This is a genomic window from Klebsiella pasteurii, assembly GCF_018139045.1.
GTDB classification, from domain to species: Bacteria; Pseudomonadota; Gammaproteobacteria; order Enterobacterales; family Enterobacteriaceae; genus Klebsiella; species Klebsiella grimontii.
This window is the reverse complement of the sequence record NZ_CP073236.1, coordinates 1314216-1542489: the sequence shown is the minus strand read 5'-3', so window position 1 is coordinate 1542489 and position 228274 is coordinate 1314216. Positions and strand designations below refer to the sequence as shown.

The 228274-nt window shown below is 57.0% G+C and carries 213 protein-coding genes, 3 tRNA genes and 6 pseudogenes (2 of these 222 only partly in view); 96 read left to right on the top strand and 126 right to left on the bottom strand.

The genetic code is table 11. The features are described 5' to 3' along the window. On the top strand, positions 1–216 hold the end of the coding sequence (locus KCG39_RS07295; RefSeq protein WP_004119191.1) for a shikimate dehydrogenase family protein. The gene continues 621 nt to the left of window position 1, outside the view; the window shows 216 of its 837 coding nt (coding positions 622–837); the start codon falls outside the window, past its left edge; the stop codon is at positions 214–216. A 51-nt stretch (positions 217–267) separates the two neighbouring features. On the opposite strand, the pseudogene KCG39_RS27770 reads toward KCG39_RS07295, so the two are convergent. After that, positions 268–417, bottom strand: a pseudogene (locus tag KCG39_RS27770) (hypothetical protein); the annotation flags it as partial. A gap of 96 nt (positions 418–513) precedes the next feature. Continuing rightward, positions 514–1320 (bottom strand): DNA-binding transcriptional regulator, encoded by an 807-nt coding sequence (locus KCG39_RS07290; RefSeq protein WP_004119193.1) that lies wholly within the window; start codon positions 1318–1320, stop codon positions 514–516. Between the two features lie 191 nt (positions 1321–1511). On the opposite strand from KCG39_RS07290, the gene KCG39_RS07285 reads away from it, so the two are divergent. The 9 genes from KCG39_RS07285 (at position 1512) to KCG39_RS07245 (ending at position 11398) form a co-directional block, all read left to right on the top strand. Then, positions 1512–3176 (top strand): bifunctional 3-(3-hydroxy-phenyl)propionate/3-hydroxycinnamic acid hydroxylase, encoded by a 1665-nt coding sequence (locus KCG39_RS07285; protein ID WP_004119197.1) that lies wholly within the window; start codon positions 1512–1514, stop codon positions 3174–3176. Position 3177: 1 nt separating this feature from the next. Further along, complete coding sequence (mhpB, locus tag KCG39_RS07280) at positions 3178–4122, top strand: 2,3-dihydroxyphenylpropionate/2,3-dihydroxicinnamic acid 1,2-dioxygenase (RefSeq protein ID WP_004119199.1); 945 nt, start codon at positions 3178–3180, stop codon at positions 4120–4122. A 17-nt stretch (positions 4123–4139) separates the two neighbouring features. Beyond that, positions 4140–5006, top strand: coding sequence for a 2-hydroxy-6-oxonona-2,4-dienedioate hydrolase (mhpC, locus tag KCG39_RS07275; protein WP_004119201.1), 867 nt, complete (start codon positions 4140–4142; stop codon positions 5004–5006). A gap of 9 nt (positions 5007–5015) precedes the next feature. Next, the gene (gene mhpD / locus KCG39_RS07270) at positions 5016–5822 is read left to right on the top strand and encodes a 2-keto-4-pentenoate hydratase (RefSeq protein WP_004119203.1); all 807 of its coding nucleotides are present in this window, start codon (positions 5016–5018) and stop codon (positions 5820–5822) included. Next, complete coding sequence (gene mhpF / locus KCG39_RS07265) at positions 5815–6765, top strand: acetaldehyde dehydrogenase (RefSeq protein WP_004119206.1); 951 nt, start codon at positions 5815–5817, stop codon at positions 6763–6765. The genes mhpD and mhpF overlap by 8 nt, the downstream gene beginning before the upstream one ends. Beyond that, a complete protein-coding gene (gene mhpE / locus KCG39_RS07260) occupies positions 6762–7778 on the top strand; it encodes a 4-hydroxy-2-oxovalerate aldolase (RefSeq protein WP_004119209.1) in 1017 nt (338 codons plus the stop codon). Before mhpF ends, mhpE begins: the two co-directional genes overlap by 4 nt. A 74-nt stretch (positions 7779–7852) precedes the next feature. Beyond that, the gene (mhpT, locus tag KCG39_RS07255) at positions 7853–9049 is read left to right on the top strand and encodes a 3-(3-hydroxy-phenyl)propionate transporter MhpT (protein ID WP_004119210.1); all 1197 of its coding nucleotides are present in this window, start codon (positions 7853–7855) and stop codon (positions 9047–9049) included. A 140-nt stretch (positions 9050–9189) separates the two neighbouring features. Further along, positions 9190–9924, top strand: coding sequence for a purine nucleoside phosphorylase YfiH/LACC1 family protein (locus KCG39_RS07250; RefSeq protein ID WP_142446612.1), 735 nt, complete (start codon positions 9190–9192; stop codon positions 9922–9924). 70 nt (positions 9925–9994) lie between these two features. Beyond that, complete coding sequence (locus KCG39_RS07245; RefSeq protein ID WP_004119215.1) at positions 9995–11398, top strand: CBM96 family carbohydrate-binding protein; 1404 nt, start codon at positions 9995–9997, stop codon at positions 11396–11398. A 197-nt stretch (positions 11399–11595) separates the two neighbouring features. Here the strand turns inward: KCG39_RS07245 and KCG39_RS07240 are convergent, their stop codons facing one another. Both KCG39_RS07240 and KCG39_RS07235 read right to left on the bottom strand, forming a co-directional pair. Next, a complete protein-coding gene (locus KCG39_RS07240; protein WP_211811576.1) occupies positions 11596–13176 on the bottom strand; it encodes a rhodanese homology domain-containing protein in 1581 nt (526 codons plus the stop codon). Between the two features lies 1 nt (position 13177). After that, entirely contained in the window at positions 13178–13774 is a 597-nt protein-coding gene (locus KCG39_RS07235; RefSeq protein ID WP_004119221.1) for a cysteine dioxygenase family protein, read from the bottom strand. Between the two features lie 313 nt (positions 13775–14087). Between KCG39_RS07235 and KCG39_RS07230 the strand changes: the two genes are divergently transcribed. From KCG39_RS07230 to KCG39_RS07200, 7 genes and pseudogenes are all read left to right on the top strand, one after another. Further along, positions 14088–14981: a LysR family transcriptional regulator gene (locus tag KCG39_RS07230; protein WP_087828254.1), complete on the top strand. Its 894-nt coding sequence runs from the start codon at positions 14088–14090 to the stop codon at positions 14979–14981. A 145-nt stretch (positions 14982–15126) separates the two neighbouring features. Continuing rightward, positions 15127–16228 (top strand): annotated as a pseudogene (locus tag KCG39_RS07225) (LLM class flavin-dependent oxidoreductase). Positions 16229–16265: 37 nt separating this feature from the next. Next, positions 16266–17354: an acyl-CoA dehydrogenase family protein gene (locus KCG39_RS07220; protein WP_142468206.1), complete on the top strand. Its 1089-nt coding sequence runs from the start codon at positions 16266–16268 to the stop codon at positions 17352–17354. An 11-nt stretch (positions 17355–17365) separates the two neighbouring features. After that, positions 17366–18340, top strand: a complete 975-nt coding sequence (locus KCG39_RS07215) for an ABC transporter substrate-binding protein (RefSeq protein ID WP_004119234.1) — start codon at positions 17366–17368, stop codon at positions 18338–18340. Next, positions 18337–19374 carry an ABC transporter substrate-binding protein gene (locus KCG39_RS07210; protein WP_004119236.1) on the top strand — a complete coding sequence of 346 codons (1038 nt, stop codon included), beginning with the start codon at positions 18337–18339 and terminating at the stop codon, positions 19372–19374. Before KCG39_RS07215 ends, KCG39_RS07210 begins: the two co-directional genes overlap by 4 nt. Beyond that, a complete protein-coding gene (locus KCG39_RS07205) occupies positions 19355–20350 on the top strand; it encodes an ABC transporter permease (RefSeq protein WP_049115191.1) in 996 nt (331 codons plus the stop codon). Before KCG39_RS07210 ends, KCG39_RS07205 begins: the two co-directional genes overlap by 20 nt. Next, positions 20344–21132, top strand: a complete 789-nt coding sequence (locus tag KCG39_RS07200) for an ABC transporter ATP-binding protein (RefSeq protein ID WP_004119243.1) — start codon at positions 20344–20346, stop codon at positions 21130–21132. The genes KCG39_RS07205 and KCG39_RS07200 overlap by 7 nt, the downstream gene beginning before the upstream one ends. 184 nt (positions 21133–21316) lie before the next feature. Here the strand turns inward: KCG39_RS07200 and KCG39_RS07195 are convergent, their stop codons facing one another. Continuing rightward, positions 21317–23389 carry a TonB-dependent siderophore receptor gene (locus KCG39_RS07195; RefSeq protein ID WP_120787585.1) on the bottom strand — a complete coding sequence of 691 codons (2073 nt, stop codon included), beginning with the start codon at positions 23387–23389 and terminating at the stop codon, positions 21317–21319. 504 nt (positions 23390–23893) lie between these two features. On the opposite strand from KCG39_RS07195, the gene KCG39_RS07190 reads away from it, so the two are divergent. From KCG39_RS07190 to KCG39_RS07155, 8 genes and pseudogenes are all read left to right on the top strand, one after another. After that, positions 23894–24715, top strand: coding sequence for an ABC transporter ATP-binding protein (locus KCG39_RS07190; RefSeq protein ID WP_004119255.1), 822 nt, complete (start codon positions 23894–23896; stop codon positions 24713–24715). After that, positions 24712–25737 (top strand): FecCD family ABC transporter permease, encoded by a 1026-nt coding sequence (locus KCG39_RS07185; protein ID WP_123829227.1) that lies wholly within the window; start codon positions 24712–24714, stop codon positions 25735–25737. Before KCG39_RS07190 ends, KCG39_RS07185 begins: the two co-directional genes overlap by 4 nt. Next, positions 25734–26786, top strand: a complete 1053-nt coding sequence (locus tag KCG39_RS07180) for a FecCD family ABC transporter permease (RefSeq protein ID WP_142468158.1) — start codon at positions 25734–25736, stop codon at positions 26784–26786. The genes KCG39_RS07185 and KCG39_RS07180 overlap by 4 nt, the downstream gene beginning before the upstream one ends. After that, a pseudogene (locus tag KCG39_RS07175) lies at positions 26777–27750 on the top strand (ABC transporter substrate-binding protein); the annotation flags it as partial. The gene KCG39_RS07180 and the pseudogene KCG39_RS07175, both read left to right, overlap by 10 nt. Beyond that, complete coding sequence (locus KCG39_RS07170; RefSeq protein WP_004119261.1) at positions 27747–28646, top strand: MurR/RpiR family transcriptional regulator; 900 nt, start codon at positions 27747–27749, stop codon at positions 28644–28646. The pseudogene KCG39_RS07175 and the gene KCG39_RS07170, both read left to right, overlap by 4 nt. A 95-nt stretch (positions 28647–28741) precedes the next feature. Then, on the top strand, positions 28742–29509 hold the full coding sequence (locus KCG39_RS07165; RefSeq protein WP_087828219.1) for a basic amino acid ABC transporter substrate-binding protein: 768 nt from the start codon (positions 28742–28744) through the stop codon (positions 29507–29509). 65 nt (positions 29510–29574) lie between these two features. Continuing rightward, positions 29575–30342, top strand: a complete 768-nt coding sequence (locus KCG39_RS07160; protein ID WP_004102832.1) for an amino acid ABC transporter permease — start codon at positions 29575–29577, stop codon at positions 30340–30342. After that, complete coding sequence (locus KCG39_RS07155; RefSeq protein ID WP_087828250.1) at positions 30326–31048, top strand: amino acid ABC transporter ATP-binding protein; 723 nt, start codon at positions 30326–30328, stop codon at positions 31046–31048. The genes KCG39_RS07160 and KCG39_RS07155 overlap by 17 nt, the downstream gene beginning before the upstream one ends. A 105-nt stretch (positions 31049–31153) precedes the next feature. On the opposite strand, the gene KCG39_RS07150 is transcribed toward KCG39_RS07155, so the two are convergent. Further along, on the bottom strand, positions 31154–32359 hold the full coding sequence (locus tag KCG39_RS07150; RefSeq protein ID WP_004119271.1) for an MFS transporter: 1206 nt from the start codon (positions 32357–32359) through the stop codon (positions 31154–31156). A gap of 283 nt (positions 32360–32642) precedes the next feature. Between KCG39_RS07150 and KCG39_RS07145 the strand changes: the two genes are divergently transcribed. Beyond that, complete coding sequence (locus KCG39_RS07145; protein WP_004119279.1) at positions 32643–33794, top strand: M20 aminoacylase family protein; 1152 nt, start codon at positions 32643–32645, stop codon at positions 33792–33794. Positions 33795–33969: 175 nt separating this feature from the next. Here the strand turns inward: KCG39_RS07145 and fdhF are convergent, their stop codons facing one another. Beyond that, the gene (gene fdhF, locus KCG39_RS07135) at positions 33970–36120 is read right to left on the bottom strand and encodes a formate dehydrogenase subunit alpha (protein ID WP_142468157.1); all 2151 of its coding nucleotides are present in this window, start codon (positions 36118–36120) and stop codon (positions 33970–33972) included. A 237-nt stretch (positions 36121–36357) separates the two neighbouring features. Then, complete coding sequence (locus tag KCG39_RS07130) at positions 36358–37440, bottom strand: malate/lactate/ureidoglycolate dehydrogenase (RefSeq protein WP_142446607.1); 1083 nt, start codon at positions 37438–37440, stop codon at positions 36358–36360. Between the two features lie 496 nt (positions 37441–37936). Between KCG39_RS07130 and KCG39_RS07125 the strand changes: the two genes are divergently transcribed. The 3 genes from KCG39_RS07125 (at position 37937) to KCG39_RS07115 (ending at position 41929) form a co-directional block, all read left to right on the top strand. Beyond that, positions 37937–39025 carry an ABC transporter substrate-binding protein gene (locus tag KCG39_RS07125; protein WP_004119286.1) on the top strand — a complete coding sequence of 363 codons (1089 nt, stop codon included), beginning with the start codon at positions 37937–37939 and terminating at the stop codon, positions 39023–39025. Positions 39026–39096: 71 nt separating this feature from the next. Further along, the gene (locus KCG39_RS07120; RefSeq protein WP_049114481.1) at positions 39097–40866 is read left to right on the top strand and encodes an ABC transporter permease; all 1770 of its coding nucleotides are present in this window, start codon (positions 39097–39099) and stop codon (positions 40864–40866) included. Beyond that, positions 40859–41929 (top strand): ABC transporter ATP-binding protein, encoded by a 1071-nt coding sequence (locus tag KCG39_RS07115; protein WP_142445622.1) that lies wholly within the window; start codon positions 40859–40861, stop codon positions 41927–41929. The genes KCG39_RS07120 and KCG39_RS07115 overlap by 8 nt, the downstream gene beginning before the upstream one ends. A gap of 56 nt (positions 41930–41985) precedes the next feature. Here the strand turns inward: KCG39_RS07115 and KCG39_RS07110 are convergent, their stop codons facing one another. Genes KCG39_RS07110 through budA form a run of 3 tightly spaced genes read right to left on the bottom strand, consistent with a single transcriptional unit; the run spans position 41986 to position 45249 of the window. Continuing rightward, on the bottom strand, positions 41986–42756 hold the full coding sequence (locus KCG39_RS07110) for a (S)-acetoin forming diacetyl reductase (RefSeq protein ID WP_004119299.1): 771 nt from the start codon (positions 42754–42756) through the stop codon (positions 41986–41988). Positions 42757–42779: 23 nt separating this feature from the next. Beyond that, on the bottom strand, positions 42780–44498 hold the full coding sequence (gene alsS / locus KCG39_RS07105) for an acetolactate synthase AlsS (RefSeq protein WP_217276555.1): 1719 nt from the start codon (positions 44496–44498) through the stop codon (positions 42780–42782). After that, positions 44470–45249 (bottom strand): acetolactate decarboxylase, encoded by a 780-nt coding sequence (gene budA, locus KCG39_RS07100; protein WP_004119304.1) that lies wholly within the window; start codon positions 45247–45249, stop codon positions 44470–44472. The genes alsS and budA overlap by 29 nt, the downstream gene beginning before the upstream one ends. A 106-nt stretch (positions 45250–45355) precedes the next feature. Here budA and KCG39_RS07095 point away from each other — a divergent pair, with 106 nt between their 5' ends. Further along, entirely contained in the window at positions 45356–46228 is an 873-nt protein-coding gene (locus KCG39_RS07095) for a LysR family transcriptional regulator (RefSeq protein ID WP_004119307.1), read from the top strand. Positions 46229–46276: 48 nt separating this feature from the next. Here KCG39_RS07095 and cspF read toward each other — a convergent pair whose 3' ends face one another. Together cspF and KCG39_RS27765 are read right to left on the bottom strand one after the other, a co-directional pair. After that, positions 46277–46489, bottom strand: coding sequence for a cold shock-like protein CspF (cspF, locus tag KCG39_RS07090; RefSeq protein ID WP_071988214.1), 213 nt, complete (start codon positions 46487–46489; stop codon positions 46277–46279). 169 nt (positions 46490–46658) lie between these two features. Then, positions 46659–46829: a YnfU family zinc-binding protein gene (locus KCG39_RS27765; protein WP_216356110.1), complete on the bottom strand. Its 171-nt coding sequence runs from the start codon at positions 46827–46829 to the stop codon at positions 46659–46661. A gap of 447 nt (positions 46830–47276) precedes the next feature. Between KCG39_RS27765 and KCG39_RS07085 the strand changes: the two genes are divergently transcribed. Then, positions 47277–48464 (top strand): trans-sulfuration enzyme family protein, encoded by a 1188-nt coding sequence (locus KCG39_RS07085; RefSeq protein ID WP_142468155.1) that lies wholly within the window; start codon positions 47277–47279, stop codon positions 48462–48464. Then, positions 48457–49875, top strand: a complete 1419-nt coding sequence (locus tag KCG39_RS07080; RefSeq protein WP_087828217.1) for a Na+/H+ antiporter NhaC family protein — start codon at positions 48457–48459, stop codon at positions 49873–49875. The genes KCG39_RS07085 and KCG39_RS07080 overlap by 8 nt, the downstream gene beginning before the upstream one ends. Positions 49876–49967: 92 nt before the next feature. On the opposite strand, the gene KCG39_RS07075 is transcribed toward KCG39_RS07080, so the two are convergent. Next, positions 49968–51305 (bottom strand): L-cysteine desulfidase family protein, encoded by a 1338-nt coding sequence (locus tag KCG39_RS07075; RefSeq protein ID WP_211811575.1) that lies wholly within the window; start codon positions 51303–51305, stop codon positions 49968–49970. A gap of 277 nt (positions 51306–51582) precedes the next feature. Further along, complete coding sequence (locus KCG39_RS07070; protein WP_004102786.1) at positions 51583–51723, bottom strand: hypothetical protein; 141 nt, start codon at positions 51721–51723, stop codon at positions 51583–51585. 305 nt (positions 51724–52028) lie between these two features. Between KCG39_RS07070 and KCG39_RS07065 the strand changes: the two genes are divergently transcribed. Then, complete coding sequence (locus KCG39_RS07065; RefSeq protein WP_004119326.1) at positions 52029–52937, top strand: DUF535 family protein; 909 nt, start codon at positions 52029–52031, stop codon at positions 52935–52937. Positions 52938–53023: 86 nt separating this feature from the next. Here the strand turns inward: KCG39_RS07065 and KCG39_RS07060 are convergent, their stop codons facing one another. Beyond that, positions 53024–53695 (bottom strand): helix-turn-helix domain-containing protein, encoded by a 672-nt coding sequence (locus tag KCG39_RS07060; protein ID WP_049114254.1) that lies wholly within the window; start codon positions 53693–53695, stop codon positions 53024–53026. A 402-nt stretch (positions 53696–54097) separates the two neighbouring features. On the opposite strand from KCG39_RS07060, the gene KCG39_RS07055 reads away from it, so the two are divergent. Then, the gene (locus KCG39_RS07055) at positions 54098–54649 is read left to right on the top strand and encodes a tyrosine-type DNA invertase (protein ID WP_004119335.1); all 552 of its coding nucleotides are present in this window, start codon (positions 54098–54100) and stop codon (positions 54647–54649) included. Between the two features lie 37 nt (positions 54650–54686). On the opposite strand, the gene KCG39_RS07050 is transcribed toward KCG39_RS07055, so the two are convergent. The 6 genes from KCG39_RS07050 to KCG39_RS07025 all read right to left on the bottom strand — a co-directional run bounded on the left by KCG39_RS07050 (position 54687) and on the right by KCG39_RS07025 (position 61222). Further along, entirely contained in the window at positions 54687–55214 is a 528-nt protein-coding gene (locus tag KCG39_RS07050; RefSeq protein WP_004119337.1) for a fimbrial protein, read from the bottom strand. Between the two features lie 44 nt (positions 55215–55258). Further along, positions 55259–56263, bottom strand: coding sequence for a fimbrial protein (locus KCG39_RS07045; protein ID WP_123829230.1), 1005 nt, complete (start codon positions 56261–56263; stop codon positions 55259–55261). Between the two features lie 15 nt (positions 56264–56278). Next, positions 56279–58849: a fimbria/pilus outer membrane usher protein gene (locus KCG39_RS07040; RefSeq protein ID WP_142468153.1), complete on the bottom strand. Its 2571-nt coding sequence runs from the start codon at positions 58847–58849 to the stop codon at positions 56279–56281. Positions 58850–58909: 60 nt separating this feature from the next. Then, positions 58910–59599: a fimbrial biogenesis chaperone gene (locus KCG39_RS07035; protein WP_139528815.1), complete on the bottom strand. Its 690-nt coding sequence runs from the start codon at positions 59597–59599 to the stop codon at positions 58910–58912. 100 nt (positions 59600–59699) lie between these two features. After that, complete coding sequence (locus tag KCG39_RS07030) at positions 59700–60218, bottom strand: fimbrial protein (protein ID WP_049114357.1); 519 nt, start codon at positions 60216–60218, stop codon at positions 59700–59702. Between the two features lie 455 nt (positions 60219–60673). Beyond that, complete coding sequence (locus KCG39_RS07025) at positions 60674–61222, bottom strand: tyrosine-type DNA invertase (protein WP_004119352.1); 549 nt, start codon at positions 61220–61222, stop codon at positions 60674–60676. Between the two features lie 393 nt (positions 61223–61615). On the opposite strand from KCG39_RS07025, the gene KCG39_RS07020 reads away from it, so the two are divergent. Beyond that, positions 61616–64021, top strand: a complete 2406-nt coding sequence (locus KCG39_RS07020) for a membrane-bound PQQ-dependent dehydrogenase, glucose/quinate/shikimate family (protein ID WP_142468152.1) — start codon at positions 61616–61618, stop codon at positions 64019–64021. Between the two features lie 76 nt (positions 64022–64097). Here KCG39_RS07020 and KCG39_RS07015 read toward each other — a convergent pair whose 3' ends face one another. The 7 genes from KCG39_RS07015 to KCG39_RS06985 all read right to left on the bottom strand — a co-directional run bounded on the left by KCG39_RS07015 (position 64098) and on the right by KCG39_RS06985 (position 71021). Then, on the bottom strand, positions 64098–65063 hold the full coding sequence (locus KCG39_RS07015) for an ABC transporter ATP-binding protein (protein ID WP_112164823.1): 966 nt from the start codon (positions 65061–65063) through the stop codon (positions 64098–64100). Continuing rightward, positions 65060–66040 carry an ABC transporter ATP-binding protein gene (locus KCG39_RS07010; protein ID WP_004119358.1) on the bottom strand — a complete coding sequence of 327 codons (981 nt, stop codon included), beginning with the start codon at positions 66038–66040 and terminating at the stop codon, positions 65060–65062. The genes KCG39_RS07015 and KCG39_RS07010 overlap by 4 nt, the downstream gene beginning before the upstream one ends. Then, positions 66037–66984: an oligopeptide ABC transporter permease gene (gene opp4C / locus KCG39_RS07005; protein ID WP_004119359.1), complete on the bottom strand. Its 948-nt coding sequence runs from the start codon at positions 66982–66984 to the stop codon at positions 66037–66039. Before opp4C ends, KCG39_RS07010 begins: the two co-directional genes overlap by 4 nt. Further along, positions 66984–67943, bottom strand: coding sequence for an ABC transporter permease (locus tag KCG39_RS07000; RefSeq protein ID WP_049114367.1), 960 nt, complete (start codon positions 67941–67943; stop codon positions 66984–66986). Before KCG39_RS07000 ends, opp4C begins: the two co-directional genes overlap by 1 nt. Before the next feature lie 42 nt (positions 67944–67985). Next, positions 67986–69689: an ABC transporter substrate-binding protein gene (locus KCG39_RS06995; RefSeq protein ID WP_142445629.1), complete on the bottom strand. Its 1704-nt coding sequence runs from the start codon at positions 69687–69689 to the stop codon at positions 67986–67988. A gap of 279 nt (positions 69690–69968) precedes the next feature. Continuing rightward, positions 69969–70607 carry a CatA-like O-acetyltransferase, family 1 gene (locus tag KCG39_RS06990; RefSeq protein ID WP_049114371.1) on the bottom strand — a complete coding sequence of 213 codons (639 nt, stop codon included), beginning with the start codon at positions 70605–70607 and terminating at the stop codon, positions 69969–69971. Between the two features lie 30 nt (positions 70608–70637). Beyond that, complete coding sequence (locus KCG39_RS06985; protein WP_004119372.1) at positions 70638–71021, bottom strand: VOC family protein; 384 nt, start codon at positions 71019–71021, stop codon at positions 70638–70640. Between the two features lie 93 nt (positions 71022–71114). Between KCG39_RS06985 and KCG39_RS06980 the strand changes: the two genes are divergently transcribed. Next, entirely contained in the window at positions 71115–71885 is a 771-nt protein-coding gene (locus tag KCG39_RS06980; protein ID WP_004119375.1) for a DeoR/GlpR family DNA-binding transcription regulator, read from the top strand. A gap of 13 nt (positions 71886–71898) precedes the next feature. Here the strand turns inward: KCG39_RS06980 and KCG39_RS06975 are convergent, their stop codons facing one another. Then, positions 71899–72528 carry a LysE family translocator gene (locus KCG39_RS06975; RefSeq protein ID WP_004119378.1) on the bottom strand — a complete coding sequence of 210 codons (630 nt, stop codon included), beginning with the start codon at positions 72526–72528 and terminating at the stop codon, positions 71899–71901. Positions 72529–72754: 226 nt separating this feature from the next. Here KCG39_RS06975 and KCG39_RS06970 point away from each other — a divergent pair, with 226 nt between their 5' ends. Together KCG39_RS06970 and KCG39_RS06965 are read left to right on the top strand one after the other, a co-directional pair. Continuing rightward, positions 72755–73390, top strand: coding sequence for a carbonic anhydrase (locus tag KCG39_RS06970; protein ID WP_004119381.1), 636 nt, complete (start codon positions 72755–72757; stop codon positions 73388–73390). 87 nt (positions 73391–73477) lie between these two features. Beyond that, positions 73478–74284, top strand: coding sequence for an MBL fold metallo-hydrolase (locus KCG39_RS06965; protein WP_112164828.1), 807 nt, complete (start codon positions 73478–73480; stop codon positions 74282–74284). An 18-nt stretch (positions 74285–74302) separates the two neighbouring features. On the opposite strand, the gene KCG39_RS06960 is transcribed toward KCG39_RS06965, so the two are convergent. Next, the gene (locus KCG39_RS06960; protein ID WP_004119389.1) at positions 74303–75187 is read right to left on the bottom strand and encodes an SDR family oxidoreductase; all 885 of its coding nucleotides are present in this window, start codon (positions 75185–75187) and stop codon (positions 74303–74305) included. Positions 75188–75558: 371 nt separating this feature from the next. Between KCG39_RS06960 and KCG39_RS06955 the strand changes: the two genes are divergently transcribed. Together KCG39_RS06955 and KCG39_RS06950 are read left to right on the top strand one after the other, a co-directional pair. Continuing rightward, a complete protein-coding gene (locus KCG39_RS06955; protein WP_004119392.1) occupies positions 75559–75951 on the top strand; it encodes a YdeI family stress tolerance OB fold protein in 393 nt (130 codons plus the stop codon). 21 nt (positions 75952–75972) lie between these two features. Further along, positions 75973–76122: a hypothetical protein gene (locus tag KCG39_RS06950; protein ID WP_185910503.1), complete on the top strand. Its 150-nt coding sequence runs from the start codon at positions 75973–75975 to the stop codon at positions 76120–76122. A gap of 27 nt (positions 76123–76149) precedes the next feature. Here KCG39_RS06950 and KCG39_RS06945 read toward each other — a convergent pair whose 3' ends face one another. The 5 genes from KCG39_RS06945 to KCG39_RS06925 all read right to left on the bottom strand — a co-directional run bounded on the left by KCG39_RS06945 (position 76150) and on the right by KCG39_RS06925 (position 83748). Next, positions 76150–77760: an FAD-NAD(P)-binding protein gene (locus KCG39_RS06945; RefSeq protein WP_142468151.1), complete on the bottom strand. Its 1611-nt coding sequence runs from the start codon at positions 77758–77760 to the stop codon at positions 76150–76152. Positions 77761–77941: 181 nt separating this feature from the next. Beyond that, the gene (locus tag KCG39_RS06940; protein WP_049113546.1) at positions 77942–79516 is read right to left on the bottom strand and encodes a carbohydrate porin; all 1575 of its coding nucleotides are present in this window, start codon (positions 79514–79516) and stop codon (positions 77942–77944) included. A 118-nt stretch (positions 79517–79634) separates the two neighbouring features. After that, positions 79635–81032: a PTS transporter subunit EIIC gene (locus KCG39_RS06935; RefSeq protein WP_049113548.1), complete on the bottom strand. Its 1398-nt coding sequence runs from the start codon at positions 81030–81032 to the stop codon at positions 79635–79637. Between the two features lie 7 nt (positions 81033–81039). Then, on the bottom strand, positions 81040–82704 hold the full coding sequence (locus tag KCG39_RS06930) for a glycoside hydrolase family 13 protein (protein ID WP_142468150.1): 1665 nt from the start codon (positions 82702–82704) through the stop codon (positions 81040–81042). 45 nt (positions 82705–82749) lie between these two features. Continuing rightward, positions 82750–83748: a LacI family DNA-binding transcriptional regulator gene (locus KCG39_RS06925; protein WP_004119421.1), complete on the bottom strand. Its 999-nt coding sequence runs from the start codon at positions 83746–83748 to the stop codon at positions 82750–82752. 358 nt (positions 83749–84106) lie between these two features. Here KCG39_RS06925 and KCG39_RS06920 point away from each other — a divergent pair, with 358 nt between their 5' ends. Genes KCG39_RS06920 through KCG39_RS06905 form a run of 4 tightly spaced genes read left to right on the top strand, consistent with a single transcriptional unit; the run spans position 84107 to position 86611 of the window. Further along, positions 84107–84610 (top strand): hypothetical protein, encoded by a 504-nt coding sequence (locus tag KCG39_RS06920; protein ID WP_004119423.1) that lies wholly within the window; start codon positions 84107–84109, stop codon positions 84608–84610. Between the two features lie 9 nt (positions 84611–84619). After that, positions 84620–85066 (top strand): DUF421 domain-containing protein, encoded by a 447-nt coding sequence (locus KCG39_RS06915; RefSeq protein WP_049113549.1) that lies wholly within the window; start codon positions 84620–84622, stop codon positions 85064–85066. A 12-nt stretch (positions 85067–85078) separates the two neighbouring features. After that, positions 85079–85597 carry a 2-oxo-tetronate isomerase gene (locus tag KCG39_RS06910; RefSeq protein ID WP_004119430.1) on the top strand — a complete coding sequence of 173 codons (519 nt, stop codon included), beginning with the start codon at positions 85079–85081 and terminating at the stop codon, positions 85595–85597. Between the two features lie 24 nt (positions 85598–85621). Further along, positions 85622–86611: an SDR family oxidoreductase gene (locus KCG39_RS06905; protein WP_004119433.1), complete on the top strand. Its 990-nt coding sequence runs from the start codon at positions 85622–85624 to the stop codon at positions 86609–86611. Here KCG39_RS06905 and KCG39_RS06900 read toward each other — a convergent pair. The 12 genes and pseudogenes from KCG39_RS06900 to mdtK form a co-directional block, all read right to left on the bottom strand. After that, complete coding sequence (locus tag KCG39_RS06900; protein WP_142468148.1) at positions 86608–88233, bottom strand: alpha-amylase family protein; 1626 nt, start codon at positions 88231–88233, stop codon at positions 86608–86610. The genes KCG39_RS06905 and KCG39_RS06900 overlap by 4 nt on opposite strands. A gap of 8 nt (positions 88234–88241) precedes the next feature. After that, positions 88242–89252: a cytochrome d ubiquinol oxidase subunit II gene (gene cydB / locus KCG39_RS06895; protein ID WP_087828206.1), complete on the bottom strand. Its 1011-nt coding sequence runs from the start codon at positions 89250–89252 to the stop codon at positions 88242–88244. Then, positions 89252–90655 carry a cytochrome ubiquinol oxidase subunit I gene (locus KCG39_RS06890; protein ID WP_211811574.1) on the bottom strand — a complete coding sequence of 468 codons (1404 nt, stop codon included), beginning with the start codon at positions 90653–90655 and terminating at the stop codon, positions 89252–89254. The genes cydB and KCG39_RS06890 overlap by 1 nt, the downstream gene beginning before the upstream one ends. 72 nt (positions 90656–90727) lie before the next feature. After that, positions 90728–91009: pseudogene (locus KCG39_RS06885) on the bottom strand (manganese catalase family protein); the annotation flags it as partial. Continuing rightward, entirely contained in the window at positions 90999–91118 is a 120-nt protein-coding gene (locus tag KCG39_RS28060) for a manganese catalase family protein (protein WP_075208535.1), read from the bottom strand. The pseudogene KCG39_RS06885 and the gene KCG39_RS28060, both read right to left, overlap by 11 nt. A 19-nt stretch (positions 91119–91137) precedes the next feature. Continuing rightward, positions 91138–91644, bottom strand: a complete 507-nt coding sequence (locus tag KCG39_RS06880) for a ferritin-like domain-containing protein (RefSeq protein WP_004119445.1) — start codon at positions 91642–91644, stop codon at positions 91138–91140. 32 nt (positions 91645–91676) lie between these two features. Next, positions 91677–92174 carry a YciE/YciF ferroxidase family protein gene (locus KCG39_RS06875; RefSeq protein ID WP_004119447.1) on the bottom strand — a complete coding sequence of 166 codons (498 nt, stop codon included), beginning with the start codon at positions 92172–92174 and terminating at the stop codon, positions 91677–91679. A gap of 89 nt (positions 92175–92263) precedes the next feature. After that, complete coding sequence (locus KCG39_RS06870) at positions 92264–92449, bottom strand: con-10 family general stress protein (RefSeq protein WP_004136767.1); 186 nt, start codon at positions 92447–92449, stop codon at positions 92264–92266. A gap of 442 nt (positions 92450–92891) precedes the next feature. Beyond that, a tRNA-Val gene (locus KCG39_RS06865) sits at positions 92892–92968 on the bottom strand. 4 nt (positions 92969–92972) lie between these two features. After that, positions 92973–93049, bottom strand: a tRNA-Val gene (locus KCG39_RS06860). A gap of 4 nt (positions 93050–93053) precedes the next feature. Further along, a tRNA-Val gene (locus tag KCG39_RS06855) sits at positions 93054–93130 on the bottom strand. Positions 93131–93327: 197 nt separating this feature from the next. Next, positions 93328–94701: an MdtK family multidrug efflux MATE transporter gene (mdtK, locus tag KCG39_RS06850; protein WP_004119451.1), complete on the bottom strand. Its 1374-nt coding sequence runs from the start codon at positions 94699–94701 to the stop codon at positions 93328–93330. A 230-nt stretch (positions 94702–94931) separates the two neighbouring features. Here mdtK and KCG39_RS06845 point away from each other — a divergent pair, with 230 nt between their 5' ends. Beyond that, positions 94932–95573 (top strand): riboflavin synthase, encoded by a 642-nt coding sequence (locus KCG39_RS06845; protein WP_004119454.1) that lies wholly within the window; start codon positions 94932–94934, stop codon positions 95571–95573. A 30-nt stretch (positions 95574–95603) separates the two neighbouring features. Here the strand turns inward: KCG39_RS06845 and cfa are convergent, their stop codons facing one another. Both cfa and punC read right to left on the bottom strand, forming a co-directional pair. Next, positions 95604–96755 (bottom strand): cyclopropane fatty acyl phospholipid synthase, encoded by a 1152-nt coding sequence (cfa, locus tag KCG39_RS06840; RefSeq protein ID WP_004119456.1) that lies wholly within the window; start codon positions 96753–96755, stop codon positions 95604–95606. 298 nt (positions 96756–97053) lie between these two features. Next, on the bottom strand, positions 97054–98238 hold the full coding sequence (punC, locus tag KCG39_RS06835) for a purine nucleoside transporter PunC (protein WP_004119461.1): 1185 nt from the start codon (positions 98236–98238) through the stop codon (positions 97054–97056). A 111-nt stretch (positions 98239–98349) separates the two neighbouring features. On the opposite strand from punC, the gene punR reads away from it, so the two are divergent. After that, positions 98350–99261: a DNA-binding transcriptional activator PunR gene (punR, locus tag KCG39_RS06830; RefSeq protein WP_004119464.1), complete on the top strand. Its 912-nt coding sequence runs from the start codon at positions 98350–98352 to the stop codon at positions 99259–99261. Between the two features lie 18 nt (positions 99262–99279). On the opposite strand, the gene purR is transcribed toward punR, so the two are convergent. Next, complete coding sequence (purR, locus tag KCG39_RS06825; protein WP_004119465.1) at positions 99280–100305, bottom strand: HTH-type transcriptional repressor PurR; 1026 nt, start codon at positions 100303–100305, stop codon at positions 99280–99282. 296 nt (positions 100306–100601) lie between these two features. Between purR and cydH the strand changes: the two genes are divergently transcribed. Both cydH and KCG39_RS06815 read left to right on the top strand, forming a co-directional pair. Next, positions 100602–100691, top strand: a complete 90-nt coding sequence (gene cydH / locus KCG39_RS06820; RefSeq protein ID WP_049082851.1) for a cytochrome bd-I oxidase subunit CydH — start codon at positions 100602–100604, stop codon at positions 100689–100691. Positions 100692–100855: 164 nt separating this feature from the next. Further along, positions 100856–102022, top strand: coding sequence for an MFS transporter (locus KCG39_RS06815; protein ID WP_139528801.1), 1167 nt, complete (start codon positions 100856–100858; stop codon positions 102020–102022). Positions 102023–102078: 56 nt separating this feature from the next. Here the strand turns inward: KCG39_RS06815 and sodB are convergent, their stop codons facing one another. Both sodB and KCG39_RS06805 read right to left on the bottom strand, forming a co-directional pair. Then, on the bottom strand, positions 102079–102660 hold the full coding sequence (gene sodB / locus KCG39_RS06810) for a superoxide dismutase [Fe] (RefSeq protein WP_004119467.1): 582 nt from the start codon (positions 102658–102660) through the stop codon (positions 102079–102081). A 121-nt stretch (positions 102661–102781) separates the two neighbouring features. Then, positions 102782–103636, bottom strand: coding sequence for a C40 family peptidase (locus tag KCG39_RS06805; RefSeq protein ID WP_142468146.1), 855 nt, complete (start codon positions 103634–103636; stop codon positions 102782–102784). Between the two features lie 339 nt (positions 103637–103975). Between KCG39_RS06805 and grxD the strand changes: the two genes are divergently transcribed. Then, complete coding sequence (gene grxD / locus KCG39_RS06800; RefSeq protein ID WP_004119469.1) at positions 103976–104323, top strand: monothiol glutaredoxin 4; 348 nt, start codon at positions 103976–103978, stop codon at positions 104321–104323. Positions 104324–104374: 51 nt separating this feature from the next. On the opposite strand, the gene rnt is transcribed toward grxD, so the two are convergent. From rnt to KCG39_RS06780, 4 genes are all read right to left on the bottom strand, one after another. Beyond that, positions 104375–105019, bottom strand: coding sequence for a ribonuclease T (gene rnt / locus KCG39_RS06795; protein ID WP_004119470.1), 645 nt, complete (start codon positions 105017–105019; stop codon positions 104375–104377). A 106-nt stretch (positions 105020–105125) separates the two neighbouring features. Next, positions 105126–105533 (bottom strand): lactoylglutathione lyase, encoded by a 408-nt coding sequence (gene gloA / locus KCG39_RS06790; RefSeq protein WP_004119471.1) that lies wholly within the window; start codon positions 105531–105533, stop codon positions 105126–105128. Positions 105534–105613: 80 nt separating this feature from the next. Next, entirely contained in the window at positions 105614–106711 is a 1098-nt protein-coding gene (gene nemA / locus KCG39_RS06785) for an alkene reductase (RefSeq protein WP_087828204.1), read from the bottom strand. Positions 106712–106764: 53 nt separating this feature from the next. Next, a complete protein-coding gene (locus tag KCG39_RS06780; protein ID WP_004119473.1) occupies positions 106765–107364 on the bottom strand; it encodes a TetR/AcrR family transcriptional regulator in 600 nt (199 codons plus the stop codon). A 121-nt stretch (positions 107365–107485) separates the two neighbouring features. Here KCG39_RS06780 and KCG39_RS06775 point away from each other — a divergent pair, with 121 nt between their 5' ends. From KCG39_RS06775 to sodC, 3 genes are read left to right on the top strand one after another with little or no spacing between them, the layout of a single operon-like run. Beyond that, positions 107486–107746, top strand: a complete 261-nt coding sequence (locus KCG39_RS06775; protein ID WP_162140793.1) for a DUF1289 domain-containing protein — start codon at positions 107486–107488, stop codon at positions 107744–107746. A gap of 48 nt (positions 107747–107794) precedes the next feature. Further along, a complete protein-coding gene (locus KCG39_RS06770) occupies positions 107795–108691 on the top strand; it encodes an aldo/keto reductase (protein ID WP_123829242.1) in 897 nt (298 codons plus the stop codon). Positions 108692–108750: 59 nt separating this feature from the next. Then, complete coding sequence (sodC, locus tag KCG39_RS06765; protein ID WP_004119475.1) at positions 108751–109272, top strand: superoxide dismutase [Cu-Zn] SodC; 522 nt, start codon at positions 108751–108753, stop codon at positions 109270–109272. On the opposite strand, the gene KCG39_RS06760 is transcribed toward sodC, so the two are convergent. Genes KCG39_RS06760 through KCG39_RS06750 form a run of 3 tightly spaced genes read right to left on the bottom strand, consistent with a single transcriptional unit; the run spans position 109265 to position 112432 of the window. Beyond that, entirely contained in the window at positions 109265–111289 is a 2025-nt protein-coding gene (locus KCG39_RS06760) for an FUSC family protein (protein ID WP_142468145.1), read from the bottom strand. The genes sodC and KCG39_RS06760 overlap by 8 nt on opposite strands. Beyond that, entirely contained in the window at positions 111289–112185 is an 897-nt protein-coding gene (locus tag KCG39_RS06755) for an efflux RND transporter periplasmic adaptor subunit (RefSeq protein WP_004119479.1), read from the bottom strand. Before KCG39_RS06755 ends, KCG39_RS06760 begins: the two co-directional genes overlap by 1 nt. A gap of 10 nt (positions 112186–112195) precedes the next feature. Next, on the bottom strand, positions 112196–112432 hold the full coding sequence (locus KCG39_RS06750) for a DUF1656 domain-containing protein (protein WP_004119481.1): 237 nt from the start codon (positions 112430–112432) through the stop codon (positions 112196–112198). A 171-nt stretch (positions 112433–112603) separates the two neighbouring features. Here KCG39_RS06750 and slyA point away from each other — a divergent pair, with 171 nt between their 5' ends. Further along, on the top strand, positions 112604–113044 hold the full coding sequence (slyA, locus tag KCG39_RS06745) for a transcriptional regulator SlyA (protein ID WP_029669661.1): 441 nt from the start codon (positions 112604–112606) through the stop codon (positions 113042–113044). 41 nt (positions 113045–113085) lie between these two features. Here the strand turns inward: slyA and KCG39_RS06740 are convergent. Then, positions 113086–114437, bottom strand: a pseudogene (locus KCG39_RS06740) (MASE4 domain-containing protein). A gap of 225 nt (positions 114438–114662) precedes the next feature. After that, a complete protein-coding gene (gene slyB, locus KCG39_RS06735) occupies positions 114663–115130 on the bottom strand; it encodes an outer membrane lipoprotein SlyB (protein ID WP_002907749.1) in 468 nt (155 codons plus the stop codon). Between the two features lie 269 nt (positions 115131–115399). On the opposite strand from slyB, the gene anmK reads away from it, so the two are divergent. From anmK to pdxY, 5 genes are all read left to right on the top strand, one after another. After that, positions 115400–116524: an anhydro-N-acetylmuramic acid kinase gene (gene anmK / locus KCG39_RS06730; protein WP_004119512.1), complete on the top strand. Its 1125-nt coding sequence runs from the start codon at positions 115400–115402 to the stop codon at positions 116522–116524. Between the two features lie 92 nt (positions 116525–116616). Further along, the gene (gene mliC / locus KCG39_RS06725) at positions 116617–116940 is read left to right on the top strand and encodes a C-type lysozyme inhibitor (RefSeq protein WP_014229593.1); all 324 of its coding nucleotides are present in this window, start codon (positions 116617–116619) and stop codon (positions 116938–116940) included. A gap of 57 nt (positions 116941–116997) precedes the next feature. After that, entirely contained in the window at positions 116998–117654 is a 657-nt protein-coding gene (pdxH, locus tag KCG39_RS06720; protein ID WP_004119519.1) for a pyridoxamine 5'-phosphate oxidase, read from the top strand. Positions 117655–117906: 252 nt separating this feature from the next. After that, a complete protein-coding gene (gene tyrS, locus KCG39_RS06715; protein ID WP_004119522.1) occupies positions 117907–119181 on the top strand; it encodes a tyrosine--tRNA ligase in 1275 nt (424 codons plus the stop codon). A gap of 61 nt (positions 119182–119242) precedes the next feature. Continuing rightward, positions 119243–120103, top strand: a complete 861-nt coding sequence (pdxY, locus tag KCG39_RS06710) for a pyridoxal kinase PdxY (RefSeq protein WP_049114137.1) — start codon at positions 119243–119245, stop codon at positions 120101–120103. Between the two features lie 47 nt (positions 120104–120150). Here the strand turns inward: pdxY and gstA are convergent, their stop codons facing one another. From gstA to blr, 13 genes are all read right to left on the bottom strand, one after another. Next, on the bottom strand, positions 120151–120756 hold the full coding sequence (gene gstA / locus KCG39_RS06705) for a glutathione transferase GstA (RefSeq protein ID WP_049114135.1): 606 nt from the start codon (positions 120754–120756) through the stop codon (positions 120151–120153). A 108-nt stretch (positions 120757–120864) separates the two neighbouring features. Continuing rightward, entirely contained in the window at positions 120865–122370 is a 1506-nt protein-coding gene (gene dtpA, locus KCG39_RS06700; RefSeq protein WP_049114134.1) for a dipeptide/tripeptide permease DtpA, read from the bottom strand. Positions 122371–122967: 597 nt separating this feature from the next. Continuing rightward, positions 122968–123603: an endonuclease III gene (nth, locus tag KCG39_RS06695; protein ID WP_087828200.1), complete on the bottom strand. Its 636-nt coding sequence runs from the start codon at positions 123601–123603 to the stop codon at positions 122968–122970. 1 nt (position 123604) lies between these two features. Next, positions 123605–124303: an electron transport complex subunit E gene (locus tag KCG39_RS06690; RefSeq protein ID WP_004119536.1), complete on the bottom strand. Its 699-nt coding sequence runs from the start codon at positions 124301–124303 to the stop codon at positions 123605–123607. 3 nt (positions 124304–124306) lie between these two features. After that, complete coding sequence (gene rsxG / locus KCG39_RS06685; protein ID WP_004119539.1) at positions 124307–124927, bottom strand: electron transport complex subunit RsxG; 621 nt, start codon at positions 124925–124927, stop codon at positions 124307–124309. A gap of 10 nt (positions 124928–124937) precedes the next feature. Further along, a complete protein-coding gene (rsxD, locus tag KCG39_RS06680; protein ID WP_004119542.1) occupies positions 124938–125990 on the bottom strand; it encodes an electron transport complex subunit RsxD in 1053 nt (350 codons plus the stop codon). After that, positions 125991–128291 carry an electron transport complex subunit RsxC gene (rsxC, locus tag KCG39_RS06675; RefSeq protein ID WP_142468144.1) on the bottom strand — a complete coding sequence of 767 codons (2301 nt, stop codon included), beginning with the start codon at positions 128289–128291 and terminating at the stop codon, positions 125991–125993. It abuts the gene before it with no gap. Beyond that, on the bottom strand, positions 128284–128862 hold the full coding sequence (gene rsxB / locus KCG39_RS06670; RefSeq protein WP_004119550.1) for an electron transport complex subunit RsxB: 579 nt from the start codon (positions 128860–128862) through the stop codon (positions 128284–128286). The genes rsxC and rsxB overlap by 8 nt, the downstream gene beginning before the upstream one ends. Beyond that, on the bottom strand, positions 128862–129443 hold the full coding sequence (gene rsxA / locus KCG39_RS06665; RefSeq protein ID WP_004102633.1) for an electron transport complex subunit RsxA: 582 nt from the start codon (positions 129441–129443) through the stop codon (positions 128862–128864). Before rsxA ends, rsxB begins: the two co-directional genes overlap by 1 nt. 77 nt (positions 129444–129520) lie before the next feature. Continuing rightward, on the bottom strand, positions 129521–129961 hold the full coding sequence (locus KCG39_RS06660; RefSeq protein WP_004119552.1) for a DUF2569 domain-containing protein: 441 nt from the start codon (positions 129959–129961) through the stop codon (positions 129521–129523). A gap of 79 nt (positions 129962–130040) precedes the next feature. Then, positions 130041–130256 (bottom strand): transcription modulator YdgT, encoded by a 216-nt coding sequence (ydgT, locus tag KCG39_RS06655; protein WP_004134363.1) that lies wholly within the window; start codon positions 130254–130256, stop codon positions 130041–130043. A gap of 219 nt (positions 130257–130475) precedes the next feature. Further along, positions 130476–131846, bottom strand: coding sequence for a GH1 family beta-glucosidase (locus tag KCG39_RS06650; RefSeq protein WP_087828195.1), 1371 nt, complete (start codon positions 131844–131846; stop codon positions 130476–130478). Between the two features lie 103 nt (positions 131847–131949). After that, positions 131950–132099, bottom strand: a complete 150-nt coding sequence (blr, locus tag KCG39_RS06645) for a division septum protein Blr (RefSeq protein ID WP_004119556.1) — start codon at positions 132097–132099, stop codon at positions 131950–131952. Positions 132100–132276: 177 nt separating this feature from the next. On the opposite strand from blr, the gene KCG39_RS06640 reads away from it, so the two are divergent. Continuing rightward, positions 132277–133317: an oxidoreductase gene (locus KCG39_RS06640; RefSeq protein ID WP_004119558.1), complete on the top strand. Its 1041-nt coding sequence runs from the start codon at positions 132277–132279 to the stop codon at positions 133315–133317. A 69-nt stretch (positions 133318–133386) separates the two neighbouring features. On the opposite strand, the gene add is transcribed toward KCG39_RS06640, so the two are convergent. Beyond that, positions 133387–134388: an adenosine deaminase gene (gene add, locus KCG39_RS06635; protein ID WP_142468143.1), complete on the bottom strand. Its 1002-nt coding sequence runs from the start codon at positions 134386–134388 to the stop codon at positions 133387–133389. A 272-nt stretch (positions 134389–134660) separates the two neighbouring features. Between add and metQ the strand changes: the two genes are divergently transcribed. Continuing rightward, positions 134661–135473: a methionine ABC transporter substrate-binding lipoprotein MetQ gene (metQ, locus tag KCG39_RS06630; RefSeq protein ID WP_004119573.1), complete on the top strand. Its 813-nt coding sequence runs from the start codon at positions 134661–134663 to the stop codon at positions 135471–135473. Positions 135474–135549: 76 nt separating this feature from the next. Here metQ and yedF read toward each other — a convergent pair whose 3' ends face one another. The 5 genes from yedF to malX form a co-directional block, all read right to left on the bottom strand. Continuing rightward, the gene (gene yedF / locus KCG39_RS06625) at positions 135550–135783 is read right to left on the bottom strand and encodes a sulfurtransferase-like selenium metabolism protein YedF (RefSeq protein ID WP_004134369.1); all 234 of its coding nucleotides are present in this window, start codon (positions 135781–135783) and stop codon (positions 135550–135552) included. Further along, entirely contained in the window at positions 135780–136991 is a 1212-nt protein-coding gene (yedE, locus tag KCG39_RS06620; protein ID WP_004119578.1) for a selenium metabolism membrane protein YedE/FdhT, read from the bottom strand. Before yedE ends, yedF begins: the two co-directional genes overlap by 4 nt. Positions 136992–137179: 188 nt before the next feature. Next, positions 137180–137383 carry a putative selenium delivery protein YdfZ gene (ydfZ, locus tag KCG39_RS06615; protein ID WP_004119580.1) on the bottom strand — a complete coding sequence of 68 codons (204 nt, stop codon included), beginning with the start codon at positions 137381–137383 and terminating at the stop codon, positions 137180–137182. A gap of 313 nt (positions 137384–137696) precedes the next feature. Continuing rightward, positions 137697–138875, bottom strand: coding sequence for a MalY/PatB family protein (locus tag KCG39_RS06610; RefSeq protein WP_142468142.1), 1179 nt, complete (start codon positions 138873–138875; stop codon positions 137697–137699). Positions 138876–138923: 48 nt separating this feature from the next. Then, positions 138924–140516: a maltose/glucose-specific PTS transporter subunit IIBC gene (malX, locus tag KCG39_RS06605; RefSeq protein ID WP_004119586.1), complete on the bottom strand. Its 1593-nt coding sequence runs from the start codon at positions 140514–140516 to the stop codon at positions 138924–138926. 174 nt (positions 140517–140690) lie between these two features. On the opposite strand from malX, the gene KCG39_RS06600 reads away from it, so the two are divergent. Then, a complete protein-coding gene (locus tag KCG39_RS06600; protein ID WP_004119589.1) occupies positions 140691–141719 on the top strand; it encodes a Mal regulon transcriptional regulator MalI in 1029 nt (342 codons plus the stop codon). A 26-nt stretch (positions 141720–141745) separates the two neighbouring features. On the opposite strand, the gene KCG39_RS06595 is transcribed toward KCG39_RS06600, so the two are convergent. After that, positions 141746–143308: a YdgA family protein gene (locus KCG39_RS06595; RefSeq protein WP_049113699.1), complete on the bottom strand. Its 1563-nt coding sequence runs from the start codon at positions 143306–143308 to the stop codon at positions 141746–141748. 98 nt (positions 143309–143406) lie between these two features. Further along, the gene (gene manA, locus KCG39_RS06590) at positions 143407–144585 is read right to left on the bottom strand and encodes a mannose-6-phosphate isomerase (RefSeq protein WP_049113700.1); all 1179 of its coding nucleotides are present in this window, start codon (positions 144583–144585) and stop codon (positions 143407–143409) included. A gap of 197 nt (positions 144586–144782) precedes the next feature. On the opposite strand from manA, the gene fumA (KCG39_RS06585) reads away from it, so the two are divergent. After that, on the top strand, positions 144783–146429 hold the full coding sequence (gene fumA, locus KCG39_RS06585) for a class I fumarate hydratase FumA (protein WP_142468141.1): 1647 nt from the start codon (positions 144783–144785) through the stop codon (positions 146427–146429). Positions 146430–146571: 142 nt separating this feature from the next. Further along, positions 146572–147972, top strand: coding sequence for a class II fumarate hydratase (gene fumC, locus KCG39_RS06580; RefSeq protein ID WP_004119601.1), 1401 nt, complete (start codon positions 146572–146574; stop codon positions 147970–147972). Here the strand turns inward: fumC and tus are convergent. Further along, positions 147962–148894, bottom strand: coding sequence for a DNA replication terminus site-binding protein (gene tus / locus KCG39_RS06575; RefSeq protein ID WP_142481581.1), 933 nt, complete (start codon positions 148892–148894; stop codon positions 147962–147964). The genes fumC and tus overlap by 11 nt on opposite strands. A 73-nt stretch (positions 148895–148967) precedes the next feature. After that, positions 148968–150269 carry a two-component system sensor histidine kinase RstB gene (gene rstB, locus KCG39_RS06570; protein ID WP_049114030.1) on the bottom strand — a complete coding sequence of 434 codons (1302 nt, stop codon included), beginning with the start codon at positions 150267–150269 and terminating at the stop codon, positions 148968–148970. 349 nt (positions 150270–150618) lie between these two features. On the opposite strand from rstB, the gene KCG39_RS06565 reads away from it, so the two are divergent. Then, the gene (locus tag KCG39_RS06565; protein ID WP_004119609.1) at positions 150619–150975 is read left to right on the top strand and encodes a TOBE domain-containing protein; all 357 of its coding nucleotides are present in this window, start codon (positions 150619–150621) and stop codon (positions 150973–150975) included. On the opposite strand, the gene KCG39_RS06560 is transcribed toward KCG39_RS06565, so the two are convergent. The 3 genes from KCG39_RS06560 to iraM all read right to left on the bottom strand — a co-directional run bounded on the left by KCG39_RS06560 (position 150897) and on the right by iraM (position 154467). Continuing rightward, entirely contained in the window at positions 150897–152669 is a 1773-nt protein-coding gene (locus KCG39_RS06560) for a sensor domain-containing phosphodiesterase (RefSeq protein WP_004119614.1), read from the bottom strand. The genes KCG39_RS06565 and KCG39_RS06560 overlap by 79 nt on opposite strands. A gap of 384 nt (positions 152670–153053) precedes the next feature. Further along, complete coding sequence (gene rstA, locus KCG39_RS06555; RefSeq protein ID WP_004119615.1) at positions 153054–153770, bottom strand: two-component system response regulator RstA; 717 nt, start codon at positions 153768–153770, stop codon at positions 153054–153056. Positions 153771–154119: 349 nt separating this feature from the next. Further along, positions 154120–154467, bottom strand: coding sequence for an anti-adapter protein IraM (iraM, locus tag KCG39_RS06550; RefSeq protein WP_004119619.1), 348 nt, complete (start codon positions 154465–154467; stop codon positions 154120–154122). A 988-nt stretch (positions 154468–155455) separates the two neighbouring features. Here iraM and KCG39_RS06545 point away from each other — a divergent pair. Then, the gene (locus KCG39_RS06545) at positions 155456–155791 is read left to right on the top strand and encodes a GlpM family protein (RefSeq protein WP_004119621.1); all 336 of its coding nucleotides are present in this window, start codon (positions 155456–155458) and stop codon (positions 155789–155791) included. Here the strand turns inward: KCG39_RS06545 and folM are convergent. The 3 genes from folM to ydgH all read right to left on the bottom strand — a co-directional run bounded on the left by folM (position 155788) and on the right by ydgH (position 159062). Beyond that, complete coding sequence (gene folM, locus KCG39_RS06540) at positions 155788–156513, bottom strand: dihydromonapterin reductase (RefSeq protein WP_004119623.1); 726 nt, start codon at positions 156511–156513, stop codon at positions 155788–155790. The genes KCG39_RS06545 and folM overlap by 4 nt on opposite strands. A gap of 36 nt (positions 156514–156549) precedes the next feature. After that, positions 156550–157932 (bottom strand): amino acid permease, encoded by a 1383-nt coding sequence (locus tag KCG39_RS06535; RefSeq protein WP_004119624.1) that lies wholly within the window; start codon positions 157930–157932, stop codon positions 156550–156552. A gap of 179 nt (positions 157933–158111) precedes the next feature. Next, the gene (gene ydgH, locus KCG39_RS06530; RefSeq protein ID WP_004119625.1) at positions 158112–159062 is read right to left on the bottom strand and encodes a DUF1471 family protein YdgH; all 951 of its coding nucleotides are present in this window, start codon (positions 159060–159062) and stop codon (positions 158112–158114) included. A gap of 522 nt (positions 159063–159584) precedes the next feature. On the opposite strand from ydgH, the gene pntA reads away from it, so the two are divergent. The 3 genes from pntA (at position 159585) to KCG39_RS06510 (ending at position 162847) form a co-directional block, all read left to right on the top strand. Beyond that, a complete protein-coding gene (pntA, locus tag KCG39_RS06520; protein WP_004119626.1) occupies positions 159585–161114 on the top strand; it encodes a Re/Si-specific NAD(P)(+) transhydrogenase subunit alpha in 1530 nt (509 codons plus the stop codon). 10 nt (positions 161115–161124) lie between these two features. Further along, entirely contained in the window at positions 161125–162513 is a 1389-nt protein-coding gene (gene pntB, locus KCG39_RS06515; RefSeq protein ID WP_211811573.1) for a Re/Si-specific NAD(P)(+) transhydrogenase subunit beta, read from the top strand. A 145-nt stretch (positions 162514–162658) separates the two neighbouring features. Then, positions 162659–162847 carry a YdiH family protein gene (locus KCG39_RS06510; protein ID WP_004102581.1) on the top strand — a complete coding sequence of 63 codons (189 nt, stop codon included), beginning with the start codon at positions 162659–162661 and terminating at the stop codon, positions 162845–162847. 127 nt (positions 162848–162974) lie between these two features. On the opposite strand, the gene uspE is transcribed toward KCG39_RS06510, so the two are convergent. The 6 genes and pseudogenes from uspE to KCG39_RS06480 all read right to left on the bottom strand — a co-directional run bounded on the left by uspE (position 162975) and on the right by KCG39_RS06480 (position 170372). Beyond that, positions 162975–163925: a universal stress protein UspE gene (gene uspE / locus KCG39_RS06505; RefSeq protein WP_004119628.1), complete on the bottom strand. Its 951-nt coding sequence runs from the start codon at positions 163923–163925 to the stop codon at positions 162975–162977. 138 nt (positions 163926–164063) lie between these two features. Continuing rightward, positions 164064–164816, bottom strand: a complete 753-nt coding sequence (gene fnr, locus KCG39_RS06500; RefSeq protein ID WP_004102577.1) for a fumarate/nitrate reduction transcriptional regulator Fnr — start codon at positions 164814–164816, stop codon at positions 164064–164066. Between the two features lie 194 nt (positions 164817–165010). After that, on the bottom strand, positions 165011–165526 hold the full coding sequence (gene ogt / locus KCG39_RS06495; protein WP_004119629.1) for a methylated-DNA--[protein]-cysteine S-methyltransferase: 516 nt from the start codon (positions 165524–165526) through the stop codon (positions 165011–165013). A 454-nt stretch (positions 165527–165980) separates the two neighbouring features. Further along, a complete protein-coding gene (gene abgT, locus KCG39_RS06490; protein WP_004119634.1) occupies positions 165981–167507 on the bottom strand; it encodes a p-aminobenzoyl-glutamate transporter in 1527 nt (508 codons plus the stop codon). Positions 167508–167617: 110 nt separating this feature from the next. Beyond that, a pseudogene (locus tag KCG39_RS06485) lies at positions 167618–169062 on the bottom strand (M20 family metallopeptidase). Continuing rightward, positions 169062–170372: a M20 family metallo-hydrolase gene (locus KCG39_RS06480; protein WP_049122789.1), complete on the bottom strand. Its 1311-nt coding sequence runs from the start codon at positions 170370–170372 to the stop codon at positions 169062–169064. The pseudogene KCG39_RS06485 and the gene KCG39_RS06480 overlap by 1 nt, the downstream one beginning before the upstream one ends. A gap of 166 nt (positions 170373–170538) precedes the next feature. Here KCG39_RS06480 and KCG39_RS06475 point away from each other — a divergent pair, with 166 nt between their 5' ends. Together KCG39_RS06475 and smrA are read left to right on the top strand one after the other, a co-directional pair. Further along, positions 170539–171447, top strand: coding sequence for a LysR family transcriptional regulator (locus tag KCG39_RS06475; RefSeq protein ID WP_004119644.1), 909 nt, complete (start codon positions 170539–170541; stop codon positions 171445–171447). Positions 171448–171529: 82 nt separating this feature from the next. Further along, positions 171530–172093 (top strand): DNA endonuclease SmrA, encoded by a 564-nt coding sequence (smrA, locus tag KCG39_RS06470; protein WP_004119645.1) that lies wholly within the window; start codon positions 171530–171532, stop codon positions 172091–172093. Here smrA and KCG39_RS06465 read toward each other — a convergent pair. Next, on the bottom strand, positions 172090–172896 hold the full coding sequence (locus tag KCG39_RS06465) for an IclR family transcriptional regulator domain-containing protein (protein ID WP_004119646.1): 807 nt from the start codon (positions 172894–172896) through the stop codon (positions 172090–172092). The genes smrA and KCG39_RS06465 overlap by 4 nt on opposite strands. A gap of 167 nt (positions 172897–173063) precedes the next feature. Between KCG39_RS06465 and KCG39_RS06460 the strand changes: the two genes are divergently transcribed. Genes KCG39_RS06460 through pcaC form a run of 6 tightly spaced genes read left to right on the top strand, consistent with a single transcriptional unit; the run spans position 173064 to position 178122 of the window. After that, a complete protein-coding gene (locus KCG39_RS06460) occupies positions 173064–173750 on the top strand; it encodes a 3-oxoacid CoA-transferase subunit A (protein WP_087828187.1) in 687 nt (228 codons plus the stop codon). A 10-nt stretch (positions 173751–173760) separates the two neighbouring features. After that, a complete protein-coding gene (locus KCG39_RS06455) occupies positions 173761–174417 on the top strand; it encodes a 3-oxoacid CoA-transferase subunit B (RefSeq protein ID WP_004119648.1) in 657 nt (218 codons plus the stop codon). A 10-nt stretch (positions 174418–174427) separates the two neighbouring features. Next, positions 174428–175630, top strand: coding sequence for a 3-oxoadipyl-CoA thiolase (gene pcaF / locus KCG39_RS06450; protein WP_142468205.1), 1203 nt, complete (start codon positions 174428–174430; stop codon positions 175628–175630). A gap of 9 nt (positions 175631–175639) precedes the next feature. Next, the gene (locus KCG39_RS06445) at positions 175640–176992 is read left to right on the top strand and encodes a 3-carboxy-cis,cis-muconate cycloisomerase (RefSeq protein WP_142468139.1); all 1353 of its coding nucleotides are present in this window, start codon (positions 175640–175642) and stop codon (positions 176990–176992) included. Beyond that, positions 176982–177749 (top strand): 3-oxoadipate enol-lactonase, encoded by a 768-nt coding sequence (gene pcaD, locus KCG39_RS06440; protein ID WP_142468138.1) that lies wholly within the window; start codon positions 176982–176984, stop codon positions 177747–177749. The genes KCG39_RS06445 and pcaD overlap by 11 nt, the downstream gene beginning before the upstream one ends. Continuing rightward, positions 177739–178122 carry a 4-carboxymuconolactone decarboxylase gene (gene pcaC, locus KCG39_RS06435; RefSeq protein ID WP_004119652.1) on the top strand — a complete coding sequence of 128 codons (384 nt, stop codon included), beginning with the start codon at positions 177739–177741 and terminating at the stop codon, positions 178120–178122. Before pcaD ends, pcaC begins: the two co-directional genes overlap by 11 nt. A gap of 83 nt (positions 178123–178205) precedes the next feature. Here pcaC and fumA (KCG39_RS06430) read toward each other — a convergent pair whose 3' ends face one another. Further along, positions 178206–179861, bottom strand: a complete 1656-nt coding sequence (fumA, locus tag KCG39_RS06430) for a class I fumarate hydratase FumA (protein WP_004119653.1) — start codon at positions 179859–179861, stop codon at positions 178206–178208. Between the two features lie 54 nt (positions 179862–179915). Next, positions 179916–181421: an anion permease gene (locus tag KCG39_RS06425; RefSeq protein WP_004119654.1), complete on the bottom strand. Its 1506-nt coding sequence runs from the start codon at positions 181419–181421 to the stop codon at positions 179916–179918. Positions 181422–182047: 626 nt separating this feature from the next. Between KCG39_RS06425 and KCG39_RS06420 the strand changes: the two genes are divergently transcribed. Further along, positions 182048–184825 carry a flavocytochrome c gene (locus KCG39_RS06420; RefSeq protein ID WP_142446703.1) on the top strand — a complete coding sequence of 926 codons (2778 nt, stop codon included), beginning with the start codon at positions 182048–182050 and terminating at the stop codon, positions 184823–184825. 67 nt (positions 184826–184892) lie between these two features. Beyond that, the gene (locus KCG39_RS06415) at positions 184893–185843 is read left to right on the top strand and encodes an FAD:protein FMN transferase (protein ID WP_142445645.1); all 951 of its coding nucleotides are present in this window, start codon (positions 184893–184895) and stop codon (positions 185841–185843) included. Here KCG39_RS06415 and dcuR read toward each other — a convergent pair. The 3 genes from dcuR to KCG39_RS06400 all read right to left on the bottom strand — a co-directional run bounded on the left by dcuR (position 185824) and on the right by KCG39_RS06400 (position 189162). Next, a complete protein-coding gene (gene dcuR / locus KCG39_RS06410) occupies positions 185824–186543 on the bottom strand; it encodes a two-component system response regulator DcuR (RefSeq protein ID WP_004119659.1) in 720 nt (239 codons plus the stop codon). The genes KCG39_RS06415 and dcuR overlap by 20 nt on opposite strands. Continuing rightward, on the bottom strand, positions 186540–188159 hold the full coding sequence (locus KCG39_RS06405; RefSeq protein ID WP_142468137.1) for a sensor histidine kinase: 1620 nt from the start codon (positions 188157–188159) through the stop codon (positions 186540–186542). Before KCG39_RS06405 ends, dcuR begins: the two co-directional genes overlap by 4 nt. A gap of 106 nt (positions 188160–188265) precedes the next feature. Then, on the bottom strand, positions 188266–189162 hold the full coding sequence (locus KCG39_RS06400) for a LysR family transcriptional regulator (RefSeq protein WP_142468136.1): 897 nt from the start codon (positions 189160–189162) through the stop codon (positions 188266–188268). 107 nt (positions 189163–189269) lie between these two features. On the opposite strand from KCG39_RS06400, the gene KCG39_RS06395 reads away from it, so the two are divergent. The 4 genes from KCG39_RS06395 to KCG39_RS06380 all read left to right on the top strand — a co-directional run bounded on the left by KCG39_RS06395 (position 189270) and on the right by KCG39_RS06380 (position 194222). After that, positions 189270–190010, top strand: coding sequence for an SDR family oxidoreductase (locus KCG39_RS06395; RefSeq protein WP_004119667.1), 741 nt, complete (start codon positions 189270–189272; stop codon positions 190008–190010). A gap of 222 nt (positions 190011–190232) precedes the next feature. Further along, positions 190233–191138 (top strand): N-acetylmuramic acid 6-phosphate etherase, encoded by a 906-nt coding sequence (locus tag KCG39_RS06390; RefSeq protein WP_112164881.1) that lies wholly within the window; start codon positions 190233–190235, stop codon positions 191136–191138. A gap of 331 nt (positions 191139–191469) precedes the next feature. Further along, entirely contained in the window at positions 191470–193080 is a 1611-nt protein-coding gene (gene mqo / locus KCG39_RS06385) for a malate dehydrogenase (quinone) (RefSeq protein ID WP_232391418.1), read from the top strand. Positions 193081–193295: 215 nt separating this feature from the next. Next, positions 193296–194222 carry a LysR family transcriptional regulator gene (locus KCG39_RS06380; RefSeq protein ID WP_004119671.1) on the top strand — a complete coding sequence of 309 codons (927 nt, stop codon included), beginning with the start codon at positions 193296–193298 and terminating at the stop codon, positions 194220–194222. On the opposite strand, the gene mdcH is transcribed toward KCG39_RS06380, so the two are convergent. From mdcH to KCG39_RS06335, 9 genes are all read right to left on the bottom strand, one after another. Further along, positions 194212–195114, bottom strand: a complete 903-nt coding sequence (mdcH, locus tag KCG39_RS06375) for a malonate decarboxylase subunit epsilon (protein ID WP_211811572.1) — start codon at positions 195112–195114, stop codon at positions 194212–194214. The genes KCG39_RS06380 and mdcH overlap by 11 nt on opposite strands. Beyond that, entirely contained in the window at positions 195111–195731 is a 621-nt protein-coding gene (locus tag KCG39_RS06370; RefSeq protein ID WP_004119673.1) for a malonate decarboxylase holo-ACP synthase, read from the bottom strand. Before KCG39_RS06370 ends, mdcH begins: the two co-directional genes overlap by 4 nt. Before the next feature lie 2 nt (positions 195732–195733). Next, the gene (locus KCG39_RS06365; RefSeq protein ID WP_004119674.1) at positions 195734–196693 is read right to left on the bottom strand and encodes an AEC family transporter; all 960 of its coding nucleotides are present in this window, start codon (positions 196691–196693) and stop codon (positions 195734–195736) included. Positions 196694–196823: 130 nt separating this feature from the next. After that, on the bottom strand, positions 196824–197624 hold the full coding sequence (gene mdcE / locus KCG39_RS06360; protein WP_142446591.1) for a biotin-independent malonate decarboxylase subunit gamma: 801 nt from the start codon (positions 197622–197624) through the stop codon (positions 196824–196826). Next, complete coding sequence (locus KCG39_RS06355; RefSeq protein WP_004119677.1) at positions 197624–198457, bottom strand: biotin-independent malonate decarboxylase subunit beta; 834 nt, start codon at positions 198455–198457, stop codon at positions 197624–197626. Before KCG39_RS06355 ends, mdcE begins: the two co-directional genes overlap by 1 nt. Beyond that, positions 198450–198749: a malonate decarboxylase acyl carrier protein gene (mdcC, locus tag KCG39_RS06350; protein ID WP_004119678.1), complete on the bottom strand. Its 300-nt coding sequence runs from the start codon at positions 198747–198749 to the stop codon at positions 198450–198452. The genes KCG39_RS06355 and mdcC overlap by 8 nt, the downstream gene beginning before the upstream one ends. Positions 198750–198766: 17 nt before the next feature. After that, complete coding sequence (locus KCG39_RS06345) at positions 198767–199609, bottom strand: triphosphoribosyl-dephospho-CoA synthase (protein WP_004119681.1); 843 nt, start codon at positions 199607–199609, stop codon at positions 198767–198769. Further along, on the bottom strand, positions 199609–201264 hold the full coding sequence (gene mdcA / locus KCG39_RS06340) for a malonate decarboxylase subunit alpha (RefSeq protein ID WP_142446589.1): 1656 nt from the start codon (positions 201262–201264) through the stop codon (positions 199609–199611). The genes KCG39_RS06345 and mdcA overlap by 1 nt, the downstream gene beginning before the upstream one ends. Before the next feature lie 317 nt (positions 201265–201581). Further along, positions 201582–202616, bottom strand: coding sequence for an AI-2E family transporter (locus KCG39_RS06335; RefSeq protein ID WP_004119683.1), 1035 nt, complete (start codon positions 202614–202616; stop codon positions 201582–201584). A 221-nt stretch (positions 202617–202837) separates the two neighbouring features. Between KCG39_RS06335 and KCG39_RS28145 the strand changes: the two genes are divergently transcribed. The 4 genes from KCG39_RS28145 to KCG39_RS06320 all read left to right on the top strand — a co-directional run bounded on the left by KCG39_RS28145 (position 202838) and on the right by KCG39_RS06320 (position 206081). After that, positions 202838–203023, top strand: a complete 186-nt coding sequence (locus KCG39_RS28145; protein WP_071830662.1) for a protein YdgV — start codon at positions 202838–202840, stop codon at positions 203021–203023. A 117-nt stretch (positions 203024–203140) separates the two neighbouring features. Further along, positions 203141–203503 carry a multidrug/spermidine efflux SMR transporter subunit MdtJ gene (mdtJ, locus tag KCG39_RS06330; protein ID WP_004119684.1) on the top strand — a complete coding sequence of 121 codons (363 nt, stop codon included), beginning with the start codon at positions 203141–203143 and terminating at the stop codon, positions 203501–203503. Further along, the gene (gene mdtI, locus KCG39_RS06325) at positions 203490–203819 is read left to right on the top strand and encodes a multidrug/spermidine efflux SMR transporter subunit MdtI (protein ID WP_004119685.1); all 330 of its coding nucleotides are present in this window, start codon (positions 203490–203492) and stop codon (positions 203817–203819) included. The genes mdtJ and mdtI overlap by 14 nt, the downstream gene beginning before the upstream one ends. Positions 203820–203924: 105 nt before the next feature. After that, the gene (locus tag KCG39_RS06320) at positions 203925–206081 is read left to right on the top strand and encodes a putative bifunctional diguanylate cyclase/phosphodiesterase (RefSeq protein ID WP_142468134.1); all 2157 of its coding nucleotides are present in this window, start codon (positions 203925–203927) and stop codon (positions 206079–206081) included. A 4-nt stretch (positions 206082–206085) separates the two neighbouring features. Here KCG39_RS06320 and KCG39_RS06315 read toward each other — a convergent pair whose 3' ends face one another. Together KCG39_RS06315 and KCG39_RS06310 are read right to left on the bottom strand one after the other, a co-directional pair. Continuing rightward, positions 206086–206898 (bottom strand): trypsin-like serine peptidase, encoded by an 813-nt coding sequence (locus KCG39_RS06315; protein WP_004119687.1) that lies wholly within the window; start codon positions 206896–206898, stop codon positions 206086–206088. Positions 206899–207475: 577 nt separating this feature from the next. Further along, positions 207476–208399, bottom strand: a complete 924-nt coding sequence (locus KCG39_RS06310; RefSeq protein WP_049112225.1) for a LysR substrate-binding domain-containing protein — start codon at positions 208397–208399, stop codon at positions 207476–207478. 116 nt (positions 208400–208515) lie between these two features. Here KCG39_RS06310 and KCG39_RS06305 point away from each other — a divergent pair, with 116 nt between their 5' ends. Continuing rightward, positions 208516–209121, top strand: a complete 606-nt coding sequence (locus KCG39_RS06305; RefSeq protein ID WP_004119690.1) for a LysE family translocator — start codon at positions 208516–208518, stop codon at positions 209119–209121. On the opposite strand, the gene ydgU is transcribed toward KCG39_RS06305, so the two are convergent. From ydgU to KCG39_RS06295, 3 genes are all read right to left on the bottom strand, one after another. Next, positions 209118–209252 (bottom strand): small membrane protein YdgU, encoded by a 135-nt coding sequence (ydgU, locus tag KCG39_RS27915; protein WP_255256974.1) that lies wholly within the window; start codon positions 209250–209252, stop codon positions 209118–209120. The two genes, KCG39_RS06305 and ydgU, sit on opposite strands and share 4 nt — an antisense overlap. An 18-nt stretch (positions 209253–209270) precedes the next feature. Continuing rightward, a complete protein-coding gene (asr, locus tag KCG39_RS06300; protein ID WP_004135622.1) occupies positions 209271–209696 on the bottom strand; it encodes an acid resistance repetitive basic protein Asr in 426 nt (141 codons plus the stop codon). A 174-nt stretch (positions 209697–209870) separates the two neighbouring features. Beyond that, positions 209871–211358 (bottom strand): carboxypeptidase M32, encoded by a 1488-nt coding sequence (locus KCG39_RS06295; protein ID WP_049123023.1) that lies wholly within the window; start codon positions 211356–211358, stop codon positions 209871–209873. Positions 211359–211650: 292 nt separating this feature from the next. On the opposite strand from KCG39_RS06295, the gene KCG39_RS06290 reads away from it, so the two are divergent. Continuing rightward, positions 211651–211743, top strand: a complete 93-nt coding sequence (locus tag KCG39_RS06290; RefSeq protein WP_004119695.1) for a KPN_01571 family protein — start codon at positions 211651–211653, stop codon at positions 211741–211743. A 33-nt stretch (positions 211744–211776) separates the two neighbouring features. On the opposite strand, the gene KCG39_RS06285 is transcribed toward KCG39_RS06290, so the two are convergent. Then, a complete protein-coding gene (locus KCG39_RS06285; protein ID WP_049112564.1) occupies positions 211777–213027 on the bottom strand; it encodes an MFS transporter in 1251 nt (416 codons plus the stop codon). A gap of 118 nt (positions 213028–213145) precedes the next feature. Between KCG39_RS06285 and KCG39_RS06280 the strand changes: the two genes are divergently transcribed. From KCG39_RS06280 to bioD, 3 genes are all read left to right on the top strand, one after another. After that, positions 213146–214039 carry a LysR family transcriptional regulator gene (locus tag KCG39_RS06280; protein WP_004119698.1) on the top strand — a complete coding sequence of 298 codons (894 nt, stop codon included), beginning with the start codon at positions 213146–213148 and terminating at the stop codon, positions 214037–214039. Between the two features lie 133 nt (positions 214040–214172). Next, the gene (mlc, locus tag KCG39_RS06275) at positions 214173–215393 is read left to right on the top strand and encodes a sugar metabolism global transcriptional regulator Mlc (RefSeq protein WP_004119699.1); all 1221 of its coding nucleotides are present in this window, start codon (positions 214173–214175) and stop codon (positions 215391–215393) included. A gap of 127 nt (positions 215394–215520) precedes the next feature. Next, positions 215521–216216, top strand: a complete 696-nt coding sequence (bioD, locus tag KCG39_RS06270; protein WP_004119700.1) for a dethiobiotin synthase — start codon at positions 215521–215523, stop codon at positions 216214–216216. On the opposite strand, the gene clcB is transcribed toward bioD, so the two are convergent. The 6 genes from clcB to KCG39_RS06240 all read right to left on the bottom strand — a co-directional run bounded on the left by clcB (position 216169) and on the right by KCG39_RS06240 (position 222572). Continuing rightward, the gene (clcB, locus tag KCG39_RS06265; protein WP_050545206.1) at positions 216169–217464 is read right to left on the bottom strand and encodes a voltage-gated ClC-type chloride channel ClcB; all 1296 of its coding nucleotides are present in this window, start codon (positions 217462–217464) and stop codon (positions 216169–216171) included. The genes bioD and clcB overlap by 48 nt on opposite strands. A 136-nt stretch (positions 217465–217600) precedes the next feature. After that, on the bottom strand, positions 217601–218209 hold the full coding sequence (gene dmsD / locus KCG39_RS06260; protein WP_049112014.1) for a Tat proofreading chaperone DmsD: 609 nt from the start codon (positions 218207–218209) through the stop codon (positions 217601–217603). Between the two features lie 40 nt (positions 218210–218249). Then, entirely contained in the window at positions 218250–219107 is an 858-nt protein-coding gene (locus KCG39_RS06255) for a DmsC/YnfH family molybdoenzyme membrane anchor subunit (RefSeq protein ID WP_211811571.1), read from the bottom strand. A gap of 1 nt (position 219108) precedes the next feature. Next, positions 219109–219726: a DMSO/selenate family reductase complex B subunit gene (locus KCG39_RS06250; RefSeq protein WP_004119705.1), complete on the bottom strand. Its 618-nt coding sequence runs from the start codon at positions 219724–219726 to the stop codon at positions 219109–219111. Positions 219727–219736: 10 nt separating this feature from the next. Further along, positions 219737–222172, bottom strand: a complete 2436-nt coding sequence (gene ynfE / locus KCG39_RS06245; protein ID WP_004119707.1) for a selenate/tellurate reductase subunit YnfE — start codon at positions 222170–222172, stop codon at positions 219737–219739. A gap of 148 nt (positions 222173–222320) precedes the next feature. Continuing rightward, on the bottom strand, positions 222321–222572 hold the full coding sequence (locus KCG39_RS06240; RefSeq protein WP_004119709.1) for a DUF1161 domain-containing protein: 252 nt from the start codon (positions 222570–222572) through the stop codon (positions 222321–222323). 102 nt (positions 222573–222674) lie between these two features. On the opposite strand from KCG39_RS06240, the gene KCG39_RS06235 reads away from it, so the two are divergent. Next, the gene (locus tag KCG39_RS06235; protein WP_142468132.1) at positions 222675–223385 is read left to right on the top strand and encodes a YnfC family lipoprotein; all 711 of its coding nucleotides are present in this window, start codon (positions 222675–222677) and stop codon (positions 223383–223385) included. Here the strand turns inward: KCG39_RS06235 and speG are convergent. Together speG and KCG39_RS06225 are read right to left on the bottom strand one after the other, a co-directional pair. After that, on the bottom strand, positions 223379–223939 hold the full coding sequence (gene speG, locus KCG39_RS06230; protein ID WP_004119712.1) for a spermidine N1-acetyltransferase: 561 nt from the start codon (positions 223937–223939) through the stop codon (positions 223379–223381). The genes KCG39_RS06235 and speG overlap by 7 nt on opposite strands. Positions 223940–223999: 60 nt before the next feature. Further along, positions 224000–224341: a DUF1283 family protein gene (locus tag KCG39_RS06225; protein ID WP_004135642.1), complete on the bottom strand. Its 342-nt coding sequence runs from the start codon at positions 224339–224341 to the stop codon at positions 224000–224002. A 136-nt stretch (positions 224342–224477) separates the two neighbouring features. On the opposite strand from KCG39_RS06225, the gene KCG39_RS06220 reads away from it, so the two are divergent. From KCG39_RS06220 to KCG39_RS06205, 4 genes are all read left to right on the top strand, one after another. Next, positions 224478–224804 carry a YnfA family protein gene (locus tag KCG39_RS06220; RefSeq protein WP_004119715.1) on the top strand — a complete coding sequence of 109 codons (327 nt, stop codon included), beginning with the start codon at positions 224478–224480 and terminating at the stop codon, positions 224802–224804. Between the two features lie 207 nt (positions 224805–225011). Continuing rightward, the gene (gene rspA / locus KCG39_RS06215) at positions 225012–226226 is read left to right on the top strand and encodes a starvation-sensing protein RspA (protein ID WP_004119717.1); all 1215 of its coding nucleotides are present in this window, start codon (positions 225012–225014) and stop codon (positions 226224–226226) included. Between the two features lie 13 nt (positions 226227–226239). Beyond that, a complete protein-coding gene (locus tag KCG39_RS06210) occupies positions 226240–227256 on the top strand; it encodes a Zn-dependent oxidoreductase (protein WP_004119718.1) in 1017 nt (338 codons plus the stop codon). A 46-nt stretch (positions 227257–227302) separates the two neighbouring features. Then, positions 227303–228274: the 5' portion of an MFS transporter gene (locus KCG39_RS06205; protein ID WP_004119720.1), read on the top strand. It continues 405 nt past the right edge of the window; 972 of the gene's 1377 nt are visible here — the first part of the coding sequence; the start codon lies at positions 227303–227305; its stop codon lies off the right edge, out of view.

Genomic DNA, 228274 nt, shown 5'->3' with positions numbered 1-228274 from the left:
TTAGATCCGCAGCGCCTGACGCCGGGAACCTTTGTCGGCGAAGTGGTCATGGCCCAGGAGTTCACCCCGTTACTGCAGGCGGCGCGGGCGGCGGGTTGTCCCATTCAGCGCGGCACCGACATGCTGTTTGAAATGATCCCTGCCTATCTGCGTTTTTTTAACCTGCCGGTAGCGACGCCGGAACAGTTGCGCGAGCTGGCGGAGATTTCCTACTAAACCGATCTGAACCTGCGTTAATCTATCGTTATATTTATAGTTATATAACGATTGGAACACCACGCCGCGGGTGACGTGGTCGGGGAGGGGCACTTTCCGGCCCAGTTGGTCGGTGAGGGTGCGGTCGGCAAAGGCCTGGCCGGCGAACAGGCTGGCGCTTTATAGCGTCAGGACGAAGAAAACGCGCGGATGTCTGGACATGATGGGCTCATTAGCAATGAATAATCGTTATATATTAAAGTACACAACAATGCCGAGCGCGATGGCTGACGGGCTATTTACCGCTAAAGAACAAGGTTATTGGTAAAAAACCTCTTCATCGGACATCCGTTCCTCAATTCGGCTGGCGACCTTTTGCAATGAGGCGAGGTACTTTTGCGCCGCCTGGTCGATAGTCATGGCCTGGGCCATATACACCAGGTTCAGGCAGCCGATGACCCGCTGCTGGCGGCGAATGGGGACGGCAATGGACGCGATTTTCTCCTCCTGCTGCCAGCCGCGAAAGTTTTCACCGTAGCCGTTTTGCCGGGTGCGTTCGAGGATGGCGACCAGCTTCTCCGGCTCGCGCGCCAGCTGATACTCCGCTTCCGGCCTGGCGGCCAGCATCTCAACGATCGGGCTTCGTTCATGTTCCGGGGCGAAGGCCAGCCAGGTCAATCCGGAGGCGGTCAGCAGCAGCGGCAGGCGGCGGCCGACCATCGCGCGGTGGAAGGAGAGGCGGCTGAAGCGGTGAGTAGTTTCGCGCACGACCATCGCATCGACGTCCAGAGTCGTGATATCGGTGGGCCATAAAACCTCCCGCAGCAGCTCGCCAAGCAGCGGCGTGGCGAGGGCAGAAATCCAATGTTCGTCACGAAATCCCTCACTTAACTGACGCACTTTAATCGTCAACCGGAAGCTGTCATCGGAGCGGCTGCGGCGCACGTAACCCTCGTCCTGTAGCGTTTCCAGTAGCCGCCTGACGGTGGTGCGGTGCAGGCCGCTAAACTCGGCCAGGGTGCCGACCGTCGCGCCTCCGTCGAATTTATTTAACAAATTTAATAACAATAACCCGCGGCTTAAACCGCGTACCGTTTTGTAATCCGCCGACGAATTTTGGTCCATGCTTCCTCTGTAAAAATCATATTAAACAATAATGTGCACCTGGTGCACGTTATGTGATGTTTTGATTGTAGCGTAAATCATCGCCCCTATACTGACCTCACTATAAAAATATATTCACATTTAGTTAACAAGTTGCCCGCATTGATTCTTCTGCAATGTTGGCAATGCGTTCGAAGCGTGAGGTTTTGAAAATGACAACATCTAATCCTGATATTCAACCGGCCGTACAGCACACCGCCCAGGTCGCGATTGTCGGCGCCGGTCCGGTTGGCCTGACCATCGCCAACTACCTCGGGCAGATGGGCGTGAGCGTCCTGCTGATTGAGAAGCTTGAGTCGCTGATCGACTATCCCCGCGCCATCGGTATTGACGATGAGTCGCTGCGGGCAATGCAGGCGGTGGGCCTGGTGGACAAGGTATTGCCGCATACCACGCCGTGGCACGCGATGCGCTTCATGACGCCGAAAGGGCGCTGCTTTGCCGATATTCAACCGATGACCGACGAGTTTGGCTGGTCGCGGCGCAACGCGTTTATTCAGCCGCAGGTTGATGGGGTGCTGTACGAAGGCCTTAGCCGCTTCCCCCACGTGCGTTGCCTGTTTTCCCGTGAAGTGGAGGCTTTTAGCCAAAATAGTGACAACGTCACGTTGAATCTCAAAGGCAGCGCCGGCGAACATGAAACCGTGCGCGCCGACTGGCTGGTGGCCTGCGACGGCGGAGCGAGCCTGATTCGCCGCACGCTCAATATCCCCTTCGAAGGTAAAACCGCGCCGAATCAGTGGATTGTTATCGATATTGCCAACGACCCGCTGGCGACGCCGCACGTCTATCTGTGCTGCGATCCGGTGCGTCCGTACGTGTCAGCCGCGCTGCCGCACGGGGTACGGCGCTTTGAATTTATGGTGATGCCCGGCGAAACCGAAGCCCAGCTCAGCGAGCCGCACAAGATGCGCCAGCTACTGAGCAAGGTGCTGCCGGACCCGGACAACGTCGAGCCGATCCGCCAGCGCGTCTACACCCATAACGCGCGCATCGCCGAACGCTTTCGCGTCGATCGCGTGCTGCTGGCGGGCGACGCCGCGCACATCATGCCGGTCTGGCAGGGGCAAGGCTATAACAGCGGCATGCGCGACGCCTTTAACCTGGGGTGGAAGCTGGCGCTGGTGGTGAGGGGCAAAGCTGGCGAGGCGCTGCTCGACAGCTACCAGCAGGAACGGCGCGATCATGCCAAAGCGATGATCGACCTGTCGGTGACCGCCGGCAACGTGCTGGCGCCGCCGAAACGCTGGCACGGCGCGGTGCGCGACGGTATTTCGTGGCTGCTCAACTATCTGCCGCCGGTTAAACGCTACTTCCTGGAAATGCGCTTCAAGCCGATGCCGCAGTATCGCGAAGGCGCGCTGCTGGCGGAAGGCGAAGGCAAAACGTCCCCGGTAGGCAAAATGTTTATCCAGCCGAAGGTCACGCTGGAGGGCGGTCAGGTGACGCTGCTGGATGAGGTGATGGGCGCGAACTTTGCCATCATCGCCTGGGGCAGCAACCCGCTGTGGGGGCTTAACGATGAGCAGATAGCCCGCTGGCGCGCCGTCGGCGTGCGGTTTATCCAGGTGGTGCCAGAAGTACAGATTCATTGCGATCAGGACAACGTGCCCGGCGTCATCCGCCTCGGCGATACGCAAAACCGCCTGAAAAGCTGGTTCGCGCAGCACGATACCGCCATCGCCGTGGTGCGTCCGGACCGCTTCGTCGCCACCGTGGCCATCCCGCAAACCCTGAGCAAAAAGCTCGACGCGCTGGCACGCAAGATGCAGCTGGCCGCCACGCAGGCAGCAACGACGATTGAACAGGTGGCCTGATATGAACGCGTATCTTCATTGCCTCTCGCATACCCCGCTGGTGGGCTACGTTGACCCGGAACAGGCGGTGCTGGACGAAGTGAACGGCACCATCGCCGACGCGCGGGCGCGCATTGCCGCCTTCGACCCGGAGCTGGTGGTGCTGTTTGCCCCCGATCACTACAACGGTTTTTTCTACGATGTGATGCCGCCGTTTTGTTTAGGCATCGGAGCGACCTCTATCGGCGACTTCAGCAGCGCCAGCGGCGTTTTGCCGGTGCCGACGGCGCTGGCGGAGGCCTGCGCCCACGCGGTGATCAAGGACGGTATCGATCTGGCGGTCTCCTACTGCATGCAGGTGGACCACGGCTTTGCGCAGCCACTGGAGTTCCTGCTCGGCGGGCTCGACAGGCTGCCGGTTCTGCCGGTGTTTATTAACGGCGTCGCCTCGCCGCTGCCGGGCTTTCAGCGTACCCGCATGCTGGGCGAAGCCATTGGCCGCTTTCTAACCACCCTCAATAAGCGGGTATTAATTCTCGGCTCCGGCGGCCTGTCGCATCAGCCGCCGGTACCGGAGCTGGCGAAGGCCGATGCCCATATGCGCGACCGGCTGCTGGGCAGCGGCAGGCAGCTGCCACCGGACGAGCGTGAATTGCGCCAGCAGCGGGTCATTAGCGCGGCGAAGCAGTTTATCGATGACCAGAACTCGCTCTATCCGCTCAATCCGGTCTGGGATACCCGCTTTATGAGCCTGCTGGAGCAGGGGCGGCTGACGGAGCTGGACGCCGTCAGTAACGAAGAGCTGTCGGCGATGGCCGGGAAATCAACGCACGAAATTAAAACCTGGGTGGCCGCTTTTGCCGCGCTATCCGCATTTGGCCGCTGGCGCTGCGAAGGCCGCTATTACCGACCAATCCCCGAGTGGATTGCCGGGTTTGGCTCGCTGAGCGCCGCCGCGCAGAACTGAATTAACGGGAGAAGATGATGAGCTACCAAACGCAAACCGAAGCCGCCACCAGCCGTTTCCTCAACGTTGAGGAGAACGGAGAGACATTACGCATCCATTTTAACGACTGCGGCCAGGGGGATGAAACCGTGGTCCTGCTGCACGGCTCCGGCCCCGGCGCCACTGGCTGGGCCAACTTTAGCCGCAATATCGACCCGCTGGTGGAGGCGGGCTACCGGGTCATTCTGCTGGACTGCCCCGGCTGGGGAAAAAGCGATTCTATCGTCAACCGCGGCTCGCGTTCCGACCTGAACGCCAGGGTGCTGAAAAGCGTGATTGACCAGCTGGATATCAGCAAGGTGCATCTGCTGGGCAACTCGATGGGCGGCCACAGCGCGGTGGCATTCACCCTGACCTGGCCGGAGCGCGTCGGCAAACTGGTGCTGATGGGCGGCGGAACCGGCGGCATGAGCCTGTTTACGCCGATGCCGACGGAAGGCATCAAGCTGCTGAACGGCCTCTACCGTGAGCCGACCATCGAAAACCTGAAAAAGATGATGAACATCTTTGTCTTCGATACTCGCGATCTGACCGAAGCCCTGTTCGACGCGCGCCTCAACAATATGCTGTCGCGCAGGGAACATCTGGATAACTTCGTCAAAAGCCTGGAAGCCAACCCGAAACAGTTCCCGGATTTTAGCCCGCGTCTCGGCGAAATCCGCGCGCAAACCCTGATCGTCTGGGGGCGTAACGATCGCTTCGTGCCGATGGACGCCGGGCTGCGCCTGCTGGCGGGCATTAACGGTTCCGAGCTGCATATCTATCGCGACTGCGGCCACTGGGCTCAGTGGGAGCACGCGGAGAGCTTTAACCAACTGGTGCTCGACTTTCTGGCGCGTCCCTGAGGAATCCTGATGACAACTTTATCTCTTGAACAACTGGCGCAGCGGCTGCGCGATGCCGAAACGCGCGGTCAGGCCATTGAGCCGCTGCGCGATACGCTTGGCGTTGACAACGCGGAAGCGGCCTACGCCATCCAGCGGATGAACGTACAGCACCACGTGGCGAACGGCCGCCGGGTGGTGGGGCGCAAGGTGGGACTGACCCACCCGAAAGTGCAGCAGCAGTTGGGCGTTGACCAGCCGGACTTCGGCACTCTATTTGCCGATATGTGCTATGGCGATAACGCCGAGGTCCCGTTCTCCCGGGTGCTGCAGCCGAAGGTGGAGGCCGAAATCGCCCTGCTGCTGAAACGCGATCTGCCGCATACCGATACTACCTTTGATGAGCTTTACGCCGCCATCGACTGGGTACTGCCGGCGCTGGAAGTGGTCGGCAGCCGTATACGCGACTGGTCGATTGGCTTCGTCGACACGGTCGCCGATAACGCCTCCTGCGGCGTTTACGTGCTGGGCAGCCCGGCGCGGCGTCCGGACGGGCTGGACCTGAAAAATTGCGCGATGCGCATGACCCGTAATGAGGAGGAGGTCTCCAGCGGGCGGGGCAGCGAATGTCTTGGCCACCCGCTGAACGCGGCGGTGTGGCTGGCGCGCAAAATGGCCAGCCTCGGCGAGCCGCTGCGGGCGGGCGATATCGTGCTGACCGGAGCGTTAGGCCCGATGGTGGCGATTAACGCCGGCGATCGTTTTGCCGCCCATATCGACGGTATAGGTTCAGTGGCGGCGACCTTTGTCGCCAAAGAGGAAGAGAGTGATGAGTAAACGTAAAGTCGCCATTATCGGTTCCGGTAATATCGGCACCGATTTAATGATCAAAATACTGCGCCACGGGCAGCATCTGGAGATGGCGGTAATGGTCGGCATTGACCCGGAATCAGACGGCCTTGCCCGCGCCCGGCGCATGGGCGTCGCCACCACGCACGAGGGCGTTGGCGGCCTGATGCGGATGGCCGAATTCGCCGATATCGATTTTGTTTTTGACGCCACCAGCGCCGGGGCGCACGTAAAAAACGATGCCGCGTTGCGCGAAGCTAAACCGGGGATCCGCGTTATTGACCTGACCCCGGCGGCCATCGGCCCGTATTGCGTGCCGGTGGTTAACCTCGAGGCCAACCTTGCCGAGGGCAACGTCAATATGGTCACCTGCGGCGGCCAGGCGACGATCCCGATGGTGGCGGCGGTCTCCCGGGTGGCGAAGGTCCACTATGCGGAGATCATCGCCTCGATTGCCAGCAAATCCGCCGGGCCGGGGACGCGCGCTAACATTGATGAGTTCACCGAGACCACCTCGCAGGCCATCGAGAAAGTCGGCGGGGCGGCGAAAGGTAAAGCGATTATCGTGCTGAACCCGGCGGAGCCGCCGCTGATGATGCGCGATACCGTGTATGTCCTGAGCGAAGCGGCGTCGCAGCAGGAAATTGCCGCGTCGATCGCCGAGATGGCGGCGGCGGTGCAGGCTTATGTGCCAGGGTATCGCCTGAAGCAGCAGGTGCAGTTTGAGGTCATCCCGGATGATAAACCGGTAAACCTGCCGGGGGTCGGCCGCTTCTCCGGCCTGAAAACGGCGGTTTACCTTGAGGTTGAAGGGGCGGCGCACTATTTGCCCGCCTACGCGGGCAACCTCGACATTATGACATCGGCGGCGCTGGCGACGGCGGAGAAAATGGCCCAGGCGATGAACGACACGGCGGGAGAAGCAGCATGAATGGTAAAAAACTCTATATCTCAGACGTGACCCTGCGCGACGGGATGCACGCGATTCGCCATCAGTACTCGCTCGACAATGTGCGCCAGATTGCCCGGGCGCTGGACAGCGCGGGCGTCGATTCGATAGAAGTGGCCCACGGCGACGGGCTGCAGGGTTCCAGTTTTAACTACGGCTTCGGCGCGCACAGCGACCTGGAGTGGATTGAAGCGGCGGCGGAGTCGGTCAGCCAGGCGAAAATCGCCACTTTATTGTTGCCCGGCATCGGCACGCTGCACGATCTGAAAAACGCCTATCAGGCCGGAGCGCGGGTAGTGCGGGTGGCGACCCACTGCACCGAGGCGGATGTTTCCGCGCAGCATATCGCCTTTGCCCGCGAACTGGGCATGGACACCGTAGGCTTTCTGATGATGAGCCATATGACCACTCCGGAGCAGCTGGCGCAGCAGGCCTTGAAGATGGAGTCCTACGGCGCGACCTGTATTTACGTGGTCGATTCCGGCGGAGCGATGAATATGAACGATATCCGCGATCGTTTCCGCGCCCTCAAGGCGGTGCTGAAGCCGGAAACCGCCACCGGGATGCACGCGCACCATAACCTGAGCCTCGGCGTGGCCAACTCCATCGTCGCGGTGGAAGAGGGCTGCGACCGTATCGACGCCAGCCTGGCGGGGATGGGGGCCGGGGCGGGCAACGCGCCGCTGGAGGTGTTTATCGCCGCCGCCGACAAGCTCGGCTGGAATCACGGTACCGATCTGTACGCTCTGATGAATGCCGCCGATGAGCTGGTGCGCCCGCTGCAGGACCGCCCGGTGCGGGTTGACCGCGAAACGCTGGCGCTGGGCTATGCCGGGGTTTACTCCAGCTTTCTGCGCCACAGCGAAGTAGCCGCCGGGCGCTACGGCCTGAGCGCGGTGGATATTCTCGTCGAACTCGGCAAGCGACGGATGGTGGGCGGTCAGGAGGATATGATCGTCGACGTCGCGCTGGATCTGCTCAATCGTCATCAATAAAAGCAACGCGCGGCTGGCAACGTATCAGCCGTCATTCATCTGCTCCGCTTGTCCGGATATCGCAAAGGTACCCTATGACCCAAACAACGACTGCAAGCAATTCGCGCCTGATGTTAACCGTCGGGCTCTGTTTTATGGTGGCTCTGATGGAAGGGCTGGATCTGCAGGCGGCGGGGATCGCCGCCGTTGGCATGGCGCAGGCGTTCGCGCTGGATAAAATGCAGATGGGCTGGATCTTCAGCGCCGGGATCCTCGGCCTGCTGCCCGGCGCGCTGGTGGGCGGCATGCTGGCGGATCGCTATGGCCGCAAGCGAATTCTGCTGGGTTCGGTGCTGCTCTTCGGCCTGTTCTCAATCGCTACCGCGCTGGCGTGGAATTATCCGACGCTGCTGCTGGCGCGACTGCTGACCGGCGTCGGCCTGGGCGCGGCGCTGCCGAATCTGATTGCGCTCACCTCGGAAGCCGCCGGTCCGCGCTTTCGCGGCAGGGCGGTCAGCCTGATGTATTGCGGCGTGCCCATTGGCGCGGCGCTGGCGGCGGCGCTGGGCTTTTTCGGCCTCGCCGCCGCCTGGCAAACGGTGTTCTGGGTCGGCGGTATCGTTCCGCTGCTGCTGGTGCCGCTGCTGCTGCGCTGGCTGCCGGAATCGCCGGTGTTTCAGCGCAGCGCGCAGGGCGTGCCGCTGCGCACGCTCCTCGCGCCGGGCAATGCTACCGCCACGCTGCTGCTGTGGCTGTGCTATTTTTTCACGCTGCTGGTGGTCTATATGCTGATCAACTGGCTGCCGATGCTGCTAGTCGGCCAGGGGTTCAGCGCCAGCGAGGCGGCGGGAGTGCTGTTTGTCCTGCAGTTTGGCGCCGCCTGCGGCACGCTGCTGCTAGGGGCGCTGATGGATAAGCTCAGCCCGCTGTGGATGTCGCTGCTGATCTATACCGGCATGCTGGCGTCGCTGCTGGCGCTGGGGACCGCGTCCTCGCTGACCGCAATGCTCTTCTCCGGCTTTGTCGCCGGACTGTTTGCCACCGGCGGACAGAGCGTGCTTTACGCGCTGGCTCCGCTGTTCTATCGCACCGAAATCCGCGCCACCGGCGTAGGCACGGCGGTGGCGATCGGCCGTCTCGGCGCGATGAGCGGCCCACTGCTGGCGGGCAAAATGCTGGCGCTGGGCACCGGAACCGTGGGCGTGATGGCCGCGTCTGCTCCCGGTATTCTGCTGGCGGGGGCGGCGGTATTCTGGCTGATGAGCCGACAAAAGCGCGCGGCGCTGGCCTGAGCATTTTCGCTGATTCCCGGGGCGGCGCGATAAAGCCGCGCCTTGCCCGGGCTACCGGGCTGGTAGCCCGGGAATCCACCTTGCGCATCCATCCACTTTGGCATAGGTTAAATCATCATCCATTGATTCTTCCGAGCATCATGTCTTTTACATCCCGCTTACTAAGCGATATCCCCGGTATCCGCTACGCCTTTCTCGACGTTCATGAAACCGCCGCCTTTCCCTATAGCGAAATGGCGCCGGTTAAACTGGTTCACAGCAATATCGTGCATGAGTATCGCGCGCCGCAGGCGGAGCGACCCAACGCCGATGCGATGTTTACCGCCGTCAGCGGGCAGAAGATGGGCGTGGTGACCGCCGACTGTCTGCCGCTGCTGATGGCGTCGCGAGACGGGCGCTATGTCTGCAGCGTACACGCAGGCTGGCGCGGCGCGGCCAGCGGAATTATCGACAATAGCCTCGCGCTGTTTCAGCGTTATCACGTCGACCCGCAAGATCTGGTGGTGGTGAGCGGGCCGCATATTCATGCCTGCTGCTATGAAGTCACCGGCGACTTCTACCAGGCGCTGCTGGCGATGCCCGCCGGCGAACTGGCAAAACGCCATCGGCAGCAGCTTTTCCTGCCCCATCAGGCGGCGTCGGAGGGTGAACAGGCGAAAGCGACCGGTGACGACAATTTTTGGTTCGATCTGCGAGCCTTTGCGCGTCTCCTGCTGCGCGAGGCGGGCGTGCCGGATGAAAACATGGAGTGGCTGGGGAGCTGTACCTACTGTACGCCGCAACTGCTGGGGTCGTATCGCCGGCGTACGCATTTTCCGGCGCCGAAATCATTTCAGTATTCATGGATCATGCGCGAGCCTGGTGAGACGAAATGATGTTTGATGATGTGTAACATCGGCGGTCGTTTGCTATCTCTGCACTCCTTCAAACAAGTAGGATTGCAAAATGAAATTGAACCCGTTCGCTGTATGTTTCGCACCGCTGCTGGCCGCCAGCGCGTTTTCCGCTCATGCTGGCCCGCAGGCCCATGTGGTCTGCGCATATCACCACACGTTGGGCGATGACGCCATCATGATGTTCGGCAAACCGAATCAGGCCATGTGGCATGATTTTTTTGGTAATACCCATACCGATGCGGTTTCCACCTATCAAACCCTGCGCGACCAGCCGGAAACCACCTGCGATAACAAGGCCGACAGTTCCGCCTACTGGGTGCCGTCAATGAAGCTGCCGGACGGTCAGGTGGTGACGCCGGCGTATCAAAAAACCTACTATCAGACCAGCAAAGTGGAACAGTATCCGCTGCAACCGTTCCCGGCGGGTCTCGAACTGCTGGCGGGAGACCATCATGGCTCGGCCCCCAGCTCGCGGATTACGTTTTTGTGCGCCAACGGGAAAGGCTACAGCAACCAGGCAGGGGAGGTCTGTGGACTGCGTAAAGGCGGCGATGCGGTACAGTTTAATATCGGTATTCAGTTCCCCAACTGCTGGGATGGCGTCAACCTGAAGCCGGCTCACGGGCACAGTAACGCGGCATATGATGTCAACGGCGCCTGTCCGAGCGATTATCCGGTGAAAATCCCGACGGTAAATATGAACGTTGCCTACGTTCTGCCGCAGATAACCTCGCTGGATACCGCAAAAATTCAGCTTTCACTGGATCCGGTTATGGACGGCGATAAGCGCGAAGAGCGCTGGGGCAGTATCTATACGGCGCACGCGGATTTTATGAACGGCTGGACGGTGGAAGGGGCGCACTATATGACCGAGCGCTGCATGAACAAGGGGATCGACTGCGGCAGCGCGGTGCCGTATCGCTTCACGACGGCGAAGGAGAATGCGCTGGTGGACAGCACCGAGCCGACGGTTGCCCACGCCGCACCGGAAAACCTGGTGGTGAGCGATAACTGGCAAAACGGCGGGCGGACGCATAACCCGGAAACCATGACGCTGGTGAAATTTCCTATCCCGCCGCTGCCGCAGGACCAGGACGCCTCGCTGTTTAAATATCAGCTGCGGATCTACGGCGGTAAAGTGGAGACCAACGGCGCGGATCAGATCTTCTTCTATCCGGCGAACAATGACTGGAGCGCCAGCAGCGTGACCTGGAATCATCGTCCACCCTGCAACTACAGCTCACAGGCGTCGTTGTATCTCAATTCCAAACGCGAATACCGGATGGTGGATGTCGATAAAGCGGTGCGCAAGGCGCTGGCGGAAGGCAAAACCGAGATTTCGTGGTATATCGGCGGCGACCGCCAGGGCAATCGCTATCATTTCGACCCGGCGGGCGCGCAGCAGGAGCCGATGCTGATGCTGATGGGCTTTAAAAATACGCCGGAGATCTGATTGCGTCCCTTCCCCGAGCTACTGGACCGCAGATGGCTGTGGACCCGTAGCCCGGGCAGGCGCTTTGCGCCGCCCCCGGGATTAGAGCGCAGAGTGGCATAATTTCCCGGAGGCGATGCTGCGCATCTGTCCGGGCTACGGTATGGCCGACGGTGGTGAGCCCTTAGCCCCGCTAAGCGCAGCGCGAGCGGGGAAATTCACAACACCGTAAACCCGTGCGTGCCATCGCGCTTGAGCTGTTCAACCAGGCCGAACTCCCAGTCGAGGTAGGCCTGCATTGCCGCGGGGGAGTTATCGGTACCTTCATACGGGCGCTGATAGCGATCGCTGCGCGGCGTCGCCAGATGCGTCTCGCCGTGCTCGAGCGCAAGCCCGGCGTCAATCCACGCCAGAGTGCCGCCGCTCAGCAGTCGCACCGGTTTACCGGTTAACGCCGCCACCTCAGGCACTGCATAGCGGGCCAGCAGGCTGCTGCCGCAGGTGACAACGTAACGTTCGGCGGAAGGGATAACCTCCAGCGCCTGGCGCAGCTGCGAACGTATCAGCCAGTAAGCGCCGGGAATGTGCCGGGCGACATAGTTGGCGCTGGTGGTGAAATCCAGTACCACGGTGCCCGGTTCCCGCAGCTGTTCCGCCAGCTTCTGCGCAGAGATCTCCTCCGCCTGCGGACCAGGCGGTACGCGGCCTGCGGGGGTACCGCGCTCGCTAAAATCTTCCGCGCGCGCATCGCGTAAGACCGCCACCTCCCAGCCCATCTGCGCCAGCCAGGACGCCGTTATCGGCGCGCGTATCTCGTCATCGGCAACCAGCACAATGCGCGCCCCGCGCACGCTGGCGAAATGGTCGGTCTCCTGCACCAGCTGCCCGCCGGGCGCGCTGACGCTCTGCGGCAGATGGCCCGCGGCATACTCTTCCGGACTCCGGACGTCGAACAGATAGGTGGTGCGTGCGGGCTGCCGCAGCCAGCGCTGAAGGGTGGGGCTATCGATAAAGGTGACTCCGGCGCGCTCCGCCAGCTGTCTCACCGTCGCCGCGCGTTCGGCTGGGGCGCGAAAATCGGCGTCGTAGCGCCGCTGCTGGGCGCGCTCAAGGTCAAACCCGGCTAAGGTCCAGCCGATGGTGCCGTTGCGCAGCGCGTAGACCGGGTTGGGCAAACCGGCATTGCGCAGCGACTGCGTGCCGATAATGCTGCGCGTGCGCCCGGCGCAGTTGACGATCACCGTCGCCTGCGATGACGGAACCAACCCCTCAATGCGCAGCGCCAGCTCCCCGCCGGGCACGCTGATGCTGCCGGGAATATTCATGGTGTGATACTCATCGAAACGGCGCGCGTCGACCACCACTACCTCCTGTGGGCTATCGAGCAGCGCTTTCACTTCCCCGGCGCTCAGCGAGGGGGTATGCCGCTCGCTCTCCACCAGCTCGCCGAACGCTTTGCTCGGCGAATTGACGTCCTGAAACAGTTCCCCGCCGCTGCGCTGCCAGCCCGGCAGGCCGCCTTCCAGCAGGGCGACATTTTCGTAGCCCCAGCTCTGTAGACGCTCGACGGCTCGCTCTGCCAGGCCCTCGCCGCCGTCATAGACGGTAATCGGCGTCGTCAGGCGCGGTACGCGCCGAAAAATGTCCAGCTCCAGCTTGCTGAGCGGCAGATTGGCGGCAAACAGCGGATGGCTGCGGGCAAAGTCGGCCTCTTCGCGAACGTCGATCAGCGCCAGCTCGGCGCCGTCAAGCAGCGCCTGGCGCAGCTGTGCGGCCGGACGATAAGAGCAGGTGGGCATATTAATTATCCTTTGAGAGATCCCAGATATTGGGTAAGTGGCGGTTGGAGTAACCGGAGACAAATGGTTTGACGAGGCCTTCCGGGGTATAAACCGCGCGCCTGACGCCGCCGATATTGCCGCCGTAAACGTGAATACTGATCGAGACGCTATCCGCCAGGGCGTTGCTCACCCGGTGAATATCACCGTCGCGGGAAGAGACTTTTTCCACCTCGCCTGGGGAAAGGCGTTCAGCAACGCCGCTGACCACCGGCTGGCCGCGCTCGTCCAGGCGGTAGCGCTGATTCTCCTCCGCGCCGCGCAGCATGCCGATGGCGCCCCACACCCGATGGTCGTGAATCGGCGTCGATTGCCCCGGGCCCCAGACGAAGCTGACAATGGAGAAACGCTGTCCGGAGTCAACATGCAGCAGGTACTGCTGATAGTGGTGGGGATGCGGCAGGGTGTACTCTTCCGGCAGCCAGTCATCTTTTTTCACCAGCGCGGCCAGGCGCACGGCCACGGCGTCGAGCAGGGCCTTCTCGTCGGCGAACTCGCGATGCAGTGCATCAAGGTCTTGAATAAACTGGCGTAATTTTTCCACTCGCGGTGCGGTCATGGTCGCTTCCTGTTGTCGGGACTGGTCTTTACGCTAGCAAAGGCGTTAATATAATTAAAATGCAATTTCCGCATATATTAATATGCAAAAATCACATTGATAGCCTACCCATCAAGTGTCATTGGCGCAGACAGTTTGAACACGGCCAGCGCGGAAGAACCGCAGCGTACACGTAGTACGTGAGGATTATTCGCTACGCTCCCCCTTCGGGCCGCCCTGAAGGCGTTCAAAACTCTATGAGTTTTGTCTGAGCACTGCCCAGGTTCAAAATGGCAAGCAAAATAGCTCTGATGGGCCAGGCTTTAAGGACGCTATGCGCATCGACGACATTGACGCACTGCTGGCCACCGTGCAGTTTTCCTCGCTTAACCAGGCCGCAGAATATCTTGGTATTACCCAATCAGCGATTACCCGGCGTCTGCAGCGTCTGGAACAAACCCTCGACGTGACGCTGCTGGAGCGTCAGACCCGGCCGCTCACCCTGACCGCCGCCGGGCACCGGGTTTACGAGCAGTGTTTGAGCATCAAGCGGGAGACCAAAAAGCTGTACGGCCTGCTCGACCCCGAAGCGGAACCACACGGTATTCTGCGTCTCGGCGTGCCGCAGAGCGTGGCGGAAATTGCCCTGCAGCCGGCGCTGGCCGCGCTGCGCCAGCAGTTTCCCGCTCTCCAGCCGCAGGTGACCTGCGGCTGGAGCGGTCTGCTGCAAAAGCGCCTCGAGAGCGTCGAGCTGGACGGGGTGCTGGCGATGGGGCCTGAGCAGCAACGCTTTGCCGAAGGCTACAGCGGAAGGCTGCTGTGCCCGCTGGATATCGTGGTGATAGCGGCGAAAAGCTGGCGCCTGCACGCCGGAGCGCTGCGCGACTGCGCGGAAAAAGGCTGGGTGCTCAATCCCGACGGCTGTGGCCTGCGGGCGGGGCTGATCCGCGAGTTGCAGTCCCAGGGGCTGCGCTTAGCGCTGAATGTCGAGACCGCGGGCGCCCAGCTGCAAATCAGCCTCGTGGCGCAGGGGCTGGGGCTTGGCCTGGTGCCGCGCGCCGCGCTGGCCGCCAGCCCGTGGCGCGATGACGTCGCCGTGCTGACCCTCGCTGACTTCCAGCCCGCGGTGCATCTGTGGTTGGTTCACGCGCAGAATCTGGCTAATCTGAGCCAGCCGATGACTTTTTTCGCCGGCAAAGTCGTTCAGCAACTGAACGTATCTGACTGAAACCTAAATACAATTTTTATCAATGCTTATCTCGCATATTAAGATATGATAAAAATGCATTTTGTTCATTAAGAGCCCGTGTATAGGGTAATGAAAACGCGCCGCCGCAGCGGTCCACTCATTATCCTGCTACAAGGAGTTCTGCATGAGCATTCAGTTTCTCGGCATGATCGGCCACCGCCTGTCGTCGGAAACCATCGCCCCGGTCGGTCCGGTTTTTGACCGCGATTACATCGTGCGTTTCGCGCAAACCCACGAGGCTGCCGGGTTTGACCGCCTTCTGGTGGGGCACTGGTCCGATCAACCCGATGGCTTTCTGGTGACCGCGCTGGCGGGCCTGTCGACGCAAAAGATCGGCTTCCTGTTGGCCCATCGTCCCGGTTTTGTCTCGCCAACCCTCGCCGCGCGTAAGTTCGCTACCCTTGAACACCTGCTGGGCGGCCGTCTGGCGGTGCATATCATCAGCGGCGGCAATGACGCCGAGCAGCGCCGTGACGGCGATTACCTCGATCACGACCAGCGCTATGCGCGTACCGATGCCTTCCTTGAGACCGTCCGCAAGGTGTGGACCGCCGAACAGCCGGTGGATATCGCCAATGATTTTTATCAGGCTGAACAGGCGTGGTCGGCGATTCGCCCGCTGCAAAAGCCGCATATTCCCCTCTACTTCGGCGGCTCCTCGGAAGCGGCCATCGCCGTGGCCGGTAAACATGCCAACGTTTTCGCCCTGTGGGGAGAGTCGCTGGCGCAAACCGCGGAAACCATCCAGCGCGTGCGGGCCGAGGCGGCGAAACATCAGCGCGAAATCGACTTCAGCGTCTCGTTCCGGCCGATTATCGCCGCGACCGAAGCCGAGGCCTGGGAGAAAGCCGAGCATATCCTGCACGTCGCCACCGAGCGGGCGGCGCAGAGCGGAGGCGGTTTCAAAGCCAAGCCCGACAGCGTTGGGGCGCAGCGTCTGCGGGCGACGGCGGCGCAGGGCAAGGTGGTGGATAAACGCCTGTGGACCGGGATCGCGCAGCTGGTAGGCGGCGGCCACAACTCCACCGCGCTGGTGGGCACCCCGGAGCAGGTCGCCGACGCGCTGCTCGATTACTACGACCTCGGCGTGCGCAACTTCCTGATCCGCGGGTTTGATCCGCTCAACGATGCTCAGGAGTACGGTAAGGCCCTGCTGCCGATAACCCGCGAAAAAGCCGCCCTGCGCGCGGTGGCGGAGCGCGCATCGTGATCGATCAGGCCAATGATGGCTGGGCGCGGCGGTTAACGGAGGTGCGCCAGCTGATGGCGGAGCAGGCGGCTAGCCTTGACGCCAACGGCGAATTTCCCCGCGACAATATCGACCGTCTGCGCCAGCGCGGTTTTTTAAGCCTCGCCGTGCCGCAGCAGTACGGCGGGGCAGGTGCCGATCTTCCCAGGCTTCAGCAGGCGGTCGCCGCCATCGCCTGGGGCGAACCGGCGACCGCGCTCATTGTTTGCATGCAGTATCTGCATCATCTGCGGCTGGCGGAAAACGCTGGCTGGGCCGAGCCGCTGCGTAAGCGGGTTTTTCACGATGCCGTCGAGCGGGGCGGTCTGATCAACAGCCTGCGGGTGGAGCCGGAACTCGGCTCTCCAGCGCGCGGCGGCCTGCCGCAAACCGTGGCGACCCGCCGCGCAGGGGGCTGGCAAATTAACGGTCACAAAATTTATACCACCGGTGTTGAGGGACTAAGCTGGCTGGCCGTCTGGGGACGGAGCGACGACGCTCGGCCACTGGTCGGCACCTGGCTGGTTCCAGCCGACAGCGAGGGCGTCAGCGTGGTGAAAAGCTGGGATCACGCCGGAATGCGGGCAACCGGCAGCCACGAAGTGGTGCTCAACAATGTGCGGGTGGCCGATGAGTATGCGGTGGACGTGTGGGCGGCCGATGCGCCTCCCGCGCCGGACGCCGAGCAGTTTCGTCTGTTTGCCAATCGCCATACGGCGCTACTGGCGGCGATCTACGACAGCGTGGCGCGCGCGGCCCGCGACTGGCTGGTGACGTGGCTGGGTACGCGTATTCCGGGCAGCCTTGGGCAACCGCTTTCCAGCCTGTCGCGCGTGCAGGAAAAAGTCGGCCAGATTGACGGATGGCTGCTGGTCAACCGCAGCCTGCTGGAAAAGGCCGCGCAGCTGGGCTTTTCCGCCATTGAGGCGAATCTGGCGAAAGTGACGATTACCGACAACGCCATTCAGGCGGTAAACCTGGCGCTGGAGCTGACTGGCAACCATGGCCTGAGTCGGCAAAATCCTCTGGAACGCCACTATCGCAACGTCCTGTGCGGTCGGGTACATACCCCGCAGAACGACAGCGCGTGGCTGGCGGCAGGCAAATACGCTTTTCAAAAATAAGGATAATTCATATGCGCAAACTTCATTTTACCCGTTTAGCCGGGGCGCTGATGCTGCTGGCGCTGAGCGGCTATGCGGCGGCTCAGGAGCGAATCACCCTGCGAATCGCCGATCAAAAGGGCGGCATGCGCTCGCAGCTGGAGGCCGCCAACGCCCTGCAGGATCTCCCCTACGAGATTAAATGGGCCGAGTTTCCGGCCGCCGCGCCGCTGGCGGAAGCGCTTAACGCCGGGGCGGTGGATGCGGGGATTATCGGCGATGCGCCGCTGCTGTTCGCGCTGGCTAACGGCGCGCCGGTCAAAGCTATCGCCGTCGATAAAAGCAACCCTGCCGGCACCGCGGTGCTGGTCTCGCCCGGCAGCGCGTTGAAGAGCGCCGCGGATTTAAAAGGCAAACGCATCGCCACCGGTAAAGGGTCGATTGGCCACTTTGTGGCGCTGAAAGCGCTGGAGCAGGCGGGGATTTCGCCGAAAGAGGTGCAGTGGGTGTTTCTCGGCCCGGTGGACGCCAAAGTGGCGCTGCTCAACGGATCGGTTGACGCCTGGGCGACCTGGGAACCCTATACCACGCAGTTGGTGAAGACCGCGGAAGGAAAGATTCTGGTCAGTGGTAAAGGGCTGCTGCCGGGCAACACCTTCCTGGCGGCAACCGATGATGCCCTGAAAGACCCGCAAAAACGCGCGGCCCTGCAGGATTACCTTACCCGCCTGGCCGGCGCCGAGCGCTGGGCCTACGCCAACCTTGATAGCTACGGTAAAACGCTGGGGGAGATTATTCGTTTCCCGGCGGATATCGCCCGCGCGCAGTTTGCCAATCGCCAGTCACAGTGGCAGCCTCTGGACGCACAGACGGTCGCTCAGCAGCAGTCGACGGCGAATTTTTACCTCGCCAACGGACTGATCCGCGCAAAGCTGGACGTGACGCCGACGTTTGATAACGGCTTTAGCGTGCCCGCCGCCCAGGCCCATGCGGAGGTGACGCCATGATGAAAGCCGCTTTTTCCCGCCGTCGTTTCTTACGCTTGACCGGCGGGCTCGCGCTCGCCGGGGCATCCCTGCCGCTTTGGGCTCACGATATGGCGGCCATGGCGAGCGGGGAAGAACATCCGGCGCTGCGCCTGGCGCAGCCGTATAAAATCAAGCTGGCGATTAACAAAAGCGCGGTGTGCCTGGCGCCGGTTGCCGTCGCCGAGCAGCAGAAGATCTTCAGTAAATACAATCTCGACGTGGAGTTCGTTAACTTCGGCAACTCGACGGACGTGTTGCTGGAGGCGATTGCCACCGGCAAGGCCGACGCCGGCGTCGGGATGGCGCTGCGCTGGCTGAAGGCGCTGGAGCAGGGCTTCGACGTGAAGCTCACCGCCGGAACCCACGGCGGCTGCCTGAACCTGCTGACGGCGAAAAACTCGCCGTTCGGCGGCCTGGAGAGCCTGAAAGGGCAAACCATCGGCGTCACCGATATGGCCGGGCCGGATAAAAACTTCTTCGCCATCTTGCTCAAGCGCCACGGCATCGACCCGATAAGCGATGTACAGTGGAAAGTCTATCCGGCGGATCTGCTCAGCGTGGCGCTGGATAAACGCGAAATAGCAGCCATCAGCGGCAGCGAGCCCTTTAGCTATCGCCTGCTGGCAACCGGCAAGTATCAGCTTATCGCCAGCAATATGACCGGCGATTACGCCAACCTGAGCTGCTGCGTACTGGGCGTCAGCGGTAGCCTGGCCCGCGATCATAAACCCGCCGCCGCCGCGCTCACTCAGGCGATTCTTGAGGCGCACAGCTATGCCGCCGCGCACCCGGAAAGCGTGGCGCAATCCTTCCTCGCCCATGCGCTGAATACCAATGAGGCGGAGGTCAGCGGCATTCTCCACGGCCAGGGGCACGGCCATCACGCGGTGGGCGAGGCGTTTGTCAAAGAGCTGACCCAGTACGCCGTAGATCTTCAGCGGGTGCAGGTCATTAAGCCGGGCACCGATCCCCATCAGTTTGCGGAGAGCATTTATGTCAACGTTTTCGCCTGAACGGGCGCTGGCGCGTGCGACAAGCGGCAGACCGCTGTGGACGGAAGGCCTGCTTGCCGCCGCGCTCTGGCTGCTGGGCGGCCTGTTTACCCTGGCCTGGCCCGATGCCGGGCGGCGCTGGCCGTTTAGCGAAGGGTGGGCGCTGGCGCAGTTCACTCTCGGCGGCGGGCTCTTGCTGCTGGCGCTGAGCTACCGCTACTGGCGGCAGCGCGGGGCTCGCCTGCAGCATGCTGGAAAGTGGCTGGCGCTGCTGCCGGTACTCTTTGCGCTGTGGGAGGGGCTGACGGCAAAGACGGCCTTTCTGCCGGTGCCGTTTTTCGCGCCGCCGCAAGCGCTGATTGAGGTACTGTACGATGACTGGCCGCGCCTGCTCGATAGCCTGCTGCATTCGCTGGGACTGCTTGGGCTCGGGGTGCTACTGGGTACCAGCTGCGGCTTTATCAGCGGGCTGGCGATCGGCTGGTCCCAGCGGATCGGCTATTGGGTGCATCCGGTGTTGCGTCTGCTGGGGCCGGTGCCGTCCACCGCGCTGCTGCCCCTGTGCCTGTTTATTTTCCCTTCCAGCTTCGGCGCCAGCGTATTCCTGATTGCGCTCAGCACCTGGTTCCCGGTGACCGTGCTGACCTGGTCCGGAGTGATCGGCATCGATAAGGCATGGTATGACGTCGCGCGGACCCTGGGCGCCAGCCAGCGCTTCCTGATCCTGCGCGTGGCGATCCCCGCCGCGCTGCCGAACGTCTTTGTCGGCCTGTTTATGGGGCTTGGCGCATCGTTTTCGGTGCTGATCGTCGCCGAAATGGTCGGGGTGAAATCGGGTATTGGCTTTTATCTGCAGTGGGCGCAGGGTTGGGCTGCCTATCCCAATATGTACGCGGCGCTGCTGGTGATGGCGCTGCTCTGCTCCGGCCTGATTAGCGGACTGTTTATGGTGCGCGACCGGCTGCTAAGCTGGCAGCGGGGAGGCATGCAATGGTAACCGTGAACGCAATACCTCAGGCGGCATCGGCCGGCGCGGCGGTGTCGATAAGCCATCTGCATCACGCTTTTAGCCTTGGTAAACAGACGGTGCCGGTGCTGGAGAACATCAGTCTGCAGCTGCGGCCCGGAGAGAGCGTCGCGCTGCTCGGCCCCTCGGGATGCGGTAAATCCACTCTGCTGCGGCTGCTGGCGGGACTGGAGCCGCAGCAGGCCGGGCAAATTCAGATTGATGAGGCGGCGATGGGCGGACCGGGGCCCGAACGGATACTGGTGTTTCAGGATCCGACCCTTTATCCGTGGCTGACGGTGCGGCAAAACGTGCTGCTGGGGCCGCAGGCGCAGGGGAAAAAGGGGCTTGAGCCAAAGGCCGATGCGCTGATTGCGCGAATGGGGCTGCAGGCGTTTAGCGAAGCGTGGCCGCGCCAGCTCTCCGGCGGCATGGCGCAGCGTGCGGCGCTGGCGCGCGCGCTGCTGAACGAACCGCGCCTGCTGCTGCTTGATGAGCCGCTGGGCAAGCTGGATTCGCTTACCCGCATCAGTATGCAGCGGGAGCTGATCGCTCTATGGCAGCAGCAGGGCTATACCAGCCTGCTGGTCACCCACGATATTGAAGAGGCGCTGCTGCTCTGCGATCGGGTGTTAATCATGTCACCGCGACCGGGACGGATTATCGCCGAGTTTGCGCTTCCGCTGGCGTATCCCCGCCATCGCGACAATCCGCTGCTGCTACAGCATCGGCAGGATATTTTGCGCATTCTTGGCCAGGGTGAGGACTGGTAAGGCAAGGCGTTATCCGGGGCGTGCTGATTCTGACCGTTTGGCGGGGATTCCCGGGGGCGGCGCGGTAGGGCCGCGCCTTGCCCGGGCTACAGGGAGTGCGCTGATGTTGCCCGGGCTAAAGGGAGCGCGCTGATTCTTGCCCGGATAAGGCGCAGCGCGCCGCGATCCGGGACAGGGATAAGGCTTAAAAATCCATCTTCACCGTAAACTGCACTTCCCGTGGGTCGCCGATCTGGTTACCGAGGTTGTTGGTGCCGATGGAGGAGGTGTAGTAGGTCTTATCAAACAGATTTTTCACGTTAACCTGTAGCGTCACCGGATATTGCAGCTTCATCTTATAGGCCGCAAACACATCCGCCACCGCATAGCCCTGCAGATAATAATCTGCGCCGTTGGTACCGGAACGTTTGCTTACCGCGCGACCGCCGCCGCCCACCGTCAGGGTATTGCTGTCGTAGACGTTGTGAATGTCGTAGCTCAGGAACAGCGAACCGGTGTGTTTCGGCACGTTCGGCAGCGGTTTGCCTTTGTAATCCGGATCGTCGGTGACTTTCGCATCGGTATAGCCGTAGCTGGCGATAACGCTCAGGTTATCGGTTAGCGACCCGGCCACGTCCACTTCGACGCCGCGGGAGCGTACCTTACCGGCGGTTTTTGCCACCGTCTCATCGCCCACGGATTCCGTGTAGAGGACGTTGCGCTTATCAATATCAAACAGCGCGATATTGGCGGTGATGCCATTGAACAGATCGAACTTCGCGCCCAGCTCGTACGCCGTGGACTCTTCCGGCGGCAGATTGCCAATATAGCTGGCGATGGAGGACTGCGGCATAAACGACTGCGCCACGTTACCAAACAGGGAGATGGACGGTGTCAGCTTATACACCAGGCCCGCTTTCGGCGTCCATTTCTGGTCGCTGCTGTCGGTATTGACGTTAAACGGGCGACCTTTCCCGGCGTACTGGGTGTAATACTGATAGCGCACTCCGGCAACGGCGATCCACTTATCGCTAAGATAGAGCGCGTCCTGGACGTAACCTGCATAACTCTCCTGCTGAATACGCTGATCGCTATCGGATGCCGAAACGCTGGAGCATTTGTCGAGCGTACCGTAGACCGGGTTGTAGATATTAAATCCCTTGACGTTCTTACAGCGGATCATATCGGTGCGCAGCAGATCGTAATTCTCATAGGCCAGGCCGGTGAGGATCTCGTTATAGAAGCCGCCAATGACCACGTTACCCTGTAAATCCGCCCGCGTAGCGTGCATCTTCTGGGTTGAACCGTGGGTGGCGTCGACGCGGCGGGTCAGGTTGCCGGTCGCCGAGTCGTAGGCCATGACCCGGGCCTGATCGTCGTTGTAATGATCCTGGCTGTAGCTGTAGTCGAAGCGGGCGGTCCAGGCGTCGCTGAGACGGTATTCGGCATTCAGCTGCGCGAGATCGGAATAACCGTCGGTAATATTAAACGGTTCATCAAAACGCGTTTTGCGATCGACGTTCACCGCATGGCCGGTGTTCAGATCGAAGATGGTGCCACGATCGAATGGGGTACTGTAGTTACGGTGAGAATATGAGACGTTCACCGTTGCGCGCTCGCCGAACCAGGTCAGGGAGGGGCTGATAAAGCTGCTCTTCTGTTTGCCGTAATTACGCCAGTAATCTTCATGCTGATATTCGCCAATCACCCGATACGCCAGCGGCGTCCCGTCGATGGGGCCGGTGACGTCGAACTGGCCGGTACCGCCGCCAAAGCTGGTGGAGGTGGCGGAGACGGAGCCGCCGAAGCTACGCTCCGGGCGTTTGGTGACGACGTTGATCAATCCGCCAGGGTCGAGAATACCGTACAGCGTCGAGGCCGGGCCTTTGAGCACTTCGACGCGTTCGGTGGCGGCGGTGAAGCTGCGCGGCAGCACGGTGCGCAGGCCGTTGGTCATGATCGAGCCGTCGCGGTTGGCGCCGAAGCCGCGGCGGGTGAAGGCGTCCTGAGTCCCGCCGAGGGTATTGGTTTGTACCACGTTGGCGACGTTATACAGCGCTTCGTCGAGGTTGGTCGCATGCTGATCCTCGAGCACCTGCTCGCTGACGGTATTGACCACCTGCGGAATATCCAGCATCGGCATGGTAGTCAGCGTGGCGGTCGAGGTATTAACCGGCTGGTATCCCTGGGTAGCGCGTTGCTGGGTGCCGTCAGCCACGACCGTTATGGTCTCGTCAGTGGTTTTTTTTGTTTTATCGGCGCTATTTTCCGCGGCCACTAATCCCGGTGAGGTGAAAAAAATCAGTGAAAAAAGCGCACGCCCTTTTAATGCCGAAAAAGGGCCATTTAATGGAATCATTTTTGTGTCTCGTGAACGAACCTCGCCTTTGCGGAGAGGTAAAGCCAATAAAATCATTGCCCTGAAAGAGAAAGCTATCTGTTATTAACGCCAGAAGGCGCGCAGATATGTAATTGAGAATCATTCAATCACGAAGGAATGTAGTAGTAAACGTTATGTAAGATAAAAAAGCGCCGACGCAAATAATCACTCACTCAGCGCTGAATAAGCAGAGCGGATAAAAATAATTCGTTGTTTTTATTGTTGATTAATCCATGTGCTGCAGGTGCGGTTGTTGGTAGTAGACCGCCATTGCCGATGCGGTCGCGGGGTATTGACTACTACATTCATCCGCCGCATGATCAAAAGAGAATGAGATGTATTTTTGTTTGAGTGCGGAACGAGCGGGCCTGGCGCCACGCCGTTGCGGCGCGGGAGCGAGTTATGCCACAGCGGGTGTTGCCTGCAGAGCAGGGAATCGTCCTCGATTCCCTGTCGGCCGGATATGGCCAGACGCTAATTGTCGATAATATTCATCTGACCATCCCCCACGGGAAAATGACGGTACTGGCCGGCGCTAACGGCTCGGGGAAATCGACGCTGCTGTCGACCATCGCCCGGATGCTCAAGCCGCTGGGCGGCTGCGTACGTCTGGACGGCGAGGTGATTCATCAGCTGCCGACCCGTGAGGTGTCCCGTAGGCTGGGCATTCTGCCGCAATCGCCGCTCACGCCGGAAGGGCTGACGGTGTTTGAACTGGTTTCCCGCGGGCGCTATCCCTGGCAGGGTCTGATGCGTCAATGGTCCGAGGCCGATGAACGGGCGGTAGAAGAGGCGCTGCGGCTCACCGGTACCGCCGAGTTTGCCCATTTAGCTGTTGATAGCCTCTCCGGCGGCCAGCGTCAGCGCTGCTGGATCGCGATGGCGCTCGCCCAGCAAACGGCGACGATTCTGCTGGATGAGCCCACCACCTGGCTTGACCTGCGCTATCAGGTCGACATTCTCGAACTACTGCAAACCTTAACCCGCGATCATGGCCGCACGGTGGTCACCGTCCTGCATGACCTGAACTTCGCGGTGAACTACGCCGACCTGCTGGTGTTTCTTAAAAAAGGGCAGATCGCCGGGGTGATTAATGAACAGGAAATCTGTACGCCGGAGCTGATCAAAATGGTCTTTGACGTGGACGTGCAGATGTCGCTCAATCCGCAGACCGGTAAGCCCTTTTTTATGCCGTTCCGCGCCCGTGAAGAGAAGGCGTTATGAGCGCCTCCGCGTTGTTCCTGCAGCGCCGGCAATCCCGGCCCCGGCTGGCGCTGGCGCTGCTGAGCCTGCTGCTGCTGGGCGGCTCGCTGGTGCATCTCGGGCTCGGCGCGCGCTGGATTGCGCCGCAAACGGTGCTGCAGGCGCTGCTCCATTACGATCCGCGCAACTTTGACCACCGCATCATCGTTGATTTACGTCTGGTACGTCTGGCGGCGGCGCTGCTTACCGGCGCGGCGCTCGGCGTGGCGGGGCTGCTGCTGCAAACCGTGATCCGCAACCCGCTAGGCGAGCCGCATATTCTCGGCCTTAACGCCGGCGCTTCGCTGGCGGTAGTGGCGACGTCGGCGCTGGGAGTCAGCCTCGGCGGCGTGGCGTTAACCAGGCCGCTCACCGCCGCCTGCGGCGCGGCGCTGCTGTTTGGCGGCGTGATGCTGCTGTCGTCGTCCGGGCGCGGCGGCGTTACGCCGCTGCGCATTACCCTGTGCGGGGTGGCGCTGTCGGCCTTTGCCTCGGCGGTCACCGCGGCGATTCTGATCCTCGATGAACAAACGCTGCTGGCGATGCGTACCTGGCTGGCGGGCGATCTTGCCGGGCTGAACTGGCAAACGCTGCGCGCTGCGCTGCTCCCGGCGCTGGCGGGAGTGACGATCGCGCTGGCCATCGCGCCGCGTCTGAACGTGCTGGCGCTGGGCGATAAGGTCGCGCTGGGGCTGGGGGTAAAGATTGTTCAGACCCGCCTGCTGGGGCTGGCCGCCATTGCGCTATTGTGCGGCTCGGCGGTGGCGGTGGCCGGACCGATCGGCTTTGTCGGTCTGGTGGTTCCGCACGTGGTACGTCGGTTGATTAGCGAAGATATTCGCCTGGCGCTGCCGCTGGCCGCCCCGGTTGGCGCCCTGGTGCTGCTGCTGGCGGATATCGCCGCTCGTACGTTGGTCGCACCCCAGGAGCTGGCAACCGGCGCGATGACCGCGCTGGTGGGGGCGCCGGTATTTATTTTTATCGCCGCGAGGTTTTTTAAATGAAAAGCGCCGCCCGTCGCGCCGGTTTTCGGCCGCTTGTCTGCGGCGGCTGGTATCTTTTGCTGCGGCCAGCGGCGTTAAAAATCGCTGCCGGCATGCTGCTCGTTATCCTGCTGCTGGCGCTGTTTGGCCTGACCCGCGGCAGCTTCCCGATGCCTTCCGGTACCCTGTTTCGCGCGCTGTTGGGTGCGGAAAGCGTGGGCGAACAGCAGCGTTTTATCCTGTTTGATATCCGCCTGCCGAGGCTGTTTATGGCGCTGCTGTGCGGGGCGATGCTCGGCCTGGCCGGCGCGGCGATGCAGAGCATTACCCGCAACGGTCTGGCGGATCCCGGGCTTATCGGGGTGAAGGAGGGGGCCAGCATTGTGGTTCTGGCGCTGGTGCTGTTCTTTCCGGCGGTGGGCCTGGTCTGGCGGCCGCTGGCGGGTATGCTCGGCGGCGTGCTGGTGGCGCTGCTGGTTCTGGCACTGGCCCGCGACTGTTCGCGCCCGCGCTTTATTCTCATCGGCATCGGCGTCTCCTGGACGCTGGCGGCGGCGGTCGGCATTTTTATGACTACCGCCGACGTGCGCGATGTACAGACGGCGATGATCTGGCTGGCGGGCAGCCTGCATGCGGCGACCTGGCCGCTGTTGGCCGTCGCTTTTTGCTGGGCGCTGCCCGGGGCGCTGATCCTTTTTTTGACCGCCAGGGCCGCCGATGCGGCGCTGCTCGGCGACCGCGCGGCCATCGGACTCGGGGTACGCCTGCAGCAGCTCACCCTGCTGCGTTTCTTCGCGCCGGTGCTGCTGACCTCCGCCAGCGTCTCCTGCGTCGGGAGTCTCGGCTTCGTTGGCCTGATGGCGCCGCATATGGCGCGCTTTCTACTGCGCGGCGGCCAGGTGGCGCTGCTCTGCGGCAGCGCGCTGATCGGCGCGCTGCTGGTGCTAGCCACCGATACCATTGGCCGACTGGCGTTCGCGCCGCTGCAGATACCGGCAGGGATCGTGATTGCTCTGGTCGGCTGTCCGTTTTTTATCGTTCTGCTCTGGCGTCGCCGTGATGCCCTGTAAATCAAAAAGGATCGCTATGCGTTGGTTCGTTTCTCTGCTGGTGCTGTTGGCGGGCGTCGCCTCGGCCGCCGATACGCAAACCTTCACCGACGACTTAAGTCGCACGGTGACCGTTCCGCTGCACCCGCAGCGCATTGTGTCGATGCACGATCTGGATATCACCATTCCCCTGATTGAGCTTGGCGTCCCGCCGGTGGCCAGCCACGGGCGGACTCGTCCGGACGGCAGCCACTTTTTACGCGCCAGCGCGCAGCTGACCGGGATTGATTTCGATAACAGCGCGATTCAGTTTATCGGCACGGCGGATATCGACCTCGAAGCGGTGGCCGCCGCGAAACCGGACCTGATTATCACCGAACCGAGCCGCCACGTCTCGGTGGAGCAGCTGGAGAAGATTGCGCCAACGGTCAGCATCGATCATCTGCAGGGCAGCGCGCCGCGCATCTACCGTAAGCTGGCGCAGCTCACCGGTACCCAGCCGCGGCTCTTAATCCTCGAACGCCGCTATCAGGCGCAGATAGCCCAGCTAAAGGCGATGGTGGATACGCAAAACATTGTTGTCTCGGTGATTCAGGCCAACAACGGCAAGGTGACCGTGCATCACTCCTATCATGCGCTGGGCCGCGTGCTGCGCGATGCCGGATTCCGCTTCCCGCCGCTGATTGACAACATCCCTGAGGGCCAGCGCATTGACGTCAGCGCCGAGCAGCTACCGGAGCTGGATGCCGATTTTGTGTTTGCCACCTGGCGCTCCGATACCGGCGGTAAGCCGCAGGATGAGCTGCGGGCGATGGAGGGCGTGATGCCGGGCTGGTGCGACTTTATGCGCGCCTGCCGTACCGGGCGCTATATACTGCTGCCGCGTGAGGAGGTTATCTCTAACTCCTACGCCGCGCTGTCGCTGATGGTCGCCCAGGTGCAATCGCACATTGCCGGTCGTCCCTTACCCGAGGGGCTGAAATGAAAACGGCGGTCAAAAGAGAGAAGGGGCGGGTTGACCTGTTCGGCGAACGTTTTCGCGCCCGCGCGCATCAGCTGTCGCCGCGTCTGCTGGCGGTAGCGAGCTATATCAACGATAACCGGGAAGCGGTACTGGAGCGCACGGCCATGGAAATCGCGAGCGCGACCAACACCTCGGACGCCACGGTGGTGCGCGCCATCCAGGCGCTCGGCTTCGCCGGCCTGCGGGAACTGAAGCAGACCATGGAACGCTGGTTTGGCCCGTCGGCGACCTCGTCGGAAAAGATGATTTCAACGGTGAGCGCGCTCTCCAGCGATGTCCATTCGAGCATTGATTTTGTCCTTGAGGGGCATCAGCGGGCCTGCGAAGTGCTGTCGCGACCTGACAACCGCGCGGCGGTAGCTCAGGCGGTGGCGCTGCTGACCGGCGCGCGCCAGGTGGGCATTTTCGGGATCGGCGCCTCGGGCATACTGGCGGAATATACCGCCCGGCTGTTGAGCCGCATCGGCCTGCCTTCGTACGTGATGAACCGCACCGGCTTCAGCCTCGCCGAGCAACTGATCGGCCTGCAGCGCGGCGACGTGCTGATTATGATGGGGCAGAAGTCGCCGCACCGGGAGGGGATGACGACCCTGCGCGAAGCTCGCCGTCTGGGGATCCCGACGATTTTACTCACCCAGGCGCTGGACTCCCGCTTTAGCCAGCAGGCGCAGGTGGTGATTGAGGTGCCGCGCGGCGGCGATAACGGACGGGTGCCGCTGCACGGGACGGTGCTGGTATGTCTGGAGATGATCGTGCTGTCGGTGGCCTCCACCGCGCCGCAGAAGACGGTGAAATCGATGAAGCGGATCAATGAATTGCATCGGGCCATCGGGAAATCCGGCGGTAAACGAAGCTAAACGGCAGATAATTTACCGTCGGGAAGGTTTCCGGTTGCATGCCATGCTGACAGTGTGTATTTTTATGCAAAATTAATGCATAAAACGGAGTTGTCATGGTTAAGAAGTGGATGAAAGCATGCTGCCTGGCGGCGGCGATGATCGGCACCGCCCACGCGGCTCAGCAAACTTACGTGGTGGGTTCCGGCGGAACCTATCGCCCGTTTGAGTTTGAGAACAGCCAGAAACAGCTGGAAGGGTTTGATATCGATATCATTAAAGCGATCGCCAAAGCGGAAGGCTTTGATATCAAACTGGTCAATACACCGTGGGAAGGGATCTTCGCCACCCTGAGCACCGGCGATCGCGACATTATTATCTCCGGGATCACTATCACCGATAAGCGTAAGCAGATGGTGGATTTCTCCGCTCCTTATTTCCCGGCCGAGCAGTCCATCGTTGTGCCGGCGGATTCAAAAGTGACCTCCCTTGAGGCGCTGAAAAGCGAGAAAGTCGGGGTGGTGAACTCCAGCACTGGCGATATCGTGGTTTCCGACGTGCTGGGCAAGAACAGCACCGCGATCAAGCGTTTTGATAATACTCCGCTGATGCTGCAGGAGCTGTTTGAAGACGGCGTCAGCGCGGCGGTCGGCGACGTCGGCGTGGTGAAATACTACATCAAGCAGCATCCGGAGAAGCAGTTTAAGCTGGTGCCGGATGCCAAATTTGAGCGCCAGTACTTCGGCATCGCGGTAGCGAAAGGCAACAGCGAGCTGCAGGCGAAGATCAACGCCGGTTTACAGAAAATCATCGCTGACGGCACCTACGCCAAAATCTATAAAACCTGGTTCGACGAGAACGTCCCGACGCTGCCAGCGCAATAATTCGCATTTTTATTTTCATCACGGCTATCGACTCTGGCGATAGCCGTATTTTTTAGGGAAGGGCTATGACGGGATTCCGTTGGGAGATCATTGAGGAGTACGGTCCGCTGTTTATGGACGGTGCCCTGATGACCATTAAATGTACCATTATCTGCGTGATCCTCGGCACCCTGTGGGGGCTGACCCTCGGGCTGGGGCGGATGGCGAAAGCCGAGCACGGGGTATGGAAATACGTTCTGCGTTACCTGGTGCAGTTTCCGGTGCGCTTTTACGTCAGCGCGTTTCGCGGTACGCCGCTGTTCGTGCAAATTATGGTGGTGCACTTCGCGCTGGTGCCGCTGTTTATCAACCCGCGCGACGGACTGCTGGTGACCAGCGGCATGATGAGCGCTGATTTCGCTCGCGAGCTGCGCTCAAACTACGGCGCGTTTCTCTCCTGTATCGTGGCGATTACGCTAAACGCCGGGGCCTACGTCTCCGAAATATTCCGCGCCGGGATCCAGTCGATCGATAAGGGGCAGATGGAGGCCTCCCGCGCGCTGGGAATGCCGTGGTGGAAAACCATGCGTCAGGTGATTCTGCCGCAGGCGTTTCGCCGCATTCTGCCGCCGCTGGGCAACAACGCCATCGCCATCGTCAAGGACTCCTCGCTGGCGTCGGCCATCGGTCTGGCGGATCTGGCTTACGCCGCGCGCACCGTTTCCGGCGCCTACGCCACCTACTGGGAACCCTACCTGACCATCTCCCTGGTTTACTGGGTCATTACTTTCCTGCTGGCGCAGCTGGTTAACCGTCTGGAAAAGAGGTTTGGCAAAAGTGATTCACATTCGTAATTTACACAAGCGTTTCGGCGACAGCCACGTTCTGCGCGGTATCAGCTGCGATATCAAACCGCAGGAAGTGGTCTGTATTATCGGCCCGTCCGGTTCCGGAAAAAGCACCTTCCTGCGCTGCATGAACGCGCTGGAAACCGTCAGCGAAGGCGAGGTTGAGGTGAACGGCTTTGCCGCCCACGATCGCGCGACCGATCTGAATAAGATGCGGGAAAGCGTCGGCATGGTCTTTCAGCGCTTCAATCTGTTCCCGCACAAAACGGTGCTGGAAAACCTGATTATGGCCCCGATGAGCCTGCGCGGCATGGCGCGCGCGGAGGCGGTGCGTCTGGCGGAAGAGCTGCTGGCGAAGGTCGGGCTGAGCGACAAGCGCGACGCCTGGCCCTCCAGCCTCTCCGGCGGGCAGCAGCAGCGGGTGGCCATCGCCCGCGCGCTGGCGATGAAACCGTCGATTATGCTGTTCGATGAGCCTACCTCGGCGCTCGATCCTGAGCTGGTGGGCGATGTGCTGGAGGTGATGAAAAACCTCGCTAGCGAAGGGATGACAATGGTCATCGTGACCCACGAAATGGGCTTTGCCCGCGAAGTGGCCGACCGGGTTATCTTTATCGACCAGGGCATCATTCAGGAAGAGGGAAAACCGGCGCAGATCTTTAGCGCGCCGACTAACCCGCGCACCGCCGCGTTTTTAAGTAAAGTGCTGTAATCAATAACGCCCCCGGCGCGCGCCTGCGCCGCCGGGGAGAAGATCTTACGCGGAAGGTGAAAGCTCTTTCGTCCTCTCAACGCGTAACTGCCGAACGCTTAAGCGCTACTGCGCCGCCTCGCTAATATCATCCATCTCTTCTTCACGCTCGCGTTCGTCCGCCAGCAGCGCTTTTTCGCTTTTACCCAGGCACTGGATCAGCAGGAAAAGCGCGCCGCTGACAAACAGCGTTATCAGCAGACCATCATAGCCCGCGACGCTGATCAGCAATCCGCTGACCACCGGCCCGGCCACGCTGCCCGCGGACCAAAAGAATCCCAGCAGGGCGTTGATCATAATCAGCTTCTGCCCGGAGAAGGTTTTCCCGGCGCGGACCAGCGACAGGGTATAGAGCGCCCCCGCCGCGGCGCCGAGAAGCAGGCAGCCGGCAATTAGCTGGATATGCGACACCAGCAGAAACGGCAGGGCAAGCAGGGCGAGGCAGAAGACCACCGCGCAGGTCAGATGTACGCGGCGGATACCGAAGCGGTCGGCAATCCAGCCCAGCGGCGCCTGGAATACGGCGTCGCCGGTCAATACCACCGTCACCAGCAGCACCGCCGTGACTTCACTTAGACCTTTATCCATACCGTACAACGGCAGCAGCGCCAGAATGCTGGCATCAAAAAAGGCAAAACAGAATACGCCGGAAGCCAGTACCGGTAAAAAAGCGCCGAGGCTGCGCCAGCTGGCGCGTTCCGCCAGCCGTTCGCGGCTGCCGGAGGGTAGATGGCGCAGCATCAGCAGGCAGGCGAGGGTCACCAGCCCGACCAGCAGCAGCGTCCATGATTGATACGCTTCTCCGGCGGAGATCAGCAGCGGCCCCGCCAGCTGACAGCCGGTAAAGGCGGAGGCATAAATGCCGGTCAGGGTTGCCCGGTTTTTCCCCGCCGCGCCGCCGGTGATCCAGCTTTCGCCAATGACGATAATCACCCCCGACGCCAGGCCGGTCACCAGCCGCGGCAGCAGGAGATGAACCATATCAAACGACAGGCAGGAGGCGATGGTTGACGCCGCCAGCGCCACCAGACTGACGGAGAGCAGAAGCCCCATCTCAAAGCGCCGGCACAGCGCGGGTGAGAGGAAGGAGGAGATCATCATCCCCGCTGGCGGTAGCGCGGCCAGCAGGCCGACGTAAACGGTATCAATCTGCTGCTGCGCCAGCTCCAGACTGATTAAGGGCACCGTGTATCCGGTGATAAATCCCACTAATGAAGCCGCCATGATCATCGCCAGCGTGGGGGCAAGGCGATTCTGCTCTGGGTTGAACATTTTATTTCCGGTTAAGGAGGTATGAAGAGTGAATTATTCGGCAAAACGCCAGTATAGCTGCATAATAATTAATCGCACGCCTTATGTCACCGTTGATATCACTACAAAAAAGAACGGCACTGGCGGGGGGGCCGCGTAAAGGCGCGCCGGTGCAGGGTTTGGCGGAAGTTGTCAGCGAGCAGGCGAAAGGATATAACCAATAGGCTGGCGGACTACCTGTAGCCCCAATTTATTGAATAACACACTCGTTCAGCGCTGATGCTGTGCAGGAAAGGAGTATGACATGGCAGTATCCTCTTCACTGATCGCCGAGGCCATTCGCTGGCGACGTGATTTTCATGCTTGCCCTGAGCTGGGGTATCAGGAACAGGAAACCTCGCGCCGGGTGGCTGAACTGCTCGCCTCGTTTGGCCTCCAGGTGCATCGCGGGCTGGCGGGTACCGGCGTGGTCGCGACCCTGGAGAACGGCCCCGGTCCGGTGATTGGCCTGCGGGCCGATATGGACGCGCTGCCGATCGCCGAGCAGAGCGATATCGATTACAAATCACGCAATCCTGGCGTGATGCACGCCTGCGGCCACGATGGCCATAGCGCGATGCTGCTGGCGACAGCGGCGCATCTGGCGCAGACCCGCCGCTTTCGCGGTACCGTGCACTTTGTCTTCCAGCCCGCCGAGGAGAACCTGGGCGGCGCGCGGAAAATGGTGGAGGAGGGGCTGTTTGAGCGCTTCCCGATGGACGCCATTTACGCGTTGCACAACTGGCCGGGTATGCCGCTGGGCCAGGTGGCGATCGGTAGCGGGGCGATGATGGCCTCTCTCGACGCGTTTGAAATTACTCTGACCGGAAAAAGCTGCCATGCGGCGATGCCGGAGCGCGGAGCGGACCCGATTGTCGCCGCGGCGCAGTTGATTATGGCCCTGCAAACCATTCCTTCGCGCCGCCTGTCGCCGCAGGAGTCGACGGTGGTGAGCATTACCCAGATTGCCGGCGGGGAGGCGATCAACGTGCTGCCGGATAAAGTGGTGCTACGCGGAACCTTCCGCTGTCTGAATAACCAGGTGCGCGCGCGGGTCAGGGGGCTGATTGAAAGCTATGTCGCCGCCCAGCCGCAGGTATCAGATGTGGAAGGCAAAATCGCCTGGTATCCCGGTTATCCGGTGACCACTAACCATCCGGCCGAAGCGCAAAAGGTGCGCGAGGTAGCGACCGCGCTGCTGGGGGAGTCGGCGGTGAGCTGGAACGGTAATCCGTCCATGGCCTCGGAAGATTTTGCCTGCATGCTGGAGGCGTGCCCGGGCGCCTATTTTTGGATCGGCGCCGATGGCGAGACGGCGTCAAAGCCGCTGCATAACGCCGGATATGATTTTAACGATGAGCTGCTCCCTCACGGCGTGGCGCTGTGGACGGCGCTGGTGGAGAAACTGCTGGCGTAAGCGGGCGATCCCGGAGGCGGTGCTCCGCACCTGTCCGGGCTACACGACTTCAGCGGACTGCGGACCGGTAGCCCGGGTAAGCGCAGAATTTGTAGCCCGGGCAAGGCGCATTGAGCGCCGCCCCCGGGAGCAAAAGTGGATACGAAGGGAGACGCGCGCATCTCCCTGCGGGGTTTTACACGTTCACCGCCGCTTTCAGGCGGGCTTTCATCTCGCTATAGCTGGTCCAGGCATACTGTTCGGCCCAGCGCTGATCCGCAATAGCCTCCACCTTCACCGCGCAGTATTTGGTTTCCGGCGTTTTCGAGATCGGGTCGAGATTATCCTGCGTCAGCTCGTTACAGGCGCCGACCCACCACTGATAGGTCATATACACCGCGCCTTCATTAATGCGATCGCTGATGTCGGCGCGGGTAATCACCTTACCGCGCCGCGAGCTGACCCACACCAGCTGCTGGTCGGCGATTCCGAGGCGCTGCGCGTCGGCGCGGTTGATTTGCACCCGGCCCGGCTCATCGGCAAGCGATTGCAGGGCCGCGCAGTTGCCGGTCATCGAACGACACGAGTAGTGGCCGACTTCGCGCACGGTACAGAGCACCAGCGGATACGCTTCATCCGGCGTCTCGGCAGGCGCGCGCCACGGGGCGGCGAACAGCTGGCCTTTGCCGGTTGGCGTATCGAAGAGGTTATCTTTATACAGCCACGGCGTACCGGGGTGATCCAGCGTCGGGCACGGCCACTGGACGTGGTTCATATCACCCATTTTCTCGTAGGTGACGCCGTAGAACAGCGGGCAGAGTTCGCGCATTTCGTCCCAGATCTGCTGGTTATTATCGTAATGCATCGGATAGCCCATTTCGCTGGCCAGCAGGCTGATGATTTCCCAGTCGCGCTTAACGTTACCGGTAGCGATAATCGCCTGCTCAAAGCGCTGGAAGCCGCGGTCGGCGCAGGTAAAGACGCCGCCGTGTTCCCCCCAGGAGGTGGCGGGCAGCAGTACATCGGCGATTTCGGCGGTTTTGGTCATAAAGATATCCTGCACCACCACGAAATCGAGCGCCTCAATCCCTTTACGCACCAGGCCCAAATCGGCTTCGGTTTGCAGCGGATCTTCACCCATGATGTAGTAGGCTTTGATCTCGCCGGTCAGCGCTTTGTGCGGCACTTCGGTGATCCGGGTGCCGACCTGGTCGTCCATACTCGCCGGATCAATCCCCCACGCGTTGGCGAATTTGGCGCGAACGCCGGGGTCGGTGACGTCCTGGTAGCCGGGGAACATATTCGGCAGGACGCCCATATCGCAGGCGCCCTGGACGTTGTTTTGCCCGCGTACCGGCCCCACGCCGACGTTGGCGCGTCCGAGGTTGCCGGTTAACAGCGCGAGGCTCGCCAGCCCTCTGACAACGTCCACCGCCTGGCCGAACTGGGTGACGCCCATGCCCCACATAATCGTGGCGGAAGGCGCGGCGGCAAACATGCGCATCGCCTGGCGAATTTCAGCGGCCGGGACGCCGACGATGCCTTCGACGGCTTCAGGGGAATAGTCTTTCACCATCTCACGATAGGCATCCAGCCCCTCGGTAAAGCGGTCGACGTAGTCGTGGTTATAGAGATCTTCTTCCAGCAGAACGTGAGCGAAGGCGTTGGCCAGCGCCATGTTGCTGCCGTTATTGAGCTGCAGATGGCGATCGGCGATGCGGGCGGTTTCGATACGGCGCGGGTCGCAGACGATGATTTTCGCCCCGTTTTCGCGGGCCTTAATCACCCGGCGGGCGACGATTGGGTGGGAGTCGGCGCAGTTATAGCCAAAGACCAGCAGGCATTTTGAGTTCTCAATATCGCTAATCGAGTTGCTCATCGCGCCGTTGCCGAGCGCCAGCTGCAGGCCGGCTACCGACGGGCCGTGGCAGACGCGGGCGCAGCAGTCGACGTTATTGGTGTTGAGTACCCCGCGGGCGAACTTCTGCATCACGTAGTTGGTTTCATTACCGGTACCTCGCGATGAACCGGTAGTCATAATGGCGCGCGGGCCATGCTTCTCCTTTATTTCACGCAGTTTTTTCGCCGTATAGCGGATGGCTTCATCCCAGCTTACCGGGGTGAACTTGCCGCCTTTCTGGTAGCGAATCATCGGCTGCTGCAGACGCGGCGTCAGCAGCTGGGTGTCGTTGAGAAAATCCCAGCCGTAATAGCCTTTCAGGCACAGCTGATTTTGGTTAGTAACGCCATCAGCGGCTTCGGCTCGGATAATTTTATTGTTTTCGACGACCAGCTTAAGTTTGCAACCGGCCCCGCAATAAGGGCAAACGCTCGTGATTTTTTTCATCAGTAACAGACCTGTTAACAGAGAATAAACAACAATGGACAGGCCGGGCCCGGCCCGCCCTTGTCAGGGCGTCATGCGCCAGCGTACCGGCAGATGACGGGAGCGTTATGCATAGGCTGTGCCAAATTTTAACTTATTGAATTTAAATAGAATAGTCGGAAGGTGCAGGCGGGGCGGCGGTGATGTCGACACTAATGACGATGACATGACGCCCGTTCGGGCGTCATCGGGGAAAAATCAGGCCAGCTTCTGGCGCAGCTGCGCGAGGGTGTCGGCGGGTAAACCGACTTCTTCGGCGGCGGCGCAAATCGCCTGCCAGCTGCCGGCGTCCAGCGGTATCCCCTGCGCCAGACGCTGCTGGCGGTTTGCCTCTTCCCACTCGCCTGGGGCCAGAATCGGCGCGTCCGGGTCGTGCGGCGACCGTTTACACCAGTCGATAAACGCTTCGGTCTCGCGCTGCATATCCGGCGCATCGAACGCTTCCGGGCTGAGAATAATGGTGGTCATGCAGTTGAAGATAGCGTCCACGCTGCCCTGCAGCGTCTCCTGATGCGAGGTTTTACCGCCGGATACCGCGCCGCCGATAATTTCGCACAGCGTTGCCAGCGCGTAGCCTTTATGTTCGGCAAAGGTCAGCAGTGCCCCCAGCGGCGACGTCTGCATCACCGCCGGGTCGGTGGTAGGGACGCCGCGAGCGTCGATCAGCGACCCCGCCGGTACCGGAACCCCTTTATGCCAGGCGACGCGGGTTTTACCGAAGGCGATGGCGCTGGTGGCGTAATCCAGCAGCAGCGGCGGATGGCCGGCGCGCGGGAACACCACGCACAGCGGGTTGGTGCCGAAGCGGCTGTCTTTCCCACGGAACGGGGCGACCATCACGTTGCCAACGACGTTAACGAAATGGATAGAGATCATTCCGGCGGCCGCGCACTGTTCCGCCCAGTAGCCGATGCGGCCAATATGGTGCGCATTACGCAGCGCCACGGCGGCCATACCGTGCTGTTTCGCCTTCTCAATACCGATCTGCATGGCTTCATGGGCCACCACCTGGCCGAAGCCGCCGTTGCCGTCCAGCGTGACCACCGCGCCCGCGTCTTTCATGACGCTGGCGTGGCGATTGAGCTGGAGATAACCCTGCGCGTGGGAGCGTACGTAGCTTGGGATCATGCCGACGCCGTGGGAATCGTGCCCGGCCAGGTTGGCGGCAATCAGGTGGTCGGCGATAAGCGACGCTTCGGTGGGGGAGCTTCCCATGTGGGTGAAAAGGGTTTTAACAAAGTGATGCAGATCCGTGGCCTGGAAGCGATGTCCTGTTTGCACTGATTCTCTCCTGTGATTGGGTTGCGAATTCTTGTTTTAGTGTGTTTGCATTTCCATGCTGCGCTGAGCCACGGAGAAGATCAAGGTTTTGAATTTTGTATTAAAGGCTTTTCGCTGGTGGTTATTGCTGCGGGGAGGAAGGAGACAAATCCTTGAACCTGGTGATATATAAACCACGCCAGGGCGATCAAGCCCCTATGTTAGCGGCTGAGTGAGACGCGTTATACCGCCCTTGGTCGGTAAAATGGAGCGTCACTTTTATTATTGTAGTTAATCAAAGCCAATATCCGGCGAGCCATATATGTAAAAAACTTAATCTTTTCTTAATATTTCTATCGCAGACCGTAAATCGCTTTCGCTTTATCCGACGGATCTTCCTTTAAATTACGTCAGCGTCACAAAAGCCGTAAAAAAACAAAATCCGGCGTTGCAAGGCTCTGACGTCCCGCTATATGTTAAATTTACGTTTAATAATTGATGCCTAAAGGTTGATTTTATGTATATGAAAATTAGTGGGTTAATGATTTCACTGTCGGCAATATTCTCCGGTCAGGTTCTTGCCGCAGTCCCTGAGGGCTACCCAGCGGATTATCAAAAAGTGGTGGATGCCGGGATTAAAGAAGGCAAAGTGGTTATCTATTCAACGACCGATACCAAGGCCGCAGGCCCGTTAATTAAAGGCTTTGAGGCGCAATATCCCGGCATTAAAGTTGAATATAACGATATGAACAGTACCGAATTGTACAACCGTTATATCAGCGAACAGGCGGCGGGCGGCGGCAGCGGCGATGTGGTCTGGAGCTCTTCCATGGATACGGCGCTGAAGCTTGCCACTGAATATGCCGAAGAGTACGCCTCGCCGGAGCGGGATAAGCTGCCAAAATGGGCGGTCTGGCAACAGAAAGCCTACGGCACGACCTACGAGCCGGTGGTCTTTATCTATAATAAACGGCTGATCCCGCAGGGGGATGTCCCGGACTCGCATACCGCGCTGGCGAAGCTTATCTCCGCTCAGGCCGATAAATTCAAAGGCAAGGTCACAACGTACGATATTGAAAAATCAGGGCTGGGTTTTATGCTGGCGGTGCAGGACAGCAAAGCCGATGCCAACTACTTTAACGATCTGGCGGGCATTGCGAAAGGCGGCCTGACCGTGCAATCGTCCACCGGTACGATGATGGAACGCGTCTCCTCCGGTGAAAACCTGATTGGCTACAATATTCTCGGTTCCTACGCGGAGGCGAGGGCGAAAACCGATCCTTCGCTTGGCATCTCATATCCGAAAGATTACGTGCTGGTGCTCTCCCGAGTCTCCTTTATTACCGCAGAAGCCGAGCATCTTAATGCGGCGAAGCTGTGGTTTGACTACGTGCTGTCGGAAAAGGGGCAAAGCATCCTCGCGAACCAGGCCGATATTCCCTCCCTGCGCAATGATATCGAAGGTAAAAATGATATTGACGGCATGACCAAAATGCTCGGCAGCGCGCTGAAGCCGATTCCGGTCGATGAAACGCTGCTGGCGTATCTTGAGCCGAAGCAACGTCTGGAATTTATCAAACAGTGGCGTACCGCCGCGGCGAAATAACCCTCCGGCGCTGCGTCTCTTTTCTGGATGCGCAGCCCGCTTAATGCCCGCCAGGTTTAAAGGGATCGCTTATGAATGTCTTACGTCGAAAATGGCAGGGTTTGCCGCGCGGTATCGTCGTCGTGATGACGGCGCTGGCGATTTATGTCCCGCTGTTGTTTATCGTGGTGCAGAGCTTTCTCTCGGCGCCTTTTTTTGCCCGCTCGAAGTCGTTCAGCCTCGAAGCTTTCGCGTTTATCTTTAGCGACCCGGATTTTTATCTGGCGCTAAAATCCGGTTTTATTCTCGCCTTCGGTCTGGTGGCGATCGCCATCCCCCTCGGCGGGATCCTCGCTTTTTTAATGGTACGCACCGATTTACCCGGGCGGCGGTTTATTGAGCCGCTGATCCTGGTGCCGATTTTCGTTTCGCCGATGGTGCTGGGCTTTGGTTACGTGGTGGCGGCCGGGCCGGTAGGTTTCTTTTCGCAATGGGCGGAACAGCTGATCGGTTTCGTACCGTGGAATATCTATTCGATGTTCAGCATCGTGGTGATTGCCGGACTGACGCACGTTCCGCATGCCTATCTCTATATCTCTTCCGCCCTGCGCAGCGTCGGGTCGGACGTGGAGGAGGCCGCGCGCACGGTTGGCGCATCGCCGCTGCAGGTGATGACGTCGGTGAGCCTGCCCATGGTGCGACCGTCGATCCTCTACGCCTGCGTGCTGCTGTTTTTCCTCGGTCTGGAAGTGTTTGGCCTGATGTTGGTGCTGGGGGACCCGGAAGGCAACATGGTGCTGGCGACCTATCTTTATAAGCTCACCAACAAGCTCGGCACGCCCTCGTATCATCTGATGGCGGCGGTAGCGGTGGTGCTGATCTGCATTACCATTCCGCTGGTAATGCTCCAGCGCCGCCTGATGCGCACCGCCAACCGCTTTGTCACCATGAAGGGGAAAGCGTCCCAGGCCCGCGCGCTGCCGCTGGGGAAATGGCGCTGGGTCGCTGGGATTGTGGTAGTTGCCTGGCTGACGGTCACCATCGGCGTGCCGCTGATCGGCGTGGCGCTGCGGGCCTTTATTTCAAACTGGGGCGTAGGCGTTTCGCTATGGGATGAGCTCTCGCTGGCGACGTTCCGTAGCATCTGGCAGCAGCCGAACCTGCTGCGCGCCATCGTTAACTCCATGGCGATTGGCGTGTTCGGCGGCGCGCTGGCGGTGGTCTGCTATCTGTTCGTGGGCATCGCTATGCACCGTAAACCGGATAACGTCACGCGCTTTCTTGACTACAGCGTACTGGTGCCGCGCGCCGTGCCAGGGCTGCTGGCCGGGCTGGCGTTTCTGTGGGTGTTTCTGTTTTTGCCGATGTGGCTCGATCAGTCGCTGAAAAACGGCTGGCTCTCAGCGCTGCCGGTGGCCGACTGGCTGCGCGAGCATCTGATCGTCCAACTGCGCGCGCTGCGTAATACTATTTTTAGCGTCTGGCTGGCCTATACCGTGGTGTGGATGGCTTACGGCCTGCGGCTGATCTCCTCGACGCTGCTGCAGGTAGCGCCGGAGTTGGAAGAGGCCGCGCGCAGTACCGGCGCATCGCGCGGGCAGATTACCCGTCACGTTACGGTGCCGCTGTCGCGCTACGGCTTAATCGGCTCCTGGCTGCTGATGTTTCTTATCTTCGAGCGCGAATACTCCACCGGGGTCTATCTGCTTTCGCCCGGAACCGAAACGATTGGTTCGATGCTGGTCTCGCTGTGGGCGGCGGGGGCTATCGATATCGTCGCCGCGCTCTCCTTTATTAATATCCTGCTGGTGGTCGTCGGTCTGGGTATCGCCCTGCGCTTTGGAGTGAAATTACATGATTGAATTATCGGTAGAAAACCTGCATCTGACCTATGGCGATAATCCGGTACTGAAGGGCGTGTCCATGGAACTGAAGCGGGGAGAGGTGGTGTCGCTGCTCGGGCCATCGGGCAGCGGAAAAACCACGCTGCTGCGGGCGGTCGCCGGGCTGGAGAAGCCGACCGGCGGCATTATTACCATTGGAAAATCCCGCGTCTATGACGGCAACCCGCGTAGCGAAATTCCGGCCGAGGAGCGTAACCTGGGTTTGGTGTTTCAGTCCTATGCGCTGTGGCCGCATAAAACGGTGTTTGAAAACGTCGCTTACCCGCTGAAGCTGCGTAAGGTTGCCGCCGCGGAGATCAAGCAACGGGTCCAGACTGTACTTGAACAACTGGGGCTGGGGCATCTTGGCAGTCGCCATCCGCATCAGCTCTCCGGAGGACAGCAGCAGCGCGTGGCCATCGGCAGGGCGCTGGTTTACAACCCGCCGGTGATCCTGCTGGATGAACCGCTGTCGAATCTGGACGCCAAGCTGCGGGAAGAAGCGCGGGTCTTTTTGCGCGAGCTGATCGTCAAGCTGGGGCTTTCGGCGCTGATGGTCACCCACGATCAGAATGAGGCGATGGCGATTTCCGATCGCATTCTGCTGCTTAACAACGGCGTGATCGAGCAGCAGGGAACCCCGCAGGAGATGTACGGCAGCCCGAAAACGCTGTTTGCCGCCGAGTTTATGGGCAGTAATAATCGCCTGCATGGCACCGTTAGCGCGCTGGAGAACGGTCGGGCGCGCATTGAGGGGGCCAGCTGGGCGCTATGGGGAATGGCGGGGGAAGGGGTTAGCGTGGGGGAAGAGGCGACGGCGGTGATCCGCGTTGAGCGTTTGCGCATCGCTTCCGCGCCTGAAGAGAACATGCTGGCGCTGACGCTGTTGACCAGCATGTACCTCGGCGACCGCTGGGAGTATCTGTTTCGCACTGAAGGCGATGATTTCGCCATACGCGCCTACGGCAGCGCGCTGCGCGATGCCGAGCGTTGCCATCTGACATTGCCCGTCAGCGACCTGTGGATCTTCCCTAAAGGTTGAAATAAAAAAGCCCCGGCGGTGACGCCGGGGCAAACCATGTCAGAGCTTATTTATTATTAGTTAAATACCATGCCGCCATCGATCAGCAGCGATTGGCCGGTCATATAATTGGAGTCCGGACCGGCGAGATAAGAGACGCAGGCCGCGACGTCTTCCGGCTCGGATAGCCGCCCAAGGGTAATGCGTTTGGCGAACTCCTGGGTTCCGTAGCCCAGCGGTTTACCCGCCGCTTCGGAAACCTGGCGGTCAATTTCCGCCCACATTGGGGTTTTGACGATCCCCGGGCAGTAGCCGTTTACGGTAATCCCCAGATGCGCCAGATCGCGGGCGGCGGTTTGCGTCAGGCCGCGCACGGCAAATTTACTGGAGCTGTAGACCGCCAGCTCCGGGTTACCTACATGGCCCGCCTGGGAGCAGGCGTTGATAATTTTGCCGCCGTGGCCCTCTTTTTTAAACGCCTCTACCGCGGCCTGGATGCCCCAGATAACGCCTTTAACGTTGATATTGTAGACTTTATCGATCACCTCCTCGCGAATCTCTTCGATTGGTGTGGAGGGCGCAACCCCGGCGTTGTTGACGATCACGTCAAAACCGCCGAGACCCTTGCGCGCCTGTTCGACGGCGGCAAAAACCTGATCGCGTTGAGACACATCCACCTTCACCGCTAGCGCCCGGCCGCCGCTGCGGTTAATTTCATCAGCGACCGCCTGCGCGGTGGCGTCGTTATAATCGGCGATAGCCACGGCAAAACCATCTTTCACCAGACGAAGGGCGATAGCTTTACCGATACCCTGGCCCGCGCCGGTGACGAGTGCGACTTTTTTCATTGATAGATTCCTTCTGTAGTGACTCAAAGTAGTTGACTGAGATGGAGCTGGCCCATCAGCAGCGGGTTATCGCGGTAATCCACGGGGATGGCCACGACGGCGGGGCCGTCGACGTCCATCGCCGCCCGCAGCGTCGGCTCAAGGGCTTCGGCGCTCTCTACCGCAAACCCTTTGGCGCCGAAGGCTTCGGCGTAGACTTTAAAATCCACCGGGCCGAACTCAACGCCGGAGAGCCGCTGGTATTTTTTCTCCTCCTGAATCGCCACCATGTTGTAGCCGTTATCGACCCAGATGATATGCAGGACGTTCGCTTTCAGCCGTACGGCGGTCTCCAGCTCCATGCTGGACTGCAGGAAACCGCCGTCGCCGGAAACGGAAACCACTTTGCGCTGCGGATTGACCAGCCAGGCGCCAATCGCCCACGGCAGCGCCACGCCCATGGTCTGTTGACCGTTGGAAATCATGACCTGACGGGCGCGAAAGCTGTAGAGATAGCGGGCGATCCAGATATGAAAGCTCCCCATATCGACGGTCAGGGTGACATCGCTATTGACGATGTCCTGCATGGCGCGAACGATGCGCAGCGGATGAAGGGCGAACTGGTTCAGGTGCGCGCCGCGGCGGTCGAGGAGCTCCCGCTGATGCTGGCGGTCGACAAGGATCTCGGCGGCCTGCGGCGAGAGCACCAGCTGGTGGTCGATGCGCTGAGACAGTTTGTTCAGGGTGGCGGCGATATTGCCGACCAGCTCGACGTCCGGGGTATAATTACGCTCTTCGTAAGCGGGCAGCACGTCGATATGTACCAGCGTGGCGTTACCGTTATTCCACATGGCCGGCTCGTACTCCACCGGACTATAGCCGATGCAGATGACCAGGTCGGCGAGATGCAGGAGTCGATCCCCTGCCTGGTTGTTGAACAGACCAACCCGTCCGGCGAAGCGGGTAAAGTGATCCTGATTGACTGCGCCGGCGGCCTGATAGGTGCTGGTCACCGGGATATGACTTTTTTTCAGCAATTCGCGCAGCGCCGCGCTGTTTTCCGTCTGGCTGGCCATCAGGCCGAGCAGAAATATCGGATTTTTCGCGCCGGCAATCATCTTCGCGACTCGCGCAATGGCGTCGTCCGGCGCCGCGCCGGTCTGCGGCGCATCGCCGGCGGGCAGAACCCTGGCGTGGACCGGCCCGTCGACCACGTCCTGCGGCAGGCTGACGAAGGCGCTGCCGGGGCGTCCCTGCTCGGCTGCACGAAACGCGTTGGAGACAACTTCCGCCAGCGCTTCCGGCGCGGTGACTTCCACCGAGTATTTGGTCACCGGGCTAAACATCGTCACCGTATCCATACTCTGGTGCACCTGTTTGGCCTTGTCGGCGCGTTTTACCGCGCCGCCCAGCGCCACCACCGGGTCGCCTTCGCTATTGGCCGTTGCCATCCCGGTAATCAGGTTAGAGCAGCCCGGTCCGGACGTGACCAGCGCGACGCCCGCTTTGCCGGTGATGCGGCCAACCGCGGCGGCCATAAAGGCGGCGTTGGCTTCGTGGCGCACCGGGATAATGCGAATGGAGGAGTCGAGCAGCGAATCGAAGACTTTATCGATTTTGGCCCCCGGAATGCCGAACACCTGGCGTACCCCCTGGGTCTCAAGCTGGCTGACGATGAGGTCGGCGCCGTGCGCCCACTGGCGCGGTTGATGTTGATTATCCACGAGAATCTCCTTAGTTTTCGACTGAGCGAATGGCGGCATCAAGATTGTCTGGATGCAGATCCGCCTGCAGGAAGGCGCTATCGGCAGGAAGGTCAATCATCAATTTGTGGATCTCGCCAAAGGTCAGAACGCCGTGGTCGAGCTGATAATCGAGCAGATGGCCGCCACCCTGGCGGTCATCGGTGATGAAGTGTTCGTGGTAGCCGGCCACGTTAATGCCCTGCATATGCTGCGGCGTTCTGAACCCAACCAGGACACCCTCGCGCTGGTTGAAGCGAAAAACCGGCTGGTCGTCGAGTACGTCGGTCATCGCCCGGTATGGCGGCGTCTGGCGCGGTACCGTGCGGGTATGGGCGTGGCGAAAATGGCCGTTAATACGCAGGGCGCAGAACAGATTGTCCGACGGAATTTGCTGGTCGATGATGTCGTGCAGTTGTTCACGGCTGACCGGTTTATCGAACGTTTTGCGATACTGCGGCTGAAACCAGGTCATCACCGCGAACGGCGTACGCTGTTCCATACGGGCTTTGCGGGCGCTGCCGTCGGCGCGCAGCTGGTAAACTTCGCTGCTAAACGCGATCAGCTCGCCGTCCAGTTCATTAAAGGTCCCGAGGCCGAAATCGCCGTGGGTGAGCAAATCGGCGATGGTCGTATTACCTTCATAAACGCCGCTTAACAGCGCGCTCATCAGAGAGGTCTGGTAGATGACGCTATCGGGATGTTGCGCGGAAAATCCTCGTAGAGTTTCACACAGGCTCTCTTCACAAGAGCATTCAGCAGAATGGTTCATTACCCACTTCCTCGTTCAACGAATATCAGAAAGGTTAAATAAATGTTGACCCGATTCAGCTCACAGTTCCAATATAGAATCTATGATTGTTTGAGACGTTTTCGATATGGAACTTCGTTATCTGCGCTACTTCGTCGCCGTCGCCGAGGCGCGGCACTTCACTAAAGCGGCAAAAGAACTTGGTATCTCCCAGCCACCGCTAAGTCAGCAAATTCAACGGCTTGAAAGAGAAATTGGCACACCGCTTTTCCGCCGATTAACGCGGGGCGTCGAGCTGACGGAAGCGGGGGAGTCGTTTTATGAGGATGCTTGCCAGATTCTGGCGTTAAGCGACGCGGCGCTGGAAAAAACCAAGGGAATTGCCCGCGGGCTGAACGGTCGGCTCTCGCTGGGCATTACCAGCTCTGATGCTTTTCATCCGCAAATCTTTAGCCTGTTACAGCAGTTTCAGCAGAGTTATCCGGGGGTGACGTTGCATCAGGTCGAAGGCAATATGGCGACGCTGATGGGGGCGCTTGGCGAAGCGGAGCTGGATATTGCTTTTGTACGCCTGCCCTGCGAGAGCAGTAAAGCGTTCAATCTGCGGATTATCGATCAAGAACCGATGGTGATTGCCCTGGCGCGTTCGCACCCGCTATCGTCCCACCGCGAGCTGACGCTGGAGCAACTGACGGACGTGGCGCCGATTCTTTTCCCGCGTGAAGTGGCCCCTGGCCTGTATGAGCTGGTGTTCAACAGCTATCTGCGCGCCGGTGTTGACGTGCAGCGAGCCTATCAGTCATCGCAAATATCATCGTCGCTCAGCATGGTGGAGGCTGGCTTCGGCTTTGCGCTGGTGCCGCAGTCGATGACCTGCATCACGCTCCCCAACGTGAGCTATCACCCGCTGATGGGTACGCCGCTGAAAACCGATATCGCTATCGCCTGGCGGCGCTACGAGCGCTCGCGCACGGTGAAGCGTTTTCTGGCCATGTTTTAACCGGTGGGGTGACGACGACAGGAAATAGTTAACGCTTTTTAAAACTGTTTAAGAAAGGTAGACGTTGGCGGCGGTTGGGCCTCGCAGTCCGTTGACTCGACGAAATTCGACGCGGGTTCCGGGGCTGATTATGGTTGGTTCGCCGGGCGATAATGCGGAAATATGGACCTGAACGTCTTTACGACCATCGGAGGGGATTATCAGGCCCTTGCCCGTTTTATTATCAAACGCTTTGACAATACCTGTCATTTTTTGGAACAAATAAATACCTTTTAAATATGAAAACCGGCACGACTATACAGTAAGCGCGCGGGAAGTCTATGCAAATAAAAATAAAACCCGCGCAGGCGGGTTTTTTTGCCAAATGAGTTCGGCGCTGGCTGATTATTGCGCAATCACGCGCGGCAATCGGCATCTGGCAAGGGAATAATTATGCAGCGGATCGTGATGAGGACTGAAAGAGTTTATGGCAGTAGGGGCAAATGAGTTGCGCACCTTTTTGGACTCGGCTGAAGCTGTGTTCTGAGTCCTGAGAGCAGTTAGGGCAGGAGCATTTAACGAGATAGTTACGGCGAGTTTTAGCGTCTTTGCGTTCTGACATATGATATTTCCTGATTTAAGAGCGTACGACCATACAGCATTTAGCGGCAAATAGCTCTAACTCATTCTGCGCAGCCGGCGGCGCGCGAACGCAGCCCTGGTCAGGCGCGTAAGAGAGTATTTTTCCCCTATTTTTTGTGATTAGCATCACCCTTTAAAATTAAAGTGTTTTATATCAACAGATTAAAAGATGCTGGCTTTGGTTGTCAGAGAACATTTTTCTCCATTTTTAGCTGATTAGAGGGAAAATAGGCAAAATTTTCTTTTCCGCCTGATATATATTTTAACGGTGGTCAGAAAACGCCAATCACGCTGTTAATGATGCGCTAGCCATATTTTTCCAGGCTATTAAACGGATTTTTGGCGATTGTTTTATTTGCCAGCTTCGCTGATCGCAAAAATAAAGACTCATGACATTTTATATCTGATAATAATTTGAGTGTACCCTATGAAAACCAGAGCTAAAGATATTGCTACCCTGGCGGTTCATGCTGGAAAACAGTCCGATCCAGTAACCCATGCTATATTTACACCGATCGTCACGGCCAGCTCATTTATTCAACCTAATCTGTATGAAGGTGGCGAATTTTGTTATTCACGGGTCTCTAATCCAACGCGTAAAGCTTATGAATCGGCTCTCGCCGAACTGGAAGGCGGCATTTACGCCACCGCTACCGCCTCGGGAATGGCAGCCACCAATATCGTTATGGAACTCTTACCTAAAGACGCCCATATTATCGCGATGAAAGGCGTCTACGGCGGAACCTGGCGGCTGTTTGAAAAATTAAAAACGCATACCACCGGCGTCACGATTTCCTATATCGATCTGAATGATGAGCAAAGCCTGATAAGCACTATTCAGGAAAACACGGCGTTAATCTGGATTGAAACGCCGACGAATCCCTTACTGGAACTGGTCGACATTGCCCGGGTTTGCCGTATCGCCCAGCAACGGGCCATTACCACCTGCGTCGATAATACCTTTGCCAGTGCCTGGAACCATAAGCCGCTTGAAATGGGGGCGGATATGGTCATGCTCTCTACCAGTAAATATGTCGGCGGGCATTCAGATTTAATTGGCGGCGCGGTGATAACCAATAACGAAGCGCTGGCGTCCCGGCTTGATTTCATTAAAACCACTCTCGGCTCTATTGCTTCGCCATTCGATGCCTATCTTGCCTTGCGCGGAATGAAAACGCTGGATCTGCGCATGGCGCGTCAGTGCGGCAATGCGCAGCGGGTGGCGGAATATCTGGAAAATCATCCGGCGATAGCCAGCGTCTACTACCCGGGCCTGCCATCTCACCCGCAGCATCAACTTTGCAGGCAGCAAATGCGTTCGGGCGGCGCGGTGGTGACCGCGACGCTGAAGGGGGATATCCAGAGCCTGAAACGCTTTATCGGCGGTCTGCACTATTTTGTGCTGGCGGAATCGTTGGGTGGGGTGGAGAGCATGATCAACCATTCGGCTTCCATGTCCCACGGGGCGATGTCAAAAGAGGAGCGGGAAGCCATCGGGGTTTACGACACGACGCTGCGTTTCTCCGTCGGCATCGAACATATCGATGATTTGCTGCAAGACCTGGAGTTTGCTTTCGCCGCTATGGACATCACACAGGATAATCATCATGCATGACTACGGTATCTGGACGATCATTACCCCGCTGGTCACGATTATTCTGGCGATCCTGACCCGCCAGGTGATCCTCTCGCTGCTGACCGGTATTTTTGTCGGCTACGCGGTGATTAACCACAGTATTATCCAGGGGGTTGGCGGCACCCTGAATGGGATTATCGAAACCTTCGCCTCCGCCGGTAACGCGCGAACGATTGTGTTTATGGTGATGATCGGCGGCATTATGCGGCTGATCGTGGTGACCGGCGGGGTGCGTAAGCTGGTGCAGTTTCTCTCGGAAAAAAACGATTTTGTCACCAATAAAAAATCGGTACAGCTGCTGGCGATGCTGGTGACCTCGTTGATTTTTATCGAGAGCTCGATAAACCAGCTGATCGCCGGCGCTTCGACAAAAAACCTGGCCCGGCGCTATAAAGTCTCGCCGGAAAAGATGTCCTATATTATCCAGACCTCCTGCGTGTCGGTCTGCTCGTCGGTGATGATCAACGGCTGGGGGGCGGCGATGATGGGCGTTATCGGAGTGCAGATTGCGCAGGGTTACCTGACCGGCGAGCCTTTTGAAGTCCTGGCAAGCTCAATGATCTGGAACACGATGGCCTGGTTTTCATTGGCATCGGTGCTGTTTTATATTCTCTCCGGCTACGGTTGGGGGCCGATGAAAAAGGCGGAGCTAAAGTTTGAAACCGCGCTGATGGAAATCGAGCAAGAGCAGGGGGCTGACGAAGCGGACCCGGTTATCGATCACCCGGCCTGTCATTCGCTGCTCAACTTCTTTATTCCGATTCTTTCCACCGTCTTAATGGTCCCGGTGGTGCTGTATATTACCGGCGACGGACAGTTCTCCAAAGGCAGCGGTTCGATGTCGGTCTACTCTGGCGTCATGTTTGGTACTGTTGTTTCTTTTATCTGGTTCCGCGCGCGCGGTATTCTGAACGTTGAGAACTTTTTCAAAGAGCTGTACATCGGCTACGCCAGCATGGTGAAAATTAGCTCAATCATGATCCTGGCTTTCCTGATGGGGCATATTTCAGCGGAACTGAATACCGGGCAGTATATCGCCTCTATTACCTCCGGCGTGATCCCATCCGGATTCTCGATCGGCTTTATCTTCCTGATTGCCGCAGTCATGTCGCTGGCGACGGGCACCTCGTGGGGAACCTTCGCCATTATGATCCCGATCGGCGTTCAACTGGGGGTCTCGTTAGGCATCGACCCGCACTTTATGATCGGCGCGGCGATATCCGGCTCAATTTTTGGCGATATGACGTCGCCGATCTCCAGCGACGCCATCGTCGCCTCGATGGCGACCAACTGTGACCATATTGAGCATATTCGTACCCAAATGCCCTACGCCCTGGTGACGGGAAGTCTGGCGCTCATGGTCTATTTAATCGTCGGTTTTACTCTTTAGTTCATAAAGTTAACCACGGGTTGCGCCTAAAGTTATTGCTCCAGAAAATGCGCCGCGGTAAATAACGCCAGTGTAGAATTCTTCACCCCGCGTTATGCTTCGTTCCCGGCGTTTACCGCCTGATAACGCTTGTGCGCCATAATTTCGATGATTTGCCGGTCGGTGTGCTGCATGGCCCGCCCGGCAATGGCGCAAAGATTAGCAATCGAGTTTTCCACATCGCGATCGACGATGCCGTCGTTGCCGGAAACGACTGAATTATCCAGCGCCAGCAGAATCGCCTTCCAGGCGGAAGAGATGCTGGTGGAGACCTTCATGGCGCAGCTGCCGGAAGCGCCATCACAAATGATGCCGCTGACGTCGCCGATCATGTTGTTGATCGCCATGGCGATGGTGTCGAAGCTGCCGTTCATTAACCAGATAATCCCCGCCGCCGCGCCCATCCCGGCGGTGGTGGTGGCGCACAGGGCCGACAGGCGCGGGAGTTTACAATGGATATAGATGGCGACCAGGTGCGAGAGCGCCAGCGCACGGGCCAGCTGCTGCTGGCTGGCGTTAAGGCGTTCGGCGGCCACCACCACCGGCATGGTCGCCGTAATACCCTGGTTGCCGGAACCAGAGTTAGTCATCGCCGGCAGCGATGCGCCGCCCATTCGGGCATCCGACGCAGCGCTGGTCCGGTAGAGGATCTCGGTAAACATATCGTCGGAAACCAGCCCGTTGTCGACCTGGCGCTTCAGCGTCGGGCCGATATGCAAACCCCACTCCTTAACCAGGCCCTTCTTTGACAGAGCGTCGTTCATCGCACCCGCTTCGAGAATAAACGCGATCTCGTGCGGAGGAACCTCGCAAACGAAATCGTAGATATCGCGCAGCGAGCTGCGGGCAACCTGCATCAGCGGGTCAATGCCACGATCGCTGGCCGCGCTTTCGTGCTTGATAAACAGGGAGTGGCCCATTTTTTCAATGGCCACGACGTTGGTGTGGTCGCCGATGATGGTCACCGTCGCGTGCTCATCCCCCGCGTAGACCTTAGCGCGAACGTACAGAATTTCATCGCAGGGTTCCTGCAGTACCACGCGCACGGCGCCGGCCTCAAGCAACGCCCTGGCGGCGTCCATTTCCCGCCGGGTGGCTCTCTTCAGCACCTCGAGATTCGCCTGCGGATCGCCGGCGATGGCGCCGAGGGCCGCGGCGATAGGCAGGCCGGTCATTCCCGTCCCCGGGATAGTCACGCCCATGCCATTTTTCATTAAATTCGGCGAAACCGCCGCCTCAATGCGCACCACCGCGCCGGAGAGCTGCCGCGCGGCCACGGCGCAGGCGAGGGCGACGGAGACCGGTTCGGTACACCCCAGCGCGGGTTTGACTTCCTGTTTCAGGGCGTGAATAAAGGCGTTCCATTGAGCATGATCTTCCCGGTATGACATGACTGAGCCTCTGGGTCGGTACAGAAAAATGTCCGTCGAGCGAAAGCGTTCTTTCCCGACGTGGATTTACGCCTGTGGGCCGAGGGAGGGCAGTATGACCGACAGGGACGATAGCCAGAATATTACCCCACCCGGCAGAGAAAAAAGTTGCACGTTAAATTTGTAAAATGGCGTATCCGGAGAAAAATTTTCTTTGAAAGGCGCGCTGAAGGCGTTTTTATAGCCGCAGCGGGGGGCGAGGTGGGCAAAAAAACCGGCAGGATTGCCGGTTTAGCGGTTAGATCTTACAGGCGTCGCCGCAGTCATCGTCGGCAACAATGGCCTGCGCTTTTTTATCGGCATCTTCAAGACGTTCAGCGTTGCGCTCTTGCGCTTCTTCCAGTCCGCTAAAGACCAGGTTATCGAGATCAATTTCCATGCGTTACCCACTTAAGTTCAGTTTTGACCGTGAGCAAGTATAGGCAAAACGGCAGAGGGATGCACCTGGCCTGCGCGCCGGCAGCACATAGCGGTAAGTGCAGGTAGGTTCTGTTAAAGCAGGAATAGCCGATACCCTACCAATAATAATAGTTGAAAGACTATTTCAGAAACTGGCGGCGATTATTTTAGTGCTAAGCAAATTATTTATTAAACGAATCGACAACGAACGGTGGGTTAAGCATTGACTTGTGTAAACTATGCTAATATTGGCGGGCTTATGGATGTATCTATGGATTATGGTCAATGGCTTCGACAACCGCAGTAGCCGCTATCAAAGAATGGCGGAAAAATAATAAATTTATTTGTCACGTTAAACTCAACTATAAAAAGGCATTGCGTAAATGCCGCGAGATATCGCTAGTCGGAGGGAAATATAAGGAATATCAGACATTATGTGAAAACTACACTTGCGCGAAATTAACCGGCGCAACCGAGGGGCTGGTTAACTTTGAAGATAAACCCTTCAAGGCCTATTTAAATAAAAAGATGTCAAAAAGAGCGAAGCTCAATATTGCTCATGGCGCTTTGAATTTTATAGAGAAAACCTTCCGTCCCGAGGCGTTGCCGCAGTTGTACGATATGGCGGCGTTCGGTCGTTCTTTAATCGCTATTCCGCTGAAAAACGGTGCCTGTATTGATGTGAAGCTACTGGCATCCCCTTTTCAGGAGGAGGGGGAGCTGATGCTGTTAATGTTCCTCGGCGATAGGCGCGTCTACAGTATCTGTTTTTCCTGCACCGCAGATGGCCAGGCGTGGATTGGCGGTATCCAGGGGGGGAAAGACATTGATAATGAAGAAGTTAAGGCGCTGACCAAAGAGCTTTACGGCATTCGCCCGAAAAACTTAATTATCACGCTATTGTACGGCTTCTTGTCGCATTTCAATATCAAGGAAATCTATGCGATTGACAGCCATTACCATGTTAAAAGCGAGAGAGTAAAAACCAGTTATTCTGAGCTTTGGCTGGAAATTGGCGGCGAGAAGCATCGGCGCGGCTGGTACAAATTACCGCCGAGCGAGATAAAGAAAAGCCTGGAAGAGGTAAAAAGCAAGCACCGCAGCCAGTTTATCAAGCGAGAAGGCTTGAAAGAGCTGGCGCAGCTGGATCTTGCCGCCGCGCTACGCGACATTTGCGTGAACCGTAGCGGCTGATTACTCTTGCTGCGCATTTGCCGGTGGGCAGGGGGCTGCCCGCCGGCAATATCGGGGTAAACATGCGCTGAAGGCCACCGGCGAAATTATTCGCTAAGCTTGAGGCTGGGCGGCAGTTGCTTAATCGTGACCAGCACGCCGCGATAAAGCTCAATGGCCCCTAGCTGTTTTAATTTAGCGAGGGTTCGCATGACACCGCTGCGCGACAAAAAGGTTCGCGACAAAATATAATTGGCGGCGGTAGTTTTATTTTTGATGGCCACCGGTTCATTGTTTAATTCTATGAGCTGATGGACAATAATTTCATAACAGGAAAGCTTAGAAACCTTAAAGCAATGGGCGTAGACTTTAGCTGAAGAATATTCCAGAAGGCGGGTGACGTTTTCCCATAGCTGCTGTTCAGCGATGATATTATGGGCGTGATTAATAGAGATGAGGCCAATTGTCGAGGCCTCCTGGGTGCGCAGATAAATATGGCGAGAAAAACGCAGCTGACTATTTATGCCAAAGATGAAGGGGCCCGTTTCAGAGTTGATGACGAGTCCGTCGTTGTTGCGATATAAAGACATGGTGCCTCTGAATAAAACCAAACATTGATGCTGGTTTTCTTTCACAATGCCGATGTTTCTTCTTTTTTCCATTAACATTTTGTTACATTTTGGCGCCAGGAAGTGAATGATTTTTTCAATGTCATGCAGAGGTTTGGTGATGGTGCGCAGCAGGTCAGTATCGTGTTGTATACGGGGGATTGTTTCCATGCTAATGATTTCCTTATGAAAAAGATAACTCCCAAAAACAGCAAAGTGTTGCAACAGCATTATCAATGACGGCGAGGGGCGGATAAACCCTCAATGAGTCTACGCATAGACTTAAAAAAACTTGCCGCCTCATCAGACTTAAGATAAATATTAACAGCATAAGTTTATAAATCTCCTTATTTACGTAACCACTAAATCTATTGGGTTTTATTTTTATATAGATGATGTTTGGGCTATTCCTGATGTTTTATATTATTGGGCGATAGCGTTCATAACCATTAACCGCATGCAGGATATTCAGCAATAAAGGGTTGCTCAATAATGGACTGCCAGTCGCCATGAGCAGAGTCAATATAAGAGCCGGACCTTAAGGGCTCCATTGAATAAACCGTCAGGTTGGCTATGAAAAAACGAAAATACTTAAGCAAAAAAGAAGTAGAAGCTTTAATTCATGCTTCGCAGCAGCAGGATGGCTCGCTGCGTGATTATTGCATGCTACTCATGTGTTTTATTCATGGACTGCGCGTAAGTGAATTACGTTTTTTAAAAGTGAGTGATATTGATTTATCCAGTCAGCGAATCGCCATTCGGCGTTTAAAAAATGGCTTTTCCACCATTCATCCTCTTCAGCCCCGTGAACAGCTGGCGTTAAGCCAGTGGCTGATTAAGCGTACGGGCTGTTTAAACGCCGATCTTCCGTGGCTGTTCCTGTCGCGAAAAGGCACGCCGTTTTCGCGACAGCAAATTCACGTCATGATGCGAAACTATGGCGTACAGGCCGGAATTGCCGTGCCGGTGCATCCGCATATGCTGCGTCACGCCTGCGGCTATGCGCTTGCGGAAGAGGGCGTGGATACCCGACTGATTCAGGATTATCTCGGTCATCGCAATATTCAACATACCGTACTGTATACGGCGAGCAATCCAGCGCGCTTTAACTCCATTACCCTCTGACGCCAGGGTATCTGGCCCGACAAGAGCCAGATACCCTTTAGTTGTAGGTAAAATTCATGACGACCATGGTGCTGATATTCCCCGCGGTGGCGCCGCCTGCGACGCTAAAGATGCGCGCCCGCATGTCGAATATAGCCTGACGGCGAGTATCAACATCGACGGCAATCGATTTTCCGCTGCCGGCATTAACCGAGCCGGTTATACGCTGGAGTTCTATCGCAACATTGCGTGAACTGTCAGGGCGGTTCACGTTGGCATAGAGACCAGGGTCGGTACCGTCGACAGGGCCGGTAAAGTGCGCGGTCACCCTTGATGTCCCGACAGGACAGTCGCTCAACGTCACGTAAAACGCTTTCCACGCTGAATAAGAGTTGGCCTCGCTGAGCCGACGGCTGGGAATATTATGTCCGAGGTCGATATTATAGATACCGTTGTTCTCGACGGTGCAGGAGGAAGCAACAATATCCCCGTTGATATACAGGGTAACATCCGCTGCATTAACGGGCGATGATGACGCAATCGCCGTAAATAACGTGATAGCGGCCGGGCTGGCGATAATTCTCATTATCGACTCCTTAGTAACCAATTAGAACCGGGAACGGGATAAATTCAGTTGTACATCATCGTTAAGGTTGCCACCGCGTTGGCGCGGCCGGGATGGATCGCCGGCGCGTTCTGGTAATAGCGAAAGGTGAGCGGCAGGGTTATCGATGCTCCAGCCTCAGGGATGGTGCCGACCGGGAAAAACCGATCAAACTGGACGGGTGAACCGTTATGGAGCACCTGGACGCCGATCCCTTCGGCCACGCCGGTTTCATTGCTTAAGGCCACTACGCCGAGCGTCGGCGAAAGGTAGCTCTGGCTGCTGATAGACGTATTCACGGCGACCTTATCATCGCACCGCACCGGGATCTGGAGGTTTTGTTCGCCGCTGGTGCTGCCGGGGCCGGAGAATTGGCTGACCGGGATCGCGCCCATGGTGACGGTGAGCGTCGAGGGCACGATGCAGCTTACCGCTTTATAAACAATATCTCCGGCATAACCTATAAAGTTTTGCTGGCCCTGACTACCGATGCCGAGGCCGGTATCGTAGGCACCCATACCGAATTTGGTTTGCGCGACGTCGAGCGTGCCGCTAATGGCGGTCTCTCCGGTTTTTACCAGCGCCAGTTTAACCGTATAGCCAAAGGTCAGATTGCCGTCGCTGGAGACATACCCCAGCGCATCCCCACGCGTATCGCAGTCGCTGCCGGCGCCTTTGATTCTCCGACCGGCGCTATTTTGTAGCGCAATCCCGATCCCCTCGACCCCGGTTTTATAGACCCCGGGGAAACCCGCCACTTCTTCGCCGCTGCCGTAATAGCAGGCGATAATGGGGTGGCCGGGGGTGACGGGAGCCCAACCGTGGCGATCTTTGCAGTTTCCGCTAAAGGTGAACACCCGCTGAGTGCCGGGAATATCGCTGCCAACCGGCAGCGCCCGCGATACCGCGATCTGCGCAAGCTGCTGGATATACGGCGTGGACGGGGAACTGGGGCAATAATAGCCGTTATCTGCATGGGCAGCGCTCGCGATAAGGATGGCCAGCATAAGGGGGACGTGGACTCGTTTCATATCGTCATGCTCCTGCTATAGACACTGTTCATTGAGGTTGATAATCCCGCCCGCGCTTGGCGTCAGGCGGTAATTCACCGTGCATCGGCCATCCGGCTCGCTGCTCCAGCTAACGTTCAACTGGCCGGCGTCTCTTAACCCTGTGAGATAGACCTGCCCGCCATCGCCTACGATGAAGCTTGCTGCCGTCGGGGAGGCGGGATCGATAACCGCTGCGCCGAACGGCACCGGCGCGCCGTTGCGTTTGCGCAGATTCATCAATACCCGTTTCCCGAGGCTGGTTTGATAACTGGCTTTCACCAGCGCGCCGCGCGTGGGGATAACCGTCTGGGTCGCTAGCGCCAGCTCCGCGTCATCGGCCAGGGTTTCGGTATTCAGCGTGAGATCGTTTTTGCGATAGGGGCTGAGGTAGGGGATGACGGTGTAGCCGAAGAGATCGGTTTTCACCCCTGATTGTCCGAGCACCGACACGTTTTGCGCTCCGGGAGCGGCGATCAGCGCCATCGTTTCGCCGAGGGGCTGGCTGAAGGTGATACCGTTGCGATGCGCGACGATCCCACCCTGCAAACCGTAGTTAAAGCGCTCGCTGTAGCGGTCGCGGGCGTAGCCGACGAGGGGCTCAGCGTAAGAGGCGCGCCAGTCGGCATTGAGCCCGCTATTACTCCCCTGGCCCTGAGAGCCATAGCCCTGCATGACGCTCCAGTTCAGGTTATTATCGGCCAGCAGGGTGCCGCCCAGGCTCACATTATTGGTGGTATTCCCCCGCTTACTGGTATTCAGCATGTAGCTGACGTAGGTCGAATGACCGCCGAATAATTTATCCAGAGGAATACTTATGGTGAGCGCAAACAGCCCATCGCGGTCGTAGGCGCGCCCGGAACGCTGGCCGTAGCGTTCCGCTGAATGAATGTTATAGCTGTAGCTCAGACTGAAACTGATGCCTTGATACGAACTGTTGTAGCTCGCGCTGTAGGACTCCATACGCTTGTTGGTGTCCCAGTAGTCTTCGAGGATCGCGCTAAGGGCGAGGTTGCCTGGAATCTGAAAGAGATCCTGGGTGACGGTGAGCTCCGCGCGGTTGCGTCTGCGTTCCGGCGCAGCGTAGCGTCGTCCATCGCGCCAGGTGTTGAGCACGTCCTGCATATCCCAAAAGCCGCTGGTGGCGTAACGATATCCCGCAAAGGTGAAATTGGTCCCGGTCTGCACCACGTTTTTACTGTAGCGAATACGCCATGACTGACCCTCTTCACGCGCGCGGTATTTTTGCCGTGACCATGCCTGGGTGACATCGGCGGATACGGCGCCAACGGGGCCGAGGTTTTTACCCACCCCTAGCGCCAACGCCTGGTACCTGTTGCTAAACTGTCCGCCGCCGTAAACGGTGTAGCCGGCAGGAAGACCGTAAATCGCGGTACCGGCAGCCAGCGGGGTTTTATCGATGCCGTTGTCATAGGCGCGGTAAACGCCCGCGGTCATGGCGTACTTTAAGCGACCTTCACGCTGCAGGACCGGGACCGAGGCGTAGGGCACCACGAGGATTTGCTCGCTGCCGTCAGACTCTTTGATGGTGACGTAGAGGTCGCCAGAACCGCCAGTGGGGTACATATCGCTGATTTCGAAGCTACCGGGCGAAACATAGGTCTGATAAATGATGTAGCCGTTTTGCCGGATCGTGACCTGGGCATGGGTGCGGGCGATCCCCCGCACCACCGGGGCATAGCCGCGTAGGCTCTCCGGCAGCATATCGTCGTCAGACGCCAGCTGGCCGCCGCGAAACGGAATACTGTCGAAAATATCGGAGGGCGTGGTGCTGTCGCCCAGCGTCAGGCGGCTCCTCAGGGCACGTATATCGCGCTGTGCGTAGGTATAGACGGTATCCCATTTTGTGGAGGTACCGCTTTTGCCGTCCTGGCTGCTGCGATTCCAGGTGGTGTAATTACGCAACCGCCAGGGACCGAGATTGAGTCCGGGGCGCAAATTAACGTACTGCGCGTTTCCGTTGTCGCCGCCGCCCTTTTTCTCCCGATTGTTAGCGCCGCTTACGCTGTAATTTATCAGCGCCGCCGGAATACCGTCATCCCAGCGCGCCGGATCGACCCAGCCGCGCGCGGCGTTGTTAAGCGAAGATTGCGGAAAACTCAACAACAGCTGCTGGCGTGAAAAACGAAAGTCGGCGCTGGCCTGGGGAAGCGCCGACAGCCTGGCGCAGCCATCGGCGGTCGGGCCTAATGCCGGGTAGCGCTGGGTCATGACGCCCCATGACGCCAGGTCGCTCAGGGACAGACAGGGCTGTAATGTACTCAGCCCCTGCGCGTTTTGCTGCATGCGGAACTCAACGTCGCGGGTATCCACTTTGCTGTTATTAACATAAATATCGACCCTGTAGCGGCCGGGCAGCTGCCCGCCATGCTCCTCAAAGGCGGAGAGATCGGTAGCGGCCTGGCCGCCGTCGCCGGTTTCCAGATGGGCGGCGTTGAACCGGTCGCGGGCGTTAGCAGAGGGGCATATCGCCGCAATCAGGGCAACCTGGGTGGCGATAAGGCAAGCTAAATTCAAGGGCGAGTCGCTTAACGTTCTTTTGTTCATCCTGAAGTGCTCCTTAGTTGACGGCTGATAGCCGCAGCGCAAACCGTCGTCGGCGGCGGATTAGCGATCCTGACTGTGGCTTTCTCCAACGCCGCCAAAGTCGCTGATGATTTTCCATGACACCTGACCGACCACTTTGTCGGGGGTATCAAACGTGGCTGAGCTCATTGGCGCGACAAAAGTGGCTTTGGTAATAGGATGATTACCTATCGTTACCTCGTTGAAATTCATGTAAAAAGGCGTGGGATTCGTTACCGTGAGCCGACGGCCTGCCTGGCGCCATTTCAGCTTATGCGTCACCTGTTCCGGGGTGCCCTTGAGGGTTTTGGGGCGAAAAATGAGCTTAAGACGCGTTCTTACGGCGATTTGCAGCGTATTGGCGTTATCGGGGGCGGTGTTAGTCGGGATTGCCTTGACGTTTAGCCAGTAAAGCGATTCGCGATCGGCCGGCAGCAGGCCGCCAATATTGACGATCCGCAGCAGGTTTTGCTGGTTGCCGTCGAGGCGGAACAGCGGGGGCGTAATAATGAACGGCGGCTTACGCGGATTGTTATCGGCAGACTCAATCCACGACTGAATTAAATACGGAGCGCTATCGGAATTGCTGACGCTCAGCGAGGCCTCCTTTTTACCGCCGTCAAAGATCAGCCGCGTACCGCCAATAGTGACGCCGCCGCTTTCCGCCGCGGCCGCTAATCCGCTAGCCAGTAATATAAGCAAGAGGGGAAAGACTCTATATCCGTTATGCATGATAGCCATTTACTCCACAGATACGAAAAAGGGTTGGACCGGTTTTCGTCGGTCCGAGGAATAACGCCGACGAAATAGCAATGCGCCGGCGAAATATCCATTAGTTGTAATTAAGAGTAAAACTGCTGGTCGCGTTGGCGAATCCTGCACTCACGGTATTAGCCGTCGCATAATAGCGGGCGACGAATGCGAGGTTATTATCGCCAGCCTGTAGTGGATACGCGGACGAGGCGGTATATAACGGCACCACGACATTCTTGTTATCCATTAATTGAATACCCACGCCCTTGGCGACGCCGGCTTCTTGCGTTAGCGCCAGAAGGGTGGCGACGTTGCTATCCGCCGTACCGTCGAATTTAACCGTGGCGGACTTCGCCGACTCAGGGCAATCTTTGAGGGCAATATTAAATTTAGTTGGCGAGGCCGTTGAGCCCGCGCCGGTGAAGGCACTGCTGGAGACGTTCCCCATCATGACCGACAGCGGGTTACTCATATTATTCACCACCGTGCAGGCGCTATCGGTGATGGAACCGTAAAAATTAATCCGGCCATCGTCGGCTAATACCGATGCGGAGAAGGCAGCCGCCGCCAGGCTAACGGCAATAAGACACTTTTTCATAAGGTTGTCCTTATAAGTAATGGGATAGGTAATACATTCGCGGAAAGAAGATATCCGTGAATATTTATTAATCCGATAGTCAGATGTCCGGAGAAAATAAGTTCAGTGATGCTGAAGCGTATTTCGGCAGAAGACATTTTGTATCAAAGTGTCTTGTTTAGTTTTATATATTTTGTTTGTTAACTTTGTCGTTATAAATGCCATGGATGGCGTTTTATGCGATACTTAAAACTGCTTCTTGCGTTTGATGTGGTAAAAAATCTGGTGGGCTGCGGCGCGCTGGCGGAGGTCAGGATTCGCTGCGAAAGTAAAGAATGTAGATAATCTATTGATTATTAATGTTTTTAATTATTACCGAACTGGAAAACCTTACGACTTGACAGGTTATTGGCGATTCTTTATGTTGGTGACAATCTGATACATTATGTCAAGTAAGAAATATATTCCTTGTTGCTTCACCATATATTTTTAAATCTTGCAGCATTGCTCGCAGTATAAAGCACCGTATGCTGAATATTTCGGTGACCGAGATAATCCTGAATCAATCGGGTATCCATGCCCTTATCGGCCAGCGAAAAACCGCAGGCGTGACGCAGCATATGGGGATGCGCCGCAATCCTCAAACCGGCGCTTCGGCTGTAATGGCTAATTAACACGTGGATCCGCTGACGCGATAGCGGTGTTCCTTTTTGCGACAGAAAGAGCCAGTCGCTGTCGCTATTGCGATAGTTTTTACGCACCATCAGCCATTCACGGATAAACCCCATCTCGCTGGAAAAGAGGGGATGGGTGGTGGAAAACCCATTTTTAAGCCGTTTGACGTAGATTGAGTGGTTATGCAGGTCAAGGTCCGATAGCCGCCAGTGGCGAATTTCGCTGACGCGGCAGCCATGAATGAAGCACATCCAGATTAAACAACGGTCCCTCTCCGGGTTCGCCCCCTTGCTCGCTTCGTAAATGATTTTTTTAATCTCCGCTTCGGTGAGATATTTTCGTTTATTCATGATTAACCTCCTGAATAGCCATCAAATATTTATCCCTTCAGGCGTATTTCGCCCTGGGTAACGCAGTCAGCTGAGTGCGCCGGGTATGATTAAACAGCGGGGAGAGGATAGCAAGGTGGCTGGGCCTTACTCGCCCGCCGCCGCGCGGGTTCTGCGGCTGTCGTTATAACCTGACATTCCTTCAACTTACTTTTATAAATTAAAAAATTTTAAACATTTAATGCGTGATAGTTTTACATTAATTTTACAAATGAATATGATTCCTTACGTTCTTCGCTCTGTCCGGGAGCGTCCAACTAACATGATATGCGGTCTGTGCTCTTATCTATTCGATAAGGCGCTATTTATATTAGATGTTTTGGTTTTTTCGACTGAAGTCGTATGGAATGAACTATGGACGAACGACAAGGTAGCGGGAGAGGGATTTTCTTCACCGTTTACCGATTACTCTTTGTATTACTCAGCTTTGGCATTGGACTCTTTTTCACTTTATGGGGAGGCAAACTCCTCTCTCTCGGCGGCAGCGCCTGGTATCTGTTAGCCGGTCTCGCTTATCTACTTATCGCCGTCGGCTATCTCATCCGCAGCCGCTATGTCCTGCCTTTTGCCATTCTGACTTTCCTGTTGACCCTTTGCTGGGCGCTGTATGAAGTGCAGTTCAGCTACTGGGGCCTGATCCCGCGGCTGGTGGTTCCCGCGCTGATGCTGATGCTGGCCCTGTGGCTGGCGGCGACGCTGCCGATGCGGCCTGCGCGGCGGCGCTACGCCAACTGGAGCGCCTCGGCGATTTTCCTGCTGCTGCTGGCGACCCTGGTATCAGCGTTTTACCCGCACGGCGCTATTCATAACGGCGTAGTCAAAGCGAGCGGCGACGCAACGCCGACCCTCGCGTCGAAAAATGATAATTGGGCGTTTTTTGGTCGCGATGCCTCCGGTACCCGTTTTGCGCCGTACGAAGAGATTACGCCGCAAAACGTCAAAAATCTGAAAGTGGCCTGGACGTACCACACCGGCCGCCGTCTTACCGGCGCCGGCATTGGCGTCGATGAAAATACCCCGTTGCAAATTGGCGACACGCTCTACTCCTGTACGCCGCTGAACGTTGTCACCGCGCTGGATGCGGATACCGGGAAAGCGCGCTGGCGTTTTGACCCGCACGCAGGTACCGCCGAACACGTCACCTGCCGCGGCGTTGGCTATTACGATGTACAAAGTGATGATTCGCTGAGCGCGGAAGAGAAGGCCAGCCCGGCGCTGCAGCAGTGCCCGCAGCGTATCCTGGTGTCGACCGTCGACGCCCGGTTGATCGCCCTGAACGCCAAAACCGGCGAACCGTGCGACGACTTTGGCGAGCACGGTAGCGTCGACCTGAAGCAGGGGATGGACAATACCGAAAACAGCAAACGCTACCACCCGACCTCTACGCCGGTGATTATGGGGCATATTGCGGTACTCGGCGGCTGGGTGCGCGATATCGTGCATGGCGAACCCTCCGGCGTGGTACGGGCGTTTGACGTACGAAACGGAAAGGTGGTGTGGGCGTGGGACGTTGGTCAGCCGGAAAACGTTACCGACCCGGTAAAAGGTCGCGTCTATACCCTCGAAACGCCGAACGTCTGGACAGTGCCGGGCTTTGATAAAGAGCTGAACCTGATTTATTTGCCAACCGGTAACGGTCCGCCGGACTACTGGGGCGGCGATCGCAACGCGGCCAAAGAGAAATACGGTTCTTCCGTGGTGGCGGTGGACGCCAGCACCGGCGAGACGAAGTGGGTCTTCCAGACCGTACATCATGATATCTGGGACTATGACCTGCCGTCGCAGCCGGTGCTGTTCCATATGAAAAATGAGCGGGGCGAAGAGGTTCCGGTCCTGATCCAGACTACCAAAACCGGGCAGATCTACGTGCTTGACCGTCGCAGCGGTAAGCCAGTGACCCGGGTAGAAGAGCGGCCCGTCGCCCGCGACGGCGCGGAAGGCGAACATCTCTCCGCCACTCAGCCGTTTTCCACCGGCATGCCGCAGCTGGGCGTCGAGCCGCTCACCGAGAAATCCATGTGGGGCGTGACGCCGTTCGATCAGCTGATGTGCCGTATCGATTTCAAAGAATCGACGTATCTGGGGATGTATACGCCGCCGTCAGAGAAACCGTATATCGAATGGCCAAGCCTGCTGGGCGGCATGAACTGGGGCGGCATGACTATCGATGAGCGCACCGGAACGCTGTTCGTCAACGATATGCGTATGCCGCTGAGAATGTCGCTGGTGCGGAAAGAGGATATGGCGAAATATAAAGTCTCCACCGACGAGGTGCCGGGCTTTATGGGGACCGTGCGTCCGCAAATCGCCGGGCCATACGGCGGCGTGCGGATCGATATTTTGCAGTCGGCGCTGGGCGTCCCCTGTAATACCCCGCCGTTTGGCACCATGAGCGCCATCGATCTCAATACTCGTCAGCTGATGTGGCAGGTCCCGATGGGGTCGGTGGAGGATACCGGGCCGCTGGGGCTGAAAACGCATATGCATATCCCGCTGGGGATGCCGACGCTGGGCGGCCCGACGTCAACCGCATCCGGTCTGGTGTTCTTCGCCGGAACCCAGGATAACTACCTGCGCGCGCTGGATTCCGCCACCGGTAAAGAGCTGTGGCGCGCCCGTCTGCCAGTAGGCGCCGTGGCGGCGCCGCTGATCTATAAATCACCGAAAAGCGGTAAAGAGTACGTGGTGATCTCCGCCGGGGGCGCCAGCCACTCGCCGGACGTGGGCGATGATATTATCGCCTTCGCGCTGGAGGAGTAATTAACCCCGATTGGCGCTTATGCAGCAGCCGCCCCTTTGTGGGCGGCTTTTTTTATGGTCTGAAGCCTGGCCGGCGCTAAACCACATGGCAGGCGACGCGGTGGCCGTCGGCGACCTCCCTTAATCCCGGGATTTCGCGCCGGCAGCGGTCGCTGGCCTGCGGACAGCGGGAGGAAAAGCGGCAGCCGGCGGGCGGCCTCGACGGATCGGGTATTTCACCTTGCACTACCGCCAGCGGCTCGCTATTCGGATCGAGGGTCGGGACCGCCGCCAGCAGCGCCTGCGTATACGGATGCAAAGGCCGGCTGAATAGCGCATCGCGACTGGCGGTCTCCACCAACTGGCCGAGGTACATCACCGCCACGTCATCGCACAGATGCTCTACCACGCCGAGGTCATGGGAGATAAACAAAAACGTCACCCCATGGTCGTCGCGCAGATCGGAAAACAGATTAATAATCTGTGCCTGAATCGACACATCGAGGGCCGAAATGGGTTCATCGGCAATAATAAAATCCGGGTTTAGGATCAGCGCCCGGGCAATGCCGATGCGCTGGCGCTGGCCGCCGGAAAACTCGTGCGGAAAACGATGGTAGTGCTGCGGCGCAAGACCGCAGATGCGCATGACATCAATGGTTTTGTCATACAGCTCCTCCCGGCGACACAGCTTGTGCTCCAGCATCGCTTCACCGATGGCGTCACCGATGCGGATCCGCGGGTTTAACGAACTGTAGGGATCCTGAAACACCAGCTGGATTTTCGGGCGCAGCGCGCGCATTGCCCGCGGCGACAGTTCGGAAAGCTCCTGACCGCGAAACTTGACGCTACCGGCGGTCTTCTCATACAGCCCCAGCAGCGTACGGCCAACGGTGGTTTTCCCGCTGCCGGATTCGCCCACCAGGCCAAAAATCGTTCCCCGGCGAATCTTAAAGCTCACGCCATCCACCGCCCGCAGTTCGCCGGTCTGCTGACCGAACAGCCCGTCGCGCAGCGGGAAGTACTTTTTCAGCCCATCCACTTCAATCACGTATTCATGACTCATATCACGGACTCCGCGAGTTCACTATAAAAGCAGGCCGCCTGTTGGGTTTGCCCCACCAGCGGCGGAACGCCCTGGCGACAGCGCGCGGTCGCGTTGGCGCAGCGTTCGGCGAAGGCGCACCCGGCGGGCAGGGCGGCGAGGTCCGGCACCTGGCCGGGGATCGAGTAGAGGCGGCGGCGCCGTTCCCCCGGTACCGGACGGGAGGCAATCAGCCCCTGGGTATAGGGATGCTGCGGGTTGCGCAGAATATCGGCGGTCGCGCCCTGCTCGACGATCCGCCCGGCGTACATCACCACGACGTGCTCGGCCATCTGCGCGATGACCCCGAGATCGTGAGTAATCAGCATCATCGCCATCCGGTTGGCCCGCGCCTGGTCGCGCAGCAGGCGCAGAATTTGCGCCTGCACGGTCACATCCAGCGCGGTCGTCGGCTCATCGGCAATCAGCAGCTTCGGCTGACAGCTCAGCGCCATGGCGATCATCACCCGCTGCAGCATGCCGCCGGAGAGCTGATGTGGATAGCTGGCCATCAGGCTCTCCGCCCGCGCCAGCCCGACATGGGCGAGCAGCGCGGTAGCGTGCCGCCATGCGGCTTTCGGCGACTCGCCTCGGTGACGAATCAGCGGTTCGCACAGCTGCTCGCCAACGGTGAGTACCGGGTTCAGGGCGGTCATCGGCTCCTGAAAAATCATCGCCAGCTGATTGCCGCGCAGGTCGGACATGCGGGCCTTATTCAGCCGTAGCAGGTCCTGGCCCGCGAAAAGAATCTCTCCGCCGTCAATGCGAGCCGCCTGCGGCGGCAGCAGGCCCATTAACGACAGGGCGGTGACGCTTTTGCCGCAGCCGGATTCGCCGACCACGCCCACGGTCTGCCCAGCGTGGATAGAGAACGACACCTCCTGCACCGCGCGTACCCGGCTTTTGTCGGCGGCAAACGAGACCGAAAGCTGATTAAACGTCATTAACGGGCGACTCATTTCAGCCTCTGTTTCATTTTGGGATCCATCGCGTCGCGCAGGCCGTCGCCCAGCACGTTGATGGCAATAACGGTGATAAAAATGGCGATCCCCGGCGGCATCCACAGCCAGGGACGGCGCTGAAAGTCGATCAGGCTGTTGGCGGCGTCCATCATATTGCCCCACGACGGCGTTGGCGGCACCACCCCAAGCCCGAGGTAGCTGAGCGCCGACTCGCTGAGAATGGCGTTAGCCACCGCCATGGTCGCCATCACCACCAGAATCGGTACCGTATTCGGCAGCAGATGACCAAACAGGCGGCGTCGTGCCGACAGCCCCAGCACCTGGGTCGCCAGCATAAAGTCGCGCTCGCGCAGGGAGAGGCACTGTCCGCGCACCAGCCGCGCCAGCTTCGGCCACTCCAGCAGGCTCAGCATAATCACCACCATATAGATACGTGAGTCCGGCGAGAAATCGAGTTCGGACAGCATCGCGCCCGCGACAATCAGCAGCGGCAGGCCGGGGATGGTCATCACCAGGTCGGCAAAACGCATAATGAGTTTATCGGTCAGGCCGCCGGCGTAGCCAGACAGCGCGCCGAGCAGATAGCCAAGGGCGACCGACAGCAGCATGGTCAGCAGGCCAATAATCAGCGAAATGCGCCCGGCCAGCAGCAGGCGGGTATAGATATCGCGACCGAGAAAGTCGGTGCCCAGCCAGTGCGCCGCGCCGGGCGGCTTGTTGATCATCAGGGCGTCGGTGGCGTCGTCTTGCCACGGCGACCACAGCGGCCCCAGGACGCACCACAGGGCCATGACCGCCAGCAGCAGCAGGCACAGCATCGCCAGCCGGTTGCGGCGCAGCGCCCGCCAGGCCTGACGCCAGGGGGACGGGGTCACCTGGGCCAGCGCCGGGATTTCCGCCTTACGCAGGCGTCGGCGGGAAGAGAACAGAGAGCTAAGCATCAGGACCTCACGCGAATGCGCGGGTCGGCCCACGCGTAGAGCACATCGGCAATCAGGTTGCCAAGAATAGTGAGCACCGCCAGAAACAGGGTGAAGCCCATTAACACCGGGTAGTCGCGGGCGGCCAGCGAATCGATATGAATATGCCCGGCCCCCGGCCAGTTAAACACTTTTTCGGTGATGATCGCCCCGGAGAAGAGTCCCGGAAGCTCGAAGCCGAGCAGGGTGATGATCGGCAGCAGGGCGTTACGCAGGGCGTGCTTGAGGATAACCGTGCGTTCGCGCAGCCCTTTGGCGCGGGCGGTGCGGATAAAATCCATTTTCACCACATCGAGCATGCTGGCGCGAAAATAGCGGGTCAGGCTGCCCGCCTGGAGCATCACCAGCGCCAGTACCGGCAGCGCCAGATGGGCGGCGACCTGCAGCACATACTCCCAGCCGCTGTCGTCGCTGCCGGTATTGGTCATGCCCCCCACCGGTAGCCAGTGCAGATCGACGGCGAACCATTTGATCAGCAGCAGGCAGAGGAAAAAGGTCGGGAACGACATGGCGGCGAACACCGCGACGCTCACCAGATGATCGAATGCAGAATTGGGCTTCAGCGCCGAGATCACGCCCACCGTCAGGCCAATTCCCCAGTAGAACACTAGCGCCACGCTGGCCAGCAGAAAGGAGTTCCAGATGTACTGGTTGAGCAGCTGACTGACCGGGATCTGGTACTGCAGCGAGAACCCCAGATCGCCGCGCAGCAGCTGGCCGAGCCAATGGAGATAGCGGGTGAGCAGCGGCTGATCCAGGCCGTAAATGGCTTTCAGTTCGGCGGCGCGAGCGGCGGTGAGGGTGATATTGCCATCGATAAAATCGCCCGGCGTTTTGGCAAACAGCATAAAAATGATAAAGGAGGCCAGCAGCAGCATCGGCAGCGTTTGCAGCAGCCGTCTCAGGATGAAATTTCTCATGACATTCTCACGTCAGCCGCCGGGAGGCCCGGCGGCTCAGGATTACTTAACGATTTTGACATCCGGCAGACTGCCGGTCAGGCCGTTGTAGATATCCGGTTTGAAGCCGCTAACCCGGGCGCTGCTCGCCGAGAGAATTTCGCGGTAGCCGAGCAGGATCACCGGCGGGTCCTGCGCCAGCACCTGATACAGCCGGTGGTAGATTGGCTTACGTTTTTCCACGTCGAGCACCGAGTTGCCTTCGGTTATCAGCTTGTCAACCTGCGGATTGTTATAGCCGGACTCTTTCGCTTCCGCGCTGTAAAAATCCCACACGCCATCGTGCGGGTCATTAAGGGTGCTGGTGCTGAACGATGCCAGGTCGTAATTACCCGATTTACGCTGCGCCATCAGGGCGTTGAAGTCGACCACCTGCGGTTTTAACAGCACGCCAATCTGCTGCCAGTTCTCTTTGGCGATGGGGATCAGCGCATCGTTGAGCACTTTCTTGCTGACCAGCAGGGTTAACTCGAGGCGTTTGCCATCTTTAACGCGGATACCGTCTGCGCCCGGTTTCCAGCCGGCTTCGTCAAGCAGCTTTTTCGCCTGCGCCGGGTCATAGTGATACGGGTTCACCCCATCGGCGTTCCAGGCCCAGGAGATCGGCGCGATAGGCTCAATCGCCACTTTACCGTAGCCCTGGTAGACCACATCAATCAGCTTCTGGCGGTCGAGGCCGTAAATCAGCGCCTGGCGTACCTTCACGTCCTTCAGCGCCGGGCGGCGGAGGTTAAATTCCACCTGGCTGTAGTCGCTGGAACCGTAGAGGTTGATATTGGCAAAACCGAGCATTTTCAGCTGTTCGATATCATCAGGACGCGAGGTAAAGGCGTCGTAGTCGGTTTCGCCCGTCTGGAAGAGCTGGAAGTTGGTCGACGGGTTGGTCACGCGATAAATAAAGCGCGGAGTCGGCGGGGTTCCGCGATAAAAGTGGCTGTTGGCGTGGAAACGAATCTCCTGGCCGGGGATGTATTTGTCGTAAACGTAGGGACCGTTGCCCAGCGGTTTGCCGTGCAGGGTGCGCAGATAATCGAGATTCCCGCGCTGGTAGCCTTTGCCGTAATAGGCTTTGGAGAGGACCGGGCCGCCAATTTTTGCCAGCGTCGTCGCGCCCGGTTGGGTGGTGGTTACCTGGAGCGTTAAGGGATCAATCACTTTCAGGCCGCTGACGCTATCGGCTTTCCCCGCCTTGTAGTCCGCGCCGCCGGCGATATTGGCGAGCGTAATATCGGTATCGCCATCGTATTTCGGGTCCAGCAGCACGGTGAGGGTAAAGGCGACATCCTCGGCGGTCAGCGGCGAACCGTCGCTAAAGGTCAGGTTGGGACGCAGCTTGATGGTGTAGACCTTGTTATCCGAACTGACCGTCCAGCTTTCGGCGAGGCCCGGCACCAGCTTGCCGTGGCTGTCCCAGTCGATCAGGCGCGAGAAGATGACGTTGGTGACGTTCTCATCCCAGCCGTTGACGAAGAAGTAGGGGTTAAATATACCCTGCGGCTCGGAGATGCCGGCCACGACGGTATCTTTGCGCAGCTTCGCCGCCGCGGGGATCTGGCTGGCATCGCTGGCCGGGGTGATCCCTTCTTTTAAAATGTCGTCGGCGATGGCGACAGAAGAAAATGCCACCGCGCCGCCGAGCAACGCTATTTTCAGAGCAAGCGCGAACCGCGTTTGTTTGGTTTTTAACCCGTGCAGTAGTCTGGACAAAAGTGCTCCCTCATCAATTGATTGCGTTGAGTATTTACAAATCATGACGAAAGATAAGAGGCGCATCGCAGCCTGTCTAACAACGAAAGGCTATGGCTTATAGCAATTTAGCATTAGCTATAATTCTGCATTAATCTGCCATTTTTGTGCTAAGCGCCAGCGTTCTCTGCTGTCTGCGGGGGAGAGAAAGGGGAAGGGCCGCCATCCGGCCGCAATGCTGCGGTAAGCAGTACGTAGCGTGCGGCGACCGCGGGCAGGCCCGGAACGTAAGCCGAAAGTTTATGGCGTCTGCCAGAGCGTATCCGGTTCGGAAAACCCCTCTTCGACCCGGGCGAAAAAGCGGCTGGCGTGCAGGCCGTCGACGAAGGCGTGATTGAATCTGCCCGCGACCGGGATAATGCCGTTTTTGAGCTTGCCCCAGGTGAGGGCGGGTACCGCTGCGCCGACGTAATACTCGGCGTGGGTCATGGCGCTGAAATGCAGCCATGGCAGGCAGCTGGCGCAGAAGAAGTTCTCGCCGTTGACGATAAGCGGCGCCGGCGCGGTCCGTTTCGCCGCGTCAATCTTCGGCGTAGCCGCAGCGCTAAAGGCGGCAAAGTCAGCGGCGTTATCGCACCAGACCTGGCGAAAACCTTCCTGCGCGGTCATCACCGGCGTCATCACAGCCAATTGATCATATTCGACAATCTCGTCGTCCAGCAGCCGCTGCTTAAGCTGTGGCACGTCGTTTGCCGCGCGCACCAGCCCGTAGAGCGCCAGCTGGAAAAAAGAGACGCCGCGATCTTTCGCGCATTCGTATAGCCGCTGCGCCTCGACGGGAACGCAGAGATTAAAGCTGGGGTTGGCAAAACCGCGATAAAAATCAAAATGATCTTTTCGCGGCCAGTGTTGTTTGTCGATTACGCGATAGTTGGCCACGGGCCTCTCCTGTTGGCTGACTTTCCTTCACTATGCGACGATTTCAATCAGGTTGCCATCGGGGTCTTTGATCACCGCTTCATAGTAGCCGTCACCGGTGGTTCGCGGTGGGGAAACCAGTATTCCCTGCGCGTCGGCGCGTTTCGCCAGCCTGTCGACATTTTCCGCGCCGCCAACGCTTATCGCCAGGTGCACCCAGCCAGTACGGTTATTATCCGCCGTCAGTGCGACCAGCCCCGGCTTGGTCATCAGCTCAATGGCAACGTTGTCGCCAATCTTGACAAAAAAGGACTCAAAACCGGGGTTGGTTTGGCTGCAGTACTTCTCATTGATCTCGCCGTCGAAAAACGACACCCAAAAATGGGCCTGTTGCTCAAGCTGGCGGGTCCATAGAGCGATGTGGGCAATTTTCATAGCAAACCTCTTGATAGGGTGAGTTGACAGTCAGGGCCGTAATGCACGATCATGCACTTTGTTGCTCGATGAAGATTTAATCAGGAGTTACTTGTGCTCGATTATGCTGCTTTCCCCAAACAACGACAAGCGCTTATTTGCCAGATTCTGCAGGAGAACGGCAGAGTGGTTTGCGCCGAGCTTGCCGACCGCCTTAACGTCTCCGAGCATACTATTCGCCGTGATTTACATGAACTTAGCCGGGAAGGGTACTGTAAAAAGGTCTACGGCGGCGCGGTGATGACCCTGCCGGAGGCGGGGGACTATAGCGAGCGCAAAGAGAAAAATACGGCGACAAAAAGCAGGATCGCGCAGAAGTGCGCAAAGCTGGTGAAGCCCGGCGGCTGCATTTTTATCGATACCGGCACCACCAATCTGGCGATGGCGGAAGCGTTACCAGCGGAGCTGGCGTTAACCGTGGTCACCAATTCTCCCGAGATCGCCGCCGTCCTGCTCAAGAAACCGCTGTACGATGTGGTCATGCTTGGCGGTCAGATCCAGCGGGCCAGCGGCGGCTGCGTGGGCGCCTCCGCGGTGGCGCAGATTCAGGGTATGCTTTTCGATCAGGGTTTTATCGGCGGCTGCGCTATGGCGCCCGAGTCTGGCCTGACGGGTTTTGACTACGCCGACTGCGAATTTAAAAAAGCGGTGATCAAGCAGTGCAGCGAAATCATAGTCGGCCTCACCTCCGATAAGATCCCGGCGGTGGCGCGCTTTATGGTGGTCGAAAGCAGCGCCATTGATGTGCTGGTGGTCGAGGAGAACATCAGTCGGGAATATCGCGACGCGTTCAGCGAACACGATATTCGTATTTACACCGTTTAAGCGCCGTATGGACTTACTTTGACAACGACGTGGCAATCAGGCGCAGGCCGAGGGCGCCCAGCACCGTGGCGGTGAGGATATCGATCTTACGCTTCATGCGCAGATAGACGCCGCGCGGTCGGGCGGAAGAGAGCACCAGGGCCACCAGCGAATACCAGCTGACGTCGATCAGAAAGCTCATCAGCGGCACGATATAGTAAAAGGCCAGCGGGATGCGCTCCGGCAGCAGGGCGGTAAAAATAGAGGCGAATACCAGCGCCGTTTTTGGGTTGCTCAGCTGGGTATACAGACCATCGCGGAAGGTTTTCAGCAGCGAATGTTCCGCCGCCATGCCACCTGCCGCAAAATCCATCGGCTGCGCCGCGCCGCGGTAAATTTTATACCCCAGCCAGAGCAGATAGAGGCCGCCTGCGACCTTCAGGCCAATAAACATTTCCGGCACTGCGGTCAGAACTTTTTGTAACCCCAGCATGGCCATAATCGAAAAGATGGCCGCTCCCGCGCCGGTGCCCAGCGCGGTGACCAGACCGTGCGTTCTTGAGCGCGCAACGGCGTTGCGGGCAACGTAAATGAAGCTCGGGCCGGGACTAATCACGCCCATAATAAGGACGGCGGCAAGGGCCATCAGGCTGGATAAGAACATAAACGCTCCTGGTTGACGTTGAGCGCTAAAGTCGTATCTGGCTCCGGCTCATGATTGATTTCGCTCTCAAAAAAATAAACAATCTTTACCCCTCTGTCACCCAACTTTGCGAGGTGATGTTTAGTTGCCCGTTCGAATAACGATTCCCATTTCGCGCGTCGGTGATAAACTGACTAAATGTGATCTTTGTCATATCGTCATTAAAACAGAGAAAAGAGACACTGCTATGCAACATATCATTGAGGGCTTCCTCAACTTCCAGAAAGAGATCTTCCCGCAACGTAAAGAGCTCTTCCGCAGCCTGGCATCCAGCCAGAATCCTAAAGCGCTGTTTATCTCTTGTTCAGATAGCCGCCTGGTGCCGGAGCTGGTGACCCAGCAGGAGCCGGGGCAGCTGTTTGTGATCCGTAACGCCGGGAATATCGTGCCCTCTTTCGGTCCTGAGCCGGGCGGGGTTTCCGCCACCATCGAGTATGCCGTCGTCGCCCTGGGCGTGACCGATATCGTCATTTGTGGCCACTCCAACTGCGGCGCGATGAAAGCCATCGCCACCTGCCAGTGCCTGGACCCGATGCCTGCCGTCTCCCACTGGCTGCGCTACTCCGATGCGGCGAAAGCGGTCGTGGAGAAGAAAACCTGGGCCAACGAGACCGATAAAGTCAACGGAATGGTGCAGGAAAACGTCATCGCCCAGTTGAACAACATCAAAACCCACCCGTCGGTTGCCGTGGGCCTGCGCGATAGCACGCTGCGTCTGCACGGCTGGTTCTACGATATTGAAAGCGGCGATATTCGCGCGCTGGATAAAAACAGCAAGACCTTCGTGTCGCTGTCGGAAAACCCTGACGTCTATTTCGAATAAACCTCCCGCAGGGCACGGAAGCCCTCGTTCCCGCCTTATCTGCCATACTTATTACTCCTGCGTAGTCTGTTTTTTTAAGGGGAAGTAATGATCAAGCTGTGCGCAACCTGCGGCACTTCTTACGACGACGGCGACAACATCCTGAGCCGGTGCCGTATCTGTGAGGATGAACGTCAGTACGTCCCGGCCAGCGGCCAGGCATGGATTGAATTAGAGACTCTGGTTCGCACTCATGGGAATAAGTGGCGGCAGCATAGCGGCGAGCTGTTGAGCATCAAGACGGTACCGAAATTTGCCATCGACCAGCGCGCGTTTCTGCTGCTCACCCCGCAGGGGAATATTCTGTGGGACTGCATCGCCAATCTGGACGCGGCGACAAAAACCCTGATCGCCGCGCTGGGCGGGATAAAAGCGATCGCCATTTCTCATCCTCATTACTACACCACGATGCAGACGTGGGCGGAAGCCTTCGACGCGCGAATCTACCTTCATGCCAGCGATCGCGAATGGATTATGCGCGATAGCCCGGCAATCACGCTGTGGGAAGGGGATGCGCTGGAGATCCTCCCTGCGGTGCGGTTGCTGCGGCTGGGCGGGCATTTCGCCGGAGGCACCGTTCTGCACTGGGCAAAAGATGATGGCATCATGCTGGCGGGCGATATCATCCAGGTGACGCCGGGGGCGCACGCCGTTTCGTTTATGTGGAGCTATCCCAATTTGCTGCCGCTCGCGGCAGCCAGCGTCGAGAAGATCGTTGAGCGTCTGGGCGATACGCCCTTTGAAGCGCTGTACGGCGCCTTCGAGGGACAGAACGTCACGAAAAATGCCCGGCAGATCGTTTTAGATTCAGCGCAGAAGTATCTCGCCTGCCTGAATACGACGGCGCACCGCTGAGGGCGCGCCGCCTGCGGCTTATACCACGCCGTCGCCGCCATCGGAGCACCACACCTGGCCGGAGGTGAAGGAGCAGGCGTCGGAAGCCAGGGTTACGTACAGCGGCGCAATCTCCACCGGTTGGCCGGGGCGGCCTAGCGGCGTATCGGCGCCGAACTGACGAACTTTCTCATCCGGCTGGCCGCCGCTTGACTGCAGTACCGTCCAGTAGGGGCCGGGGGCGACGGCGTTAACCCGAATGCCCTTCGGCCCCAGCTGTTTGGCCAGCGACTTGGTGAACGCCACCAGGCACGCTTTGGTTTGCGCATAGTCCAGTAGGATGGGGCTTGGCTTAAAGGCCTGGACTGATGAAGTATTAATAATCGCGCTGTGTTCTTTAAGATGACGCAGGGCGGCTTTAGTGATCCAGAAGGCCGCATAAACGTTGGTTTTGAAGGTGGCGTCAAAGTCGGCGGTGGTCAATTCTTCCAGCGATTCGCAGTATTGCTGGCGTCCGGCATTATTGACCAGAATATCCAGCCCGCCGAGTTCGCTGACGGCCTGTTCGACCAGGGTTTCGCAGAAGGATTCGTCGCGCACATCTCCCGGAATCGCGACGGCCTGACGTCCTTCGGCCTCAATGAGAGCAATCACGGTTTCCGCATCGGACTCCTCTTCCGGCAGATAGTTGATCGCCACATCGGCGCCCTCTCGGGCGAAGGCGATCGCGACCGCGCGACCAATCCCGGAATCGCCGCCGGTAATCAGGGCGCGTTTGCCGGCGAGTCGACCGGCGCCGACATAGCTCAGTTCGCCGTGATCCGGCTGCGGCTTCATCTCTTCGGCAAGACCTGGCGGCGATTGCGGTTGGTCAACAAACGGGGGACGGGGATACTTCGCGGTATTATTAGCGTAATCGCTCATACTGACCTCCTCGTGTTAAAAGATTAAGCGTAGTTGCTGGTCAGCCAGTGGTGGAATATCGAGGAATATTTGAACAGCTTCGCTTTTAGAATTTTTGCGTTTTTATTCATCTCCGAACGGTAATTCACTGATTGCCGGGAAACTTTTAAAAATGAGAAGCGACGGCAGCGTTGGCCATTTTAGGATTATTCTATCGCAAGCCTGACGGTATATTTAGGCGGGGATTAATACTGCCTGGCGCTCATATTTACGCGGGCGCTGAAAACATTAAAAATATTTCCCGATGATTCATCAGGCACGGAACTTGTGAAAATGAATAGTAGCAACCAGACTTATTAAGACAAAAGAAAAATACGCTGGAGGTATTGCTGATGAAAAAATTACTGGCTGTTATTTTCTGTTCGCTGATGGCGCAAGGCGTCTACGCCGCGGATGAAGGTGGGTTTAAAAAAGAGGCTGCTCCACCTCCGCCGCATAAAATTGATGATGGCTATCGCGGGACTGAAGATGGTCGGATCATGACCGTGCGCCAGGCGCTGGATATGCACGATGGGGCAACCATTTCATTACGCGGCAATCTTATTGAGCAGCACGGCGACGATCGCTACAGCTTTCGCGATAAAACCGACACCATTGCGCTAATTATTCCCGCCGCGGTTTTTGATGGCCGCGAAGTGAAGCCCGATCAGATGATCAGCATCAACGGCAGCCTTGATAAAAAAATGACGCCGCCGGTGGTGCGGGTGGATCGGATCCAGAAATAATCGCTTAGTCAGGAGAAATGCATGTCCGTAAAAAATCCAGCCGACCCGGATAAGTGGGGCCGTCATCCGTCGAAAGAGGACCCGCGCGAACAGGGGGAAGTGCCGAGAAAAAGAGATGACAGCGAAGATCATAAAAAAGATCCCTGGCATCCGCAGTCCGGAAAGCGCTAGAACGGCCGCCCGTGAGGGCGGCTCGGGTTAAAAATCGATTGGCGACAAACGGCGGCGGGAGCGGCTAGCCGGCGTAGATATGGCCTTCGCTATCGCCGCGCCGATTTCCGCGCAGGCGGTGATCCCCTGAACAAAAGGCTGGTCGTGCATCAGCCAAGGGATGGCGGCAAAGGCGATGCGTCCGCGTACCTCAGAGGGCTCCAGTAACGTATAATCGTCTCCGACTTCCGGGATATCTTCGCCGGTCGCCAGCAGTTGCTCCCTTAGGTGCGGGAAGGGCAGATCTTTATTTTTCAGCGGTTTTTGCCCTCTGGCATCAATAAACACATCAAACGTATAGCGATTTTGTTCGCTGGTAAGCACCGTCTTTTCATGCTCTACCGCCATCTCATAGTTGTGCCCTAAGGCGAGAATACTGATGACGCCCGCTTCGCGCAGCGCCAGCAGTCGGCGGATAGACTCCGAAGGAATGGCTGCATAGCAGTCGATAAAGACCCGCGCAAGGCCATTTTTGAAACGCTCCCGGTCATGGTCATTAAGGTGAGGCACCATCGCCTGAACGGCTTCATGCAGCCGCAGGATCGCGTAGCGCCAGGGAACCGTATATCGCGCGCGCTTGTTGCGCTCAACTTCTTCGAGGTTATCCAGCGCCCAGTGGAACGGATTATGCTGCTGGCGCTTAGCGAACCACGCCTCGCTGAAGCTGTCTGCATTCAGGCTGTGAAGGGCGATATTTTCGCTCCATAGGGGGTCGGCAAGCGCGATCTCCTTCGCTACCAGCTCAAAGACGCGATCGAGCAGACCGTCGCTCCCCGCGGCGATGGAGTGTTCCATCGCGCTTTCGCTCACGATGCTGAGCGGCTCCCAGGGAATAGGACAGTAAAAATCCGCTTCGGGAAGAATGCCGGAGCGCGACATCAACACGATTTTTAGCGCTTCGCTTGCCTCGTCCAGCCTGAAAGAGAGGGCGTCATCGTTGGACCCAATAAAGCGGCCGTGCTGGACGGCGACGGCCATCGCGGCATCAATCCCGCTGAGCGAGGTGCCCATAATCCCCACCCGGCAGGGGGGAATGCTGGCCTCCATGAGGCCGGACCACGGGCTGGGAAACCAGGTGCGCGTCGACTCTTCTTCGTCGGGCCAGACGTGGCCGGTGGCGATAACCGCGAGATCAAAGGCTTCGTCGACCGGCTCATCTTCGACCCACATCCTCACCCCTTCTGCGGTCGCCTGCAGGTCGCTGACCCGGCAGGACTCATTGACCCGGATGTGAAAGCCCTGTTCTCTGGCCTCGGCGACCAGGCCAAGGAACTGGTCGCGAAAGTATTCGCCCAGCAGGATGCGCGGCAAAAATTGACGATCGTGCAACCCCTCATAATCGACGCCATAGCGCGCAAGGTGCGTCCGGCTCTGGGCCTTCAGCCAGTCGAGATAGGTGTTCTGGAGAGGCGGGATTTCAATACTGGCGATATTGGCCAGCATCATGCGCGAGTTTTCTTCATCGCTATAGGGCATGCCCACGCCCGCTTCCTCAGCCTGTTCGTAAATGGACACGTCCAGCGGCTCACCGCATTTAAGGAGTGAAAACAGGGTATAAATCCCGGTTGGACCGGCGCCGATAATGGCAATTTTCTTCATATAACTGACCCGCCGTTGTTGTTATCACATTTGTTGTCGGTGGCCTTCCGCCAGTTGAAAAGCTCCACGATTAATCATTTCCGGATAAGGGAAATCTGGCAGGATAATTGTGGTTCAAAATAAGGAAGAGAGCCAATCGCTGGCGGGCCTCTTCCTGATGGTTAGTTACAGCGTTGCGGCTTCAGAACCAGGTTTCGAGCTGCGCGCCGAAGAATAGCGTACCCGCGCTGTGGTATCCGGCGCTGCCGAAGGTGTCCGTGGAGGAGTAGCCATCCAGCGCGTTGTCCCAGCGCATCCAGGTGGCAAAAAAGCGGATTTCCGGGCGCTCAAAGAAGTCCGTCACGTTCTGCAGCTTGAAGGTGGGGGCAAACGTCAGCTTGTAGTAGCTGCCGCTGGCGGGTCGGTTACCGTTAAAACCTTTCGGGTCGATATCCATATACTGATAACTGCTTTCGTACTGCAGGGCGAAGTTCTGATTGATCTGCTGGATGACCCGGGCGTTCAGCGTCACCCAGTTATAATGGTCAGCGTCGATATAGCGGCTATTACTACTCTGCGCGACGATCAGCGGTGCAATGCTCAGGCTGTCGGTAAGCGCGGTCATCCCATAGGTGGCAAACTTGATGGTCCAGGCCGGACTAATCAGATAGCCGTCGGAACCCGGGCCGCGTACTTCCGCCCCCAGCGCGCGGCCATACAGCAGCGCCGTTTTCGTGCTCCCCGGGCGCAGTCCGTAGAAGCTGTCGCCGTGCCAGGCCAGCATAGTGTTAAACCCTTGCGAGGCTGCTTTATCCGAAGCCAGCCCATCGTTTATCCGTTTATTATTGTCCTGCGAGTAGAGCCCGTTGAGCATCCACTGTAATTTGCCCAGCCTGTTGTTAAGCGAGAAGGTGTAGTTTTGAATATAGGTGTTATCCGCTCCGGTCATATTGTTATATTCAACGTTGTCCATTGTCTCGATGTCATTGAAATTACGCCCGTATACCGCGAGATTGGTTTTTATATCCCCCGCGAAATTGACATCATAAATACCGGCGCCGGTACCGATTAAATTCATCATATCGGAATCAAGCCAGTGAATATCGAAATTATCCCGGTCTTCGCGCTTTCCGGCCCACAGCGTCGCCTGTTTAAATGCGCCGCTAAATGCGGGCATATCGCTCATCTCAACAAACGCCTGCCGGACGTTCATCTGGCCGTTGAAGGAACTATCCGTATTATAGGTTTTATCCCATTCGGCTATTTTCATGTAATAACGCAGCTGGCTATTATTATCATATTTTCGTCGGTAGTTGATATCGGCAGTAACATAGGTATCTGATTCATTACCCAGGCGCCCGACGCTGCCGCCGGTGCTGCCCGCAGGCGTCAGGGAAGGTCCCACGGTGGTGGTGGTACCTTTGCTGGTTAATATTCCGCTGCGCGCGTAGCCGCCGAATTTAATCTCTTGATTGTTATCTTGCGCGACCAGAGACTGCGGCGGCGTACTTTTTATTCGCGCTAAATCTTGCTCGGTTTTATGTTCTACGGCCTGTAATCTTTCTTGCGCGTGCGCCGCATTTTTTTCGGCGCTCGCCGCTCTCTTTTCCGCGCTATCTATTTTTCGCGTCGCATCCTGTAACTGGATGCGCGATTGTTTTAATTCGGCCTCGAGTCTTTCGAGCCGGGCGTTAATTTCACTCAGGGTCGTATCCGCAGCAGCGGCGGATGCTGGCAAAGCCAGCGCGCAAAGCGTAAGCATATAGGCTTTCATCATTAAGACCTGTATCGGGGTCGCTGTGCTCTGGACGTGCGGGTGCAGAGCACAGGTTACTGTGCCATTGAAATGGGTGGTTTAATCGGGTATTAAATTATTTTTCGGGCTGTATTAGTTTTTACGCCTCTTTGGTGGGTTTATTGGTTTTGACAAAAATGAAAGTCATTATAAAGGCAAAGATAAAGACGGCGATCCCGACGGTGATATAGGTAATAAACTGATAGCGATCGTAGAGATACATCAGCGGCGACAGCAGCACTGCCAGGCCGTAAGAGTTGGCTTTAATCGATAGCAGCGACAGGACCATGCCGCCCAGTGCTGAACTGGCGAGCATCACCATAATTGCGCGGAGTCCGGACTGCATCACAATACCGAATAAAGCCGGTTCTGAAACGCCTAATAGCTGGGTCAGAGTGGCGGAAATACCGGCGGTTTTAAACGCGACATTTTTCGCTTTCACCGAAATAGCCAGACACACGGCGGCGTTGGCAAACCCATACATCGCGCACACCGTAATCAACGGGTTAAACCCGGTGCCGGCAATGAGCGAGGTTTCGATCATAATAAACATATGGTGCATCCCGGTCATCACGGCAATCGGATAGATAAAGCCGATTAACAAACCGCCGATACCCGCAGGTAGGGTCAGAAACTGCTGGATAGCCATCACCGCATAGTGTTCAAAACCATGTACCAGCGGCCCTAAAACCAGCAGCGCGATGGCCACCGCGATCAGGATGACGATAAACGGCGTGAAAATCAGATCCATTGAGTTCGGCATTACCCTGCGGAAGAAAATTTCCAGCTTTGCGCCAATAATGCCGGTGAGCAGGGCGGTTAAAATAGACCCCTGATAGCCCACCAGCGGAATAAAGCCAAACACATAAATCGGGCTGCTGTGGCCGTAGGCGACGTCGTAGGCGTTGGGCAGCGCAGGGGAGACCAGCATCAGGCCGATTAAAAAACCGATAATCGGCGTCCCGCCAAATTTCTTAAACGCCGACCAGCAAATAAACGCTGCCAGAAAAGCGAAAGCGGTGTCGCAGAGCACCGTGGTCAGCGTTTGCAGAGCTGCCGGGATCTCATGGACGCTGCCGCCAAACCACGCCTGGACGGTATCGTTAAAAATGACCCCCTTCAGGCCAAGAAACAGACCGGTGGCCCCGAGGACCGGGACAATCGGCACGAAGACATCCGATAAATTGCGAATTCCCCGCTGTAACCGGCCCGTACTCTGCTTCGTCATTTCGTCCTTGCTGATTTCGGCCACCTGGTATTCGTTGACAAATTCCTGATAAACTTTATTAACGATCCCGGTTCCAAGGATTATCTGATACTGGCCTGAATTAAAAAATACGCCTTTGACTTCGCTAATATTGCGGATTCTATCGTCATCAATTTTCTGCCGATCTTTAACCTGCAAACGTAATCGCGTGGCGCAGTGGGTTGCGGAGGCAATGTTTTCCTTGCCGATGGTATTTACGATCTCAATGGCGATATTTTTATATTTGTTCATATTTAACTCATTCCTTAACGAGAATGGTTTGATAGGGTTTCAGGGTTGCGCCAGCGTCGGCATAATTATTGAGGACAATCTCACCTGCCGGGAGCGTAAAAGGCAGAGGTTGCGCGCTCAAATTGGTTATCGAGATGAAACGCTCTGTCTCCGTTGTCCGTTCGTAAGCAACGATACGATCGTCAACCTCCTCAATGGCGGCGAATGAACCATAGATCAGCGCCTGCGGATAGTGCCTATTTCGCAAGGCAATGATGGTCCGGTAAAACGAGAATACCGATTGTGCATCGTTTATCTGGCTTTGCGCGTTGACGCTGAAGTCGGTTGAGGAAAACGCCAGCCAGGGTTGTGCACCCTGGTTAAATCCGCCGTTGGGGCTCTTCGACCACGGAAAAGGGGTTCGCGAATTGTCGCGGGAGCGCTGGTTGATAAAACCCAGCGCCTGCTCTTCTGAGAAACCTTCCGCCAGGGAGCGATAGTAATTATCAATACTGGAAATATCGTCAAACTCGTCGATCGATTGCCGGCGGAAATTTTTCATCCCCAGCTCCTGGCCCTGATAAATAAATGGCGTCCCCTGCATAAAAAAATACATCGCGGCCAGCGCCGTGGCGCCGACATCATTCTGATAATCAGCGTCGCGGATAAGCTTGGACAGCGCGCGTGGCTGGTCGTGGTTTTCAATAAACGTTGTTCCCCAGCCTGCCTGACAAAAGGCGCGCTGGCTGGCAAAGAGCGCTTCTCTGAATTCTCGAACGCTCCAGCTGCGCTGTTTAAACCATTCCGAACCGTTTTCGACGTCGATATCGGCAGCGTGAAAATCGAAAATCATATTGAAGTAGCCGTCGGGCCCAATATAGCTGGCGTACTCTTCCAGGGGGACGCCCGGCGCCTCGCCCACGGTTACGCAGCGGCGGCGATTGAAGGTGCGTGCTTTTAGCTCATTAAGGAACCGTTCAATACCCGGACGATTGCGCGATTTACTTTTAATAGATACCAGACCATCAATACCGTCTGCGGGCAGAGAGGCATAGTCCTGATCCTTTTTAATAAAGGTAATGGCGTCGATGCGAAAACCAGCGATGCCTTTATCCAGCCACCAGTTAATCATGGCGTAGATTTCCTCGCGCAGCTGCGGGTTTTCCCAGTTGAGGTCTGGCTGCTTTTTATGAAAAACGTGCAGATAGTAGTTCTCTTCGCCAGCCACTTTTTCCCATGCGCTGCCGCCAAAAATCGATCGCCAGTTATTTGGCGCGCCTCCCGCCACGGCGGGTTTAAAGATGTAGTAATCACGATATTTCGATTGAGGGTCGGCCAGCGCGGCCTGAAACCAGCGGTGCTCATCGCTGGTATGGTTGACCACCAGATCGACCATCACCGCAATTCCCAGCTCGCCAGCCTCTGCAATCAGGTCGTCCACATCCTGCATCTGGCCTAAATCGGGATTCACCGCGTAGTAGTCCGCGATATCGTAGCCGTTATCCGCATCCGGCGAGCGGTAGAACGGCGAAACCCATATCATGGTGATACCAAGCGTTTTAAGATACGGCAGTTTGGCGATAATGCCCCGAATGTCGCCCACGCCGTCGTTATTGCTGTCATAGAAGCTTTTTGGGTACACCTGATAAATCACGGCTTCTTTCCACCATGCGCCTTTTTGTGATTGATTCATTATTTCTCCTGAGTATGAAATCGATACCATATTGAGTGAAAAAAATTATGCGGAGGCCCTGATAACCAGCTCTGATTTCAGGTCTTCCTCGTCATAGCGATATTGCGTGTGGTTAATCAGGGCCAGCAGGCGTTCCACGGATATGCGACCTAGTTGCTCGATAGGTTGGCTAACGGTGGTGAGCGGAGTAGGGACCATTTCGGCCACGGGGAGGTTATCAAAGCCCATTACCGCCAGTTCTCCGGGAATGCTCACCCCTTTCGCTGTCAGCGCGGAGATCACGCCGCAGGCAACCTCATCGCTACCGGCGAAAATCGCGTCAGGGCGCTCGCCTTTAGCCATTTGTAGAATTTGCTCGGCCAGACGCTGCCCGTCGCGCCAGGTATGGACGTGGCGGAAAATCAGCCGCTCGTCAATGGACTGCTGCCCTTGCTGCATGGCGGCAATAAAGCCGCGGTTTCTTCTGCTGCCGTGGCCCTTTTGCTGGAATGCGCCGCCGGTAGAGTAGGCGATTCTTTTATAACCTTTGTGCAGCAGCCAGCTGACCGCGTTATAGGTCGCCAGTTCATCGTTCATTCTGACCACAGGTAGAGTGGTGTCATCGATGCTGGTGTTGCACAGCAGGATCGGGCCATATTTCTGATATTGCTCAATAACGTCTTTATCACTTTCGACGGCGCACAAGATAAGGCCGTCGATAATTTTTTTCTTCAGCAGGTCGAGACAGTTTTCTTCTTCGCCCGCGCTATTGTGGTTCTGGACGATCAGCACTGAATAGCCGTTTTTTCGCGCCGTGACTTCAAGGGCGTCGACCAGGCTGGCAAAAAACGGGTTGGTTATCCTGGAGATAAGCACGCCAATGCGGTGGGTTTTCACGCCGCGCATCTGCTGTGCGACGGTGCTCGGCTCGTAATCCAGCTCTTTCATGGCTGCGAGGATTTTTTCCTTTTTATCTTCAGAGATATAAGGATGATTGTTCAGGAAGCGGGATACCGTCGTGACCGACAGACCGGCTTTTACAGCGACGTCTTTTATGGTTGCCATGGTAGTTATGAAATCGATATCACATGAGCATAAAATATTTTTGCTCAGGGTTCGGGTCAACCGCCTTTTTGTAAAACATGATCTGACTCACAAGAAAGTTAACGATACGCTCTCCGCGTCGCGCGCAAAGCGCTGTGGATGAGAGGGGTTAAGCTTGCGATTCGGATCCTTATTCCCGCTTCGCTAACGCGATATACCCCTCCGGTTGCAATCATGGCTGCCTGGTGACGTTCTATGAATAACAAGCGGGATGTCCCATGCTATTAATCCGGGTAACCGTGACGAACTTGACATATTAAGTGGGCTTGCTATTCCTTAAACTGGCGCCCCGATAATAAGCGCAACGGCGAGGTGAAGAATGGCAAGTGAAAAAGAGAGGTTGCCTGGGATAAAAGAGAGCGAATTTTTTCTTAAATTTGAATGTGCTGCCCGAAAATATGGTCTGGGGATATTATTAGGGATAATTCTGGCGGCGTTGTTGGGAATTTTTTCGGGCGGCTATTTCAGCACGGCTGAAAAAACAAACGCGCAGGGTAATTTAACGGTGACCTATGAGCGATTTGGCCGTTTACAAACCGAATTCAGACTAAAAATTACTGCTCGGCCCCGCGTCGCCGATAAATATATTTTTAGCCTCGGCGGTGATTTTAATGCTTCCTTTGAACCCGGCAGCATCTGGCCCCGGCCGGATCGGATGTACAGCCAGAACGATCGGCTGTTTCTTGTATATAATCATCTGAAAAGTATGAGTAATTTTTCTGTATGGCTTTACGTTACGCCGACCAGCCCGGGAAAGTCGAACCACTCTTTACAGCTAAACGGCGAACCCGAAATCCGCTTCTGGCAATTTATTTACCCTTAGGAGGACGCGATGGAGATGGTCTTGCGAGCGTTAGCGATGTATTTAATTTTGCTGGTGGTGTTTAAAATTGCCGGCCGCCGGGCGCTGTTACAAATGACCAGTTTTGACCTGATTCTGTTGCTTATTATCAGCGAGGCCACACAGCAGGCGCTGTTGGGAAACGATTTTTCGGTGACCGGCGCGATGCTGACGATAATGACGCTGGTGGTGGTGGATATGCTTTTCGGATTAATGAAAAAATATACGGTGGGCGCGGAATCAGCGCTCGATGGTTGCCCGGTTATATTGGTCGAAAATGGCGTTCCGTTAATTGATAAGCTGAAAAAAGTGGACGTTTCCTGCGATGATATTCTGGTCGCTGCCCGGCAGAATCAGGGGATTACGGAATTAAGTAAAATCAAATATGCCATACTGGAAAGGAATGGCCACATTTCTATTATTCCTGCAGAGAGTTAAAAAGGTCTTTTTATGTCAAATAACCCTTACAACCAGGCGAAAACCACCGGCGAGCTGACCAAACAGGTCGCCAGCGCGCTGATTGACCGTCGTTTACGCTTAACCACCGCGGAGTCATGCACCGGCGGTAGCCTGGCGGCAGCGCTGTGCGCGGAAGCGGATACGGCCGCATTTTACGATATTGGCTTAATCACTTTTAGCGATCGGGCGAAACAACAGCTTCTCGACGTCAACGCGTCGACGCTGGAAAAGTATAGCGCCGTTAGCCGTCAAACCGTTGAAGAGATGTCGACGGGAGCGCTAGCGCGTTCCGGGGCGGATATCAGCATCGCCATTAGCGGATACGCGGGGCCTGACGGCGGCGATGACGGGACGCCTGCGGGCACCGTGTGGTTCGCATGGAACTTTCGCGGCGAAATCGACGCGCATAAGACGCTGTTTTCCGGCGAGTGCCAGGACGTGGTGGAAAAAGCCGTGCGCTATTCGCTGGCGATGCTGATGGAAAAGCTGCCCGGCTGGCAGAGCGCATAACACACCCTTATTGCGGAGGTTTGTATGGCAGTCATGGCGATCACTGGTGGTACTGCGGGAGTCGGCAAAGCTACGGCCCTGCGCTTTGCGCAGGCAGGCTATGACGTCGGCATTATTGCCCGCGATGATCGGAGCCTTGAAGCGACGAAACGCGAGCTCCTTCGCTATGGCGTTCGGGTTCATACCGTCGAGGCTGATGTGGCCCATGCCGATGCGCTGCTGGCGGCCGCCGGCGAAATTGAAAATCGACTCGGGGCGATCGACGTGTGGGTCAATAACGCGATGTGCGCGGTGCTGGCGCCTTTCCGGGCGATGACCCACGACGAATTTGTGCGGGTCACGGAGGTCACCTATCTGGGCTACGTCAACGGGACTCGCGCCGCGCTGGCGCTCATGACGCCCCGCGATCGCGGGGTGATTATCCAGGTCGGCTCCGCGCTGGCCTATCGCTCTATTCCGCTACAATCCGCCTACTGCGGAGCGAAGGCCGCGATTCGCGGCTTTACCGATGCGGTTCGTACCGAACTGATGCATGAAAATAGCGGCGTGAGCATTGCCATGGTGCAGATGCCGGGGCTGAATACGCCGCAGTTTGAGTGGGCGCGCAATAAGTTCGCCTGGGCGATGCGCCCGGTGCCGCCGGTATTTCAGCCGGAAGTGGCCGCCCAGGCTATTTTCAACGTCGCGCGCAGGCCCGTACGTGAACTTTGGGTGGGGAGCAGCACTATCCAGTCGATTGTGGGGCAATTTCTTTTCCCCGGCTTGCTTGACAGGCTGATGGTCAAAAAAGCATGGGAAGGGCAAATGACACGCCATTTGAACGCTGACGACCGTCAGGACTACCTTGAACAACCGGTCAGGGGACTACATAAAACGCACGGCCGTTTTTCCTCCGAGGCGAAATATCGCGCCACTGCCATTACCTCCGGCGTGCCGGGAAAAGCGCTGCTGGGCGGCGCGGCGGCGGTCGGTTTGCTCCTGGCAAGATGGTTGACCTCGCGCAAACACCGCTAACGCAGCGCGCTGCTGTTGGTCCAGAACCAGCGGTAGCCATACGCGCTAATCTCCAGCTCAACGCGCTTGCCGGGGATAAGCGCGTCAGCGTAGGTTTTGTCGGCCAGGCAGGGCGTCCAGACCGCTTCGTCGATCCCTTTCGCGGTAAAGCGCTGCGCTTTTTCACTGAAATTAAGCAAAGTGATGACGCTACGCTCGCGATCATCGTAGCAAATCGCCAGGATCGCCTGATTATCGGTGCTAATGATGCGGAAAGGGGCAACGGCGATTTCCGGGAACTCGGAACGCGTATTGGCGATATCAATTATGCGATGCAGGAGGGAATGGCGGTGCAGCAGGGAAGCAGCCACGTTGACTTTCTGATAGCGAAACGGGCCCCGGTCAATCATGGGGGCAACAAAGGTATCGGGGTCGGCTGCGGAGAAGCCGCCGCCGGCTGAACCGGCCCACTGCATCGGCGTACGTACCGCGTACCGCTCTTCCAGCGCCAGATCGTCACCCATGCCGATCTCATCCCCATAACGCATGATCGGTACGCCGGGCAGCGAAAACAGCACGGCGTGGCAGAACGCCAGCCGCTGCCGATTGCCGTTTAGCATTGGCGCGAGCCGACGGCGAATGCCGCGCTGATAAACGTTCATCTTTTCATCCGGCGCGAAGGCCTCCAGCACGGTCTGCTTGTTCTTGTTGCCGATACCCTCCAGATCCAGCTCATCATGATTACGCAACCAGTTGGCGAAGCAGCAGGCGTCGGGAGGGACGATGGTTTTCTTTATTGCGTTAATCAGCGGGCGCGCGTTCTGGCTGGCGAGACTGACGTAAAAGTATTTGTTCAACCAGAAGTTAAGCACCATGTTAAGCCGGTTATTGTCGCCGAAATAGTCGCGGTACTGTTCGACGTCAACGTCAACTTCGCCCAGCAGAATGGCCTGCGGGTTATGCCGTTCGATCAGTCGGCGCAGATGTTCCAGGATCCACAGCCCCCGTTTCTCCTCGCCGCGTCCGGCCTGCTTTGTGAGATGCGCAGCTGCATCCAGACGGAAGCCGGAAACCCCCAGCTTCAGCCAAAAGATAATGATATTTTCGACCTCTTTAATAACGGCAGGCGAGGCCAGATTGAGATCGGGTTCGTGACGATAAAACATATGGCGAAAATATTGCCCGGCTTCTTCATCCCACGTCCAGATGCTCTCTTCGACGCCGGGAAACATCGGTGGCGTATCGTCATCGTCGCTATCCGCCCACAGATAATAGTCGCGAAACGGCGAACTGCGGCTGCGGCGCGCCTGTTGAAACCACGGATGAACGTCCGAGGTGTGCTGAATCAGCAGTTCAATAATGACCTGCATCCCTAATTCGCGGGCCTGCTCGATAAAGGCGATGATATCCGCCAGTTGACCAAATCGCGGATCGACCTGCAGGTGGTCGCTGACATCGTAACCTTCATCCAGAAATGGCGTCAGGTAGAAGGGGGTTATCCAGATTACTGTCGCGCCCATCCGGCGAATATAGCGCAGCTTGGCCGTAATCCCGGCGATATCGCCGCAGCCATCGCCGTTGAAATCGTAAAAGAGGGCGGAATCAATCTGATAGATAATGGCCCGTGTATGCCAGTCAGCCATAGCGTACCTCAGTGATAGCCTTCATTTCCGGAAACTTTGCCGCGGAACACGTAGTAGCTCCATGCGGTGTAAACCAAAATCACCGGAATGATGAGCAGGGTGCCTACCAGCATAAAGAGCTGGCTGGCTGGCGGCGCGGAAGCCTCCCACAGCGTGATATGCGGTGGAATGATATTGGGCCACAAACTGATACCCAGACCGCTGAAGCCGAGAAAAATGAGCCCAAGCGTCAGGAGGAAAGGACGGGCATGACTGTCGGGGTTAGCGCTCAGGCGCCAGAGCCACAGGCTAAAGACGAGAACCAGAATGGGGACGGGCACAAACCAGTAGAAATTGGGCAGGGTAAACCAGCGTTCAGCAACGGAATGCCAGCCCAGCGGCGTCCAGACGCTGACCACGGCGATGACCGCCAGCAGAGCCAGTAGCGTATGGCGAGTCAGGTCGCGCATACGCTGCTGCAGCGCGCCTTCGCTTTTCATAATCAGCCAGGTCGTGCCAAGCAGCGTATAAGCCACTACCAGCCCTACACCGCAGAACAGGTTGAAGGGCGTCAACCAGTCCAGCGCGGAGCCGATGAACCTGCGGTCGGCAACGTCAAAGCCGCTAATGACCGCACCCACGACGATCCCCTGGCTAAAGGTGGCCAACAACGAGCCGCCGACAAAAGAGTAATCCCAGAACTTTTGATGAGAGGGGGTGGACTTAAAGCGAAACTCAAAGGCCACGCCGCGAAAGATCAGACCAATTAGCATAGCGGTAAGCGGAATCGTCAGCGCATCGGCGATCACGGCGTAGGCCAGCGGAAAGGCGCCGAATAGCCCCGCGCCGCCCAGCACCAGCCAGGTCTCATTACCGTCCCATACCGGGGCGACGCTGTTCATCATCACGTCGCGCTCGGAGGCGTTGGGGACAAAGCTGAATACCATGCCAATACCCAGATCGAAGCCGTCCATCACGATATACATCAGGGTGGCAAACACAATGATGACAAACCAGATCACGGGAATATCGATGCCCATTAGCTTTTCTCCTCTTCAGGCACGGCTTCTGCGGCGGAAAGGGGGCGCGCCGGCGTGCCGGAGGTTGACGACGTTAATTCGCTGACGGGCTGCGGCCCTTTTTTAATCAGCCGGATAATATAGTAATAACCGACGCCGAAGACCGAACAGTAAACAATGATAAAGACCAGCAGGCTGACGACCATTTGCGCTGTGCTATGCAGGGAGACTGCGTCCCGGGTGCGTAAAAAACCATAGATAACCCAGGGCTGGCGTCCCGCTTCGGTCGTGATCCAGCCGGCCAACAGCGCTAGCAGCCCCGCTGGACCCATCGCCAGCGCGGACCACTGAAAGGGGCGGGAGTGATAAAGACGCTGCCGATAGCGCAGCCAGAGGCTCCATACGCCAAGGGCTATCATCAACACGCCCATACCCACCATGATGCGAAACGACCAGAAGACGATAAGGGAATTTGGCCGATCCCCTTTCGGGAAATCTTTTAGGGCAGGGACCTGCTTATTCAGGCTATGGGTCAGGATCAGGCTGCCAAGCGCCGGGATCTCCAGGCCGTATTTGGTGCGCTCTTCCGCCATGTCCGGTACGCCAAACAGCAGCAGTGGGGTGGCTTCTCCGGGTTTGTTCTCCCAGTGGCCTTCTATGGCAGCGATTTTTGCCGGCTGATGTTCAAGCGTGTTGAGGCCGTGCATATCGCCGACGATGGCCTGGACCGGCGCGACCAGCAGGGCCATCCACATCGCCATTGAGAACATTTTGCGTATCGCCGGCGTATCGTTGCCGCGAAGAAGATGCCAGGCGGCGGAGGCGCCGACAAACATCGCGCTGCTGAGAAAAGCGGCGATCGCCATGTGCGACAGGCGATACGGGAAAGAGGGGTTGAAGATAATCGCCAGCCAGTCCTGCGGAATAATGTGACCGTTTTCAATGGTAAAACCCTGCGGCGTCTGCATCCAGCTATTGGACGCGAGGATCCAGAAGGTTGACATCAGCGTGCCCAGCGCCACCATGCAGGTGGTGAAGAAGTGCAGGCCTGGGGGAACTTTATTCCAGCCAAAGAGCATGACGCCTAAGAAACCCGCTTCAAGAAAAAAAGCGGTGAGGACTTCGTAAAGCAGCAGGGGACCGGTAATGCTACCGGCAAACTGCGAGAAGCCGCTCCAGTTGGTGCCGAATTGATAGGCCATGACCAGGCCTGAAACCACGCCCATTCCGAAATTAACGGCAAAAATTTTCAGCCAGAAATTATACAATGAGCGCCAGACGTCGTCTTTTGTCCTCAGCCACATCCCCTCCAGCACCACCAGATAGCTGGCAAGCCCGATGGTAATTGCCGGGAAAAGAATATGAAAAGAGACGGTAAATGCGAACTGCAGCCGTGCCAGATTAAACGCGTCGAGTTCAAACATGATCCGGACCCCATCACATAACAACCCCCAGAACCGAGCAGGGGGCAGTGATTAACAGCAGGTTATCGAGGATTAAGGCTTTTCCTTACCCTCGCCGAGCTCGGCGCCGGTAAGAGGATCGCCATCGGGGGCGGATTCGATCCGTTCCGCCATGGCTTTCACCAGAGCCTTCTGCTCGGCTGTTAGCCTGACGCTGACGCTCCCGTTTCCGCCGTCTACTGCAGGTGCAGGCTGCGGATCCGCGACATAATCGAAGTGCCGATCGCTATTCCAGCTCCCGCGTATGTCGTCTCCCTACGACATATTGTAGTAGGTGCTGGCGTATTCAGGGAGTGGCGGTAATTTACCCGGCGGCTAGCTCGCCCTGAGGGCCGCCGAATTGTTCCAGAAGGAGGTTCGCCAGTCCCGGATTTGGCTCCGCGACCCTTACGGTATACTGAAGTTGCTTAACGTGTCGGAACATAGGCTCTTATCCTTGTTGCTTATTTCTTAGCTTCAACGCCTTCGGCTTCAGATCGCAGAAGGAACTCCTCCGTTGTTTGCGGGATATGCTTCAGCAGCCAGTCGGCCATTGCCCGCTCCTCTGCAAGAATTGATTCGATGGCCGGGATCGATGCGACGTCGCCGGCTTTATTAGCAGCGGCAAGCAGGGAGGTATAACAGGCAATTTCAAACTGCTCAAAGACATAACCGCTAATTGACCCTTTAACAATTTCATCGGAAGGGAACATGCCGCCAATGGATTGCCCGAAGGCGGCCATTTTGCTCATTGAATCCTTCAGTACCGAACGCGATATATTATTACGGTCGAGAATTTCCTCCAGTACGGTAATTTGGCGTTTGGTTTCAGTTACGTGCTGTTGAATTCGACTGCGTAGGTCCGGGTAGTTATCGATGCGGCCCGCCATGGATTCCAGCATGGATTCTGCTTGCTTTTCCATTGCATGTGCATCGCGTAGCCAGTCGTGATAATGTTCAAGGTGATTCATAATCAACTCCTTAATATCGGGTTATTATCTGGCTATTTATTTTGTGCATCTTTATTAATATTGCCGACCGCCAGGTCAGTTAATTTAAGGTCGGTTGATTTCTCTTCTTCTAACGTTTCCGCTAAAAGCTTAACCGCTTTTTTATAACCCAGTTGTTCTGCTAAGGTGGCGAGAGTACCGTAGCTGGCAATTTCATAATGCTCAACCTTTTGCGCAGCGGCAATTAATGCAGCATCCCGCACTTCATTTTTCTCTGTGCTCTCGATGACTTCGTTAGCTTCTTCAATAAGCCCCTCCATCGCCACACATTTCATACGCTTAATTTTGATGGCAGGTTCTTGCTCGACAATTTGATCGATACGCTCAATCTGCCCCTGGGTCTCTTCAAGGTGGGCCTTGAAGGCGGCGCTGAGCTGTTCGCTTGACGCTGCCCTGGCCAATTTAGCCAGCCCGCGAGTTAATTGTTTTTCAGCGCTGTAAGTATCCGATAAAAGATGAATAAATACGTCTTCTATGCTTTTCATATTCATATGAAATACCTTTTACACAGGAGAATAACTGCGAGTCCGCAGACCCGCAGGATACTCTTTTATTTACAAGAGAACGAGGCGATTAATAATCAGGAATTATCAGATTTACGTCCGCCACCATGACTATTTTGTCCGCCTTTTTTACCGGCTTCAGATGCACGTTGCGGATCGTTTTTAAAGTTCCCACCGCTGTGCTGACCGCCTTTACGTCCAGCTTCAGATGCTTTATCACGGTCTTCAGCGAAATTACCGGAACCACCACGATGTTCTGCCATATTTTCATACCTCTGTTGATTTTATGTCAGGAAGATACGATTTGGATACGTATCCGTTGTCGTTCAGGAATTAAATTTAGCTGTTATTTACGAACAGTCAAACCGCTTGCTGGGGATATTTTTTTGAAATATTCTGAATTACATAACGGTAACCGTTTCGCTTGTTTTGAATGAATGTCAGCATAACGGGTTATGATCTAACGAAAGATTTTTATTAGCGAGAAGATATATCCAGAGCCGTTGCGTTAATAAACTCCTGACAGACCTGGCGCAGGACTTTACGTCACTTTACATAACCGTGGAGAATAACTTAACGGTTACTGAACGTTATTAGCAGATGAGTTGAGAAAAGTCAGAAAATAATGAGGTTACAGAAAGAGGGTGATTTTCGGATGTTTCAATGCGGGAGATAAAACAGGCACCATATCACGAGATTGTGAAATGGTGCGTCCGAGTGGACTCGAACCACCGACCCCCACCATGTCAAGGTGGTGCTCTAACCAACTGAGCTACGGACGCATTATGGTGCGTTTAATTGGACTCGAACCAACGACCCCCACCATGTCAAGGTGGTGCTCTAACCAACTGAGCTATAAACGCATTATGGTGCGTTCAATTGGACTCGAACCAACGACCCCCACCATGTCAAGGTGGTGCTCTAACCAACTGAGCTATGAACGCATGTTGCAGCAGCAACGGGGACGCATATTAGCGGGAGGGAGGGGTTGTGGCAAGAGGCAAACGTCACTTTTCTTCCAGTTTTCTCACGATCGCAGAAGTTTTATCCATATTGGTTATATTTTACTGATGCAAAAGAATATTTCTTCACCAGCACGAGAAAACGGCGCTGAATCAGCGCCGTGGGGTTTCGCCGCGGGCTAGCGCGCAGCGCGTTGTAAAATGATGCTGGAAGGCTGACGTTGCAGGAAACGCATACGCAGCATCATCATCACGGCGGCGGAGGTGAGACCAATAATAAATCCGCACCAGAAACCGGCGGGGCCCATGCGCGGCACGATCAGATCGGTCAGGGCCAGCAGGTAGCCGCTCGGCAGACCCAATACCCAGTAGGCGGTAAAGGTAATAAAGAAGATGGAACGCGTGTCTTTATAGCCGCGCAGGATCCCGCTGCCGATCACCTGAACGGAGTCGGAAATCTGGTAGATGGCCGCGAGCAGCATTAGCTGGGACGCCAGGGCCACGACCTCGGGATTGTCGTTATACAGCAGCGCAATTTGCTTACGCATCAGAATGGTGAACACCGCCGTGAAAACGGCCATGCACACCCCAACGCCGACGCCGGTTCTGGCTGAGGTCTGAGCCTCCAGCGTTGAACCCTGCCCGAGACGGAAGCCTACGCGAATCGTCACCGCTGCCGCTAGCGAGAGCGGTAAAACGAACATCAGCGAGCTGAAGTTAAGGGCAATCTGATGCCCGGCCACGTCAACGATCCCCAACGGCGAGACCAGCAGCGCCACGACGGCAAACAGCGTGACTTCGAAAAACAGCGCCAGCGCAATCGGCAGGCCTAGCTGCACCAGACGCTGAATGACGGCGAAATCCGGTTTGCTGAATCGCTCCTGGAGATGAATATCACGCATCGAACGCGCGCGGCGTACCCAGAACAGCATGCTGAAAAACATCACCCAGTAAACCGATGCCGTCGCTACGCCACAGCCAATCCCGCCAAGTTCCGGCATACCGAAGTGACCGTAGATAAAAATGTAGTTCACCGGAATGTTGACCAGCAGGCCGATAAATCCCATGACCATACCCGGCTTGGTTTTCGCCAGCCCTTCACATTGGTTACGGGCAACCTGAAAGAACAGATAGCCGGGCGCGCCCCACAGCAGCGCGCGCAGGTAGCCGACCGCTTTGTCCGCCATCGCCGGGTCGATGTTATGCATTGAGCTGATAATGTAACCGGCGTTCCACAGCACGACCATCACCAGGACGGAGACGAAGCCGGCCAGCCAGAATCCCTGGCGCACCTGGTGGGCGATACGATCACGACGGCCGGAACCATTCAACTGAGCAATAACGGGCGTCAGGGCCAGCAGCAGGCCGTGGCCAAAGAGGATCGCCGGTAGCCAGATGGAAGTGCCGATGGCAACGGCCGCCATATCGGTGGCGCTATAGCCGCCCGCCATCACGGTATCGACAAAGCCCATGGCGGTTTGGGCGACCTGAGCAAGAATAACGGGTATAGCCAGTGCTAATAACTGACGCGCTTCAATAAAATACTTCTGCACGTGAACACCTATATATTGTTGTTATTGGAGGACTAAAAAAGCCGCCATCAAGGGCAGCAAGAAGAAAAAGCAGAGGGATTTGCCAGACTATTGTAGCGAGGATTAGCCATTTAGCCAGTGAAAAAATTCCTCTGCACGTTGTGCGCTGGCAACCTGTTTTGCCAGCTGTTATTGTTCGTCATAGCCGAAAACGGTACTGATACCGTCACGAATTTATACAGGAGCAAAATATGTTTACCGGTATTGTGCAGGGGACCGCCAAAGTGGTGGCTATTGATGAAAAACCCAACTTTCGCACCCACGTTGTGGAGCTGCCTGAGCATATGCTCGCGGGGCTTGAAACAGGCGCTTCGGTAGCGCACAACGGCTGCTGCTTGACGGTCACCGATATCAATGGTCCGCGAGTAAGTTTTGATCTGATGAAAGAGACCTTGCGGATAACCAATCTGGGCGCGATCCGCGAGGGCGACAGCGTCAACGTTGAGCGCGCGGCCAAATTCAGCGATGAAATTGGCGGTCACCTGATGTCAGGTCATATTATGACCACCGCGGAGGTGGTGAAAATTCTGACCTCAGAAAATAATCGCCAGATTTGGTTTAAGGTTCAGGACCCGACGTTGATGAAATATATCCTCTACAAAGGATATATCGGCGTCGATGGGATTAGCCTCACCGTCGGTGAAGTGACGCCAACCCGGTTCTGCGTGCATTTAATTCCGGAAACGCTGCAGCGCACCACGCTTGGGGTGAAAAAGCTGGGCGATCGGGTGAATATTGAAATCGATCCGCAGACGCAGGCGGTCATTGATACTGTTGAGCGCGTGCTGGCGGCGAAAGAAGCAGAAGCGGCGCTGAAAACGGCGGCCGAATAATAAATTCCCCCGCCGAAGCGGGGGAAATTTTTAGCGGGCCACGCGCAGACCGTGTTCGGCTCCGCGAGAAAAAACCACCTGCCACAGCTGAATATCGCGCGCGCGGAAAGCGCCGGCGCAGGCATTCAGGTAATAGCTGAACATGCGTTTAAAGCGTTCTGAGTAGTTGTCGGCAATTTCCGGCCAGCTATTAAGGAAGCGCTCATACCAGGCCATAAGCGTGGTGTCGTAGTCGGCGCCGAAATTATGCCAGTCTTCCATAACAAAATGCGATTCGCTGGCTTCGGCAATATGGCGCACCGACGGCAAACAGCCGTTAGGGAAGATATATTTGTTGATCCAGGGGTCAACACTATGGTCGGTTTTTTTCGAGCCGATGGTATGGAGCAGGAAACGACCTTCGGGCTTCAGATTACGATCGACCACATCAAAATAGGTGGCGTAATTTTTAGGTCCGACGTGTTCGAACATGCCGACTGAAACAATACGGTCAAAGCTCTCGTGCAGGTCGCGATAGTCCTGGAGGAGGATGGTGACGTCGAGGTCAGCGCAGCGCTGCTGCGCCATTTTCTGCTGCTCCGCCGAAATGGTAACGCCCACCACGCTAACCTGGTAATTTTTGGCCATGTAGTAGGCCAACCCGCCCCAGCCGCAGCCGATATCCAGCACCCGCATGCCGGGCTCAAGCTCAAGTTTACGGCAGATGAGATCTAATTTGGCCTGCTGTGCGTCATCAAGAGTTTCCGCGTCTTTCCAGTACGCGCAGGAATACTGCATATAAGGGTCAAGCATGCGGCTGAACAGATCGTTACCTAAATCGTAATGCTCCTTGCCGACAATCCAGGACCGTTTTTTACTTTGCAGATTGAATAAGCGTGCGCTGGCGATACGCAAGGTATCTTTGAAATGATGGGGAAGCTGATTTTCCAGTCCGGCGCGTAAAACTTTATGGAAAAATATATCCAGCCGTTCACAATCCCACCAGCCGTCCATATAGCTTTCGCCTAGCCCCAGCGACCCCTCCTGCAAAACACGCTTAAAAAAGAGCGGGTTTTTAATCCGTAGATCGGAAGGGGCAGGACCATTAATTTCGATGCCCGCACGGCCTAATAATTCAGCTGCAATTCGGTACCAATCATCATTTGGTACACTGACTACTTCTTCTATACACGATGAACTCATAGCTTCTCCATCACGCCCAAGTGATCAGAACCTTAAAACAGCGTAGACGCTTTTTTGGCTTTGTGAGAAATCTCACGGATAATCCGTGAGGCTGCTATCCGACGTAGAACAGAGGAAGGGAGGTAACCCTTGCCGAAAGGCCTTCCATGGGGAAACGGGATGCATCCTGCTCCCGTTTAATCAATTAATCTTTCTATTTATGTGATGCCGGATCCAGTATAGGCCGCTAAAAACAGGCTTTCAACAAAAATATCTTAGCAAGCTAACTACTGAATTCTATAACTATCAGCAGAATAGCTTACGCATGTGACGATTCTGTTGCAGGATGCGCGGCTTTATACTGCATGCGGTAACCTATGCCGGCCAGCACGATGGAGACCAGCATCACGCTGGTGGTCGTTTGCAGCGGCGTGGCAATCAGCGTAGAAACCAGCAGGCTGGTCAGGAAACAGAGACCAAGCTGCAGAGTGTTTTGCAGCGCCGCAGCACGCCCGGTCGCCTGCGGGAATGGCTTCAGGGCCTGCGCGACGACGATCGGATAAATACCTCCGTTCACCACCGCCATGGCGCAGAACGGAATCATCAGCCCAATAAGCGTCGCGTTCTCCCGCAGGCCAACCAGCCAGGTGGCGGCGACGCTGACGGCAAAAATCGCCAGCAGCCAGGGAAGAATTTGCTGCCCCTGCCATTTTTGCAGCGCCGCGCGGCAGCCGTAACCGCCCACCAGAAACGCGATAGTCTGTGGAACATAGCTCAGGCCAATAACGGTCGGGCCGTAGCCCATTTCATGGAGAATAAACGGCGAGCCCGTGAGCCAGGCGAAAAAGCTGGCGGAACAGGCGGCGTAGATCAGCACGTTACCGCTATATTCCCGCGAGCGCAGCAGGGCGAGGAAGGTGAGCTTCTTCTGGGCGCTGACGATCGGTTTATTCGCCGGCTTCAGGCGCAGGGCCGGCAGCATCAGCAGTAGGGTAATGGCGAACAGAACGGCAAAAATTGCCTGCCATTCGAAGTGAACCAGCAGCCAGCTGCCAAGCAGCGGCGCCAGCGCCGGCGATAAACCAACCAGCGGCATAATGGCGGCGAAAATGCGGTTGGTTCTTTGCGCGGGGTAATAATCGGTTACCATCGCCTGCCAGGTCACCGCGGCGGCGCAAACCCCCAGAGCCTGGATAAAGCGCAGCGCCAGCATCAGGCCGGCATCGCGCACCCACAGCATCCCCAGGCAGCCGACAGCAAAGATAGCCAGGCCGCTCAGCAGCACCGGCTTACGGCCGTAGCGATCGGAAATGGGGCCCCAGAAGAGCTGCCCAAGCGCAAAGCCCGCCAGGAACAGGCTCAGGCTGGCGCTGACCGAGGCGGCGGAAGTATTCAGATCCTGTTGCATGGCGGCGAAAGCCGGAAGATACATATCGGTGGCCAGAAAGCCCAGTACGCTGAGGCCAGCCAGCCAGACTAAAAATCCTTTCCCAGGTTGTTGCATAACGTTCTCTTTTTATTGTGCAGGTACGATGGCGCAGAGTGTAGGGAGTGCATTAAGGCTTGTGAAACGCTAATATTTGTCAGATGAGTTCAAAAATTTTGTAGGCAGAAAATGTGGTCTGAATACTCGCTTGAGGTTGTCGATGCTGTCGCCCGCAACGGCAGCTTTAGCGCCGCCGCCCAGGAACTGCACCGCGTACCCTCGGCCGTCAGCTATACCGTACGTCAGCTGGAGGAGTGGCTGGCGGTGCCGCTGTTCGAACGCCGCCATCGGGATGTGGAATTAACGCCGGCCGGCGTCTGGTTTTTACAGGAAGGGCGATCTGTTATCAAAAAAATGCAGATCACCCGCCAGCAGTGCCAGCAGATCGCCAACGGCTGGCGCGGGCAGCTCTCTATCGCGGTTGATAACATCGTTAAACCCACGCGTATGCGGCAGATGATCGTTGATTTTTATCGCCATTTTGATGACGTCGAGCTGATCGTCTTTCAGGAAGTGTTCAACGGCGTCTGGGATGCGCTCGCCGACGGTCGCGTGGAGTTAGCCATCGGCGCGACGCGCTCAATTCCGGTAGGGGGACGCTACGCCTTCCGCGATATGGGGATGCTGAGCTGGGACTGCGTCGTTGCGAGCCACCATCCGCTGGCAAAAATGGCGGGGCCTTTGAGCGATGACGTGTTGCGCAACTGGCCGTCGCTGGTCAGAGAGGATACGTCACGCTCGCTGCCAAAGCGGACCACGTGGCTGCTCGATAACCAGAAGAGGGTCGTCGTGCCGGACTGGGATGCTTCTGAAACCTGCCTCTCCGCCGGACTGTGCGTCGGTATGGTGCCCGGGCATTTAGCGCGTCCGTGGCTGGATAGCGGTGAATGGACGGCGCTGGAGCTGGAGAACCCCTTCCCGGATGCCGCATGCTGCCTGACGTGGCAGCAAAGCGACGCTTCGCCGGCGCTGCTCTGGTTACTGGATTATCTTGGCGATAGCGAAACGCTAAACCGGGAGTGGCTGCGGGCGCCGGAATAACCGACGCCGCAAGCAGGGCTAACGGCGGTAATCGACAAACGGACCGTCGGCCACGGAACGGCGCTCGACCAGACGCGGATGGACTTCAATCGACTGCGAGACTTCACGCTTATTGACGATACGGTCCAGCAGCATATTAAAGGCCGCTTCGCCAAGAGAGTCTTTAGGCTGATGAATGGTGGTCAGCGCCGGGCTAAAGTAGCGAGCGTTGCGCACGTTATCATAACCGATCAGTGAAATATCCTGCGGCACGCGCAGGCCCATTTCATCAGCCGCGCAGATGGCGCCCATCGCCATAATATCCCCGCCGCAGAAGATGGCCGTTGGGCGAGGATGCTGGGCGAGAATTTGCTGCATGGCGCGGTAGCCGGATTCCGGCTCGAAATCACCCTGCACAATCCAGTTCTCCGGGACGTTAATCTGCGCCTCTTCCATCGCTTTCATAAAACCCGCCAGCCGGCCTGCGCCGGTGTTACGCTCCAGCGGGCCGGGGATCACGCCGATGTCGCGATGGCCGCGCTCAACCAGGTAGCGTCCGGCGATATAGCCGCCCTCGAAGGCGTTATCGACGACCGAGTCGGTGAAGTCGGCTTTTGCCTCGCCCCAGTCCATCACCACCATCGGGATATGGCGATACTCTTCCAGCATGCTTAACACCGATTCCGGATACTCAGAACACATCACCAGCAGGCCGTCTACGCGTTTCTGCGCCATCATTGACAGATAGGCGCGCTGTTTCTCCGGGTCGTTCCATGCGTTACCGAGGATCAGGGTGTAGCCCTTCTGGAAGCAGCTTTTCTCGACGGCTTCGATAATCTCAGCGAAATAGGCCGCTTCGCTGCTGGTCGCCAGCAGACCAATAGACTTGGTGTGATTGACCTTCAGGCTGCGGGCAACGGCGCTGGGGGAGTAATGCAGTTCTTTTATTGCCGCCCACACCGCATTGCGCGTCTCTTCCGCAACGAATCGGGTTTTGTTAATCACATGTGACACTGTTGTAGTGGAAACGTTTGCGCGCTTCGCTACATCTTTAATAGTTGCCATTACTTCTCACTCCAGACCTTGACCTGATCGTCTGTTTATCGGTACGTAAACGTTTGCCTGTACACACCCTGACGCCAAAATTGAGCATGGCATCACGTCGGGAAAACGACACAGAACGACAGGAAGGGGTCAATGGCCGATACGCTTTCAAATTAGCGTGGGATTTTGTCCGATCTTGGGGCAAAGGGGAAGAGCAAAAATGTGCATCACTCTAAATCTCGGAAGATTTTTACGCTATTCTGTGTAAAAATGAGCAAGCTCACTTTTCATGTGGGGATAATCAGGGGGAAAAATTGATGGATACAAATTTAAAGTTTTCGCTGACAACAACGATTATTGTTTTGGGTTTGATTGTTGCCGCAGGTTTGACCGCAGTACTGCACTAGTTCTGCGATAAGGGAGGGGCTGCTCTCCCTTTGCTCCACCTATTATTATCATTTTCGCAAAAATCTTTTGCCATTTCGTTCACTTTTGTTTTTCTGTGATTGATGTCATGCTTTTGACTTCTGATGAGATGCCGTCGCGGAAGGCGGCCTGATGGAGTCCCTGCATGAAAATCAACTTTCCCCTGCTCGCGCTGGCGATTGGTGCCTTTGGCATCGGCACGACCGAATTTTCCCCGATGGGGCTATTACCGGTAATCGCTAAAGGCGTGGACGTTTCGATTCCGGCGGCGGGAATGCTGATTAGCGCCTATGCCATCGGGGTAATGGTCGGCGCGCCGCTGATGACGCTGCTGCTCTCCCACCGCGCGCGCAGAAATGCGCTGATTTTCCTGATGGCGATTTTTACCCTTGGCAACGTGCTCTCTTCCATTGCGCCGGATTACACCACGCTGCTGCTGTCGCGGATCATTACCAGCCTTAACCACGGCGCTTTCTTTGGCTTGGGCTCGGTGGTGGCGGCAAGCGTAGTGCCAAAACATAAGCAGGCCAGCGCGGTGGCGACGATGTTTATGGGGCTGACGATCGCCAACATCGGCGGCGTACCCGCAGCAACCTGGCTGGGCGAAACCATCGGCTGGCGAATGTCGTTCCTTGCAACGGCGGGGCTGGGCGTGGTGGCGATAATCGGCCTGTGGTTTTCCTTACCGAAGGGCAGCGTCGGCGAGCGCCCAAACGTGAAGCAGGAGCTTTCGGTGCTGATGCGTCCGCAGGTGCTATCTGCGCTGCTGACTACCGTGCTGGGGGCAGGGGCGATGTTTACGCTCTATACCTATATTTCCCCGGTTCTGCATACCATTACCAACGCCTCTCCGCTGTTTGTCACCGCGATGCTGGTGCTGATCGGCGTGGGCTTTTCGCTGGGCAACTACCTTGGCGGTAAATTTGCTGACCGCTCCGTTTCCGGGACACTGAAGGGGTTTCTGCTGCTGCTGATGGTTATCATGCTGGCGATTCCGCTGCTGGCGCAATCGCAGGTGGGCGCCGCTATCAGTATGGTTGTCTGGGGCGCGGCGACTTTTGCGGTGGTGCCGCCTTTGCAGATGCGAGTGATGCGCGTGGCTCACGAAGCGCCGGGGCTGTCGTCGTCGGTCAATATCGGGGCTTTCAACCTTGGAAACGCGTTGGGAGCGGCGGCGGGAGGCGCGGTCATTAGCGGCGGCCTGGGCTATACGTTTGTCCCGGTGATGGGGGCGATTATCGCGGGCGTTGCGCTGCTGCTGGTGCTGTTCAGCGGTCGGACGCAGCCGGAAGAGGCGTTCGCTAACCGTTAAGATCGCGAGAAGTGAGATAAGAACCGCAGAAGCCGTATGGCTTCTGCGGTTTGCTTTTATGCTGCCAGGTTAGCGGCAACAAACTTCCAGTTTACCAGCGCCCAGAAGTGTTCCAGATAGTTCGGACGAGCGTTCCGGTAGTCGATGTAATAAGCGTGTTCCCAGACATCCACGGTCAGCAGCGGAGTGGCGTCGCTGGTCAGCGGCGTACCCGCGTTGCTGGTGGAGACAATGGCCAGGCTACCATCGGCGTTTTTCACCAGCCAGGTCCAGCCTGCGCCGAAGTTTTTTGCCGCCGCGTCGGTGAATTTGGCTTTGAAATCAGCGAAGCTGCCGAATGATTTAGCGATAGCCGCCGCCAGTTCGCCTTGCGGTTCGCCGCCAGCGTTTGGCGCGAGGCAGTTCCAGTAGAAGGTGTGGTTCCAGACCTGCGCGGCGTTGTTGAAGACGCCGCCATCGGAAGAACGCACGATCTCTTCCAGGGTTTTCCCTTCAAACGCGGTGCCTTTGATCAGGTTATTCAGGTTGGTGACGTAGGCCTGGTGGTGTTTACCGTAATGGTATTCCAGGGTTTCTGCGGAAATGTGCGGCGCCAGGGCGTCTTTTGCATATGGTAATGCAGGTAATTCGAACGACATTGCTACTCTCCTTTTTATAGTTTGTACGCGCAATAACCATGTATTGCGCAGGGTAATAGTAGCAAATTAAAAGATGTGGCAAAAGAGAGCGTTACCCTGCCGCTGAAGCGGCAAGGCATATTTAGCGAATGGTTTTCGGCGTCATAACGCGACGCGCGCCGACGTAGTGACGTACCCAGTAATCGTCGCTTAATGAGGTGATCTGAATATCGCGGCCGGTGCGCGGAGACTGGATAAATTTGCCGTTGCCCACGTAAACGCCGACGTGATCGGCAGTCCCGCGCCCGCGGGTACGGAAAAAGACGAGATCCCCGCTTTGTAGCTCACCGCGATCCACCGGACGGGCGTCGCGCAGGTGATACATCTCATTGGCGGTGCGTGGAATATGGATTTTAACCAGGTCTTTATAGGCATAATAGACCAGACCGCTACAATCAAACCCGGTGCGCGGGGAAGTACCGCCCCAGCGATAGGGTTTACCAATCTGATCCATCAGCTTTGACATCGCGGTGCTTTGCGCTTTTTGTACCCGCGCCTTATGCGCATCGGCGATAGTCAGCTGCGGCTCATCGGCGATGGGTTTGCAGCGAGTTTTATAGCCTTTACGCACCACGCACTTTTTCTGCACGCTCGCCGTTGCCATCTTGCTTTCTGCTATCGACCTTGTCGAGCTGGCGCACAGTTTTTTATAGCCTTTGCGCAGGACGCATTTTTTGGTGACGCTGGCGGTCTGGCGTGACGCGGCTGATTTGCTACGGCTGGCGGTTGACGTTTTCTTGCTGGGGGTTTTGGCGGTAGTTTTACTTTTGGAATTGACTACTTTTTTCTTACGCTCTGCGGTCGTGCCCTTGGCCGGATGCGCTTTTGGCGTGGCCGAAGCGTGCGTATGCCCGGAAGCATGCGCCAGCGGCGTCAGTGAAATAGATGTAAAAAGTAATGCACAGAGCGAAATCGCGATTTTGTTAAGACGCGCCACTGAGCACTCCCCTGATTAAATTACAGACATATACAGATGCCTGACGATGAATGACAAACCGCATCGATTCTAAAGCATAAAATCGTGGAGAGTTACTACTCTTTTGTATCTAAAGTCTCGTTTGGTTAACATTTGCAAAAAAATGCTTCCGTCAGCGCCTCCGGCGCATGAAAAGCACGCAACGCGTTGCCGCGTATAGCAATAAAATGATATTTTTGAGGCAACTTTGGCCTACAGAAGATAAAATGTGGCAAGTGAAAAAAATGTTATTATCGGTCCTGCGTTCAGGACGCTACAATGACAAATTACTGCCGTAGAGAAGTTTGAGGAAGCACGACAATGAGCACGACTTTAGAAAAAATCCAACATCAAATCGCTGAAAACCCGATCCTGCTGTACATGAAAGGGTCACCGAAACTGCCAAGCTGCGGTTTCTCCGCACAGGCCGTGCAGGCACTGTCCGCCTGTGGCGAACGTTTTGCCTACGTCGATATCCTGCAAAACCCGGACATCCGCGCAGAGCTGCCGAAATACGCTAACTGGCCAACCTTCCCGCAGCTGTGGGTGGACGGCGAGCTGGTCGGCGGCTGTGACATCGTGATTGAAATGTATCAGCGCGGCGAATTGCAGCAGCTGATTAAAGAAACGGCCGCTAAGTACAAAACTGACGAGCCGAAAGCGGAGTAATTCTGCTGCTAATAAAAAAGCGACTTCCGATGAAGTCGCTTTTTTTATCGTTTATTCTTCGGCCATCGGCAATGGCCAACCGCCGAGCCGCTTCCAGCGGTTGACGATTTCGCAGAACAGCTGGGCGGTTTGTTCGGTATCATATAGCGCGGAGTGCGCCTGGGTACCATCAAACGCCATTCCTGCGGCAATACAGGCTTTCGACAGCACCGTTTGACCCAGCGCCAGACCGCTCAGGGCCGCGGTATCGAAGGTGACGAACGGGTGGAACGGATTACGTTTCAGCCCCGCGCGCTCTGCCGCCGCCATGGTAAACCCGTGATCGAACGTGGCGTTATGCGCAACCATGATCGCGCGGCTGCAGTCGCTATCTTTCATCCCTTTACGGACCATTTTGAAAATCGCGTGCAGCGCATCGTATTCGCTTACCGCGCCGCGCTCGGGGTCGTTGGGGTTAATACCGTTAAAAGCCAGGGCTTCGGGCTGCAGGTTGGCGCCCTCAAAAGGTTCAACATGAAAATGCAGCGTTTCGTCCGGCATCAGCCAGCCTTCCTCATCCATTTTCAACGTAATAGCGGCGATCTCCAGCAGGGCGTCGGTTTTGGCATTAAACCCAGCGGTTTCAACATCGATTACCACAGGATAAAAACCGCGAAAACGGTCGCACAGACCATTAAGTTGAACGTTCTCGGACATCAGATTCTCTTAGCTGGAAAAAAGTAGCGCGCATTATGGCAAATTTTGCCGCGCCTTGCAGCAGGCGGGGGGATAAAACAGCGGGCACCGCGGGTGCCCGAGCAGATTAATTGCCGAGACCCTTACCGGCGTCTTTCTCTTCGATCAGTTCGATTTTATAACCATCCGGATCTTCGACGAAGGCGATGACGGTGGTACCGCCTTTGACCGGGCCGGCTTCACGCGTCACGTTGCCGCCGTTCTGGCGAATACGCTCGCAGGCTTCGGCCGCGTTTTCAACGCTCAGCGCGATATGGCCATAAGCGCTACCGAGATCGTACTTATCAACGCCCCAGTTGTAGGTCAGCTCAATCACGGCGGTATCGCTCTCTTCGCCGTAACCCACGAATGCCAGCGAGTATTTATACTCCGTGTTTTCGCTGGTGCGCAGCAGTTTCATGCCCAGTACGTTGGTGTAAAACTCAATCGAACGTTGCAGGTCGCCAACGCGCAGCATGGTGTGAAGTAAGCGCATAATGTCCCCTATGCAGTTTATGTTGATACAGCAGAGCTGTTGAGTATAGCGGCGATAACCCGCCGCTATCAATGGAGGGATTACAGGGTCGGGTAATCGGTATAGCCTTCCGCGCCGCCGCCGTAGAAGCTTTCCGGACGCTGTGGATTCAGCGCGGCCTTTTTCTGCAGGCGCGCGACCAGATCCGGGTTGGCAATGTAGTCGCGACCAAAGGCCACGGCATCGATGAGGCCTTTACCGATCAGATCGTTTGCCTTTTCGACCGTGTAGGCGCCAGCGCCGATAATGGCGCCGGGAAAACGGTCGCGTACTTTCTGACGGAACTCATCGCTATACGGCTGACCGCCGGCCCAGTCCGGCTCGGACATGTGCAGGTAAGCGATACCGCGTTTGGCCAGCTCTTCAATCAGATAGAGCGCATCGGCCTCTTCATTTGGACCATTATCGACGTTCTGGAAGCTGCCAATAGGCGAAACGCGAATACCGATACGGTCGGCGCTCCACTCTTTACTCGCCGCATCAACTACTTCCAGCACCAGGCGCGCGCGGTTTTCCACGCTGCCGCCATACTGGTCAGTACGGTGGTTGGAAGACGGGGAAAGGAACTGGTGCAGCAGGTAGCCGTGCGCGGAGTGCAGTTCGACAAGGTCAAAACCGGCATCGCGGGCGTTGCCTACCGCCTGACGGAAATCATCAACAATCCCCGGGATCTCATCGGTGTTGAGCGCGCGCGGCATTGAGGTGTCGACGCGAATAGCATGGCCGTTTTCATCGCGCAGCGAGGTACGGGTACCCGCGCTTATGGCCGACGGTGCCACCGGGGCGGCGCCGCCAGGCTGGATGCTGCTGTGCGAAATACGCCCGGTGTGCCACAGCTGTACGGCAATACGCCCGTTTTCGGCGTGTACGCCGGCGGTGATTTTTTTCCACGCTGCAATCTGTTCTGGGCTGTGCAGACCCGGTGCGCCCGCGTAGCCTTTAGCCTGAGCGGAAATCTGGGTGGCTTCGGAAATAATCAGGCCGGAGCTTGCGCGCTGACGGTAATATTCGCCCATTAACGGGGTAGGGATATCGCCCGGTTCAATGCTGCGCAGACGCGTCAGCGGAGCCATAAATACGCGGTTGGGTACGGTTACCGCACCCACTTTCAACGGGGTAAACAACTTTGATTCTGACATAATGACTCCTGAGTAGACCGGTCGTCTTGAAACTGATGAAATAAAAACGCCTGTTAAACGCCAGGCGCAGCAATAATATTTTTAGCGTGGGCAAGGGCGCTTTCCAGCGGCGTTGCGCTACGCGTAATCTTGGCCTGCAGATTCGCCCCCAGCCACAGGGAGTAGAGCACCTGGGAAAGGGTGAACGCGTCGCCGTCAAACTCAAGGCTGCCTTCCTGACGGCCTTTCTCCAGCGCATCGCCCAGCAGGATAATGATTTGGCTGGCGCCTTTATCCATCGCGGCGCGCATATCTTCCGACAGATCGCAGACCTCAGCCGACAGCTTCACCGTCAGACAGCCGCTAATAATGCCCTGCTGGCAAAATTGCGTCAGCGTATGCTGATAATAGGCCAAAAGTCGGTCGCGGTAATTTCCCTGACCGTGGTCAAAATGCTCCACCAGGCGCTGAAGGTATCCAGCGTAATGATGTTCGAGCAGCGCAACGCCAAAGGCTTCTTTTGAGCGAAAATAGTGATAGAAAGAGCCTTTTGGCACTTCCGCTGTTTTCAGTAGTTCACTCAGCCCCATGCCGGTAAATCCCCGATGCATGCAGAGCTGCTCGCCGGTGGCCAGGATATGTTCGCGTGTGTTGCATTCACTGTGCTTGTTCATAGCGCTTACTGTAATAGACCGATTGGTCTAATGCAAGTCATAATTAAAAATGCCGCCTGGCGCAGAGGGCGATGAACAAAATTTGCGTACGGCGAATGAAACGTCTTCAATAAAGAAAGAGATGAGCGGCAGGAGAGGCGAAGTGGCTGAACAACTGGAGTTCTTCCCGGTGCAAAGTCCGTGCCGGGGGATTTGTCAGTCTGATGAACGCGGCTACTGTCGGGGGTGTATGCGTAGCCGCGACGAGCGTTTCAACTGGCAGAAAATGAGCGATGCGCAAAAGCAGGATGTTTTGCGTTTGTGCCGACAGCGGCTACTGCGCAAATTACGCGCAGCTAAGCAGGATAGTGCGGAAGAACCGCAGCAACCCTCACTGTTTTGAGCCTAAAATTGCGTATACTCAGGGCACATTTTTGTTGAGGAAGCTGTTATGGTTCAGCGTATTGCTATGGCTCCGCAGGGGCCGGAATTTTCTCGTTTTGTGATGGGTTACTGGCGTTTGATGGACTGGAATATGTCCGCTAAAGCGCTGGTGAGCTTTATTGAGCAACACCTGGATCTGGGCGTCAGCACTATCGATCACGCCGATATTTATGGCGACTATCGCTGCGAGGCGGCGTTTGGCGACGCGCTAAAGCTGGCCCCGCATCTGCGCAGCCGGATGGAAATCGTCACCAAATGCGGGATAGCCACTAAAGCGCGGGCGGAAAACACCATCGGCCACTATATTACCGACCGTGACCATATCGTTCTCAGCGCCGAACAGTCGCTGCGTAATCTGGCAACCGACCATCTTGATCTGCTGCTGATCCATCGTCCAGACCCGCTGATGGATGCGGATGAAGTGGCGGAAGCCTTCCTGGCCCTTCACCATAGCGGCAAAGTTCGTCACTTCGGCGTATCGAACTTTACCCCCGCCCAGTTTACCCTGCTGCAGTCGCGCCTGCCATTTACCCTGGCGACCAACCAGGTGGAAATTTCTCCGGTCCATCAGCCGCTGCTGCTTGACGGTACGCTGGATCAGCTTCAGCAACTGCGTATTCGCCCGATGGCATGGTCCTGCCTCGGCGGCGGTCGTTTGTTTAACGACGACAGCTTCCAGCCGCTGCGCGATGAGCTGGCGCGCGTTGCTCAGGAGCTGAATGCGGAGAGCATTGAGCAGGTGGTGTACGCCTGGATCCTGCGGCTGCCATCGCAGCCGTTACCGATCATCGGCTCAGGCAAAATCGAGCGCGTGGGATCCGCGGTGGTTGCTGAAAGGCTAAACATGAGCCGCCAGCAGTGGTTCCGCATTCGTAAAGCGGCGCTAGGCTACGACGTACCGTAAACACCGACACCTCAGCGATGGCCTACACTTAATAGCGATAGAGCCATTAAGGAGGTGTTATGCAACGATGTATTCTCGCCATACTTACCCTGGCCGCGTGCGCAGGCGCGCAGGCGGCCAGTGAAAGCGTCGATATCAATCTTGTTACCAGCCAAAGTGTCGGTCAGGCTATCGGTAGCGTTAAAATCAGCGAAACCGCGAAAGGACTGGAGTTTACGCCGGATCTGAAGGCGCTGCCTCCCGGCGAGCACGGCTTCCATATTCACGCCAACGGTAGCTGCCAGCCCGCGATTAAAGAGGGCAAAGCCGTCGCCGCTGGCGCAGCCGGTGGGCACTACGATCCGCAAAAAACAGGAAAGCATGAGGGGCCTGACGGCGCGGGGCATCTCGGCGATCTGCCATTCCTGGTGGTCAATAACGACGGTAAAGCCACCCAGCCGGTGGTGGCGCCGCGTTTAAAAACGCTGGATGAGGTGAAAGGCAAGGCGCTGATGATTCACGTGGGGGGCGATAATATGTCCGATAGCCCGCAGCCCCTTGGAGGCGGCGGCGAGCGGTTCGCCTGCGGCGTGATTAAGTAGTTCTTTCCGTTAGCGTTCCGGCAATAGGCGCCTGCTCCAGCTGGGAGAGCGCGCACCACAGCCGCCAGATTACCGCCGCCAGCTCTTTGGCCGCCGGCTGGTGGTGGTGGTTAAGCGCGTCGCAGATGCGCTGCAGCTCCTGGAGCGTAGAGGCGAGCGGACGCTGCTGTACCCCGCGCTCGCTCATCACATCCCGCAGCAGGCTGATACATAAATCACGCACCTGCGACAGCGGGTCGGAGCGGGTTTCCCATTCGCGTAGCTGCCACACCACGTGCGAACAGTTGAGCAACACCACGCCCCAGCGCAGCAGCCAGCGGCGCGCCAGCGCATCCTGGCTATTGCTGAGCTGGCTAATATGGTGGTAAACCAGCGATTCAAATTCGTGCTCGCTGTGCTGCGGGCGGCGGCTGAGCTGGTCGACAAAGTGACGCCGTAACGCACGGATATGGCGGCGGCTTTTACGCGCGTCCGAACCTGGGCTGATAATGGCAAAAGCCAGCCAGGCGAGGCCTACGCCAATGATTTTTCCCAGATTATCGTTAAGAAACGATGCGTAATCGTAGACCGGCGGGTTGGTGACCGAAATAAACGACCCCATAAAGACAATCAGCTGACCCCACAGTCCGGCGAGCTTAGGCATCTGTAGCTTCAGCAGTTGCATGGTCGTCAGCAGGGGAAACAGGAACAGCAGAAACTGCCATAAATCGGTGATCTGCACCATCAGGCCAAACTTTACCCCAAAGCTAAAGAGCGAAAGCAGGATCAGGGTGCGCATCAACAGCGTTAAGGACTTAAACGGTGAAGGAGAGACCGAATAGAGGACGCAGCAGATAGCCGCCAGGGTCAGGGCCGCGGCGCAGGCCTGCCACTGGGTGCTAATTCCCCATGCGCCGACCATTACCAGCGCGCAGAAAGTGCGAACGCCGTTCCACAAGGCTTCGGCCTGGTCGGTATGGCGGGCCAGCGCTGGCGCAGAAGGCACGTTAAATTCAGTCACCGCGGTGGCGTTTTCGATGCGCATGAGCCAGCGGCTGCTCACCAGGTAGAGACGACAAAAGTAGCGCAGACGCTTCCAGAAGGCGATATGCCGGTAATCAGCGTCCGCGGGCGGCGCCAGTGGGGCGATGATGCGGGCGACGCTCAAGGCATCGGCGTTTGTATGCGCTAATTCGTTAAGCAGTGACTCGAGGATATCGCGGGTGCGGGCGGGGGCGGTGGGCCAGTTAAGCAGCATCCGCCGCAGGCTCGAAATCACGCTGGTCATTCGCAGTTGCTGATGCAGCAGATAGTTCAGCAGCGGGTTTTGCCGGCGAAAGCGATAGTGGCTCCAGAAGGCCTGGATACGCAGCAAATTCATGGTCAGAATTTGCCCAATTACGCTCTCGTGAGCGGTGCGGATCGCATCGGTGGTTTCCGGCACCCACAGCAGGCTGGCGTGTTCCAGCAGGCGCGCGTGCATGTTTTTCAGCGCCGTCAGCAGCGTAGCGCCATCGGACGTGCTCGGTAGAATCATCATCATCAGCCCACCGCACAATATACCGACGATAACCTCACAGACGCGCGACTGGGCGATGGTCCACAGTTCGTTGGCGTCAGTGATATTGATAACCGGAAAAGCGATGATCGCGCAGGTATAGCCCGCGAGCTGGAAGGCGTAGGCGACATTATTGGTGAACATCGCGCAGGCCCAGGTACAGAGGGCTATCCACGCTGAAATGCTGAAGAGAAACAGCCACGGATCGTTGAGCGTGTGCCCGGCCAGCAGCAGTGCCGCGCAGGCGCCGAGCAGACTGCCGGCAATACGCCCGAAGCTTTTGCTAATCACGCCGCCGACGGTGGGAAAGCTGACTACCGCGGCGGAGGTCATTGCCCAGTAGGGTTCGTCAAGATTCAGCCAGTAGGCGACGCTCAGCGCCAGGCACATGGCAATCCCGTTGCGCAGGGCATAGCGCCACTGCGGACGGCTGGCCTTAATCCACGGGAGCGCGCGCCACGACAGGGCCTGTAGCTTCATTACTGCGCGCCGATGGCAACGGTACAAGTGGTACCGGAGACCAGAGTGGTATCCGGCGGCAAATGGTCAAACTCGATGCGTACCGGGACACGTTGGGCAAGGCGGACCCAGGGAATATTCGGTTTAATATTGGCCACCAGCCCGCCGCTGCTCTCCACGCTCTGGTCGACTATCGCGCGTCCGATGCTGCTAACGTGACCCTGTAACTTTTGCTTGCTGCTATAAAGAATAATCTGCGCGCTATCGCCGGGACGAATATGACGCAGTTTGGTTTCTTCAAAATAACCCACCACGTAGAAGGAGTGGCTGTCGACGAGGGCGAAAACCGGGTGGCCAACGGTGGCGTAGTCGCCAACGCGGGTCGAGAGATTGGTGACCCAACCGTCAACCGGCGCTTTGATTTCCGTCTGCGTGAGCTGCCATTGGGCGTGATCGAGCGTGGCCTGCGCCACGCCAACCACCGCCTTAGCGGCTTCGAGGTTGGTCGTCGCAGTATTCAGCGCGGTATTGGCGTTTTCTAAATCTTCTGCCGAGATGAAATTCTGGGAAAGATGACGCCGGCGGTTAGCATCGCTGGCGGCTTTTTTCTGTTCCGCCTGCGCGCGGGCGACTTCTGCTTTGGCTTTAGCGAGCTGCGCGCGGGCGTTGAGCAGGGCAATTTTATAGGGCGTGTCGTCGATTCTGAACAGCACGTCTCCGGCCTTCACCAGCTGGTTATCGCGCACGTTTAGCTGCAGGATACTGCCGGAAACCTGCGGCGTGACGCCAACCTGTTCGGCGCGCACCTTGCCGTCGCGGGTCCATGGGGATTGCGTGTAGTAATTCCAGACCAGCCAGGCGGCAATAATGGCCAGTGCGGCAACCAGCAGCGTGGATAAGTATTTTAGTTTTTTCATGGAATGAACATTACCAGATAGTCAGTAAAACCAGCGCCAAACAGACGGAGAGCGCAAAGAAGGAGAGGTCCATTAACAGGGGATGCCAGATCTCGCCTGCGTACATCCAGTCCCGCAGCTGGCGATGGACTATCAGCCAGATAAAAAAGCCCAGCAGAACCGCTTTAAAGACAGGAGGGAAATAGACAGAAGCGCCGAACACCAGGTCCTGGAGCGACAATCCGGCAGTGTTAAGACTCAGTTTCACAAGCAAAAATCCTTTGCCGTTGCAGGAAGAATGTTCAGGTGATGCGATTATTCACATTGTAAATCATTGTTCTGATTCTAGTGAATCAGGTAATTCATTTGTTTTGGTAATTTAAATGCTGCACACTATTCTAAAATCAGTATAATAACTTAGCAAGCTAATTATAAGGAGATGAAATTGGAATCGCCACTTGGTTCTGATCTGGCACGTTTGGTACGCGTCTGGCGCGCGCTAATCGACCATCGCCTGAAACCTCTGGAGTTAACGCAGACGCACTGGGTCACGCTGCATAACATTCACCAGCTGCCGCCTGAACAGTCGCAGATTCAGTTGGCGAAGGCCATTGGTATTGAGCAGCCGTCGCTGGTTCGCACGCTCGACCAGTTGGAGGAAAAAGGGCTTATTTCTCGCCAGACCTGTGCAAACGATCGGCGGGCAAAACGTATCAAGCTTACGGAAAAGGCCGAGCCTCTGATCAATGAAATGGAAGAGGTTATTGGCAAAACGCGTGATGAGATTCTGGCTGGCGTTTCCAGGGAAGAAGTGGAAACGTTGCTTAATTTAATTCGTAAACTTGAACACAACATCCTCGATCTCCAGGCAAAAGATTGACTTTAACGGGGCCTTGAAAGACTCAAGGCCTCTTTTTTAATCTATTCATGCCAGACCAGTACGCGGTTACGCCCGCTGTTTTTCGCTTTGTACATCGCGGTATCTGCGCGCTTAACGCACTCTTCAGCCGAAACACGCGTATCCAGCGTCGTGAAAACCCCCATACTGATAGTCATTCTTTCGGGTAATCCTTCCTGCTTCTCGCTGACGGAGAGGCGGATGCGTTCGGCGATAGCCAGTGCTTCCTTTGCGCCGATATTGACCAGCAGTAGGGCAAACTCTTCCCCGCCGATACGCGCGGCAGCGTCGTCCTGGCGCACGTTGTTCTGCAACACGCTGGCAGCAAATTGAATTACCTTATCGCCCTGCACGTGACCGTAGGTGTCGTTGATGCGCTTGAAGCGATCGAGGTCGCAGACGATCACCGACAGCGGTTGTGAAGCGGAAACCTTCGACAATCGTTGATTCAGGGTTTCATAGAAATAGCTGCGGTTATACAGTCGGGTCAGGGGATCGCGAATCGAGTTTTGATAAGAGCGAATGTATCTGTCGTTTGATTGACGATAGAGCATAAAAACATCGCACAGCAGAACTAAAATCAGAAACAGGGTGCTAAGCGTTTCAAAGAATCGCGCCTGGCTCCAGGCGTGACTGCTGTCACCAGCCGTTGCGAGCAGAACCATTAACGTAAATATATAGGCGGTACAAAAAAAGGCCCCGCTGTACCAGAATATATTACGCAATTGGGTCAGGCTAATCAGTAAAATCAGCGTTACAGACCGTATGATAATTAATAACCAGCCAATACGATTATGCCACAGTGGCGTAAAAGTGTAGGTCAGATTATCAAGGAATTCAATACTAAAAAGCGGGGGAATTGCTGGAATGAATCCACGATAATATAAGCACTGCGGTAATAAAAATAAAGCAACCTGTCAGTACCGTACGGTTAATTTTACCTGAGCTAAGGGTGAGGTTGCGAAAACGGTATAATACAATCGATGTTATAAATAAAATGGCCATCATTACGTTGCGGAAAAAATAAAAAATCAGCGCGTCATTTTGGTTAATGGCGCGACCCTGTCCGCAAATCAACCAGTCGGGATAGCTGCCTATCGTTCCCAGCATCAGCATAGCCGAGCAGGCAAAGGCGAAGGTAATCGGAATCAGGTACAGTCGTTTTTTATCGCACAGATATTTCATTGCCATAAAACAGGCAATCATAATATGAAAAGTCATCAACGAAATCGTCAGCACGAAAAAGCATGGATGATATTGTAGGTATACGATGAATTAACGAGTCGCTGAGATAATTAAGCGTGGTAAACGCAAGGGTACACGCGGCAGCGTAAAGAAATATCCGTTGGGGTAAGCTTTTTATATTAGCGTGCATAGTCAATATCCCTGAAAAATGCGAGGGTAAACGACGAAGGTATCGTAAATGATTTAAGTAAGACTCATTGAAGATTACTTGATGGCAGCAGGAAAAATATTGCGCGGGCGCAAAGAGTGGAGGCGCGGCAGGAACCTATAAATCTATTTATATCGTTTATTGATACTGGTAAATGATATATCTATTGTATTAATAAGCGGCCCGTCAGGGCCGCAGGGATAAGATTTAGCGTGGGGATACCGTAACCTGGCTGCCGCTGCCGGCAATAGCTACGCGCTGGCCGACGGAGAACGGCGTGCTGCCTTGCTTTTGCACTACCATAATAGTGTTACCGTCATCTTTGCGGATTTCCAGCTCAACGCCCTGGGTTTTGTTCATCGCACCCTGTACGCCCTGACCGGCTACGCCGCCGGCGACAGCGCCTGCTGCCGTTGCCAGTGAGCGGCCCGTTCCGCCGCCAATGGTGTTACCCAGGAAGCCGCCGAGTACCGCGCCGCCGATGGCACCAATAGCATTGCTGTCATCTCCGCTCTGAATCTGCACCGCGCGGGTATGGACAATAGTGCCGTAGGTCACGCTCTGGACCTGTTTGGCTTCGGATGCGGAGTAAACATCGCCGGACAGACCGCTGCTGCTGACGCAGCCTGCAAGCGTAAAACCAATCATCGAGACAGCCAAAACACGTAAAATCATTTATGAATCTCCTGTTCACCAAGAAGCGTTCTGTTGAACTTCCTTGTAGCCAATTATATGGCATTTAAGCGTCTGCTGGCATAGCAGATGCAGTGACTATACAAAAAATAATAATCAGAGTCGTCTCAACCTAAACTAAACACAAGTTCTTTACCCTAAGAACGGCAGCGCTGCTTGTATTGTTAAAAAGTATTATAGCAGCATAGCATTGCCCCCTCGTTTATGGTGGAGTGTGGGGATATACGGAGTCATGGAATGAAGGAAAGCGTATGAAATCAGGCCGCTTTATCGGCGTAATGTCCGGCACCAGCCTTGATGGTGTTGATGTTGTCCTCGCAGCAATTAATGAAAATCTGGTCGCCCAGCAGGCCAGCCTGACCTATCCCATCCCCCTGGCTATTAAAGAAGACATTCTGGCCATCTGCCAGGGACAGCAGCTTACGCTGTCGCAGCTGGGACGGCTTGATACGCGTCTGGGACGGCTGTTTGCCGATGCGGTTCAGGCGTTGATGGCGCAGGAAAAGTTACAGGCGGCGGACATCATCGCCATCGGCTGCCATGGCCAAACGGTCTGGCATGAGCCTACGGGCGACGCGCCGCATACCTTACAGATTGGCGACAATAACCAGATTGCCGCGCGTACTGGCGTGACGGTCGTCGGCGACTTTCGTCGTCGCGATATGGCGCTCGGCGGGCAGGGCGCGCCGCTGGTTCCGGCGTTCCACCACGCGTTGCTGGCGCATCCGGTAGAGCGTCGAATGGTTCTTAATATTGGCGGTATCGCCAACCTCTCCCTGCTGGCGCCAGGGGTACCGGTGCGCGGCTACGACACCGGGCCCGGCAACATGCTGATGGATGCGTGGATCTGGCGTCAGTGTGGCAAACCCTTCGATAAGGACGCGCAGTGGGCCAGCGAGGGTAAAGTTGTGCTGCCGCTGCTGCAGGATATGCTAAGCGATCCGTGGTTTGCGCTACCGGCGCCGAAGAGTACCGGTCGCGAATACTTCAACTACGGCTGGCTATCGCAGCATCTGGCGCGTTATCCGGGGCTTCGCGCCCAGGACGTGCAGACCACCCTTGCGGAACTGACCGCCGTCAGCATCAGTGAACAGGTGCTGCTCAGCGGGGGATGTGAACGCCTGCTGGTCTGCGGCGGCGGCGCGCGCAATCCGCTGCTAATGGCGCGTCTGGCGGCGCTGCTGCCGGGAACGGAAGTGTCGACCACCGATGAGGCGGGGATCAGCGGGGATGATATGGAGGCGCTGGCATTCGCATGGCTGGCGTGGCGGACGCTTGCCGGATTACCCGGCAACCTCCCTTCGGTAACCGGCGCGTCGCAGGCTTCCGTGCTTGGCGCGATTTTCCCGGCAAATCCGCCGCAAAATCAGAGTTAACTGAAATCACCCGCGGCGGTTTCTTCGTAAACTGAACAGCGTTGAGGGAGGGCGTTATGCCTTCCCGGACCGGGAAAGTCGAAGGCAAATTAATGAAAAAAATACTTATTCTTGCGGTACCTTTTATGCTCGCGGGCTGTAGCTACTACAACCAGTTTGTCGAGCGGATGAATACGGACACGCTGGAGTACCAGTGCGACCAGAAGCCGTTAACCGTCCATCTTAATCATACTCGCCAGCAGGTCAGCTTTATCTACGATAACCAGCAGCTCAACTTGCAGCAGGGGCTATCCGCGTCCGGAGCGCGGTATACCGACGGCGTTTACGTCTTCTGGTCGAAGGGCGATAGCGCCACGGTCTATAAACGCGATCGCATTGTGCTGGAAAACTGTCAGCTGCAAACCGCCAAACGTTGAGATTTCGGTCATGGGGGCGCACAATGACGCTACCCTTTGATTATTTTCTCAATTGCCATGTCTGATAACGACGAATTGCAGCAAATCGCGCACCTGCGCCGTGAGTACACCCGTGGTGGCCTGCGTCGCCACGACCTTCCAGCCGAACCTCTGGCGCTATTTGAACGCTGGCTGCGTCAGGCCTGCGATGCGAAGCTCGCTGATCCAACGGCGATGGTCGTCGCCACCGTTGATGAAAACGCCCAGCCTTACCAGCGTATCGTTTTGCTTAAGCACTACGATGAAAAAGGTCTGGTGTTTTACACCAACCTTGGCAGCCGCAAAGCCCACCAGATTGAAAAAAATCCCCGCATTAGCCTGCTTTTCCCATGGCATATGCTGGAGCGCCAGGTGATGGTTATCGGTAAAGCGGAACGCCTTTCAACGCTGGAAGTGGTGAAATATTTCCACAGCCGTCCGCGCGATAGCCAGATTGGCGCCTGGGTGTCGCAGCAGTCCAGCCGTATCTCGGCGCGCGGCATCCTTGAGAGTAAGTTCCTTGAGCTTAAGCAAAAGTTCCAGCAGGGCGAAGTTCCGCTGCCGAGTTTCTGGGGCGGATTCCGCGTCAGCATCGAGCAGATGGAGTTCTGGCAGGGCGGCGAGCACCGTCTGCACGATCGTTTTCTCTACCAGCGGCAAAACGGCGGCTGGCAAATCGACCGACTGGCGCCATAAAGGACGCAAAAATGTTGTGTTAAGCGCTGGTGCATCGTGGCCCGGCGCTTTATTCTATACGCTTCATTTTTCAAGCTGCATCTTTGTTAGCCGCGCCTGTCTGGCTCTGTCGCTTACCTGAGTAAGTTCCCTGGGCTTTTACATGCTTGCCGCCGCGATGCAGCTTGAATAATTTTGCGTAGATGTTTTTTTCGCGTCTGGCGAAAAGTCGTGTACCGGCAGAGGTGCAGTCGTTTATAGATGGAGAATTTGATGGCAAGCAGTAACTTGATTAAACAATTGCAGGAGCGGGGGCTGGTAGCCCAGGTGACGGACGAGGAAGCGTTAGCAGAGCGACTGGCGCAAGGCCCGATCGCGCTCTATTGCGGCTTCGACCCTACCGCCGACAGCTTGCACTTGGGGCATCTTGTTCCATTGTTATGCCTGAAACGCTTCCAGCAGGCTGGCCACAAGCCGGTTGCGCTGGTGGGCGGCGCGACGGGGCTGATTGGCGACCCGAGCTTTAAAGCCGCTGAGCGTAAACTGAACACTGAAGATACCGTGCAGGAGTGGGTGGATAAAATCCGCAAACAGGTCGCGCCTTTCCTCGACTTTGATTGCGGGGATAACTCGGCCATTGCCGCGAATAACTACGACTGGTTTGGCGGCATGAACGTGCTGACCTTCCTGCGTGATATCGGCAAGCACTTCTCTGTAAACCAGATGATCAACAAAGAAGCGGTGAAGCAGCGTCTCAACCGCGACGACCAGGGCATCTCTTTTACCGAGTTCTCCTACAACCTGCTGCAGGGGTACGACTTTGCCTGCCTGAACAAGCTGCACGGCGTGGCGCTACAAATCGGCGGTTCTGACCAATGGGGCAACATTACCTCCGGTATCGACTTGACCCGTCGTCTGCATCAGAACCAGGTCTTTGGCCTGACCGTTCCGCTGATCACCAAAGCCGACGGCACGAAATTCGGTAAAACCGAAGGCGGCGCGGTGTGGCTGGATCCGAAGAAAACGAGTCCGTACAAGTTCTACCAGTTCTGGATCAACACCGCGGATGCCGATGTTTATCGCTTCCTGAAGTTCTTCACCTTTATGGACATGACCGAAATCAATGCCCTGGAAGAGGAAGACAAAAACAGCGGTAAAGCACCGCGCGCCCAGTATGTGTTGGCTGAGCAGGTGACCCGTCTGGTGCACGGCGAAGAAGGACTGGTGGCGGCAAAACGCATTACCGAGAGCCTGTTCAACGGTAACCTGAGCGATCTGAGCGAAGCCGATTTTGAGCAGCTGGCGCAGGATGGCGTGCCGATGATCGAAATGGAAAAGGGAGCCGATCTGATGCAGGCGCTGGTGGATTCTGACCTGCAGCCGTCCCGCGGCCAGGCGCGTAAAACCATTGCCTCCAACGCGGTGACCATTAACGGCGAAAAACAGTCCGACCCGGAATACGTATTTGTCGATGCCGACCGTCTCTTCGGGCGCTATACCTTACTGCGCCGCGGTAAGAAAAATTACTGTCTGGTCTGCTGGAAGTAATTGCGTAAAGGCAGGGGCGTGGGAAACCGCGCCTCTTATTTTTTGCTCTCAGGTAATCAAGATGAAGAATATCCTCGCCATCCAGTCCCACGTTGTGTTTGGCCATGCGGGCAACAGCGCCGCTGAATTTCCGATGCGCCGGCTTGGCGCCAACGTCTGGCCGCTTAACACCGTACAATTCTCCAACCATACCCAATACGGAAAGTGGACCGGCTGCGTCATGCCGCCGGCGCATTTAACGGAGATTGTTCAGGGGATTGCTGACATTAACCAGCTGCAGCGCTGCGACGCGGTATTAAGCGGATATCTGGGTTCGGCGGAGCAGGGCGAACATATTCTTGGCATCGTGCGCCAGGTGAAAAGCGCCAACCCGGCCGCGAAATTTTTCTGTGACCCGGTGATGGGCCACCCTGAAAAGGGCTGCATCGTGGCGCCTGGCGTCGCGGAGTTTCACGTGCGCTATGCGCTGCCGGCGAGCGATATTATTGCGCCAAACCTGGTTGAGCTGGAGATCCTCTGCGGGCACCCGGTGGCAAACGTTAAAGAAGCGGTTTTAGCCGCGCGCGAGTTGATTGCTCAGGGGCCGGAAGTGGTGCTGGTGAAGCATCTCTCACGCGCCGGGCTCAGTATGGATCGTTTTGAAATGCTGCTGGTCACCAGTCAAGAAGCCTGGCACATCAGCCGTCCGCTGGTGGATTTCGGCATGCGCCAGCCGGTGGGCGTCGGCGATGTCACCAGCGGGCTGCTGTTGGTTAAGCTGCTGCAGGGCGCGAGTTTGCGTGATGCGCTGGAGCACGTCACCGCCGCGGTGTATGAAATCATGCTGGCGACAAAAAATATGCAGGAGTATGAGCTACAGGTAGTGGCGGCTCAGGATCGCATTGCCCAGCCGGAGCACTACTTCAGCGCCACGCAGCTTTAAGGCGCGTGTAAACCACTTGCCCGACCGGCGTCGGGCAAGCATCAGCGTTACTTCAGCCCTTCAGCCTCAAGGGCGGCGGCAACAGCGGGACGCGCGGCAACGCGCTTCATCCAGACTGCAATATTGCTATAGCCTGCCATATCCAGCTTCACGGCGTAAGCCCAGCGCAGCACGGTGAACAGGTAGCCATCGGCGATAGTGAAACGATGCCCGTTAATCCACTCTTTATCTTCCAGACATTCATTCACGTACTGCATTTTTTTATCCAGCAGCGCGCGGGCGACAGGTTTGTAGTCTTCCGGCGTATCGGGGCGAAACAGCGGGGTAAAGCCTTTATGCAGTTCCGTCGCCACGTAGTTTAGCCACTCCAGCGTTTGATAGCGGGCGATGCTTCCCACCGGTGCCAACAGCTGGCGGTCCGGCACGCGATCGGCGATATATTGCATAATGGCCACGCCTTCCGTCAGCAAAATATCATCGTCCAGCAGCAGCGCCGGCACCTGACCTTTCGGGTTTACCAGCAGATAATCATCCCCGTTTTCGAGACGTTTTTTCATTACGTCAACGCCCTGCAGGGTGAAGTCCAGGCCGCTCTCGCGTAGCGCGATATGCGAAGCAAGAGAACAAGCGCCGGATTTGTAGAACAGTTTCATCGGTAACTCCTCGTGGCTGCGGTTTTCTGTATGTTAGTCCGCCCAGGGGCAAAAAAAAACCGCTAACAGCGCGTTAGCGGTTTAAAGTTTTGGGTTTTCCCGGTGAGCTTAGGCCGTAGCGGTATCGCTGGCTTTTGCCGTTTTATCATCGTCCTGGGTCATGCGGTTCAGCTTCGGCGCCGTCAGCAGCATCAGGATGGCGATAATGCCGGTGGCGACACCGATGTGCAGGAATACGCGACCGTAAACTTCCAGCGACATCAGCGGGTCAGTTACGTTATCCGGCACCGCCATCATGTTGGCGACGTAGCCGCCGATCAGGTTGGCGCCAGCGGTAGTCAGGAACCAGCTGCCCATGATGAAGCCCATCAGACGCTGAGGAACCAACTGCGCAACCATCGCCAGACCCAGGCCGGAGATCATCAGTTCACCGATACTTTGCAGGCCGTAGCTCATAACCAGCCAGCTGACGTTCACGATACCTGCGTCGGTGGCAAACTTAGCGCCCAGCGGCAGTACGAGGAAGGCGCCGGAACAGAGGACCATACCAATAGCAAACTTCATCGGCATCGGCAGGGTATCGCCCATTTTGTTGTAGATAGCGGCCAGAATCGGGCTACCGATAATGATCCAGAATGGGTTCAGCGCCTGGTACTGCTCAGGCTCGAAAGCGATGCCCAGCAGAGAGTGTTCAACGTTGCGAATCGCAAAGAAGTTAAGGGAGGTCGGCATCTGGCTATACAGAACAAAGAAGATAATCGCCTGCAGCATCAGGATGAACGCGACGATCATTTTGCGCCGCGCGGCGCCCTGCATTGCGAAGGCTTCTTTAGCGAAAATAACGATAATACCCAGCGCAACCACGCCCAGCGCCATACGTGCAATACCCTGGTTGTGCAGCAGCCAGGTTGCAATTGCGATGAGAACCACCACGCCAACGATTGTCGCCAGCAGCTTGCCTACCTGCAGCGGGGCGAAGTCAGGCTTCGAGCCGTACTGTTTAACCCAGCGCTGGCAGAAAGTGAAGTTGACAATGGTGATTACCAGGCCGACAAAGCTCAGGGCGAAAGCGACGCTCCAGCCGAACTTTGCCGCCAGCCACGGCGTGGCCAGCATAGAGAAGAAGGAACCGATGTTGATGGACATGTAGTACATGGTAAATGCACCGTCCAGACGCGGGTCGTTCTTTTCATAGCAGGTTGAGAGCAGAGAAGAGGGGTTAGCCTTAAACAGGCCGTTACCGACGGCAATGGTCGCCATACCTATATAGACGATGCCCGCATCGTGCCCGGACCACGCTACCAGGCCATAGCCGATGGCCAGAACAATGGCACCGAGCATAATGACGCGCTTGGTGCCCAGCACCTTGTCGCCCAGCCAGCCGCCAATCGCCACCAGGCCGTAGACCAGGGCGCTAAAGGAGGAGAACAGGGTGATAGAATCCGCTTCTGACATACCCAGTTGTTTAACCAGGTAAACGGCCATGATCCCTTGCAGGCCGTAGAAACCAAAACGCTCCCATAGCTCAATCGAGAAGATGAGATAGAACGATCGTGGTTGTTTGAAAGCGTTCAAGCTGACGCTTTCGGTTGGTTTATTGTTTGCAGTCGACACAAATACCTCTTTTTTTACATCCCATATTAACGGGGGGTGCTCGGGGCGCAATCTTCTCAGACCGCCGCCTTTATAGTTATTCTGGAGGGAAAACGGCAGGTAATGTTCACTATCCTGCCCCTTCAGGCAATAGCTTTGCAATAATCTGTTACACATATTTTGTGCGGAATAATACACCGCATACTCAAATGTTATTCAGAGTTAAATATCAAGGTTTAGTGAATGGAAGCGTTTTTATCTGCCATAGTGGAAAATTTTTCGTATAAAGGCGATATGTTCTGCTGACTGCGCTTGCATCCAGTGATATAGCCCATAATCCTAAAAATTGATGGGTTATTGTGTTGTTATTTAAGTTGAGGGTATTTGAATCAGCAGGTTTGGGTACAATTGAGTTAACAATTATTCAACAACAAAATGACCAAGTGATCCAGATCACAAATGTATAGAAATTTTGACTCTAAAAAAAATGAATAACCTGGCTGATGATTATATAACCGCATAATCACCCGCAACCGGGGCGAAACCATGGCGTGAATGTCGATAAAGCCGGGGGGAGGCAGAGTCATCTCTCCGGTAGGAAAATGACTCTGCGCGTCGTCAGGAATAGACCTTCTCTTTATACTCGCAAAGATCTTCTATCAGGCAGGAGCCGCAGCGGGGTTTGCGGGCAATACACGTATAACGACCGTGCAGGATTAACCAGTGGTGGCAGTCGACTTTAAATTCCGCCGGAACCACCTTTAACAGCTTTTCTTCCACCTGTTCCACGTTTTTACCGGGCGCAAATTGTGTCCGATTACAAACGCGGAAGATATGCGTATCGACGGCGATTGTCGGCCAGCCGAAGGCGGTATTCAGCACCACGTTTGCCGTTTTGCGTCCCACACCGGGAAGCGCCTCAAGGGCCGCCCTATCTTCCGGCACTTCGCCATTGTGTTGTTCAAGCAGGATCCGGCAGGTCTTGATAACGTTTTCGGCTTTACTGTTAAACAGGCCGATGGTTTTGATATACGTCTTCACTCCCTCAACGCCCAGCTCCAGCATGGCCGCTGGCGTATTGGCGACCGGATAGAGTTTTGCCGTAGCTTTGTTGACGCTGACGTCGGTGGCCTGCGCTGAGAGCAGGACGGCGATCAACAGTTCAAATGGCGAGTTAAAATGCAGCTCCGTGGTGGGGTGCGGGTCGTTATCCCTGAGCCTGGTGAGGATCTCCAGGCGTTTACTCTTATTCATCCTATGCTTTTCCCGTCACATCAGACGGCGCAATGAGATCGGCTTGCGCCGCTTTGGTTTTGCGCTGTTTGCTACGTTCATCGATGAGGTATTTTACCGCCAACATCATGCCGAGGCCAATAAATGCGCCCGGCGGCAGCATCGCCAGCAGGAACGGCGTATCGGTATGGAATACTTCAATGCGCAGAACTTTAGCCCAGCCGCCGAGCAGGCTATCGGCACCGTCAAACAGGGTGCCGTTGCCGAGAATTTCGCGCATTGAACCGAGCACAAACATTGCGCATGTCGCCCCCATCCCGATGGAGAATCCGTCCAGCGCCGAGAGCGCCGGGCCTTTTTTCGCGGCAAAGGCTTCCGCGCGGCCAACCACGATACAGTTGGTGACGATCAGCGGGATAAAAATCCCCAGAGACTGATAAAGGCCGAACGCGTAGGCGTTAATCAGCATCTGCACGACGCTCACTACCGAAGCGATGATCATCACGTAAATAGGGATACGGATTTCCGCCGGCGTCCAGCGACGCAGGCTGGAAATGGTCAGGTTCGTCAGGGTCAAAACCAGCGTCGTCGCCAGCCCAAGGCCGAGAGCGTTGGTGGCGGTAGAAGTCACGGCGAGCAGGGGACACATCCCCAGCAGTTGAACAAGCGCGGAGTTGTTTTTCCACAACCCCTGAACAATAACGTCTTTAACTTCGCTCATGGTCTAGTCTCCACAGGGAGTGAATGCGGAAATCTGCGCGGGCAGCGTTTGGGCGTACAGGCCCGCGCGCCTGACGGCGTTGACCACCGCGCGAGGGGTAATAGTGGCCCCGGTGAACTGGTCGAAATCGCCGCCGTCTTTTTTCACGGCCCAGTGGCTGTCGTCTTGCCCATGGATCGTTTTACCAGCAAAGAAGGTGATCCAGTCGGAAATTCGGAGCTCGATTTTGTCGCCCAGGCCCGGTGTTTCATGGTGTTCGGTGACGCGGGTACCCAGCACGGTGCCTCTAAAATCGGCGGCTACCAGCAGCTGAATGGCGCCGGAATAGCCGTCCGGCGCGGTGGCTTCCATCACCGCAGCAACCGGCTTCTCGCCGTCCTGCGCGATCCATACCTTATGCTGGCCCTTGCCCAGCTCCGGCGCGCTAACCTGATAACAGCTTTTCAGCAAATCGTTATTGTAGAGAGCGGCTGGCATCACCTGGTCGAATAGGGCTTTTTGCTGCTGGGCGGCCTGGTCTTCAATGGTACTTTTGGTCAGCTCGTTAATCGCTGCCGTCAGCCCGGTAGAACCTGCGGCGAAGAGTGCCAGCGTGATACCGTGTTTGCGCATGCTTTGTAACATGTTCGGGTCCTCAGCGGTGGCCGTACGCGCGCGGGCGCGTGTAGTAATCGATCAACGGAACGGTGATATTGGCCAGCAGGACGGCAAAGGCCACGCCATCCGGGTAGCCGCCAAAGCTGCGAATCAACCATACCAGTACTCCCGCCAGCGCGCCAAAGATCAGGCGTCCGCGATTGGTGGTAGAGGCGGTCACCGGATCCGTCAGGATAAAGAAGGCGCCGAGCATGGTTGCGCCGGAAAGCAGATGTATCTGCGGCGAGGCGAGGCTTCCTGGGGAGAACAGCCATCCCAGGGTGGCGCAAACGGCGAGGCTCAGCAGGAAGCTCAGCGGAATATGCCAGCGGATAGCCTTCTGCCACAGCAGGAACAGACCGCCCGCGAGCCAGGCCACGTTAACCCACTGCCAGCCGAGACCGGCGAGCTCGCCGCCGTAGATCGGATACTGCAGGATCTCGCCAACCGGATGGCCGGCGTGAAGCGACGTTTTAAAGGTATCCAGCGGCGTGGCCTGACTGATACCGTCAATGCCTGTTCGCAGGCTGTTCATATCCCCACCAGTCGCCGTATGGCCGGTGAAAATCATCCACAGCGCGTCGCTAAAACCTGGAATATGGGCGGCTATCTCATGCGGCGGAAGCCAGGAGGTCATCTGGACCGGGAAGGAGATGAGCAGTACGACATAGCCGATCATAGCCGGGTTAAAAGGGTTGTGGCCGAGGCCGCCGTACAGCTGCTTGGCGATGATGACCGCGAACGCGGTCCCCAGCACGACCATCCACCACGGGGCGAAAGGCGGGATACTGATGGCCAGCAGCAGGCCGGTCAGCAGCGCGGAGTTATCGGCGAGGATCGCGGGAATATTTTGTTTGCGCAGTTTAAGGATGGCCGCTTCGGCTCCCCACGCCGTAAGGGCGGCAAGGATAATCTGCAACACGGTACCCCAGCCGAAAAACCAGGTCTGCACCGCGATGCCGGGTATCGCGGCGAGCAGCACCAGCAGCATAATCCGCGAAGTCTGGCGCTGATTGTGGGTATAAGGGGAACTTGCGATTCTGAAAACCATTTAATCCTCGTTAACTGCCTGCCGGGATGCTTTCCGGGCCTGAACGCGGGCGATTGCTTCAGCGACTGCCGCTTTGCGGGCGTCGTCATTGGCTGCCGACGGGGGAACTGCTTGTTGCTGCTGTTCGGCTTTGCGCGCTTTCGCTCGGGCGATAGCGGCCTCGACGGCGGCTTTGCGCGGATCGGCGGCCGTCGGTTGTTCGGCGCTGGCATCTACCGCCGAAACGGTCTGCTGTTCGGCTTTGCGCGCTTTCGCTCGGGCGATAGCGGCCTCGACGGCGGCTTTGCGCGGATCGGCGGCTGCCGGTTGTTCGGCGGCGGCATCTACCGCCGGAGCCGCCTTCTGTTCGGCTTTACGCGCTTTCGCTCGGGCGATAGCGGCCTCGACGGCGGCTTTGCGCGGATCGGCGGCGGCCGGTTGTTCGGCGCCGGCATCTACCGCCGGAGCCGTCTGCTGTTCAGCTTTACGCGCCTTCGCTCGGGCGATAGCGGCCTCGACGGCGGCTTTGCGCGGATCGGCGGCCATCGGTTGTTCGGCGGCGGCATCTACCGCCGGAGCCATCTGCTGTTCAGCTTTACGCGCTTTCGCTCGGGCGATAGCCGCCTCGACGGCGGCTTTGCGCGGATCGGCGGCTGCCGGTTGTTCGGCGGCGGCATCTACCGTCGGAGCCGTCTGCTGTTCAGCTTTACGCGCCCGGGCCTCGGCCTTGCGGGCTTCGCGGGCGGCGATGGCTTCGCTGTTATCCGGTTTGGCGCCGGAGAGCACGATAATCGGCTGCGCCGCGTCACGCTGTTTTTCACGCACCCGGGCAAGGGCGGCGTTAATTGCGTCCTGATCCTTCGCCGCAGGCTGGACCGCGGCCTGCTTATGACGTTCCAGACGCGCCGCTTTATCGCGCTCAAGGCGAGCCTGACGCGCCTCAAAGCGAACTTTGGCCTCTGCGGCGCGTTTCTCTTCTTGCGCGATCGCGGAGATCTCGGCCTTCTCCTGGCGGAAGTACTGCACCAGCGGAATATTGCTTGGGCAAACCCAGGCGCAGGCGCCGCACTCAATGCAATCTGCGAGATTATGGCTAGTGGCTTTGTCGTGCTGCTGGCCTTTGCTGAACCAATAAAGCTGCTGCGGCAGAAGATCGGCAGGGCAGGCGTCCGCGCAGGCGCTGCAGCGGATGCAGCCTTTTTCCTCTTCCGGCTCGCCCAGTTCGCTCGCCGACGGCGCCAGCAGGCAGTTGGTAATTTTCACTACCGGCACGTCGAGCCACGGCAGGGTGAAGCCCATCAGCGGGCCGCCCATAATCACCATCGGGTCAGCGCTCGGGCAGAAACCGGCATCCTTTAGCAAATGGCTGACCGGGGTGCCGAGACGCGCCCAGACGTTGCCCGGACGCGAGACCGCTTCGCCGGTTAGGGTAACGACGCGCTCCGTCAGCGGCTCGCCGTCAATTACCGCCCGTTTCACCGCGTAGGCGGTGCCGACGTTTTGCATCAACACGCCGATATCAGAGGATCGTCCGCCGTGGGGCACCTGCTTGCCGGTGAGGATTTGCGTGAGCTGTTTCGCGCCGCCGGAGGGATATTTGGTTGGGATCACCCGCAGCGATATTCCGTGCGTATCGGCTAATACCGCGCGCAGCATCGAAATCGCCTGCGGTTTATTATCCTCGATGCCGATCAGTACCTGACCAGGCTGCAGAATATGGGCAAGGATACGAATACCCTCAACGATTTGCGCCGCGCAATCCTGCATTAGACGGTCATCGGCGGTGATATAGGGCTCGCACTCGGCGGCGTTGATAATGAGTGTGTCGATTTTATCGCCGCCGCCGCGCAGCTTGGCGCCGGTCGGGAAACCCGCGCCGCCCAGTCCGGCCACGCCAAACTGGTGAATACGTTCAATCAGCGCTTCGCGGGATTTATTCTGATAATCGTTCCAGCCATCGCGCTCAATCCAGCGGTCTTCGCCATCGGCATCAATAATGACGCTCATTTCCGCCAGCGCGGAAGGGTGGGCGGTAGAGTGGGGGGCGATGGCCGCCACGATCCCGGACGTTGGGGCGTGCACCGGCAGCATTCTGCCCCAACCGCGGGTCAACGCCTGGCCGCGCAGGACGCGATCGCCCGGCTGCACGCACAGTTCACCTTCCGTGCCGATATGCTGTTTTAGCGGGATGACGAAACGCTGCGGCAGCGACACCTGACGCAGCGGGGTACCGTTGGACTGGGTTTTCATCTCTGGCGGATGGATGCCGCCGTTGAAGTCCCAGACTTTATCTTTGCGAAAAGCGGAAAATAACTTAAACATGTTGTTCCACGGGAATAATGCGTACCGGGATGGTCTGAAGATCCCATTTCCAGGTTTCTGTCGTCGCTGCTACCGGGTGCAGTTCAATACATTGCGTTGGACAAGGCGCGACGCAAAGATTACAGCCGGTACAGAGATCGCTCATCACCGTATGCATGGCGCGAGTGGCGCCGACGATGGCGTCGACCGGGCAGGCCTGGATGCATTTTGTGCAGCCGATGCAGTTCGCTTCGTCTATCGTCGCCAGCATGCGTACAGGTTCGGCTTCTTGCGCGTCGCCGTCTACCGGTTGCGGATCGACGTTCAACAGCTCGGCGATTTTAAGCATTACCGCTTCGCCGCCGGGGGCGCAGCAGTTGATTTTCTCACCCTGGGTCCCCACTGCTTCCGCGTAGGGGCGACAGCCGGGGTAGCCGCACTGGCCGCACTGGCTCTGCGGAAGCAGGGCATCAATTTTTTCCACCACCGGGTCATCTTCCACCGCAAAACGGCGGGAGGCGTATCCCAGAATTAAGCCGAAAATTAGCCCCAGTAGGCTAATGGCGACCACGGCTATCCAGACAGCGTTCATTACAACTTCACCAAACCGCTAAAGCCCATAAAGGCAAGAGACATTAAACCTGCGGTGACCAGCGCAATGGCGTTACCACGAAACGGCGCCGGCACATCCGCGACTACCAGGCGCTCGCGAATAGATGCGAAAAGCACCATCACCAGCGAAAAACCGACCGCGGCGGCAAAACCGTACAGCGCTGATTGCAGGAAATTATGCCCAAGGTTTATATTTAGCAGCGCCACGCCGAGCACCGCGCAGTTGGTGGTGATCAGCGGCAGGAAGATCCCCAGCAGGCGATACAGCGCCGGGCTGGTTTTACGCACGACCATCTCGGTAAACTGCACCACCACGGCGATGACCAGGATAAAGGCCAGCGTGCGCAAATAGACCAGATCCAGCGGGATAAGGATCCAGGTATCAATTAGCCAGGCGCAAATAGAGGCCAGCGTCATCACAAAGGTGGTGGCGAGCCCCATTCCCATAGCGGCTTCCAGCTTTTTGGAAACCCCCATAAACGGGCACAGTCCAAGAAACTTCACCAGCACGAAGTTGTTAACAAGAACAGTGCCAACAAAGAGCAGTAAATAATCAGCCATCATTCGACCTGAAATAGAAAAAGCCGTCTATTATCGAATAAATCGATACCGGCGACAACAGGTTAACTGTGTGGTTATTACGGATTCACAAAGGTCCGTTTAACCCGAGCAGAACGCCTGAAATAGGGTGCAAGCAGCGCAGCGGCAAGAAGGGGGAAAAGCAGCTGGCGCAGCGCGAGCGCGTCAGAAATTGGGGAAAAGGCAAAGGCTTTTACCGCCAGCAGCAGCGTGATCAGCAGCCAGATGATGTAGTGTTTCGGCACCCCTTTCCGCCGCTTAAAAAAGGCGATGGTCAACCACAGCGTGTAGTACCACATGGCGATGGCAAAAGCTAAGGAAGCAATCCACAGAGCGAGATGTTCGGCACTCATATTGCCCAGCAATGTATAAGTCTGGGAAGAGATCAGAGCCTTAGCAAAAAAAAGCAGCGACAATGAGGCGCTAAGCAGGGCTACCAGGAGCCATGCCAGCGGCGCCAAAAGCCATCCGCCAATACGTTCCACAGAGTCAGAGGACATTATTACTCCCAAATTCAACGCCAGTTATAAATAAAAGCAGGGCGGAAGTATAAGCAACTGGCGTGAATGATGACAGTCTTTATTGCACGTAGCGCCACACGGACTTGGGCACTTCGCCGATGTTGAACAATTTGCCGCCAGAAACCAGCTCCGCCCGGCGATGGTCGGCCGCGCGATACATGTTGACGATCTCTTCGTTATCGGTCAGGGAATAGTTAAGATGATCAAAAAGTTTTTCCAGACTTTCCAGCGAACTGATTTTACGAAATTTTAATAAGTAGTCCTGAACGGTCATTTGCGTATCCATTTTATAATCGGAATAAATTAAGTTGAATATACCCATATCGAGTAAACCTGTTCTCAACCGGCAGTTCCTTTTTAAGATAAACTGTATGGAATTATTTCGGTTGTAAATACCTGTGACAAGAACAGACGATGTTTCCGGCCTGGTAAAAATAAATTTAGGAGTATTCCAGAACTAAATCAGGCGCCGGAAGGCGCCTGGGAGAGAAGATTAACGCTGTTCGCCTCGGCTGGCAATAACGTTTTGGTACCAGAAAAAGCTCTTTTTCCGTTTACGCGCCAGATTTTGCTGGTGATCGACATAAACGAACCCGTACTGTTTTTTATAACCGTTCAGCCAGCTCAGCAGGTCAATAAAGGACCAGGGGTAGTAGCCGCGCACGTCGGCGCCAAGTTCCAGCGCTTTTTCCAGCGCCGTGATATGGCTGCTGAGGTAGTCAATCCGCGGGTCGTCGACGATTTCGCCATCGATAATGGGGTCTACCGCTCCTAGCCCGTTTTCGGTGATATAGATCGGAATATCACCGTAGCGCGCTTTAATCATCATGATCCCGTCGGTTAAGCCCTGAGGCCAAATTTCCCAGCCCCATTCGGTATAGGTGCTTTGCGGGTTGCGCACGAAGTAGAAGAGCCCGTCAACTCCCGGCTCGCCGCCGGTCGCGACTTCAGGAGGCTGCGCCGACACGGTTTCACGACGGTAGTAGTTCAGGCCGATAAAGTCACAGCGGTTGTCACGCAGTAGCGCGTCGTCTCCCGGTTCAAAGACCGGAACCCCCCACAGCGCCTGGGTCTGCTGCAGTAGATCTGCGGGATAGCCGCCTTTTAATACCGGATCGTAGAGCCAGTGGGTATGAATGGCGTCCGCCATCTCTGTCGCCCGCTTATCTTCCTCACTGTCGGTTAGGGCAGTGTGCGGCTGCAGCACGTTGACAAATCCTATCTCCCCCGCGACGGCCATTTCACGAAACGCTTTGACCGCCAGCGCATGGGCGATGAAGACATGGTGGCAGGCCTGAATGGCCCGAGCGGGGTCCCGCACCGCAGGGGGATGGATGCCGTTAATATAACCGTGGCCAATAAAAACGATCGTCTCGTTAAAGGTGGCCCACAGTTTGACGCGAGAGCCAAAACGTTGATAGCAAAGACGCGCGTACTCAGCGAAGGCTTGCGCCGTGCTGCGCGCCTCCCAGCCGCCTTCATCCTGAAGCGCCTGGGGAAGATCCCAGTGGTACAGGGTAATCATCGGCTCAATGTTATGCGCCAGCAGTTCGTCAATCAGGTCGCTGTAGAATTGCACACCCGCCTCATTCACCACGCCGCGGCCGGTGGGCAGCAGGCGGGGCCATGAAATAGAGAAGCGATAGCTTTGCAAACCCATTTCCGCCATCAGCGCCACGTCTTCGCGAAAACGATGGTAGTGGTCAACGGCGACGTCACCGGTCGTCCCCTGATACGTGGTGCCAGGAAGGTGGGAATAAGTATCCCAGATAGAAGGGCCTTTGCCGTCGGCATCGTGTCCGCCTTCAACCTGCCAGGCTGCGGTAGCGGCGCCCCATAAAAAGTGTTGCGGAAATCCGGACATGAAAAAACTCCTTATCGATTGATAAAGAGAGTGTAATCAATGCGTGTGCAACTATGCAACCGGTTTCAGAAACCGGTTGCATAGTTGCGAAGCGGGTCACTGTTTATTTCGACAGCGGCTTCGTCTGAACAACATCAACGGAAGGCGGGGACTGGTAGTTATCAATATGATGAGCGATAACTAAAAGCAGGGCCGAAACGCCCAAAACAATCCAGCCAATAAGTTCTACAATACGGTTAAAAACGTTTTCCATAACACTACTGCTAATTGTGAAACCAGACTGAAATGGTACTCAACGACTCAAGTAACGCAAGTGTTACATGATCTTAGCGGCGCAAATGGCGTAAAGCTGAGCACCGTTGCGGGTTAAAAGAGTGAGCAAGCCGCGGCATCAACGCGGCCACCATCTTCTTGTTAAGAGGGCAGAAAAATGAGCGACGCTATCCGGGTAGGATTAATCGGTTACGGCTATGCGAGCAAAACCTTTCATGCGCCGCTCATCAGCGGTACGCCGGGGATGACGCTGGCGGCGGTCTCGAGCAGCGATGAAAAGAAAGTGCTGGCCGACTGGCCTGCGGTGCAGGTGGTGGCTGCGCCGCAAGCGCTTTTTAGCGATCCCAATATCGATCTGGTGGTGATCCCCACGCCAAACGATAGCCATTTCCCGCTGGCGAAAGCGGCACTGGAAGCGGGTAAGCATGTGGTAGTGGATAAACCTTTTACCGTGACGCTGGCACAGGCGCGCGAGCTTGAAGCCATTGCCAAAAGCGAGGGGCTATTGCTTTCGGTGTTTCACAACCGCCGCTGGGACAGCGATTTTCTGACGGTGAAATCGCTGATTAATGAAGGGTTGCTGGGAGAAGTGGTCTATTTTGAGTCGCATTTCGACCGCTATCGACCGCAGGTGCGTCATCGCTGGCGCGAGCAGGGCGGGCCGGGCAGCGGTATCTGGTACGATCTTGCCCCGCATCTGCTTGACCAGGTGGTAAACCTCTTCGGGCTTCCGGTCAGCATGCAGGTCGATCTGGCGCAATTACGGCCTGGCTCGCAGTCCACCGACTATTTTCACGCGGTATTAACCTGGCCGCAGCGCCGGGTGGTACTGCACGGTACGCTGGTGGCCGCCGCGGAAACGGCGCGCTTTATCATCCACGGTTCGCGCGGAAGCTATGTGAAATACGGTCTTGATCCGCAGGAAGAACGGCTGAAAAGCGGCGAGCGCCTGCCGCAGGAAGACTGGGGATATGATATGCGCGATGGGCTGCTGACGCGGGCCGAAGGCGAGGACATAACCGAAGCGTCGTGGCTGACGCTACCGGGCAACTATCCGGCCTATTATGCCGCCATTCGCGATGCGCTTAACGGGGTCGGCGTTAATCCGGTCCCGGCAAGCCAGGCGATTCAGATAATGGAACTGATTGAGCTGGGGCTGGAGTCGGCCAGGCATCGGGCGACGCTGTCTCTAAATTAGGTCGCTTTGACGAAACGAGGCGGCCAGCCCCTGGCTTAGCAGAACCCCGCGTTGCCACGGGGGTAAACATCAAGCCTGCTGCACGCGCTGAATCAGCGCCGCTTTTTCCTGGGCGCTTAAAAAGGCGAGCTCCAGACCATTTCTCTGCGCCTGGCGAATTTGCTCGCGGCTTAAACCGGCAGCCGGGGCGGCGAAGGTGTATTCGTGGATAATATCGACGCCCTGAACGGCGGGGTCGTCGGTGTTAATGCAGGCCAGCACGCCGTGTTCGAGGAACGTTTTCAACGGATGCTCGGCCAGGGATGGCACGGTACTGGTCTGAATATTGGAGGTCAGGCAGGACTCAATACCGATTCGCTGCGCGGCGAGATAATCCATCAATGCCGGATCCTGCACCGCCTTCACGCCGTGGCCGATACGCTCGGCCCCCAGTTCGCGAATCGCCTGCCAGATGCTTTCCGGGCCAGCGGCCTCGCCCGCATGGACGGTGATGCGCCAGCCGGCATCGCGTGCGCGGCGGAAGTGATCCATAAACAGGTTTCCCGGGAAGCCCAGCTCATCCCCGGCGAGGTCGAGGGCGGTGATGCCATCGCGGTGGGCGAGCATAGCCTCAAGCTCCTCCTCGCAGGCCGCCTCGCCGAAGGTGCGGCTCAGGATGCCGATCAGGCGGGCTTCAACGTTAAAGTCGCGGCTGCCTTCTTTCACTCCGGCGATCACTGCCTCGACAACGCCAGCAACGGGCAACTGGTGGGTCATCGCCATATAGCGTGGAGAGAAACGCAGTTCGACGTAGTGCAGGCCGTTTCGCGCGGCATCTTCGAGGTTTTCATAGGCGACGCGGCGGCAGGCTTCCAGCGAGGCCAACACTTTTACCCCCCAGTCGAGCTTAGCGAGGAAGCTGACGAGGTCTGGCTCATTGCTGGTGACCTGCACGTGAGGACGTAAAGTATCGAGGGTGTCTGCCGGAAGTGCGAGATTAAACTGGCGGCCAAGATCGAGAATAGTTTGGGCCCGGATATTACCATCGAGGTGGCGATGAATGTCGGTTAATGGCAAAGTTAAATCAATCATGGTCGCACTCTTTTTTTAGTTAAAGTGCGCGCCATTGTACATCAGAACGATAAATGGTTTAAAGGGGAGAAAAATACCGAACAATCCAGGGAAAAACGGTGAGAGGAGGGAAGATTACCCTGTCAAAAAGAGGAATGACCAAATCGCTCATAGCAAAACGCTATTAATCATAGTCAATCAGTATTTAATTTCGCCCGTGAGATTTTCTATAGTCTCAGGCGCTGGTTTTCCTGCAATGAATGGCAGGCAATTTTAAAAAGGACCCTGGGAATATGGTTTTCACGTTAAAAAAAATCGCGGTACCGCTGGTTGTCGCAAGTTCACTACTGCTGGCCGCCTGCAAACCTGGCGAGGACCCCAACCACATCAAGGTGGGCATTAGCGCGGGCGTCGATCAGGAAGTATGGGCGGTGGCGCAAAAAGTGGCGAAAGAGAAATATAACCTCGACGTAGAGGTGGTGACGTTTAATGATTTCGTTCTGCCCAACGAGGCGCTGAATAACGGCGATCTTGATGCCAATGCTTTCCAGCACAGGCCCTATCTGGACAAACAGATCCAGGAGCGCGGCTATAAGCTGGTTCAGGTTGGCACCACGTTCGTTTATCCGATAGCGGCCTATTCGAAGAAAATCACTTCGATCGATCAGCTGCCCGATGGCGCGCAGGTCGCGGTCCCCAACGACCCGACCAACCTCGGACGCTCTCTGCTGCTGTTACAAAAACAGGGCCTGATTACGCTCAAGGATGGCGTGGGTCTGCTGCCCACTTCGCTGGATATTATCAACAATCCGAAAAAGCTAAAAATCGTCGAAATCGAAGCGCCGCAGCTGACCCGCGCGCTGGACGACCAGCAGATAACTATGGCGATCATCAATACCACTTTCTCCAGCCAGGTTGGGCTGTCGCCGTCGCGTAACGGCCTGTTTGTGGAAAGCAAAGATTCGCCTTACGTTAATATCTTTGCCAGTCGTATCGAAAACAAAGACAGCGAAAAGGTGAAAAACCTGGTGAAGGCCTACCAGAGCGATGAGGTCGCCGCGGCGGCTGAACGGCTATACAAAGGCGATGCGGTGAAGGGCTGGTAAAGACACTCGGCCAACTCTGACCGCGTGCAGTCACGATTATTGCAGCCGGTAGCGACCCGCTACCGGCTTTTCCTGGCTACTTTTGAATCAAATAGCGGATGGTTGGCCCGTCCTGCTGGATGTCGAGCACGGTGTAGCCGTGGTTTTTGGCATCCAGCGGGATATTGTTAATCGACTGCGGACAGTCGCTGACCACTTCAAGTATCTCGCCTTTCTTCAGCGAAGGCATGGCTTCCAGCGTGGCGATGGCCGGATAGGGGCAGGGTTCGCCAACCATATCGAGGCGATAATCGGGAACGAAAGTTTTCATACGCTTTCCTTAACGGCCGAGGGGACGAGAGATTGGCGGCGGAAAAAACGTTTTTCCCAGCCAATCACCAGAATCAGCGCGATCAGCAGCAGAAGATAGGTCACCAGCAGGCCGCCGAAGGGTCCGAAGGTCGCCAGCAGGTTGATTTTATCCCAGCTTGTGGCCAGCGCCGGGGAGAGCCCGTCCCAGTAGTATGCGAGGATCGTTGAACCGATCACGTTGCCCAGCCCGACCCACCAGTAATGCACCTGACCCTCCACCGCGCGGTACATCCAGCCGGTTTCGCAGCCGCCCGCCAGGACGATGCCAAAGCCAAACAGCAGGCCGCCGATAACCGCATTAGGGCCCGCCCACATGATTTTCGGCTCCATACCCAGCTGCACGTAGCTGAAGATACCAATAGCGCTGGCGGCCATACCGAAGATAATCGCCTTCGCCATATTGGTGCGCCCGGTGATCCACATATCGCGAAAGGCGGAGGTAAAGCAGATCTGCGCCCGTTCGATAAGCAGGCCAAACCCTACGCCAAACAGCAGCGCCAGGCCGAGCTTCGGCTGGTTCGCCGCGGTGAGCAGGCCCCAGGCGATCATGGCGAAAAAGACCACCATCCCGAGACGGAACCGGCGCCGCGCCTGGTCAGGTTTTTGCGTCAGCGGCGACGCCTGCGATACTTTCTGCATTTTTACCGGAATACGAAAGATGGGCAGTAAGGTAAAGCGCGCGCCGAACCAGGTGCCGATAGCGGTAGCGATGGCGAAGAACCAGGCGTGAAGAGAAAACTGCGGGATACCGGTAAAGAACGCGGCCAGATTGCAGCCCATCGCCAGGCGCGCGCCGAAACCGGCAATGATCCCCCCGGCGACGGCCTGCAGAATGCGGATCCGGCTGCGGGGGAAGCGCAGCTTCACGTTATTCGCCCACAGCGCGGCGGCGAAACAGCCGCCGAACATGCCGATGATCATCATGCCGTCGATACGGGTGAGCGGGGTGCCCTCAAGATGAATGAGTTTATAGTAGCCCCACTCTTCGCTGTGCACGCCGGCGAGCTGCAGCAATTGCCCGCCCCAGCGGGTGAATTCGCCGGTGACGGCCCAGAAAGTGCCGGTAATACCGAAGTAGTAGGTTGAGAGAATACCCGCGGCGATAACGGCGGGTACCGGCGACCAAAATTTAATCAGCCACGCCTGTTTGAACTGTTGCCATGTCATGAAGATGCCTCTGAACTCAGAAGGTATATTACCCGTAGCGGGTTAAAGAGCAGCGATAATACGCGGCTTATTAGCTGAAAACGCTCGATGGGATCAAATTGACCGATAAAGAAAATACAAAAGGCCACACCTGGGTGGCCTTTCACGCCCGCCGATCCGCGGTCAGATCTCGGTGACGGTTTTGGCGATTAGTTAAAGCCCAGGCGAATAAGATTCAATGGGCAATATAATTCCTGATGGCCGTCTATTTCCACGCAATCGGCGCGACGGATCTGCTCCGCCGTTTTACCCTCGGCGTGGATGGCTTTGATGACGCCCGTCGCGCCGCTGTCAGCCACCATAACCATGCTGCCGGTAGAGATAGCGTTACGGTTACGATCGTAGGTGTTCATATTTTATCCTCCTGATGAAAGCTTTGACGGGAATTAAAAACGGCATTTAAATACACCTTTGTGAAAGGGTTTTTTTTGAGTCTCGTCAAAATATCGGCTAATTATGCGGGAGGACGGATGAGCGAGCGGGGAGACGGAAATTCAGCGAGAGCAGCGGCGGTAAATAATCGCGCGATGCTGCGCCGCCGTTTGATAAATAGATCGTGCACGCCGGCGGCGCGGTAAAATAGCGCGGGATGATGATATTTCCGGCTTAATTTTAAGCCGCGAAAAACCGGCTGCGATATTGACCTCTGAGCTAGCGGACAGGCCGCTAGCGCGTTGGCGGTCGGCGCAACGCGGCGATTAACCCCCGTACGCCTTTTTCCAGCTTCTCTCGCGGACAGCCGGCGTTCAGGCGGACAAAGCCCTTACCCTCTTCGCCATAGGTGTCGCCTGGCATAATGGCGACCTTTTGCTCCTCAATGAGCGCTTTTTGCAGGGCGCGATCGTCAACCCCCAGCGGCCGCAGATCAATCCACGCCAGGTAAGTTGCCTGCGGCGGCTGCCAGTTAAGCTCGGGAAACGCCTGGTTCAGCTCACCGGCGATGTAGCGCATATTGTCCTGCAGATATCCGCGTAGGGCATCCAGCCACGCCGCCCCCTCGCGATAGGCGGCGATATGCGCCACCAGCGCCGGCACGGAAGGGGAAGAGAGGCCATCGCGGCTCTTCAGAGCGTGCAGATAGCTTTCGCGCGCGGCCGCGTCGTCAATCAGCCCGTATGCGCCGGTAAACGCCGGAATGTTGAAGCTTTTCGAACCGGAGGTAAAGAGCGCCCAGGGGCTGCGCGCCACCTCGCACCACGGGATGTGCTGATGCCCGTCCCACACCATGTCCATATGGATCTCATCGCTGATCACCTTCACGCCGTGTTTTTTACACAGCCGCGCCATGGTTTCCAGCTCTTCACGGGTCCAGACCTTGCCGGTGGGGTTATGCGGACTGCATAGCAGCAAAACGGTATTGCGCGGCTCGGCCAGTACCTGTTCAAGCTGCGCCATATCGCAGCGCCACTGGCCGTTGTCGAGGGTGAGCGGGAACGGGGCGACGCGCCGCTGATTGCCTTCGATAGTTTTATAAAAGGCGTCATAGGCCGGAGCGTGGACCACAATACCGTCTCCCGTTGCCGACCACTGGCGAATCATCTCCGCGACCATATAGATAACCGACGGGCCGTACACCAGCGCTTCGCGATCGATTGAGCTATGAAAACGGCTGGCGAACCAGTGGCTCACCGCGCCGAGGAACTCCTCGTTTTTCCAGCGGCTATAGCCAAAAACGCCGTGCGCCAGACGTTTGCTGACGGCATCAAGAATGCAGGGGGCGGTGGCGAAATCCATATCGGAGATAGTAAACGGCAGCAGGTCGGCTGCGCCAAAGCGATCGGCGACGTAATCCCACTGAGTACACCAGGTGCCATGACGGTCGACCGGCGTTGAAAAATCAAACATCTGCACTTCCTTCATTATGAACCCCCTCCCGTACGGAGGGGGCGGAGTTTATGCCTCGACGGTATTCATCAGGACAGCCATTTCATCTTTTACCGACTGCACCTGCGGGCCAATCACCACCTGCAGGTTATGCTGATTGAGCTGCACCACGCCGATGGCGCGATTCGCTTTCAGCGCGGCGCTGTCGACTTTGCTCATATCGTTAACCGACAGACGCAGGCGGGTGATGCAGTTATCGAGCGAAACGATATTTTCAGCGCCGCCGAGCGCGGCCAGAATCGCCGGAACGTTATAGCCTGATTTTCCGGTCACGCCGGTGACGGCCTTTTCGAAAGCGCTATTAGTTTCAATATCGCGTCCCGGGGTTTTCAGGTTAAAACGGGTGATAGCGAAACGGAAGATGCCATAGTAAACCGCGAACCAGATAGCCGCGACCACCGGCACCAGATACCACTTGGTGGACAGGCCGTGCAGAATGCCGAACACCACAAAGTCGATAACGTTGCCGTCGGTGTTGCCAATAGTCACGCCGAGGATAGCCATCATGGTGAAGCCCAGCCCGGTCAGCAGCGCGTGGATAACGTACAGCACCGGTGCGACGAACAGGAATAAAAACTCCAGCGGTTCTGTGGTACCGCCCACCACGCAGGCGATAACGCCGGAAATCAGCAGTCCCTTAATTTTATGCCGGTTTTCCGGACGCGCGCAGTGGTACATCGCCAGCGCCGCGCCCGGTAGGCCGCCGAGAAATGCCGGCATTTTCCCTTGCGAGAGGAAGCGGGTCGCGCTTTCGGAGAAGCCGTGGGTGGTCGGGCAACTGAGCTGGGCCTGGAAAATCGTCAGCGCGCCGCTGACGCTATGGCCGCAAACGTCCATGGTGCCGCCCGCCTCGGTAAAGCGGATCAGCGCCACCAGAATATGGTGCAGGCCGAACGGCAGCAGCAGGCGCTCTCCGGTACCGAAGATCATCGGTCCGAAATCTCCCGCGCTATTGATGACGTGGCCGAGGGCGTTAATTCCCATGGCGAAAACAGGCCAGATCAATGGGATCACCAGGCCGACCAGGCCGAGAACCACGGTCGTGATAATCGGAACAAAGCGGGTGCCGCCAAAAAAGGCCAGCGCGTCGGGCAGGCGGATATTGTGAAAACGCTCATGCAGCATCCAGACGATGATCCCGGCGATCACCGCGCCAAGGATCCCGGTATCGATAGACTGAATACCGATAATATTCTGAATGTTATTCGCTTTGAGGACGGCGGCATCGGTGGTCGGCAGAATGCCTTTGGCCGTCAGCCAGAAGTTAACCGCCAGATTCATCACGGCGTAGCCGACAAAACCGGCAAACGCGGCGACGCCCTTGTTTTCACGAGCCAGGCCTAGCGGAATGGCGATACAAAACATCACCGGCAGAAAGCTGAAGGCAAAAGAGCCGACTTTGCCCATCCAGATGAATACAGCCTGCAGCAGCGGCACGTCCAGCCACGGCAGGAGCGTCAGGACGTCATGGCTGCTCAGAGAGCTGCCGATCCCCAGCATGATCCCGCAAAAGGAGAGCAACGCCACGGGTAACATGAAGGTTTTCCCTAACTGCTGGAAAAACTCCCATAAGGTAATTTTGGTTGCTGTTTTCGCCGTCATAACATGAATCCTGGTTCTTGAAGTTAGCTGTAGGATGAAGCGCAACGGAAAGATAAAACGTTTTACCTAATTTTAGTGCGATAAAAATCACATATTCCGGCGATAATAACGTTTATAAAGAGAGTATCTTGATAAAACGTTTTATCGACAGCCACAGGGAGCCAGCCTGCAGTTATGGCTATCGCGAAAAAAATCACCATTAATGATGTCGCCCAGGCGGCGGGGGTATCGGTCAGTACGGTATCGCTGGTTCTGAGCGGCAAGGGGCGTATTTCCTCGGCCACCGGCGAGCGCGTCAATCACGCCATTGAGCAACTGGGTTTCGTGCGTAACCGCCAGGCGGCGTCTCTGCGCGGCGGGCAGAGCGGCGTTATCGGTCTGATCGTCAGCGATCTATCGAAGCCTTTCTACGCCGAGATGACCGCCGGATTGACCGACGCGCTTGAGTCGCAGGGGCGAATGGTGTTCCTCACTCAGGGGGGACACAGCGGTGAAAAAATGCTTCAGCGTTTTGATACCCTGGTGGCGCAAGGGGTCGACGGCGTAGTGATTGCCGGAGCGATCGATCAGGGAGCGGAGCTGCGCGACCGCGCGGCGCAGGCCGGGATGCCGCTGGTGTTTGCTTCCCGCGCCAGCTATCTCGACGATGTCGACCTGATCCGCCCGGATAATATGCAGGCGGCGCAGATTGTCACCGAGCACCTGATCCGCCGCGGCCATCAGCGCATTGCCTGGCTGGGAGGGGAGAGCTCATCCCTGACGCGCGCCGAACGGGTGGGCGGCTACTGCGCCACCTTACTGAAGTATGGCCTGCCGTTTCATAGCGAGTGGGTGCTCGAATGCGAGTCGAGCCAGAAGCAGGCGGCAGAGGCGATGGCGGCGCTGCTGCGGCAAAACCCGACGATTAGCGCCGTGCTGTGCTACAACAGCGTGATCGCCACCGGGGCGTGGTTTGGGCTGATGCGCGCCGGGCGGCAGAGCGGCGAAGCTGGCGTCGAAAGCTATTTTGAACAGCGGATAGCGCTGGCGGCATTTGCGGAATTGCCCGAGGATGCGCTGGACGACCTGCCGCTGACCTGGGTGACGACACCTGCCCGGGAGCTGGGGCAAAGCCTGGCGGAGTGCATTTTACGCCGAATGGAAGAGGGACAGGGCGCGGCGAGAAACCAGATCATTTCTCCCCGACTGATTACCCGAAAATAGCCCCTGGTAAAGGGGCTATTTGTCGTTTACTGCTGCGGCGCTGCGGGTGGAACTACGTCTTGCGGCGCGTCATCTTGCGGCTGAGTTTCCTGCGGCGCTGCGGGTTCAGCGACGGCGGGAAGCGCTAAACCGAACATGCCGGCAAACTCATCCAGCGGCATTTTCTGCCCGTTCAGCGTGACCTGGCCGTCAGCATATTGCAGGCTTGAGGTGATCGCGTTATCTTCCATGGTCGTGATGCGGAACATCTGGCCCATCGCCGCCAGGCCTTTTACCTGCTGATCCGCAAGCTTAGCGGCGTCGGCGGGCTGATAACCTTCCAGCCCGGCAATCTGGGTCATAAACGCCGTCGCCATATCGACCGGGATCACCAGCTTGCCGTCGAGAGATTTAACGCTACGATCCACTTCATCCGCCAGCGTCTGCGGCGGGGTAGTGGTCAGCGACGGGTCTTTCAGCAGAATCGACAGGTTGAGGGTGGTTTCGCCTTTCGCATTGCGCCAGCTCAGCGGCGAAATGGTCAGGGACGGGCTGCCTTTCAGCATCATCGGCAGCGCGCTAAAGAAGGTCTGCGTCAGCGCCTGCTGATAGAGCTCAGGATTCTGCGCCAGCTGCGGATCCGCCATCAGCGCCTGCGCTTCGGCGTTGTATTTTTGACTGAACTGATGGAAGGCTGCGCCGTCAATGTTATCCAGCTTCAGGGTCAGCCGGCCGCTACCGATATCCTGATTTTGCAGCTTCAGGCTGTTAACGGTGTAGTCCAGCTGGCTGTTAATGCCTTTACCGTCGGCGGTCAGCGAGGAGTTGCCGTCAATTTTCATCCCTTCGAACAGCGCCAGCTCTTTGCCTTCAACGCCAATTGCCAGTTTGTCCAGCGAGATAGCCTGTTTACCGATACGTTCGTTGAAGCTGGCCATTTCGGTGGAGCCATCGGTTTTCAGATTATTAAAGGTGAGCTGAACTTTCTGGTTGTACTCGTTGACGGCGTTAATCTGCCCGCTACCGGCTTCGCCGGTCAGGCTGAGGGTTTTCCCCTCGCGGTCGGCATTCAGCTGGAATTGCCCGCCGCTGAACGTCACTTTCTCATCGCCTTTCGCGTAATCAAGCGGGTTGAGCACGATAGCCGATTGGTTGTCGCCGCTATAAGCGATGCGGGTATCAATGGTGAACGGCGTTTCGCCTTTAGCGATGTCGAACAACGCCTTGCTGGCGTCGTTATTGGTCAGAGTAGTTTTGACCGACGCCATCGCCGGAGCGAGGTTAAAGGATTTCAGCGAAGCCAGCGGGAAAGGACCGTGATCGACGACCTCATCAAATACCAGAGATTGCCCGGCGGCAAGCCAGCGGGGCTCTTTGCCGGCAATGGGCTTCAGCACCAGCTGTAAGTGGCTGCTGAACAGACCGCGCTGATAGTCCTGATACGTCAGCTCTACGCCAGCCTGCGGCGCGCTGCTTTGCAGCTGGGCATTAGCCTGCTGCACCATATCGGCAATGCGGCTTTCCAGCTGCTTCCCTGTGTACCAGGCGCCGCCAGACCAGACGACGCCCAGCGCGATGATAACTCCTGCTGCGACCAGCGATTTTTTCATAGCATTTGTCCATAAATGAAACCAGGCGGATCGGGCCGCCTGGTTGTGTTGTCATGATGGGTGAAAGTCTAGCAACTGTGGCTAAAAAGTTCAGTAACTTACTGGAGCTTATTAAACACGCGCGCGACGCGGCCGCGCCCGCTGACCTGCACCGGAGATTCATTACAGCCGATAAACGCGGATTCACCCGGCTTCAGCGTCAGGCTCTGCTCGTCTTTGGCGATGACCGCTTCGCCCTCGACGCAGAACAGGATCGCTGCGCTATCCTGGGCGATGGTTGACGGCTGCGTCGACAGGTCGTGCAGAGAGAAGGCAAAATCATCAACCGGGATCGGGAAGTCCAGCTCCGCGCCGCGGCTGACCGGCTGGGTCAGCAGCTCGCCTGCGGGTTTGGGCGTAAATTTCACGTTCGCCACCAGTTCTGGAATATCGATATACTTCGGCGTCAGACCCGCGCGAAGCACGTTGTCCGAGTTGGCCATCACCTCCAGCGCCACGCCCTGCAGGTAGGCATGCGGAGTTTCCGCAAACAGGAACATCGCCTCGCCGGGATTCAGTTTGACCACGTTGAGCAGCAGCGGAGAGAAGAGGCCGCTATCGTCCGGGTAGAACTCGGCGATCAGGCGGATAGTCTGCCAGGGCTCACCCTGCTCGCTGTCCAGCGCCGCCTGCAGCACGCGCAAGGCGTGCGCTTTTTCTTCACCCTTCATATTCAGCAGGCTGGCAAACAGCTGGCTCAGATGCTCGCCGTTCGGCTGCGCGAGGAATTGCGCAATTGCCGGATGGGCGTCGGAGACCGGCTGCAGCAGGTTGACGATATCGGAAAACTCGCGGAAGGCGTTCATGGCGAGGAACGGCGTTAAGGCGAAAACCAGCTCAGGCTTGTGGTTCGGATCTTTATAGTTACGTTCGGCGGCATCAAGCGGGATCCCGGCGGCGTTCTCTTTGGCAAAACCGATTTCCGAGGCCTGCTTATTCGGGTGCACCTGGATAGAGAGCGGCTGTGCGGCGCACAGGACTTTGAACAGGAACGGCAGTTCGCCGAAACGCCCGGCGACTTTCTCGCCAAGCAGGGTCGCTTTATCGCTGTCGATCGCGTCACGCAGAGAACGCGGAGTTCCGCTATTGTCCAGAATCTGCGAGCTGCTCTTCGGATGCGCGCCCATCCACAGCTCCGCCATCGGCAGGTTGTTCGGATTAGCAATCCCATAAAGTTCGGTTAAGGCGGTATGGCTTCCCCAGGCGTAGTTTTGCACTGAGTTAATGAGCTTTTGCATTCTCAATCCCTGTTTCCACTTAATAGTCATGGCACTATTAAACCAGCAATCGACCGATAAGCAACCGGCGCGAAGAAAAAGTCGTCCTTGTCTCAGTTTTTGTTAAAAAATTGTGTAAAATCGATCGACTCGCTTTTCCACGGGCAAATGGAGTGTCTGCCTGAAATATAATCAGCTAAGCAGTAAGTGAGAGCACAATGTCGAATAAACCGTTTGTATATCAGGATCCTTTTCCACTGAAAAAGGACGATACCGAGTATTACCTCCTCAGCAGTGATTACGTCTCCGTCGCCGAATTCGCCGGCCAGGAAGTTCTGAAAGTTGAACCTCAGGCGCTAACTTTACTGGCACAACACGCTTTCCACGACGCCTCCTTTATGCTTCGCCCGGCGCATCAGCAGCAGGTGGCCGATATTCTCAACGACCCGGAAGCCAGCGAAAACGATAAGTACGTGGCGCTACAGTTCCTGCGTAACTCGGATATTGCCGCTAAAGGTGTGCTGCCGACCTGCCAGGATACCGGCACGGCGATTATTACCGGCAAAAAAGGCCAGCGCGTGTGGACCGGAGGCGGCGATGAAGCCGCGCTGGCGCAGGGCGTTTATAACACCTATATCCAGGATAACCTGCGCTATTCCCAGAACGCGCCGCTGGATATGTATAAAGAGGTCAACACAGGGACTAACCTGCCTGCGCAGATCGACCTCTACGCTACCGACGGCGAGGAGTACAAATTCCTCTGCATCGCCAAGGGCGGCGGCTCGGCGAATAAAACCTATCTGTATCAGGAAACCAAAGCGTTAATTACTCCGACGAAGCTGAAAAACTACCTTGTCGAGAAGATGCGCACCCTCGGCACCGCCGCCTGTCCGCCGTACCATATTGCGTTCGTCATTGGCGGCACTTCGGCGGAGTCCACCCTGAAAACCGTTAAGCTGGCCTCAACCAAGTATTACGACGGCCTGCCGACCGAAGGCAACGAGCACGGCCAGGCTTTTCGCGATATTCAGCTGGAGCAGGAACTACTGGTGGAGGCGCAAAACCTCGGTCTTGGGGCGCAGTTCGGCGGCAAATACTTCGCGCACGATATCCGCGTCATCCGCCTGCCGCGCCACGGCGCGTCGTGCCCGGTGGGCATGGGCGTCTCCTGCTCGGCGGATCGTAATATCAAAGCGAAGATCAACCGCGAAGGGATCTGGCTGGAGAAACTGGAGAGCAACCCAGGCAAGTATATTCCCGAGCATCTGCGTCAGGCCGGTGAGGGCGAGGCGGTCAAGGTCAACCTCAACCAGCCGATGAGCGATATTCTGGCGCTGCTGTCGCAGTACCCGGTGTCGACGCGTCTGTCGCTGAGCGGTACGATTATCGTCGCCCGCGATATTGCTCACGCGAAGCTGAAAGAGCTTATCGATAGCGGTGAAGAACTGCCGCAGTACGTCAAGGACCACCCGATCTACTACGCGGGTCCGGCGAAAACGCCTGACGGCTACGCTTCCGGCTCTCTTGGCCCCACCACCGCTGGCCGTATGGACTCCTACGTCGACCTGCTGCAGGCGCACGGGGCGAGTAAAATCATGTTAGCCAAAGGCAACCGCAGCCAGCAGGTCACCGACGCCTGCCACAAACATGGCGGTTTCTACCTCGGCAGCATCGGCGGCCCGGCGGCGGTACTGGCACAGCAGAGTATTCGTAGCCTGGAGTGCGTAGCGTATCCGGAGCTGGGGATGGAAGCTATCTGGAAAATCGAAGTGGAAGACTTCCCGGCGTTTATCCTCGTGGATGACAAGGGCAACGATTTCTTCCAGCAAATCCAAAACTCGCAGTGCGCCCGCTGCGTGAAATAATCCCAGCCGCCCTTCGGGGCGGTTTTTTTATGCCGCTTAGCGGCACGAACGACTAAAACAACATATAAATCTGGCCAATACTTAACGCTTTAAGCAGGTGAGCTTTGTCGCGATTTCGCACTTTGAATCCAAGGAGACAGTCATGACAACGTATCGCAGTGAAAAAGACTCAATGGGCGCCATCGACGTGCCTGCTGACAAGCTATGGGGAGCGCAAACCCAGCGCTCGCTGGAACATTTCCGCATTTCGACGGAAAAAATGCCGGTCGAGCTTATCCACGCGCTGGCGCTGACCAAGCGCGCGGCGGCGAAAGTGAACAACGATCTCGGCCTGCTGGCCGCGGAGAAAGCGCAAGCGATTATTCAGGCCGCGGATGAAGTGCTGGCAGGCCAGCATCCGGACGCCTTTCCACTGGCTATCTGGCAAACCGGCTCCGGCACGCAAAGCAATATGAATATGAATGAGGTGCTGGCCAACCGCGCCAGCGAGCTGCTGGGCGGGGCGCGCGGGATGGAGCGTAAGGTTCATCCGAACGATGATGTCAACAAGAGCCAGAGCTCTAACGACGTTTTCCCGACGGCGATGCACGTGGCGGCGATAATTGCCCTGCGGGAGAAGCTGATCCCGCAGCTCAACGTGCTGAAGCAGACCCTGAACGATAAAGCCGTTGCCTTCAGCGACATCGTTAAAATCGGCCGCACCCACCTGCAGGACGCCACGCCGCTGACCCTCGGCCAGGAGATCTCCGGCTGGGTAGCGATGCTGGAGCATAATTTAAAACATATCGACCATAGCCTGCCGCATCTGGCGGAGCTGGCGCTGGGCGGGACGGCGGTGGGAACCGGGCTCAACACTCATCCGCAATACGCGGTACGCGTCGCCGCCGAGCTCGCGGCCTTAAGCGGCCAGCCGTTTGTCACCGCGCCAAATAAATTTGAAGCGCTGGCGACCGTTGATGCCCTGGTGCACGCCCACGGGGCGCTGAAAGGCCTGGCCGCCTCGCTGATGAAAATCGCCAACGATGTGCGCTGGCTGGCTTCCGGACCGCGCTGCGGGATTGGCGAAATTGCGATCCCGGAAAATGAACCGGGATCGTCGATCATGCCCGGCAAAGTCAACCCGACCCAGTGCGAAGCCCTGACTATGCTGTGCTGCCAGGTGATGGGTAACGATGTCGCGGTAAATATTGGCGGCGCATCGGGCAACTTTGAGCTTAACGTCTACCGCCCGCTGGTGATCCACAACTTCCTGCAATCGGTGCGGCTGCTGGCTGATGGGATGGAGAGCTTCAACCAACACTGCGCGGTGGGGATTGAACCGAATCGTGAACGCATCAGCCAGCTGCTCAATGAGTCGCTAATGCTGGTCACCGCGCTGAACACCCATATCGGCTATGACAAAGCGGCGGAAATTGCCAAAAAGGCGCACAAAGAGGGGTTGACCCTGAAGGCGTCCGCGCTCTCGCTCGGCTACCTGACGGAGGACGAGTTTGACCGGTGGGTTCGCCCGGAAGAGATGGTGGGCAGTCTGCCTACTCGCTAGCCAGCCACAGGTGCAGCCGCGGGATCAGGAGCCTGAGCGACTGCGCCTGCGGTTTATAGCGATACTGTACGTTCTCGGCGTCATAGCTTAGTAACTCACCGAGGTCCGGCACGCTGACCCCCTTCGTGCCGGATATCAGCGCAATCAACGGTCCTGGACAGGCGTATTGCACCTGTTTTTGTTCGCCGCTGTACCAGACCCGGGCGATGGGCTGCACCTTCACCGGCCGCTTTATCTTCAGCTTTGCCCGCTGCGGCAGGGCGGCAATATCCTGATACTCTCGCTCCAGCTTGCTTTGCCACTGCTCGCGCGTCCACGGCGGCACCGCCCGCGGCGACTGCAGGCTTTTTTCCAGCTGCATCAGCACCCCGTCACGGGTGAGATTTTTAATCACGTGCTTATTGGCCCAGCCGAAGCGAATGGTACTCGGATCGAGCAGCGGGGTCAGGGTGCGGTAGGCGCTAAGCGTGATAAGCCCTGGCAGGTGGCGATGGACCCACTCAAACCGCGCGGCGACAGGCAGGCCGGAATCGACGGTAATAATCTTTTCAAAGGTTGCTTTGAGGGCGTTGATATGGGCGATTTTACCTGCCAACTCAGCCTGTTGGTTGGCGTCAGTTTGTAGGCAAATGGCGCCGGGTAAGCGTACGGCGGCCTTACTACTGCGGGTTTCCGACTGCTGCTGGATAAACAGATGGCTGTAGTGCCTGAGCGCCATCTCCAGCGCGGTTTTGCCGGTATGCTGAACCACATTGATGCTGTCGAGCGGCTGGTGTTCCGCATCCTTGCTTACCGGCGGCAGCGCAAAGACGCGGGCGGCCAGCAGGCGGCATTGGCTCAGGGACTGTTTCAGCTCTTGCAGTTCGCGTTCGAGCTGGCGAAAGGTACCGTTCAGACGTTCAACGAGGTCATAGCTGGCCATATTTCCCACCTTAGTTACAACATACTTCACGTTTTTTAACTATAGCAGACCTCAGCATCCGCGCAAAGGCTCATCAGGCCGAGGTAAAACTCGGCAACTGATGATATACCGGCCAGCTAAAGCAAAAGCAGGCTCCGCCCAGCGCGCTCTCTTCGCAATGAACTTCCCCGGCCATAGCCTGGGCGATGCTGTGAACGATAGCTAAACCGAGGCCACAGCCGCCGGTGGCCCGATCGCGGCTGGGGTCGAGGCGTACGAAAGGCTCGAAAACTCTCTCCCGTTCAGCTGGCGCGATACCGGGACCATCATCTTCGACCCGTAGCGTCGCCCGCGAACCCTGTAGCGTCAGGCCGACCTGAATACGCCGGTTGCTGTAGCGCAGGGCGTTGTTCACCAGATTATCCAGCACCCGTTCCATCAGGCGCATATCCAGCGCGCCGTAATTGCCGGCCAAAATGTCGCCTGGCGCGATCTCGCGCTGGGGATTAACCGTTTGAATATCTTCCACATGATCGCGGATCCACGCCGGGAAATCGGGGGTCGTCAGCTTCAGTTCGTTCTGCGGGCGGTCAAGCCGCGCGTAGGTCAGCAGCTCTTCAATCAGCGCTTCCAACTGGCCGATATCGCGGTTCAACGCCAGGGATTCGGCCTCGGTGAGGTTCTCGCTCATCTCAAGACGATAGCGCAGACGCACCAGCGGGGTTCGCAGCTCGTGGGCGATACCATCGATCAGCTGTTTTTTGCTGGCGATAAGCGCGTTGATATTATCGGCCATCTGATTAAACGCCACGCCCAGCCGTTCGAAGCTGGACATGCTGTCGAAATGAATGCGTTCGCTAAGATGTCCATCGCCGAAGCGCTGGGCGGCGGTCTCAATACGCAGCATGTCCTGCCAGTGCGGACGCATCCAGATAAATACCGGGAAGGCCAGCGAGATGGCGATAAAAGCCATCAGGGCCAGATCGAGCAGGCGCATCTCGTGCAAAAAATAGAGATAGGGCACCGGGCCGACGGAAAGTACGTAGTGGCTGCGCGGGATGCGCTGGATAAAGGTGTACTGATCGTCGAGAGCGACGATATCCCCGGCGCGCAGATGCTGCATTGAGTTTTCCGACAGTTTGAATTTGCTGATGGGTTCGATATGCAGATCGAAAGAGAGATTGAGATCCAGCTCTTTGAGCGTTTTGCTCCAGTCGCGCGGCGGGATCTCCCGCAGCTCGCTGCGCATCAGATACAGCGAGCTTTTCATTAAATCGTCCAGAGACTGACGCCCGGCGCGTTCGGCGGTGAATTTGTACACCAGGCCAACCATCATGGTCATCACCAGGAAGCAGACGAACAGCAGCAGGTAAAACTGCACAAACAGTTTTTTCATTAAATCTCACTTAAAAACAGAAGGTTAAGTGCCTTTCCTTTACCCTCGGAAGCACCGTGAGGGCATTTTCCCCGGCAAAAACTGCGTGCAAACTCCTTTCTGCATTTTCATGCGCCGTTGGATTCGCTATGAAAGCAGGGTTCGCACCCGCTGACAACATCCGCTCTGCACAAGTTATGCGGCGCCGGTTGACACACCCGGTAATCTTGATTGCGCAAACTTGAGAAGTCCATAGCAAATCAATACTGAGGCGGTCGTGAGGCTTGTAAAAATCATTATAAGAAAGTGGTTATAGGTGAGGAGGGTTCAACTTGATATAACACCTTCTCTCATCTCGCCTGGAGGTTGTATGGCAATTTCAGCCAGAAACCAGCTGGCTGGTACGGTTAGCGTGACTGAACGCGGGGAAATTAACGATGAAGTTGAGTTAACCCTGAAGGATGGCGCAAAGCTAATCGCTCTCGTTACATCTGGTAGCCAACAAGCATTGGGCCTCGAACCGGGGAGAGAAGCCATCGCGCTGATTAATAACAGAGAACAATCTGCCTCGCCGTCGCAGAGCATTTGGGTCAGCATGCACCTTGCGCGGGTGCGTTCGATCAATTGCTACGAAAATGGCGAGGTCCTTCAGGGGTTCATTTCCGGCGCTTCGTTTCTGGCGCGGGACCATGCTGCAAAATCTGCAGATACCATTGGCCTGGCATAAAAATATCCTTGAACCTCATCGCAGCCCAGGCTTCGCAAAATCTCGACCGTTTTGCGATCCTCGACGCCTTCTGCCAGGACGATATAATCGAGCTCCTTGAGAAGCTTGATAACGTTACGCACAATTATGCGGCTGGCTTTTTCGTGGACAATATGACTGACGATAGACCGGTCGATTTTGATGATGTCCAGGGGCATTTGCCGCAGGTAATTAATGTTGCTGTATCCCGAACCAAAGTCATCCAGAGAAATTTTAAATCCGCGTTTTTTGAGCATGTTCAGCCCGTTAAGCGCGGCCGGACTCTCAAGCATCTTCTCTGTTTCCAGACACTCCAACCCCAGCAGCGCTGGGTCAAGAGACGCATTCCGCAGTTTCTCTTCGAGCTCCTCGGCGAAATCGGGCCGAGAAAAATCACTGGCGGCCAGATTAATTGACACCGGCAGAGTAAGTCCCTGGTCCCGCCACTCACTCAGCTGCGCAATAGTACGATCGATAACCCAGGCCGTGAGCTCACGCATCAGGCTGGTTTTTTCGACCAGCGGGATAAATTCGCCGGGCAGGACTTCGCCGTTTGTCGGATGCTTCCATCTGACCAGCGCTTCAGCACCCGTCACGCGCCCGGTCGCCAGTGAGATTTTTGGCTGATAGACCAGATATAAGCCCTGGTTTCCCTGCAACGTTTGTCTGAGTTCGGTCAGCAGGCTGAAATCTCTCTTTTTGCGGGTATCCAGGGCGTCATTATAGGTCGTAAAACGGTGCCCCTGGCTTATCGCCTCATGCAAGGCGCTTACCGCACGACGCAGAATTTCATTCGGCGTCAGGGTGCTGTCGCATAGCCCGGAGTCCCCCATGTGAATATTCAAATCCAGGGGAACTTCTGGGCCAATCCGGGCCTGGGTTCCCTGAAGGTTTTGTGCAATGCTTTCCAGTGACAGGGCCGTAGGTTCAGGCGTTAAAAAAGCAAATCGTCCGACCGCCACGGCGTAAAGCTGGCCCGCCAGGGGCAGACGTGCCTGCAGCTCAACGGTCATATCCCGAAGTAAGTTTTCTACGGCAATCATCCCCAATGAGCGGGCCATCTCGTAGGCAAAGGGCATATCAATGCAGTCAATGATGACCAGCCGGAAGGTACTCACCGCCGACACCTCAATGTCCTTCAGCAGGCGCTGACGATTGGGTAATAGCGTGACGACGTCGGTATAGCCTACCGAGTGCCAGGAGGCTAAGAAGTCCGATATCAGCTCGGCCAGCGTGTTAAAGATAGCGATCTGCTCGTCGGAAAGTTCCCTGGGTTGCGTATCCAGGATACTCAAGGTACCCACGGCCACCCCATCGCGCGTTGTCAGCGGACACCCCGCATAAAAGCGAATGAACGGCGCTTCTCTGACGGCGCGATCGCGCTGAAAGACCGGGTGCTGATGCGTATCACGACAAATGAACGTTTTACCCTGTTTCAAGGTCTGTTCGCAAAATGCGTCGCCCAGGCGGGTTTCCGTGGCGGCGATATTCTGTGCGGATTTGATGTATTGCTTTTCATCATCCAGCACCGAGACAAAACTCATCGGCATTTTCAGCAACTGGCAGACCAGATGCGTATATTTCCTTAACGCTTCGTCCCGCCCCTCGTCGGGATTTTTTAACAGGTCAATCGCCGCGCGTCTTTTACTTTCATCGTTGCTGAGATCGCTCAACATTTAAACACCCCCGTACAGTAGATATTTCGGTCATCCCAACCCACTGATGGTGTGAATCTCTATACTCACGGCTGGTATCGATACTGGCACAATCGCCAAGGTTATCACACCACATTAGAATGTTTTGCGCTGATTGTCTGCGAAGAATGGCGCTCGGTGGAACGCTGCTTTTGCGTGGAAAAAGCAATTTCACTGTTGCTGTACCGGTCGGCAAGAGGCTCAGTGTTGCGCAAAAGTCTTCGTGGATAATATCAAGTTATCGAACCGGTTCCGGATTCGCCAGTTCTTTATTAAGCGCAACGCCTGTTTTAAGGATAGCTAATCATTAACAGGAGGTTGCAGTGACTTTACCGGCTATATCCGCACTAACAGCTGACCCGTGAATTAATTGTCCCAGGCGTGGGGGGCGAACAGGTAGCCTTTATTGCGTACCGTTTTGATGCGATAGGGCTCGGTCGCATTGTCGAGAAGCTTCTTGCGCAGTCGCGAGATGGCAACGTCGACGCTGCGGTCCATGCCATCGTAGCTGACGCCGCGCAGATTTTTTAATAACGCGTCGCGATCCATAATTTGTCCGGCATGGGTCGCCAACTCCCACAGCAGATCGAAATCCGCGGTGGATAACGCGACGCTTTCGCCGCTGAGCATCACCTGGCGATTGACCGGGTCGATGCTCAGGGAGCCAAAGGTGATGGCTTTATGCGGGGTGAGGGAGGAGGGAACGCTACCGTCCGGCACGGCGACGTGCTGGCGCAAATGCAGGCGCAGGCGGGCTAACAGCACCGCGGGAGGCGTGGTTTTCAGGATATAATCGCTGGCGCCCATTTCGAGAGAGAGAATATGGTTCATATCGCTGTCCAGCGAAGTGAGCAGGACGATGGGACCCTGCCACTGGCCGCGCAAATCGCGGCACAGCGTCATACCGTCTTTACCCGGCAGCATGATATCCAGCAGCACCAGATCGGGCTTTTCGCGCGCGATAACCTCTTCCGCCCGGTCGCCGCGCGGTTCTACCACCACGTCCATATCGTGTTTGCCAAGGTAGGCGGCAATCAGTGCGCCGACCTCGGCATCGTCCTCAACAAAAACAATTTTATTCATATTGTGTATGCTTGCACTCATCTATCATCGTTAGAATCGCTTTGCCAGAATCGCGGCTGAGACGGTGCATGAGGCATCATTCGGTCAGCAGCCCATTCATTACTATCGCCATTGTAAACCATTCGGGCATTAATATGAGCTATGTATTAGTGATGAAATTCGCTATGCTTCCCGGACTTGTGGTTCAGAACTATGCTTTCACGAGGCCAGGCAATGATTGCGTTAATGACGGAAGCTCTGCGTATTATGGTCATGGGGGGCGGCAGAAGGTGGGCGAGGTCTAACAGGACAGCCTCTGCCCGTAAAGAAAATAGGTACTGATACGTTGAGCTTGAGTCAGGGAAGAGCCTTATTGCGGCCTCTTTTGCCTCGTACCGTAGGGGCACAAGGCGAATTTGCAGACACTTCTTCGATTGCAGATGAGCAACATAGGATTCAGATTGCCTGGACAATCAATATATCGGGAAAACGTTGACCACAGGGTTTCCGTATAGGGGAAAGCGTGAATGACCTGTAAATCGCCGGGCTTGCCGTTAATGAGAACTTCATTTTTTGTGATGTTAATCACTGAACCAACGCGCAAAAAATAATCACCATTATACCATATGATTAATTTGAGATTTTTAGCACTTGCCGCAACTGAAAATCCTGTTCCGGTTACAGGACATACAAGGCTATTTTCAATATTCCACTGCATGCTTGATGCGCTCCAGTAATTTACGAGCATTTTCGCGTTGATGTATATAGTTTGATAAAGTTTAAGAGTATTTTTGTTGTGCCTGAAGCAGGTCCAAACATGGAGGTTCCTTTAGGTGATGCATACTTAGTTTAATATAGAATAATTGCAATTGCATGAGTGCCTAATACTAGTATTGATAATAGCAACAAGTAAAAGATTCGAAAAACCGACGGGAGATGAACTAATAAGCTACATTGTTGGTTATGAATAGAATAAAGTTCTGTATTGGATATCAAGATTAGATCGAAAGATCGTAAAATCATATAATTACGATCATATCTACTACGATGAATGTTATTAATGGCAAAGTATGCTTCTTTATGAAATCGGTTTTATTTTGATATAAATCAAAATAATGTGCTTTATTGCGCTATTTTTCTAAAAAGTGTCTATGTGTGCTTATTTCAAATGAGTGCAGAAAGAATGATTTTAAGGTCATCAATTATGATAAAAACCGCCTATGTCAATTAACTGTTTTTAGGTTAGGTTATCACTATTGATTTGCATCACTTACTGCACATGAATGGCGATGGTAAACCGATAGGGTTATTGAGTTAACATCTGTAAAATATCATTGAGGTGTTCATGTTGTGCTTTAAAATAGGTGTGAATACTTAAGGATGACGCGCAGGAGAAATATGCTATGGTGATAACTTCCAGAGTAATGATATAAAACATGTTATACGTATAACCAAGTGATTAGAGCATACTGATGCGTTTCGCAGTAAAAACAAATGCGTTTGTGCGAAGGATGTTCAAAATAGTTTTAATTAAATTCAAACAGCGTTGACCTTGCCGAGGGGAGCATCATCTCCCGTACCGCCGTTATGGAGTCGTCAAATAGGTCTCCACCTGTTCAGTCTACTCGCCGCTTTTGCGCATTTATAAATTTCCGCGCTTCCGTTATGCTGCGAATACATGTTGTTTTAATGTTAAGGCAAAAGGAATGGGGCTGTTGATAAAAGCGCTGCTCGGGGCACTGGTTGTAGTCCTGATCGGCGTGCTGTCCAAAACGAAAAATTACTATATCGCCGGGTTAATTCCGCTCTTTCCCACCTTCGCCCTGATTGCGCACTACATCGTCGCCAGCGAGCGGGGTATCGAAGCGCTGCGCACCACCATTGTCTTTGGTATGTGGTCTATCATTCCGTACTTTATCTACTTGCTTTCGCTATGGTATTTCACCGGCGTCATGCGCCTGCCGTTTGCCCTGGCAGGCGCAGTGGTGTGCTGGAGCTTATGCGCGTGGCTACTCATTATTGGCTGGAGCCGTTTCCACTAGCGCAGATGGCGGCCGCCGTCGACGGCAAATGAGCGACCGGTCACGTAGCTACTGCTGAACAGGTATTCAATCAGGTCAATGATCTCTTTTTCGCCTGGGGCGATTTTCATCAGCGATTTATCGAGCGCCTGCCTGCGGTACTCCGCGTCATCCCCTTCATTAAATAAAATCAGCGAGGGGGCGATGGCGTTAACCTTAATTTCCGGCGCCAGCTTACGGGCGAACGAGCGGCTCATATTATCCAACGCCGCTTTGCTGGCGGCGTAGGCGATATGTTTGTCGCTGCCGCGCTCCACGACGTAGTCGGTGATGTGGATAATATCGCTGGCGGCATGACCGTGGCCGCGAAGCAGGCTCTCCAGGGCATGGTTGAGCAGGTAGGGGGCGTTGACGTGAATTTGCATCATGCTGGCGAGCACCGTGGTTAACGGAATACCTGGCTTTTCCGCCATCCAGCCGCTGGCGTTATGAATGATGGCGCGTAGACCGCTGCCGGCGTGCGCTTTCACCTCTGCGGCGAACGCCAGAATGCTTTCATCCGTGCTGAAATCCGCGTGCAGACAAACGGCTCCCGCTTCACGCAGCGCGTCGATGGCCGGATACCAGGTGCGATAGCTGATGATAACGGGCTGCTGGCGGGCCACAAAATGGCGGGCCAGGGCGAGGCCAATGCGACGGCCCCCGCCGGTAATCAGGATGGGGCGAGGCTGGATGTCAGCCATGGAGATCTCCTTTGAGTTCAGCGGCAGGGTAACCGCTTACCCTACCAACATCCACGTTGCCGGTACGGCGGCAACCAGCAAAAAACCAATTAATGCCAGGTCACGGCGTTTGAGCGGGCGATCGTGCTGGTGTGTACGACGGGCATACAGGAAAACCAGAAGACCCGGAGCGTAAAGTATCACCGACAACAATAAATGCACAGGGCCGGACGCATATAATAACCATAAGCCATAAATGCAGGCGCCGACACCAACCGCCTTATGCAAAGGGCGCCGGGCAATCTTCAGCAGAAAGGCGCCGACCAGAAAGTAGGGGACCAGGATCATCTCTGAGGCGATGGTCAGCAGCGTGCTGTAATCTGAGCCGGTAAGCCAAATCAACACCAGCGAAGCCTGCACGCTGATATTGGTGAGCCACAGCGAAGCCGACGGGGCGTTGTTTTTATTGGTCCGGGCAAACAGGCGCGGGAATGCTTTATGCGTTGCTGCCAGATAGGGCACCTCCGCCGCCATAATCGTCCAGCTCAGATACGCGCCGCAGACGGAGATAATCAGCCCGGCAGCGATCACAATTTCGCCCCAGGAGCCCATCATGTTGACCATCAGGCCGGCCATTGACGGGTTGCGGATTTCCGCCAGTTCGCTACGCGGCACAACGCCTAACGAGAGAAGCGTCACCAGCAAATAGACCGCCAGCGCGGAGAGTACCGCCAGCAGGGTCGCGCGGCCAACATCCTGTTTATTACGCGCGCGGGCGGAAACAACGACCGCGCCTTCGACGCCAATAAATACCCACAGGGTGATCAGCATGGTGTTTTTCACCTGCTCCCATACCGGTACGCCCAGCGCCAGGCCGCTGAAATCGAGGCGGAATGTCTCCATACGAAACGCGATGGCGGCCAGCGCGATAAACGCCCCGAGGGGCAGCAGTTTGGCCAGCGTCGCGGCCAGGTTGATACCGGCGGCCGTTTGAACGCCGCGCAGAACCAGGAAATGAACAATCCACAGCAGGACCGAGGCGCCGACGATGGATTGCCAGGTATTGCCATCGCCGAACAGGCGCAGTTCGGGAGTATCGGTAAAGAAACTGAGCGCCGAGAAGACGATAACCAGGTAGGAGACGTTGGCGACAACCGCGCACAGCCAGTAGCCCCAGGCGGAGCAGAAGCCAATCAGCTCGCCGAAACCTTCCCGGGCGTAGGTAAAAATACCGCCGTCGAGGTCGGGGCGGATCCGCGTGAGCAGCAGCATGGCAAAGGCCAGGAACAGGATCCCCACGCCGGTGATCCCCCAGCCGATAAGCAGCGCGGAAGGGCTGGCAACGGCTGCCATGTTCTGCGGCAGACTGAATACACCCGCCCCCAGCATCGAGCTAAGTACCAGCGCGGTCAGGGCGCTAAGGCCCAGTTTCTTTTCCATTGCATTCCCGAGGTGATAATCATCAAGCTAAGAATATTTATTTGGCGAAATCGCATAAAAATGGAGGATTGCGCTAAGGCGCGGGATTTTACGGAGTGTTTTGTATGCATGCAATGGAGAGAAATGAAAAAAAGAAAAAAGGCGACTAATCGCCGCCTTTTTGTTCAGCTCAGTTGCTGTTATTTATACAGGTCGGCGCTGATGGTGATGTTGCCGCCGCGTTCCTGCCACTGACGGGTAATGTGGTAGTACTTCGCGCCTTTCTTCGCGGCGCGCTTAGCCGTCTGGTAGGAGATTTCCGTCATGTTACCGTAGTTACCGGTGAACTTGATGCTGTCGTAAGGAACCATCTGCGCGGCAGTGATTTTATTCACTTCCTCGACCTTGGTGCCGTCCGGCAGCGTGACGGTGTAACGCCCGCCTTTTGACGATTGCGTTTCAAAGAAACGGCCTACGCCGGTGCCGGAACCAACCGCTGCGGTCGTCGCCACGCCTGGGATTTCAACTTTCTTAGCGGCTTCGCCGCCTTCGGCCAGCGCTGCGCGACCGGCTTCTGAATCTGCCGGGATCGCATCCGGGCTTTGCAGAACGCGTTTCTTGGCATCCGCTTTGTAGATATAGGCGGTGATGCGCTGGTTGCCGCCCTGGTTGGCATCAACCTGGCGTACGATAAAGAAAGAGGCTGCGCCCTTGGCCTTTGCAGCTTTGGTGATGGCGTCGTTGACTTCCGGTTGGCTGCGGTAGAAGCCCTGTACGGTGACGGTATCAAATGGCTCCAGCTCAACGGCCTGGTCTTTCGGCAATTCCATTATGCCGTTGATAATGCGGTTTTTCGGCGCGTCGGCCTGCGGGGCATTTTCTTTATAAAAATCGGCCGTTACACGCAGATTGCCGCCGCTGCCAAAATCAGAGGTGTCGACAACATAAAAGGAAGCTGCGCCTTCTTTGTCCGCTTTACGGGAAACTGCCTGCACCGCATCGCCAATGGCGTTAAAACGACCGGTAACCTCAACGCGATCGTAGGGCTTCAGCGCTGCCGCCTGCTCCGGAGTCAGCTCGGTCGCTGCATGGGCAGACAACGCGGTGGTAGCCAGAAGAGCAGACGCCAGGAGTGAGTTCTTAAGCTTCATAAAAATAATCCTTTGCCTTGCGCAAACCATGTACGGGTATTGTTGTTGACTGAAAACATGTGATTATTGCATTTATCGAGAGTGACTGTCTGCGTCAATTTTCATTTGCCGCTCTAAACGTATACTGCAGAAATATAACCTTTTTCGATATGTTGAAAAAACAGCCGCTTGACCAGCAAAATCGATAATCGATATCACTTTCATAAGTTAACATAATGTTAATGCGATGATCCATACGGCGATAAATGGTGAATTAACCCTTCTGCCAAGCGGATTATCAGGCGCTGGCATAAAAATAAGGTAAATATTGCTGCCTGACACGGTTAGCCGGGCGTTTTACCAATAAAATCAAAATTTCTGTTTTATTGCTGTAGATCACAATCGGTATTTTCAGTAGGTTATAAAAAGTTTGTTACTGTTTTATTTTTTCAGACATATGTTGGGGGGCGCGTTCATCCGCCTTTGCGACGGTCGCTTGTAAGAAAAGTAAACCATCATCAAAAACCGATGGAAGGGAAAACTATGCGTATTGGTGTACCAAAAGAGAGACTCGCCCAGGAAACCCGGGCCGCCGCCACGCCGAAAACGGTGGAGCAGCTGCTTAAGCTTGGGTTCAGCGTCGCGGTAGAAAGCGGTGCCGGTAAGTTGGCCAGTTTCGACGACGAAGCCTTCGTTCAGGCTGGAGCGGAGATCGTGAGCGGTGATGACGTATGGCAGTCTGACGTCATTCTGAAAGTTAACGCGCCCGATGACGATGAAATCCTGCTGCTTAATCCCGGCACGACGCTCATCAGCTTCATCTGGCCGGCGCAAAACCCGCAGCTGATGGAAAAACTGGCGGCGCGCAACATCAACGTGATGGCGATGGATTCGGTGCCGCGTATTTCGCGCGCGCAGTCGCTGGATGCGTTAAGTTCAATGGCTAACATCGCCGGCTACCGCGCGATCGTGGAAGCCGCCCACGAGTTTGGCCGCTTCTTCACTGGTCAGATCACCGCGGCAGGTAAGGTACCGCCCGCGAAGGTGATGGTGATTGGCGCCGGGGTTGCCGGTCTGGCGGCCATCGGCGCGGCAAACAGCCTTGGGGCAATCGTCCGCGCGTTTGATACCCGCCCGGAAGTGAAAGAACAGGTGCAGAGTATGGGCGCCGAGTTCCTTGAGCTGGATTTTAAAGAGGAAGCGGGCAGCGGCGACGGCTATGCCAAAGTCATGTCTGAAGCCTTTATTAAAGCCGAAATGGCGCTTTTTGCCGCGCAGGCCAAAGATGTCGACATCATTGTCACCACCGCCCTGATTCCGGGTAAACCGGCGCCGAAGCTGATTACCCGCGAAATGGTTGACTCCATGAAGCCGGGCAGCGTGGTGGTTGATCTGGCGTCGCAAAACGGCGGCAACTGTGAATACACCGTGCCGGGTCAGGTGGTCACCACCGCCAATGGCGTGAAGATTATCGGTTATACCGATCTCCCTGGCCGCCTGCCGACGCAGTCTTCGCAGCTGTATGGCACCAACCTGGTTAACCTGCTTAAGCTGCTGTGCAAAGAGAAAGACGGCAATGTCGTTATCGATTTTGATGATGTCGTTATCCGCGGCGTTACCGTGGTTCGCGAAGGTGAAATCACCTGGCCCGCGCCACCCATTCAGGTATCTGCTCAGCCGCAGGCGGCAGCGAAAAAGGTTGAAGCGCCAAAAGCTGAAGCGAAACCGAGCTCGCCGCTGCGCAAGTATGCGCTGATGGCGCTGGCGATTATTCTGTTTGGCTGGCTGGCCAGCGTGGCGCCGAAAGAGTTCCTCGGCCACTTTACCGTCTTCGCGCTCTCCTGCGTGGTCGGTTACTACGTCGTCTGGAACGTATCCCACGCGCTGCATACGCCGCTGATGTCGGTCACTAACGCCATTTCCGGCATTATTGTGGTCGGGGCATTGTTACAGATAGGCCACGGCGGCTGGGTCAGCTTCCTGAGCTTTATCGCGGTGCTGATCGCCAGCATTAATATTTTTGGTGGTTTCACCGTCACTCAGCGCATGCTGAAAATGTTCCGCAAAGGATAAGGGGTAACAAATGTCTGGTGGATTAGTTACAGCTGCATACATTGTTGCCGCGATTCTATTTATTTTTAGCCTGGCGGGGCTTTCCAAACACGAAACCTCCCAGCAGGGCAACTACTACGGTATTGCCGGGATGGCGATTGCCCTGGTGGCGACCATCCTGGGGCCGGACAGCAGCAACGTCGCGTGGATCCTGCTGGCGATGGTTATCGGCGGCGCTATCGGTATTCGTCTGGCGAAGAAAGTTGAAATGACCGAAATGCCGGAGCTGGTGGCGATTCTGCACAGCTTCGTGGGCCTGGCGGCGGTACTGGTAGGTTTCAACAGCTATATGCAGCATGAAACCGGGATGGAGCAGATTCTGGTCAATATTCATTTGACCGAAGTGTTCCTCGGCATCTTCATCGGCGCGGTAACCTTCACAGGCTCCGTCGTGGCGTTTGGCAAACTGTGCGGCAAGATGTCTTCAAAGCCGCTGATGCTGCCGAACCGTCATAAATTGAACCTGGCGGCGCTGGTGGTTTCTTTCCTGCTGCTGATCGTTTTCGTACGTACCGACAGCATCGGTATGCAGGTTCTGTGCCTGCTGGTGATGACCGTTATTGCTCTGGCGTTTGGCTGGCACCTGGTGGCCTCCATCGGCGGCGCGGATATGCCGGTCGTGGTGTCAATGCTGAACTCCTACTCCGGCTGGGCGGCGGCGGCGGCGGGCTTTATGCTCAGCAACGACCTGCTGATCGTAACCGGCGCGCTGGTAGGCTCTTCCGGTGCGATTCTGTCCTACATTATGTGTAAGGCGATGAACCGTTCGTTCTTCAGCGTGATTGCCGGTGGCTTTGGTTCTGACGGCACGGCCTCTACGACGGATGAAGAAGTGGGCGAGCATCGCGAAATCAGCGCCGAAGAAACCGCTGAGATGCTGAAAAGCTCCCAGTCGGTGATCATCACCCCGGGCTACGGCATGGCAGTGGCTCAGGCCCAGTATCCGGTCGCGGAAATCACCGAGCGACTGCGCGCGCGCGGGATCAAGGTACGTTTCGGTATTCACCCGGTTGCCGGGCGTCTGCCGGGCCATATGAACGTACTGCTGGCGGAAGCGAAAGTCCCGTATGACATCGTGCTGGAGATGGATGAGATCAATGATGATTTCTCCGATACCGACACCGTACTGGTGATCGGCGCTAACGACACGGTTAACCCAGCCGCGCAGGACGATCCGGGCAGTCCGATCGCCGGTATGCCGGTGCTGGAAGTGTGGAAAGCGCAAAACGTAATTGTATTTAAGCGTTCGATGAACACCGGCTACGCCGGCGTACAAAACCCGCTGTTCTTTAAAGAAAATACCCACATGCTGTTTGGCGATGCCAAAGCTAGCGTCGATGCAATTCTGAAAGCACTGTAGAGCCTGGTCTTTTAAAACCTGTGCTTCTTAAGCCGTCTCCTGTGAGACGGCTTTTTTATATAGGTTACCAAGTGATTATTTGCTCATAAAATAATCAGTCGAGGGTGTTATAATAAGTCCGTTTTTCACCCAAACTGAGGATATTATGGATACCGAGTTAACCCCCACGCAACTGGCCATCGAATTTCTGCGCCGTGACCCCGCTGCTTTAACCCCCGCGCAGTATCTGAAAAAGCTGAAACTACTGGAACTTGAGTTTGCTGACTTAATGGCGCTTTCGTCCATGGAGCTGAAAGAAGAGATCGATCACGCCTGGCGTTTAGGTATCCACTAACGTTTTCGTTACCGATAAAGCGATTGAAGATAAGGGCCGGATGGCCCTTTATTTCGTTTTACAATGCAAAAAAATCCCCCGCGCGGGCGGGGGACGAAGTTTTACTACTTTTACTGAAGGCGAGGGACTAGTCGTCTTCTTCGTCGTCCAGCTCAACCGGTGTCTGATATTGATCTGGCTTCAGCGCCAGCAGGTCGCAGCGCAGATGGTCAATCACCTGCTCGGCGGTATTGCCGAGGAAGGCCGCCGATAGGCCGGTACGACCCACGGTACCCAGCACCACGATGCCCGCCTGCAGATGTTCAGACAGATCGGGGATCACCTCTTCAGGAAGGCCTTTTTCAACGTGAGTGCGGCCTTCATCGATGCCGAATTTCTGCCGCAGTGCTTTCATGGCCAGCAAATGCTGACCGCGAATGGCGTCGTTATAAACGCTGGGGTCAAAATCAGGTAGCTCAATTGCGATATTGATGGGCGTGACGGGATAGGCGCCCACCAGGTGCACCTCGGTATGGTTGACCTGTTCCGCCAGCTCAATCGTTTCACGTACCAGCTTTTCATTGAGCGCGTTGTGGTAGTTTTCTTCGCTGGCGAGATTGACCGCCACCAGCGCTTTACCCCCTTCCGGCCACGGCTGATCTTTGACCATCCATACCGGACACGGGCATTTGCGCAGCAGGTGCCAGTCCGTCGGGGTGAAAATCACCGCTTCCAGCTTGTCGTGCTGGTGCGCCATCTTCAGCACTAAATCATGCTTGTCGCTGATGATTTCCTGGATAATGGCTTCGAAGGGACGATTGTGCCACACCACTTTAATATCAATGGGCACGCCGGACTCAATATAGAATTTTGCCTGCTCGCGGATCCAGGCGGTACGCTGGCCAATGACGCCCTGGCGCATGGCCGTGCGTTCGTCAGGAGACAGCAGAGTGGTCATTTCATAAGAAAAATCATAGATCGGCAAAAAGGCTTTGATGCGTCCACCAATCCGTTGGTGCAGATACACCGCGCGCCGCAATGCAGGCTGGTCGTCCTGATTGGGGTCGATTACTACCAGCATGTTCTGATACTTCGCCATACAGGGTCTCCTTACAACTGTAACTACAGTTTGTCCTTAAAAAGATAACCTATATGGATGAAATGAAACAGGGGAGGAACCTGGCCAGATCAACAAATTAGAAAAAAATTCGCGATCCGGCCGGATACAGAGGGGCTATCAGGCGACGTTGCGGGCCTGGCCAGCAAGCTGCGCCAGCAGGTCGCTGTTTTCAATGGTGATATATTTACCTTTAACCGCCAGCATACCGCTTTTCTGGAAACGCCCCAGCAGGCGGCTGATAGTTTCCACCGTCAGGCCCAGATAGTTGCCGATATCGCCACGGGTCATGGTGAGGCGGAACTCACGCGGAGAGAAGCCGCGCTGTGCAAAACGGCGGGACAGGTTGTAAATAAAGGCCGCCAGGCGCTCCTCTGCGTTCTTTTTGGATAGCAGCAGGATCATATCCTGATCGCCTTTAATCTCGCCGCTCATCAGACGCATCATCTGCTGACGCAGATTCGGCATCTTACCGGAGAGATCGTCCAGCGTTTCAAAAGGGATTTCGCAAACCATTGAGGTTTCCAGCGCCTGGGCAAAGCTTGGGTGGTGGCCGGTGCCGATGGCGTCAAAGCCAACCAGATCGCCCGCCAGATGAAAACCGGTGATTTGCTCATCGCCCTGTTCGGTGATGGTGTAGCTTTTAATGGTGCCAGAACGAATTGCATACAGCGATTTCAGCTCATCACCGGCTTTGAACAAGGTCTGTCCTTTCTGGATAGGCTTTTTCCGCTCGATGATGTTATCAAGCTGATCAAGCTCATGCTCGTTCAGAGTAAAAGGGATGCAAAGCTGGCTAATGCTGCAATCCTGGCAATGGATTGCACAACCGCCAGACTGAATGCGTCGTATAATTCGCTTTTCCGGGATCATAAGTCTGCTCAGGCTTTAATTGATATTGGTCAATTTTAACATCTTTTTGGTGAGCAGGTAAGTCTCGAACCCCTGAAACACGTAATATTAAAAGGGTAAATCAGCTACCTGATTTATCCAATTGAATACAAAAGGTTTATTTGATGAGAGATGATTGTAAAATTACCGGAAGATTCCAAAAAAGGCACTTACGGTCAAAGGAGCAGATAGCCTTCGTGGCGCAATAGCCACTCTTTACGCTGCACGCCGCCGGCGTAACCGGTCATGGTGCCGTTACGCCCGATCACGCGATGGCAGGGCACCACAATACTGACCGGGTTTGAACCGTTGGCGGCACCCACGGCGCGCGCGGCGCCCGGTCGCCCCAGTGCCTCCGCGAGCTGACCGTAGTGCATGACCTGTCCGCAGGGGATGGTACGCAGCGCTTGCCAGACTTGCCGCTGAAACGGCGTGCCGCCGGTGGCGGTCGGTAAGGTGTTGATAATCGCGAGATCCCCGGCGAAGTAATCGCTAAGCTTACTGCTCAGGCCTCCCGGATTACGAAAATCAACGCGTTTGTAGCCTTTAACCCGATAATGAATATCCAGCAGTTGCTCCATGCGGTCGCGGTGCTGATCCCACTCAACGGCCCGCAGGTTGAACTGCTCATCACAAATCACCCACAGCGGCCCCAGCGGGGTGTCAATTTTATCCTGCAACAGCGTCAGCATCGGTAATCCTTCATCGAGGTTATATTGGCAGAGCATCACCATACCACGATGCGATGTGGGCAAACCATACTCCGAAAAGGTCAACAAACAGGGTCAGCATGGACTATTAATTATGAGGTGAGGAAAGCGATGTTTATTTTTACATTAACTCGCAGACGCGTTGGCAAGGCGATTTTGCTACCTTTATCCGGCGGCGAATTCACCGGTAATCAACTGACGCCGTAGATAAACAGACTGGCTTTTCTTAAGTCAATGATCTCCCGGCGTGTCTGTGCGGGTTTTTACCAACAAAGGTGGTGATATGCAATATATGATGACTGGCGTTGTAATCCTGATTATCAGTGGCTTAGTGATTCATCTGGTCTCTTTGGCGATTGAAGGGTTGTATAAAATGATCAGTAACCGAACAACATGGCGTTAACGGTTTCGTGGCCTTCCCTGGCCTGTGGCGACATTATGGCAATCGTGGGTAAATACCCGGCCCGATAGGCAGCCCCACCAGATACCAGCCCACCAGCAACAGTAGCCAGACGGCCAGGAATATTAACGGATAAGGCAAGACCAGTGAATAGTAGGTTCCCAGTTTAGCCTCGGGCCGGTAGCGCTGTAAGAAGCCGAGAAACAGCGGCACAAACGGCGATACCGGCGCCAGCGGCAGCACCGATGAATCGGCGATACGGAACAGAATCTGCGCAAATGCCGGGTGAAAGCCCAGCAGCATAAACATCGGCACGAAAATCGGCGCCAGGATCGACCAGATTGCCGAGCCGCTGGCGATAAACATGCACAAAAATGCGGATAGCAGCGCCAGGCCGACAAACGCCGGTACGCCGTTCATTCCCGCGCTTTCCAGCAGATCCGTCAAGCCGACGGCCATAAATTTCCCCATGTTGCTCCAGTTAAACATGGCGACGAACTGGGCCAGCGGGAAGACCATCACGATAAAGCCTGCCATCTCCTTCATCGGCTCAATCATCAACTGCGGCAGATCGGCCTGACGGCGAATTTTGCCAGTGGCAATGCCATAAGCCAGTGAAACGACGAAGAAGAAAAAGATAATGAGCGGGACGATGCCTTTTATAAACGGCGAAGGCATCACGGTATGCTTGATGGGATCGCGCAGAATACCGTTTTCCGGCACGACCATCAGCGCGATAACCGCCACAAATAACAGCGCGGCCACGCCAGCCACGCGCAGGCCGAAGCGCTGTTCCGGCGTCAACGCCTGCAGCGTTTCATCGCTGTTGCCTTGCCATTGACCTAACCGCGGTTCCACCAGTTTATCGGTAATCAACCCGCCAACCAGCGTGAGAACGATCACTGAGGTTGCCATAAAATACCAGTTATCAATAACGCTGACGTGGAGCGAGGCGTCAAGGGTTTTTGCCGCTTCGGTGCTGATGCCAGAGAGCAGGACATCGGTAGTAACGATGAGCAGATTGGCCGTGAAGCCGCAGCCGACGCCGGCGATGGCCGCCAGCAGCCCGGCAACCGGATGGCGGCCGACGGCGAGGAACATCAGGGCGCCCAGCGGCGGCATAATCACCAGCGCGGCATCGGAGGAGATATGGCTAAAGAAAGCGATAAACAGCACCATATAGCTGGCGTAACGGGCGCTAACGTGCGATGACATTTTCACCATCAGCGAAGGCAGTAGGCCCACGCGTTCCGCAAAGCCGGCCCCCAGCACCAGCGCCAGAATAGCCCCTAGCGGCGCGAAACCGCTGAAGTTCTTAATGACGTTCGGCAAAAACCAGTGTAATCCCTCAACGCTGAGCAGGTTTTTCACCACGACTCGCGCGCCGTCGGTGGGGTTCTGTACCCCGACATTCAGCGCCGACAGGATGGCGGTGGCGACCATCAACGCCACAATCAGATAGATAAACAGTAAAAACGGATGCGGGACCTTGTTACCTATTTTTTCAACCCAGCCATAAAGCTTACCGGTGGGGGAAGGCGACGGTATGGATGACATACTCATGGGCGTTCCTCAGTTGTCGTTGTTGTGTTGGTTGTCTCTTTACCCCAGGACGTGTCAGCCGTTGTTTTTTTGCGCTTAACGCGTTGCCGTACGCCATCCACGGGCTTTGATTATTTTAAAATCGAAGGCTTGACCTCCTGCGGAATGGGGCACCGGTAGGGCCTTTCGGCTAAGACTTGTTCCAGCTCCTGCTGGCTGGCTGTTAATAACGCCCTGTCGCTGAACAGACGAATGGCCGTCGCGCCCAGCACTTTCCCCGCCAGCAGCATCCCTTTGTGGGCGATGGAGGATCTGCCCTGGCTCACCAATTGCCAGGAGTGTAGCGGCGTCCCGACGGCAAAGCAGGGGCTGAAGCACTGGGCCACCGGCGCTTTCCAGCTCACGTCGCCGACGTCGGTAGACCCCGCGAGGATGTTGTCCGTTGCCGCCCAGGGCGCAACTTCGTCAATCAGGATCGTCTCGCGGTGGCGGCGGGCGAACGCTTTCCCCCCTTCGCCACCGGTGTCGGCAATGTTTTTCAGGCTGTTATTGATATCGTTCGCGCTCAAGGTGGCGCGAATTTCAGCGGCGAATGCGCGCTCTTCCGCGCACCAGGGCGGCGTGCCGTAATGGCATATCGCCTGATACATCGCCGCTTCCAGCGTGCGGTTGGGGAGATAGCTGGAACAGGCTTTTTCGACGCGGCAACTGACGCTGGTCTCGGTCATCAGCGCGGCGCCCTGAGCAATTTTTTCGATCCGCGCGAAGATTTGCTGGGCGTCGGCCATTTCCGGGGCGCGAATGAGATACAGCACCTCCGCCTGCGCCTGAACAACGTTGGGGGAGACGCCGCCGGTATCGGTGATGGCGTAGTGCACCCGCGCCTTTTCGATAATGTGTTCGTTAAGGAAGTTGCTGCGGTGGTCATCAGCGTCACGGCATCCAGCGCGCTGCGGCCAAGATGCGGTGAGTTTGCCGCATGCGCCGCGGTGCCGGTAAACCGCCACGCCGCCTGAATGTTGGCAAGGGTGCTGGTGCTGAACATCCCAGCCCAGGCTTCCGGGTGCCAGGTCAGGGCGGCATCAACGTCATCGAACAACCCCTCACGGACCATAAAGGTCTTTCCGGAACCGCCTTCCTCGCCGGGACAGCCATAGAAGCGTAGGGTACCGGTGCTGCCTTGCTGCTGTAGCCAGTTCCTGGCGGCGACCGCGGCGGCGAACGCCGCCGTACCGAGCAGATTATGCCCGCACCCGTGGCCGTTTTCTCCCGGCGTAATAGATGTGGGTTCCGCGCAGCGGGCCTGTTGGCTGAGCCCCGCCAGAGCGTCAAATTCGCCGAGCAGGGCAATCACCGGCTGGCCTGCGCCAAAGCTGGCGATAAAGGCGTTGGGGATCCCACCCGCATTGCGGGTCAATTGAAAACCTTCCGCTTCCAGCGCATCGGCTAAACGCGCGGCGGACCAGAACTCCTGAAAGCGGGTTTCCGGATGATCCCAGATATCATCGGCTATGGCGCAAAAATCGTTGCGTCGTCCCTCAATAACGTCATCGACAAATCGGTAAACTTTTTCCATCACACGCCTCGCTGCCAGGGAAAGTAAAGGGCGACGCGGGCCAACGTTGCGACTGCCAGGGTCATCACGTTTTCGTCGAAATCGAATTTTTCATTGTGGTGGCCGGCGCTCAGTTCGGTGCCGAAAATCATGTATGAGGCGAGACCGCCGCGCTCCTGGACCCGGGCCATCATCAGGGTGGCATCCTCCGAACCCGCCGGGGCAGCGATACGATCGACGGCCTGTTTAACGCCGGGGACCTGGGCCGTCTGCTGGCGCAGATAGTCCACCCACGCCGGCGACGGAGCGCTGGAGGTGGCCGCACCCATCAGCTGCAGCTGGTAACGGGCTTCATACATTGTCGCCGCGCCGGCGATCGCCTGCTTGGCCCGCTCAAAGACGTACTGGTTAATGACATCGGTTTCGCCACGGGTTTCGACTTTTAATCGCGCGGAAGAAGGAATCACGTTACGCCCGGTACCGGCCTGCATGACCCCGACGTTAACCCTTGACGCCCCGGCGCTGTGGGGCGCGATGGCGTGCAGGGCAAGGGCGGCCTGAGCCGCCGCCAGTAACGCGTTACGGCCATCTTCCGGTTTACCGCCCGCGTGGGCGGCGACACCGCTGAACAGCACATCAAATTTGGTGGTGGCCATAAAGTTATCGCCGCCGCAGACGACGGTGCCGGAAGGGACGCCGGTACCGATATGAATGGCGGTGAAATAGTCCACGTCATCAAGCACGCCCGCCGCCACCATAGCGCGCGCGCCGCGGGTACCTTCTTCCGCCGGCTGGAAAATTAGCTTGATCGTCCCGTTGAGCTGCGCGGCATACTCCTTGAGCACGTGAGCCAGCCCCAGTCCGATCGCGGTATGGCCATCGTGGCCGCAGGCATGCATCATACCGTCGTTGCAGGAGGCAAAACGATCGCGATGCGGACGGTGACTATCGTCATGTAGCTCGTTGAGATCGAGCGCATCCATGTCGACGCGAAACGCCAGCGTAGGCCCCGGCCTCCCAGTGTCGAGGGTCGCCACCACCCCGGCGAAGCCGCCTTCAAACGCCGGCAGCCAGCGTTCCGGTGCACCCTGCGCGCGGGCGCGCTGGAACGCCTGCCTCAGGATCTCTTCATCAGGTAGGCCCATACGGCTATCGGCATCGATAACGTCGCGACCCAGCGCCAACTGATAACCCAGATCGTCAAGTATCTCCGCCACCTTGCTGGCGGTGCGGAACTCCAACCAGCCGGATTCCGCATGCAGGTGAAAATCGCGACGCCATTCGGTCATTTTTGGCGCCAGCTGGTTGATGAAATCATAAAGTTGCGGCATAACCTTTCCCGTTATAAGCAAAAACTGTGATGGCGTTCACGAAGTGATAGCCTTTACTTATCGCTTATCACTTTCATGCACTCTCATCCTTAACCTGCCACAGCACGATCGATTACAGTAGATGTCATTTTCTTCTGTCTGATAAACACTGGTTATCACACACAACATGTCATTTCAGATTAAATTTCACCACATTCGCGCCTTCGTTGAGGTCGCGCGCGAAGGAAGTATTCGCGGCGCCAGCCGGGCGTTGGCGATTTCGCAGCCGGCGTTGACCAAAGCGATTAAAGAGCTGGAAGAGGGGCTCTCCGCGCAGCTGTTTGTGCGCCGTAGCCAGGGGGTGGCGCTGACCGAAAATGGCGAAAGCTTTTATCAACATGCGAGCCTGATCCTCGAAGAGCTGCGGGTGGCGCAGGATGAACTGCTGCAACGTCAGGGCGAGCAGGCCGGGCAGATTAATATTGGCCTTGGCGCCAGCGTAGCGCGTTCGCTGATGCCGTCGGTTATTTGCCGCTTTCATCAGCAGCATCCGCTGGTGAAGGTGCGGATTATGGAAGGACAACTGCTGGCGATGATTAATGAACTGCGCCAGGGTGAGCTGGATTTCACCATCAATACTTACTATCCCGGCCCGTACGATCATGAATTCAGTTTTGAAAAGCTATTTGAGAAACCCTTCGCGGTGTTCGCCCGCGCCGGTCACCCGGCGGCAAAAGCCACTTCACTGACGGCGTTGCTCGATCGCCACTGGACGATGCCGACGCCGCGCGGTAGCTACTTCAAACAGCTGCAGGAGATGTTTAACCAGGCCGGGCTGGCGCCAAAGGTGGATATTGTTTGCGAGACCTTCTCTTCGTGCATTAGCCTGGTGGTGAAAAGCGATTTTCTCAGTATTCTGCCGGTCGAACTTGGCAACGACCCGATGATGGCGGATAAGCTGGTGATGATCCCCATCCGTGAAGCGTTACCTAAAGCCACCTATTTTCTGATTCAGCGCCGCGATACGCGGCAGACGCCCTTAACCGCATCATTAATCACGCTGTTTCGTCGTCAGAGTCGACAACTGTTTCCATAATCGAGCAGGGGTGGTTAAACGCGTTGAGGAGGCGCCGCGAGGCGGCTATAGTAACAACCCGGTAGTAGCTGGAGGAACGCGCATGAACCTTGACGACAAATCCCTATTTCTTGGCGCCATGGAGGACGTTCAGCCTCTGAAACGTCATAACGATGTTCACTGGCATCCCGAGCGTAAGACCCGCCCCGTGCAGCGGGTTGACACCCTGCAGCTTGATAATTTCCTGACCACCGGTTATCTCGATATCGTGCCGCTGGCAACCACCCTGGAATTCAAGCGCGAAGGCCTGCAAAGCGGCGTGCTGGAGAAGCTCCGCCGCGGCAAGTACGGCCAGCAGGCAAGCCTCAATCTGCTGCGCCAGCCGGTCGAAAAATGCCGACAAATGCTGTTTGCCTTTGTGGTTCAGGCGCAGAAGGAAGGGCTGCGAAATGTGCTGATCGTTCACGGCAAAGGGCGCGACGATAACGCCCACGCCAATATTATTCGCAGCTACCTGGCGCGCTGGCTGGTGGAGCTCCCGGAAGTCCAGGCGTTCTGCGCGGCGTTACCGCACCACGGAGGCAGCGGCGCCTGCTACGTGGCGTTGCGTAAATCGACGGAGGCTAAGCAGGAAAACTGGGAGCGCCACGCTAAACATAGCCGCTAGCGCATCAGCAGCGTCAGTTCCCGGGCTGCTTTTTGTAGCTCGGGTAACACCCGCGTAAGCATCTCTTGCGCGGAAACCTGCCCGGCGTGCACGCCGACGTTAAGCGCCGCCTGAATCTGCCCCTGGGGGTTAAACAGCGGCACCGCCAGCGAGCGCAGCCCCATCTCCAGCTCCTGATCGTTAAGCGCGTACCCCTGCTGATGGACGCGTTTAAGCTCGGCGCGCAGCTTGGCGACGGAATCGACGGTTTGCGGGGTATAGCGAATCATGGTGACCCGGCCCAGCATATCGTTCAGCTTCTCCTCCGGCTGAAAGCTCAGTAGTACGCGCCCCATCGAGGTCGCCCAGGCGGGCAGACGGCTACCGATATCGAGATCGATGGTCATAATGCGCGAGCTGGATGCGCGAGCGATATAAAGAATATCGTCGCCGTCGAGAGTGGCGATTGAGCAAGACTCATTGAGCATTTCGCTTAAATGCTTCAGCACCGGCTGCGCCGAGCGCGCCAGCGGCGTGGAGGCCAGCCAGGCGTGGCCCAGCGCCAGAATTTTAGGCCGCAGCTGGAAATTTTTACCATCTTCGGCGTACACAAAGCCCAGTTTGCTCAGCGTATACAGGCAGCGACGCACCGCCGCGCGCGGAATGCCGGTCTTCTGGCTGATTTGCGAAATAGAGAGCAGCGGGCGCTGCGGCGTAAACGCCTGGATCACCTCCAGCCCGCGCGCCAGCGAAGCCATAAAGTTCGGATCGCCCTTAAACGGGTCGCTATCGCCCGTTAGTAAATCGTCTGGATGTTTCTCCATTCTCTTCTCCATATTTGCCGCCGATCACATTCTTTCGCTAAACATACACGATGTTCGATTATCGCACCATATTTCGATTATCGCCCTTGACCGACATCGTTAAGCGGGTCACATTTTGTGCGAACAACGAATAAAGGTGCGATTACCGCACATACAGGAGCGACCTGATGATTGATAAAAGCGTGTCGACGCTACGTGATGCCATCGCTGGGATCCACGACGGAGCGACCATAATGATTGGCGGTTTTGGCCCCGCCGGGCAGCCGACGTACCTGATAGATGCTCTGATAGAACAGGGGGCCCGCGATTTAACCATTATCAACAACAATGCGGGCAACGGCGAAGTCGGCCTGGCGGCGCTGCTGAAGGCCGGTCGGGTGCGCAAAATGATCTGCTCGTTCCCGCGTCAGGTCGACTCGCAGATTTTCGACGATCTTTATCGTCGCGGCAAAGTTGAGCTGGAGCTGGTCCCGCAGGGCAACCTCGCCGCGCGTATCCAGGCGGCAGGTGCGGGCCTCGGCGCGGTATTTACCCCCACCGGCTACGGCACGCCGCTGGCGGAGGGGAAAGAGACCCGCGAGATTGATGGTCGTCATTACGTTCTCGAATATCCCATCAAGGCTGACTTCGCGTTGATCAAAGCCCACCAGGGCGACCGCTGGGGAAACCTGGTGTATCGCAAAGCGGCGCGCAATTTCGGTCCGATTATGGCGACCGCCGCCAAAACCACCATTGTGGAAGTTTCGCAGCTGGTGCCCCTCGGCGAGCTCGACCCGGAAAGCATCATTACCCCGGGAATTTTTGTTCAGCGCGTCTACTCCCTGGAAAACCTGACTGCCGCTAAAAGCGCCTGAGGAACCCGTAATGCAAAAACTGACTCGCGATGAAATGGCCCAGCGCGTAGCCCGCGATATTCCCGAAGGCGCTTACGTCAACCTGGGGATCGGCTTACCCACCCGTATCGCCAACTACCTTCCTGCCGATAAAGAAATCTTCCTGCACAGCGAAAACGGCCTGCTGGGAATGGGGCCAAAGCCGCGGCCTGGCGAAGAGGACCCGGAGCTGATTAACGCCGGAAAAGAGTATGTGACTCTGCTGCAGGGCGGCTGCTATTTCCACCACGGCGACTCCTTCGCCATGATGCGCGGCGGCCATCTCGATATCTGCGTGCTCGGCGCCTATCAGGTTTCCGCCAGCGGCGATCTGGCGAACTGGAGCACGGGCGCGCCCGACGCGATTCCGGCCGTCGGCGGGGCGATGGATCTGGCCATTGGCGCTCGTCAGGTCTTCGTGATGATGGATCACCTGACCCGCGACGGTGAATGCAAGCTGGTTGAGCACTGTACCTACCCGCTGACCGGCGTCGGCTGCGTCAGCCGGATTTACACTGACCTGGCGGTTATCGATATCAGCGAAAGCGGTCCGGTGGTGCGGGAAATCTTCAACGGCCTCTCTTTTGAGGAACTGCAGCGTATCACTCCGGTGGCGCTGACTTTTGCACAACTGGCGGAAAGCGCGTAAGGAACCTATGATGAATCAGGCATTTATCTGTGATGCGGTGCGGACGCCGTTCGGCCGCTTTGGCGGTACTCTGGCCACCCTGCGCGCCGACGATCTGGCGGCGCTGCCGCTGAAGGCGCTGCTGGAACGCAACCCGGGTCTCGATCCGGCGCGTATTGATGATGTGATTTACGGCTGCGCCAACCAGGCGGGAGAAGATAACCGCAACGTCGCGCGCATGGCGCTGCTGCTGGCCGGGCTGCCGGAAAGCGTACCGGGCAGTACCGTTAACCGCCTGTGCGGTTCGAGCCTTGATGCGATCGGCATCGCAGCGCGTGCGATTAAAAGCGGCGAAACTCAGCTCATGATTGCCGGCGGCGTAGAAAGCATGTCGCGGGCGCCGTTTGTGATGGGCAAGGCCGAAAGCGCCTTTAGCCGCACGATGCGGATGGAAGATACCACCATCGGCTGGCGCTTCATTAACCCGCAGATGAAAGCGCTGTACGGCGTGGATTCGATGCCGGAAACGGCGGAAAACGTGGCGGACGATTTCGCCGTTTCGCGGGCAGATCAGGATGCGTTTGCGCTGCGTAGCCAGCTACGTACGGCGGCGGCGCAGGAGGCGGGGCGTTTTGCCGACGAGCTGATCGCCGTCTCGGTGCCGCAGCGCAAGGGCGAACCGCTGCTCTTTAGCCGCGATGAGCACCCGCGCAGCACCACGGCGGAGGCGCTGGCCAGGCTTCGCGGCGTGGTTCGTCCCGACGGTACGGTGACGGCGGGTAACGCCTCCGGCGTTAACGACGGCGCCTGCGCGCTGCTGCTCGCCAGCGAGCAGGCGCTGGCCGCCAATGATTTACGCCCGCTGGCCCGTGTGGTGGGCGTGGCGACGGCAGGAGTGGCGCCGCGTATTATGGGATTTGGCCCGGCGCCGGCGGTACGTAAGGTGCTGGCGCAAACCGGCCTGACGCTTGGGCAGATGGACGTCATTGAACTGAATGAGGCTTTTGCTGCTCAGGCGCTGGCGGTCACCCGCGATCTGGGCCTGCCCGACGATGCGGCGCACGTCAACCCTAACGGCGGCGCGATTGCCCTCGGGCACCCGCTGGGGGCTTCCGGCGGTCGTCTGGCAATGACCGCGGCGTATCAGCTGCGCCGTACCGGCGGGCGCTATGCGCTGTGCACCATGTGTATCGGCGTCGGTCAGGGGATCGCGCTGATTATTGAACGCGTTTAAGGAGCCATAATGAGTTTGTTGACCCCGATGATGCGCACCAGTCCGCTGACCGCCTGGTTCAGCGATGCGCAGCGGGTGCAGGGGATGCTGGATTTTGAAGCCGCGCTGGCGCGCGCCCAGGTCGAATGCGGCCTTGTGCCGCAGGCGGCGCTTAATACCATTATCGAGAGTTGCCGGCACGAAAACATCGACTTTGCCGCGCTGGGGCAGGCCGCCGCCAGCGCCGGAAATCTGGCGATCCCGCTGGTCAAACAGCTGACCGCGCGGGTTAAACAACGGGATGAAGCGGCGGGGCGCTACGTGCACTGGGGGGCGACCAGCCAGGATGCTATCGACACCGGCTTTATCCTGCAGCTGCGCGGCGCGCTGGCGGAAACGGAGTCCCTGCTGCAGCAACTGCTCGATGCGTTGGCCAGCCAGGCACAGCGATATCAGGATACGGTGATGCCGGGCCGGACCTGGATGCAGCACGCGCTACCGGTGACCTTTGGCCTTAAGCTCGCCGGGACGCTGGATGCGCTGCTGCGCTGGCAGACGCGCTTGCGGGAAATGCGTTCACGGGTGCTGGCGCTGCAGTTTGGCGGCGCGGCGGGCACCCTGGACTCCCTTAAAACCCATGCGCCGCAGGTCGCCGTCGCGCTGGCGAAAACCCTCGACCTGCAGCTGCCGGACACGCCCTGGCATAGCCAGCGCGACCGGCTGCTGGAGGTGGGGGCGTGGTACGCGGGCGTCTGCGGCACGCTGGGTAAATTCGCCAATGATTTTTCGCTGCTGATGCAAACCGAAGTGGCGGAAGTGGCGGAGCCGGTCGCTGAAGGGCGCGGCGGCTCATCCACCATGCCGCATAAACGCAATCCCATCTCCTGCGCCGCTATTTTGACCGCCGCTCAGCGTACGCCAGGACTGGTGGCAACGCTCTATGCCGGGCAGATTCAGCAACACGAGCGGGCGCTGGGCGGCTGGCAGGCGGAATGGGAAACGCTGCCGGAGCTGATAACTCTCGTCGGCGGCGCGCTGGCGCAGAGCGAAGCGCTGGTGCGCGATATGCAGGTCTTCCCGTCTAAGATGCGCGCCGACCTCGATATCACCCATGCCCTGATTATGGCCGAAGCCGTCACCCTGGCACTGGCAGAGTTTGTCGGCAAAGCCGAGGCTCATCACCGGGTTGAGGCGCTGTGTCGCCAGGCGCTGGATGCGTCACGTTCGCTGTTGAGCGTGCTGGAAACCGATCCGCTGGTCAGCGAGCATCTCTCCGCCAGCCGTTTAACCCAACTGCTGGATCCGACCACGGCGACCGGCAGCTCAGCACTCTTCGTGCGCCAGGTTGTGGCGCGCTATAAGGAGCAACGTCATGAATGTTGATTATCAGATAGACGGGCCGCAAGACGCGCCGGTCATCGTTCTCTCTAACTCGCTGGGCACCACCCGGGCGATGTGGCAGCCGCAGCTTGAGGCGTTAACGCAGCATTTTCGCGTCCTGCGCTACGATACCCACGGCCATGGCGCCACCCGTAAAAACGGTAAAGTGACGCTGGCGCAGCTCGGCGAAGATGTGATTGCGCTGCTCGATCATCTTAATATCGCTAAAGCCTGGTTCTGCGGGATTTCTATGGGCGGGCTGACCGGCCTGTGGCTGGGGCGCTTTGCGCCGGAACGCTTTCACGGCCTGGTCGTCGCCAACACCGCGGCGCGGATTGGCGATCAGGCGGGCTGGCTGTCACGCGCCCGCGCTGTGCGTCAGGAAGGGATGGAAGTGGTCGCCGCAGGCGCCGCAGATCGCTGGTTTAGCCACGCCTTTCGCCAGAAGACGCCGGAAGTGGTGGAAGCGCTCTGTCACCAGTTGACCCATATTGATGCTGAAGGCTATGCGGCCTGCTGCGAAGCGCTGGCTGCCGCCGATCTGCGCGCAGAAGTCGTGCAGATCCCGATTCCGGTGCTGATCGTCGCCGGAGAAAGTGACCCTGTCACAATGGTGAAGGATGCCGACTTCCTGCATCAGCAGATCCCGGTCTCCGAAGTGGTCGTGTTGGCGGCATCGCATTTATCGAATATCGAAGCGCCGAAAGCGTTCAGCTCGGCGCTGCTGGGTTTTATTCAGGGAGGAAAGCATGGACGATAAGCAGCGTTATCAGCGGGGAATGGAGGTACGGCGCAAGGTGCTCGGCGATGCTCATGTCGATAAGACGCTTGAAAAGCTGACGCCGCTTAACGAATCATTTCAGGATTTCATTACCCGCTACGCCTGGGGAGAGACCTGGACCCGGCCGGGGCTCGATCACCATACCCGCAGCATGATCACTATCGCCATGCTGATCGCCCTGAACCGCGAAGCTGAGCTGAAAATGCACCTGCGGGCGGCGTTTAACAACGGGGTTACCCGCGATGAGCTGAAAGAGCTGATTATGCACTCCGCGCTCTACTGCGGCCTGCCCGCCGCCAACGCCACGATGCATCTGGCACAGCAGGTATTTGACGAGATGGATGCCGTTTAGCCGCCACCCGGCAGGTTTGTCGCTCCTCGCAGGCCGTCATGCGACGGCCTGCGACAGTTACCCGCCCCTGGTGGCGGGTAATATCATCCTCTTTGCTGCGAACAGCCTGCGCACTGTTTATTCTGGATCTGCTGGAAGAAGTCATTGCCTTTGTCATCCACCAGAATAAACGCCGGGAAGTTTTCCACTTCGATTTTCCAGATAGCTTCCATCCCCAGTTCAGGATAGGCCACACACTCCAGGCTCTTGATACTCTGCTGCGCCAGCACCGCTGCCGGGCCGCCGATGCTGCCGAGGTAAAAACCGCCGTGCTTATGGCAGGCGTCGGTGACCTGCTGGCTGCGGTTGCCTTTGGCCAGCATCACCATGCTTGCGCCGTGGGATTGCAGCAAATCGACGTAAGAGTCCATGCGGCCAGCGGTGGTGGGGCCAAGGGAGCCGGACGCATAGCCTTCCGGGGTTTTCGCCGGACCCGCGTAGTAGATCGGGTGATCTTTGACGTACTGCGGCAGTTCTTCACCGTTATCGATAAGCTCTTTCAGCTTCGCGTGGGCGATATCGCGGGCCACAATAATAGTGCCGTTGAGCGTCAGACGCGTCGAGACCGGGTGGGCGGAAAGCTGGGTCAGAATCTCGCTCATCGGCTGATTAAGATCGATGCTGACGACCTTGCCTTCACCCTGCTGGCGCAAATGTTCGGGAATATACTGACCCGGGTTGCTCTCCAGTTTCTCAATCCAGATACCGTGGCGGTTGATTTTGGCTTTGATATTGCGATCCGCCGAGCAGGAGACGCCCATGCCCACCGGGCACGACGCGCCGTGGCGCGGCAGGCGGATGACGCGAATATCGTGCGCGAAGTATTTGCCGCCGAACTGCGCCCCGAGACCGAGGTTTTGCGCCTCAAGCTGCAGCGCCTGCTCCAGCTGAATATCGCGGAAGGCCTGACCGTGCTCGTTGCCTTCGGTCGGTAGTTCGTCGTAGTAGTGGGTAGAGGCCAGCTTAACCGTTTTTAACGTCGCTTCTGCCGAGGTACCGCCAATCACAAAGGCAATATGGTACGGCGGGCAGGCGGCGGTGCCGAGGGTACGCATTTTTTCAACGAGATAGTCTTTCAGCTTCGCCGGAGTGATTAACGCTTTGGTTTCCTGATACAGATAGGTTTTGTTAGCCGAGCCGCCGCCCTTGGCCATACAGAGGAATTTATATTCATCGCCGTCGACGCTGTAGAGGTCGATCTGCGCGGGGAGGTTAGTCCCGGTATTAACCTCTTTGTACATATCCAGCGCAGCGTTCTGCGAATAGCGCAGGTTATCCTCGGTATAGGTGTTATAGACGCCGCGGGCGAGGGCCGCTTCGTCGCCGCCGCCGGTCCACACGCGCTGGCCTTTCTTACCCATAATAATCGCCGTGCCGGTATCCTGGCAGGTCGGCAGCACGCCTTTGGCGGCGATTTCAGAGTTACGCAGGAACTGCAGCGCCACGTACTTATCGTTATCGCTGGCTTCAGGGTCGAGAAGGATCTGCGCGACCTGTTTTTGGTGGGACACGCGCAGCATAAACGCCGCATCGTGGAAAGCCTGTTGAGCCAGAAGGGTGAGGGCCTGAGGGGCTACTTTGAGGATCTCCTGGCCTTCGAATTCGGCCACGGAGACATGCTCTTTGCTCAGCAGATAGTATTCAGTCTTATCTTTTGCTAGCGGAAACGCTTCCTGATAGACAAACGGTTTAGTTGACATTGTTTTGCTCCCTAAGAGTAAAACCGCCGGGGTTTAACGCCCGACGGTTATGAATCAGAACATCATGGACATCCACGGATAGCCAATCAGCAGCAGGGCGGCCAGGAAGATGGCGCCGAAAATGGTGCCGAGACGCCAGTAGTCTTTGGTCGGCAGATAGCCGCTGCCGTAGTAAATTGGGCTGGGGCCGGTACCGTACGGGGTGATGATCCCCATCACGCCGAGGGAGGTCACCATCAGCAGCACGAACACCTGCATATTCATCCCCGGAATGGTGGAGGCGATAGTCAGCATCGCCGGCAGCAGCGCGGTGGTGTGCGCGGTGGTGCTGGCAAACAGATAGTGCAGCAGGTAGAACGCCAGCAGCAGGACGACGGTCGCGACGCCCGGGGAGATGCCGCTCATCAGCGCGCCGCCCTCTTTACCCAGCCAGGCGATAAAACCGGTGGAGGAGAGGCCGTCGGCCAGTGCAACCAGGGTGGCGAACCAGGCAAAGGTGTTCCATGCCGCTTTGTTGCTGGTGATATCATTCCACGAGAGCACGCCGGTCCACAGCATCAGGACGATAACCAACAGGGCGGCCAGCGCTGGTTCAATCCATTCGGCGGCGAAGATCCACATCATCAGAGCGAAGCAGACGAAGACCAGCAGCAGGATTTCATTGCGCGACAGGCGGCCCAGTTTTTCCAGCTCGCGGGCGGCCCACAGCGGCACTTCATCGTTGATTTTCACTTCCGGCGGGTAGAACCAGTAGGCCAGCAGCGGCATCGTCAGAATCAACAGGATACCCAGCGGCAGGAAGGCGATAAACCAGGTGCCCCAGGAGATATTAATGCCGACGATGCTTTTCACCAGCGCCAGCGCCAGCAGGTTCGGCGCGAGCGCGGAGAGAAACATCGAACTGGTGATGCAAGCGGCGGTGATCGCCACCCACATCAGGTAGGAGCCGATGCGGCGCGCGCTCGGGTCGTTAGGTTTAGAGCCGTAAAGCGGCGGCAGGTTAGCGATAATCGGGTAGATGGTCCCGCCGCTGCGCGCGGTATTGGACGGCGTGAACGGCGCCAGCAGCAGGTCGGCGAAGGTGATGGCGTAGCCCAGCGTCAGGCTGCGGCGGCCGAGATATTTCACCAGAATCAGCGCCAGACGGCGGCCAAACTGGGTTTTATCGTAGCCGGCGGCAAACATGAAAGCACCGAAGATAAGCCACACGGTGGAGTTACCGAAACCACTCACCGCCCATTTAAAGGAGGCGCCGGCAAGCTTAAAGTTCGGCGCGGCCAGCTGTTCAGGGCTAAAGAGTAGCCACTGGCTGCACAGGGCGATGACCACGACGCCGGTAATACCAATCACCGCGCCGGGCAGTGGTTCGAAGATCAGACCGACGATCACGCCGACGAAAATGGCAAAGTAATGCCAGGCGTAAGGGGGGAGCCCTTCGGGCACCGGAACGAATAAGAGTAAGACGGCAACGATAATGGGCATCGCCATCATCAGCAGACGTTTATAAGCAGCATTTTTTGCTGCACCGGCAGGCGGTATGGTTGTCTTTTTCTCTTTCATAATGAGTATCTGCAAGTAGTTAAAAATAAGGTTTTGTCACCGGTTAATCGTTCGGTTTCTTTAGTTTCGAAAGTTTCTTTAATTATTAATGGCCGTTTTTGGATATTCCGGTGACCGTTATTTAACGCGTTTTGTTGAGCGCTAAATTAAAATGCTTGGTTATTTATATATTGCGCTTTCATGCGCCGTTGCAATTGATTGAGATCAAGAAAAGCGGGTTGTCAGATACTTTTTTATTATTTCAGATAACCCTGTTTAGTGAGGTGTTAATTTGTGTAAAATATAGCTTAATGTTAAATTTTAATTGGTTTTTATAATGCAATTTTAATTTATTTATATGAATAATAAGGTTTTTCCGGTTATTTTTAAGGTTGCATATGTTAACAATGGTTTCCAGTTTGTTATCATTTATCTCTGTTGTGTGAATAAAATATTTTTAATTAATAATACAAAGGAGGTAGTGATGTTATTGCTGGTATTAAATAGTTTTTTAACTAACGTAATTACTTTGGTAACTAAAAATAGCGCTATATTATGGGCATGACTTAAGGGATTACCAAATACAAGTAAAAATAATTCCGTCACCCAATTCTGAATTTTCAATATTTAAAATCTGGAGCGTCATGATGACCAGTAACCAACGAATTTTAAACCCTTTTACTTTACCGAACGGCACCGAGCTAAAAAACCGCCTGTTAATGGCGCCGATGACCACCTGCACCGGTTATTTTGACGGTACCGTGACCAGTGAACTGGTGGAGTACTACCGCGCTCGCGCCGGCAGCATCGGCGCTATTATCGTTGAATGCTGCTTTATCGATGATTACGGTCTGGCGTTCCCCGGCGCTATCGGTATCGATAATGACGAGAAAGTGGCCGGTCTGGCGAAAATCGCCGCGGCGATCAAGGCCGAAGGCTCAAAAGCGATTCTGCAGATCTACCACGGTGGCAGGATGGTCGACCCGCAGCTTATCGGCGGACGCCAGCCGGTGGCCCCGAGTGCGATTGCCGCGCCCCGCGAAGGCGCAGCCACGCCTCGCGCGCTGAGCGGGGCTGAAGTCGAGGGCATGATCGCGAAGTTTGGCGAAGGTGTACGCCGCGCCATTCAGGCCGGTTTCGACGGCGTCGAGATTCACGGCGCGAACACCTATCTGATCCAGCAGTTTTATTCGCCAAACTCTAACCAGCGCGACGACGAGTGGGGCGGCAGCCGCGATAATCGCGCCAGATTCCCGCTGGCGGTGCTCGACATCACCCACAAAATGGCCCGCCAGTACGCCGACGACGCCTTTATTATCGGCTACCGCTTCTCCCCGGAAGAGATGGAAGTCCCCGGCATCCGTTTTGCTGACACCATGTACCTGCTGGAAAAACTGGCCGCCCGCGGCGTGGACTATCTCCACTTCTCGGTTGGCGCCACGCTGCGCCCCTCTATCGTTGATACCAGCGATCCCACCCCGTTGATTGAAAAATACTGCGCCATGCGCTCTGAAACCCTGGCGCAGGTGCCGGTGATGGGCGTGGGCGGCGTGGTTAATGCGGCTGATGCCGAGCAGGGGCTGGATCACGGCTACGACCTGATGGCGGTCGGTCGCGCCTGTATCGCGTATCCTGACTGGACGGCGCGCATTGCCGCCGGCGAAGAGCTGGAGCTGTTTATTGACAGCACCCAGCGCGAAGCGCTGAACATCCCGGAACCGCTATGGCGCTTCTCGCTGGTGGAGGCGATGATCCGCGATATGAGCATGGGCGACGCCAAATTCAAACCGGGGATGTTCGTCGAAACCGTTCAGGACGACGCCAACGAGCTGGTTATCAACGTCAGCCTGGAAAATGACCGTATCGCCGATATCGCCCTGGCGGCAAGCCCGGTGCAGACCGTCGAGTTCACCACCAGCTTTGAAGAGATCCGTGAACGTATTCTCAGCGCTAACACCCCGCACGTGGATGCGATTTCCGGCGCAACCAGCCAGAGCGAAGCGGTAAAAAAAGCGGTGTCCAAAGCAATGCTGAAGTCCAGTAAAGCGCTGGCCGCCGAAGAGGGCGCGGGCGATGCGGCGCCGAAAAGCTACGATGTGGTTGTGGTCGGCAGCGGCGGAGCCGGTCTGGCGGCCGCGATTCAGGCGCACGATGAAGGCGCGAGCGTTCTGATCGTTGAAAAAATGCCGACCATCGGCGGCAACACCATCAAAGCCTCTGCCGGAATGAACGCCGCAGAAACCCGCTTCCAGCGCGTAAAAGGCATCGAGGACAGCAAAGAGTTGTTCTACCAGGAAACGCTGAAAGGCGGCAAAAATAAAAACGACCCGCAGCTGCTGCGCCGCTTCGTAGAGAACGCGCCGGAAGCCATTGAGTGGCTGGCGCGTCGCGGCATTATGCTTAACGATATCACTACCACCGGCGGGATGAGCATCGACCGTACCCACCGTCCGCGCGACGGGTCGGCGGTCGGCGGCTACCTGATCAGCGGCCTGGTGCGTAATATCACCAAACGCGGTATCGATGTGCTGCTGGATACGTCGGTGGAAGAGATCCTGATGAGCGGCGATGAGGTCAGCGGCGTGCGCCTGCTCACCGATGAAAACGAATCGGTTGTGGTACAGACGAAGAGCATCGTGGTGGCCACCGGCGGCTTCAGCGCCAACAGCGCCATGGTGGTGAAATACCGCCCGGATCTGGCGGGTTTTGTGACCACCAACCATAAAGGGGCCACCGGCGGCGGTATCGCGCTGCTTGAACGCATCGGCGCGGGCACCGTGGATATGGGCGAAATCCAGATCCACCCGACCGTCGAGCAGCAAACCTCGTATCTGATTTCCGAATCGATTCGCGGCGGCGGGGCGATTCTGGTGAACCCGCAGGGTAGCCGCTTCTTCAACGAAATGGAAACCCGCGATAAGGTCTCCGCCGCGATTATCGCGCTGCCGGAGCACTTCGCTTATATCGTCTTCGACGAGCACGTCCGGGCGAAAAACAAAGCCGCCGATGAGTACATCGCTAAAGGTTTCGTCACCAGCGCCAGCTCGCCGCGCCAGCTGGCGGAGAAACTGGGGATGGATTACCATGCTTTTCTCAATACCCTGGAGCGCTACAACGGCTTTGTTGAAAAACAGCATGATGATGACTTTGGCCGTACCACCGCGCTGCGCGCGCCGATAAATGAAGGCCCTTACCATGCGATTCGTATCGCGCCGGGGGTTCACCACACCATGGGCGGCGTGACCGTTAATACCGATACCGCGGTGCTGAATGCCGGTCATCAGGTGATTGCGGGCGCTTTTGCCGCAGGCGAAGTGGTTGGCGGCATTCACGGTGGTAACCGCATCGGCGGTAACGCGGTGGCCGATATCATTATCTTTGGGACCCTCGCGGGCCATCAGGCCGCGAAACGCGCCAGAGGTTAAGCGTTAGCGACCCCCGCCGGGCTGGCAAACATACGGCCCGGCTTCTTATCTCTCTGAGGAGGGCGATATGTCCGACAACCGCGTCTACAGCTACTCCGCCGTGCTGATGGGTTCGCCCATTCTCCTCAAACTCTACGTTCACGATGAACCGCTCGCCTCACGTGTTTTTCAACGGATTAAGGGCTATGAAGATCTTTTCACCGTGAACCGCGCGTACTCCCAGGTGATGGATATCAACCAGGCCGCCGGGCGGCATCCGGTGACGGTAAGCCGTCCGGTTTACGCGCTGATTAAATGCGCCAAAGCCGCCAGCATGGTGCGCGACAGCGCGTTTAACCTGGCGATCGGTCCGCTGGTGAAGCTCTGGCGCATCGGTTTTCAAGGCCAGAGCGTGCCCGCTGCGCAGGACATTGCCGCTCGCCTGACGTTAACGCGTCCGCAGGATGTGATCCTCGATGACGCCGTCGGCAGCGTCTATCTTGCCCGCGCGGGAATGGAGATTGACCTTGGGGCCATCGCGAAAGGCTATATCGCTGACCGGGTGCGCGACTATTTGCAGCAGCAAGGCATAAACGCCGCGCTGATTAATCTCGGCGGCAATGTCCACACGCTGGGCGAATGGTCTATCGGGTTGAAAAAACCTTACTCAGCGGCGGATGCGCTGATTGGCAGCATTGCGGTGGCGGGGCAGTCGGTGGTGACCTCGGGCATTTACGAACGCTATTTCGAGCAGGATGGCAAACGCTGGCACCATATTCTCGACCCGCGCAGCGGCTATCCGCTGGATAACGAGCTGGAAAGCGTAACCATTATTTCCGCCGACTCGCTGGACGGCGATATCTGGACCACCCTGATTTACGGCCTCGGCGTAGAGAAGGGCTGCGCTGCGCTGCGCCAGCGCGAGGATATCGAAGCGATTTTCGTCACCAAAAACCGCGACGTTATCCTCTCTTCACAGCGCCGTTTCCGCTTCCAACTGTTGGATAATGGCTACCGGCTTACTGGCTGTACTGCTTAAGCAGGCCGTACTGCTCGGCTATCAAATGGTAGCGGTACACCGGGCGGCCGGTGGCGCCATAGTGAATGCTGGTATAAAGAATGTTAATTTGTGCCAGCCAAATCAGGTACTTACGGCACGAAACCCGAGATATATTTACCGCTGCCGCCAGCTCGTCGGTGGAGAACTCCACATCCGGATGGGCATCAATCCACTGACAGAGGGTACGCAGCGTCTGCGGCGTCAGGCCTTTTGGTAACTTGCGCGAATCGGCGGCTTCCGGCACGCCGCCGTGGAGCAACCGGTCGACGTCCGCTTGTTCATAATAGGGTTGACCGGTCATCAGCTTACGCTTTTCGCGCCAGGCGGTGAGCGCCTCTTCAAACCGTGGAAACTGGAAGGGTTTGATCAGATAGTCCACCACGCCGTAGCGCATTGAGGCCTGAACCGTCGCGGCGTCGGCGGCAGAGGTAATCATTATCACGTCGATAGCCCGCCCGGACGCGCGTATGGCGGGCAGCAGATCGAGGCCGCTATCCTGCTGCATGTAGACATCCAGCAGCACCAGATCGATCTCCAGATCCTTGTCGTTAACCATCTCCCTGGCTTTACTCAGCGTCGACGCGGTGCCGCTGCAGCGGAAGCCGCTGACTCGCCCCACGTACAGGCGGTTCAGTTCGGCAACCATGGCATCATCGTCAACAATTAATACATTTATCACGCACTTTTCCTTTTACTGTCCCACGGGAGATGAACGAAAAATTGGGTAAACACGCCGGGTTCGGATTCCACGGCCAGCGACCCGCCAAGTTCGCGAAGCTGCTGGCTGGCGAGAAACAGCCCGACGCCGCGGTTTTCGCCTTTAGTCGAGAAGCCCTTATTAAAAATATCATCGATAAACGCTTCCGGGATACCGGGACCATCATCGCTGACTTCGCCGCTTAACCAGCCGTTCTGGTAGTGCAGCAGCAGGCCGACTTCGCCTTCGGCCTGGCCGCTCATGGCATCCAGCGCGTTCTCGATTAAATTGCCCAGCACCGTAACCAGCACGGTAATCTGTTTTTCATTCGGGCAGTCGGGTACCAGGCTCTCTTCGGCGAGGGTGAGGGTAAACCCCCGCTCTTTAGCGCGCTGAATTTTGCCGATCAAAAAGCCGGCCACCACCGGTGATTTAATTCGGTGCTGGATTTCGCCGATATCCGCCTGATAGGTGTGGGCGGTCTGCAGCACGTACTCCTCCAGCTTGTCGTAGCTTTTCATGTTCAACAGGCCGAGAATCACGTGCAGCTTATTCATAAATTCATGCGACGTAGTGCGCAGGGCATCGACATAGTTCACCATCCCGTCGAGCCGCTGCAGTAGCTGGCTGACTTCGGTTTTGTCACGAAAAGTGCTAATTGCGCCGACCACGTCATCCTCGTCGCGAACGGGGACCGTGTTGCTGATCAGCAGCAGACCGTTGCACCCCAGCTCGCGATCGTAAATCGGCTCGCCGGTTTGCAGAACCTCCTGCAAATCCGCCAGCAGCGGCGTTTGCGCGATGTCGCTATCGGGGCCGCTGAACAGGATATCCCGCGCGGCGGGGTTAATCAGCGTCACCTGGCCGTCGGCGTCCACCGCCACCACGCCCTCTTTTAAAGAATGCAGCATCGCCTGTCGCTGCTGGAACTGCGTCGAGATCTCCTGCGGCTCAAGGCCCAGCAAAACACGCTTCAGGCCGCGAACCAGGCTCCAGGTGCCGACGGCACATACAACCGCGCTGAACAGCACGGTCAGGATCACGTCCCAGCGGCTGGCGGCGATCTGCGTATCCACTTTGCTTAGCGAAATGCCAATCGCCACCACGCCGATTTGCCGACGGTTATCGTCAAATACTGGGGTGAATACCCGCAGCGCCGGAGCCAGCACGCCGTGGTTGACAGCGACGTTCTCCTTGCCCGCCAGCGTGGGCCGGATGTCATCGCCGATGAAGGGTTTGCCGATAATCTGGCTATTGGGATGCGAGTAGCGAATACCGTCCATATTGGTGACGACGGCAAACAGCAGGCCGTTGCGTCTGGCGACGGCCTGCGCCAGCGGCTGGATAATACCGCTCTCCGGCGGCAGCGTCAGGCCACGCTTGACTTCCGGGGTGTCGGCCAGCGTCCGCGCCACCGCCAGCGCCGTATCTTTCACGCCGTCGCGGGTGGCGCCGCTAATCTGCATAAACCACAGGGCATAGACCAGAATCAGTACTGAACCGATCACGCTGCCGATCATTAAGGTCACGGCGGTGCTCAGCTTCATACTCATTGCGCGTTTGCGCGCGGGCGACGCCGGCTGCGCGAATTCATTCATACCCACCCCTGGACAAAACGTTTAGACAGTATTATCGCTGAACGAGCAGCTTTCATAAAGCCGTGTAATAAAAGCAAAATCAGCCTGACAGCCAGTCTGGCGGTCGCTATCTGCCGCCGACAGCCAGCAGATAGTCGATAAATGCCCGCAGCGGCGATGCCATTTGCTTACGGCTGGGGTAGTAAACGTAAAAACCGGGGAAGGCCGGGGTCCACTCTTTCAATAGCTGAACTAGCTGGCCTGTCTCAAGCCAGGGATCGACCTGATGGGCAAATTGATAGGCAATACCTGTGCCCTTGAGGGCTAACGGCGTCAGCATGGCCGGCTCATCGACAATGATGGGTCCTTTGACCACAATCTCGCAGCTTTCGCCGTCGCGCTGAAACTCCCAGCGATACACGCTGGCATCGCTTGGCCTACGATAGGTCAGGCAAGGATGCTGCAGCAAATCCTGCGGTTTATGGAGCTGCGGCGCCTGCGCCAGGTAGCGCGGCGAGGCGACGACTTTCATTTCGAGGTCGCCGCTCAGCCTGACGGCAACCATATCCTGATGGAGCTTTTCACCGAGACGAATTCCGGCATCAAAACCTGCCGAAACGATATCGACCAAAGCGTCATCAGTGACGATATCCAGCTCAATTTTGGGGTAGCGCTGCATAAAGCCGCCCAGCAGCGGCGCCAGATAATGAATCGCGGCGATGCGCGAAACATTGAGACGCAGGCGGCCCGCAGGCGCGCTGGCCGTCTGGGCATCGGTCACCGCATCCTGGAGAGCCGCCAGCGCAGGGGCCAGCCGCTGCATCATGCGCTTGCCGGCCTCGCTCGGCGCGACGCTGCGCGTGGTCCGGTGTAATAAACGTACGCCGATGCGCTCCTCGAGACGACGGATGGTTGCGCTTAAGGTGGAGGTCGTGACGCCGAGATGCGCCGCCGCCCGGGTAAAACTGCCTTGCTCAACGACCATCGCGAAGGCTCTTAATTCCGCAAAATCACTTCCGCGCATTATGGCGATTTCCCCAAACAGTCTTGTTGATAATAGGCATATTATCAAACAGTCTCCCGCTGGTTACCATCCTGATGAATATCATTTAACGGACAGGGGAAACGACGATGGCGAGATTTAGCGCAAAAAGAGTTCTTATCACCGGTGCGACCAGCGGGATTGGGCTTGCCGGAGCAAAGCGTATCGATAGCGAAGGCGGTTGGGTGATTGCTACCGGACGCGATCCCCGACGGCTGGCGCTGCTACGCGGGCAGCTCTCGGATCGGGCCAGGGTCATCGACAACGATGCCAGCGATCCCCTGACCGGCGAGGCGCTGGCCGAGGAAATTCACGCCTCCGGCGGGCTTGATGGTCTGTGGCTCAATGCCGGATATGCCGCCGTTGGAGAGCTATCGCAGATTGATGCCGCGGCCTTTGACCAAATGATGGCGACCAACGTGCGCGGGCCGGTTCTCCAGATGGCGGCGCTCGCCGGGAAGCTTAATCCAGGGGCCTCGGTGGTGGTGACGGCATCCACCTCCGCTTATGAGGGGGCCGCGGCGGCGAGCCTCTATTCGGCGACAAAAGGGGCGCTGATTTCATTAACCCGCTGCTGGGCATCGGCGTTAGGCGAAAAAAATATTCGCGTTAACGCCCTGGTTCCCGGTCCGATCGATACCGATTTTCGTCATTTTATGCGCGATGAGGTGCGCCGGGAGTTTGAAGCCTCGGTTGTCAGCCGCCTGGCGCTTCACCGTCAGGGGACGGCGGCTGAAGCGGCTGAAGTGGCGCTGTTTCTGCTTTCCGATGCGGCGTCATTCGTCAGCGGAGGCCAGTACGCCGTTGATGGCGGGCTGACCCTGCGCTAATTCACCCTTGACGTCTTAGCTTAACCTCGTCGCGCCTGTGGTTGGATAACGACCAATCGGCAGCTGAATGGCTTCAGGGGAGCGAAAACTGTGACTCCGGTGGCGGTAACGCGCGTCGCTTAAGCTTTACACTGCCATTAATAGCCATGGTCAATGAAAGGGTTTGCCTCAGGCCTGCGCTTTCGTCCCGGAAGGTTCTTTCGCATTTAAATGGAGGTTTTTATGAGCAGTAAGCCAACCGCTTCAATGATGGAACGACGCCACCCTGAAACCACCCATATTGATAGTCTTGCTACCCTCGATATGCTGACGCTGCTGCACAAGGATGATAAGCAGATTGCCGATGCCATTGAGGTCTGTCTGCCGGCTATCGCGCGCCTGATTGATAACGCGACGGCGACGCTCAGTCGGGGAGGGCGGCTGATAATTGTGGGGGCCGGGGCATCGGGCCATGCCGCCGTGCAGGCGGTGAGTGAATTTACCCCGGAAGGAAAACACTCGCTGGTCGGGCTTAGCGCCGGCGGGCCGACCGCCACGCGGCAGGAGCAGGACGCCGCGGCGAATAACTACGACCTTGGGGCTTTTGAACTTCAGGCGCTGCAGTTCAGCAACCAGGATATGCTGCTGGCGCTGACGGTCAGCGGTAAAACGCCGTGGGTCTGGGGAGCGATGCGCCATGCCTGGTCGCTGGGCGCGCCGATTGCGGTTGTGACGCAGCAGGCCACGAGCGAAGCCGCGCAGCTGGCGGATATCATCATCGCCCCGCAAACCGGACCGGAGGCGGTGGCGGGCTTTGGTAATCCGAAAGCGCAAATCGCGCAGCGGCAGATCCTTAACATGCTGACCACCGGGCTGGCGATTCGCGCGGGAAGGGTATATCAAAACCTGCGGGTCGATCTGCAGGCCAGCACCCCGCACGAGGCCGAGCGGCAGATAGCCATCGTGATGGCGGCGACGGCGTGTTCGCGCAGCGAGGCCAAAGCCGCGCTGGCCAGCTGCAATCAGCACTGCCGGACGGCGATATTCATGTTACTCAGCGGGCTGGATGCCTGGCAGGCGCGCGAGCTGCTGGCAGAGCACAACGACCATCTGCGGATTGCGCTGCGCGCGGCCCATACGGTAGCCTGAATGAACGTACCCGGCGCGTATTCGCGCCGGGTGATAAATTTAATTCGTCTACAGCGCTGGCGTTATTCCCCACCTTTTATCCTTTTATTTTTTTATTCCTGCACGGGTAAATCACTATTGCTTTCCCTATTCTCCATGCTGGCGTTATTTTTACTTTTTTAAGTTAAAAAACCAGGTAAATAGTAATTAGCTATGTGTGCGAAAGTGTAAATGATATTTTAAAATAAAGTAAAAGTGCGTTAATATGCCCGCTCTTATTACACTTGTGCTATGTGATATTTCTATTATGCCTGCAATTAAAAATACGATTATATCTATGACCGCATTAGCGATGTTCGTCAGTACGGCGACTTTCGCAAATGACGATACCTCGAAAAAAACCGATTTCCTGCTGATTGGCGGCGGCATTATGAGCGCGTCGCTGGGGACCTGGCTGCATGAACTCCAGCCGGACTGGAAGCAGGTCATGGTTGAGAAGCTGGATGGCGTCGCGCTGGAGTCCTCTAACGGCTGGAACAACGCCGGTACCGGACACTCGGCGAATATGGAACTGAACTATACGCCGGAACGCCCGGACGGCACCATCGACGTCAGCAAAGCGCTGGATATTAACGAACAGTTTATGATCTCCCGCCAGTTCTGGACGGCGCAGGTTAAACGCGGCATTTTGCACGATCCGCACTCCTTTATTAACTCCACCCCGCACATGAGTTTCGTCTGGGGAGATAACGTCGATTATCTGCAAAAACGCTACGCCGCGCTGCAGCAGACTACGTTATTCCAGGGGATGAAATTCTCTACCGACCACGCGCAAATAAAAGAGTGGGCGCCGCTGGTGATGGAAGGGCGCGATCCGCAGCAGCGCGTTGCGGCGACCTGGACTCCGGTGGGTACCGACGTTAACTATGGGGAAATAACTCGCCAGCTGATCGGTAGCCTGAAGAAAAATAACAACTTCACGCTGCAAACGTCTTCAGAAGTTACCGATTTTAAACGCAACGCCGATAATTCCTGGCACGTAACGATTAAAAATGTGAATAGCGGCGAGGAGCAGGCGATCGATGCGAAATACGTATTTATCGGCGCCGGCGGCGGCGCGCTGAAATTACTGCAAAAAACCGGTATTCCGGAAGCGGATAATTACGCCGGTTTCCCGGTAGGCGGCTCCTTCCTGATGACTGAAAACCCGGCGGTGACCAAAGCGCACCAGCAGAAAGTTTACGGTCAGGCCTCGGTGGGCGCGCCGCCGATGTCGGTCCCGCACCTTGATGCCCGTTTCCTCGACGGCAAGCGCGTGGTGCTGTTTGGGCCATTCGCCACCTTCTCGACAAAATTCCTGAAAAACGGTTCGTTCCTCGATCTGCTGAGCACCACCACCACTGATAACGTGCTGCCGATGACCCACGTGGGTCTGGACAACTTCGATCTGGTGAAATATCTCATTAGCCAGGTGATGCTGAGCGACGACGATCGTTTTGCGGCGCTGAAAGAGTATTACCCAGGCGCGCGTAAAGAGGACTGGAAGCTGATTCAGGCCGGTCAGCGCGTACAGATCATCAAAAAAGACGCAGAGAAGGGCGGCGTGCTGAAGCTGGGCACCGAAGTGGTGGTCGACGAGCAGAAAACCATCTCCGCGCTGCTGGGCGCTTCGCCGGGGGCTTCTACCGCCGCGCCGATTACCCTGAACGTAATTAAGCAGATGTTCCCTGAGCAGTTTAATTCGGCCGAATGGCAGCGCCGTATTCACGATATCGTACCGAGCTACGGCCAGAAGCTGAACGGCAACGTCGCGCTGACCCAGCAGGTTTGGGATGACACTGCGGCTACGCTACAGTTGACCAAACCGCCGGTGATTGAGATGAACGCCACCGCGCCGGTGATGACCGCCAAACCGGCGGAGCCGAAGGCGGAGACTTCACCGCAGCACGATATGGCGCTGTAAGCCCGCGCCGTTGACATTGCCCGGTGGCGGCTGATGCCTCACCGGGCCTACGGGCCTCTCTTCGCCGTCCCGGCGAAAACGATACATTGTCATTATCTCTCTCCTCGCGCTGATATCCCCCTTCCGGCTAATCCTTGATTGGTTAATTGCGGTTATACTGTCTTGAAATTACGAAAGAAAATGCGGATGAAGACAGAAATGCGGAGCGCAGGGCAATGAAAGACGACATTAATCAGGACATCACCTTCCGCAAGCTGTCGGTATTTATGATGTTTATGGCTAAGGGCAATATCGCCAGAACCGCTGAAGCTATGCAGCTGAGCGGCGTCAGCGTTCACCGGGCGCTGCATACCCTGGAAGAGGGCGTTGGCTGCCCGCTGTTTATTCATAAAGGGCGCAATTTGTTGCCGCTGCCGGCGGCGTGGACGCTGCTGGAGTACTGCCAGGACGTGATGAGCCTGATGACCCGCGGACTGGAGGCGACGCGCAAAGTAGCCGGCGTCGGGCAGGGGCGGCTGCGTATCGGTACGCTGTACTCGCTGACCCTGGAAACCGTGCCGCGCATTATTATGGGCATGAAGCTGCGTCGTCCGGAACTGGAGCTGGATCTCACCATGGGCTCCAATCAGATGCTGCTGGATATGCTCGAAGATGACGCGCTCGATGCGATCCTGATCGCCACCAATGAAGGTGAATTCAATAATTCGGCTTTTGATGTGGTCCCGCTGTTTGAGGATGATATCTTTCTCGCCGCTCCGGCGACGGAGCAGCTCGATACCACCGCCCCCGCCGAACTGCGCGATTACGCCGGGCGTAAGTTCGTTTCGCTGGCGGAAGGCTTCGCTACCTATGCCGGATTTCAGGACGCTTTTCAGGTGGCCGGATTTGAGCCTGAAATCGTCACCCGGGTCAATGATATCTTTTCGATGATTAGCCTGGTGCAGGCGGGCGTAGGTTTTGCCCTGCTGCCGGGCCGCATGAAAAAGGTTTATGAAAACGACGTCCAGCTGTTGAAGCTGGCGGAGCCGTATCAGATGCGCCAGCTGATCTCCATTGTCTACTCGCACCATCGCGAGCGCGACGCCGACCTGCTGGCGCTGGCTGCTGAAGGGCGGATGTACGCCCGTAGCCTCAGCCGTTAAGCCGGTTCGCCAGGTGACGGGCGACGTCGATACCGCTGCGCTCCAGCGAAATGCACTCTCCCTGCCAGCCCGCCTGGCGGGTGAGGCAGGTCAGCACGCCGCCGGGCGGCATCTCGAACGCCAGCCGCGCCTCCCGTTCATCAGCGGCAATCATCGCCTCCTGCCAGCGAACGGTTCGCGCCATATTCAGCGCCAGATCGTCGGCTATTCGCAACGGGTCCCATAACACACGCGCCGTGGAGCCGCTCAGATACGCGCAGCGCGGTCTTCTGAGGGTGACTTCAGCGAATGCTTTTGCCAGCTCCGCCGCCGGTTTATCCAACAGCGCGCAGTGCGAAGGGACACTGACCGTCAGCCGCTGTGCTTTACTGGCGCCAGCCGCCAGCGCCAGCCCGGCCACGCGCGCCATCTCATCGTCGCGTCCGGCAATCACAATCTGCGTTTCAGCGTTAAGGTTGGCGATATAGAGGTCGCTGTCGGCAATCAGCTGTTCCACTCGGTCGAGCGTCAGGCCCATAATGGCGGTGAGCCCGTAGCCGTGGGGATAAGCCTGCTCCATTAAATCGCCGCGTAGTGCCACCAGCCGCAGAGCGTCGCTAAACGCCAGCGCATCGGCAATCACCGCCGCCGGGAAAGCCCCAATCGACAGGCCGCTAACCATGTCCGGATTCACTCCATGACGCCGCAGTTCTCGCGCCCAGGCGACGCCTGCGATCAGCAGGCACAGCTGAACCGAACGCGTGTGTTTTAACGCTGCGGCGCTATCTAAATGGTCTATTTCTTCGCCGAGCACGGTCCGCGCTTCGGCGAGAATATTCTGGCGGTCGGGAAGGCCGGCCAGCATATCCGGCCGCTGGTTTCCCTGACCGGGAAAGGTAAAGAGAATTTTCATGCTTCCTCCCTGTTCCAGGGTGCCGCGGTCAGGCGCGCGCCGCGGGACGTTTTCAGCAGGACGCGACCATCGCGCAGCCACTCGTTTAGCGCAAATGCCCCGGCGGGCGTTTCGACCTGGGTATCCGCCCGGCACGGCAGCTGCGCGACGCGGGACTGCCAGGCGAGCAGCGCCTCGCGGGGAAGCGGCAGCGGCGCGCGGATCAGCAGATCGAGATCGCTGGCCGCGTGCAGCACGGGAATTTCGGTGGCCAGCGCGTAGCCGGTACCGCCGGTAATGCCCCAGCGCCACGACCAGGGGTGCAAGGTCAGTGATATCGCCGCCTGAAGCGGCGGCTGAGAGACAAACGGCGAGCGCAGAAGCCGTTGGCGATCGGCGAGGGCTTCCGGGCTGACGATACGGACGATATTTTCTCTCCGTACCCAGCCCGCGGCCCGCTGTTCGCGCTTCACGCCCCGTACGCCCACCGGAACGCGGGCGTCGGCATCAACGTCGCGTCGTACCACCACCGGCAGACTAATACGCCAGTGTTGTGCGACCCAGGGCTCCTCAATCGCCTCCAGCGCGGCGGTATTATTCAACCAGATTAAATCGTGAGGACGCGGCGTTGATGACATCGTTAGATCCCTGACGTTAAAGTGATAAACAGCGGCAGCGACAGGATACACAGAACCGAGCTTAACAGCAGCACCGCTTCCGCATCCGGCGACTGCACGCCAAAGCGGTTGCCGAAGACCACGCCGAAGAAACCGGCCGCGAGGGCAATCATCAGAATCGCGGTAATGGCGATAGAACCGTGCAGCCCCAGCAGCATCACCAGACCCCAGGCGATAAACGGCTGCACCAGCAGTTTAACAACGGTAGAGGTGGCAATCAGCGTATTGAGCTGCAGCTTGCGCGCTGACAGAATCACCCCGGTGAGGAACAGCGCCGCGGCGGTCGCCGCCAGACCCAGCGGTTTGATAGAGGCCAGCAGCAGATCCGGCATTTTGATACCGATCGCCGAGAGCACAACCCCCAGTAGCGGACCCCAGACAATCGGTTTTTTGACCGAACGCCACATCAGTACCGGCAGCATCGCCAGCGTTGAACCGCTGTTCTCTCCGGCGGCGAGCGCTTTTTCACGCTCCAGAATCAGCAGGCAGAACGGCGTCATCAGTACCGAGCCGCAGGCGATGGAAACGGCGACGGAGAGTGAGGTTGACGCGCCTTCGCCGAGCACGCTGCCCAGAATCGGCAGACCCAGGGCGGCGTAGTTCGGCAGCGCTACGGTCAGGGTGAGCACGGCGGCATCCTGCGGCGAGCGCTTAAAGACGCGGGTGGCGAGGAAGTAAATGGCCGCATAGGTAATCCACATCGCCCCGGTGAGCACCAGTACCAGCGGCGATTGCGCGACGATACCGTTCCAGGGGGTTTGCACCGTGGCGCTAAACAGCGTCGCGGGCAGGGCGAAATCCATTACGAAAATGTTGAGTAACGAGACGTTTTTGTTATCGACCATTTTGGCCTTACCGGCCCAGAAGCCCAGCAGCATGATGACAAAAATCGGCGCGAGGGCATGAATAATCACATAAGTCATAAATCACCTGTTAATAAAATAGAGTACTGGCGCGATTGTTATAATTTCTAAAAGCGGTCTCTTCCTGAGGCACGCTATCGGTGCCTCAGGCGGCCGCTTCCGGCAGGTTTTCTTCTACTTAGGGACTGGACTACCAGCTGGCGCGCATGCGATCGCGCACTCGTTGGGAACTACGGCGGTTCTCTGCGCCAAGGCGGCACTTCAGTGAGGCATCCCGACGGGCGGCAGCGATGGCGTCGCGCAGGGTATCGGTGACCAGCGTCAGATCGCGGGTGTCCGGTGCGTCAGGATTGCTGATATCCAGCAGGGCGGAGAGCAGGCCGAGCGTCGCGTAGTTGCTGACGTCATAAGCCATCGGCGGGATGGTGGCCGCCAGTTTCTCCAGCGCCTCAACGCTACGTAGCGTGATACGCGCGGCGGATTCTTTGCCCATGGCGTGCACCAGTACGCCGGCGTCATTAAAGGCGATCAGGCGATTGGCCTGGTAACCGTGGGCCAGAAACGCCCCGGACATCGCTTTGCCGACAATCAGGCCAATCACCGGATGCCCGGCAAGACGCGCCTTCGCATACGCGCCCGCCGCGCCGGCCAGCGCCTGATGAATACCAAAGGCTTCTTCACGACGGCCGTAGGCCTGGCTGGGGACATCAATGACCGCAATAATCGGGCGCTTCACCGTTTTATCCGCATCGGCGTCGATAGTTTCGTTGACCACTTTCGCCAGCGTCCAGCCTTCAAGCAGGCCGACTTCGCCGTTGGCGGCGCGCGGGTAATGGTTATTGGCATCCGGCACCACGGCGATAAAACGGGCGGTTTCACCGTTACAATCGGCGTCGGCAACCTGCACCGAGGGGCACAGACCGGTCATTAGCGGGGCGTTCGGCGCCAGCTGGTTTAGCCACAGCGCGGCGCGATTTGTGAACTGGCTCATTATTTCTCCTCCCGGGCGAATAGCTGTTTGATCTGCGCGGTATCCGCCTGCTGGCGGGTATCGAAGCGGGTCAAACGGGTCAGGAAATCCTCATATTTGTCGCTGCGATGCCGGGCGGGAACGCCTTTGGCTATCGCCTCGTTCATTGCGGCTTTCACCGCGTTAACGCCGTCGCCGACCAGGGCATCCACCAGACCGCTGGCGTAGCGAATTTCGCCGCCGGTCATGCTCCAGATAAACGGACGGTCGCGGGAGTCGTACTCTTCAATCCCCGCTTCCTGTTCGATAACCTGCGGTCCGTTGAGCCCCAGACGCGCTTCACGGGTGACAATCAGGTAGCTGCACAGCGCCGCGGCGATGGACATCCCGCCGAAGCAGCCAACGGTTCCGGCGACAATACCGACCACCGGGGTATAGCGGCGCAGATCGACAATCGCGGCATGAATATCAGCGATGGCGGCAAGCCCCAGGTTGGCCTCCTGCAGGCGCACGCCGCCGGTTTCCAGGCACAGCACCGCCTGGGTAGGAATACCGTTGCGGTTATCTTCCGCCGCCAGCTCAAGGGCGGCAGCCATTTTCGCGCCGGAGACTTCGCCCATGCTGCCGCCCTGGAAGGTGCCTTCAATAGCGATAACCACCGCGGGCTGGCCGTTAATGGTACCTTTCGCGACCACCATACCGTCGTCGGACTGCGGGACGATGCCCTGTGCGCCCAGCCACGGCGACATGATGCCTTCGAACGGGTCCAGCAGTTCACGATAGCTGCCGTCATCCAGCAGGAGACGGGCGCGTTCGCGGGCGCGGAGTTCAATAAAGCTGCGATCGTTACGCATGAGCCACCTCCTCAAATACCTGTTCAATGCGGATCCGCGCGACGCCGGGGGTGGCGCCAAAGTCGTGGATGACCAGCTCTCCACCGGGGAGACCGTTAATCAGGCTCAGCCGTTCGAACAGCGCGTTCCAGCGCGCCAGGCTGTTATCCACGGAGGTGGTGATCTCCACATTGAGCGTATTGCTCTGCCCGGCGGTGTAGAGCACTTCCATATCGCCGGAGCCAACTACGCCTGCCAGCGCTTTGCCGCTGAGGGCGCGGTTGGCAGGGAATGACAATTTAATCTGTTCCATAACATCCTCTGAATGCGTTAAGCGGAAACCCGGTCGAGAAACAGGGTGGCGGCAAGAAGGTCCGCCGCGCCACCCGGCGAGGCGTTCTGCGCCAGCATCTGCGCATCAAGACGCGCCAGCGCGGCTCGCCCCAGGACCGTTGCACATCCTCCGGCGGCCAGCACCTCGCCTGCGCCTTGCCGCATTGCCTCAAGACCCGCCATCCCCGCGCGGGAGAGCACGCAGGTATCGCTAAGCGAGGTCATAATCGCCATCAGCGCGTCGAGACGGGCCTGCTCCTCGCTGGCCCCTTCGGTCCGGCTGCGCAATAGCTGCGGCAGCGCCAGGGTGGTGATATGCGGGAAAGCGCGCTGCGCTTCTTCCCGCGCGCCCGGAACCTGCCAGCGGCGGCTGGCGCGCAGGCCTTTACTGAAGGTCTTTGGCGCGCCGGCGTCCGGCAGACGGGCGAGGGCGGCGGCGGTTTCCGTAATTCTTTGTGCATGACCCTCTCCCCCGAGCATCGCCGTCGCGCTCACCAGCAGGCCCATCGCCCAGATAGCGCCGCGGTGGGTATTGACTCCCGAGGTCGCCTGCATCATCTGCGCTTCGCCTTCGCGTCCCAGACGGCCGACGGTTTCGCGCAGGGCGATATCCGCCGGTCGCCGCCAGCTCTGCTGTGCCAGCGCATGAAACGTTGGCTGCAGGCTACGGGCGGAGCGCTCCATCAGCGCCAGGTTCAGGTCCTGATGCGCGCCGTTGCCGCGACTGTCGACCAGACCCGGTTTGGGGCTGAGTCTTGCTTCGTCAATCAGGCAGATGCTGGCAGTTTGGGCCAGCCAGCGGGCGCGGGTTTCGGCAATTTGGGAAGAGAGTTTTTTCATTACCAGCTCCGGAATTTTGCCGGCGGGTTGTAAAGCCCGTCGGACCACTCAACCAGGTCGGCTACGCTGCCGGCGGCGAGCAGGGAACGGGTGGCGTTGCTGCGGCGGATACCGATATCTTCCGGATAGACGACTTTGCCGCTTTGGCGCAGTTCGGCCACGCGTTTGGCGTCCACGCCGAGGCCGATGTCGGTGATCCCCGCTACCGCTGCGACCATTGCCCGGCGCTCTTCAAGGCTTTCCGCCCGATAGAGATAGGCAATGCCTTCCTCGGTCAGCACGTGGGTGACGTCATCGCCGTAAATCATTACCGGCGCCAGCGGCATCCCGGAGGTTTTGGCCACTTCAACGGCGTCGAGTTTTTCCACGAAGGTTGGCTTCACGCCCGCCTGGAAGGTTTCCACCATCTGCACAACCAGCTTTTTACCGCGCTGCATCGGGTCCGGTTCGGTAATCATGTTGAGCCATGCCGGGGTGGCGTGACGGCGGCCGTGCGGGTCGTGGCCCATATTCGGCGCGCCGCCGAAGCCGGAGAGGCGGCCGCGGGTTACCGTCGAGGAGTTGGCGTAGCCGTCAACCTGGAGGGTCGAGCCGATAAACATATCCACTGCATACTGTCCCGCCAGCTGGCAAAACGCGCGGTTGGAACGCATGGAGCCGTCGGCGCCGGTAAAGAAGATATCCGGGCGTGCGCGAATGTACTCTTCCATTCCCAACTCGCCGCCGAAGCAGTGCACGCTCTCGACCCAACCGCTTTCAATGGCCGGAATAAGGGTCGGGTGAGGGTTCAGCGTCCAGTGTTTACAGATTTTGCCCTTCAGGCCGAGCCGTTCGCCGTAGGTCGGCAGCAGCAGTTCGATAGCGGCGGTGTTAAAGCCGATCCCGTGGTTCAGGGATTGCACCTGATGCTCGGCGTAAATGCCTTTAATCGCCATCATCGCCATCAGGATATGCTCCTGCTTAATCAGACGCGGGTCGCGGGTAAACAGCGGCTCGATAAAAAATGGTTTATCGGCGACAACGATATAGTCAATCCACGAACCGGGGATGTCCACGCGCGGCAGATCGCACTCGTCATCAACCAGTTCGTTGACCTGCGCAATGACGATGCCGTCGTGGAACGCGGCGGCTTCCACCAGCGCCGGAGTGTCTTCGGTGCTTGGCCCGGTGTAGAGGTTGCCCTTGCGGTCAGCTTTATAACCGGCGATCAGCGCCACGTTCGGCGACAGATCCACGTACAGGCGGGAGTAAAGTTCGATATAGGTGTGAATCGCGCCGATTTCCAGCAGGCCATCTTCCAGCAGCTGCGAAATACGCAGGCTTTGGGTACCGGAAAAAGAGAAATCGAGCTTGCGGGCGATGCCTTTTTCGAAAAGGTCCAGGTGCTCGCTGCGCCCGACGCTCGGCATAATCATATGCAGGTCGTGAATTTTTTGCGGGTTAACCTCCGCCAGCATCCGCGAAAGGAAATCTGCCTGTTTCTGGTTATTGCCTTCCAGTACCACCCGGTCGCCGGGGGCCAGCAGATGTTCCAGTACGGCAACCAGCTGGTCATTGGGGATCACTTTGCCGGAGATCTTCGCCTCGGCCAGTCGCCGCTGTTTTTCCGTACGGCGACGGTTCCAGACTCTCCCCGTCGTTTGTTCGGCATTCATTATTAACCTCCTGATTCGACAAATCGTTTTGATTGTCCTGGTGTGGGTGTAAGTGTGCGTCCCGAGGTGGTGGGTATCAATTAAGGCCGATGGCGAATCGTTAGCGTAAGAGTAATGAATGGCGGGGCAGAGATGTGATGTCGATCAATAATGGCTGCGAATGATTGGTCTACGAGTGGGGGACGTACCGGGTTGAGGCATTGGCGCGGCTTCCCGGCTCGCACTGCGTTTAGCCGGCTACAGGTTAAGGGTCGTCTACGCGCCGGTAGCCCGGACAGATGCGCCAGCATCTGCCCGGGGAGCCGCGATCAATATAGTTAGTTTTTACTTAAATCACTCAGCAGGAAGGCAATACTCTGCCCGGCCACCGTCTGTTCGAGAGCGATTTTGACAATAATCGTCAATGGTACCGAGAGGAGCATCCCCACCGGGCCCAGCAGCCAGCCCCAGAATATCAATGACAGGAAGACCACCAGCGTCGATAGCCCAAGCCCGCGGCCCATAATGCGCGGTTCAAGAATATTGCCGAACACCAGGTTAATCACCAGATAGCCCGCCAGGACCACCAGCGCTTCGTACAGACCGCCAAATACCAGTACCTGCAGGATCGGCGGGATAGCCGCGAGAACCGAACCGATATTGGGAATGTAGTTGAGCGCAAAAGCCAGCAGTCCCCACATAAAGGCAAAGCGGACGTCCAGCAGCACCAGCATTCCCCAGACCACCAGCCCGGTTACCAGGCTAATGGCGGTTTTAAGCACCAGATAGTGAGAGACGCTATCCAGCGCGCGCTGAATCGCGCCCATTCCCTCCACTGGCCGCGACATCAGCTGCTGCAGCTTCGCGGGAAGCTGCGGCACTTCCAGCAGCATAAACACCACCGTCAGCAGCAGCAGGAAGATAGAGGACATCGCGTTGGAAAGCTGGGTAAGCAGCCCGGTTACCAGGGTCATCACCGCGTTGGGGTCTATATATTTATTCAGTTCCACCACCGACACGGTAAAGCCGAAGCGCTGTAGCCACGGCGCGACGGTCTGCATCGGTTCATAGAGATAGTTGCGATACTGCGGCAGGGTGCGCGCAAGCTCGTTAAGCGAGGTGCCGAGCGAGGCCAGCAGCACCACGGCCAGCAGGACAATCACGCCGACCAGGAGCGAAATCGCCAGCACCCGCGGCACCCGGCAGCGCACCATCAGTTGAACCAGCGGGTTAATCACCACCGCCAGAAAGATAGCCAGCACAAAAGGCACGATAATATCCGCCGCGAAGCGGATGCCTGTAAGGATGATAACCAGCATGCCGAGCATGATGACTATTTTTAAGCCGTTAAGCGTGATGATGGGTTTGGCCATACCGCTCCCTGCGAGAGAAAAAATGGGGTCTAATATGAGTCATTGTAGACGTTGGCAAAGTCGGCGTCTCAACGCGTCGCCTCAGTTAAAATGAAAAAAACGACCCATTAATAAATAATGGCTGGAACGATATCATAATGGCGTTTGCTATCGGAAAAAACTAATCCAAATCAAATAGCCGAGGTAAAGAACTGCAAAGACTTTGAGTTAAATGTGGCGTTATGGTACAAATCTGCGTGTGTATAACTACAGAGGACAATTTTCATCCGCAAATGATGAGAAGCAATACCGCGGATAATTGTAATTTTATGGACAATCAGTTCAGGATGTATATTTCGCTTCACCCTGCAGTCTCCCACTCTAACTCCCGCTTCCTCGGCGAGCAGCACTGGCGCTCGGCGCTTTAGTCTTCTTCTCTCTGCCTGAGCTGGCGCGCTGCGCACGGCTAAACTAACGTCAGAATTTTTCCGGTTTACTTCGCTGTAAGCCCTAATGGATTATATTCTCAAGCAGGAGAAGGGATCATGTTTTATTGGATATTATTAGCTTTAGCTATCGTTGCTGAAATTACCGGCACTTTGTCGATGAAATGGGCAAGCGTAAGCGGCGGCCATACTGGTTTTATTTTAATGCTGGTGATGATTGCGCTTTCCTATATTTTCCTGGCTTTCGCCGTGAAAAAAATCGCCCTCGGCGTGGCCTATGCCCTATGGGAAGGGATCGGCATTTTACTGATCACGATTTTCAGCGTTCTGCTGTTTGATGAAACGCTGTCGACGATAAAAATCGCCGGTCTGGTTACCCTGGTCGCCGGGATTGTATTGATTAAATCGGGAACGCAGAAAGCGGTGAAATCGGGCAAGGAGAAAACTCATGCAACAGTTTGAGTGGGTCCATGCCGCCTGGCTGGCGCTGGCTATCGCGCTGGAAATTATGGCCAACGTTTTTCTGAAGTTTTCCGACGGTTTTCGACGTAAGTTCTATGGCCTTATGTCGCTGGCGGCGGTTCTTGGCGCCTTTAGCGCGCTTTCGCAGGCGGTCAAAGGGATTGACCTGTCGGTGGCCTATGCGCTGTGGGGCGGTTTCGGTATCGCGGCGACCATTGCCGCCGGCTGGGTGCTGTTTGGCCAGCGCCTGAATCATAAAGGCTGGGCTGGTCTGCTCCTGCTGGTGGTCGGCATGGTGTTAATTAAACTCGCCTGATATGATGCCGCCTGTGGATGCGGGCGGCAAATTCTGCTCTCTGTATTACTCTTAAAAAAGAGCCAGTTCGGCGTATTTCGCTACCGGCCGATATGAGGGCAGAACATGATTCATTTGCCAGGCTGGCGCAATATTCCCTCCGCCAGAACGCTTACCATCATGATTGTCCTCGCCGGGATCGGCTTAATCGTGTCCATTATTTCGCTCCTCTACCTCAGCCAGCACCTGATCGGCCTGAAAGCAAACGAAATTGATAAGCATCGTTCCGTGCTATCGGTGGATGGCGCGGTGCAAACCTCGGTGAACCGCGTGCTGTCGCTGGTGATGGATAACGCTATCTGGGACGATGCGGTGCATCAGACTTATACCGACCGGCTCGATCCGCAATGGCTCTATAACTCCTGGGGTTCCGGCTTTAAGATCAATAACCTTTATGACGGCACTTTCGTGCTCGACCAGCACTATCGGGTGCTGTGGGGATCGTTTCGCAGTGAGAGCTTTACCGAGCAGGATACTCAATTTCTCGGCAACGGTTTTCGTTCGCTCATCTCGCAGCATGCCGCCGCCCTGCGCAGCGGCAAAAGCGCTTATGCCGGCATCACCCGAACCCGCGCCGGTATTGCCTTTATTGGCATTGGCCTGATTCGCCCGACAACAGGGCGGCTTCAGGTATATGATGATACGCGTCGCTATCTGGTGATCACCCGTCATATTAATCCGCAAATGCTTGAGCGTCTGGGCGATACGTTTCAGATCCGCAACCTCCACGTCACGCCAGGTAGCGGCGAATACAGTATCCCGCTCCGCACCCAGTCCGGGGAAATCGTTGGCTATCTGAGCTGGCAGCCGGGGCTTCCCGGCGCGGAAGCCTCGCGGGCGGCATCAAACAATATTCGGCTGATCGCCGTCGTGGCGGCGGGGCTGATCCTGCTGTTTATTCTCTTCAGCTGCCTCGGGCTTTACAAGCTGGCGCGCGGCGAAAAGCTGGCGCGCAATATTGCCATGACCGACTGGCTGAGCCGTTTACCAAACCGGCGGGCGCTGATCGAACGTCTTAATCAGGTATGCGAAAACGCGCAGCACCAGACGCAAAGCGTGGTGTTTATCGATCTCGACGGTTTTAAGGATGTTAACGACAACTACGGCCATGATGTTGGCGATGCGCTGATTATTCATATTGCTAAAGAGCTTCGGCAGCGCGTGCCTCCCGAAGGGATGCTGGCGCGAATGGGCGGCGATGAGTTTGCGATGACCGTAAGCGGCGAACAGGCGGTAAATCAGGCGTTGGCCTTTGCCTGGGCGGTGCTGGAACTGTTAAAAGCCCCCGTTATCCTCAACGAACGAAAAATTTATATCACCGCCAGCATCGGTATCGCCAGCGGTGTCCCGGCAAGCTGTTCCAGCACGGAGCTTTTTCGCCGCGCCGATATTGCCATGTACCACTCGAAAAAAACCGGTAAAGGGCGCACAACCTGGTACGACGAAGCGCTCAGCGACGCGCGGCAGTATCAGCTGAATATCGAAAATGGCATCCGCCAGGGGCTGGAGAACGAAGAGTTTGATGTCTGGTACCAGCCGATCGTCAACGCCGATACGCTGGTTATGGAGGGCGTGGAAGCGCTGTTGCGCTGGCCGCGACGTCCGCAAGGAGCGCTGCCGCCGGACACGTTTATCGGTATTGCCGAAAGTAGCGGTTTGATCTACGCGCTTGGTCAGTTTGTTCTGCAACGCGCCTGTAGCGAGCTGCAGCCTTTAGACGATTTGCTGCTGTCGGTGAATATCTCTCCGGCGCAGTTCCGCGACCCGGAGTTTGAGTCGCGGGTGGTGCAGGTGCTGGGCAGCTGCAATTTCCCGGCCCGTCGGTTGCAGCTAGAGGTTACGGAGAGCTACGTTCTGGAGAATCCCGAGCGTGCGCGGGCGGCGATTGAAAATTTAAGGTCGCTGGGGATCTCGGTGGCGCTCGATGATTTTGGCACCGGCTACTCCAGTATCGGCTATTTACGCAGCTTCAGCTTCGACAGTCTCAAAATTGATAAATCACTGGCCGGGCGGGTGGATGTGGATACCCAGGCGGCGGAGCTGGTGCGCGGTACCGTACGCATTGCCGGGGCGTTGGGCATTACGGTTGTGGCGGAAGGCGTTGAAAATCAGCAACAGCTGGCGCTGCTGCGACGGGCGGGATGCGACAGATTGCAAGGTTTCTTCTTCAGCAAACCGATGCCCGTCGCATCGTTATTGCAGCTGCGTCAGCAGCAAGGTTGACCGCTTACTGGGCGGCCAGCGCCTCAAGCTTATCGCGAAAACCGGTCACCGAGATGGCGCGGTTGTCCGCCCGCCAGCGATCTTTTGCCCCCGGCGCCGAGCTCTGTACCGCGATCACCTGCCAGCCGTCGTCGGTTTTCAGCAGCAGCGGCGAGCCGCTATCGCCGGGTAGCGTATCGCATTGATGGGAGAGCACCGATGTTTGCGCCCAGCCGGTGACCACGCAATCTTCGTGGGTGTAGAGATTATCCAGATGATCTTCCGGATAGCCTGACTGAGTCACTTTTCGTTCTGCCGTCTTCAGCGCGGCGGTCAGATCGGCTTTGCTGCCGCTAAAAATCGGTACCGGCGTTATACCGGAAGGGGCATAGCGCAGGAGGATCAGGCCAAAATCCCACGGCGCTGCGGCGCTGGGAACTATCCAGCCATCGCCGTCGGCCTTAAGCCGTTTGCCCAGCGAAGGGTCCACGCGGCCTTCAATACCGTGAATTTCGTAAACCCAGCCGCCTTTGCGCGAAATAAAGCGCAGCGCGACGGGTTTATCCGGCTTGCCTTTGGGCGGCGTCAGCAGGCAGTGACCGGCGGTGAGCGCCAGGTTGGGGGCGATAAGCGTCGCGGTACAGAGATTACCGCTGGCGGTCTCCAGTTGCCCAATCGCATCCCAGGGTTCGTCCGTGGGATTGCTGACCGGTTTTCGGTCGTCATGACCAAAAAATAGCGTCTTAATATCTTTTGCACTCATGCCTTCATCATCGGCCTGGGCCAGCGCTGGAAACAGGTAAATGGAACACAGTAATAACAGGACGTCTCTACGCATATCACTCTCTGGGGAGATAATTATGTCTATTGAAAGTAGCAGCAGATTTAAGTTTATGAAAGTTAAGAATAATTTTAATTAAGCCAGACGGCAGGCGTAATCAGCGAAAATCGCCGGTCGCTCGCGGATGAATGGCGTAAATTCAATACGTTAACACCATTTTCCTGCGGCGCTATTTCCGCAGAAAAGGGCCGCGGAAGCAACAGAAATCGTGTATCCGAACGTACAACCGGCGGGGAGCGATAAAATGATCCCCACTTCAGCTTTTTCTCAAGTCCCTAATGACTAAACAGCGCCAATATTGCGGGAAAAAAGAGATTTCTTTGCAGGATAAGCGGACTTCTTTACCTGTTTATCAATTACTTTCAAAGCGAAACATTTTCTCACCGTAAACGTTGCTATTGCTACCACCTTGTTGAGCAAACAGAGATGTTATCCCGGCGATGATATCTGCAATATCAAACACCCGATATACGGGAGGATTTATGTCTAAACAAGGTATTCGTGCATTAGTTTACGTTTCGCTGGTATCAGCAATGATCTGGGGCGCCACGGGCTATCTGCTGGTGACGGCGGTTCACGTACTGTAATCCGGGGCCGCGCCCTGGCGGATAACGTCTGCGGGGAGCGGGCCGGGAATATGCTGGTTTAAAAAACGCTGCAATAGGGCGATCGGCTGCGGGCTGAGCGTATTTTTCGGCCAGACAAAATAGTAGCCTTCGCCGGTGGCTATTGCGGTAGAGAAAGGCAAGGCCAGCAGTCCCGCGCGGATCGCGGGTAGATTAAGCAATAGATCGCCAATGCTCACGCCGTGGCCGCTCATCGCCGCCATCGTGCCTTGCTCAAGGGTATCAAAGACGATGCCCTGAGCAATATTTGGCGCGGGCCGCTCATCATGCTGCAGCCAGCGCCGCCAGTCCCGACGATCGGTTGAGGGATGAATCAGCGTACAGGCCGCCAAATTTTGTCTGGCCTGCGCTACCATACCCGGCGCGCAAAGCGGGATTAGCCATTCGGCAAACAGCAGGCTGCGGTTATTCTCTTCACCAAAATTTCCGTCCCCTAACAGTATCGCGCAGTCGAACGGCTCTTGGGTAAAATCGACGCTGTCGCGGTCCATCCACAGGCTGCTCATTTCTACTTCCGGGCGCTGGTGCTGCTGGCGAAACAGTTGCAGGACGTCCAGTAGCCAGCGCATCGTGAGCGTTGACGGCGCCTTAAGACGAATTTTGCCGGCCTGGCGGCGCAGTGCCCGGCAGGCCCGTTCAATCGACAAAAAACTCTCCTCCAGCGCTTTCGCCAGCTGAGTTCCGGAGTCGGTCAGGGTGACTTTTGGCCCATGGCGAAGGAAAAGGCGGCATTCAAACCATGACTCCAGGGTGCTGACGTGACGACTGACGGCACCTGGCGTCACGTTCAGGGCGGCGGCGGCCTTGCTAAATGATCCAAGGCGAGCGGCGGTTTCAAAAGCGCGCAGGGCGTAGAGCGGCGGCATGGTCATCGTTGATGAAGTTCTATATTGAGTAAAACTCACATTCAAGCTCACTATTAGTCGTTTTTCAACTTTGAAATCAAAGAAGAATATAGGCTTTTCATTTTGAATAGTGAGCTTAGCTGATGAATCTTTCCTTGCTGATGGCCTACTCCCTGGCGGTTCTGGCGCTGGTTGCTACGCCGGGACCGGTGGTGTTGTTAGTAACAGGCGCGGCGGCGCGTGAAGGCTATGCCAGCGCGGTGCGGACGATGATTGGCGGCAATCTGGCGTCGCTGCTGCTGCTCGCCGCTGCTGCCGCGATGCTGACCGGTGCGCTAGCGGTCGAACCCCGGGCGCTAACGCTGCTGGCGATGATCGGGTCGCTGTATATTATTTGGCTGGCGCTGGCAATGCTGCGTGAAGATGCCGTTACGCAGCAGGTAGCCAAAAAGCGTAGCGGGGTGATGGCTGGATTCGCGACCGCATTAAGCAATCCCAAAGATATTCTCTTTTTTGCCGCTTTTTTTCCGCAGTTTATTCATATCACCGACAGTTTCGGCTGCAGTCTGGGGGTATTGACGGCGGTGTGGGTGCTGATCGACCTGAGCGTGCTTTCGCTTTACATTCTGGCGGTTCGTCGTTGGTTAACGGCGCGTTGCGCCAAACGTTTGACGACGGTCTCGGCGCTTTTTCTGCTGCTTCTGGCGAGCTATGGGTTGGGATATAACGTGTGGCAGCTACATCTTTAGTAAAGGAAAAAACGGCTGGCGACCAGCGCGCAGATAATCAGCAGGATCAGGATGAGCTCAAAACGATAGCGCCGCAGCATGGTGCTCTCCAGAAAAAAACGGCGCTGAAGACAGCGCCGATATCGTATCACACAACTTAACCCGGGAGATTAAGCAGCCGGTTGTGCAGCTGGTTTAGCGGTATGATGTTTAGTGGTTTTGTGGTGTTTTTTAGCTGCCTGCGCTTTCTGAGCTACTGGTTTAGCAGCGGCTTTTTTGTGTTTCTTAGCGGCCTGGGCTTTCTGAGCTGCGGCCGGTTTAGCTTCCGCTTTTTTGTGCTTTTTAGCGGCCTGGGCTTTCTGAGTCACAGCCGGTTTAGCTGCGGCTTTTTTGTGCTTTTTAGCCGCCTGCGCTTTCTGCTCAGCAGCCGGTTTGGCAGCGGCGGTATGGTGTTTCTTATGGTGGGTCGCTTTAGCGGTGGTGCTGTGAGTTGCAGCAGCCGGCGCCGGAGTTGTGGTGGTGGCAGCATCGGCAGCGAAAGCAACAGAAGACAGACCCATAGCAGCGGCAACGACCAGAGCTAATACTTTTTTCATTCTGATATCCTCGAAAAGGTTTCTTGTTTCAACCCCACTGCGGGGCCGTTGAAAGAACTATATGCTTGTCTTATCGAGGTTTCCGTGAGTGTTTGGTATCGGCGTGTAACCGTATGTACAACGCGCTGCGACAGAGATGGAACACGGCGTCGGGAGCGGCCCGACGCCGGTGATTTACAGATAACGCGAGGTAAGGTGCTGGCGGAAATAGGCGCTATTAAGGTCTTCTCCGGTAGCGTGCTGAATCAGCTGCGAGGTGGTAAAACGGCTACCGTGCTGCCAGATATTTTGCCGCAGCCAGTCAAACAGCGCGCTGAAGTTACCGTTGGCGATATCGCTTTCCAGCTGCGGTAGCGCCCGTCTGGCGGAAGCCATCAGCTGAGCGGCATACATCGCGCCAAGCGTATAGGAAGGGAAATAGCCAAAACCGCCGTCGGTCCAGTGGATATCCTGCATACAGCCGTCGCGATAGTTGCCGGTGGTGGAAAGTCCCAGCCAGTGCTGCATTTTTTCGTCCCACAGTGCCGGAATATCATCGACCTCGATATCGCCATCAATCAGCGCGCATTCAATTTCATAGCGCAGAATGACGTGTGCCGGATAGCTCACCTCATCCGCGTCGACGCGAATAAAGCCCGGCTTGACGCGCTGATTCCAGGCGATGAAGTTTTCGCGACTAAAGGCCGGCTGTTCGCCAAAGTACTGACGTACCGTTGGCAGCAGGCGCTGTAGAAAGGCGTCGCTGCGGCCAAGCTGCATTTCGAAAAACAGGCTTTGCGACTCATGGATCGCCGTAGAACGGGCGAGGGCGATGGGCTGATCGAGCCAGTTACGCGGCAGATTTTGTTCGTAGCGCGCGTGGCCGGTTTCGTGAATCACGCCAAACAGCGCGCTGAGCAGGTCGTTTTCGTTGTAGCGCGTGGTGATACGCACATCCTCGGGGACGCCGCCGCAGAACGGGTGGGCGCTGATATCCAGGCGTCCGCCGTCAAAATCAAATCCCAGCACGCGCATCGCCTCCAGCCCCAGCTCGCGCTGGTCGGCAATCGGAAACGGCCCCTGAGGTTCGATGAGGGGCGTCTGTGCCTGCTTCTCGACCGCTTTTTCCAGCAGCGAAGGAAGCCAGGATTTAAGGTCCGCGAACAGCACGTCCAGACGGGCGCTGGTCATATCCGGTTCAAAAATATCCAGCAGGGCGTCATAGCGGGAGCCGCCTTTCGCCGCCGCGCGAATCTGCGCCTCTTCGCGGCTCAGTTTGACGACTTCACGCAGGTTTTCGGCAAAACCCTGCCAGTCGTTCGCCGGACGCTGGCTGCGCCAGGCGTGCTCGCAGCGGCTACCCGCCAGCGATTTGGCTTCCACCAGGCTTTCCGGCAGCAGCGCCGCCTGTTGGTACTGGCGAGTCATTTCGCGCAGGTTGGCCTGTTCCACATCATTTAGCTCTTCCTGAAGCGCGTTCTGTAGCCATTCACCCACTTTCCTGTCGGTGAGGATCTGATGCTGCAAAACGCCGAGCTCGGCGAGCGCCGCGCCGCGGGCCGCGCTGCCGCCGGGCGGCATCATGGCGAACATATCCCAGCCGGCGATGGCCGAGAGATGCGAGAAGCGGGAGAGTCGCTGGAAGGTGCGGGTAAGTTGATGATAATTTTTATTTTCGGTCATGTTTACACTCTGACGGTGGCAAGTGAACAAAAGAGGTTTTCGTTGGCTTCTACACTATCGTGATACGCCGATGGGGTCGAGGGATGCGGGGCCTTCCACCACAAATCTCCCGAGACGATCTGCCCATCGCCGCCCGCATCGGCTCGTCGGCTATTAGCATAATGTAGGGATTAATCGATTGCGTATTTTATGTTTGGCTCGAAATAATCCGGATGTGCGTAAAGTAACAGACGCTTTCTCTAAACCGCGGCTAAACTTAATGCAGGCACAGCCCGCCTATGCGAGGTGGATTATGAATCCGTTTACCTGGCTGTTTATTGCTCTGCTTTCAATCGATGCCGTTAGAGAGGTGTTGGGAATGTCATCGGTACTGGGGATGTGGTGAAGCGTGGCCCGTGACAGGCTACGTTAACCCGCGTTATTTCAGCCGTTTATGCAAACACGCGCCGGTGAGCAGCGCTGCCAGCAGCATCAGCGCGATAAACCCGCCGACGCCGTTCCAGCCGTAGTTATGCCAAAACACCCCGCCTAACGTCCCCGCCATGCTGGAACCCAGATAGTAGCTAAACAAATAGAGCGATGACGCCTGGCCGCGGGCGCGACGGGCGCGCGGGCCGATCCAACTGCTGGCTACCGAGTGCGCCGCGAAGAAGCCCGCTGAGAACAGCAGCATGCCGATAAAAATTAGCCACAGGGACGAGAACAGGGTCAGCAGCAGGCCGCCGAGCATCACCGCCGTGGAGAATAGCAGTACCGGGCCGCGACCGTAGCGAACGGTCATCGCCCCGGCTTTCGGCGAACTCCAGGTTCCGGTCAAATAGGCCACCGACAGCAGGCCAACCACCGCCTGGCTGAGCGACCACGGCGAGAGCATCAGACGATAGCCGATATAGTTAAACAGCGTTACGAATGCCCCCATTAATAAGAAACCTTCAAGAAATAGCAGCGGTAGTCCGCGATCGCGCCAGTGCAGGCGGAAGTTGATCAGCAGCGATTTTGGCCGCAGCGACGTTGGACGAAAGTGGCGCGACTCCGGCAGGATGCGCCAGAACATCAGCGCGGCTGCGAGGGCGAAGCCGCTAATGACCGCCAGCGCGATACGCCAGCCGAAGAAATCGGTGAATACCCCGGTCAGCAGACGGCCGCTCATGCCGCCAATCGAGTTTCCGCTGATATACAGCCCCATTGAGAACGCCACGACGCTGGGGTGGATCTCTTCGCTCAGATAGGTCATGCCGACCGCCGCCACGCCGCTCAACGACAGGCCGATCAGGGCGCGCATAATCAGGATCCCATGCCAGCTGGACATCATCGTTGACAGTAGGGAGCAGCAGGAAGCCAGCACCAGTGCAGTCACCATCACCTGTTTGCGGCCAATGGCGTCGGATAACGGGCCGGTAAACAGCAGGCCGACTGCCAGCATAGCCGTGGAAATCGACAGCGAGATACTGCTGCTGGCCGGCGAGACGCCGAATTCGCTGGAGAGCACCGGCAGAATCGGCTGAACACAATAGAGCAGCGCGAAGGTCGCCAGTCCGGCGGAAAAGAGGGCGAGGGTGACGCGAATAAATTGCGGGGTACCGCGTTTGATAAACTGGTTTGGCTGAGGAGCGATAATGTCGCTGACGTCGTTTGCCGGGACGGTGTCAGCGGTAGTTGTACGACTCACGGAAAAATCCTTGGTAATAAACAGAGAGTTGAGCGACCGAGTAAGTCACTTATTCAGAGTAGGAAAATGTAAATATTCTGTCTAATATATTAATAATCTCAAATAAGACATTTTAGATATGAATATTGAACTTCGTCATCTCCGCTATTTTATTGCCGTGGCGGAAGAGCTCCATTTCGGCCATGCGGCGGCGCGGTTAAATATCTCTCAGCCGCCGCTTAGCCAGCAGATTCAAATCCTTGAGCAGCAAATTGGCGCACGTCTGTTTGCCCGGACGAACCGCAGCGTCAGCCTGACGGAGGCCGGGAGGCAGTTTCTCGCCGATAGCCGGCAGATCCTGACCCAAGTGGACGATGCCGCCGCGCGGGCAGCCCGTCTTCATCAGGGCGAAACCGGCGAACTGCGCATTGGTTTTACCTCCTCTGCCCCCTTTATTAAGGCGGTATCGGATACGCTATCGACCTTCCGACGCCGCTATCCCGATGTGCATATTCAAACGCGGGAAACCAACACGCGCGAGCAGATTGTGCCGCTGAACGAGGGGGCGCTGGATCTGGGGCTGATGCGTAATACCCAACTGCCGGAAACCCTGATCTGGGAAAGAGTGCTGCGCGAACCACTGCTGGCGATGGTGCCGCGCGATCATCCGCTGGCGAGCCAGCCGCGCGTCAGCCTGCGGGAACTGGCGCGGGAGCCGTTTGTGTTCTTCGATCCCCATGTCGGTACCGGGCTGTATGACGATATTCTCGGCCTGCTGCGGCGCTACGATCTGACGCCAACGATCGCCCAGGAAGTGGGGGAAGCGATGACGATTATCGGACTGGTTGCCGCCGGGCTTGGCGTGTCGATATTGCCGGCGTCATTCAGACGGGTTCAGCTATCGGAAATGTGCTGGCTGCCCATCGAAGAGCAGGATGCGGTATCGGAAATGTGGCTGGTGTGGTCGAAGCATCATGAACAGGGGCAGGCGGCCCGGCGTTTTCGCGAATCACTGCTTGCCAGCACCACGTGAGTTATTTAAGACAAATCACGGCTAAAAATGTGCGGTAAATCACAAGGCTAAGCAAAAATTTGACGATTACCATTGAAGTGCTTCACCATAGCCATCAGTTTATTTCGAAGCGCGAAAATAAAGGGAGTCAACGGTGGTAGCGGACAGTCAGCCAGGCCATATCGATCAAATTAAGCAGACCAATGCGGGCGCGGTTTATCGCCTCATTGATCAGCTTGGCCCGGTGTCGCGCATCGACCTTTCGCGCTTTGCGCAGCTGGCGCCTGCCAGCATCACCAAGATCGTCCGCGAAATGCTGGAAGCGCATCTGGTCCAGGAGACGGAAATCCAGGAGCCGGGTAGCCGGGGAAGGCCTGCCGTTGGCTTAATGGTGGAAACGGAAGCCTGGCACTACCTCTCTATCCGCATCAGCCGCGGCGAGCTCCACCTCGCGCTGCGGGATTTAAGCAGCGCGCTGGTGGTGGAAGAGCAGCTTGAACTGGCGTTACAGCACGCTCAGCCTTTTGCGACCCGGCTACTCGATCATGTTGACCAGTTCTTTATTCGTCACCAAAAGAAGCTGGAGCGTTTAACCGCCATCGCCGTTACCATGCCGGGGATCATCGACACCGAGCACGGTATCATCCACCGGATGCCTTTTTATGAAGACGTTAAGGATATGCCGCTGGGCGAGATCTTAGCCAACCATACCGGCGTATCGGTCTATATTCAGCACGATATCAGCGCCTGGACCATGGCCGAATCGCTGTTTGGCGCCTCCAGAGGCGCGCGGGATGTGATTCAGGTGGTGATAGACCATAACGTCGGCGCGGGGGTGATCACCGACGGCCGTCTATTGCACGCGGGCAGCAGCAGCCTGGTCGAGATCGGCCACACCCAGGTCGATCCGTATGGGAAACGCTGCTATTGCGGCAACCATGGCTGTCTGGAAACGATCGCCAGCGTGGAAAGCGTGCTGGAGCTGGCGCAGATCCGTATGGCGAAGTCGATGAGTTCGATGCTGCACCAGCAGCCGCTGAGCGTTGAATGGCTATGTCAGGCCGCTCTGCAGGGGGATTTGCTGGCGCGGGACATTATCAGCGGCGTCGGGAACCATGTCGGGCGGATTCTGGCGATTATGGTTAACCTCTTTAACCCGCAGAAAATTCTTATCGGCTCCCCCTTCAACCTGGCTGCGGATATTCTGTTTCCGGCAATATCTGATTGTATTCGACAACAATCGTTACCTGCCTATAGCCGACATATTGCCGTGGAAAGCACTCAGTTTTCTAACCGGGGAACGATGGCTGGCGCGGCCCTGGTTAAGGATGCCCTCTATAACGGATCGTTGCTGATACGACTGTTACAGGGTTAACATTTTTTCATATTCACACCAAAAATTGCGCTATCTCAAGCTGGCTTCCGGCGGCATCGCGTAGACTTTTTCCACAGTTGATTATTTCTCTCCCGTATATTTCATCAACATAACTGTGGGGTTAGTGATGTTTAAGCGTTTCTTCATAACAGGTACTGACACTGCCGTCGGCAAGACGGTGGTTTCCCGTGCGCTGTTGCAGGCACTGGCTGCCTGCGGCAAAAGCGTCGCCGGATACAAGCCTGTGGCGAAGGGCAGTAAAGAGACGCCGGACGGACTGCGGAACAAAGATGCGCTGGTCTTACAGAGCGTGTCATCGCTGGTGTTACCGTATGAAGCTGTCAATCCCATCGCGTTAAGCGAAGATGAAAGCAGCGTGGCGCACAGTTGCCCGATCAACTACGGCCTACTGTCGGATGGCCTCCAGCGCCTCAGCGGCCAGGTTGAGCATGTGGTAGTTGAAGGTACCGGCGGCTGGCGCAGCCTGATGAACGACCTGCGCCCGCTCTCGGAATGGGTAGTGCAGGAACAGCTGCCGGTGCTCATGGTGGTGGGGATTCAGGAGGGCTGTATCAATCACGCTCTGCTGACCGCGCAGGCGATAGCAAACGACGGCCTGCCGCTTATAGGCTGGGTGGCCAACCGCATTAATCCGGGCCTGGCGCATTATGCTGAAATCATCGACGTACTGAGCAAAAAGCTGCCGGCGCCGCTAATCGGTGAACTGCCTTACTTGCCGCGCGCGGAACAGCGCGAATTAAGCCAGTATATCGACTTATCGATGCTCGGGGAGATGATGGCGGTAGATAGAATCTCGGCGTAGCGTCCGCGATAGCACCGATGCCAGCACGCTGGCAATCAGTAAACCGGGCAGTAAAACGTACTGTCCGGTCATTTCACAAATCATCAGCGTTGACATAATCGGCGCATGGGTGGTGGCCGCCAGAAACGCCGCCATCCCGGTTAAGCCAATCATTATCGCGATCGCCTGGCCATCAGGCAGCCACAGCCCGGTCAGGCTGGCGAACAGCATACCGATCCCCAGCCCAACAAATAGCGTTGGCGTAAATACGCCGCCCGGCGCCCCGGAGCCGCTGCTGGCGAGTACCGCAAGCAGCTTGCAGACAAACACCGTAAGTATTGCGCTCAACAGCGGCGGCGACAGGAGATAGCGCTGCACAACGCTATAGCCATTCCCCCAGACGGCCGGCGCGATCAGCGACAGCAGACCGACAACGAGGCCACCGAGCGCCAGCTGCAAGGGGGGCGACAGGCGCAGCCGGACAAAGCAGCCATGGCTATAGCCCATCAGCCAGATAAACAGCGGCCCGCAAAGCCCGGCCAGCAGAGCCGTCGCCAGCATCAGTGCATAGTGCGTCGCACGAAGGGTTTCGTGAAATTCAACGTGATACAGCGGAGCCGAACCGCCGTTCAGCAGATTGGTCAGCAGCAGGGCGACCACCGCGGCAATCACGACCGGGCCAAGCGAAGCCAGCATCAGGGTACCGAATAAAATCTCGGCGATAAACAGGCTGCCGGCCAGCGGAGCATGGTAGGCGCTGGCCATCCCGGCGGCGGCGCCGCAGGCTACCCACAGCTTCCACTCGTCTTTGGGCGTAAAGATGCGGGCGAACAGAGAAGCGGCCAGCGCGGCCAGCAGGATCATCGCCCCCTCGCGGCCAATGGCGCTGCCGGTGGTCACCACCAGCAGGGAAGCCAGCGATTTTACCAGGCTGGCGGGCGTATCAAACACGCCGTCGCCGGTCTCGAGGGCTTCCATATAGTCGGTTGGCGCATGGGGTCGTGCACTGGTGCGCCGCTGCCAGAGCCAGAGCAGGGTGCCAGCCGCAAAACCGCCTAGCGCGGGCGTCAATAACCGACGCCAGCCGGGCATCGACTCAGCGGCGTTGACCAGGCTTCCACTGTCATTGCTCAGAAACAGGCTTTCCAGACCGGCCATCGCGTGGCGAAACAGGGCAACCGCGAGCGCGGCGAAGACGCCGACCAGCATGGCAATCAGCAGGCGGCGAAACATAACCTGAATATCAGGATAAGCGTGAAGACGATGCATCAGCAAATACGATTAGCGCGGGACATGGCTTATTTTTACCGGGAATAAGCATAGACGCAAAAGCGATAAGTGCGAAAGGGAGAGAAAGTGACGTTGTCACCTGCGCTATGCCCGCCGGACGGGCATAGCGCAGGGGTTAACGGTAGAGCGGTTTATCGGCGACCGCGCAGGGCAGCTGCGCCTGCCAGTACGTCAGCGTCTCTTGCGCCAGCTGGCCCAGAGCCTGATAAAAAGGGTTTTCCGCCCCAGAGATAAACACGCTCAGAAAGCGCCCCGACCACGGGAGAAGATGCCAGGCCAGCAGCTGGTTAAATGCCTCATCCTGACCGGATTCACAAAGCCAGGCCGCCAGCAGCAGCAGCGTACCGAAGTGGTCTTCCGGCTCGGCGCGTCGCTCAGACAGACTGATACCGGTGGCCCGCATCCACTCGCGCAGCGCCAGCGTCGAGTCGCCGAACAGCACGCTTTCTTTGTCCAGCCAGACGGAGCCCCACGGCGGCGCGGGCAGCGCCCACGGGCCGATGAACAGCCTCTGCCAGGCTTCCGCCAGCGGTTCATCGTCTTCGATAGCGAACTGCGCCGCCAGGCCGTCAGCGACCGGCCAGGGCCACTGGCTCTGCCAACTGCCGTCGCGCAGGGCTGCGATCAGAGGAGCCACCTGCTCGCTATTCGGAGCAAAAGAAAACAGCGCGCCCAGCGTACGGGCGCTGAGTGCGACGGCGTCGCGGTCTTGCGCTTGCAGCATACCTTTTCCTTACAGCAGAGGGTGCCGCGGCACCCGTTGATTAACCGGCAATCGCCGTACCGACGGTCATATGTAGGCCATAAAACAGGCCGCGACCGATAAACTCGCCGAGTAATACCAGGATCAGTCCGAGCAGCAGGCTGGCGATGCGCGGGTTTTTCTTTCTTGCCAGCGGGCAGATCCAGCAGCCAAGGCCCAACGTCAAAAATGCTAAACGCAGGATTTGTAGCCAGCCATAGTTTGGCAGTAGGGCGCTGGCCTGCTGCACGGAGCTGCGGATCTCCGCCAGTTCGCTGTTCTGCAAAATGACCACCGCCAGGCTTGCCAGCAGCGCAAGGACGCTCATCGACGCGAAGACGGTGCCGTTAAAAGGCACGTTGGCTACCCGCAGCAGCAGGGCGGCGAAAAGCGGCCCGCACAGCACCATCGTCAGAAAGAAGGCGGCGGTGGTGTAGGCATTATACCAGGTCGGCACGGTATCAATTTGATAGACCAGGCTCATCTCAAGGACGAACAGGCAACCGAGCAGCATAGTGAGCAGGAGCCAGGCTTTGGCCAGCATTCTCGGCATTTTGCCGAGAATCGTCAGCAGCCACCAGAAACCCCCAACGGCGAAAAACAGCGCGCCGCTGGCAATTTCATTGCTTAATGCCGATGCTCCTAGCCGGTTAAGCGAGTTAAACGCCCGCAGCGGTGAGCCAAGGTGGATGATTGACGCCAGAAAGCCAATCCCCATCATCAGCCAGATAAAAAACATGCCGCGCACCAGGCGCTCCCGGGCTTCGGAATTGTTATTCAGCGACAGCCAGCCTAGTCCGCTGACGATAATCGCCCCTGCAACGCTTTGCCCCAGCACCGTAAACAGCACCAGCGGCCATTCATGCCATCCATTTCCCACGTTACACCTCCTTCGGGTTGGCCAGATAGCCGGTGGTATCACCCGTCGGACGGCTGTTGGCGTTAGGTTTAATCACAATGCTCGGCTTCGTGAAGTGCGCGGACGGTAGCGGCGCGACGGCGGCAAGCTGACCGTGCTTTTCGTGCAGCTCTTCGATGGGGCCAAAGTCGAGCGCCCGCAGCGGGCAGGATTCGACGCAAATCGGTTTTTTACCGTTAGCAACCCGGTCGTAGCAGCCGTCGCATTTGGTCATGTGGCCCTTTGCCGCGTTGTACTGCGGCGCGCCGTACGGACAGGCCATATGGCAGTAGCGACAGCCGATGCATACCTCTTCGTTCACCACCACAAAGCCGTCATCGCGCTTGTGCATGGCGCCGCTGGGGCACACTTTAGTACAGGCCGGATCTTCGCAGTGGTTACAGGCGATGGAAAGGTAATAGGCAAAAACGTTTTGATTCCACACGCCGTTATCTTCCTGCCAGCCGCCGCCCGCGTATTCGTAAATGCGGCGAAAGCTGACGTCAGGCGTTAAGTTTTTATAATCCTTACAGGCCAGCTCGCAGGTCTTACAGCCTGTGCAGCGGGCGGAATCGATAAAAAATCCATACTGAGCGCTCATGGTTTACTCCTTAAACCTTCTCGATTTCGACCAGATTGGTGTGCTGGGGATTGCCTTTCGCCAGCGGCGAAGGACGATGCGTCGTCAGGGTATTAATACAGGAGCCGCGATCGACGCGATCGCCGTCCATATTGGCGTCATGCCAGGCGCCCTGGCCCATCGCCGATACGCCGGGCATGATGCGCGGGGTCACCTTAGCCGGAATGCGCAGTTCGCCGCGGGCGTTGAATACGCGCACCATATCGCCATTTTTAATCCCGCGCTTCTCGGCATCCAGCGGGTTAAGCCATACCTCCTGGCGGCAGGCGGCCTGTAACACATCAATGTTGCCGTAGCTGGAGTGGGTGCGCGCCTTATAGTGGAAGCCGAACATTTGCAGCGGGAATTTCTCACGCAGTGGATCGTCCCACCCTTCGAAAGTAGACGCGTATACCGGTAATGGACTGATGGTTTCGTCCTTTTCCAACTGCCATTTGCCGGCGATATCCGCCAGACGGCTGGAGTAGATCTCGATTTTACCCGACGGGGTTTTTAGCGGATTGGCGACCGGGTCTTTGCGGAAGTCGCGGTAGGCCACAAAGTGACCGTTGGGGTCTTTACGCTTATAAATCCCCATCTTTTTCAGTTCATCGTAGCTCGGGAGCGCCGGGTCTTTCGCCAGCATTTTCGCGTACAAATGCTGCAGCCACTGCTCCTGGGTGCGGCCTTCGGTAAACTTCTGGTGGATATCCTCGCCAAGGCGCTTTGCGACTTCGCTGAGGATCCAGTAGATCGGTTTGCGCTCAAATTTAGCGGAGGTGACCGGCTGAATAAAGATGAGATAGCCCATATTGCCGGCGTAGTCATTGGGAATAATATCTTCCTGCTCGACGGTCATCAGGTCCGGCAGCAGAATATCGGCGTATTTGGCCGATGAGGTCATAAAGTTGTCGATAACCACGATCGTCTCGCACTTGCTTTCGTCCTGCAGGATATCGTGGGTTTTATTGATATCGGAGTGCTGGTTGATGATGGTGTTGCCGGCGTAGTTCCAGATGAATTTAATCGGCACATCCAGCTTCTCTTTGCCACGCACGCCGTCGCGGGTCGCGGTCATTTCCGCACCGCGATCGATGGCGTCGGTCCAGCTGAAGCAGGAGATCTGCGTTTTCACCGGATTTTCCGGCAGCGGCATGCGTTCGATAGTGATGGTGTAAGTTGATTCGCGCGCGCCGCTGTTGCCGCCGTTAATCCCCACGTTACCGGTCAAAATAGGCAGCATGGCGATTGCCCGGGAGGTCAGTTCGCCGTTAGCCTGGCGCTGCGGTCCCCACCCCTGGCAGATGTAGGCCGGTTTTGCGGCGCCAATCTCACGCGCAAGCTTAATGATGCGATCCGCCGGAATGCCGGTGACGCGCGACGCCCACTGGGGCGTTTTGGCGGTGGCATCGTCGCCCTGGCCGAGAATATACGCTTTGTAATGTCCGTTGGCCGGGGCTCCTTCCGGCAGCGTTTTTTCGTCGTAGCCGACGCAGTAGGTATCAAGGAACGGCTGGTCAACCAGGTTTTCGTCGATTAAAACCCAGGCGATTCCGGCCACCAGCGCCGCATCCGTACCCGGACGAATCGGGATCCATTCGTCCTCCCGCCCGGCGGCGGTGTCGGTATAGCGCGGGTCGATAATGATCATCCGCGCGTTAGAGCGCTCGCGCGCCTGTTCGAGATAGTAGGTGATCCCGCCGCCGCTCATGCGCGTTTCCGCTGGGTTATTGCCGAACATCACCACCAGTTTGCTGTTTTCAATATCGGAGGTGCTGTTGCCGTCGTTGCTGCCGTAGGTATAGGGCATCGCGCAGGAAATCTGCGCCGTACTGTAGGTACCGTAGTGGCTTAAAAAACCGCCATAGCAGTTCATCAGACGCGCCACCAGCGAGGCGTAAGGGGAGGAGCGGGTGATATTGCCGCCGACAATCCCGGAAGAGTAGTTAATGTAGACCGCTTCGTTGCCGTATTTTGCCACCACGCTTTTCAGGCTGGCGGCGATGGCGTCCAGCGCCTCGTCCCAACTGATACGTTCGAACTTGCCTTCCCCGCGTTTGCCGACGCGTTTCATCGGGTAGTTAAGGCGATCAGGATGGTTAATACGACGACGAATAGAACGTCCGCGCAGGCAGGCGCGCACCTGGTGATCGCCATAGTTGTCTGTGCCGGTGTTGTCGGTTTCGACCCAGACCACTTCGTCATCGCGAACGTGTGAACGCAGAGCGCAGCGGCTGCCGCAGTTGACCGAACAGGCGCCCCAGACGATCCGTTCCTCGCCGTGCGTCGCTTCTTGTACGGCGGCGGCGGCGCGGCGAAGGCTGAAAGGCAGGGATAAACCGCCGGCCGCGAGAGCCAGCGAGCCGAGGGCTGATGATTTAATTAGGGTTCGACGGCTAAGGCCGCCGGTATGTTCCTGGTTAGACATTGCTCACTCCATGATTTTGTTATAATGGCGTAATGCCAACGCCTTCGTAAGGTCGGCGTGGAGAGTGAGGGATCATACTTAAAATGGAGTAGAGAGATCTTATCCCTGGTCAACCGAGGGATAAGACTTCTCCAGTCATGCGGCGAGGTTATTGTGCGCCGCTGTCGCGGGTGTAGATGATTTTAAAGGTGTCGTTGGCGCAGTGGCCGACAACCTGCGCGCCGGGCTGATCGGGCTGGTCGTTGGGGACAATGGTCAGGCTGAAGCCCGATTCCGGGACGCCGTTGTTGATGATTTTCTGCTGAATATCGCTTTTTACCCGCTCGCAGGAATCCGGCGCCGCGAAAGCAGCAGTCGAACCCAGCAGTAGAGCCGCACATAGCCAGGGTGATAGTTTCATCATAAACTCCTTATTAACGTTATCCAAAGTTAAGCATAGCAGAAGTGGTGTAAACAATTGTATTTGCTAATATGATTGCACTATGCACAAAAGGAATCGCGCGTGAAAAAACGGTTTTTGCTGCTGTTGGTGGTTGGGGCGCTTGGCGCCTGCGATGAAAAGGGCGCGCCGCAGGCCTTCACCCCGGAAATGGCCAGCTTTTCTAACGAATTTGAGTTCGATCCGCTGCGCGGGCCGGTAAAAGCGTTTAGCCAGACGCTGTATGACGAACATGACCAGGTGGTGAAGTGGGTCAAAGGGAGTTTGTCCAGTGAAGGGTGCTTCGACCTGCTGGCGTTTGAGGATCTGGAGAACAAAACCGGCGCGGCGCTGGTGCTGGACGCGAACTATTACCTGGATGCGCAAAGCCACGAAAAGCGCCTGCGTGTGCAGGGCAAATGCCAGCTGGCGGAAATGCCCTCGGCGGGCGTGTCGTGGGAAACCGATGAGCACGGGTTCGTCGTCACCGCTCGCGGCAAAGAGAGCATCGCGACGTACCGCTACGACAAAGAAGGTTACCCGCTGGGCAAAACGACGACGGCCAAAGGTGAACGCTTTACGGTGGCCTCAACGCCATCATCCGATCCGCGCAAAAAATTGGACTATACCGCAGTGAGCACCTTCAATGACCGTACGCTGGGCAACGTCAGCCAGACCTGCGATTACGACAGTCACGATAACCCGGTAAGCTGCGAGCTTAAGGTTGTCGACGACAGCGTGCAGCCTTCACTAACCCGCCACTACACCATCAAAAGCACCATTGACTATTACTGAGCAGTCGGTTTCAGCAGCGTCTGGCCCTGCGGTTTATGCTCGGCCAGATACTGGTGCTGGAACAGGCACATGCGGATGGTATTGCGGTATTCGCCGTTAATAAAGAATTCATGAATCAGCTCGCCTTCCACCATAAATCCGAGCTTGCGGTAGATGTGGATCGCCTTTTCATTTTCTTTATCGACGATAAGGTACAGCTTATAAAGGTTGAGCACCATAAAACCGTAGTCCATCGCGAGCTTCGCAGCGCGGGTGGCCAGGCCTTTACCCTGATAATCAGGCGAGATAATAATCTGAAACTCAGCGCGGCGGTGCACATGGTTGATTTCAACCAGTTCCACCAGTCCGGCCTTTTCGCCAGCGCATTCAATGACAAAGCGGCGTTCGCTCTGATCGTGAATGTGTTTGTCGTACAGGTCGGACAGTTCGACAAAGGCTTCATAGGGTTCTTCAAACCAGTAGCGCATAACGCTGGCATTGTTGTCGAGCTGGTGGACAAAGCGCAGGTCTTCGCGCTCAAGCGGACGGAGTTTGACGTGAGATGCGTCAGTCATGGAAATACCTGTGAGTGATTGTGGAGCTTTGTAGATTGTGGCGCCCGCAGGCGCCATACATTACGGAGTAATGGTGCGGCCGGTGCGACGATCAAGGCAGCGCAGGGTGTTAGGTTCCCAGTAGGCGTTGACGTTCGCGCTCTTCTGGCAGTTATCCTGGGCGTCAAAAGCCACGTCGGCTTTATCCCACTCTTTTTCGGCGCGGGTGTTGACCTTCTGGCGTAAAGAGCGGGTGTCGTTCCACTGCTCTTTTTCCATAGCGGCCTGCTGGCGGCTCTGGGCGCTGTCGCCGGACTCAATCACCAGCTTGTCGGTTTTGGCGAATGACGAGGCGGTAAAGACCATCGCGCTTAGCGCCAGCAGAGCGGTCAGGCACCAGCGTTTATTCAGTGTTGTGTTCATCACGATTTCCTTTAAGTGATTCCCTCGGATTAAGTTTACTACATCTCCTTTCGACGGCATACCCGACAAAACGGAGTAAACGACGGCCATTATTGCGTAGAATGCGTTAACGCTTGCTCAACCCACGATGCTTTACATGTTAAAAACCACGCTGCTTTTCTTTGCTACCGCCCTGTGCGAAATCATTGGCTGCTATTTACCCTGGCTTTGGTTAAAACGCGGGGCGACGCCCTGGCTGCTGATGCCGACGGCCCTGGCGCTGGCGCTTTTTGTCTGGCTTCTGACGCTGCACCCCGAGGCAAGCGGACGGGTTTATGCCGCTTACGGTGGGGTATATGTCTGTACCGCGCTGCTGTGGCTGCGCTTTGTTGATGGCGTCAAACTCAGCCACTATGATTGGGCCGGCGCGCTGGTTGCGCTATGCGGCATGCTGATTATCGTAGCCGGCTGGGGACGCGCATAGACCTTTTTTACTTCATGGCGTCGGGATAGGCGGCGCCAGCACCCCCTTTGCTGCAGGGCATTCGCATTCACGTTCGCGGTTTATTCCTCCTCTCTGTCCGGTGAGATAGTGTGATCCGTCGCGTCTTTTTCGATAGTCATACTTGTATGGTAGTAGGTCTGGTGATTTAATTTCACCCACTAACCGCATAGAAGTAAGGAATGAGAAATGAAGATCGTTGCCGCTGAAGTTTTCGTCACCTGTCCGGGGCGCAACTTCGTCACCCTTAAAGTCACCACCGATGACGGTATTGTCGGTCTGGGTGACGCGACGCTAAATGGTCGCGAGCTGTCCGTCGCATCCTATCTGCGGGATCACCTCTGTCCGCAACTGATTGGTCGCGATGCGCATCGCATTGAGGATATCTGGCAGTTTTTCTACAAGGGCGCTTACTGGCGTCGTGGTCCGGTAACGATGTCGGCGATTTCCGCCATCGATATGGCGCTCTGGGATATCAAGGCGAAAGCCGCAGGCATGCCGCTTTACCAGCTGCTGGGCGGGGCTTCGCGGGAAGGGGTGATGGTTTACTGCCACACTACGGGTCATTCCATCGATGAAGTACTGGACGACTACGCTCGCCATAAAGAGATGGGGTTTAAAGCGATTCGCGTTCAGTGCGGCGTGCCGGGGATGAAAACCACCTACGGGATGGCGAAAGGTAAGGGCCAGGCCTACGAGCCAGCAACCAAAGGCCAATGGCCGGAAGAGCAACTGTGGTCTACCGAGAAGTATCTCGATTTTACGCCACAGCTTTTTGCCGCCGTACGCGAAAAATTCGGCTTTAACGAGCATCTGCTGCACGACATGCATCATCGCCTGACGCCGATTGAGGCGGCGCGTTTTGGCAAGAGTATCGAAGATTACCGCCTGTTCTGGATGGAGGATCCGACCCCGGCGGAGAATCAGGAGTGCTTCCGGCTAATTCGCCAGCATACCGTCACGCCGATTGCCGTCGGAGAAGTCTTCAACAGCATTTGGGACTGTAAACAGCTGATTGAAGAGCAGCTGATTGACTATATCCGCACCACCATTACCCACGCGGGCGGGATTACGGGGATGCGCCGGATCGCCGATTTTGCCTCGCTTTACCAGGTACGCACCGGCTCGCACGGGCCGTCCGATCTGTCTCCGGTCTGCATGGCGGCCGCGCTGCACTTCGACCTCTGGGTACCGAATTTTGGCGTCCAGGAATATATGGGCTATTCCGAACAGATGCTGGAAGTCTTCCCGCACAGCTGGACATTTGATAACGGCTATATGCATCCGGGGGAAAAACCGGGGCTGGGCATTGAGTTCGATGAAAAACTGGCCGCGAAATACCCCTATGAACCGGCCTATTTGCCTGTAGCGCGTCTGGAAGACGGCACGTTGTGGAACTGGTAAGAAGGAAGCCAAAATGAAAAGTATTGTGATTCGTCAGCCCAATGAACTGGTGATTGAAGAGCGGCCGATTCCGCAACCTGCCGCGGGCGAAGTACGGGTAAAAATTAAGCTGGCGGGAATATGCGGTTCCGATAGCCATATTTATCGCGGCCATAATCCGTTTGCCAAATACCCGCGCGTCATTGGCCATGAATTTTTTGGCGTCATCGACGCCATCGGCGAAGGGGTGACCGACAAAGCCGTGGGCCAGCGGGTTAGCGTTGATCCGGTCATTAGCTGCGGTCATTGCTACCCTTGCTCGGTGGGCAAGCCGAACGTCTGTACCTCGCTGGTGGTGCTAGGCGTGCATCGCGACGGCGGCTTTAGCGAGTACGCGGTGGTGCCGGCGAAAAATGCCTGGCGGGTTCCGGACAACGTTTCGGATAGCCACGCGGTGATGATTGAGCCCTTTACCATCGCAGCTAACGTGACCGGCCACGTTTCGCCTACCGACAAGGATATCGCGCTGGTCTACGGCGCCGGACCGATGGGCCTGACGACGATTCAGGTGCTGAAGCGGGTGTATCGCGTTAAGCAGGTTATCGTTGTCGACCGCATTGATGAACGCCTGCAGATGGCGCAGCGTAACGGCGCGGACTGGGTGATTAACAACAGCGATGAGCCTCTGGCGGAAACGTTGAAGGCGAAGGGGATACTGCCGACGCTGATTATCGATGCCGCCTGTCATCCCGCTATTCTCCAGGAGGCGGTCAATCTGGCCTCTCCGGCCGCGAGAATTGTATTGATGGGATTCTCGACGGAGCCTTCCCAGGTTGCGCAGCAGGGGATTACCGGGAAAGAGCTCTCTATTTTCTCCTCGCGTCTTAACGCTAATAAATTCCCGGTCGTCATCAAATGGCTGGAACAAGGTTTAATTAATCCGGAGGAGCTGATTACTCACCAATTTGCGTATCAACAGGTTATCGATGCGCTGGAGCTTTTTGAAAATGACAGGAAACGGTGCTGTAAGGTTTTATTAACTTTCAGCTAATAACAACAGGTGCGGACTCTGTATTCTACAATTAGAGATAATCATTATGACTACCGTAAAAAATGAGAGAACCACTTCCGATCTCATTCGTGCAGCCGTATCTGGTTGGTTAGGCACTGCACTGGAGTTTATGGATTTCCAGCTCTATTCCCTCGGGGCAGCGCTGGTTTTTCATGAGATATTTTTCCCGGAACAATCCGCCGCGATGGCCTTGATTCTGGCAATGGGCACCTACGGCGCGGGATATATTGCGCGAATTGTCGGCGCCTTTATTTTTGGTAAAATGGGCGACAGTATTGGGCGCAAAAAGGTCCTGTTTATTACCATCACCATGATGGGGATCTGTACGACCCTCATTGGCGTACTGCCAACCTATGCTCAGGTCGGTATTTTAGCGCCGGTGTTGCTGGTAACCTTACGTATTATTCAGGGGCTAGGCGCAGGCGCAGAAATATCAGGTGCCGGTACCATGCTGGCGGAATATGCGCCAAAAGGGAAGCGCGGGATCATCTCTTCACTGGTGGCAATGGGCACCAACTGCGGCACCTTAAGCGCCACGGCTATCTGGGCGGTGATGTTCTTCGTGCTGGATCGCGAGCAGCTGGTCGCGTGGGGATGGCGAATCCCGTTCCTGGCCAGCGTAGTGGTGATGATTTTTGCCATCTGGCTGCGTCTTAATCTGAAAGAGAGCCCGGTCTTTGAGCAGGTTAGCGAAGACAGCGGCCTGCAGAAAGAGATGGCAACGCAGGAAGGCTCCTTTAGCGCCATGCTGAAAAGTAAGTCCTTCTGGCTGGCGACGGGTCTGCGCTTCGGACAGGCCGGAAATTCAGGGTTATTGCAAACGTTCCTCGCGGGCTATCTGGTGCAAACCTTACTGTTTGATAAGGCTATCCCTACTGATGCGTTAATGATCAGCTCTATTATTGGCTTTATTACTATTCCATTCCTCGGATGGCTGTCAGATAAGGTGGGGCGTCGCACACCATATATTATTGTCAATATTTCAGCCATTATTCTG

Excerpts from the sequence above, each read along its gene's own strand:
- KCG39_RS07290 (WP_004119193.1), bottom strand. The coding sequence starts at position 1,320 with ATGGACCAAAATTCGTCGGCGGATTACAAAACGGTACGCGGTTTAAGC.
- KCG39_RS07285 (WP_004119197.1), top strand. The coding sequence starts at position 1,512 with ATGACAACATCTAATCCTGATATTCAACCGGCCGTACAGCACACCGCC.
- mhpB (WP_004119199.1), top strand. The coding sequence starts at position 3,178 with ATGAACGCGTATCTTCATTGCCTCTCGCATACCCCGCTGGTGGGCTAC.
- mhpC (WP_004119201.1), top strand. The coding sequence starts at position 4,140 with ATGAGCTACCAAACGCAAACCGAAGCCGCCACCAGCCGTTTCCTCAAC.
- mhpD (WP_004119203.1), top strand. The coding sequence starts at position 5,016 with ATGACAACTTTATCTCTTGAACAACTGGCGCAGCGGCTGCGCGATGCC.
- mhpF (WP_004119206.1), top strand. The coding sequence starts at position 5,815 with ATGAGTAAACGTAAAGTCGCCATTATCGGTTCCGGTAATATCGGCACC.
- mhpE (WP_004119209.1), top strand. The coding sequence starts at position 6,762 with ATGAATGGTAAAAAACTCTATATCTCAGACGTGACCCTGCGCGACGGG.
- mhpT (WP_004119210.1), top strand. The coding sequence starts at position 7,853 with ATGACCCAAACAACGACTGCAAGCAATTCGCGCCTGATGTTAACCGTC.
- KCG39_RS07250 (WP_142446612.1), top strand. The coding sequence starts at position 9,190 with ATGTCTTTTACATCCCGCTTACTAAGCGATATCCCCGGTATCCGCTAC.
- KCG39_RS07245 (WP_004119215.1), top strand. The coding sequence starts at position 9,995 with ATGAAATTGAACCCGTTCGCTGTATGTTTCGCACCGCTGCTGGCCGCC.
- KCG39_RS07240 (WP_211811576.1), bottom strand. The coding sequence starts at position 13,176 with ATGCCCACCTGCTCTTATCGTCCGGCCGCACAGCTGCGCCAGGCGCTG.
- KCG39_RS07235 (WP_004119221.1), bottom strand. The coding sequence starts at position 13,774 with ATGACCGCACCGCGAGTGGAAAAATTACGCCAGTTTATTCAAGACCTT.
- KCG39_RS07230 (WP_087828254.1), top strand. The coding sequence starts at position 14,088 with ATGCGCATCGACGACATTGACGCACTGCTGGCCACCGTGCAGTTTTCC.
- KCG39_RS07220 (WP_142468206.1), top strand. The coding sequence starts at position 16,266 with ATGGCGGAGCAGGCGGCTAGCCTTGACGCCAACGGCGAATTTCCCCGC.
- KCG39_RS07215 (WP_004119234.1), top strand. The coding sequence starts at position 17,366 with ATGCGCAAACTTCATTTTACCCGTTTAGCCGGGGCGCTGATGCTGCTG.
- KCG39_RS07210 (WP_004119236.1), top strand. The coding sequence starts at position 18,337 with ATGATGAAAGCCGCTTTTTCCCGCCGTCGTTTCTTACGCTTGACCGGC.
- KCG39_RS07205 (WP_049115191.1), top strand. The coding sequence starts at position 19,355 with ATGTCAACGTTTTCGCCTGAACGGGCGCTGGCGCGTGCGACAAGCGGC.
- KCG39_RS07200 (WP_004119243.1), top strand. The coding sequence starts at position 20,344 with ATGGTAACCGTGAACGCAATACCTCAGGCGGCATCGGCCGGCGCGGCG.
- KCG39_RS07190 (WP_004119255.1), top strand. The coding sequence starts at position 23,894 with ATGCCACAGCGGGTGTTGCCTGCAGAGCAGGGAATCGTCCTCGATTCC.
- KCG39_RS07185 (WP_123829227.1), top strand. The coding sequence starts at position 24,712 with ATGAGCGCCTCCGCGTTGTTCCTGCAGCGCCGGCAATCCCGGCCCCGG.
- KCG39_RS07180 (WP_142468158.1), top strand. The coding sequence starts at position 25,734 with ATGAAAAGCGCCGCCCGTCGCGCCGGTTTTCGGCCGCTTGTCTGCGGC.
- KCG39_RS07170 (WP_004119261.1), top strand. The coding sequence starts at position 27,747 with ATGAAAACGGCGGTCAAAAGAGAGAAGGGGCGGGTTGACCTGTTCGGC.
- KCG39_RS07165 (WP_087828219.1), top strand. The coding sequence starts at position 28,742 with ATGGTTAAGAAGTGGATGAAAGCATGCTGCCTGGCGGCGGCGATGATC.
- KCG39_RS07160 (WP_004102832.1), top strand. The coding sequence starts at position 29,575 with ATGACGGGATTCCGTTGGGAGATCATTGAGGAGTACGGTCCGCTGTTT.
- KCG39_RS07150 (WP_004119271.1), bottom strand. The coding sequence starts at position 32,359 with ATGTTCAACCCAGAGCAGAATCGCCTTGCCCCCACGCTGGCGATGATC.
- KCG39_RS07145 (WP_004119279.1), top strand. The coding sequence starts at position 32,643 with ATGGCAGTATCCTCTTCACTGATCGCCGAGGCCATTCGCTGGCGACGT.
- fdhF (WP_142468157.1), bottom strand. The coding sequence starts at position 36,120 with ATGAAAAAAATCACGAGCGTTTGCCCTTATTGCGGGGCCGGTTGCAAA.
- KCG39_RS07125 (WP_004119286.1), top strand. The coding sequence starts at position 37,937 with ATGTATATGAAAATTAGTGGGTTAATGATTTCACTGTCGGCAATATTC.
- KCG39_RS07120 (WP_049114481.1), top strand. The coding sequence starts at position 39,097 with ATGAATGTCTTACGTCGAAAATGGCAGGGTTTGCCGCGCGGTATCGTC.
- KCG39_RS07115 (WP_142445622.1), top strand. The coding sequence starts at position 40,859 with ATGATTGAATTATCGGTAGAAAACCTGCATCTGACCTATGGCGATAAT.
- KCG39_RS07110 (WP_004119299.1), bottom strand. The coding sequence starts at position 42,756 with ATGAAAAAAGTCGCACTCGTCACCGGCGCGGGCCAGGGTATCGGTAAA.
- alsS (WP_217276555.1), bottom strand. The coding sequence starts at position 44,498 with ATGCCGCCATTCGCTCAGTCGAAAACTAAGGAGATTCTCGTGGATAAT.
- budA (WP_004119304.1), bottom strand. The coding sequence starts at position 45,249 with ATGAACCATTCTGCTGAATGCTCTTGTGAAGAGAGCCTGTGTGAAACT.
- KCG39_RS07095 (WP_004119307.1), top strand. The coding sequence starts at position 45,356 with ATGGAACTTCGTTATCTGCGCTACTTCGTCGCCGTCGCCGAGGCGCGG.
- KCG39_RS27765 (WP_216356110.1), bottom strand. The coding sequence starts at position 46,829 with ATGTCAGAACGCAAAGACGCTAAAACTCGCCGTAACTATCTCGTTAAA.
- KCG39_RS07085 (WP_142468155.1), top strand. The coding sequence starts at position 47,277 with ATGAAAACCAGAGCTAAAGATATTGCTACCCTGGCGGTTCATGCTGGA.
- KCG39_RS07080 (WP_087828217.1), top strand. The coding sequence starts at position 48,457 with ATGCATGACTACGGTATCTGGACGATCATTACCCCGCTGGTCACGATT.
- KCG39_RS07075 (WP_211811575.1), bottom strand. The coding sequence starts at position 51,305 with ATGTCATACCGGGAAGATCATGCTCAATGGAACGCCTTTATTCACGCC.
- KCG39_RS07070 (WP_004102786.1), bottom strand. The coding sequence starts at position 51,723 with ATGGAAATTGATCTCGATAACCTGGTCTTTAGCGGACTGGAAGAAGCG.
- KCG39_RS07065 (WP_004119326.1), top strand. The coding sequence starts at position 52,029 with ATGGCTTCGACAACCGCAGTAGCCGCTATCAAAGAATGGCGGAAAAAT.
- KCG39_RS07060 (WP_049114254.1), bottom strand. The coding sequence starts at position 53,695 with ATGGAAACAATCCCCCGTATACAACACGATACTGACCTGCTGCGCACC.
- KCG39_RS07055 (WP_004119335.1), top strand. The coding sequence starts at position 54,098 with ATGAAAAAACGAAAATACTTAAGCAAAAAAGAAGTAGAAGCTTTAATT.
- KCG39_RS07050 (WP_004119337.1), bottom strand. The coding sequence starts at position 55,214 with ATGAGAATTATCGCCAGCCCGGCCGCTATCACGTTATTTACGGCGATT.
- KCG39_RS07045 (WP_123829230.1), bottom strand. The coding sequence starts at position 56,263 with ATGAAACGAGTCCACGTCCCCCTTATGCTGGCCATCCTTATCGCGAGC.
- KCG39_RS07040 (WP_142468153.1), bottom strand. The coding sequence starts at position 58,849 with ATGAACAAAAGAACGTTAAGCGACTCGCCCTTGAATTTAGCTTGCCTT.
- KCG39_RS07035 (WP_139528815.1), bottom strand. The coding sequence starts at position 59,599 with ATGCATAACGGATATAGAGTCTTTCCCCTCTTGCTTATATTACTGGCT.
- KCG39_RS07030 (WP_049114357.1), bottom strand. The coding sequence starts at position 60,218 with ATGAAAAAGTGTCTTATTGCCGTTAGCCTGGCGGCGGCTGCCTTCTCC.
- KCG39_RS07025 (WP_004119352.1), bottom strand. The coding sequence starts at position 61,222 with ATGAATAAACGAAAATATCTCACCGAAGCGGAGATTAAAAAAATCATT.
- KCG39_RS07020 (WP_142468152.1), top strand. The coding sequence starts at position 61,616 with ATGGACGAACGACAAGGTAGCGGGAGAGGGATTTTCTTCACCGTTTAC.
- KCG39_RS07015 (WP_112164823.1), bottom strand. The coding sequence starts at position 65,063 with ATGAGTCATGAATACGTGATTGAAGTGGATGGGCTGAAAAAGTACTTC.
- KCG39_RS07010 (WP_004119358.1), bottom strand. The coding sequence starts at position 66,040 with ATGAGTCGCCCGTTAATGACGTTTAATCAGCTTTCGGTCTCGTTTGCC.
- opp4C (WP_004119359.1), bottom strand. The coding sequence starts at position 66,984 with ATGCTTAGCTCTCTGTTCTCTTCCCGCCGACGCCTGCGTAAGGCGGAA.
- KCG39_RS07000 (WP_049114367.1), bottom strand. The coding sequence starts at position 67,943 with ATGAGAAATTTCATCCTGAGACGGCTGCTGCAAACGCTGCCGATGCTG.
- KCG39_RS06985 (WP_004119372.1), bottom strand. The coding sequence starts at position 71,021 with ATGAAAATTGCCCACATCGCTCTATGGACCCGCCAGCTTGAGCAACAG.
- KCG39_RS06975 (WP_004119378.1), bottom strand. The coding sequence starts at position 72,528 with ATGTTCTTATCCAGCCTGATGGCCCTTGCCGCCGTCCTTATTATGGGC.
- KCG39_RS06970 (WP_004119381.1), top strand. The coding sequence starts at position 72,755 with ATGCAACATATCATTGAGGGCTTCCTCAACTTCCAGAAAGAGATCTTC.
- KCG39_RS06965 (WP_112164828.1), top strand. The coding sequence starts at position 73,478 with ATGATCAAGCTGTGCGCAACCTGCGGCACTTCTTACGACGACGGCGAC.
- KCG39_RS06960 (WP_004119389.1), bottom strand. The coding sequence starts at position 75,187 with ATGAGCGATTACGCTAATAATACCGCGAAGTATCCCCGTCCCCCGTTT.
- KCG39_RS06955 (WP_004119392.1), top strand. The coding sequence starts at position 75,559 with ATGAAAAAATTACTGGCTGTTATTTTCTGTTCGCTGATGGCGCAAGGC.
- KCG39_RS06950 (WP_185910503.1), top strand. The coding sequence starts at position 75,973 with ATGTCCGTAAAAAATCCAGCCGACCCGGATAAGTGGGGCCGTCATCCG.
- KCG39_RS06945 (WP_142468151.1), bottom strand. The coding sequence starts at position 77,760 with ATGAAGAAAATTGCCATTATCGGCGCCGGTCCAACCGGGATTTATACC.
- KCG39_RS06940 (WP_049113546.1), bottom strand. The coding sequence starts at position 79,516 with ATGATGAAAGCCTATATGCTTACGCTTTGCGCGCTGGCTTTGCCAGCA.
- KCG39_RS06935 (WP_049113548.1), bottom strand. The coding sequence starts at position 81,032 with ATGAACAAATATAAAAATATCGCCATTGAGATCGTAAATACCATCGGC.
- KCG39_RS06930 (WP_142468150.1), bottom strand. The coding sequence starts at position 82,704 with ATGAATCAATCACAAAAAGGCGCATGGTGGAAAGAAGCCGTGATTTAT.
- KCG39_RS06925 (WP_004119421.1), bottom strand. The coding sequence starts at position 83,748 with ATGGCAACCATAAAAGACGTCGCTGTAAAAGCCGGTCTGTCGGTCACG.
- KCG39_RS06920 (WP_004119423.1), top strand. The coding sequence starts at position 84,107 with ATGGCAAGTGAAAAAGAGAGGTTGCCTGGGATAAAAGAGAGCGAATTT.
- KCG39_RS06915 (WP_049113549.1), top strand. The coding sequence starts at position 84,620 with ATGGAGATGGTCTTGCGAGCGTTAGCGATGTATTTAATTTTGCTGGTG.
- KCG39_RS06910 (WP_004119430.1), top strand. The coding sequence starts at position 85,079 with ATGTCAAATAACCCTTACAACCAGGCGAAAACCACCGGCGAGCTGACC.
- KCG39_RS06905 (WP_004119433.1), top strand. The coding sequence starts at position 85,622 with ATGGCAGTCATGGCGATCACTGGTGGTACTGCGGGAGTCGGCAAAGCT.
- KCG39_RS06900 (WP_142468148.1), bottom strand. The coding sequence starts at position 88,233 with ATGGCTGACTGGCATACACGGGCCATTATCTATCAGATTGATTCCGCC.
- cydB (WP_087828206.1), bottom strand. The coding sequence starts at position 89,252 with ATGGGCATCGATATTCCCGTGATCTGGTTTGTCATCATTGTGTTTGCC.
- KCG39_RS06890 (WP_211811574.1), bottom strand. The coding sequence starts at position 90,655 with ATGTTTGAACTCGACGCGTTTAATCTGGCACGGCTGCAGTTCGCATTT.
- KCG39_RS28060 (WP_075208535.1), bottom strand. The coding sequence starts at position 91,118 with ATGTTCCGACACGTTAAGCAACTTCAGTATACCGTAAGGGTCGCGGAG.
- KCG39_RS06880 (WP_004119445.1), bottom strand. The coding sequence starts at position 91,644 with ATGAATCACCTTGAACATTATCACGACTGGCTACGCGATGCACATGCA.
- KCG39_RS06875 (WP_004119447.1), bottom strand. The coding sequence starts at position 92,174 with ATGAATATGAAAAGCATAGAAGACGTATTTATTCATCTTTTATCGGAT.
- KCG39_RS06870 (WP_004136767.1), bottom strand. The coding sequence starts at position 92,449 with ATGGCAGAACATCGTGGTGGTTCCGGTAATTTCGCTGAAGACCGTGAT.
- KCG39_RS06845 (WP_004119454.1), top strand. The coding sequence starts at position 94,932 with ATGTTTACCGGTATTGTGCAGGGGACCGCCAAAGTGGTGGCTATTGAT.
- cfa (WP_004119456.1), bottom strand. The coding sequence starts at position 96,755 with ATGAGTTCATCGTGTATAGAAGAAGTAGTCAGTGTACCAAATGATGAT.
- punC (WP_004119461.1), bottom strand. The coding sequence starts at position 98,238 with ATGCAACAACCTGGGAAAGGATTTTTAGTCTGGCTGGCTGGCCTCAGC.
- punR (WP_004119464.1), top strand. The coding sequence starts at position 98,350 with ATGTGGTCTGAATACTCGCTTGAGGTTGTCGATGCTGTCGCCCGCAAC.
- purR (WP_004119465.1), bottom strand. The coding sequence starts at position 100,305 with ATGGCAACTATTAAAGATGTAGCGAAGCGCGCAAACGTTTCCACTACA.
- cydH (WP_049082851.1), top strand. The coding sequence starts at position 100,602 with ATGGATACAAATTTAAAGTTTTCGCTGACAACAACGATTATTGTTTTG.
- KCG39_RS06815 (WP_139528801.1), top strand. The coding sequence starts at position 100,856 with ATGAAAATCAACTTTCCCCTGCTCGCGCTGGCGATTGGTGCCTTTGGC.
- sodB (WP_004119467.1), bottom strand. The coding sequence starts at position 102,660 with ATGTCGTTCGAATTACCTGCATTACCATATGCAAAAGACGCCCTGGCG.
- grxD (WP_004119469.1), top strand. The coding sequence starts at position 103,976 with ATGAGCACGACTTTAGAAAAAATCCAACATCAAATCGCTGAAAACCCG.
- rnt (WP_004119470.1), bottom strand. The coding sequence starts at position 105,019 with ATGTCCGAGAACGTTCAACTTAATGGTCTGTGCGACCGTTTTCGCGGT.
- gloA (WP_004119471.1), bottom strand. The coding sequence starts at position 105,533 with ATGCGCTTACTTCACACCATGCTGCGCGTTGGCGACCTGCAACGTTCG.
- nemA (WP_087828204.1), bottom strand. The coding sequence starts at position 106,711 with ATGTCAGAATCAAAGTTGTTTACCCCGTTGAAAGTGGGTGCGGTAACC.
- KCG39_RS06780 (WP_004119473.1), bottom strand. The coding sequence starts at position 107,364 with ATGAACAAGCACAGTGAATGCAACACACGCGAACATATCCTGGCCACC.
- KCG39_RS06775 (WP_162140793.1), top strand. The coding sequence starts at position 107,486 with ATGAGCGGCAGGAGAGGCGAAGTGGCTGAACAACTGGAGTTCTTCCCG.
- KCG39_RS06770 (WP_123829242.1), top strand. The coding sequence starts at position 107,795 with ATGGTTCAGCGTATTGCTATGGCTCCGCAGGGGCCGGAATTTTCTCGT.
- sodC (WP_004119475.1), top strand. The coding sequence starts at position 108,751 with ATGCAACGATGTATTCTCGCCATACTTACCCTGGCCGCGTGCGCAGGC.
- KCG39_RS06760 (WP_142468145.1), bottom strand. The coding sequence starts at position 111,289 with ATGAAGCTACAGGCCCTGTCGTGGCGCGCGCTCCCGTGGATTAAGGCC.
- KCG39_RS06755 (WP_004119479.1), bottom strand. The coding sequence starts at position 112,185 with ATGAAAAAACTAAAATACTTATCCACGCTGCTGGTTGCCGCACTGGCC.
- slyA (WP_029669661.1), top strand. The coding sequence starts at position 112,604 with ATGAAATTGGAATCGCCACTTGGTTCTGATCTGGCACGTTTGGTACGC.
- slyB (WP_002907749.1), bottom strand. The coding sequence starts at position 115,130 with ATGATTTTACGTGTTTTGGCTGTCTCGATGATTGGTTTTACGCTTGCA.
- anmK (WP_004119512.1), top strand. The coding sequence starts at position 115,400 with ATGAAATCAGGCCGCTTTATCGGCGTAATGTCCGGCACCAGCCTTGAT.
- mliC (WP_014229593.1), top strand. The coding sequence starts at position 116,617 with ATGAAAAAAATACTTATTCTTGCGGTACCTTTTATGCTCGCGGGCTGT.
- pdxH (WP_004119519.1), top strand. The coding sequence starts at position 116,998 with ATGTCTGATAACGACGAATTGCAGCAAATCGCGCACCTGCGCCGTGAG.
- tyrS (WP_004119522.1), top strand. The coding sequence starts at position 117,907 with ATGGCAAGCAGTAACTTGATTAAACAATTGCAGGAGCGGGGGCTGGTA.
- pdxY (WP_049114137.1), top strand. The coding sequence starts at position 119,243 with ATGAAGAATATCCTCGCCATCCAGTCCCACGTTGTGTTTGGCCATGCG.
- gstA (WP_049114135.1), bottom strand. The coding sequence starts at position 120,756 with ATGAAACTGTTCTACAAATCCGGCGCTTGTTCTCTTGCTTCGCATATC.
- nth (WP_087828200.1), bottom strand. The coding sequence starts at position 123,603 with ATGAATAAGAGTAAACGCCTGGAGATCCTCACCAGGCTCAGGGATAAC.
- KCG39_RS06690 (WP_004119536.1), bottom strand. The coding sequence starts at position 124,303 with ATGAGCGAAGTTAAAGACGTTATTGTTCAGGGGTTGTGGAAAAACAAC.
- rsxG (WP_004119539.1), bottom strand. The coding sequence starts at position 124,927 with ATGTTACAAAGCATGCGCAAACACGGTATCACGCTGGCACTCTTCGCC.
- rsxD (WP_004119542.1), bottom strand. The coding sequence starts at position 125,990 with ATGGTTTTCAGAATCGCAAGTTCCCCTTATACCCACAATCAGCGCCAG.
- rsxC (WP_142468144.1), bottom strand. The coding sequence starts at position 128,291 with ATGTTTAAGTTATTTTCCGCTTTTCGCAAAGATAAAGTCTGGGACTTC.
- rsxB (WP_004119550.1), bottom strand. The coding sequence starts at position 128,862 with ATGAACGCTGTCTGGATAGCCGTGGTCGCCATTAGCCTACTGGGGCTA.
- rsxA (WP_004102633.1), bottom strand. The coding sequence starts at position 129,443 with ATGGCTGATTATTTACTGCTCTTTGTTGGCACTGTTCTTGTTAACAAC.
- KCG39_RS06660 (WP_004119552.1), bottom strand. The coding sequence starts at position 129,961 with ATGTCCTCTGACTCTGTGGAACGTATTGGCGGATGGCTTTTGGCGCCG.
- ydgT (WP_004134363.1), bottom strand. The coding sequence starts at position 130,256 with ATGACCGTTCAGGACTACTTATTAAAATTTCGTAAAATCAGTTCGCTG.
- KCG39_RS06650 (WP_087828195.1), bottom strand. The coding sequence starts at position 131,846 with ATGTCCGGATTTCCGCAACACTTTTTATGGGGCGCCGCTACCGCAGCC.
- blr (WP_004119556.1), bottom strand. The coding sequence starts at position 132,099 with ATGGAAAACGTTTTTAACCGTATTGTAGAACTTATTGGCTGGATTGTT.
- KCG39_RS06640 (WP_004119558.1), top strand. The coding sequence starts at position 132,277 with ATGAGCGACGCTATCCGGGTAGGATTAATCGGTTACGGCTATGCGAGC.
- add (WP_142468143.1), bottom strand. The coding sequence starts at position 134,388 with ATGATTGATTTAACTTTGCCATTAACCGACATTCATCGCCACCTCGAT.
- metQ (WP_004119573.1), top strand. The coding sequence starts at position 134,661 with ATGGTTTTCACGTTAAAAAAAATCGCGGTACCGCTGGTTGTCGCAAGT.
- yedF (WP_004134369.1), bottom strand. The coding sequence starts at position 135,783 with ATGAAAACTTTCGTTCCCGATTATCGCCTCGATATGGTTGGCGAACCC.
- yedE (WP_004119578.1), bottom strand. The coding sequence starts at position 136,991 with ATGACATGGCAACAGTTCAAACAGGCGTGGCTGATTAAATTTTGGTCG.
- ydfZ (WP_004119580.1), bottom strand. The coding sequence starts at position 137,383 with ATGAACACCTACGATCGTAACCGTAACGCTATCTCTACCGGCAGCATG.
- KCG39_RS06610 (WP_142468142.1), bottom strand. The coding sequence starts at position 138,875 with ATGTTTGATTTTTCAACGCCGGTCGACCGTCATGGCACCTGGTGTACT.
- malX (WP_004119586.1), bottom strand. The coding sequence starts at position 140,516 with ATGACGGCGAAAACAGCAACCAAAATTACCTTATGGGAGTTTTTCCAG.
- KCG39_RS06600 (WP_004119589.1), top strand. The coding sequence starts at position 140,691 with ATGGCTATCGCGAAAAAAATCACCATTAATGATGTCGCCCAGGCGGCG.
- KCG39_RS06595 (WP_049113699.1), bottom strand. The coding sequence starts at position 143,308 with ATGAAAAAATCGCTGGTCGCAGCAGGAGTTATCATCGCGCTGGGCGTC.
- manA (WP_049113700.1), bottom strand. The coding sequence starts at position 144,585 with ATGCAAAAGCTCATTAACTCAGTGCAAAACTACGCCTGGGGAAGCCAT.
- fumA (WP_142468141.1), top strand. The coding sequence starts at position 144,783 with ATGTCGAATAAACCGTTTGTATATCAGGATCCTTTTCCACTGAAAAAG.
- fumC (WP_004119601.1), top strand. The coding sequence starts at position 146,572 with ATGACAACGTATCGCAGTGAAAAAGACTCAATGGGCGCCATCGACGTG.
- tus (WP_142481581.1), bottom strand. The coding sequence starts at position 148,894 with ATGGCCAGCTATGACCTCGTTGAACGTCTGAACGGTACCTTTCGCCAG.
- rstB (WP_049114030.1), bottom strand. The coding sequence starts at position 150,269 with ATGAAAAAACTGTTTGTGCAGTTTTACCTGCTGCTGTTCGTCTGCTTC.
- KCG39_RS06565 (WP_004119609.1), top strand. The coding sequence starts at position 150,619 with ATGGCAATTTCAGCCAGAAACCAGCTGGCTGGTACGGTTAGCGTGACT.
- KCG39_RS06560 (WP_004119614.1), bottom strand. The coding sequence starts at position 152,669 with ATGTTGAGCGATCTCAGCAACGATGAAAGTAAAAGACGCGCGGCGATT.
- rstA (WP_004119615.1), bottom strand. The coding sequence starts at position 153,770 with ATGAATAAAATTGTTTTTGTTGAGGACGATGCCGAGGTCGGCGCACTG.
- iraM (WP_004119619.1), bottom strand. The coding sequence starts at position 154,467 with ATGCAGTGGAATATTGAAAATAGCCTTGTATGTCCTGTAACCGGAACA.
- KCG39_RS06545 (WP_004119621.1), top strand. The coding sequence starts at position 155,456 with ATGGGGCTGTTGATAAAAGCGCTGCTCGGGGCACTGGTTGTAGTCCTG.
- folM (WP_004119623.1), bottom strand. The coding sequence starts at position 156,513 with ATGGCTGACATCCAGCCTCGCCCCATCCTGATTACCGGCGGGGGCCGT.
- KCG39_RS06535 (WP_004119624.1), bottom strand. The coding sequence starts at position 157,932 with ATGGAAAAGAAACTGGGCCTTAGCGCCCTGACCGCGCTGGTACTTAGC.
- ydgH (WP_004119625.1), bottom strand. The coding sequence starts at position 159,062 with ATGAAGCTTAAGAACTCACTCCTGGCGTCTGCTCTTCTGGCTACCACC.
- pntA (WP_004119626.1), top strand. The coding sequence starts at position 159,585 with ATGCGTATTGGTGTACCAAAAGAGAGACTCGCCCAGGAAACCCGGGCC.
- pntB (WP_211811573.1), top strand. The coding sequence starts at position 161,125 with ATGTCTGGTGGATTAGTTACAGCTGCATACATTGTTGCCGCGATTCTA.
- KCG39_RS06510 (WP_004102581.1), top strand. The coding sequence starts at position 162,659 with ATGGATACCGAGTTAACCCCCACGCAACTGGCCATCGAATTTCTGCGC.
- uspE (WP_004119628.1), bottom strand. The coding sequence starts at position 163,925 with ATGGCGAAGTATCAGAACATGCTGGTAGTAATCGACCCCAATCAGGAC.
- fnr (WP_004102577.1), bottom strand. The coding sequence starts at position 164,816 with ATGATCCCGGAAAAGCGAATTATACGACGCATTCAGTCTGGCGGTTGT.
- ogt (WP_004119629.1), bottom strand. The coding sequence starts at position 165,526 with ATGCTGACGCTGTTGCAGGATAAAATTGACACCCCGCTGGGGCCGCTG.
- abgT (WP_004119634.1), bottom strand. The coding sequence starts at position 167,507 with ATGAGTATGTCATCCATACCGTCGCCTTCCCCCACCGGTAAGCTTTAT.
- KCG39_RS06480 (WP_049122789.1), bottom strand. The coding sequence starts at position 170,372 with ATGCCGCAACTTTATGATTTCATCAACCAGCTGGCGCCAAAAATGACC.
- KCG39_RS06475 (WP_004119644.1), top strand. The coding sequence starts at position 170,539 with ATGTCATTTCAGATTAAATTTCACCACATTCGCGCCTTCGTTGAGGTC.
- smrA (WP_004119645.1), top strand. The coding sequence starts at position 171,530 with ATGAACCTTGACGACAAATCCCTATTTCTTGGCGCCATGGAGGACGTT.
- KCG39_RS06465 (WP_004119646.1), bottom strand. The coding sequence starts at position 172,896 with ATGGAGAAACATCCAGACGATTTACTAACGGGCGATAGCGACCCGTTT.
- KCG39_RS06460 (WP_087828187.1), top strand. The coding sequence starts at position 173,064 with ATGATTGATAAAAGCGTGTCGACGCTACGTGATGCCATCGCTGGGATC.
- KCG39_RS06455 (WP_004119648.1), top strand. The coding sequence starts at position 173,761 with ATGCAAAAACTGACTCGCGATGAAATGGCCCAGCGCGTAGCCCGCGAT.
- pcaF (WP_142468205.1), top strand. The coding sequence starts at position 174,428 with ATGAATCAGGCATTTATCTGTGATGCGGTGCGGACGCCGTTCGGCCGC.
- KCG39_RS06445 (WP_142468139.1), top strand. The coding sequence starts at position 175,640 with ATGAGTTTGTTGACCCCGATGATGCGCACCAGTCCGCTGACCGCCTGG.
- pcaD (WP_142468138.1), top strand. The coding sequence starts at position 176,982 with ATGAATGTTGATTATCAGATAGACGGGCCGCAAGACGCGCCGGTCATC.
- pcaC (WP_004119652.1), top strand. The coding sequence starts at position 177,739 with ATGGACGATAAGCAGCGTTATCAGCGGGGAATGGAGGTACGGCGCAAG.
- fumA (WP_004119653.1), bottom strand. The coding sequence starts at position 179,861 with ATGTCAACTAAACCGTTTGTCTATCAGGAAGCGTTTCCGCTAGCAAAA.
- KCG39_RS06425 (WP_004119654.1), bottom strand. The coding sequence starts at position 181,421 with ATGAAAGAGAAAAAGACAACCATACCGCCTGCCGGTGCAGCAAAAAAT.
- KCG39_RS06420 (WP_142446703.1), top strand. The coding sequence starts at position 182,048 with ATGACCAGTAACCAACGAATTTTAAACCCTTTTACTTTACCGAACGGC.
- KCG39_RS06415 (WP_142445645.1), top strand. The coding sequence starts at position 184,893 with ATGTCCGACAACCGCGTCTACAGCTACTCCGCCGTGCTGATGGGTTCG.
- KCG39_RS06405 (WP_142468137.1), bottom strand. The coding sequence starts at position 188,159 with ATGAATGAATTCGCGCAGCCGGCGTCGCCCGCGCGCAAACGCGCAATG.
- KCG39_RS06400 (WP_142468136.1), bottom strand. The coding sequence starts at position 189,162 with ATGCGCGGAAGTGATTTTGCGGAATTAAGAGCCTTCGCGATGGTCGTT.
- KCG39_RS06395 (WP_004119667.1), top strand. The coding sequence starts at position 189,270 with ATGGCGAGATTTAGCGCAAAAAGAGTTCTTATCACCGGTGCGACCAGC.
- KCG39_RS06390 (WP_112164881.1), top strand. The coding sequence starts at position 190,233 with ATGAGCAGTAAGCCAACCGCTTCAATGATGGAACGACGCCACCCTGAA.
- mqo (WP_232391418.1), top strand. The coding sequence starts at position 191,470 with ATGTTCGTCAGTACGGCGACTTTCGCAAATGACGATACCTCGAAAAAA.
- KCG39_RS06380 (WP_004119671.1), top strand. The coding sequence starts at position 193,296 with ATGAAAGACGACATTAATCAGGACATCACCTTCCGCAAGCTGTCGGTA.
- mdcH (WP_211811572.1), bottom strand. The coding sequence starts at position 195,114 with ATGAAAATTCTCTTTACCTTTCCCGGTCAGGGAAACCAGCGGCCGGAT.
- KCG39_RS06370 (WP_004119673.1), bottom strand. The coding sequence starts at position 195,731 with ATGTCATCAACGCCGCGTCCTCACGATTTAATCTGGTTGAATAATACC.
- KCG39_RS06365 (WP_004119674.1), bottom strand. The coding sequence starts at position 196,693 with ATGACTTATGTGATTATTCATGCCCTCGCGCCGATTTTTGTCATCATG.
- mdcE (WP_142446591.1), bottom strand. The coding sequence starts at position 197,624 with ATGAGCCAGTTCACAAATCGCGCCGCGCTGTGGCTAAACCAGCTGGCG.
- KCG39_RS06355 (WP_004119677.1), bottom strand. The coding sequence starts at position 198,457 with ATGCGTAACGATCGCAGCTTTATTGAACTCCGCGCCCGCGAACGCGCC.
- mdcC (WP_004119678.1), bottom strand. The coding sequence starts at position 198,749 with ATGGAACAGATTAAATTGTCATTCCCTGCCAACCGCGCCCTCAGCGGC.
- KCG39_RS06345 (WP_004119681.1), bottom strand. The coding sequence starts at position 199,609 with ATGAAAAAACTCTCTTCCCAAATTGCCGAAACCCGCGCCCGCTGGCTG.
- mdcA (WP_142446589.1), bottom strand. The coding sequence starts at position 201,264 with ATGAATGCCGAACAAACGACGGGGAGAGTCTGGAACCGTCGCCGTACG.
- KCG39_RS06335 (WP_004119683.1), bottom strand. The coding sequence starts at position 202,616 with ATGGCCAAACCCATCATCACGCTTAACGGCTTAAAAATAGTCATCATG.
- KCG39_RS28145 (WP_071830662.1), top strand. The coding sequence starts at position 202,838 with ATGGTACAAATCTGCGTGTGTATAACTACAGAGGACAATTTTCATCCG.
- mdtJ (WP_004119684.1), top strand. The coding sequence starts at position 203,141 with ATGTTTTATTGGATATTATTAGCTTTAGCTATCGTTGCTGAAATTACC.
- mdtI (WP_004119685.1), top strand. The coding sequence starts at position 203,490 with ATGCAACAGTTTGAGTGGGTCCATGCCGCCTGGCTGGCGCTGGCTATC.
- KCG39_RS06320 (WP_142468134.1), top strand. The coding sequence starts at position 203,925 with ATGATTCATTTGCCAGGCTGGCGCAATATTCCCTCCGCCAGAACGCTT.
- KCG39_RS06315 (WP_004119687.1), bottom strand. The coding sequence starts at position 206,898 with ATGCGTAGAGACGTCCTGTTATTACTGTGTTCCATTTACCTGTTTCCA.
- KCG39_RS06310 (WP_049112225.1), bottom strand. The coding sequence starts at position 208,399 with ATGACCATGCCGCCGCTCTACGCCCTGCGCGCTTTTGAAACCGCCGCT.
- KCG39_RS06305 (WP_004119690.1), top strand. The coding sequence starts at position 208,516 with ATGAATCTTTCCTTGCTGATGGCCTACTCCCTGGCGGTTCTGGCGCTG.
- asr (WP_004135622.1), bottom strand. The coding sequence starts at position 209,696 with ATGAAAAAAGTATTAGCTCTGGTCGTTGCCGCTGCTATGGGTCTGTCT.
- KCG39_RS06295 (WP_049123023.1), bottom strand. The coding sequence starts at position 211,358 with ATGACCGAAAATAAAAATTATCATCAACTTACCCGCACCTTCCAGCGA.
- KCG39_RS06290 (WP_004119695.1), top strand. The coding sequence starts at position 211,651 with ATGAATCCGTTTACCTGGCTGTTTATTGCTCTGCTTTCAATCGATGCC.
- KCG39_RS06280 (WP_004119698.1), top strand. The coding sequence starts at position 213,146 with ATGAATATTGAACTTCGTCATCTCCGCTATTTTATTGCCGTGGCGGAA.
- bioD (WP_004119700.1), top strand. The coding sequence starts at position 215,521 with ATGTTTAAGCGTTTCTTCATAACAGGTACTGACACTGCCGTCGGCAAG.
- clcB (WP_050545206.1), bottom strand. The coding sequence starts at position 217,464 with ATGCATCGTCTTCACGCTTATCCTGATATTCAGGTTATGTTTCGCCGC.
- dmsD (WP_049112014.1), bottom strand. The coding sequence starts at position 218,209 with ATGCTGCAAGCGCAAGACCGCGACGCCGTCGCACTCAGCGCCCGTACG.
- KCG39_RS06250 (WP_004119705.1), bottom strand. The coding sequence starts at position 219,726 with ATGAGCGCTCAGTATGGATTTTTTATCGATTCCGCCCGCTGCACAGGC.
- ynfE (WP_004119707.1), bottom strand. The coding sequence starts at position 222,172 with ATGTCTAACCAGGAACATACCGGCGGCCTTAGCCGTCGAACCCTAATT.
- KCG39_RS06240 (WP_004119709.1), bottom strand. The coding sequence starts at position 222,572 with ATGAAACTATCACCCTGGCTATGTGCGGCTCTACTGCTGGGTTCGACT.
- speG (WP_004119712.1), bottom strand. The coding sequence starts at position 223,939 with ATGACTGACGCATCTCACGTCAAACTCCGTCCGCTTGAGCGCGAAGAC.
- KCG39_RS06225 (WP_004135642.1), bottom strand. The coding sequence starts at position 224,341 with ATGAACACAACACTGAATAAACGCTGGTGCCTGACCGCTCTGCTGGCG.
- KCG39_RS06220 (WP_004119715.1), top strand. The coding sequence starts at position 224,478 with ATGTTAAAAACCACGCTGCTTTTCTTTGCTACCGCCCTGTGCGAAATC.
- rspA (WP_004119717.1), top strand. The coding sequence starts at position 225,012 with ATGAAGATCGTTGCCGCTGAAGTTTTCGTCACCTGTCCGGGGCGCAAC.
- KCG39_RS06210 (WP_004119718.1), top strand. The coding sequence starts at position 226,240 with ATGAAAAGTATTGTGATTCGTCAGCCCAATGAACTGGTGATTGAAGAG.